This window comes from Actinoplanes ianthinogenes, from assembly GCF_018324205.1.
Classification (GTDB): domain Bacteria; phylum Actinomycetota; class Actinomycetes; order Mycobacteriales; family Micromonosporaceae; genus Actinoplanes; species Actinoplanes ianthinogenes.
In genome coordinates this window covers 7,976,374-8,207,059 of the sequence record NZ_AP023356.1, presented here as the reverse complement: position 1 = coordinate 8,207,059, position 230,686 = coordinate 7,976,374, and the positions used below count along the sequence as shown (strand labels likewise).

Sequence of the window (230,686 nt, the reverse complement as noted above, 5' to 3'; positions counted from 1 at the left end):
GTCTGGGGTCCGGCCCGGGTCTTCGTCGGCACCGTGCTGCTGTTCCTGCTCGGCTCGGTGCTCTGCGGGACGGCACAGACGATGGGGCAGCTGATCGCGTTCCGGGCGGTGCAGGGCCTGGGCGCGGGCGGCCTGATGAGCGTCTCCATGGTGGTGATGGCGCACCTGCGCGAGCCCGGCGACCGGTCCGGGCCGAGCGGCGTGGCCGGCCTGGTCGGCGGCTTCGGCATGGCGATCGGCCCGCTGATCGGCGGCTGGTTCGCCGACCACGGCGACTGGCGCTGGATCTTCTACGTCAACGTGCCGCTGGGCGCCCTGATCGTGACCGGCGCCCTGATCGTGCTGCGGCTGCCCCGGCACGGCGCGAGCACCCACGTCGACCTGCTCGGCGCCGGGCTGGTCGGCGGGTTCGCCGCGGCCCTGCTGCTGGTCTGCGACTGGGGCGGCGACCGCTACCCGTGGTCGTCCGCCGTGATCCTCGGCCTGGCCGCCGTCGCGGTCGCCTGCCTGGTCGCATTCCTGTGGTGGCAGCGGCGCAGCCCGGACCCCGTCCTGCCGCCCGGCCTGTTCCGCATCCCGGCCGTCCGGGACAGCTTCGTGATCCAGGCGCTGGTCGGCGTGGCACTGGTCGGCGTGATGGTCTACCTGATGGTGTATCTCCAGGTCGGGCGCGGGATCAGCGCCGGCGCGGCGGGCACCTACCCGGCGTTCCTGGCAGCCGGGATCGCGCTGTCCGGCATCGCGTTCGCCCGGTTCACCACGTCGCTGCGCACCACCCTCGTGATCGGCACCAGCTGCGCCGCGCTGGCCCTGGGCGCGCTCGCCCTGACCCGGGCCGACACGTCACTGTGGCTCATCCGGGCCGAGCTGACGCTGCTCGGCATCGGGTTCGGCCAGCTGCTCGGCAAGCTGATCGTCGCGGTGCAGCGGAACGCGCCGCGGCACCAGCTCGGGGCGGCCACCACCGGGATCCGGTTCTTCCAGTCGCTGGGCGGGGCGATCGGGGCGGCCGCGTTCGGCTCGCTGCTGGCCACGGTCGTCGCGGCCCGCAGCGGTGGGCTGACGGTCGCCGGTGCGGCGGCGGCGCCGGAGGCGCTGACGGCCGGGGTGGACACCGTCTTCGGGGTGGCCGCGGTCCTGATGGCCCTGGCCGCCCTGCTCGCGACCCGGCTGCGCTCCGCCGAGCCGGCGCCCGCACCCGCCACCGAGCCCCAGACGGTGGCCACGGAGAGCGGTCAGTCGCGATAGACCGGGGCCGGCGGCGCCGGGGCCGCACCGAGCGGGCCTCGCAGCCAGCGGTTGTAGATCGCCGTCCAGGAGCCGTCGGAGCGCATCTTGTCGAGCACGGCGTTGCTGAAGCGGACCAGGTCGGGCGAGTTCTTCGCGATGCCGATCCCGGACGGCTCGTTGGTGGAGAACCTGCCCACCACCTCGGTGCTCGGGTCCTGTGCGGCCAGCCCGGCCAGCAGCACGTCGATGGTGGAGACCGCGTCCACCTGGCCCTGCTGGAGCATGACCAGACAGTCCAGGGTGCTGTCGGTGGCCACCGGGATCGGCTTGGACGGCTGCTCCGCGATGGTGACGATGCTGGTGCTGCCTCGGGTGGCGCAGACCTTGCGGCCGCCCAGGTCGGTGAACTCCCTGATCCCGGAGCCCTTGCGGACCAGCAGCCGCTGGTGCGACGTCAGGTACTCGGTGGAGAACGACACCTGCTGCCAGCGCTCGCAGGTCATCGACATGGTCCGGACCACCATGTCGGCCTTGCCGCTCTGGAGCACCGGGATCCGGTCGGCCGTGGTGATCGCCAGGAACTGGATCTTCTTGGCGTCGCCGAAGAGCGCCTGGGCCATCGCCCGCGCGATCTCGATCTCGAAGCCGACCAGGTCGCCGGTGTTCGGGTCGCGGTACCCGAACAGATACGCGTTCTGGTCGATGCCGACGATCAGCCGGCCCCGCGCGACGATCTTGGCCATCGTCGAGCCGGCCGGCATCCGCCCGGGAGCCGGCAGCGCGCCGGCCGGGCGCAGGCTGGCCCGGGGGTCGCAGTCCGGGGCCGGCCGGGCGCTCGGGATCTCGGCCGGGTCCTGCACGTTCTCCGGCAGCGGCAGGGCCGCCCGGACGCCCTCGGCGGAGTGCGGCGCGGTGGCCTCCGAGCCGCACGCGGCGAGCGGCGTGAGCAGGGCCAGCAGGGCGACGGTGGCGACGACTCGCTTCATCGGTACTCCTTGAGCCGGGGCCGGAAACCGAGGATCACCGCGGCGACCAGGCCACCGGTGAGCAGCAACAGGGCGATCTCCAGACCGGTCAGGGCCGAGCCGCCCTGCCCGGCCTGCCGGTCCACCCGGTCGTTCGCGGTGGCCAGGGCGGTGCTCACCGCGCTGTCGAGCTGGCCGAAGACGGCCGGCAGGTCGCCCTTGCCGGTCGCCGTCGCCTGCGCCACCGCGCCCAGGTAATCACCCCGGTCGTCCAGCTCGCGCAGGTTGCGGTGCATGTCGGACCAGCGGTCGGCGTGCTCGCGCGCCTGCTGGATGAGCTGCCGGTCGGCGGCCGGGGCGTGCGCGGCGGCGGCGCCGAGCACCCGGTCCAGATCGGCCATCACCGCGACGTAGTCCTTCTCGAACGCGGCGCCGCTGCCCCGGGCGATCAGCGTGAGCGCCTCGTCGGCGCGGGCCTGCAGGGCCAGCCGGCGGCCGTCGGCGAGCGCCGAGACCAGCGCCGAGCCCTCGCCCCGGCCGGCGTCCACCCGGCTCGCGGCGGCACTCAGCGCGGTGGCCGACCAGGCCAGCACGATCAGCGCGACCAGGCTGGCGGCGACCAGGCCGAGGTTGAACACCCGGTTGGTCCGGCGGGCGAGCGTCGACTGGGCGAGGATCAGCCCGGCCAGGGTGAGCAGGCCGAGCGAGAGCACCGGCCAGGGGAAGCCGACGGCGTCGCGCTGCGCGTCGTCCACCCGGTCCTGCGCCGACGCGAACAGCCCCTGGGCCTGCGGCAGCAGCGTCTGCCGCATCAGCCCGGACGCCTCCCGCAGATAGGCCCCGCCCAGCGGGGTGCCGAGCCGGTTGTACGACCTGGCCGTCTCGACCAGTCCGGTGTAGACCGGCAGCTGGGCGGTGAGCACCGCGAGCCGGGCCGCGTCCGCGTCGTCGGCGTCGCGGGTGGCGACGGTCAGCGCCGCGCTCGCCCGGGCCAGGTCGTCCAGATACCGCTGGCGCAGGTCGTTGCGCTCGGCGCCGTTGCTCAGGAACGCGGTGGCCGCGGTGGCGTCGGCGTCGGACAGCGACCGGTACAGCTCCTGGGCGCCGACGCTCAGCGGCCCGCTCACCGTGGTGATGTCCTCGGTCAGCGTGGCGCGGTGGTGCACGGTGGCGAGCGCGCTGCCACCCAGACCGACGCCGAGCACGATCAGCGTGATCGCCATCAGGCGGTACAGATCCGGCGTGGCGAGACGGCGCAGGACTGTCGGCAACGCCCACCCCCCGAGTTCACAGACGACTGCCGATGACAGTACGGGGCGCCGGCAACGCGATCCGTGACTAGCCGCGGCTCATCAGGTGCCGCAGGTCGCGGGTGTGTCCGGTGGACGGGCGGACCGCCAGGATGCAGGTGTCGTCGTCCGGATTGGCCCGGCGCAGCCGGCCGACCAGCTCGGCGAGCGGCTGCTGCGGGGCGGCGCGGACCGCGGCGTCGACCGCGCCGATCACCGCGTCCAGGCCGGCGTCCAGGCACTGCCCGCGATATTCCACCAGGCCGTCGGTGTACAGCAGCAGCACGTCGCCGGGGTGGAAGTCGGTGACCGCGGTGGCGTACCGGGCGTCCTCCATCACCCCGAGCATCGGCCCGGCGGGACGCGCCAGCGGCGCGGTGCGCCCGGCCCGGCACAGCAGCGGCGGCGGATGCCCGGCCTGTGCCCAGGTCAGCTGCTGCCGGCCCGGGTCGAAGCGCGCGATCACCGTGGTCGCGGCCAGCTCCGGCGACTCCCGCTCCAGCTCGCAGGTGAGCCGGTTGAGGTGCCCGAGCAGGGTGGCCGGGTCGCTGTCCACCACGGTCAGCGCGCGCAGGGCGTGCCGCAGCTGGGCCATGTTGCTGGCCGCCTGGGTGCCGTGCCCGGTGACGTCGCCGACCGCGAGCAGCACGGTCCCGTCGCGCAGGGCGGCCGCGTGGTACCAGTCGCCGCCGACCATCGAGTCCTGCCCGGCCGGCAGGTAGCGGACCGCGGCCTTGAGCCCGGGCAGCTCGATCGGCTCGTCCGGGATCGGCAGGATGATCTCCTGGAGTCGCAGCGCCAGGTCGTGCTCGGCGTCGGCGGCCCGGCGCTGCTCGTCCAGCTCGTGTTCCACCTTCGCCAGCTGCTGGGCGCTGACCTGCTGCTCGGTGACGTCCTGGATGACGCCGAACAGGCGGATCGGGCGCCCGTCGTCGTCCCGGACGGTCTCCGCGATGGTCCGCAACCGCCGGACCCGGCCGGCGATCCGGACCCGGGTCAGCAGCTCGATGCGATCCGATCCGCGCGCCGCGTCGAGCGCCGCCTCGCGCAGCGAGTGCTCGCCACCCACCGCCAGCCGCCGGCCCTCGGCGGGGGTGAGCGGGCCGAGCCCCGGATCGCGCTGGTAGATCCGGTACACCTGGGGTGACCAGTAGACCTCCCCGGTGACCAGGTTCCACTCGCCCCAGCCGAGATTGGCGAGGCTCTCCACGTCGGCGAGCCGGTCGGTGGCCGCGTCGATCAGCCCGGGGCCCTCGCCGGTGTCCAGCAGCCCGATCATCCGGGCCGCCACCGCGGCCGGATCCCGGCGCTGTTCAGCCGCGATCCGCATCAGGTGCCGATAGGCGTCGGCGACCCGGCACCGGGCTCGCCCGGCGAGCAGACCGGCCGCCTGATCGACCGCAGCGCCGGGGGCGTGCCATCGATCGCTCAACGCCTGCGCGGACGCCTGACCACCCACCGACCGACCTCCCCGTCGTCTCTGGCCTCTTTGTTACGCCAGCGCGCGGGCGATCACATCCCCCGATCATCCGGGCTGTCGCGCTGCCTGCGCGCATCGACGCACAGGTCACCCGGTCGGGCGTAAGGCTTTCGGGGGCTGGTCAGGCTTGATCGGAGGTCACAGCTCGAAAAGATCCCGCACGGCCTCGGCCAACCGGGCCATGCTGGCGCCGGTCACCATGCCGATCCGCTCGGCGCCGACCGAGGCGGGCAGCCGGCGCATCCGGTTCACCACCACGACGCCGGTGATCGGGTCCTGCTCGGTGAGGGCGACGGCGTACGGCGGCAGCTCGGTCACGCCCCGCTGGCGGACGATCGGAGCGCAGTACGGCGAGGCGTTGTCCCGCTCGTTGTAACTGTCCGCGGAGAGCACGAGCACGCGGTAACGCAGATCCGAGCGGTCGCCGATGGTCCAGATCTCGCCCCGGCGCACGTCAGCACCGACCGGATGACGGCACGGTCCGGTTGGGCATGGCAGGAAGCGTACCGCCGCGCCGATCTACGCCGCGTCCGCCCCTTTGCGTGTCGCACCACATCGCCCGGCAGGCAGTATGGGCAGATGGGTGAGCTGAGCTGTTCACCACGTGGACGTGGTCGAACTCCCGACCGCCCGATCCCGTAGAAATTAACGCGGGGCCCGTCACGGGCCGGTTACGAGAGGACGTAGGGATGTCGCAGAAGGCGCAGATCGGAGTCACCGGCCTTGCGGTGATGGGCCGCAATCTGGCCCGCAACTTTGCACGGCACGGGCACACCGTGGCGTTGCACAACCGCTCCTACGGCCGGACCAAGGAGCTGGTCGAGGAGTTCGGCCACGAGGGCACCTTCCTGCCCTCGGAGACCGCCGAGCAGTTCGTGGCGAGCCTGGAGCGCCCCCGCCGCGTGGTGATCATGGTGAAGGCCGGGCCGGCCACCGACGCCGTGATCGACGAGTTCGCCCCGCTGCTCGAAGAGGGCGACATGCTGATCGACGCGGGTAACGCGCACTACGCGGACACCCGCCGCCGCGAGGCCGCGCTCAAGGCCAAGGGGCTGCACTTCGTCGGCGCCGGGGTGTCCGGCGGCGAGGAGGGCGCGCTGCACGGCCCGAGCATCATGCCCGGTGGGCCGAAGGAGTCGTACGACGCGCTCGGCCCGCTGCTGGAGGACATCGCCGCCAAGGTCGACGGCGAGCCGTGCTGCGTGCACGTCGGCCCGGACGGCGCCGGCCACTTCGTCAAGATGGTGCACAACGGCATCGAGTACGCCGACATGCAGCTCATCGCCGAGGCGTACGACCTGCTGCGCCAGGTCGGCGGGCTCTCCCCGCAGGAGATCGCCGGCGTCTTCGGCGAGTGGAACTCCGGCCGCCTCGGGTCGTACCTGATCGAGATCACCGCCGAGGTGCTCAAGCAGGTCGACGCGTCCACCGGCAAGCCGTTCGTGGACATCGTGGCCGACCAGGCCGAGCAGAAGGGCACCGGCCGCTGGACCGTGCAGGCCGCCCTGGACCTGGGCGTGCCGGTCAGCGGCATCGCCGAGTCGGTGTTCGCCCGCGCCCTGTCCGGTGGCGCGGACGTGCGCAAGGCGGCGGCCGACGCCGGTCTGCCGGGCCCGTCGGCGGGGTCCGCGCACGCCGGTGGCGACCTGCGCGCCGACGTCGAGCAGGCGCTGTTCGCCTCCAAGATCGTCGCGTACGCGCAAGGCTTCCAGCAGATCCAGGCGGCCAGCAAGGAGTACGGCTGGGCGATCGACCCGGGCGCGATGGCCAAGATCTGGCGGGCCGGCTGCATCATCCGGGCGAAGTTCCTGGACTTCATCAAGCAGGCGTACGACAAGAACCCGGAGCTGGCCACGCTGCTGGTCGACGACTACTTCCTGGACGCGGTCAGCGGCGCCCAGGACGCCTGGCGGCGCGTCGTGGTCACGGCCGCCCAGCAGGGCATCCCGGCGCCGGGCTTCGCCTCCGCCCTGGCCTATTACGACGGCCTGCGCGCCGCCCGCCTGCCGGCCGCCCTGATCCAGGGCCAGCGCGACTTCTTCGGCGCACACACGTACCGCCGCGTCGACAAGGAGGGCTCGTTCCACACCCTCTGGGCCGCCGAGGGCCGCCCCGAGGTCGACGCCTGATTCAAACCCTTTTACGGTACGCCCAACGCCCCGGCCACCCAGCCGGGGCGTTGCCGTCCCGCCCCGCGGTCCCGTCGCTCCCTCCCGGCCCCGCCCCTCGTCCACCCGCACTTCCCAACCGGGCCGTTCCCGCTCCCGCCCCACGGCCGCCGCCTCTCCCGGCCCCGGCCCTCGCCCGCCCGCACTTCCCAACCGGGCCGCTCCCGCCCCACGGCCGCCGCCTCTCCCGGCCCCGGCCCTCCTCCGCCCGCACTTCCCAACCGGGCCGCCCCCGCCCGACGGCCGCCGCCTCTCCCGGCCCCGGCCCTCCTCCGCCCGCACTTCCCAGCCGGAGCGCTCCCGCCCCCGCCCCACGGCCGCCGCCCCTTCTCCCGGCGCCGGCCCACTTCCGCGCCGCTTTCCCACCGGCGCACCCGAGCTCCCACCCGGCACAGCCTCCCTCTTCTGCCCGGCACCGATCCGGATGGCGCCCATCTCCGTAGTCATGGTCAAGACCACGGGCGCAGGAGGAGCGATGAGCGACGATCCGGCCGGCATTCCCCCGACCGAAACCGATCACCCGGTGACGTTTGCCCCCGGCACCCACCCGGTCCCGGCCCCCCGCCCCGCCACCCTGGCCGAAACCGACCCTCCCCCGGCGCCCGCCCCCGCGCCCCGCCCGGCCCCGACGATCGAACTCGCACCGGACCCCGGCGCACCCAGCCCGGAACCGACCGGCTGGTCGGCCACGCCTGATCCCGGCAAACCCAGCGTCGCCCCGACCGGAGAGTGGGCCGCGCCTGATCCCGGCAAACCCGGTCCAGCCCCGACCGGTGAATGGGCCACACCAGACCCCAGCAAGCCCAGCTCCGCCCCGACCGGAGAGTGGGCCACGCCTGATCGCGGTGAAAACAGCCCGGATCCGACCGGTGAATGGGCCACACCAGACCCCGGCAAACCCAGCTCCGCCCCGACCGGAGAGTGGGCCACGTCTGATCGCGGCGAAAACAGCCCGGATCCGACCGGCGGGTCGGCCACGCCTGATCGTGGCGAGCCCAGCCCGGATACGACCGGTGGGTCGGCCGCGTCTCATCCCGGGGAGCCTGGCCTCGACGCGACCGGCGCGTGGCCCGCGCCCGATCCGGCCGAGTTCGCCGAGGAGGACACCGACCCGACCGGATTCGCTCCGGTCTCCGGGGTGCCCTACCCGCCGGCCACCGATCCGTTCGACGATCCCGGGTTCACCTCGGCCTACCCGCTGCCCGGCTGGAGCGCGCCACCGGACCTCGAACCGCTTCCCGGCGCCGCCCGCCGCCGCAAACCGCTGCTGCTGGGTGCCGCCGCGCTCGGACTGGCCGGGCTGGTCGCCGCGTTCCTGCTGGTCCCCCGGCAGAGCACCGACGCCTCCCAGGGCGCCGCGGCGGCCACCGCCCCCGCCCAGAAGGCCGCGAACCCGCCCGCCGACAACGCGCCCGCCCCCGGCAAGTCGCTGACCGCCCCGGCCGGCGGCCGCGCCGAAGCGTCCTTCGACCTCGTCGACAGCGCCACCGTCGTCGAGCTGAGCGCCGGTGACCTCGGCGACGACCTGTACCGGATCAGCACCCCGCCGGACAGCGGCCTCACCCCGGCGATCGACCAGGACGGCGACGCGGTCCGGTTGCACCTGCGTTCGGACGGCAGCGGCGGTTCGGCCGTCGTCACGATCGTGCTCAGCGCGGCGGTCCGCTGGACCCTGCGCCTGGACGGCGGCACCGCGCACAGCCGCCTGAACCTGACCGATGCCGATCTCGCCGCCCTGGACCTCAACGGCGGGGCGAGCCGCATCGACCTGTCCCTGCCCGAGCCCCGCGGCGTCCTCCCGATCCGGATGACCGGCGGCGTCGACCAGTTCCGGGTCACCCTCTCGGACGCCACCCCGGTCCGCGTCCGCGTCGAGTCCGGCGCCGGCCAGGTCACCCTCGGCGGCACCACCCACCAGGGCATCGCCCCTGGTCGCAACTTCACCGCCAACGGCTGGGGCTCCACCGAGGCAGGCGTCGACCTGCAAGCCGTGGCCGGCCTCTCCGCCCTCACCGTGACGGGCTGATTGGCTCCGCTTCGCTCCGCGCACAAAACTGGGCTGGCTGGCTCCGCTTCGCTCCGCGCACAAAACGCCTTGTAACCGGTGAGATGGGCGCGTCTTTTCCGCCACCGCAAACCCCGCGGCGTCGGAAAAGCCGAGCCCATCTCACCGGCGGCGTTTCGTGAGAAACCTAGGGGGCCTGAGCGCGCTTCAGGGTTCGGTGAGCACCGCGGACAGCGAACACATCCCCTGCACCAGGGGTGTCAAGCGGCTTGGCCCGATCCCGCGTCTGCCCAGGGCGCTGAGGGCCAGCCGAGGAATGTCCGGCTGGCCCTGACGGCCCTATACAAGAACGGGATAGGGCGCTGAGGACCAGCCGAGCAGTGTCCGGCTGGCATCCAGCGCCCTATCCGGGCATGGGATAGGGCGCTGGAGGCCAGCCGGGGTTTCGATCTCCGGAACCAGCCGCGGACAGGGAAGAGGGCGGCGATCGCTTTTGCCCACGGCGCTGAGGACTAGCCGAGCAGTGACCGGCTGGCCCTGACGGCCCTATACAAGAACGGGATAGGGCGCTGAGGACCAGCCGAGGAATGCCCGGCTGGCCCTGACGGCCCCAACCAGGAACGGGATAGGGCGCTGAGGACCAGCCGAGCAGTGACCGGCTGGCCGTGACGGCCCTATCCGGGCATGGGATAGGGCGCTGGGGGCCAGCCGGGGGTTGATCTCCGGAACCGGCCGCGGACAGTGAAGAGGGCGGCGATTGGTTTGGACGCGCCAGCGGCCAGATCGCCGCCCTCGGCCCGCGCGGGAGCATGCGATCCGCACCGAAGCGGACCCGCGTCAATGAAGATCTTCAGGCGGGTGAGACCACCTGGACGGGCGCGGCGGACATCAGCGCGCCGCAGTCCGCGGGCGACAGCGGCTTGGCCATGAAATACCCCTGGCCGTAGCGGTAACCCATCTCCCGCAGCCGCTCCATCTGCTCCGCGTTCTCGATCCCCTCCGCAACCGCCTTGAGCTGCAAGTATTCCGCAAGCTGCGCGACCGCCGCGGCGACCGCGAGCCGTCCGCGGTCGGCACCCGAGGCGATCCCGTCGACGAACGACTTGTCCAGTTTGAGCACGTCGACGGGGAACTCGCGGAGCAGGCTGAGCGACGACTGCCCGGTGCCGAAGTCGTCCAGGGCCAGCCGGACGCCCATCTCGTGCAGCGCCCGGAGGGTGTCGCGGACCTGCCAGCCGTCGACCACCGACGACTCGGTCACCTCGAGGATCAGGTGCTGGGAGGTCAGGCCGTTCTCGCTGAGGACCGCGGCGACCTCGTCGACGAAGCCGGTCTCGCGCAGCTGCCGGACCGCGACGTTCACGTTGATCGACTCGATGGCGCCGTCGCCGAACTCGGCACGCCAGCGGGACAGCTGCGAGCAGGCCTCGCGGAGCACCCAGGCGCCGAGCGGGACGATCAGGCCGGAGCGCTCGGCGACCGGGATGAAGTCGCCGGGCGAGACGAAGCCGCGAGTCGGGTGCTGCCAGCGGACCAGCGCCTCGGCGCCCGCGAGCCGGCCGGTGACCAGGTCGAACACCGGCTGGTAGACCAGGCGCAGCTCGTCGCGGACGATCGCGTTGTGCAGCTCGCTGGCCAGCCGGGCGTGGTGCACCATGTCCTGCCGCATCCGCGGTTCGAAACGTACCCAGGACGCCTTGCCGGACTCCTTGGCGGCATACATCGCGATGTCCGCGTTGCGCTGCACCTCGTCGGCGCTCTCGCCGGTGCCGGCCACCGCGATGCCGGCGCTGGCGTGCAGCAGCAGGTGCTGGTCGCCGACCCGGAACGGATCGCCGAGCGCGGCCAGCAGCCGGGCGGCGGCCGTCTCCGCCTCGGCCGGCTCGTCGGTCGGCAGCAGCACGGCGAACTCGTCGCCGCCGAGCCGGGCCGGCAGCTCCCCGGGCAGGCAGTGCTGCCGCAGCCGCTGCGCGACGTGGTAGAGCAGCTGGTCGCCGGCGGCCGGGCCGAGCGTGTCGTTGATCATCTTGAAGTCGTCGACGTCGATGAGCAGCGCGGTGGCCGGCTCGCGCGCGTCGATCCGCTCGGCGAGGGCGACGCCGAACTTGGTGCGGTTGGGCAGGCCGGTCAGGCTGTCGCTGAGCGCGAGCCGTTCCAGCTCGTCCTGCTGCTGCCGGATGCCGCGCAGCGCGACGGCGTTCTCGCGCAGGCTGAGCAGCTGGCGGGCGACCACGAAGCCGGCGATCAGCACGGCGCCGATGATCACGGTGCGCTGCCGGGCGCTCATCTCCTGGGAGCTGACGCTGATCACCAGGACGGCGGCGGCGGTGACCGCGACGAACGGGAGCAGGTTGAAGACGGAACGGCCGGCCCCGCCGACGGCCGGGCGCTCGGTCGCTTCGCATGAGCGCTGCTGGACGAGCGCGGCGCACGCCGCGGCCACGCCGACCAGCGGGAGCGCCAGCACGGAGAGCGCCAGGCGGCCCCAGGCCGGGCCGGCGATCAGCAGGATGGTGCCGGCGATGTCGGACAGCGGGGCGACGGTGAGCAGGCGCAGCGAGACCGGGTGGACGGTGGCCTTCGGCGCCGCGGCCGCCTTGCCGATCACCACGAGCAGCAGCACGCCACCGACGCCGAGCACCGCGGCGGCCACCCGGGCGACCAGCGAGGTCCCGGCCGGAGCCAGGTCCAGCACGACGTACCAGAAGATGAGGGTGCTGGCGACGGCGACGGTGGCGCCGTCCAGCAGCGCCCGGCACCAGCCGAGCGGGGTGCGCTCGCCGATCGGCAGGCGCAGGAAGGCGACCATCAGCAGCAGGATGCCGAGCAGCAGCGGGACGCCGACATACGGCGACATCCCGGTGTTGTTGTTCGCCCGGAACAGCGCGATCACCGAGCCGGCCAGCAGGAACGTGCAGGCCAGCTGGATCTGCCGCCAGAACGAGCGGACCGGGGGCGGCAGCCGCACCTGCGAGCCGATCCGCCGGCAGGCGAGCACCGCCGGGACCATCGCGATCGGGGCGCCGGCGTAGCCCAGGTACAGGCTGCCGGGCGCGCCGAGCAGCAACCAGATCAGCACCGCCACGGTGGCGACGAGCGCGACCACGGCGGGCGCGAGCCCACCGGGTCGTAGCCGGTCGCCGGCAGTCTCGCGTCCGCTCATGATGGCTTACCAGTCGGCCGCCCCGGGCCGAACCTGAGCCGAATGTCAGCCCCGCAAAGCGGCGGACACCACCGCGCGCGCCTCCTCCTGGATCCGGGCCAGGTGGTCCGGGCCGTGGAACGACTCGGCGTAGATCTTGTAGACGTCCTCGGTGCCGGACGGGCGGGCCGCGAACCAGCCGTTGCCGGTCACCACCTTGAGCCCGCCGATCGCCGCCCCGTTGCCGGGCGCGCTGGTCAGCACCGCCGTGATCGGCTCGCCGGCCAGCTCCGTCGCGGTCACCTGCTCCGGCGACAGCTTGCCGAGGACGGCCTTCTCCTCGCGGGTGGCCGGCGCGTCGATCCGGGCGTAGGCCGGCTCGCCGAAGCGCGCCGCCAGCGCACGGTAGTGCTCGCTGGGCGTCTTCCCGGTCACCGCGATGATCTCCGAGGCGAGCAGGTCGAGCAGGATGCCGTCCTTGTCGGTGCTCCACGCCCCGCCGTCGCGGCGCAGGAACGAGGCGCCGGCGCTCTCCTCGCCGCCGAACCCGATCGACGCGTCCAGCAGGCCGGGCACGAACCACTTGAAGCCGACCGGCACCTCGATCAGCTTGCGGCCCAGGTCGGCGGCGACCCGGTCGATCATCGAGGAGGAGACCAGGGTCTTGCCGATGCCGGCGTCGGCCCGCCAGCCGTCGCGCACGCGGTAGAGATAGTCGATGGCGACGGCGAGGTAGTGGTTCGGGTTCATCAGCCCGCCGTCCGGGGTGACGATGCCGTGCCGGTCGGCGTCGGCGTCGTTGCCGGTGGCGATCTGGAAGCGGTCCTTCTGCTCGATCAGGGACGCCATCGCGTACGGCGAGGAGCAGTCCATCCGGATCTTGCCGTCCCAGTCCAGGGTCATGAAGCCGAACCGCGGGTCGACCGTCGGGTTGACCACGGTCAGGTCCAGGCCGTGCCGGTCGGCGATCTCACCCCAGTACGCGACGCTGGCGCCACCGAGCGGGTCGGCGCCGATCCGGACCCCGGCGGCACGGATCGCCTCGATGTCGACCACCGAGGGCAGGTCGTCGACGTAGGTGCCGAGGAAGTCGTAGCCGGAGACGGAGGCCGACTCGCGGGCCCGCGCGGCGCTGACCCGGCGGACGTCCTTGAGGCCGCCGGCGATCAGCTCGTTCGCCCGGTCCTGGATCCACCGGGTGGCGTCGGTGTCGGCGGGGCCGCCGTTCGGCGGGTTGTACTTGAAGCCGCCGTCGGCCGGTGGGTTGTGCGAGGGGGTGACCACCACGCCATCCGCTTTGGCACGATTTTTCGTATTAAAGGTGAGAATAGCGTGAGAGACGGCCGGGGTCGGGGTGTACCCGTCCCGGCTGTCGATCAGCACCATGACGCCGTTGGCGGCGAACACCTCCAGCGCGGTCACCTGCGCCGGCTCGCTCAGCGCGTGCGTGTCGCGGCCCAGGAAGAGAGGGCCCTCGGTGCCCTGCTCCCGCCGGTACTCGACGATCGCCTGGCTGGTCGCCGCGATGTGATCCTCGTTGAACGCGGTGTTCAGGCTCGACCCGCGGTGCCCGGAGGTGCCGAACGCGACCCGCTGGGCCACCTCGGCCGGATCCGGGTGCTCGGTGTAGTACCGGGAGATCACCTTCGGCACGTCGATCAGATCGGACGGCTCGGCGGGCTTGCCGGCACGGGCGTGGACGGACATAGCGTGGCCTCCTCGGGGTTTCCCGGATCGTATCCAGCGGCGGACTCCTTGAACCTTTCCGCACCCCCATCCGAACTATCCTGCGTGACCGGGAAACTTCCGCGCCTGTTCGTGCTGCTCGTGCTAGCCCTCGGGGCACTGCTGGCGATCCCGGAGCCGGCCCTCGCGCACGCCGCCACGGTCGGTTCGTCCCCGGCGCCGGGCAGCGTGGTGGGCAGCTCCCCCACCGAGGTCACCGTCACGTTCAGCGAGACGATCACCCCGGTCAGCGGGCACATCCAGGTGGTGGCGCCGGACGGCGAGCGCATCTCCGGCCTGGCCACCGCCCGCGGCGCGGTGCTGCACATCCCGGTGCGCACCGCCGAGCACCCGCTCGGCACCTACCTGATCAGCTTCCGGGTGATCTCCGCGGACAGCCATCCGGTGGGCGGCGCGATCACCTTCTCGGTCGGGGCGCCCTCGGCGCGGCCGCAGGCCGCCGCCACCATCGGGACCGATCCCACGGTCAAGGCCGCTGTCCCCACGTTCAAATTCCTGGGGTACGCCGGTCTGACGCTGATCACGGGTCCCCTCATGTTCCTGCTCTTCCTCTGGCCCCGGCGCCGTTCCCGGGCCGGCGCGATCCGGCTGGTGTGGACCGGCATGGCGCTGACCGCGCTGGCGACCCTGGGCGCGCTGGGCACCCAGGCGCAGCAGGGCAGCGGCGCCGCCCTCTGGCAGGTCTCGGCCGGTGAGCTGGGTGAGGTGGCCACCAGCACGTTCGGGCTGATCCTGCTGGCCCGGCTCGCGATCCTGGCGCTCCTCGCGGTCTCCCTGCGCGCCCTGTTCGCCGGGCAGCTGCGGCCGGGCGAGAAACGGCGGCTCCGGGCGTACCCGAATCGGATCTTGATCTTGATTTTGGGGATCGCCGGGCTGGCGACCTGGCCGCTGACCGGGCACGCGATCGCCGCGCCGATGCCGGCCGTCACGGTGACGGTCGGCGTGGTGCACCTGGCCGCCATGGGCATCTGGATCGGTGGCCTGGTCACGCTGATCGGCGTCCTGCTGCGCGGCACCGACCGCCGGGTGCTCGGCGTGCTGCTGCCGGTCTGGTCCCGCTGGGCCGCCCTGTCGGTGATCTGGCTGGCCCTGGCCGGCAGCGTGCAGGCGGTGGTCCAGGTGGGCACCCCGGCCGCGCTGGTCCAGACCGGGTACGGCCGCCTGCTGCTCGTCAAGCTCGGCGTCCTGGTCCTGGTGCTGGCCGCCGCCGCGGTCGCCCGCCGCCTGGTGCGCCGGTCGGCGTCCGGCAGCGGGCTGCGCCGCACGGTCGGCATCGAGGTGGCCGCCACCGCGGTGATCCTGGCGCTGAGCGCGGTCCTGGTCCAGGTCGACCCGGGCCGGACCGCGGGCGCCCAGGCCGGAGCGGTCACCGGCACCGGGGTGTCGCAGACGCTGACCTGCCCGCTGTACACGCTCCAGTTCAACATCTATCCGGTGGAGCTGGGCGAGTACAACACGGTGCACGCGTTCCTGTACACGCCGGAGGGCAAGCCGCTGCCGCCGGCCGAGTGGCAGGTCAGCACCCAGTTGACGGGTCAGGGGCTGGAGGCGGTGAAGGAGCCGCTGCTGGGCCTGGACCCGCCGCACCACGCTCTGGGCTCGATCTCGTTCCCGCTGCCGGGCACCTACGAGATCGCCTTCACCATCCGGGTCGACGACCTCAACCGGGCCACCGTGAAGACCACGGTCACCGTCCCCCCGAAGCCGTAACCCGGCTGGCCCTGGCGGCCCTATCCCCAGCCAGGAAGAGGCCGTGGGGACCAGCCCGACACCCCCCGGCTGGCACTGACGGCCCTATACCGAGCCGGGAAAGGGCCCTGGAGACCAGCCCGACAACCCCCGGCTGGCACTGACGGCCCTATTCCGAGCCGGGAAAGGGCCCTGCAGACCAGCCCGACAACCCCCGGCTGGCCCTGACGGCCCTATACCGAGCTGGGAAAGGGCCCTGGGGACCAGCCCGACAACCCCGGCTGGCACTGACGGCCCTATACCGAGCTGGGAAAGGGCCGTGGGGACCAGCTTGGGTTAGGGGCGGACGGCGGTGACCGCTGCTGAGGTGTACTGCATGACGAAGCTGCCGCCGAGGCGGTCGATCACCGCGCCGGTCGCCTCCAGGATCTCGGCGAGCCGGTCCGGGGGCACCCGGGTCAGGGCGCCGGAGGTCGGCATCTGGTCCAGATATTCGTCCCGGGTGTACTCCCTCTCCCAGTCGACGTGCCAGATCTCCGGCTCGCCGAAGCGCCCCGTCGCCCGGATCCCCTCCGCCGCCTGGTCCAGGATCGGCCGGTAGCCGTCCAGGGCCGACCCGGGCGGCGTCCGCGCGAAGGCGAACGGCGAGTCCGGCACCAGCCGCCGATACGCCTCACCGAACCCGGCCGCCACCTCGTCCGGCAGCTTGAACGTGTGCCAGAACGGCGCCAGCCGCCCGCCCGGGCGCAGCACCGCCGCGGCCTTGGCCGCCCCGGCCTCCGGGTCGATCCAGTGCCACGCCGTCCCGGCCACCACCAGGTCGAACGTGCGGCCGGCCGGCTCCCATGCCTCGAACGTCGCGACCTCGACTCCGATCCCGGTGGACCGGGCGAACGCCGCCATCCGCGGATCCGGCTCGACCCCGAGCACCGTGCAGCCGAGCTCGCGCAGCTGCCGGGCCTCGATGCCGGTGCCGCAACCGGCGTCGAGCACCGCGCGGCCGGGTGACGCGTCGAGGATCCGCCGGAGCAGCTCGGCGGGATAGGGCGGGCGGGTGCGGTCGTAGCGCCCGGCATCGACGCCGAACGACTCCGCGGCTTGGCGAAGATGATGAGTGGGCATGCGCCCACTCTAGTGGGCAAGCGCCCACTAAGGAAGGCGGTAGGTTGGCCTGGTGCCAACCGGGGTTGCCCTTCGTGACGTGCGCCGCCAGCTCTTCGAGGCCGCCGACCGGATCCTGCTGCGGGACGGGCCGAGCGGGCTGACCAGCCGGGCGGTGACCACCGAGGCCGGCTGCGCCAAAGGTGTGCTGCACCGGCACTTCGACGACTTCGACGCGTTCCTCGCCGACTACGTGCTGGACCGGGTCGAGCAGCTCGCCCCGGAGGCGGTCGCGTTGCGCGAGGCGGCCGGCACCGGCACCGTGGCCGGCAACCTGGCGACAGCGCTCACCGCGGTCTTCGAGTCGGTGGCGGTGGCGATCGTCGCGCTGATCACGTTCCGCGACGGGCTGCGGGCCCGGCTGCGGCGGACCTGGCCGGCCGGGGTGCCGGTGCTCACCGAGGCGGCCCAGATGATCGCCGGTTACCTGGCCGCCGAGCGGGAGTTGGGCCGGGTGCCGGCCGGCGCCGAGGTGGAGGTGCTCGCCGCGATGCTGATCGGCACCGGCCACCTGCTTTTCGCCGACCGCACCGGCGAGCGGCCCGGCCCGGAGCAGGTGCACCGGATGGTGGCGTCAGTGCTCAGTCAGGCCTCGTCGTCATACTGAAAGACCTCGTCCAGGGGCTGCCGGAACAGCCGGGCGATCTGGAAGGCCAGCTCCAGCGACGGCGAGTACTTCCCCTGCTCGATGGCGATCACGGTCTGCCGGGTGACGCCCAGCTCCCGGGCCAGATCAGCCTGCGTCATGCCGCCGGCCGCGGCGCGCAGGGCCCGGATCCGGTTGGTCACCTTGGTGGGTTTCGGCGCCATCAGAAGCCGCGCCGGTAGTAGTAGATCTTCGCCGCCGCCTCGACCAGCGTGGCGAGCAGGCCGCACACGAAGACCAGGTTGCCGATCCAGAACCCGTCGGCGTCGGCCGCGGCCAGCACCAGCGCGCCCATCATGCCGGTGCCCAGGATCGGCACCGCGAGGCGGCCGCCGCGCCGGCCGATCTCCCGGTCCCGCACGTCGATCGCGACCTCCGCGCCCTCCTTGCGGCGCCGGATCGCGACCACCACCTCGACCACGATCGCCACCACGATGGTCCCGACGATGCCGGCGACCATCGACCAGACCATCGGGCCGAACCAGGCGACGTCCTCGATCGGGTTACTCCGCGCCTCGGGCGCCAGATAGGCGAAATAGACCGCCGAGGCCACCACCACGTTGACCAGACCCACCCACACCTGGCGTTCCCCGGTGGTGGTGCGCATCGGTTCACTGTCGACGTCGTCCACGATCCCTCCCCAAGTCAAAAATGTTTGACATCCCGAAGGTAGCACTCGTGTCAAACTTCTTTGACATCGAACACGGCGCAGGTGAGTGCGGAGCGCTTTCTGGGCACAGCACCGGGCATGGATGTCTCGCTTGTCCACCGGGCCGGCGCCGTCGTCGTGGAGGTCCGTGGCAATCTCGATCTGGACAGTGCTCCCGAGCTGGCCGAACGGCTGGACGAGGTGCTCGCCCTCCCGCGTCCGCGGATCGTGATCGACCTGGCCGGCGTCGAGTTCTGCGACTCGATCGGGCTCAGCACGTTCGTGGTCGGCTACAACCGCGCCCGGGCCGCCGGCGGCTGGCTGCGGCTCGCCTGTCCCGGCGAGTTCCTGGAACGCCTGCTCGACACGCTCGGGCTGGCCGGTCGCCTCGGCGTGTACGCGACGGTCGACGACGCCCTGAACGGCCACGCCGACGACATGAGACCGCGCCCGATGCCCTAGTGTCGCGGCGTGCTGATCCTGTTGCCGCCCTCCGAGGGGAAGACTCCGGCCACCACCGGGGACCCGGTCGACCACGCCGGCCTCTGGCTGCCCGAGCTGGGCACCGCCCGCAGCCGGGTGCAGAGCAGGCTGGTGGCGCTCTGCAAGCGGACCAGCGCGCGGTCGGTGGCCGACTCGCTGAGCGTGCTCGGGCTCAGCGAGGGGCAGCGGGGCGAGCTGGCGCGGAACGCGGAGCTGCCGACGGCGCCCGCGGCACCGGCCGCCGAGGTGTACACCGGGGTGCTCTACGAGGCGCTCGACGCCGGCACGCTGGACGAGCCGGCGCGCAAGTGGCTGTTCGAGACCGCGGTGGTGTTCTCCGGGCTGTGGGGCGTGGTGCGCCTCGGTGACCGGATCCCGGCGTATCGCTGCTCGGTCGGCGTCACGCTGCCGGCTCCGGTGGGCGGGCTCACGGCGTACTGGAAGAAGAATTTGCGGACGGCCCTCGATCGCGCGGCGGCCGGCGGACCCGTGCTCGACCTGCGGTCCGGCGCCTACGCCGCGATGTGGGCGCCGCCGGCCGAGGTCGCGGGGCGCGTCGCGGCACTGCGGGTGCTGCACGAGCGGGTGGTCGGCGGGGTGGCGAAACGGTCCGTGGTGAGCCACTTCAACAAGGCGACCAAGGGGCGGCTGGTGCGCGCGCTCGCGGCCGAGAGCGCGTCGCCGGAGTCGGTGGACGAGCTGATCATCGCGATGCGGGACCTGGGCTTCACGGTCGAGGAGACGCCGGAGCCGGCGGGGCGACCCCGCCGGCTCGACATCGTCGTCGCGGAACTGTAGCGACGATTACTGCGCGTCCAGGATGTCCACGATGAAGCGGAGATCCTGATCCTTGTAGGCGAGGGCGGCCGGGATGTCCATCTGGATCCGGCTGCCCACCTTCTGCCCCGGGATGCCCTGGTCCCAGCCGGCGATCAGCTGGCCGGCCCCGATCACCGAGGTGAACGGCTGGTGGCGGCTCCACGAGGAGTCCATCACGGCGCCGCCCTTGTAGGGGATCAGCTTGTAGTTGAAGGTCACCGTCTGACCGGATTTGACCACCGGGCCGGTGCCCGGCACGAGCGGGGTGATCACCAGTTTGGTCAGCGGGCCGCCGGTGCCCGGCTTGATCTCCGGTTCCTTGGACAGGTCGGGCGACAGGGAGGCGGCGGCACCACTGCCCGCGGCCGGCGCCGAGCTTGTGGCGGGCTCCGGCGCGGCGGCCGTCGCCGCGGGCGCGGACGCCGTCTCCTGCTTGTCGTCGTCGCCGTTGCGCACCACGAAGAAGATGACGGCCAGCACCACGAACACGAGCGCGCCGGCCACCCCACCCGCGATGGCCTGGGTACGGCGCTTGTTCGCCGCCACGGTCCGGTCAGTCATCCGCAAGCTCCTCTGGTGATCAGAACGGAAACTCCGGACACCGTACTCGCAGCCGGTACCAATGCCGCGAAGAACCTCCGCCGAATCGCCGATGCGGATGATCAACCGTACGGGCCGTACCCGATCCCGCCCTTCACCCGCCGGGGGGAAGATGAGATCGTTTCAGCGCCTCCCCGAACGAAAGTCTGGAGAACCGTTGCGCCGTCGACGCCCCCCGGTGCCGAATGTGCTGCTGGAACCCGGCGAACCTCGCTGGCGGGATCACCTCGGCCCGGCCGTGGTGATCCTGGTCGGCGTGCTCGTCGTGGTCGCCGTCGGCCTGGTCGTGCGCGCCAGCCGTTCGGACGGCCCGGCGCGCCCCGCACCGGCGGTCGCCGAGGTGACCGACCCCCCGCTGGAGCAGCTGCCGATCCCGCTGCCCAGCCCGTCGATCTCGACCAGCCCGGACCCGGTCAACTCGATCGTGGTGGAGGAGGGCGAGGTGCCGGACACCGTCGACCTCGCCGACGAAGGCACGATCGACTGGGTGCACTGGGGTGAGGCGGGCACCTACTCGCTGGAACGCAGCGCCAAGGGCGGGTTCGCGATCCTGGAGGGCACTCCGGACGCGCCCCGCGAGCGGCACACGCTCAGCCCGCAGCGGTTCCGGTGGAGCGGCGGGACGCCGGAGCCCCGCAACAGCGGGACGACCAGCGGGGTGCGTACCTGCGGGGAGGGCAACGGGTTCACGCTCTCCGCGCCGGCCACCACGAACCCGATGCGGCTGCGGCTCTACCTGGGCGTGTCCGGCGCCCGGGGTCGGCTGAAACTCAAGCTGTCCAGCGGCGGCGAGACGGTCACCTCGGAGATGGTCCAGCGCGGACGTTCCCTGCAGACCGCCAAGTACACCATCGGTTACCAGGCCACCAAGCCCGGCAAGCTCTCCATCGAGTGGATCACGGACGAGTCGTTCGACGCGGACTGCGGCGGGGTCGCCCTCCAGGCAGCGACTCTTTTTTAAGCATTTTTGGTGACTAACCGGCCGGTGCCGGGAAAGGGGAACAGGGTGTTCGCGGGCTGGGGATCGCGGGTCGCCCGCCTCCGCTGGCCGGTGCTGGTCGCCACGCTCGTGGCGGTTCTTGGCGCCGGGCTCTGGGGCATGGGCGTTTTCGGGCAGCTCACCGAGGGTGGCTACGCCGATCCCACGAGCGAGTCGGGCCGGGCCGCCGACGTGGTCGCCCAGGCGATCGGCGGGCAGGGCGGCGACGTCATCGCCATCTACACCCCGGTGCGGGGCACCCCGATCACCGACGCCGCGCTCACCAAGCGGATCAAGGAGCGGCTGTCGTCGCTGCCCGCGGACGCGGTGACCGCGAGTGCGTCGTACTGGGACAAGAAGAATCCGGCGTACGCCGCCGAGGACAAGTCCAGCGCGGTCGCGGTGATCACCCTGGCCGGGGACGACCCGGCGGCGAAGACCGACGCGTACGCCGCGATCGAGGACCGTTTCGCCGTCGACGGCGCCACCGTGCAGCTGGCCGGCAGCATCCCGCTCACCCACGCCTCCAACCAGCGCTCCACCGACGACCTCGGGTTCGCCGAGCTGATCTCGATGCCGGTGGTGCTGATCCTGCTGCTGTTCATCTTCGGCTCGCTGGTCGCGGCGTCGCTGCCGGTGCTGGTCGGTGGCGCGGCGGTGCTCGGCTCGCTGGGCGTGCTGCACGCGATCGCGCTCGGCACCGAGGTGAACTCGTTCGCGGTGAACGTGGCCAGCCTGCTCGGGCTCGGCATGGCGATCGACTACGGGCTGTTCATGGTCGGGCGGTTCCGGGAGGAGCAGGCCGCCGGGCACGATCCGGCGGAGGCGGTGCGGCGGACGGTGGCCACGGCCGGGCGTACCGTCGTCTTCTCCGCGACGCTGCTGATGACCGCGCTCGCCACCCTCCTGCTCTTCCCGCAGGGCTTCCTCAAGTCGCTCGCCTACGGCGGGCTCGCCGCCGTCTTCCTCGCCATGCTGCTCTCGCTCACGCTGCTCCCGGCGATCCTGGCGATCCTCGGCCCGCGCGTCGACAAGCTGCCCATCCGGCTGCCGTTCCGGGCCGCCCAGCCGGGCCGCGGCTGGCGCGGGCTGGCCGCGTTCGTGCTGCGCCGCCCGATCCTGGTGGCGATCCCGATCCTCGCCGGGCTGATCGTGCTCGCCCTGCCGGTCAAGGACGTCCGGTTCGGCGAGAACGACGAGCGCGTACTGCCCGCCGGTGACCCGGCCCGGGTCGCGGTGGAGACGCTCAAGACGTCGTACCCGCAGTTCAGCAGCGACGGCGTCCAGGTGGTGGTGCGCGGCCCCGCCTCCTCGGCGCGCGATCTCGCCACCGAGATCACCAAGATTCCCGGGGTGGCCTCGGTCGACCCGGCCGGCTCGGCGACCGGCGTCACGGTCTTCAACGCGGCGCTGACCAGCACCGACTCGTTCAGCGCCGAGGCCAGGCAGGTGGTCGACGCGATCCGCGCGCTGCCCGCCCCGGCCGGCGGCGAGATCCTGGTCGGCGGCGTCACCGCCCGCAACGTCGACAGCCTGGACGCGATCGCCGACCAGCTGCCGCTGATGATCGGCCTGCTGGCCGGGGCGACCCTGCTGCTGATGTTCCTCGCCTTCGGCTCGGTCCTGCTGCCGATCAAGGCGGTGATCATGAGCGCGCTGAGCCTGAGCGCCACCTTCGGCGTGCTCGTCTGGCTGTTCCAGCAGGGCCACGGCGCGGGATGGTTGTCGGTGACCCCGGCGCCCCTGGAAGCCGGGATCGTCGTGCTGATGGCCGCCGTCGTCTTCGGCCTCTCCACCGACTACGAGGTGTTCCTGCTGTCCCGGATGGTCGAGGCCCGCGCCCGCGGCGCCGCCACCAAGGAGGCGGTCAGCACCGGCCTGACCAGCACCGGCCGCGTGATCAGCGCCGCCGCGCTGCTGCTCATCGTGGTCACCGGCGCCTTCGCCCTGTCCGCGATCAGCACGATGCGCTTCATCGGCGTCGGCATGATCGTCGCGCTGGTGCTGGATGCGACCGTGGTCCGGATGCTGCTGGTCCCGGCGACGCTGGCGCTGCTCGGGGACGCGGCATGGTGGGCGCCCGGGCCGCTGCGGCGCCTCCAGGAAAAGGCGGGGCTCGCCGAGCACACGGATCCGCTGCCCACATCCGGTCCGCTTCCGCCGCTTTCCGGTACGCCCTCAGCCGCCGAAGCCCAGACCGAGATCCTGGACTATGCGGCCGTGGCGGCGCACAGGTCGGCGGCGCTGGCGGGTTCGAACGCCGACACCACCGTGCTGCCGATCATCAAGCCGGTGGAGGAGTCGCTGGTCGCCGCCCCTGACGAAACCTCCATCATCGTCTGGAACGAGGACTCCCTCACCGATTCGTCCGCCGACTCGTCGTCCGAATCCGCGGACGACCCTTCCACCGCCGAATCGTCCCCATCCGAATCCACCGCCGACGCCGCCCCTGAGTCGTCCTCCCTCTCCCCCACCGACGACTCGTCCCCATCCGACACCGCCGCCGACTCTCCCACGACCGAATCCGACCCCGAATCGCCGTCCCTATCCCCCACCGACCACTCGTCCCCATCCGACACCGCCGCCGACTCTCCCACGACCGGAACCGACCCCGAGTCGCCGTCCCTATCCCCCACCGACGACCCGTCCCCATCCGACACCGCCGCCGACTCTCCCACGACCGGAACCGACCCCGAGTCGCCGTCCCTATCCCCCACCGACGACCCGTCCCCATCCGAAACCGCCGGTGACTCTCCCGCGGCCGGATCCTCCGCCGAGTCACCCCGATCCGAATACGCCGCCGGCTCCCTCGCGACCGAATCCTCCGCCGAGTCATCGGCGCTCGAGTCCGCCGCTGACTCGTCCCGGCTTGAGTCCGCCGCCGGCTCGTCCTCGCCCGGATCCTTCGCTGCGTCGTCGTCCGTGGGTGGCTCGTCCCCGTCGGATTCCTCCGACGAATTCCCGGCGGCCGAATCCTCCGCGGACTTCTCTGCTGCCAACCTCACCTCAGCCGAGTCTGCGGTCGGATCCGCCTCGGGTGACTCCTCCGAGCCACCCTCTGCCGGAGCTTCCGTCGAGTCCTCATCGGCCGGCGTTTCCGGTTCCGTCAAGTCCTCGGACGGCGACGCAGCCGCTGAGATCGATGCCGACGACCGACGTTTTGAACCCTCAGCGATCGTTTCCGGTCCATCCCCGGCCGCCGCCAAGCGGGCGACAACAGACCCCGACAACACCGCGGACCAGACCCAGATCCTCCCGATCATCTCCGGCGACCTCCGCTCCGAGCGATCCGAAGTCACTCAGGCGTCAGTACCGACCAGCGCCTCTCCGGCCATCACCGACCCGGCCGATTCGTTGCCCGAGGCGACCCAGCCCAACAAATCCGACTTGACGGAAATAACCGTCTCGCCGGCCGGGGACGCCGAGTCCCTCAACGACCGAGCCAACCTCGAATCGGTCACGGAAACTGGGCGGCCCAGCGAGGCAGCGCCGGTCAGGTCGGTCGAGCCCGTCGCGGACACCGCGAAGGCCGAGGCGGCCGAACCCGTCACGCACACCGCCAACGCCCAGGCGATCGGGCCCGTCGCGGACACCGCCAACGTCAAGGCGACCGAGCCCACCACGGACACCGCCAACGCCGAGGCCGCCAAGCCCACCGCGGAGACCCCCGAGGTCGGGGCGATCGAGCCCGTCGCGGAGAACCCGGAGACCGAGGCGACCAAGGCCGTCGCCGATGCCGACGACGCCGATCCTCCGATCGCGGCTCTGATTCGTTCGCAGATCGCGACACCTACTGAGCAAGAACCCGAGCCGGACCGGGGACTCCCTGCCGAGGAAGCGCCGACCTCCGACGCGAAGCCGTCCGAGCCCCTCGACAGCGACGCGCTCTGGGCCCAGGTCGAGGCAACCTTGGCCGCCGGCGCGGAAGTCGTCGATTCCGCGAAGCCTCGCATCGCCCCCGAAGCCAGCCCTGCGGCCGAACGCGCGCACGACACAATCCCCGTGGCTGAGATCGCCAAGCCAACAGTCACGGTCGTTGCCGGAGCGGGCCCGAACGCCGATATCGACACTAAGCCCTCGCCCGACGACGCCGAGCCCACCGTCGTTGCCGAGGCGGACCGGAACGCCGATATCAGCACCGGGGCCGTGCCCGCGGTCCACGACGAGCGGTCCGCAGCTTCGGAAGACAAAGTTGAGCTCACGGGTGCCGCACCGGTCAGTGCCATTCCGGCGGCCGTGGCCGACGCGTTCACCTGGATGTCCGACCCCCGCATCGCTGGGATCGTCGGCACCACCGACGCACCCAGCGACACCGCGGTCTCCGACTTCCCCTGGCTGACCGGACCGACCACGATCCTCCCCACCACAGGGTCGGCCGCCGCGGAGGTGGCCACGGAATCCGAACCGACCACCGAACCCGAGCCGACGACCGCCGTGGACCCGGTGCCAACCGTCTCGGCAGAGGCGACCACCCCGGCGGATTCGGCCTTCTCCGCCTGGACGCCGAAATCCGGAACCGCTGAGCGGCCGACCCCTCGTCGCCCGCAGACTCTGGACGACTGGCTCGGCGCCAAGCCCCCGGCCCCTGCGGGCCGGGATCGCGCCCCCGAACCGGACCTGACCGCCGACCGCCAGAACCGCCCGGCGACCTTGGGCGACTTCCCCACTCCGCCCCGACGCCGCATCGAGCCGGTGCTCACCGAGGAGGCCGCCAACTCCGCCGAAGCCACGGAGCCAGCCACCGCCGAACCAGCCACCGCGGAACCAGTTACTGCGGGACCGACCGCCCCTGGACCGGCCACCACGGAACCGAACACCGCGGAACCAGTTACCGCGGGACCGAGCACCCCTGGACCGACCACCACGGAACCAGCCACCGCCGAACCAGCTACCGCGGGACCGACCACCACGGAACCAGCCACCACGGGACCGACCACCACGGAACCCACCACCACGGGGCCGAGCACCCCTGCGTCGGCTGCGCCGACACCCGAGGATGCCGTCAGCAAGCCAGTCGACGAACTCGCAGTCTCCGCCGCGGAAAAGGCACCGCCTGCGCCGGACGCCGCTCCCGCGCCGATGGCCGACATCGCCACTGCCGCTGACCCGGCCGCCGAGAAACCAGCCGCTGAAGAGCGCGCCCCTGCCGTCATGGATGAGGCGGCCACCGCATCCGCCACCGACCAGGAGCCAGCCGCCACCGCGGCCACCTCGCCCGCCAACGCGGAACAGCCGCCCACCGCATACACCACCAACCAGGGACCAGCCGCCACACCGGCCACCCCGCCCGCCAACGCGGAACAGCCGCCCACCGCATACACCACCGACCAGGGACCAGCCGCTGGCGGGGAAGAGGCGGCCACCGCACCCAGCACTGACCAGGAACCAGCCGCTATCCCGGCCGGCTCCTCCGTCCGCGCGGAGGGCACCGAACGTCACGCTGACCCGGAATCGGCAACCACACCGGCAGACGAAGCGACCATCGCGACAGAAATCTCCATCGGCGACCAGCCACCGGCCGGCGCTGCGGAAGAGTCGGCCGCCGAACCAGCCGCGGCTGCGGAAGACGCGGACGAGAAGGCCGAACCGGCCACGCCTGCGGAACAGCCGTCTGGTGCGTCCCACCACGGACACCGGCCGCTGACGCTCAACGGCGTGGCCCCGGACAGCTCCGCCCCGGTGAGCCCCGCGGCAGGACGTCGACCACACACGCTCGACGACGTGGCCCCGATCAGCTCGGTCCCGGTGAGTTCCGTGCCAGAACGACGACCACAGACACTCGACGACGTGGCCCCTACCAGCCCGGCCCCGGAGAGCCCCGCGCCAGCACGACGACCACAGACACTCGACGACGTGGCCCCTACCAGCCCGGCCCCGGAGAGCCCCGCGCCAGCACGACGACCACAGACACTCGACGACGTGGCCCCTACCAGCCCGGCCCCGGAGAGTTCCGCGGCAGGACGACGACCACAGACACTCGACGACGTGGCCCCGATCAGCTCGGTCCCGGTGAGTTCCGCGCCGGGCCGGCGACCGCAGACGCTCGACGAATGGCTGCACGGCAACCCCGCCCAGCCCCGCCCCCAGAGTCTCGACGACTGGGTGACCGGCGAGAACCACCAGATCACCCCGCACAACAACCGGCCGGCCGGTTCGGCGGGACCGCGACCGCAGAGCCTCGGCGACCTCCCGATCGGCGACAACCGCCCGGTCAGCTCCGCCGGACCGCGACCGCAGAGCCTCAGCGACTGGCTGAACGCGGGCGAACCCCCGGCGACCACCCGTCGCCCCGCCACCCTGGCCGACCACTTCCCCGACCCGAACCGCGCACGCCCCGCCAACAACGGCCCGGCCACCGGCGCTCCGGGCGGTGACCGCCCCACCAACGGCGGCCCCACGACCCCCGACCTCCGGGAGGCCGACCCGGATCCGACCGCGTCGTGACGGAAAGATCAACAACGCTGGCCGAGGACGAAGACGGGTGACCGGGACCCCTTGCGAGACGCGCGCGGCGGCCGATAGGAGGCGCGGGTAATACAGTGCCTCCGTCAGCGCAGTGCAGAGGGGGAAGTTTCGGATGACCGGCAGTGACCCGACCGTGGGCGTCGACCCGGACCGCCTGGCGGTCTGTCTCGCCGTGTTGGCCGAGGTGGAGGCTCTGCCGCCGGAGCACCCGGACGCGGTGTCCGTGCGGCGGGCGACCGCGGGCCTGTTCAAGACCGTGAAGATTCAGCGGCGCAAGGAGCGGCGCGAGGCCGTGCTGGCCAACGACCGGGCGGTGACCGCGGCGACCGCGACCGGGGCGCCCGGGCGGATCGACGACGAGACCGCCGGCATCCCGCTGAAGAGCGCGACCGCCGGCGCCACCGCGGGTGTGCTGAAGCAGGCCCGCGGCTGTTACGTGTGCAAGCAGCGCTACACCGTGGTCGACGCGTTCTACCACCAGCTCTGCCCGGGCTGCGCCAAGCTCAACCACGACCGCCGGGACGCGCGGACCGACCTGCGCGGGCGGCGGGCGCTGCTGACCGGCGGCCGGGCCAAGATCGGCATGTACATCGCGCTGCGGCTGCTGCGGGACGGGGCGGATCTGACGATCACCACGCGGTTCCCGCACGACGCGGTGCGCCGGTTCACCGCGATGCCGGACAGCGCCGACTGGATCGACCGGCTGCACGTGGTCGGCATCGACCTGCGGGATCCGGCGCAGGTGGTCGGGCTGGCCGAGTCGGTGGCGGCTCGTGGCCCGCTGGACATCCTGGTCAACAACGCGGCGCAGACCGTGCGACGGACCGCCGGGGCGTACTCGGCGATCGCGGCCGCCGAGGCCGAGCCGCTGCCGAGCGGCAAGCTGCCCGAGTTGGAGTACTTCGGTGGTGCCGGCTCCTCCCCGGCCGCCGTGCTCACCGCCGGGGCCGGCTCGCTGACCCCGCAGCAGATCACCGAGCTGGCGCTGACCGCCCGCTCGGTGGCGATCGACGCGGGTGGGCTGGTGCCGGACACCACGGCGACCAACAGCTGGAGCGACCGGGTGCACGAGGTCGACCCGCTGGAGCTCCTCGAGGTCCAGCTGTGCAACGTGACGGCGCCGTTCATCCTGGTCAGCCGGTTGCGCCCGGCGATGACCGCGTCACCGTTCCCCCGGCGTTACGTGGTGAACGTCTCCGCCATGGAGGGCATCTTCAACCGCGGCTACAAGGGCGCCGGCCACCCGCACACCAACATGGCCAAGGCCGCGCTGAACATGCTGACCCGCACCAGCGCGGTCGACATGTTCGCCGACGGCATCCTGATGACCAGTGTGGACACCGGCTGGATCACCGACGAGCGGCCGCACCCGACCAAGATGCGGCTGCACGAGGAGGGCTTCCACGCCCCGCTCGACCTGGTCGACGGCGCGGCCCGGGTGTACGACCCGATCGTCCGCGGCGAGCAGGGCGAGGACGTCTACGGCTGCTTCCTGAAGGACTACGTGCCGGTGGCCTGGTGAGCGACCGGGGGCCGCACCCATCGGTGCGGCCCCCGGGCCAACTACGGTTTCGGCCATCCGACCTTGTCGCCGGGACCCTTCGGAGGCATCCCCTTCGGCGGCTGGCCCTTCAGATCATCCGGCCCGTCGGGCTTCCCCTTGTGCCAGTCGTGATCGTCATGACCACCCTTCGGCGGGAATCCCATCGGACCGCCGTGCGGCCATCCGTGGTGCGGACCGTGGTCCCCCCGGATGTGGAACGGCCGCCCCGCGTAATCCGGCCGGTACGGCCAGTCCCCCGGCCACGAGCCGCGCCAGTCGTCCCATTCCCAGTCGTCCTCGTCGACCACCAGCCGGAACACCCAGCCGCGCCAGCCGTAACGGACCGGGTCGCAGTCGTAGTCGTACCACGCGCCGTACCGCTTGCCGGTCCAGCCGGCCCGCTCGCACGACCACTCGGTGCGGTAGTAGCCGACCACGTGCTCGTCGCCCCAGTCGGATGCCCGGGTGGCGCTGCCGCCGCCGGAGGACGTCGGGGTCGCGGACGGGGCGGCCTGCGCCGGGCCCATGCCGATCATCGCGCCGGCGGCGAAACCCATGCCGGCGAGCGCGAGGACACGCTGTGCCTTGTTCATGTCACACCTTTTTCGGACATAACGCCATTACGTGCCTAGCGCATCACGGCCGCTGAAGGCGTTTCGCCGTTTCCGGGGATCTAATCCGTTCGGCCGACCCCCGGCGTGTCCGAAAGGCTCCGAAAGGCAACACGAAGCACCTCGTTTATGGGACGCCCGTGATGCGTGAGCCGCGGCGGATCGAGCTGGTCCAGCAACGCGTCGGAACGCCCGCCGGAGACGGCCTGATCAGGCGATTCGCCAAGATCTAGAAAGGTGCCCCAGAAGCTGTCCGGGTCGTCCAGGTCGATCGGCGGCACGTCCGGCCCGCCGGAGCTTTCCGCCTCGGTGGTCGTTTTGGCAGCACCGGCGAACCCGCCCTGGGGGGAACCGGCGTCGTCGACAGCGGTGGCCTCCCGCAGGCGGCGCAACCGCATCAACAGCTCGTCCCGGTGCCGGCCCCGCCAGGCGAAGACCTCGAACGGATCCGTCTCGAACGCGCGGGCCAGCGCGTAACAGGTCGCGGCCAGGTGCACGCACGGCATCGGCCACCGCTCGCAGGTGCAGTCCATCGCCACCTCGTCCAGCGACAGCGGCAGCAGCGTCAGCCCGGACTCGGCGAAGACCCCCTCGATCCCCGGTGGCATCCGCCCGTCGAGCAGGCCGGCCAGATAGCCCGCCTCCTTGACCAGCTTGGACTCGATGCGCGCCCAGTCGGCCGCGCCGAACGCCCGGACCGCGATCCGGGCCCGGAACGCGGTCGGATCGTCCGGCCCGCGCACCTGCGCGACGGCCAGGCTCGACGAGATGGTCAGGCTGCGGACGTGCCCGGCCCGCTCGTCCCGGCGCCCGCGGGAGAACGTCGACCCCATCCGCAGCGACTCGAACATGCCGAGGAAGGCGGGTGCGAAATCAGTCAACGATCGCCTCCGGTGCCAGCGCGAACAGGTCGCGCAACTCGCTCGTGGACAGTGCCGTCAGCCAGCCCTCGCCGGAGCCGACCACCCGCTCGGCGAGCACGCCCTTGTCGGTCAGCAGCTGGTCGATCCGCTCCTCCAGGGTGCCCAGGCAGACCAGGGTGTGCACGTGCACGTCGCGGCGCTGCCCGATCCGGAACACCCGGTCGCTGGCCTGCGTCTCGGTCGCCGGGTTCCACCACCGGTCCAGGTGCACCACGTGGTTGGCGGCGGTCAGGTTCAGCCCGGTGCCGCCGGCCTTGAGCGACAGCACGAACACGCCCGGCCGCTCGGCCCGCTGGAACTCGGCGACCATCGCGTCCCGGGCGCCGCGCGGGGTGCCGCCGTGCAGGAACGGCGTGGGCACCCCGAAACGGGCGGCCAGGTGCGGCGCCAGCATCCCGCCGAACCGGGCGAACTGGGTGAACACCAGCACGCTCTCCCCCGACCCCAGCGCCCGGTCGACGATCTCCTCCAGCCGGTCCACCTTGCCCGATCGGCCGGGCAGCGGGGACGCGTCCTTGAGCAGCAGCGCCGGGTGCACGCACACCTGTTTCAGCTTGGTCATCGCGGCCAGGACCAGGCCCTTGTGCCGGGCCTGGTTGCGCTCGGCGAGCCGTTCGAGCAGGTCGTCGAGGACCGCGCGATAGAGGCTGACCTGCTCGGTGGTCATCCCGCACAGGTGCCGGACGTGCCGCTTGGCCGGCAGCTCGCCGGCGATGCCCGGGTCGGCCTTGGTGCGCCGCAGCAGGAACGGCCGGGTGGCCTGCCGCAGCCGGGCCGCGGCCTCCTCGTCGGCGTAGCGCTCGATCGGCACGGCGAACCGGGCCCGGAAGGTGTGCGCCGAGGCGAGCACCCCCGGGTTCACGAAGTCCAGGATCGACCAGAGCTCGGCCAGCCTGTTCTCCACCGGGGTGCCGGTCAGCGCGATCCGGTTGCGAGCGGGGAACCGCCGCACCGCCCTGGCCGCCGCGCCCGCGCTGTTCTTGATGTGCTGCGCCTCGTCGAGCACCACCCGGTCCCAGGCGATCCCGGCCAGCTCGCCGGCGTCGAGCACCGCCGTGGCGTAGGTGGTCAGCACCAGATCGACGTCGTCGACCGACAGGGACCGGTCGGCGCCGTGCAGCACCCGCACCCGCAGGCTCGGCGCGAACCGCTCCGCCTCGCGCTGCCAGTTGCCCAGCACCGACAGCGGGCAGACCAGCAGCGCCGGACCGTCCCGCCGGTGCAGCAGCAGGGTGAGCAGCTGAATCGTCTTGCCCAGCCCCATGTCGTCGGCGAGCACCGCGCCGAGCCCGAGTGAGTCCATGAAGGCCAGCCAGGAGAAACCCCGCTTTTGGTACGCCCGGAGCACCGCCCGCAGCTCGTCCGGCGGCTCGATCAGCTCCAGCCGCTCGTCCAGCTCCCCGCTGAGCAGGTCGGCCAGCCATCCCTCGCCCCGCGCGTCGGTCACCGGCAGTGGCAGGTCCTCGGGCGGCAGCAGCCGGGTCACCCGCAGCGCGTCCCCGGCCGTCATCGTCCCGCCGCCGCGGCGCAGGAACGCCAGCCCGGCCGCCAGCCGCTCCGGGTCCAGGAACACCCACCGCCCGCGCAGCTTGACCAGCGGCACCTTCGCTTTCGCCAAGTCGGCCAGGTCGTCCTCGGTGAGCGTGCGGCCGCCGAGCGCCAGCCCCCACCGATAGTCGACCAGGTCGCGCAGCCCGGTGGTGCGGTCCCGCATGATCCGGGCGATCGGCTCCGGGCTGCGCACCTGGAGCGACAGGCCGAGCCCCGAGCTGCGCCGCCACCAGGCCGGCAGCAGCACGCCGTAGCCCGCCTCCTGGAGCAGCGCGGCGTGGCTGAGGAACCCGTGCGCCCCCTCGACGTCCAGGATCATCTCGGCCGGGTGTGCCGCGCGCAGGCCGTCGGCGAGCGCCGGATAGAGCCGGGCGGCCCGGCCCAGCCCGGCGAGCAGCCGCTCCTGCGGGTGCAGCGTCCACCGGCGCAGCGGGGCGAAGCTGTCCCGCCACACCTCGGCGGCCGGGACCAGCACGCTCGGCTCGTCGACCGCCTGGAGCAGGAACTCCAGCCGCCAGGCGTCCTCGGGCAGCGGCACCTCGGCGGGCAGCACCGGCTCGTGCTCGCGCGGGTCGCTGAGCCGGAAGCAGACCCGCACCTCGGCGCCCCGCGCGGCCTGGGCGAACCACGCGTCCAGCGCCCGGATCAGCTCGTCCAGCTCGTCGGGTGGCGCCCGGAACTCGGGCTCGCCGGTCAGCGCGGCTAGCCAGCCGTCACCGGCGAGCGTCACCCCGGTCTCCGCCAGACGGGTCCGGACCAGGCCGTCGACCAGCCGCTCCAGCGCGGCGGCGAGCAGCTCGGCCGGGGCCGCCACGCCGGCGCCGGTGTCGCCGGCGCGGGCCGGCCGGGTCTCGGCGCCCGGGGCGGACTCGGCGCGGCAGGCCGGTGGCATGCGGTCGAGCAGGGTGGCGTGCCGGGCCGCGTCCGCCCCGATCAGAACCGGTCGCCACCACGCCGCGGGACGTGGGCCGTCGAGCCGCACGGCGGGCAGCACCCGGCCCCGGCGGACCAGGCTCGCGGCGAACGCGCACAGCTCGATCAGCCAGCGCACGCTCGGCGCGACCCGGCCCTCGAACTCGGCGGCCAGGTCGGCGTCGAGGAACGGCACGCCGACGGCCGGCACCCGCCAGACCCGGGCGCGCCGCACGCCGCGCCGGGGCGGGACGCCGACCTGCGGCGACGGCAGCGGCCCGGCGCCGGTGGAGGGCAGGAGCAGCCACGCCGGGTCGCGCGGCTCACCGGCCGGCAGGTCGCCGGCCGGGACGGCGAACGGGTGCCACGGCACGCCCCGGCCACCGGCCGGGCCGGTCGGGCCGCCCTCCGCCCACAGGTTGAGCGAGCCGTCCCGGGAGACGAATCCGTGCAGGACCCGGACGGCGGGCTCGACAGCAGGCAGCAGGTTCGGCACGCGGACGACTCTAGGCCGACCCTCCGACATTTCCCGGCGGCGACCGGCCGATGTGACCGTCGCGCGACGGTTCTGAAAACGATTCACGCGTGGACTGCCCCGATGCCGGGCAGGCGGGCATAATCGTGATCCGCCGCAGCGGAGCGGTCCAGGGGGAGGTGGCCGGATGCGTACCCCGACCCTGGCCGACCTCGCCGTACCGGCGCCGCTCACCGCCCCGGACACGCCGATGGGCGAGGTCGAGGCGGTGCTGCGCGCCGATCCCGGGCTGCTCGGCGTGGTGACCGCCGTCGACGGCGAGTTCTACCTGGTCGACCGGGGTTTCCTGGACTTCGTGCTGGCCGGCCGGCTCGGCTACGGCCGGGCGTTGCTGCACCGCAAGCCGCTGCGCGGCCTGCTGCGCCGCCCGGCGCTGACGCTGCCGGCCGCCACCGGGTGGAGCGAGGCGGCCCGGGCCGCGATGGCGCGGCCGGACGCGTTCACGACGATCCCGGTGATCGTCGCGTTCGACGACGGCCGCGTCGGGATGGCTCCGGTCGGCCCGCTGGTCGAGCACCTGAGCCGGCAGTATCAGACGATGGCGCTCACCGACGAGCTGACCGGCCTGGGCAACCGGCGCAGCCTGCTGGAGCAGCGGGCGACCGGCCGGGCGGCGGCCTTCGTGGTCGACGTCAACCGGTTCAAGGAGATCAACGACACGCTCGGCCACGCCCGCGGCGACGAGCTGCTGCGGCACGTCGCCGCGGCCCTGACCGGCGCCTGCGCGCCGGCTCGCGCGTTCCGGCTCAGCGGCAACAAGTTCGCGGTGCTCACCCCGGACCTGGCGGCCTGGCCCGGGATCGACCCGGCCGACGCCGGGCACAAGCTGCTGCACGCCATCGAGGGGCCGTTCCCGGTGGCCGGCGTCCCGATCACCGTCGAGGCCTCGATGGGCATCGCGGTCTCCTGCGGCACGGATCCGGCGGACCTGCTGACCCGGGCCGAGACCGCGATGTACGCGGCCAAACGCGACCGCACCCAGGTCGAGCTGTGGCACGCCGCGCTGGCGGCCGGGAACACCGACCTCGGCCTGGACACCGACCTGCGGGCCGCGATCGGCAACCGCGAGCTGGTCCTGCACTACCAGCCACTGGTGCACGCGCAGACCCGGGAGACCGCCTCGGTCGAGGCCCTGGTCCGCTGGTCGCACCCGCGGCGGGGGCTGCTCCCGCCCGGCGTGTTCCTGCCTCAGGCCGAGCGCTCGGACGTGATCCACCTGCTCACCGCGGCGGTGCTGGACGACGCCGTACGCCAGGCGGCAACCTGGCACCGGGCGGGCCGGACCGTGCCGGTCGCCGTGAATCTCGCGGCCCCGGTCCTCGCGTCGGACCGGGTGGTGACGACGATCGGCGCCCTGCTCGCCGAGACCGGCCTGCCGCCGCGCGCGCTGATCGTCGAGGTGACCGAGAGCGCGGTGATGACCCGGCCGGCCGAGAGCGCTGATCGCTTGCGGTCACTGAGCGCGATGGGTGTGCGGGTGGCGATCGACGACTTCGGCATCGGGTACACGTCGCTGGGGCTGCTCACCCAGCTGCCGGTGGACGAGCTGAAGCTGGACCGCTCCTTCGTCGCCCGGATCCATCAGCCGCCGGACCGGGTGATCGTCGAGTCGGTCGCGCGGATGGCGAACGGCCTCGGGCTCACCCTGGTCGCCGAGGGCGTCGAGGACGCGCACACCGCCGACACCCTCACCGAGCTCGGCTTCGACCTGCTCCAGGGCTTCCACTTCGGCCGCCCCGAGCCGGCGTCGGCCTGAGGTGAATTCCTGGGAATTTACTTCGGCGGAATGCTGTTGCGACCGGCATGACGACGATGCGAGCGATCGTGCTGACCGGTCCCGGTCCCGCCGGCAACCTTCGGGTCCAGGTGCGGCCGGTGCCCGAGCCACCGCCCGGCTGGGTGCGGATCCGGGTGCACGCCTTCGGCCTCAACCGCTCCGAGCTGCACCTAAGGCTGGGGTTCGCGGAGAACGCCCGGTTCCCGATCGTCCCGGGCATCGAGGCGACCGGGGTGGTCGACCTCGACCCGGACGGGGTTCTGCCACCCGGTCGGCAGGTGGCCGCGATGATGGGCGGGATGGGCCGGGCCTTCGACGGCGGGTACGCGGAGTACGTGGTGGTGCCCCGCGCCCAGGTCATCCCGTTCCGGTCGGCGCTGCCCCGGGAGGTGCTCGGTGCGGTGCCGGAGACGTTGCAGACCGCGTACGGTTCGCTGACCACCGGCCTGGACCTGCGCGCCGGGCAGACGCTGCTGATCCGCGGCGGCACGTCGGCGCTCGGCTACGCGGCCGCCGCCCTGGCGAAAGATCGCGGCGCGACCGTGCTGGCCACCACCCGGCAGCCGGCGCGCCTCGCCGAGCTGGCGGAACACGGCGTCGACCACCCGATCCTGGACGACGGGGCGGTCGCAGCCCGGGTGCGCGAGATCGTGCCGGACGGGGTGCACGCCGCGCTCGAGCTGGTCGGCACCCCCACACTGCCGGACACCCTCGCGGCGACCCGGGTGCACGGCACGGTCTGCTTCGCCGGCATGCTGGCCGACGAGTGGATCGTGAAGGACTTCTATCCGATCGCCTACCTGCCGACCGGCGTGCGGCTGACCTCCTACAGCGGCGACGCGACGGACCTGCCGGCCGAGGTGCTCCAGCGCACCCTGGACCGGCTCGCCGACGGCTCGCTGTCGCTGGGCCCGATCACGCCCTACCCCCTCGACCGCATCGCCGCCGCCCACCACGACATCGAAACCGGCGCCGTCAGCGGCAAGGTCATCGGCGTCATCCCCGACGCCGGCTGACCGGCACCGGCGCCACCCGGGCCCCGGCCGGTCGCCGGCGTCATTCCAGCGTCCAGCTGATCACCGGCGGCCGGACCCGCGCGCAGCGCGGATCCCCCGCCGGGTCGGTCAGCGACAGCCGCCCGACCAGCACGCCCTTCTCGTCGAAGGCGTCCCGCAGCAGCTCTGTCGGCACGTCCCCGAACATCAGCTTGGCCCGCCGGAACATCACGAAGTCCGCCCCGTGCACCGCGCCCCAGCTCAGATAGAGGAACCGCGCCCCCGGCGGCCCGTGCACCCACGGCCCGCCCACGTCGAGCAGCCCGTCGACCTCCCGCCCGGCGACCTCGAGCTCCCAGACCGCGTCATTCTCGGTCACCGAGACGCGGCCGACCACCTCGGAGCGCCGCTGCATCCCGACGTGCACGTTGTTCAGCCGCAGCTCCGGCGACTGTGGAAGCTCCCGCCCCTCGATCCGGATCCGCACCCCGACAACCCTAGGCCGCTTCTCGCCCCCGGCCCGCTTCCCCCACCGGTCAAACCCTTTCCGGTACGCCCGCAGCGTCCCGCCCCGAGCACCCGGCGAGACGCGCGACACCGGCCGGGCGGGGACAGCCCCGGGTGTGGGAGCGGCGGCTGGGCGGGGCACATGTTCGGTGAGGTGGGGATTCAGCCCGGCGCGGCGTCGCGGCCCGGAGGGCGGGCGGACGTCGCGCTCAGCCACGGGACTGTGCCCAGGTCGTACAAGAAGGGGGTTTGGCTTGGAGGTTTTTACGATTTGTCGCTTTTATGATTGACGGGTGGCAGAGGTCTACCGGAGTGCGCACGCCGCGGCGACCAGGACAGCCGAGGTCTATCGCAGTGCGCACGCGGCGGTGAGCGCGGCGGCTCACGAGAACGAGCGTGGCGAGTTGCTGCGCCGGGCCGGGCGGCCGGCGGAGGCGGCGGAGTGTTTCGCGCGGGCGCTGGCCGTGATCGGCGGGGTGGACGGCGCGGATCCCGCGACGCATTCGGCGATCCTCAACAATCTGGCGCTCAGCGCGCACGAGCGGGGTGAGCTCGCGGCGGCCCGGCGCTATCTGGTGCGGTCGCTGGAGGTCGGGCCGCTGGTCGGGGATCCGGTGGGGCGGGCGATCACCTACGACAATCTCGCGGTGGTCGAGGTCGAGCTGGCGCAGCTGGCCGGCGCGCTGCCGCCGGCGAATCCGGGCCGCGAGCCGCAACCCGGCAGCGGGCCGAGGGAAAGCGACGGGCCGAGAGAAAGCGGCGGGTCGCGGAGAAGCCACGGACCGCGGGAAAGTGACGGGCCGCGACCGAACGACGGGCCGCGCGCGCGGCTGGACGACGAGGCGCAAGCGCGGCCGGTCGAGGGGCCGCGAGCGGAGCCGGAGGACGAGGCGGCGGACCGGGTGGGCTGGGTGCGCCTGGCGGAGGCGGAGCGGTATTTCGGGGCGGCGGAGCGGCTGTTCCGCAGTGTGCTCCCGGAGGCACTTGACGACTATCTGCGGTCGGTGCTGAATCGGGCGGACGCCGCCGCGCTGCGCGGGGATCACGCGCGGGTGGATCGGCTGACGCGGCACGCGGCGGAGCTGGCGGTGCATCATTCGGTCGGGGCGGACAACGCGGTCGAGGCGGTCACCATGCGGGGCGGTTTCCTGCATCGGCACCGCGGCCACCCGCGGGCGGCGGTCGAGCTGCTGACCGCGCGGCTGCCGGCGCTGCTGCCGGAGTGTGCGCCGGACCATGGCGCCGCGGCGCTGGCGACGCTGTCGCGGGCCGCGGCGGCGACCGGGGATCCGGCGCTCGTCGAGGACGTCGCGGCGCGGATGGCCGAGCTCGGTTCCACGGCGGGATCGGCGGCGCGGCGTTAATGTGCGTGCATGGGAGCGGGCCGATGGCGCAGGGTCCGCCTTCCGCTGCCCCGGCTGCGCTCCTCGATCACCGCCAGCGTCTGGTCACCTGACCAGCGCACCGATCGGATGCTGGTGGCCCACGACGGCCCGGAGTACCGGGAGCGTGGCGGCCTGGCCGCGCACGCCGCCGCGGCCGGGCGCTATCACCTGGTGCTGCTGCCGCCCGGGGACCGCCTGGACTGGTATTCGGCGTGTCCGGCGTGGGCCGACTCGCTCGCCCTCGACGTGCTGCCCCGGCTGCGGGCGCGGCTCGGCACGGGCCGCGCGGTCGGTGCCGGGGTGAGTCTCGGCGCGCTCGCCATGCTGCACGCGCAGCGCTCGCACCCGGCCGGCTTCGCCGGCCTGTTCCTGCAGTCCGGCAGCTTCTTCCAGCCGCGGCACGACCGGCAGGAGTCCGGGTTCCGGCACTGGTCGCGGATCATCCGGTACGTCCGGAGAGTGCTCACCGCCTCCTCCGGCCCCGCCGTCCCGGCCACCCTGACCTGCGGCGCCGCCGAGGAGAACCTGGCGAACAACCGGGACATGACGGATGCCCTGGCGAAACAGGGGTATTCGGTGGATCTCGCCGTCGGCCCGGGCGGGCACGACTGGGACAACTGGCGCAACACCCTGGACCCGCACCTGACCACCCTGCTGAGCCGGGTCTGGCCGGACTGAATCGGAGGCGACCGTGGCCGACGTCGAGCACACCATCGGACTGTTGCTGGGCACCGAGGACGACTGGCCACGCGCCTACGAGGCGTTGCTGCGCCGGCTCGGCACCGTCACCGCGGGCGACGGGCGCACCCACCGGACCCGGTCGGTGCGGGTCACCATCGAGCCCTTCAACCTGCGCGACCAGCCGCGGCACGAGCTGGTCATCGACCGGCTGGCGTACTGGTACTACCACCCGCGGGAGTGGCTCAAGAAGATCGCGCTGATGGACGACGTGTACCTGCTGAACAGCCCGTTCACGTTCCAGTCGATGGAGAAGCACGCGGCGTACTGCGCGATGATGCGGCTCGGGCTGAAGGTGCCGGAGACGGTGCTGGTGCCGTTCAAGAACCCGCTGGACAACTCGCGGTGGGCGTACACGGCGGCGCGCTACAACAAGTCGTTCGACCTGGAGGCGACGGCCGCGTCGATCGGCTATCCGCTGTACATGAAGCCGTACGACGGCGGCGCCTGGGTCGGCGTCTCGAAGATCCGCAACGCGGACGAGCTGCACGCGGCGTACGACGCCTCCGGTGAGCGGCTGATGCACCTGCAGGCGTCGGTCGAGGACTACGACGTGTTCGCCCGGTCGCTGACCATCGGGCCGGAGACCATGGTGATGCGGTTCCAGCCGGACCAGCCGATGCACACCCGGTACCAGGTCGACCACCACTTCCTGTCGGACTCCGCCGGCGACGAGGTGGTGACGGTCTCCCGGCTGGTCAACGCGTTCTTCCGGTGGGAGTTCAACTCGTGCGAGACGCTGGTGCGCGGCGACGAGGTGTACCCGATCGACTATGCCAACGCCTGCCCGGACGTGGCGCTCACCTCGCTGCACTACTACTTCCCGTGGGCGATGGCGGCGCTGGTGCGCTGGACGGTGTTCTGCGTGGTGACCGAGCGGCGGATGCGGCTGGACACCGACACCCGGGACTACTTCGCGGTGGCCGATGACCCCGATCTCACGTATAGAGACAAATTGTCCGGTTATCGAGAACTCGCCGACCGGTATTTCGAAATCGACCGGTACCGCGAGTTCTGCGACAAGCATCTGAGCAACGTCGACGACATCGTCTACGACTGGGTGACCTCGGAGGAGTTCCGCTCGCTGCTGCGCGAAACGGTGCGCGCAACTTACCCGGTTCATGAGCACGAGAAGTTCCTCGGGCACTTCGGTGGCCTGATCGACGCCTGGATCCGCGACCAAGGACGTTGACGTGGTAACACACGGGTAACCAATATGTCTCCATGCATCTATGGGAGCGCTCCCTCGCCGCTGCCGCGGCGACCCTGTTACTCGCCGGCGCCGCCTCCGCGCCTGCTCAGGCCGAGGAGGTCGAACAGGTCGTCAACGGCGGATTCGACAACGGCACCGACCCCTTCTGGTCCACCTCCGGCATGCCCATCGCGCTGAGCGACGGGCGGGCCTGCGTGGACGTGCCCGGCGGCACCGCCAACCGGTGGGACGCCGCGGTCGGGCAGAACGACATCGATCTCGTCGCCGGTGAGACGTACCGGTTCAGTTTCGACGCCTCCGGGGACGCCGGGCACGTGGTGCGGGCGATCACCGGGCTGGCGGTCAGCCCCTACGACACGTACTTCGAGCAGTCGCCCGTGCTCGGCGCCGTGCAGCACTACGAGTACACGTTCACCGCCTCGGCCGACACCGCGCAGGGGCAGGTGGCCTTCCAGCTCGGTGGCAGCGCCGACCCGTGGCACTTCTGCGTGGACAACGTCTCGCTGGTCGGCGGGGTGCCGCCGGAGGTCTACGTGCCGGACACCGGGCCGCGGGTCCGGGTGAACCAGGTGAGCTACCTGCCCTCCGGCCCGAAGGTCGCCACGCTGGTGACCGACCAGACCACCCCGCTGCTCTGGGAGCTCCGGAACAGCGCCGGTCGGGTCGTCGACACCGGCCGCACCGAGCCGCGCGGCGTGGACGTGTCGTCCGGGCAGAACGTGCACACCGTCGACTTCTCCGGGAACAGCCGCAAGGGCACCGGTTACACGCTGACCGTGGACGGCGAGACGTCCCGGCCGTTCGACATCGGCGGGGACGCGTACCAGCGGCTCCGCGCCGACTCGCTGAAGTTCTATTACACCCAGCGCTCCGGCATCGCGATCGCCGACGCGCTGCGCCCGGGGTACGGCCGCCCGGCCGGGCACGTCGACGTCGCCCCGAACCAGGGTGACGGCAACGTCCCGTGCCAGCCCGGCGTCTGCGACTACCGGCTCGACGTGCGCGGCGGCTGGTACGACGCCGGCGACCACGGCAAGTACGTCGTCAACGGCGGCATCTCGGTCTGGGGCCTGCTCAGCGAGTACGAGCAGTCCAAGCAGGTCCGCAAGGTCAGCCTGAACATCCCGGAGAGCGGCGACGCGACCCCGGACATCCTCGACGAGGCCCGCTGGGAGCTGGAGTTCCTGCTCAAGATGCAGGCGCCGAACGGCATGGTGCACCACAAGATCCACGACGCGGCGTGGACCGGCCTGCCGCTGCTGCCGTCGGCCGACCCGCAGCCGCGTGAGCTGCACCCGGTCTCCACGGCGGCGACGCTGAACCTGGCCGCCACCGCGGCGCAGGCGGCCCGGATCTACAAGCGCTACGACCCGGCGTTCGCGGCCCGGGCGCTGGCCGCGGCGAAGAAGGCGTACACCGCCGCGAAGACCAACCCGATCGTGCTCGCCCCGGAGTCCGACGGCACCGGCGGTGGCGCCTACAACGACGCCAAGGTGTCCGACGACTTCTACTGGGCGGCCGCCGAGCTGTTCCTCACCACCGGCGAGAAGCAGTACGCCACCGACGTGACCACCTCGCCCGAGCACACCGCCGACTCGTTCGGACCGGTCGCGTTCGACTGGGCGGCCACCGCGGCCCCGGCGAAGCTGGACCTGGCGCTGATCCCGAACAAGCTGCCCGGCCTCGGCAAGGTGAAGGCGCAGGTGGTGGCCGGCGCGGACAAGTACCTGGCGATCCAGCAGGCGCAGGCGTACGGCATCGCGTACGCCCCGCCGAACAACGTGTGGGACTGGGGCTCGTCCAGCGTCATCGCCAACAACCTGGTGGTGCTCACCGCCGCGCACCAGCTGACCGGCCAGTACAAGTACGAGTACGGCCTGCTCACGGGCCTCGACTGGCTGTTCGGCCGGAACGCGCTGAACCGCTCCTACGTCACCGGGTACGGCGAGGTCAGCGCGCAGAACGAGCACAGCCGCTGGTACGCCCACCAGCTCGACCCGGCCCTGCCGCACCCGCCGGTCGGCAGCCTCGCCGGCGGACCGAACTCGTCGATCCAGGACCCGCTGGCGCAGGAGAAGCTGAAGGGCTGCGTCGGCCAGTTCTGCTACATCGACGACATCCAGTCCTGGTCCACCAACGAGCTGACCGTCAACTGGAACGCGGCGCTGGCTCGCCTGACCGGGTACGTCGCCGAACTCCACTAGATCACCTACCGTGGCGGCGGCGCATCGTGGCGTAACGTGCCCAGCATGCAAGCGTTGCGATTCGCCGCCGCTCTGTACGCACGCCAGCTCGCCATCAACTACTGGGGCCGGGTGCGGCGGGATCCCCTGTCCCGTCTGCACCTGGCCGAGGGCCGGGCGGATCCGTACCGGGTCTATGACGAGGTGCGGGCGTACGGGCCACTGATGCCGACCCGGCTGGGGAACTACGCGTCCGCGACGCACGCCGTCTGCAACGGCGTGTTGCGCGACCGGCGGTTCGGGCCACGCGCGGTGGCGATGAACGGGCCGGGCGCGCCGGGCGACGAGATCGACATGTCGTTCCTGGACAAGGACCCGCCCGAGCACACCCGGCTGCGCCGTCTCGCCCAGCCGGTGTTCAGCCCGAAACAGATCGCCGGCTATCGCCCGCGCGTCGAGCGGGTGGTCGGCGAGCTGCTCGACCGGGCCGCCGGCAAGGAAACGTTCGATCTGGTCAGCGACTTCGCGGCGCCGCTGCCGATCGCGGTGATCACCGATCTGATGGGTGTGCCGGACGCGGACGCCGAGGCGTTCGCGGCGCACGGCGCGGTGGTCGGGAGCGCCCTCGACGGGGTGCGCTCGCTGCGCCACGCGGCCCGGCTGATGGCCGCCAGCAACGCCATCGACGAGGTGTTCATCCGGCTCTTCGTGCTGCGCCGCCGGGAGCCGGCGGACGACGCGGTGAGCCGCATCCTGGCCGCCGAGGGTGATCAGATCCAGTCGCACGAGCTGCTGCCGATGTGCCGGCTGCTGCTCGTGGCCGGCTTCGAGACGACCGTCAACCTGATCGGCAACGCGATGAATGCGATGCTCGACCATCCCGCGCAGTGGGCCGCGCTGTGCGCCGATCCGGCCGGGCTGGCGGACGCGGCGGTGGAGGAGACGTTGCGCTGGGATCCGCCGGTGCAGCGCACCGCGCGGTGCGCCCGGGAGGACGTGGAGATCGCCGGGGTCCCGGTCCGCCGGGGCCAGTTCGTCGTCTCGCTCCTGGGCGGCGCCAACCGGGATCCGGCGGCCTATGCCCGCGCCGACCAGTTCGATCTGCACCGCGTTCCGGAGGTGGATCATCTGGCCTTCTCCAGCGGCATCCACTACTGCGTCGGCGCTCCCCTGGCCCGGCTGGAGGCCGGGATCGCCCTGCGGATGCTGGCCGAGCGTTTCCCGGACCTCCGGCGCGCCGGCCCGCTGCGCCGCCGGGACGCCAGCATCATCCGCGGTCCGCTGTCCCTCCCGCTGCGCGCCCGGGCCATGGCCGCCCACTAAGAACCCCTTTTCGGTACGCCCAGAGCAGTCCCGCCCCCGCCTGCACGGCTGCGAGCGGGCCGGGACCGCGCGGGCCGCCGGCGAACCCCACGCGCGCCGCGCCCGTGAGCGGGCCGGGACCGCGCGGGCCACCGGCGAACCCGCACGACACGCGCCGCGGTCGTGAGCGGGCCGGGGCCTCGCGAGCCGACTGCCACAGGGCTGCCAGTCGTACAAAATGAAAATCCGCAAGAAGGACAGCGACCTCGCGGCAGCGCGGATGGTCCTCAGGAACAGCCGAAGACGGCTAGATGCAGCCCAGCAGGTCGGCCAGGCCGGTCACCCGGAGCTGGCGGTGCACGAACTCGCTGGGGTTGCGCAGCTGGAAGCGGGCGCCGATGTCGCGGGCGGCGCGCTGGCCGGCCACCAGGGCGCCGATGCCCACCGAGTCCATGAAGGTGACGTAGGTCAGGTCGACGATCATCGCGGTGGGTCGGTCGCGCTGGACGGTGTCCAGCAGCACGTCGCGCAGGGACTCGACGGTGGCCGCGTCGAGGCTGCCTCGCACATCGACGACGGTGGCGCCGTCGGCCTGCCGCCGTGTCGTCATCACGGCCTCGCCCATCGCGTCCCCGCTCCACGGAAAATAACGAGTCGGGCGATTTGCCCGATCTACCCACCGTACCCGCCCTGACGTACCCCTCGCAGGCTGCCGCGCGGTTTATCCGGGACGGCGCACAACCCGTACGCCAAAGGTTTTTTCATCCACCCGGTCTGCCGGGAGGCAAGCGGGGGAACCGAACTTCCCACATCGCGCTGATCGTCTCCCCGGCCCGCTTGCGGGCGGGGTGAACGCGGGATGACGGTGAGCCTGACGCAGCGGAAGGGGGCGCAGCATGGCCAGATCCGGACTGTTCGCGATCCGGGATGTCGGATCGCTGATCCACGAGACGACCGAGCAGGGCACCGAGCTCAAGAAGGCGGTCGGAGTCACCCAGCTGACCGCGATGGGGGTCGGCGCGATCATCGGGACCGGAATCTTCGTGGTGATCGGCAAGGGTTCCGGGATCGCCGGGCCAGCCGTCATCCTGTCGTTCGTGCTGGCGGCCGTGGCCTGCGCGTTCTCGGCACTGTCCTACGCCGAGCTGGCCTCGTCGATCCCCGTCTCCGGCAGCGCGTACACCTACACGTACGCCACCCTGGGTGAGATCGTCGCCTGGATCATCGGCTGGGACCTGATCCTGGAGTACGGCGTCTCGGTGGCCGGCATCGCGATCGGCTGGGGCGGCAACCTGAACGCGTTCCTGGACGCGGCGTTCGGCTACAGCCTGCCGGACGCCATCGCCAAGTCCCCGGAGGACGGCGGCATCTTCAACCTGCCCGCTGTCTTCGTGGTCCTGGCCATCACGTTCCTGCTGGTCCGCGGTGTGACCGAGAGCGCCCGGGTCAACCTGGTGATGGTCGTCATCAAGCTGGTCGTGCTGGTCTTCTTCATCGTGGTGGCGTTCGCGAATTTCGGGACCGGCAACTTCCACCCGTTCGCCCCGGCCGGCGTGGACGGGATAACCGCGGCCGCGGCGATCATCTTCTTCGCCTACATCGGGTTCGACGCGGTCTCCACCGGCAGCGAGGAGGCCCGCAACCCGTCCCGCGACCTGCCCTGGGCGATCCTCGGCTCGCTCGCCATCTGCACGGTGTTCTACGTGCTCACCACCGTCGGCGCGCTCGGCATCGCCAGCCCCGACCAGATGAAGGACAGCGACGCGCCCCTCGCGGCCGCCCTCGACCAGGGCGCCGGGATGAGCTGGGCGGCCGGGATCCTGGCGCTGGGCGCGGTCATCGCGATCACCAGCGTGGTCATCGTGATCTTCTACGGACAGACCCGAATCTTCTTCGCCATGTGCCGCGACGGCCTGCTCCCCCGCAAGATGGCCACCGTCCACCCGCGCTACGGCACTCCGGCCCGGCTGACCTTCCTGCTCGGCGTCCTGATCGCGATCCTGGCCGCGCTGGTCCCGCTCGGCAAGATCGTGGAACTGGTCAACATCGGCACGCTGTTCGCGTTCGTTCTGGTCAACATCGGGGTGATCATCCTGCGCCGGACCCGGCCGGAGATGCCGCGGCCCTACCGGGTGCCGTGGTCGCCGGTGCTGCCGCTGATCGGCGTGGCGTTCGCCGTCTACCTGATGTCCGACCTGCCGCTGGACACCTGGATCCGGTTCGTGGTGTGGCTGGCGGCCGGGCTGATCATCTACGCGCTCTACGGCTACCGGCACTCCCGGCTGCGGCAGGAGGCCGAGTCATGACCGCGCCCGTCATCGTCGGCGCCGACCACAGCCCGGGCACCGCCGACGCGCTGGCCCTCGGGCGCTGGCTCGCCGAGGCGTACCAAGCGCCGCTCGTCGTGGCGGTCGTGCATCCGGCCCCGTCGGCGATCGGCTCCGGCCGGGTCGACGCCGAGTGGATCGCCGACCGGCACCAGGCAGCCGAACGGGTGCTGGCCGAGGCCCGCTCCACCCTGGACGACCCGCCGGGCGTGGACTACCGGATCGTCGCGTCCAGCTCGCCCGCGCACGGCCTGCACGACCTGGCCGAGCAGTCCGGCGCGGCGCTGCTGGTGGTCGGCTCCGGGGCCGCCGCGCCGGCCGCCCGGATCTTCGCGGGCAGCACCGCCGAGCGGCTGCTGGCCGGCAGCGTCTGCCCGGTCGCGGTCACCCCGTCCGGCTGCCCGGCGGCACCCGGCAGTGTCGGCCGGATCGGCGTCGCCTACGTGGACACCCCGGACGGCCGGGCCGCGCTCGACGCGGCGGCCGGGCTGGCCCGGCGGACCGGCAGCCCGCTGCTGCTGGTCACCGTGGTGGCCGGGGGTGACGCGGCGCTGCCGTTCCTGATCGGCGACGACGCCGAGCGGGCGTTTCTGGACACCGCCCGGGAGACCTATGAGGAGGCGCTCCGCAAGGCCGCCGCCAGTGTCCCGGACGTGACGGTGGAGTGGGAGCTGCGCTCCGGCGACGTGGTGGAGGAGCTGGCCGCGCTGACCGGGCTGGACGTGCTGTTCTGCGGGTCCCGCGGCTACGGCCCGGCCCGGCGGGTGCTACTCGGCGGCGTGTCGGGGCGCATGCTGCGCCGGGCCGGTCTGCCACTGGTCGTGGTGCCGCGTGCCTGAGTTGCGCTGGTAGGTGGGCTCGTCCATGGCCTGCTGGTCCCAGGCGGGCGTGACCGGATCGAGGTCGGCCATCGGCACGTAGACCCGGGCGTCCACCGCCTCGGCCAGCAGCAGCGCGGCGACCAGCGCGGTCGGCCGGGCCGCCGGGTCCCGGCGCAGGCAGCGGAAGCACAGGTCGAGCACCTCCGGGGGCAGCCCGTCCAGGCGCGGCAGCGGCTCCGGGTCCCAGTACCGCTGGGCGTGGATCAGCTCGGTGTGCGACTTGGTGGTCCACGGCACCCGGCCGGCCAGGCAGTGGTAGAGCAGCGAGCCGAGACCGAACATGTCGGACGCCGGGGTGGCCGGGAGCCCCTCGAAGCGCTCCGGCGCGACGTAGGCCGGGGTGCCCATCACCGGGCCGTCCGGATCCGGCTCGGGCGCGCCGACCGACGCCGCGATCCCGAAGTCGAGGACCTTGGCGCCGCTCGGGGTGAGCATCACGTTGGCCGGCTTGATGTCGCGGTGCACCACCTGCTCGGCGTGCGCGGCGGCCAGGGCGGCGGCCACCTCGGCGCAGATCCGCACCCCGATCCGCCAGTCCAGCGGGCCGAGCGCCAGGTGCTGGCCCAGCGTCTGCCCCTCGACCAGCTCCATCACGATGTACGGCACGTCGCGCCGCCCGGGCGCCGGCGAGGTGCCGAAGTCGTGCACCCCGGCCACGTTCGGGTGCGCCAGCCGGGCCGCCGAGCGGGCCTCGGCGCGGATCAGCTCGACGCCCGCCTCGCCGAGAGTCCCCTCCACGGCCGGCGCCATGATCTTCACGGCGACCGGGCGGTCGAGGACCTGGTCGTGCCCGCGCCACACCTCGGACATCCCGCCCAGGCCGATGCGGTGCACCAGTTCATACCGCCCGCCCAGTGTCCGCACGGCACTCCCCTCCAAGATTGCGATGGTCCCGCCGATACCCGAGCGCCTCGAACCCAAACATGAAGACCGTCGACCTATTCACTCCACAGTGTCAAAAGAATTGTCGGTAATCGATTCATAGAAATCGAAAAAGGCGGGACCGGACCTTGTGGGTCCAGTCCCGCCTCATCAACGCGACGTCACTGTGCGCAACCGTCGGCGCCGTCCACAACGCTATGCCGGAGCGCTCGGGGCCTCGCCAGGCACCCCCACGGAGAGTGACGACCCTCTCAGACCTTTTCGGTACGCAAGTCGTGCGCCCCATCCGCCCGCGTCGCCTCGTAGTACAGCCGTCGCGCCCCGTCCGGAGCGTCGACCAGGCTCAGGTAGCGCAGGCCGTACGGGGAATGCGGGCTGCCCACCGGCTCCCGGTCCTCGGCCGTGAGCTCGCCGAACGTGCCGTCCGGCAGTCGCGTGCCGCGGGCCACGCCGGTCCGCTCCTCCCAGTTCTCCCCCGCCGTCGCCCGCCCGTCGTAGGCCACCGTGATCTCGTCGCCCACCACCTGCACCGACGACACCCGCACCCCGCGCGCGTCCCAGCGCCCCGGCCGGCCGGCCAGCGCGGTCCGCCGCCAGGTCCAGTGCACGCCGTCCGGGCTGGTGGCGTACTCCGTGGTCATCCGGTCGGCGTCGTCCCAGGACTCCAGCGGGTGCACCGACGCCCACAGGTGCCAGCCGTGCTCGTCGTGGTGCAGCACCGGGTCCTTGACCCCGGCGCTCTCGTCGCCGGCCAGGACGGTCCGGGGCGCCGCGGTGGCCAGCCCCTCCGGGGTGTCCGCCTCGAGCAGGTCGACCCGCCAGTGCTTGGTGCCCGGGGTGGCCGCGCTGACATACAGCCGCCAGCGCCCGTCCGGGGTGTGCACCAGCGCCGGGCGTTCCAGGGACTCGGCGGCGAAGCGGTCCTTGTTCACCTCGGCCACCACGTCGAAGTTCAGCCCGTCGGCGGAGCGGGCGATCACGTTGGCGATCCCCCGGCCGGCGCCGATCGGCAGCCGCAGCCGGTACGCCAAATACACGTAACCGTCCACAGTGATGGTGCTGGGGGCGCCGGACCAGGCCCCCGGCTCGGTGCCCGGAGGCTCCACCACCACCGTGGAGTCTTCCCAGCTGGGCAGGGGCAGGGCCGTGGTTCCGACGGACAACGTCGCCTCCCGGGTCGCGTTCTCGGCTTGACCGGTCAATTTTGCCATTGCCTATTGAATTGGTGGGGTATCTGCGATCCGGGCGTGTCGGTCGACGCTCAGCCAGTCGTCGTACCGCTCGCCGGTCACGTCCTGGAGCAGCGCGATGTCCGCGGCGAAGTGCGGCAGCAGCTCGGCCCGCTCGGCCGGGGTGGTCACCGGCCGGGTGCCCTTCTTGCGGTGCAGCAGGGTGAGCAGCGGCCCCCGGGCGGCCAGCCGCAGCGGCACCGGGAAGTGGTGGCCGAAGGTGCCACCGGACCGGAGCAGGCCGCGCAGCACCCGGTTGAGCCCGTTGTCCTCGACGACGTGCCGGTTCACGTTCTCCTTGGGGATGGCGCCGAGCAGCCCGGTGCGGACCCCGAGGAAGGCGCAGACCCGGTCCAGGGTGGCGGCCGGCGCGTCCTTGAGCTCGCGATACCGCAGCAGCAGCACCTGGTCGCGGGAGAACCGCTGGTAGAGCTGCTCCACCTGGCGGCCGTACATGCCCAGGTCGAGGTAGTGCCAGAACTGCGCCCAGCCGGCCGCCCGGCGTTCCGGCTCGGCCCGGCAGGCGGCCAGGAAGTCGGTCTCCGGCTCCAGGCCGGCGTTCCACAGGTGGGTCCAGTTGGAGTGCGCCCGGTCGACCGGGTCACGCAGCAGCAGGATGATCCGCACGTCCGGGACGAGGGCCTTGATCCGGTCGTGGGCCGCCACGTCGTGCAGGTAGAACGGGGTGGCCTCACCCTTCTTGCGCCCCGGTGGGGCCGGGTCGAACAGCGCCTCGTAATCGGCGCGGCGCCAGACGTGCTCCTGGTAGGTCTGCACGTCACCGGGTCCGCCGTGGCTGGGCGGCGGTCCGTCGGAGAGGAAGAACTTGGGTTCCTTCACCGACGGCAGGAACAGCTCGGGATGCGCGGTCAGGGCCGCGTGCAGGGCCGTCGTGCCCGCCTTGGGGACTCCGGCGATCAGGAAGTCGGGAAGTGACATGTTGCCCCCTGCGTGAAAGTGAGCTAAGCCTACAGAACTGATAGGCATTCGCTACCCGGCCGCTCAGGATGCGGGCAGGAACCGCCGCCACCAGCGCGGACGCCGGAATCGGGGGCACCGCCGCGGGCCGCAGAACGTGCACTCGCTGCCGGCGCGGTAGTGCTGGTGCGCCGCGAAGGGGTGCCCGCACACACAGGCGGCGTCCTCGGTCGTCATTCCCACAGTCCCCAGGGTGCCAGCACACGGTCCGTGACGCGCGCCGGACCCGGATACCCACAGTGACGAAACCGCATCAGTATGAACATCTCCGGCAAATCCGTCTTTCTCATGATCGGAAGCGGTCACGCGTGAATCGCCGGGAAGATCCACGCAGCGCCGGTATGTCGGTTACTGACCGTAGCGGTGTGACCAAGATCGCCGTTCGGTCAGACGACATCCACGCTCAGACGATCGGCTGTGACGAGGGACCAACTCGACGGCTGTTGACGCTACGTAATGCGTTGCTAAATTCGTGGCCTGAAGCGAGCGGCCATGCGAACTCCATTTGAGGAATAGCGTCACCGGCCGTATTGCCGCCCCCGGAAGGGACCGACATGGAGCTTTCGCACGTGCACACGAACACCGACAGCAACCGTCCGCAATCACCGACCGTGAGCGTGGTGATCCCCGCGCTGAATGAGGAGCGGAATCTGCCGCACGTGTTCGCGAAGCTCCCGGCGATGATCACCGAGGTGATCCTGGTCGATGGCGGGTCGAAGGACCGGACCGTCGCGGTGGCCCGCGAGCTGCGCCCCGACGTGGTCGTGGTGCAGCAGACCCGCACCGGCAAGGGCAACGCCCTGGCCTGCGGTTTCGCGGCGTGCACGGGCGACATCATCGTGATGATCGATGCCGACGGCTCCACCGACCCGGGCGAGATCCCGCTGTTCGTGGGCAAGCTGACCGGCGGCGATCAGTTCGTGAAGGGCACCCGGTTCAACTTCGGCGGCCACAGCCACGACATCACCCGGCTGCGCAAGCTCGGCAACGACGGGCTCAACCTGGTGGTCAACGTCCTGTTCAAGACGAAGTTCACCGACCTCTGCTACGGCTACAACGCGTTCTGGCGCGACGTGGTCCCGGCCCTCGACCTGCCGGACGTCGACCTGCCCCGGCCGGCCGACGGCAGCAAGCTGTGGGGCGACGGCTTCGAGATCGAGACCATGATCAACATCCGTGCGGTGGCGGAGAAGCTGAAGGTCGGCGAGGTCGGCAGCACCGAGCACGAGCGGATCCACGGGCAGAGCAACCTGAACACCTTCCGGGACGGCTTCCGCGTGCTGCGGACCATCTTCAGCGAGTTCGGCCGCGCCCGGGGCCGCCGCAAGGCCGGCGTCGAGCTGTTCGCCACCACGCTGGCCAAGCGGGCCGCCGCGCGCCGCGCCGCGACCGCCGACGGCCCGCACACCGTGGACCCGCGCGGGCACGTCAACCGCGCCCGCCGCGAAGACCTCGGCACCCGCCCCACCCAGGACCTGAACCACCTGCGCGCCCCGGGCATCGACGACCTCGGCACCCGTCCCACCCGCGACCTGCGGTCGCGACAGAACTAGGACGCCCGCCCCGCCGTCAGGAGCACCCCCTCGTGACCCACCCCACCACGATCGTCATCCCCACGTACACCGAGAAGCGCTGGTCGTACCTGCAGCGCACGCTCGAGTCGGCCCGGGCCCAGACGCACCGGCCGGACGAGATCGTCGTGGTCGTCGACCACAACCCGGTGATGTTCGCCCGGGCCAAGGCCGAGCTGTCCGGCGTGACCGTGCTGGAGAACGCCTATCCCCAGGGCGTCTCGGGCAACCGGAACACCGGCGCCGAGCACGCGGGGACCCCGCTGATCGCGTTCCTGGACGACGACATCATCGCCGACCGGCACTGGCTGGCCCGGCAGATCGAGCCGTTCGCGGACCCGTCGGTGATCGGCACCGGCGGCGCGATCGTCCCGGCCTGGGCCGGCCCCGAGCCGCGCTGGATGCCGGCCGAGTTCCTGTGGGCCGTGGGCGGGTCGTACGCCGGCATGCCCACCGAGACCGCCCCGATCCGCAACGTCTGGTCGGCCAACATGATCGTGCGCCGCGAGACGTTCGCCGCGGCCGGTGGCTTCCGGGTCGGCTTCGGCAAGCTCGGCGACCGCAACCGGCCCGAGGACACCGACCTCTGCCTGCGGATGAGCCAGATCGGCGGCGGCCGCTGGATGTACGTGCCGAGCGCCGTCATCCAGCACGAGGTCCCCGCCGAGCGGGCCTCCTTCCGGTTCTTCGTGCGCCGCTGCTACGCCGAGGGCCGGGGCAAGGTGCAGATGGCCGGCCTGCACGAGAACGACGCGCTCGGCGCCGAGCGCAGCTACCTGTGGTCGCTGCCCAAGGCGTTCCTGCGGCACCTCACCGGCGCCGTCCGCGGCCAGGGCGTGAACCAGCTGCTGCGGGCCGGCGGCGTGGTCGCCGGAGTGGCCGCCGCCGCGCTCGGCGGCGTCGTGGAAACCATCAGCTCGCGCCGGCCCGTCCGGCGCCCCGCAGTGAAGGCCGCCCAGTGACCACCGCCCCCGTTTTCGAGACGGACACCCCGCTCCCCGCCGTCGTGCTGGACCTGGAGCTGTCCCAGCCGCTGCCGCGGGTCGCCCCGGCGACCGCCGACGGCCGCCGGGTGCAGCAGGCCTGGGCCCTGGTCCGGCTCTTCACCGAGCCGCTCGGCACCATCCTGGTCGACGTACCGGAGTACGGCCTGAGCCCGGTCGACCTGGCCGCCGCCATCGACGACGAGCTGGGCGACGTGGTGCGCCCCCGGATCGGCGGCGCCGCCATCCCGGCCAACGGCTTCACCCCGGCCACCGAGCCGGCGTTCCTGGCGAGCCGGCGCGCGGTGCTCGCCGCCGCCCCGGACATCACCGTGGTGATCTGCACCCGGGAGCGGCCCGGCGCGCTGGCCCGCTGCCTGGACAGCCTGCTCGCCCAGCAGTACCCGAACTTCAAGATCCTGGTGGTGGACAACGCCCCGGTCACCGACACCACCGCCGAGGTGGTCCGGTCGGCGGCCCGGCGCGGCCCGGTCGGGTACCTCAAGGAGCCCAAGGCCGGTCTCTCGTTCGCCCGCAACGCGGCCGTCGCCGCCTGCCCCGGCGAGATCATGGCCTGGATCGACGACGACGAGCTGGCCGACCCGCACTGGCTGGCCGAGGTGGCCCGGGCCCTGGTCGAGCACCCGGAGGCGGACGTGGTCTCCGGCGTGATCGTCCCCGCCGAGCTGGAGACCCGCGCGCAGATCTGGTTCGAGCAGTTCGGCGGGCACAGCAAGGGCCGCGGGTTCACCCCGGACGTGTTCGGGCCGCGGCACCCGCAGAGCCCGCTGTACCCGCTGCCGCCGTTCGGCACCGGGGCGAACATGACCTTCCGGCCCGGCGTGATCGAGCGGATCGGTGGCTGGGACACCGCGCTCGGCGCCGGCACCCCGGCCATGGGCTCCGAGGACACCCTGGCGTTCACCCAGGTGCTGCTGGCCGGCGGGACGATCGTCTACCAGCCGACCGCGGTCACCCACCACTACCACCGGCGCGACTTCGCGGGCCTGGAGAAGCAGATGGTGGGGTACGGCACCGGCTTGACCGCCGCGTACACCAGCCTGCTGCTGGGCCGGCCGGGGCTGATCTGGCGGCTGCTGAGGCTGGCGCCGACGGCGTACCGGGATCTGACCGGCTCGGACAGCCTGCGCGTCTCCACCTTGCAGGACGATTTTCCTCGCGAACTGCTCGGCGCCAACCGAAAGGGAATGATCGCCGGTCCCCGCGCCTACCTGCGGGGGCGGCGTGCCGCCCGGGCCAAGCTCCGCCAGCACCACTGAGCTGACCCGACAGATTTACCTGGAGGCCCTACCGCATGGCGCAGCAGCGCTCGCCCGAGACCACGAACGGATCGTCACCGGACCCGGAGGCGACCGCGATCATCCCGGTGCCGTCCACGAAGCCGGTCGGTGAGGAGACGATGCGCCTGGATCTCGGCGAGAAGACCGTCAAGATCCAGCTGCCGACGACGACGGATGCCGCCGCGACCCAGGTCATCCCCCGGGTGGAGAACAGCGCCACCCAGCTCATCCGGCGCCCGATCCGGGCCGGCAAGGCGAAGCCGCCGACCGCACCGGCCGACGCCACGCCCGGCCTGGACACCCGCCTGGAGTTCGCCGCCATCGCGATCCTCGGCGGCCTGCTCGGCGTCGCCGGCCAGCTCGTCCCGCACCACGGGGCGCGGCTGGTGCTGCTCCTCGCCATGATTCTGGTCGCCCCGGGCGCCGCCGTGCTCGGCTTCGTCCCGTTGCAGAACCGGCTCACCGCCTGGTCGATGGCGACCGCCCTGAGCCTGTCGATCAGCGTCGCGCCGGCCGTGCTCACCCTCTGGCTGCATGTCTGGAACCCGGCGGCGTCGCTCGGCGTGCTGGCCGGCGCCGCCCTGGTCGCCGGCGCGGTCCAGGTCGTCCGGCAGTGGCGCTCCGGCGCCCGCTTCGCCCGCCCGGCCCTCAGCGACCCCGGCGAGCCCGGCGGCGCCCGGCTGACCACGATCCTGCCGCTGGTCACGCTGCCCGCCGGCCTGGCGCTCTGGATCGTCACGCTGGTCCGGTTCAGCCCCGCCGACTTCGGCGCCTACGGCCTCTCCACCACCCTGGGCGTCCCCTTCTTCGTGGCGCTCGCGCTGCTCGGCATCGGGTTCGGGGCCGAGCTGTTCGGCCGGGCCCGCCCGCTGGTGCTGATCGCCGGCATCCTCGCCGTCCCGGCGATCATGCAGGCCACCGTCCCGATCCTGAGCGGCACCATCGAGTACGCCTGGACCTACAAGCACCTCGGTGTCGTCGAGCTGATCCGGGACAACGGCCACCTGATCGACTCCACCGACATCTACCAGCAGTGGCCCGGCTTCTTCGCGGTCGTCGCCATGCTGTCCAAGGTCTCCGGCCTCGACCCGATCTCGTTCGCCGCCTGGTCCTCGCTGGCCTGCATGCTGCTCAACGGCCTGATGACCGCGGCCCTGCTGCGCCAGTTCACCACCAACCGCCGGGTGATCGCGCTCGGCACGCTGATGGCGCAGATGTGCATGTGGGTGGACATCGGCTACTTCTCCCCCCAGGGCTACGTCTACCCGCTGATGCTCGCCTTCTGGGTGATCGTCATCCGCTGGCTGACCGGCCCGCCGACCGGCGAGATCACGCGCTTCCCCCGGGGCGAGAGGCTGCGCGCCTGGCTCACCCGGGACCTCCCGGAGCACCCCGACGTCAGCCGCCGCGGCAAGCTCTGGGCGGGCGCCGCGGCCACCGTCATCTACGCCGCGATCGTGGTGTCGCACCAGCTCACCCCGGTCATGATGATGGTCCCGCTGGTGGTCCTGGCGGTGCTCGGCATCCTGCGCCCGCGCCTGCTCGCGGTGGTCTTCGGCGCCGTCCTGGTCGCCTTCCTGGCCCCCCGGATCGGCTCGGTCAGCAGCCAGTACTCGATCTTCGACTTCAACCTGTTCGCCAACGCCTCCGGCAACGCGGCGAGCTGGAGCACCCCGCAGCAGGAGTTCTCCGCCCTGGTCGCCCGCGCCCTGGCGATCGGCCTCTGGGCCACCGGCCTGTTCACCGTCTGGCGCGCCCGCAAGCGCCTCGGCACGGTCCTGGTCGCGGCCCTGCTCGCCTACCTGCCGATCACCACCCTGGCCGGCGGCAGCTACGGCGGCGAGGCGATCTACCGCGTCTACGCGTTCTCGCTGCCGTTCACCGCGCTGCTGGTCGCCACCGTCTGGGCCGGCGGCAAGCCGCACCGCACCTGGTCCTGGAAGATCGGCACCGGCGTCCTGGCCGGCCTCCTGATGTTCGCCGGCCTCCAGGGACTCCAGGGCCAGAGCGAGGTCCACTTCGTCACCCGCACCGACATCGTCGCCGCCGACTACCTCTACGCCCACGCCCGCCCGGGCTCGGGCGTCATCCTGATCGCCCCGAACTTCCCGACGAAGCTGCGGGGCAACTACGGCTCCTTCAACAAGGGCCACGTCTCGGTCGACATCTCGCTGATCGGCGACCCGTACTTCACCGGCAACCTCAACAGCTCCCGGATCGCCGACCTCACCGAGTACGTCAAGGCGATGAACTACCCCACCAACTACCTGGTGGTCAGCGACTCGATGGAACGCCAGACGTCCTACTTCGGCACCCTCCCGGCGGGCTCCTTCGCCTCCCTCACCCAGGGCCTGAAAGCCTCCGCCGACTGGAAGGTCTTCTACGCGGCCCCCGGCGTCACCATCTATCAGACGACCGGATAGCGGTGGCTCGGCCCCGGCACCCCCGAGGTGCTGGGGCCGTCGCCTTCCCCGCTGCCGCGATGCCCGCCCACACCCTTACGGATCCTTTTCCGGTACGACTTGTAGCCCCGTGGCAGCCGGCTCGCGAGGCTGCGGCCCACCTCCGGCCGCGAAGCGTGTCGTGCGGGTCCGCTGCGGACCGGCCGAGGCCCTCTTGGCGCTGGGCCTGTTGCGGCACGCGGCGACCGCCGTGCTGCGGTTTCCGCACGCCCCGGCCATCGTCGGCTTCGCCGACATCGACGTCACGGCGACCACGGCCATGCCGCTGACCTCGATCCGCCAGCCACGGCAGGAGCCGGGCCGCACGGCGGCCCATCTGGTCCTGGACGAGGGCACCAACCCAGATCACGTGCACGAGCAGGCCACGTTCGTGCCAGCGCTGCTCGCTCGAGCCTCAACCCCACGGCTGGCGCTCCCGGCCCTATCCGGCCTCCAGATAGGGCCGTGAGCACCAGCCCGAGTTCCCGGGCTAGCCCGCACGGCCCTATCCCACGCCCGGACAGGGCCCTGGACACCAGCCCGAGTTTTTCGGGCTGGCCCGCACGGCCCTATCCCACGCCCAGACACTGGGCACCAGCTCGAGTTTCTGGGGCTGGCCTGCACGGCCCTTTCCCATGCCCGGATAGGGCCATGAACACCAGCCCAGTCTCCCGGGCTGGCCCGCACGGCCCTATCGCGTGCCCGGACAGGGCCCTGGACACCAGCCCGAGCCTCTCGGGCTGGCCCGCACGGCCCTATCGCGTGCCCGGACAGGGCCCTGGACACCAGCCCGAGTCTCCCGGGCTGGCCCGCACGGCCCTATCCCACGCCCAGACACTGGGCACCAGCTCGAGTTTCTGGGGCTGGCCTGCACGGCCCTTTCCCATGCCCGGATAGGGCCATGAACACCAGCCCAGTCTCCCGGGCTGGCCCGCACGGCCCTATCGCGTGCCCGGACAGGGCCATGAACACCAGCCCGAGTCTCTCGAGCTGGCCTGCACCGCCCTATCCCGTGCCCGGACAGGGCCATGAACACCAGCCCGAGCCTCTCGAGCTGGCCTGCACCGCCCTATCCCGTGCCCGGACAGGGCCATGAACACCAGCCCGAGCCTCTCGAGCTGGCCCGCACGGCCCTATCGCGTACCCGGACAGGGCCTTGAGTGCCAGCCGGGGGCGGGGGCGCGTGGCGGTCCGGGCCCGGAGCGGTCTCGCGGGCGGGTGGGCTCGGGACGGATGCTCGGGGCGTACCGAAAGTGGGTTGGATCGAGGGGTTGCCCGGCTGGCACGCGAGCCGGTCCGCGCGGGGCCGCGAGTCGTGCCGTAGGAAGGTCCGCGAGATCGCCGAGCGGGCATCGGGGCAGCGAGGGGAAGCGAGGGGAAGAAAGTCCTAGGAGGTTGCGTCGAAGTGGGTCTGCGACTGCCAGGCAGGGAAGTCGAGGGTGTTGGCCGCGTCCGAGGAATCGTCCGGGCCGACGACCGCGAAGGCCGTGCCCGCCAGCCGGTAGCGGTTGGCGTCGATGGTGATCCGCGGGAGCTGGGTCGCCGATGCGACCTGGAGGCGCTGGACCACCACCCCCGGCGCCTGCTCGACCGCGTTGCCGGTGATCGACATGCCGTCGATCCGGCCGGCGAAGCCGCCGTCCGTGGAGATCAGGAAGGTGAACTGGCTGAGGTTCTCGAAGGTGTTGCCGGTGATCCGCATGTCCGCGGCGCAGCGCAGCACCAGCCCGGTGGCACGGTCTCCGGCGCGGCCCCGGTTCGCGACCCTGTTGCCGGAGAACACGTTGCCGTCGCAGCCGCCGCCGGAGCCGGTGCCGGTCTCCAGCGCGCCGTCGTTGTCGACGAACGTGTTGGCGCTGATCGTCACGTGCCCGGCGTCGTAGATCTCGATGCCGCCGCCGTCGACCTGGTAGTCCGTCGACGGCCCCAGGTTGTGCTCGACCGTGTTGTTCGTGAAGACCGGCCCGGGTACGTCGGTCACGAACGTCGCCGCCAGCCCGTAACCGCCGAAGTCGTCCAGCGGCCCCGGCGTGTTGTGGATGATCCGGTCCTGGTCGTGCACCCGGTTGCCGTCCACCAGCACGCCCGAGCCGCCGCCGGAGACCACGATGCCGGCGCCGTTGTGGTCCACCTCGTTGCCGCGCACGGTGAGCCCGCGGGCGTCGGTGGCCAGGATGCCGTAGCAGCCGACCGGCAGCCCGGCGGCAGTCGTCCCGGCGCTGTGGTGCACGTGCACGTTCTGCACGGTGACCCCGGTGGTCCCGTGGATCCGCACGCCGCTGCCGTGGTCGCCGGTCTCCGCCGCGTCCGGGGCGGGGTTCGGCACGCAGCCGCGCACCTCGAGGTTCCGCAGCGTCACGTCGTCGTCGGTGACCAGGACGACGTCCCGGGTGCCGGACTGGCCGACGACGGTCGCCTTCTCCCCGGGCGCGCTGGTGATCGTCAGGCCGGGCCGGTCCACCGTGAACGGGCGGTAGTCGCCGGCCCTCAGGTAGATCGTCGCGCCCTCGGGGACCGCGCTGACCGCCTTGGTGACCGACCGCCACGGGTGCCGGGAACTGCCGTCCCCGGTGTCGTCGCCGTAGGCCGAGACCCAGTAGCCGGCCGGGCTGCTCGCCGGACCGGACGGCCGCGACAGCGCCCAGGCGGCCAGCGCCACCACCGGGACCAGCACCATGACCGCGAGGACGATCCGCCTCACGCGCCGAACACCGGATCGGCGGCCATCGCCCGGTACGCCGCCAGGCTGGCCGGGTCCGAGTCGATCCGCCACTTCTCCGTCGAGCCCGGGTGCGTGTCGGTGTCGAACCAGACCACCGCGCCGACCGCGGGCCGCGACCGCACCCAGCCCGCGAGCCCCCGGATCCAGTCCGGCTTGCTGCTGCCGCCGCGGTCCGCCACCGCCACCTCCGTGAGCATGATGGGCTTCCGGGCGGCATAGGTCTGGTAGACCGGGTCGAACATCTGCTCCGGGGTCTCGCCCTGGGAGTATCCGGACACGCCCACCCAGTCGACGACGTCGTCGCCGGGGTAGTACCCGTCCCGATTGTTCCAGGGTTCCTCCGGGTGGGTGTTCCAGTTCGGGCTCCACACCCAGGAGACGTTGTCCGCGCCGGCCTTGCCGAACAGCTCGTGCAGCCGCTTCCAGGCGGCGACGTACTGGTCCGGGGACCGGCCGTTGGCGGCGCCGGCCCAGCGGTAGAAGTCCCGGTTCATGTCCCAGGCCCAGCGCAGCAGCACCGGCCGCCGGCCCGCGGCGAGCCGGCGGGCCGCCGCCGTGATCAGCTTGTCGGCCGTGCCGCTGGTGATGTCGGTGAGCTTCGGGCCGCGCCAGGAGAGCATCAGCGTGCTCTTCGGCGGCAGGTAGGACAGCCGGGTGGGCAGCTCGTCGGTCCACGAGTAGTAGCGGTGCACGATCCGCAGGTCGCGGCCGAGCTGGCGGCGGCGCAGCGCCAGGCCGTCGGCGGCGGGCACCCCCTTGAGCGCGACGTAGGCGCCGAGCATCACCTTGCCGCCGGTCCGTGAGGAGGGCGGCGGAGAGAAGGAGGGCACCGGCGGCCACGACGGCTTGTCGGCGGCGGTGCAACCGGCGAGCGGCAGCGCGGACGCCCCGGCGAGCAGCAGCAGGTTCCGCCGGGACAGACGGGAGATCGGCACGCTCACCTCAGGTCAGGTTCCGGCCCGCCGCGCGGGCGACCCGGCGGACCAGGCGCCAGCCGGGCTGGGCACACCGCTTCAGGGCCGGGACCAGGGCCGGCCCCTGGCCCTCGACCAGCGCGACCAGATCGGCGCCGGTGTGGTCCGGGGTGGGCTGGAAGCGCGGCACCGCGAACCGCCGCTCGCGCGGGGTGTGCACCCGGTAGCCGACCTCGGTGGCGTTGTCGTGCCCGGCCGCCTCGACCACCTCACGGACCCGGCCGCTGTTGTAGCCGTGCGGATAGGCGAACGAGCGGACCTCGATCTGAAGCCGCTGCTCCAGCTCCTCACGGCTGCGGTACACCTCGTCGCGCAGCCGGGCCGGGGACAGCACGTCGAGCGGGTGGTGGATCAGGCTGTGGTTGCCGATCTCGACGCCGCTCGCGGCCACCTCGGCCAGCTCGTCCCAGGTGAGCATCGGGCCGAAGTCGGGTGACCACTGCCCGAGCCAGCCGGCGTGGCCGCCGAGGTGGCCGACCGAGGCGTACAGGGTGGCGCCGGCGCCGGCCGAGCGCAGCGCGGGGACGCCGGCGGTGAGGAAGTCGCGGTAGCCGTCGTCGAAGGTGACCGCGAGCAGCTTGTCGGTGCTGCCGGCGCGCAGCTCGTCCAGCGCCTGGGTGAGGCCGACGAGGCGGTAGCCGGCGGCGGTGAGCGCGTCGAGCTGCTCGGCGAGCCGGTCCGGCGGGACGGCGAGATCACGCAGCGGGCCGTCCACGGCGGAGACCGAGTGATACATCAGCGCCGGCAACGTGCTCCAGCCCACAAGTCCCCCTTCGAACAGGCATTCGGCAACTCACCGTACCCAAATCCCCGATCGTGCGACCTCCCCCGTTCGCCCTAGCCAATTTCCGCTACACGGAGTAACCTTCGCTTGCTTCCGGCACGCCTGCCAGCGCAAACACTGTCACGAATCAGTTACACAGTGTGATGACTGAACTTTTGCGCCGCGGCTGACGTACCGGAGGACGACACCGAATTCGCTTCACCCCGGGAGCGTGCACCATGTTCCGGCTCATCCAGCTGCACACCGAGGCCGGTGTGCCACGCATCGGCGTCGACGCGGACGGCTATGTCAGTGCCCGTGCCGCTCTGGCCCGTTACCGCACCGCCCCGGCGACCTTCTTCGCGGTCGGCCGGTTCGACCACGAGGGCACCCTCACCGAGGTGATCCTCGACCCGTCCTGCGGCCTGGACGGCGCCTGCCAGCGGCCCGCCTCGGTCATCCACGCCAAGACGTTCCAGCGGCTCTGCGAGGGGTGCGCGGCCGGGCTGGACGTGCTCACCGTGCCGCAGCTGGCCCGGCGCCTCGGCATCGCCTGCCGGCTCGCCCCGCCGATCAGCCGGCACCGGCAGAGCACCCTCGGCGGCCTGCGCTCCCCGGCCGGCAACCGGATCGCCCGCGAATTCGCCGACCACATCCACGACCCGCACTGGCGCGCCGAGCTCTGCGGCGAGCTCGGCCAGACCCCGACCGCGCTCAACGGCCTGCTGATCGGCGCGGGGGCGCTCAGCCACCGCCAGGTCCTCGATCTCTACCCGGCGCTCTGCGCGCTCGGCGAGGAGCTCCCCGACGGCGTCCGCACCGACCTGGCCCGCGCCACCTCACGCCCGCTCTCCCCGGCCGGTGTCGCCGGGCTGCGCCTCGGCCTCGGCTGAACCGGTCCGCGGACCGGCTCAGGTCCGCTCTCCCCGGCCTCGGCTGAGCGGTCCGCGGGCCCGCGCGCGGTCCGCCCTTCCCCGATGCGCCGATTTCCGGTACGCGCGAAGCGGTCCCGGCCCGGGATCGCTTCGCGCCGGACGAGCGCGGCGGGACCGCTCCCGGCGTACCGGAAATCGACGATCGCCATCGGCGAGCGGACCGTGACTAGCGCCGGGCCTCCGGGGTTTCGACGGCGACCACGCGGTGCGCGCCGGTGCGGCTGACCTGGATCAGCACCGTGGCGTGCAGGCGCTTGCGGGTCGTGGTGCGGGCGTAGAGACGCTGGTCGGCGCCCCAGGACAGCCCGATGATCCCGGGCAGTCCGGTGGCGTAGACCTGGGACGGCTGCCCGGGGGCGACCCGCAGGACGCGGCCGGACCGGTCGCCGAAGTAGGACGCGCCGTCCGGGCCGCGCGCCACCGAGGAGCCGCCGACCGCCTCCGCACCGGCCGGCGACCCCTGCGACAGCGCGGCCGTGGCCGGCGCCGGCAGGAGCAGGATCGCGGCGATCACCGCCGCACTAGGCGTAATCATCTATGTCCTTTCGGTAATCGAGGGAACTCCGCCAGAGTCCCCGCCGCTGCCGCCCATCTCGCGTCCCAGTCGTCTATCCGACCGCCGGTACGGTCTCCGGTATGACGCGCACGTTCCCCGATCTGGTGAACCGGGCCCGGTCCCTCGTCGCCAGCGGCCGGCGTGCGGTGCTCGGCATCGCCGGGCCGCCCGGCGCCGGCAAGACCACCCTGGCCGAGTCACTGCTGGCCGCGCTCGCCCCGGCGCCGCCGCCCGGGCTGACCGCCGGGAGCTGGGTGGCGCACGTGCCGATGGATGGCTTCCACCTGGCCGACGTCGAGCTGGACCGGCTCGGGCTGCGCGACCGCAAGGGGGCGCCGGACACCTTCGACGGCTGGGGTTACGCCGCGCTGCTGCGCCGGCTGCTCGCCGACGAGGACGACATGGTGTACGCGCCGGGGTTCGAGCGGGTCCTGGAGCAGCCGATCGCGGGGGCCATCGGCGTGCCCCGGGCGGCCCGCCTGATCGTCACCGAGGGGAACTACCTGCTGCTCGGCGAGGGCCGGTGGGCCGGGCTGCGGGAGGTGTTCGGCGAGGTCTGGTACACCGACCTGGACGACGGCGAGCGACTGCGGCGGCTGATCGCGCGGCACGTCCTGTTCGGCAAGACGCCGGAGGCCGCGGCGGCCTGGGCGACCGGCACCGACGAGCGCAACGCCACCCTGATCGCCGCCACCCGGGACCGGGCCGACCTGGTCGTCCCGTCCGCGGTGCTGTGTTCGCCGGCCGCTGATCCCGCGGACGGGTTTTTGTCGTGAGGCGGTGGCATGCTTGCTCGCATGTCAGTGGATGAGGCGGTCGAGGCGAAGCCTCGGCGGCGACGGGCCGGCGCCCGGTTCGGTGTGATTCTCACGGCGGTCATCGCCCTCCTCTTCGGTGTGCCGTGGGCCACCCTGGTCTGGTCCGGCAACGCCTGGCCGGCCCCGGTGTTCCTCGCCGGCACGGTCCTTTTCCTGCTGGTCGCGGCCGGTTTCCCGGTGCTCATGTTCCGCGGGCACGGCCGGCGCGACGACGCCGCCGCCCGGGTCGCCGACACCGCTCTGGGCGTGATCTGGGTGCTCTTCGTCTGGTCGATCCTCGGCCAGCTCCTCGGCCTGGTCCTGGCGCTCGCCGGGGTCGCCGACCCGGTCCGCTCCCGGGTGGTCACCGTCGCGGTCCTGGTCGTCTCCCTGATCCTGCTGGTCCATGGCTACGTGGAGGCGATGCGCGTCTCCCGGGTCCGCCGGGTGGAGGTCACCATCCCCCGGCTCGGCCGCGGGCTGGACGGCCTGCGGGTCGTGCTGATCACCGACACGCACTACGGCCCGATCGACCGCGCCCGCTGGTCCCGCGGCGTGACCGAGGTGATCAACTCGCTGGACGCGGACATCGTCGCGCACACCGGTGACATCGCCGACGGCGAGGTCGAGCAGCGCCGCGAGATGGCCGCGCCGCTCGGCGACGTGCGGGCCGGCCTGGCCCGGGTCTACGTGACCGGCAACCACGAGTACATGAGCGGCGCACAGGGCTGGGTCGAGCACATGTCCGCGCTCGGCTGGGAGGCCCTGCACAACCGGCATCTCGTCGTCTCCCGCGGCGGCGACTCGCTGGTCGTGGCCGGCGTCGACGACCGCACCGCGGCCGGCTCCGGCGTCCCGGGCCACCACATGGACCACGAGGCCGCGCTGGCCGGCGCCGACCCCGAGCTGCCGGTGCTGCTGCTGGCCCACCAGCCGCAGCAGATCTCCGGCGCGGTGGCGCACGGCATCGACCTCCAGCTGTCCGGGCACACCCACGGCGGTCAGATGTGGCCGTTCCACTACCTGGTCCGCATCGACCAGCCGGCCCTCCAGGGCCTGACCCGGCACTCGGAGCGCACCCAGCTCTACACCAGCCGGGGCACCGGTTTCTGGGGTCCGCCGTTCCGGATCTTCGCGCCCAGCGAGATCACCCTGCTCACCCTGCGGTCGGCTGGATGATCGGCTGAGCCGCGCTGACGGATCGACGCGGATCACCGCCGTTCGCGGCGATCCGGGTCGATCGGTTCGGCGATAACGTCCGGACCATGTACCGACGCGTCCTGGCGGCGGCCATCGCCCTGCTGGCCGTCACGGCTGCCACCGGCTGCGGCAACGACACGCCCGACGCGTCGTCGTCCGCCCCGGCCGGGGCCTACTCGACGATCACGTTCATCGTGCCGCTGACCGTGGTCCCGGCGCCGGGGCTGAAGTCGCCGCCGCTCGAGTCGGCCCGCACGCTCACCTGGACCTCGGCCGCGACGGCCGACGACAAGGTGTCCTTCCTGGCCCCGGTCGCCGTCTACCCGTCGGGCAGCACCACCGCCTCGATCCCGCCGGACCAGCTGGCGCAGTATCTGGAGACGCTCAAGGCAGCCGGGGTCACCGTGGCGGACAAGACCTCGATCACGGTCGGCGGCCGGCCGGCGACGCTGATGACCGTCACCACCACCGGCTCGCTGAGCGACGCGTTCGGCTGCCCGCAGGGCGCCGATCCGGCCGCGGGCTGCTTCGGGCCGCTGCCGGCCTCGCTGCTGCGGCTCGCCGTGGTGACCACGACCAGCGGCACGATGCTGGCCTGGGCGCGGGTGCCCAGCGCCGGCCCGGATCCGGCGTTCTTCACCGCGTTCGAGGAGATGCTGGGCACGGTCCAGTTCCGCTAGAGATCATGATCACTGCACGCCTCTGCTGGGTGACATGCCCGGATTAAACCGGTTGAGCGCTTCGAACGGGCCGCAGCAGGATGGGGTACCGCCTTTCACCCATCGTCCAGAGGACTTTCTATGCGTCTGCTCACCGACCTGTGGGTTACCTCCCGAAGGCGCACAGCTCTGGCCGCGTTCCTGATCGTTCTCGGCGCGGCCGGATCGGCACTGGCGCTCGCGCTCGCCGGCCCGGTGCTGGTCGACCGATCCGGTCCGCTGTTCGTGGCCCTGGCCGTGGCGCTCGGCGCGGTGGTGGTCAGTGACGTCGTCGTCGGCCTGGTCGCCGCCCGGCTGACCGCCGACTGGGCGGCCCGGGTCCGGCGTGGACTGAACCGGGTGGCGTTCGGCCAGGACATCCCGACCCTGGAGAACACGCCGGTCGGCGAGCTGCTCGACCGGATCGACTCGGACGTCTACCAGGTCGGTTCCGAGCTGCGCGGCAGCGGCGTCCGGATCGCCCAGTCGATCGCGGTGGCCACGCTCTCCATCGTCACCGCGTTCTTCGTCTGGTGGCCGGCCGGTCTCGCCATGATCGCCGTCAGCGTGCTGATCTGGCTCACCATGAACAAGCCGATCCAGCGGATCGGGCCGGTGCGCATCGCCGAGGAGGAGGCCTGGTCCGACCTGGCCGCCGTGATGGAGGAGGCGATCCACGGGCAGGACGACGTGCGGACCAGCCTGGCCGCGCCGTACGTGCACCGGCTCTTCGCCGACCGGGCTCGCGAAGTGCTGGCCCGGGGGCGGCGGGTCTGGCGATCGTCGTCCCGGGTGACCATGTGGGCCGGGGCGATCACGCGTACGCTGATCGCCTCGCTCGTCATGATCGGCGCCTGGGCCCTGGTCACCGGACACATCGACGGCGCCCGGCTGACCGGCGTGTGGCTGCTCGCGCTCGGCTTCGGCGGCACCCTGGAGCACGTCACCCGGATGGTGCCCGAGCTGCAGAACGCGCTCGGCGCCTGGGGCCGGGTGCAGATGCTCAGTGCCGTCGCGCAGGAGCCGACCGAGGGCGCCGCGCCGGCCGACGGTGACCTCGAGGTCAGAAACCTCACCTTCCAATACGGTGAGGCCGACAGCACCCGGCCACCGGCCCTGCGCGGGGTGACTCTCACCTTCGCCCGGGGCCGTTCCTATGCGCTGATCGGCCGGACCGGCTCCGGCAAGTCCACGCTGGCCAAGGTGCTGACCCGGGCCGTCGACGTGCCGCGCGGCACGGTGTTCCTCGGCGGCGCCGACCTCAACGACCTGGCCGTCGAGGGCCTGCGCCGGTGGACCGCGATCGTCCCGCAGCGCACCGAGATCCTGGCCGGCACGCTGGCCGAGAACATCGCTCTCTTCGACGAGGAGCTGCTGCCCCGGGCCGGTGCGGCGCTCGACGAGCTGGGCCTGACCGCCTGGGCCGACGCTCTGCCGGACGGCATCGACACCAAGCTCGGCGAGGGCGGCTACAAGCTCTCCGCCGGGCAGGAGCAGCTGGTGGCGTTCGCCCGGATCCTGGTCCGCGACCCGCAGGTGGTGATCCTGGACGAGGCGACCGCCCGGATGGACCCGGTCACCGAGTCCTGGGTGCAGCGGGCCACCGACCGGCTGCTCGACGGCCGGATCGGCGTGATCGTGGCGCACCGGCTCTCCTCGGTGCAGCGCTGCGACGAGGTCGTGGTGCTCGCCGACGGTCAGGTCCTGGAGGCCGGTCCGCTGCGCGAGTCCCGCCGCTTCGCCGAGCTGATGGCGAGCAGCAACCTGGCCGTCCCGGCCCAGGCCTCGTCACCCAACGGCGGCGGGCTGCTGGTCGACAGCGAGGAGCAGGGCGACTGGGACGCCGCGGTGCGGCTGGAGCTCGGCGCGGACGCGCTGGCCAACCCGCTGCCCACGGTGGACGCGCCGCCGCTGCCCACCCCGCCGCCGACCCGGACCATGCGGGAGATCGCCCGGCTGGCCACCAACGACGCCCGGTACGGTCTCGGCGCCGTCGGCCTGTTCGTGCTGCTGGTCCTGTTCGGACTCGACGGGGTGGTGCTGCCGCTGCTCTGGGCCGACGTGGTGGACGGCGTCGGCAGCCCGATGCCGCCGGCCCTGGGCATCGCGGTGGCCCTGCTCGCCCTGATCCCGACGCTTTACTACACCGGCGCCTGGTTCCCCGAGTGGTGGGTGCGGCAGATGCTGCGGATCAGCCTGCGCCTGGTGCACGGGCAGATCGGGCCGCGGCGGGTCAGCAAGCACACCCCGGCCGAGGTGGTCGCCCAGGGCGGCGACACCGAGCGGGTGGTGATGCTGGCCGACAACCTGATCGACAGCGGTGTCGCGCTGATCGTCGCGGTGGCCATGACGGTGACCTCGCGGTCGCTGGTGCCGGCCCTGTTCTTCCTCGGCACCATGCTGGTGTCCGGGCTGGCCGCGACCCTGTTCGGGCCGCGGCTGGAGCGGGCCGCCCGGCGGACCGTGGCGGCCCGCGCGGCGTTCGCGACCTCGCTGGTGTCGTCGCTGTCGGCGGCGCGCACGGTGAAGCTGGCCGGCGCGACCGAGCCGGTGCTGGGTCACCTGGCCCGGCTGGACGCGACGCGCAGCGAGCTCCAGTGGCGGGAGATCGCGATCCAGGTGTGGGCGCGGTCCACGCCGTCGATCGCCAGCGGCCTGCTGCCGATCGCGGTCTGGGCGCTGTACCTGTCCGACCGGCTCAGCTCGGCGGCGACGCTGATCGCGGTGGCGACGCTGGGCTCGGCGCGGTGGTTCGCGTGGACGACCGCGTCGCTGGTGTCGCACTACCCGTCGGCCAAGGTGTGGACGCGGCGGACGGTCGCGATGACCGGTTCCGCGCAGTACTCGGCGGAGGTCACCGGGGTGGACATCTCGGCCGGCACCGCGCCGGCGCCGCCGGCCGCGCCGCGCAACCCGTTGCGCACGCTGGAGCTGCGCGGCTTCAGCGCGGTGCACGAGAACGGCGCCCAGGGCGTCCGGGACGTCGACCTGACCGTGAACCGCGGTCAGCTGGTGCTGGTGGTCGGCCCGGTCGGGTCGGGCAAGTCGTCGCTGCTGCGCGCCCTCGCCGGGATCGTGCACCACACCGGCGACCTGCGCTGGAACGGTGAGCCGGTCCGCGACCCGGAACTGTTCCTGCGCCCGAACCAGGTGGGTTACGTGGCCCAGCTGCCCCGGGTGCTGTCCGGGACGGTGGCCGACAACATCCAGCTCGGGCACGAGGTGGACGCGGCCGACGCGGTCTCGGTGGCGCAGCTGGAGCACGACCTGTCCGCGGCCGGCGGCGGCCTGGGGCTGCTGATCGGGCACAAGGGCACCCGGCTCTCCGGCGGCCAGCTCCAGCGGCTGGCGCTGGCCCGGGCGCTCGCACCGCGTACCGAGCTGCTGATCGCCGACGACGTGTCCTCGGCGCTGGACGTGACCACGGAGCTGGAGCTCTGGCGGGCGCTGCGCTCGCACGGGGTGACCGTGGTCGGTTCGACGTCGAAGCGGGCGGCGCTGGCCCAGGCCGACCACGTGGTCGTCCTGATCGGCGGCAAGGCCGAGGACCAGGGCACCTGGTCGGAGCTGGAGGACCGCTGGGGTCACCTGGCCGGCTGAGCCCGCAACTGAGACCAGGCTGAGAAAACTGCGTGCCCCGCAACTTTGCGGGGCACGCAGTTTTTGCTACGGTGGTTCCCATGGGACTCCGGGAAACCAAGAAACAGGCGACCCGGGCCGCGCTCAGCTGGGCCGCGATCCGGCTCATCGTCGAGCGGGGTTATGACGGGGTGCTGGTGGAGGACATCGCGGCGGCCGCCGGGGTGTCACCCCGCACCTTCAACAACTACTTCTCCAGCAAGGCCGAGGCGGTCGCGGCCCGGCACCGGGACCGTTGCTTCGCCGTGGCGGACGCGCTGCGCGAGCGGCCGGCCGGCGAGCCGCTCTGGGACGCCATCACCCAGGCGGTGCTGACGGCCTTCACCCCGGGTCCGGAGGTCACGGCGCCGCCCGATCTCGATCTCTGGGTGACCGGGGTGCGGGAGATGGTCACCGTGCCCGCCATCCAGGCCGAGATCCTGCGCGGCGGCGACGACGCGGTGCGGGCGATCGGGCTGGCGATCGCCGAGCGCACCGGGCTCGACGTGGACCGGGACCTTTATCCGAAACTGGTGGCCGCGGCGGTGCTGGCGGCCAACACCGTGGCCGTCAGGCAGTTCCAGGTGGTCGGCGGGGACTGGACCACCGTGCCGGCGCTGCTGACGGAGGCGCTGCGCCTGCTCCGGGCGGGCCTTCCCCAACCCTGACGACAACGCGCACGGCTCGGATCGTCTCGATCCGGGTGAGCACTACGGCTGGGCGTCTCAGCGCGGTGGAGACAACCCGGCAAGGCGGCTGGGCGGGTCGACGCAGGTCGGGCTGGCTCGGTGCTGCTGGACCACGGTGCCGGCGCTGCTGACGGAGGCGTCGCGCCGGCTCCGGGCGGGCCTCTCCCAACCCTGACCAACACCCCCACCCTCCACTGGGGGGCGACCCCACAGCCATTGTCGCGGAGAACAGCAGGACGCATGAGTCGCCCTGTGGACAACCCCCGACTGTGGACAAACGAGTGGCCCGGCACAGCCCGGCGCCACAGAAACCCGTAAAGCCCGAAACGGCGCCGCTCGTGGTCGACGCGCGCCCATCTTCGTACGCAAAGAAGGGTTTTATCATGTCTTTTGATGTTCTGATCGCCGGAGCGGGCCCCAATGGACTCATGCTCGCCTGCGAGCTCGCCCTCAACGGCATCCAGCCGCTCGTCCTCGAACGCCGCACCGGCCCGTCCACCGAGCAGCGCGCCAACGGCCTGGTCGGTCAGATCGTGCCGATGCTGCACCGGCGCGGCCTCTACGAACGCCTCACCGGACGGCCCGGCGGACCGGAACCCACGCCCGGCCACGTCTTCGGCGCGTTTCCCCTGCACCTCGCCGGGATCGGCGACAACCCGATGCGGATCCTGCTCGCGCCGCAGCAGAAGATCGAGGCGATGCTCGGCGAGCGCGCCGCCGAACTCGGCGTGGAGGTCCGGGGTGGACACGAGCTGACCGGTCTGGATCAGAAGGAGGACCGGGTGGTCGTGGCCGTGACCGGCCCGGACGGGCCCTACCAGGTCGAGGCCCGCTACGTCGTCGGGGCGGACGGCGGACGCAGCCTGACCCGCAAGCTGACCGGTTTCGCCTTCCCCGGTGTCACCGATGACGACTCGGTGTCGCGCACCGCCGTCGTCGACGTGCCCGCCGAACTGCGCGATCCGCAGACCGGTGGCCTGTTGATTCCCGGCTACGGGCCGGTGCCGCCGTTCCAGCACCACCGCACCGAGCGCGGCATGGTCGCCTTCGCCCCGTTCCCGGACGGGCGGAACCTGATCAGCGTCGCGACCACCGCGCGACCGGCCGGTGACGCGCCGGTGACGCTGGCCGAGGTGCTCGAGACGCTGCACTACGTGCTCGGTGTCGAGGTGCCGCTGCTGCCGCCGACCGGTCCGGAACCGCACACGCTGCGCCGGCTCGCGAGCGGCAACACCCGGATCGCCGACCGCTATCGCAAGGACCGCGTGATCCTGCTCGGCGACGCGGCGCACGTGCACTCCGCGATCGGCGGTCCGGGTCTCAACCTGGGCCTCCAGGACGCGATCAACCTGGGCTGGAAACTCGCGGCCGAGGTGCGGGGCTGGGCCCCGGACGGGCTGCTCGACACCTACGAGTCGGAGCGGCGGCCGGTGGCCGAGCGGGTAGTCATGCACACCCAGGCACAGAGCGTGCTGGCCGGGCCGGGGCCGGCGGTGACCGCGCTGCGCGCGCTCTTCGCCGAGTTGCTGGAGGAGGAGGTCGTGGTCCGCCGTCTGGCCGCGCTCCTCGCGGGGACAGATTTCCGGTACGCCGGGATGGGCGGATTCGCGCCGGATCTGGGTTCCCTGACGCACTCCGGCCGCCCCCTGCTCGTGGACACCACCGGAACGCTGACCGACGTGGTCGCGCCGTGGCGGGACCGGGTGGACCTGGTGACCGCGCCGCTGCCGGAGGGGACCGCGATGCTGGTCCGGCCGGACAACTACGTGGCCTGGTCGTCGTCCAGCCCGTCACCCGGGACGGCGGAGCTGGTCGTCGCGCTGCGCCGCTGGTTCGGCGGGCCTCAGCTGTCGATCTGAGCCTGGAGCTGCTTGACCACGCTGGTCACGGTGTCGGCCGGGATCGCGAAGCCGAGCCCGACGCTGCCGGTGCTGTCCCCGGCGGTGGCGATGGCGACGTTGATCCCGACCACCCGGCCGGACGTGTCGACCAGCGCGCCGCCCGAGTTGCCCTGGTTGATCGCGGCGTCGGTCTGGATCAGGCCGGTGAGCTGCTCCTCGCCGGTGTCCAGGCTGCGGTCCTTGGCGGACAGGATGCCGGAGGTCACGGTGCCCTCCAGGCCGAGCGGCGCGCCGAAGGCCAGCACCGTGTCGCCGACCGCCACGGTGTCGTCGGCGGCGAAGGTGACCGGGGTCAGCCCGGACAGTCCGGTCGCCTGGACCAGCGCCAGGTCGTGGGTGCTGTCCGCGGCGACCACCCTGGCCGGCACCGTCCTGCCGGTGGACAGCCGCACGCTGACGGTGCCGGTCGAGGAGATCACGTGGTTGTTGGTGAGGATCAGCCCGTCGGCGCTGAGCACCACGCCCGAGCCGAGGGACGACTCGCGGGCGCCGTCGACCAGCACGGTCACGATGCTGGGCTGCACCTCGGCGACGATCGGGGCCAGGTCGTCGTCCTCGGTCACCGAGGTCGCGGCCACCGTGCTGCCGGACGTGGTGCCGATGGCCGGCGCCGGGGCCCGGTTCAGGTACGTCTCGGTGAGGAACGCGCCGGCGGTGCCGCCGCCACCGACCAGGACCAGGACCGCGGCGCCGCCGGCGATCCGGCCCCTCCAGCGCGGGTCGCGCGGCGGGTTGACCATCATCGGCGGGATGTGGGTGACGTAGGGGTGTTCGCTCATGTCCACCAAGGTCGCTCCCGGAGATGTCCCCGCGCGGTGAGCGGTCTGTGACTTCGCTGTGTGCTCGCGGCGTGCCGGACCGCCGCACGGCGAGTGATGGTATACGGTCTTTTGGGTGATTTACGGTCGTATTGTCGTTTCAGTGGGCTTGGTTGTGGTGGCGGTGGGCGCGGCGGGATGTTCGAGCCCGCGGCCCGTCTGGCTGGAGGGGCGCACCCTGCCCGCGGCCTCCGCTTCTCCGGACCGTTTCGTGGCGGCGGTGCGCCGGGAGATGCCGGAGCTGGCCCTGGACCGGCGGGACGAGGAGATCGCCGATCTCGGCGACGCGGCCTGCGCGTCGATCGCCACCGGACGGCAGGACACCCTGGCCGAGTACGGGATCTCCGCAGCTCAGGCGCAGCAGCTGCGCCAGGTCGCCCGGACCGACCTCTGCCCTCGACAGTCCTGACTCCAACCCGGCCTTGCGGACCGCTGGGCGGTCGGCCGAAAGTCGTAGCGGCGCACCGGCGATCGAGACCCTCGGCAGATGTCCGGCACAGCGGAGACGCCGATCCTGGAGTCACGAGCGAATCCGGGAGGTAACGATGACCGCACGAGGAATGCTGAACGTGGTCGGAACCGCGGTCGGCGGCCTGATCGGCTGGTCCGAGACCCCGCCGACCGCCGACCCGGAGAGCCTGCGCGCCCTGTTCGCCGACTTCGGCGTCCAGGTCGGGCCGGACCCCGCCGACCTGGCGGAGGCGGTCCGCGCCTTCCAGACCCGGGTCGGCATCGACGCCGACGGCGAGGCCGGTCCGCAGACGGTGCACCTGCTCGCCCGCTACGCCGCCGAGGCGCGCACCCTGACCGCTTTCCGCGACGCCGCCTGACGGACCGATCTCCGGCCGGCAAGAAAAATCAAGATCAAATTTCTCCTGTACGACTCGGTGCACCGTGCCGGTCGGCACGCGAGGCCCGGCCCCCGCACGACCGCTGCGCGTGTCGTGCGGGTTCGGCTGACCCGCACGGTCCGATCCGGCCGGTAACGTCGGAGAGGATGAACGTCGAACGGCACCCCACCGAGTTGATCACGTACTACGACGACAGCACCGGGGAGCGGGCCGGGCTGACCGCGGCCGAGGTGGGGCGGTGGAGCGCGGCGACCGCGGCGCTGCTCGCCGACGAGTGCGGGCTGAGGGCCGGGAGCCGGGCCGGGGTGCTGCTGCCGCCGCACTGGCAGACCGCGGTGGTGCTGCTCGGGGCGTGGGCGGCCGGGCTCGAGGTATCGTTCCGCGGCTGGGGCGCAGCCGGGTTGGACGGTGGCGGGCCGGAGCTGGACGTGACGTTCGTCGAGCGGCGGCGGGTGGACAGCTGGCTGGAGACGGTGCCGGTGGCGAGGCATCGGTTCGTGCTCGGCCTGGCGGGCGGCGGGGCGGCTGCTCCGGGCGTACCGGAAGGGTGGCGCGAATTTCTGCCCGCCGTGCGCGCGCATCGGGGCGCGGCCCCGCCGGAGCATCGCGCCGGGATCCTCGATCCGGCGACGCCGGACGGCACCACGGTCGGTGAGTACGGCGCGGTCGCCGCGGAGGTCGCGCGGTCGCGCGGCATCGGCGAGGGCGATCGGGTGCTGGTCGACGCGGCCGCCTCGGAGGAGCCGCTGATCTGGCTGCTGGCGCCGCTGGCCGCCGGCGCGTCGATCGTGCTCTGCGCCGGCCCGGACCGGTCCCGGCTCGACGAGCGGATCGCGGCCGAACGCGTGACATGCGTATGGTGATCTTCTTCCACTGTGGAACGGCGGGGCGGTAGCGTTCTGTCATGGAGGTTTTCGATCAACTCGCTGAGAAATATCAAGGCGAGCACAGCCATAATCCGTTCCAGGCGGCGCTGATCGAGCAGGTCAGTTCGCTGCTGCCGGCCGGCGCCTCGGTGCTCGACCTGGGCTGCGGCACCGGCGTTCCCACCGCCAAGGTTCTGACCGAGTCCGGCCACCGGGTGGTCGGGGTCGACATCGCCGAGGGGATGCTGCGGCTGGCCCGCGAGCAGGTGCCCGCGGCCGAGTTCGTGCACGCCAACTTCGCCGACCTGCCCGCTGACTTCGGGACGTTCGAGGCGGTGACCGCGTTCTTCTCGCTGCTCATGCTCAGCAAGGCCGACATCGAGCGGACCCTGGACAAGGTCGCGGGCTGGCTCAGGCCCGGCGGCCACTTCGCGATCGGCATGGTCAACTTCGACGCCGACAGCATCCCGATCGAGTTCATGGGCGTCCCGGTGACCGTTTCCGGTTATCTCGAGCCGGATCTCAAGGCGGTGCTGGAGGCGCACGGCTTCACCGTCGCCAGCATCGAGACGGTCTTCTTCACCCCGACCGACGGGCCGCAGGAGAGCCAGATCTTCGCGCTCGCCCAGCTCCCCGCATGATCCACGGCCCCGCTCCGGTGATCTAGGGTCGGGGCCGTGCCGACATACCACGCAGCCGACGGAACACCTCTGCACTACGACGACAGCGCGCCGGGCGACCGGCCCCCGGTGATCGTGCTGGCCGGGGGCGCGGCCCGGCACCCGGACTACCTGGGTGATCTCGCCGGGCTGCGCGAGCGGCACCGGCTGGTGGTCCCGCACCTGCGCGGTGTGGGGCACTCCCCCGGCGGGCTGGAGCCGGAGCGGGCCGGCTCCTACTGGCAGCAGGCCGGCGACCTGGAGGAGCTGCGCGAACAGCTGGGCCGGGACCGGCTGGTGATCGCCGGGCACTCGGCCGGGACCCGGCTGGCGACGGCCTACGCGGCGCGGTTCCCGGAGCGGGTCGCCGGGCTGGTGCTGATCACGCCGCCCGCCGGCCACCTGGTCGGCACGCCGCCGGACGCCGAGGAGCTGATCGCCCGGCGCCGGGGTGAGCCGGTCTTCGACGCCGCCGAGGCGGCCGTGAAGTCCGGGCCGGACCTGTCCGGATCGGCCGCCTTCACCGCCTGGCACCGGGCGTGCGCGCCGCTGAGCTACGCCGCCTGGGGTCCCGCCGAGCAGGCGCACGCGCGGGTCGGCGAGTGGGCGCTGCCCGCCGTGCAGGCCTACTTCAGCGTCGCACCGCCGGCCGACTTCGCCGCCCGCCTGACCCGGGTGACCGCGCCGGTGCTGGTGGTCGCCGGCGCGGAGGACTGCCTGACCGGGCTGGCCCCGGTGGTCGCGCTGGCCGGCCTCTTCCCGGCCGGTCGCGCCGAGGTGCTGCCGGCCTGCGGCCACTACCCGTGGGTGGAGCGGCCGCACGACTTCCGACGGGTGCTCGACGAGTATCTGTCACTCGTCGAAGTCGACCACCACCTTGGGTGACGCCGCCGTGCTCTGACAGGTCAGCACGAAGCCGGCGGCCAGCTCGGCGGGTTCCAGCGCGAAGTTGCGCCGCATCGTCACGTCGCCCTCGATCACCCGGGCGCGGCAGGTGCCACACACCCCGCCCTTGCAGGCGAACGGCAGGTCGGGCCGGGACCGCTGCACCCCGTCGAGCAGGGTGACGCCCTCCTCGACGGTGACCGTGGTGGCCCGCCCGTCCAGGTGCACGGTGATCTCGCTGCTCGGGCCACGGAACTCCGGCTCGGGACGGACCGGCTCGGGCGGCGCCTCGTCCACCCAGAACAGCTCGCGGTGCACCCGCTCCGGGGCGACTCCGGCCTCGCCGAGCACCTCGGTCGCGTCGGCCACCATGCCGTACGGCCCGCACAGCCACCAGTGGTCGACCGACGCCACGTCGATCAGCCGCGGCAGCAGCGCCCGCAGCCGGGCCGCGTCGAGGCGCCCGGAGAACAGGTCGGCCTCGCGCGGCTCCCGGGACAGCACGTGCACCAGCTCCAGCCGGGACGGGTGACGGTCCTTCAGGTCGGCGAGCTCCTCGGCGAACATCACCGTCTCGGCCCGGCGGTTGCCGTAGAGCAGGACGACCTCGGTGTCGGGCCGGCGCAGCAGGGAGGCCACGATGGACAGCACCGGGGTGATCCCCGACCCGGCCGCGATCAGCACGTGCCGCCCACCGGCCGCCAGGTCCGGGGTGAACGTGCCGGACGGCGGCGCGACCTCGACCAGGTCGCCGGGGCTCAGGTCACGCACGATCCAACTGGACACCGCGCCGCCGGGCACCTCGCGGACGCCGATCCGGGGCGCGGCGCCGTCCGGCGCGCAGATGGAGTAGGTCCGGCGCTCGTCGTCACGACGGACCGTCAGCGACTGCCCGGGCCGGAACGCGAACCGCTCGGTCAGCTCCGGCGGCACGGCCAGCGTGACCGCGACCGCGTCGGAGCACAGCCGGTCGACCGCGGCGACCCGTAGCGCGTGGAACTCGCCGATGGCCACCTCAGATCTCCTTCATGTGCTCGAACGGCTCCCGGCAGGCCGGGCAGCGACGCAACTCCCGGCAGGCGGTCGCGCCGAACGCGGCGACCGCCTCGGTCTCCGCGGACCCGCAGCGCGGGCACCGGACCGCGGACGGCCGGGGTGTCAGGGTGAGCGGGATCGGCCCGGCGGCCCGGCGCGGCGCCGCGCCGGGCGGCGCGATGCCGGCCTCGGCCAGCTTGCGGCGGCCGGATTCGCTGATCCAGTCGGTGGTCCAGGCGGGGGCGAGCACGGTACGCACCTCCACCTGAGCGAACCCGGCCCGCCGCAACGCCGTGGCGATGTCCGCGCGGATGCTCTCCATCGCCGGGCAGCCCGAGTAGGTCGGGGTGATCGTCACGACCACCCCGTCGCCGTCCTGCCGGACCTCCCGCACGATCCCCAGCTCGGCGAGGGTGACCATGGGGAGTTCCGGGTCGGTGACCGTGCCGACCACGGCCTGCGCGGTCACCAGGAACCGCCGGGGACGGCACGGGCCAGCTCCTGCATCTCGGCGAGGATCTCGGTCAGCGCCGCGGTGTGCCCGTCCCGCGCGCCCGGCGGCCCGGCCGGGATCACCGGAACGTCGATGGTCGCCGCGGTGAGCACCTGCGCGAACACCGTGTCGAACTCGGCGCGCACCCCGTCGCCCTGGAAGAACACCGCGTCGTCCTGGAACAGCTCCCCGATGAACGGGACGACCGCGGTGATCGCCGCGACCATCCGCTCGTGCGAGACGGCGGTGCCGTCGCCGAGCCGGACCACCCACTGCGCCGCGTAGTCCCGGTGGTAGGTCATCTCCTTGACGCCCTTCGCCGCGATCGCGGCCAGCACCGGGTCGGCGGCGGACGTCAGCCGGTCGAAGAGCGCCAGGCGCCACGTCGAGAAGACCAGCAGCCGGGCCACCAGGTGCGCGAAGTCGGCGTCGGCCAGCTCGGCGAGCCGGACGTTGCGGAACTCGTGCGGCTCCCGCCGGTACGCCAGATCGTCCTCGTCCCGCCCCGCCCCCTCGGCCTCCCCGGCCCGGGTGAGCAGCAGCCGCGCCTGCCCGAGCAGGTCGAGCCCGATGTTGGCCAGCGCCAGCTCGTCCTCCAGCTCGGGCGCCCGGGTCACCCACTGCTGCAACCGGTGCGACATGATCAGCGCGTCGTCGCCGAGCGCCAGGCAGAACGCGGCCAGGTCGGCGCGATCGATCCCGTCCGGGATCTCGGCCGGCACCCCGTGCAGTGGATCGGTGAAGCCGGTTCCGTACGCCCAGCGGGCGTCATCCTCGTGGTCGGTCAGCGCACCGTACGCCGTCGTCTCCGGCGCGGACGATGCAGGCCGGGCAGTGTCGTCGAAGGCCATCAGATGTGCGGAACCGAGTCGGGAATGGCGTAGTACGTCGGGTGCCGGTACACCTTGTCGGCACTCGGCTCGAACAGCGCCGCCTTGTCGTCGGGATCGCTGGCCACCACGTCGTCGGAGCGCACCACCCAGATGCTGACCCCCTCGTTGCGCCGGGTGTACAGATCCCGCGCGTGGTGCACCGCCATCGCGTGGTCGGCCGCCCGCAGCGAGCCCACGTGCACGTGGTTGAGCCCGCGCTTGGCCCGCACGAACACCTCGAACAGCGGCCACTCGTGCCGCACCTCGTCACTCATGATCCGCTCCTGTGCTTGGCGGCGTGCGCGGCAGCCGCCTCGCGCACCCACGCCCCGTCGCTGTCCGCCTGCTTGCGCCGCGCGATCCGCTGCCGGTTCAGCGGCCCGTCCCCGGAGATCACCTGCTTCAACTCGGCCCAGTCAGGCTGGCCGAAGTCGTAGTGCTCGCGATCGGCGTTCCAGCGCAGCGCCGGGTCGGGCAGCGTCACGCCGAGCGCGTCGGCCTGCGGCACGGTCATGTCGACGAAGCGTTGCCGCAGCTCGTCGTTGCTGTGCCGCTTGATCTTCCAGGCCATCGAGCGGGCCGAGTTCGGCGAGTCGCCGTCGGGCGGGCCGAACATCATCAGCGACGGCCACCACCAGCGGTTCACCGCGTCCTGCACCATGTCACGCTGGGTTTCGGTGCCGCCCATCATGGTCATCAGCAGTTCGTAGCCCTGCCGCTGGTGGAAGGACTCCTCCTTGCAGATGCGGATCATGGCGCGCGCGTACGGGCCGTAGGAGCTGCGGCAGAGCGGGACCTGGTTGCAGATCGCGGCGCCGTCGACCAGCCAGCCGATCACGCCGACGTCGGCGAAGCTCAGCGTCGGGTAGTTGAAGATCGACGAGTACTTCTGCCGGCCCTCGATCAGCCGCCGGGTCAGGTCACCACGGTCGGCGCCCAGGGTCTCGGCGGCGGAGTAGAGGTAGAGGCCGTGGCCGGCCTCGTCCTGCACCTTGGCCAGCAGGATCGCCTTGCGCCGCAGGGTGGGGGCGCGGGTGATCCACTCGCCCTCCGGCTGCATGCCGATGATCTCGGAGTGGGCGTGCTGGGCGATCTGCCGGATCAGCGTCTGGCGGTAGCCGTCCGGCATCCAGTCGCGCGGCTCCACCCGCTGATCCCGCGCGATCGTGTCGGCGAAGATCTGCTCACCCGGATCCGCCGGGCCGGGCGAACCCGAGCCCGGCGAAACCGAGCCAGCCGAAATCGACCCGGTCATGACGAAGCCGGCACGTGGTGCCGCGACTGAAGCGTGAAGAACCGCCCACTCACGAAGTAGTCATCGGTGAGCGAAGCCGTCGCCGCCGGATTCGCCCCGGTCCCGTGCAGGTCACTGAACGCCGCCGTCTGATTCACGAACACCCCACCGGTCAGGTTCTCCGACAGATGCACCCCGGCGTCCAGCGCCGCCTCCCGCGCCTGCTCCAGCACCGACGGCGACGTCGAGTGCACCAGCGCCGTCAACGCCCCGTGCGCCCGCACCGTCTCCGTGAAGATCCGCAGACTGTGCTCGGTCGAGTCCGTGGTGATCAGGAACGACACCGGCCCGAACCACTCCCGCGTGTAGGCCTTGTCGTCCGCCGCGTCCAGCCGCAACACCACCGGCGTCCGGATGGTCGCCCCCGGGAATTGCTCGTCGGCCACCGGAGCCGGCGCATGCACCACCCCGGGCGACCCGGCCGCCTCGGTCAGCCGGTCCAGCACCCCGTCGTTGACGATCGCGCCGAGCGTGCCGGCCGCCCGTTTCGGGTCTCCGAGCAGCTTGTCCAGCGCGGCGGCCAGGTCCGCCCCGAACTCCTCCGGGGTGCGGCGCCCGTCGCCGGTCTCGATGCCGTCCCGCGGGATCAGGAGGTTCTGCGGCGTCGTGCACATCTGTCCGCTGTAGAGCGACAGCGAGAACGCCAGGTTGCGCAGCAGCCCGCGGTAGTCGTCGGTGGAGTCGAGGACGACCGTGTTCAGCCCCGCCTTCTCGGTGTAGACGACCGCCTGCCGCGCGTTCGCCTCCAGCCAGTCGCCGAACGAGCTCGACCCGGTGAAGTCGACGATCCGCACGTCGGGGTGGGTCGCCAGGGTGGCCGCGATCCCGTCGCCGGGCTCCTCGGCCGCGAGCGTGACGACGTCCGGGTGGAGGCCGGCCTCGGCCAGCACCTCGCGGCAGATCTGCACCGTGATGGCGAGCGGCAGGACCGCGCCGGGGTGCGGCTTGACGATCACCGGGTTGCCGGTGACCAGGCTGGCGAACAGGCCGGGATAGCTGTTCCAGGTCGGGAAGGTGGTGCAGCCGATCACGAGGGCGACGCCGCGGCCGACCACGGTGCCGGTCTTGGTCATCGCGAGGGGGTCGCCGCCGCGCTGCGGCTTGGACCAGGAGGCCCGCGCCGGCATCCGGGTGGTGGCGGCGAGGGCGTACGCGATCGCCTCCAGCGCGCGGTCCTGCGCGTGCGCGCCGCCGGCCTGGAAGGCCATCACGAACGCCTGGCCGGAGGTGTGCTGCACGGCGTGCGCCATCTCGAAGATCCGCGCGTTGATCCGCTTCAGGATCTCTGCGGCGATCCCGGCACGGCCCTCGGGGCCGACCGCGCGCCAGGCCGGGATGGTGGCGCGGGCGGCGGCGACCAGGGCGAGCGGGTCGGCCTTGGGGTAGCTGACGCCGAGCTCGATGCCGTAGGGCGACTGCTCGGTCGCGACCGTGCCGGTGGCGCCGGGCACGTCGATCGGGAACTGCTTGCCGAGCAGCGCGGTGAAGGCTCGCTCGCCGGCGGGCGCGGCGTCCTCGCCGTACACGGATTTGCTCGGCGACTCGGGGAACGCGGACCAGTAGTCGCGGGCGGCGGCCGCTGCGATCGCGCGATCGAGGAGCTCACGGTGGGTGGCGTACAGGTCTGCGGGTGAGGTCACCCCTCCGTTTTACCAACCCATCGGTCGGTTATTCAAGCCCTAAGGTGTCTGACCATGGACACCGCCCGACCCGCCACGCGCCGTCGCGGCCGCCCCGGTCACGACCTGGACGCGGTGCTGGCCGCCGCGGTCCGCCTGTTCAACGCCCGCGGCTACGACGCGACCAGCATGTTCGACGTGGCGGAGGCGCTCGGCATCACCAAGTCCACGCTCTATCACCACGTCAGCGGCAAGGAGCAGCTGCTGGCGATGGCCGTGGACCGGGCCGTGGACGGCCTCTTCGAGGCCGCGACCCAAGTTCAAGATCAACAGACCACGGCTACCGTACGCCTCCAAGAGCTGGTCAGGCGCAGCGTCCTGGTCCTCGCCGAGCGCCTCGAGTTCGTCACCCTGCTGCTGCGCGTGCACGGCAACAGCGAGGTGGAGCAGCACGCCCTGGCCCGTCGCCGGGAGTTCGACGCCCTCGTCACCGAGCTGGTCAAACAGGCGCAGGCGGAGGGCGGGATCCGCGCCGACGTCGATCCGGCGACCGCCGCGCGCCTGCTGTTCGGCATGGTCAACTCGCTGGTCGGGTGGTATCGCCCGGAGCGCGGGCACCCGGAGACGATCGCCGCGACCGTGGTCCGGCTGGCCTTCGACGGACTTCGGACAATCGATACAACAGATGATCAAGGCGTCCAAGAGGAACAATGAGTTAACCTTGGTCCAGGCGGGTAGGAATATCCCCAGCGGCTCGGCCGCGCGCGGGACGGATCCGCCCGGAGACCGGGTGTCATCGCCGCCAACGGCGTCGGCGATGACACTCCCGCGCCTGCTTCGTCTCAGTCGTACAGTTTCGGCCGGTCCACCAGGGTGACCGTGACCGGTTCGCCGGTCCGCAGCGCCCGCACCGCCGCCTCGGAGACAACCGCCGCGGCATAGCCGTCCCACGCCCCGGGCCCGTCCGGCGGCCCGCTGCCGGCCGCCGACGCCGCCCAGTCCCGCAGCTCGACGTCGTAGGCCGCGCCGAACCTGTCCCGCCAGTCCGCCGGCACCGGCCCGCCCACCTGTCCCGCCCGCCGCACCGCGACCAGCCCGGGATCGCCCAGCGACACCGTCCCGTCCTCGCCGAGGATCTCGCCGCGGATGTCGTAGCCGTACCGGACGTTCACCGAGAGCTCCACGTCGACCAGCACCTCGTTGGCCAGCTCCAGCACGAGCAGCAGCGGGTCCGGCAGCTCACCGGCGTTCCGGCTGGCCCGGGGCCGGAGCACCCGCACCCGGACGATCTCGCTGCCGAACATCCAGCGCACCAGGTCGATCTCGTGCACCGCGGTGTCGGTGATGATGTTGTCCGGCTGGTAGAAATCGGGCACGCCGGCGTTGCGGTGCGCGCAGTGCATCATCAGCGGCGCCCCGATCACCCCGCTGTCCAGCACCTGTTTCAGCGCCCGGTACGCGGCGTCGTACCGTCGCATGTAGCCGACCTGGACCAGCCGGCTGCCGTGCCCGGCCTCGGCCGCCATGATCCGCAAGCAGGCCTGCTGGCTGGTGGCCAGCGGCTTCTCGCAGAACACCGGCTTGCCGGCCGCGATCGCGGCGAGCACGTACTCCTCGTGCGTGCCGCCCCACGAGCAGACCACCACGGCGTCCACGCCCGGCGAGGCGATCAGCTCCCGCCCGTCGGGGTGCGCGACCGCCCCGATCCCGGCGGCCACCCGGGCCGCCAGCTCACCATCCACATCGGCCACCGCGACGACGGAGACGCCGGCCTGCACGGTCCGCATCCGCCGGATGTGGTCCCGCCCGATCATGCCGGTCCCGATCACCCCGACCCGCAGGCTCATGCCGCCACCCCCGCTGCGTTCCGGCACCGGCCTGGGCACACGACTGAGCCGGCCGATGCGCTCGCCACCTCGGTCATGAGGGCCGGTCCAGCTCGCGGGCGAGTTCGGCGAGCTCGTCCCCGCCGGCCATCTGGGTGGTCAGCTCCGCGAGGGTGACCTCGCCGCGCCGCGCGTCGAGCACGGCCGCGCCCAGTTTCAGGATCACGAAGTGGTCCCCGACCAGGTAGGCGTGCTGCGGATTGTGGGTGATGAAGACGACCCCGAGGCCGGCGTCGCGTGCCGCGGCGATGTATTTCAGCACCACCCCGGACTGCTTGACCCCGAGCGCGGCGGTCGGCTCGTCCAGGATCAGCACCCGGGCGCCGAAGTAGACCGCCCGCGCGATCGCCACGCACTGCCGCTGCCCGCCGGACAGGGTCCCGATCGGCTGGTTGATGTCGGACACGGCGATGCCCATCTTGCGCAGCTCCTCATCCGCGATCCGGCGCATGTCCCGGATCCGCATCCCGGCCAGCGGGTAGCGCCCGGACACCAGCTCGGAGCCGAGGAAGAAGTTGCGCCAGACCTCCATCAGCGGCACCACCGCCAGGTCCTGATACACCGTGGCGATGCCGAGGTCGAGCGCCTCGCGCGGCGAGCCGAAGGACCGGGCCACCCCGTCCACCGTCAGCGTTCCGGCGCTGTGCGGGTGCAGCCCTGAAATGATCTTGATGAGGGTCGACTTGCCGGCCCCGTTGTCGCCGAGCACGCAGGTCACCTCGCCGGCCGCGACCCGCAGGTCGACGTCGCGCAGCGCGCTGATCGGGCCGTAGGACTTGCCCACGCCGGCCAGCTCGACCAGCGGCTCGCCGCGGCGCAGGCCACGGTCCGCGTGGTCGGCCAGGGTGTCAGTCACGTCGGCTCTCCTTCCCGGACGCCGCGAGCGCGGGGGCCGGTGGATCGGCCACGGACGCGAACGCGGCCGGCGACGACGACAGGCGTTTGACGTACGTGTTGACCAGCACCGCCAGCAGGAGCATGACGCCGAGGAACGCCTTGAACCAGTTCGGGTCCCATCCCGCGTAGACGATGCCGAGGCTGGTCGTACCGAAGATGAAGGCTCCGATCGCGACGCCGAAGGCGTTGCCGAACCCGCCGGTCAGCAGCGTCCCGCCGACCACCGCCGCGATGATGTAGAGGAACTCGTTGCCCACCCCGTTACCGGCTTGCAGGGTGTTGAACCGGTACAGCAGGTGCATGCCGACGAACCAGCCGAGGAACGACACCGTCATGAACAGCCCGATCTTGGTGCGCACCACCGGCACACCCACGGCCCGGGCACTGCTCGCCGAGCCGCCGACCGCGTAGATCCAGTTCCCGATCCGGGCCCGCTGCAACGTCCAGGCCGCCACCACGACGAAGAGCGCCCACCACAGTACGGTGATCCACACGGTCGCGTCGCCCAGCGGGAAACTCCAGGCGAAGACCTTCCGCAACGAGGCGAACCCGTCGATCGCGCTGATGTCGCGGCTCGACACCGACCCGGTGACCAGCTTCGTCACCCCGAGGTTGGCGCCCTGCAGGACGAAGAACGTGCCGAGCGTGATCAGGAAGCTGGGTATCCCGGTCCGCATCACCAGCCACCCGTTGAGGAACCCGACGGCCAGGCAGAACGCCAGCGACAGCAGCGCGCCGGCCCACAGGTTGACCCCGAGGTACCAGCAGAACATCGAGTTGACCAGCCCGGCGCTGATGGTGATCACGCCGGCTGACAGGTCGAACTCGCCGCCGATCATCAGCAGCCCGACGCCGACCGCGACGATGCCGATCGTCGACGACTGGTAGAGCACCGTGCAGAACGCCGCCAGGGACCGGAACGACGGTGCCACCAGCAGGAAGAACACGAAAATCACCAGGGCCGCCACCAGCGCGCCCGTCTCGGGGCGCGCCAGCAGCCGGAGGAACCGCCTCACCGGGTGTTCTTCTCGGTGAACGGCAGGATCTTCTCGATGTTGGCGGAGTCCACGAAGGACGGGCCGGTCAGCACCGGCTTGCCGCCACCGATGTCGTTGCCGTTCTTGAGATACAGGTAAAGCGAGGTGACCGACATGTAGCCCTGCACGTACGGCTGCTGGTCGATGGCGAACTCGACCGAGCCGTCCTTGATCTTCTTGGCGATGTCCGTGTTCAGGTCGAAGGTGGCCAGTTTGGCCTGCGACGACGCCTGCTGCTTGGCGTTGATCGCGTCCAGGGCGACCTGGGCGTTCAGCGCCACGATGTAGTCGATCGACTTGTCCTGCGCCAGTTTGGCCTGCAACGTGGTGGTCACCGCACTGTCGTCGGCACCGTTGACCTGGATGTTCTCCGTGCCGGGCACGGCGCTCTTGACGCCGGCGCAGCGAGCTTCCAGGGACACCGAGCCGGTTTGGTGGATGACGCAGAGCGGGTGCTTGACGCCCTGGCCGGCGATCCGCTTGCCGAGGCTGGTGCCCGCGAGGGACTCGTCGGAGCCGAAGTACATCAGCGCGCCGAGCTGCTGGTACTGGTCGATGCCGGCGTTCAGCCCGACCACCGGGATGCCGGCCGTGGTGGCCGACTTGACCGCGCCGGCCAGCGCGTCCGGGGTGACCAGGGTGGTGGCGATGCCGTTGACCTTGGCGTCGACCGCGCTCTGGATAAGCTGGGCCTGCTTGGTGGCGTCCGGGTCGTTGGAGTACTTCAGGCTGACGCCGGTGTCCTTGGCCGCCTGCTCGGCCCCGGCGCGCACCTTGTCCCAGAACGCGTCGCCCGGCGTCTCATGGGTCACGAAGGCGACCGTGTAACCGGAGCTGCCGGCCGCGTTGCCGCCGCCGCTGTCACTGTCGGTCTTGGTGTCGTCCTTGCCGCCGCTGCTGCACGCGGCGAGGGCGAGGACTGTTACCGCGGCCGCGGCGAGAAAGGGCCTCATGAGTCGAAATCTCCTGTCTCCTCGAGATACCTGCGGGTACGGATCGCGATCGGCAGCGGAACATCGAAGTCGCACGGGTACATGTCCTGCTCGACCACGCAGAAGAGGTCGGCGCCCAGGGCGGCGAGGGCGGCGAGCACGGCGGGCATGTCGGGTGCGCCGGCCGGCGGCGGGACGCTCACCCCCAGCCGGACGGCCTGGGCGAAGGCGAGATCCTCGGCTTCCGCGCGCAGAGCCAGTGCCGGGTCCATCTGCTTTAAATGGACATATCCAATTCGAGACGGATATTTCGTGATGAGTTGGAGAATGTCGGCTCGGCGGTACGCCAGGTGTCCGACGTCCAGACACAACGACACGAACCGCGGATCGGTCCCGTCCAGGAATCGCTCCACCTGCGCCTGGTACTCCACCTGGTAGTCGGCGTGTGGGTGGAACCGCAGGCTGAGCCCGTACTCCTCGGCGAGCATCCGGCCCAGGGTGCCGGTGTTCACCAGGAGGTCGCGCCACTGGGTGTCACTCAGCGTGGACGCCTCCCGATAGCCCCCGGTCGCGTCGTCCCGGTAACCGGGCACCGGCACGAACACCACGTTGCGGCCACCGGCGGCGCGGGTCAGCTCGGCGACGCGCCGGGTCTCCGCCAGCACGGCGGGAAAGTCGCGGTGCGGTCCGCCGACCCCGCCGACCGTGCCTGCCGCACAGCGCAGCCCGCGTGCGGCCAGCTCGTCGGCCAGCCGCGCCGGATCGGTGGGCAGATAGCCGTACGGGCCGAGCTCCAACCAGCGGTAACCTGCCGACGCCAGCTCGTCGAGGAACCGGGACCACGGGGTCTGTGCCGGGTCGTCGGCGTACCAGACGCCCCACGAGTCGGGGCAGCTGCCGAGCCGCAGCATCCCGCTCACCGCGCCGTCGGGAAGTGCAGCGACGCCTCGGTGAGCGCATCCTCACCCGGCCAGCGCTGGGTGACCACCTTGGCCCGGGTGTAGAACGCCACCCCCTCCGGCCCGTAGATGTGGCTCTGCCCGAACAGCGAGTCCTTCCACCCGCCGAACGAGTGGTACGCCATCGGCACCGGGATCGGCACGTTGATCCCGATCATCCCGACGTGCACGCCACGCTGGAACCGGCGGGCGGCGGCGCCACTGCCGGTGAACAGCGCCGTGCCGTTCCCGTACGGATTGCTGTTGATCATTTCGATGGCGTCGTCCACCGTCGGCGCGCGCAGCACCGACAGCACCGGCCCGAAGACCTCCTCGCGGTAGACGTCCATCCCGGCGCCGACCCGGTCCAGCACGGTCGGCCCGACGAAGAACCCGTTCTCGTACCCGGGAACCTTGAGCCCGCGCCCGTCCACCGCGAGCGTCGCGCCCTGCCGCTCCCCCGCCGCGATCAGGTTCTCGATGCGCTCCTTGGCGGCCGGGGTGATCACCGGGCCCATCTCGCTGGCCGGGTCCCGCCCCGGGCCCACCACCACCTCACCGGCCTTGCGGCTGACCCGGTCCACCAGCTCGTCGGCGGCGCCGCCGACGGCGACCGCCGCGGAGATCGCCATGCAGCGCTGCCCGGCCGAGCCGAACGCGGACGCGGACAGATGGTCGGCGGCGAAGTCGAGGTCGGCGTCGGGCAGCACCACCGCGTGGTTCTTGGCGCCGCCGAGCGCCTGCACCCGCTTGCCCGTCGCGCTCGCCTGCTGGTGGATGTAGCGGGCGATCGGCGTGGACCCGACGAACGACACCGCGGCGATCCCCGGGTGGGCCAGGATCGCGTCGACCGCGACCCTGTCGCCGTGCACCACGTTGAAGACGCCGTCCGGCAGCCCGGCCTCGCGCCACAGCTCGGCCACGAAACCGGACACCGACGGATCGCGTTCGCTGGGCTTGAGCACGAACGTGTTGCCGCAGGCGATCGCGATCGGGTGCATCCACATCGGCACCATGGCCGGGAAGTTGAACGGGGTGATGCCGGCGCAGACGCCGAGCGGCTCCCGGAAGTCGAAGACGTCGACGCCGGCCGACGCCTGATGCGAGTAGGAGCCGGCCACCAGCGACGGGATGCCGCAGGCGTACTCGATCACCTCCAGGCCGCGCTGGATCTCGCCGGCCGCGTCGGAGAGCACCTTGCCGTGCTCGTCCGAGACGATCTCAGCGAGCCGCCCGGCCCGCGCGTTGACCAGCTCGCGGAACGCGAACAGCACCTTGGTGCGGCGGCTCAGCGACTCCTCGCGCCAGCCCTCGAAGGCGGCCGCGGCCGCGGTGACGGCGGCGTCCACATCGTCCGGTTCACCGAGCAGCACCTCGTGCTGTTGCTGTCCGGTCGCCGGTTGATACACCGGCGCCCGCCGGGTGGACACGCCGGCCGTGAACCGGCCGCCGATCCAGTGCTCGATCACTGTCATGTCTCATCAGCCTCCGGGTCGCAGGTGATGCCGCTGGTCGCGCTTGCCCTCCAGGTATCCGGCCCGGGCGTGCCGGGTGCTGTGCAGGGTGGCCACCTCGGCCACCGGGACGTCCCACCAGGACTCCGAGCTGGGTCCGGCGGCGAGCGGGTCGGTCTCGATGTGCACCACGGTCAGCCGGTCCGCCTCCCGCGCCTGCTTCAGGCCCTCGGCCAGGTCGGCCGCGGTCCGGCAGCGGATCACCGCGGCGCCCAGGCTCTCCGCGTTCATCGCCAGGTCGATCGGGAGCAGCGCGCCGTCGTAGTCGCCGGTCTGCGCGCTCTTGAACCGGTAGCTGGTGCCGAACCGCTGCGAGCCGACCTGCTCGGAGAGCGCGCCGATCGAGGCGAACCCGTGGTTCTGCACCAGCACCACGATCAGCTTCACGCCCTCGGCGATCGCGGTGACGATCTCCTGCGCCATCATCAGGTAGGACCCGTCGCCGACCAGCACGTACACCTCCCGGCTGGGGTCGGCCAGCTTGATCCCGACGGCGCCGGCGATCTCGAAGCCCATGCAGGAGTAGCCGTACTCGACGTGGTACTGCTTCGGATCGCGGGCCCGCCACAGGCGTTGCAGGTCGCCGGGCAGGCTGCCGGCCGCCTGCACCACGACGTCGCGTGCTCCGCACGCGTCGTTCACCACCCCGATCACTTCGGCCTGGGTGGGCAGGTGGTTGCGCTTGCTTCCCCGGTACGCCCGGTCCACCGTCGCGTTCCAGGCCGCCACGTCGTCGTGGAAGTCACCGGTGAAGCGCCGGCCGTGCAACGCCGGCCGCAGCGCCGCCAGCCCGGCCCGGGCGTCCGCGACCAGCGGCAGCGCGGCGAGCTTGCCGGCGTCGAAACCGGCCACGTTGAGGTTGACGAACCGGACCTGAGGATGCCGGAACGCGGTCCGCGAGGCGGTGGTGAAGTCGGAGTACCGGGTGCCGATACCGAGCACCACGTCGGCGTGCCCGGCCAGCCGGTTCGCCACCGGGCTGCCGGTCGCGCCGATCCCGCCGACCGCGTTCGGGTGATCCCAGCTGAGCGCGCCCTTGCCGGCCTGGGTGTCGGCGACCGGGATGCCGGTCTCCCGGGCGAACCGGTCGAGCTGCGTGGTCGCCTCGGAGTAGATGACGCCGCCACCGGCGACGATCAGCGGGCGGCGGGCGCCCCGGATCACCGCGGCGGCGCGCTCCACGGCGAGCGGGTCCGGGGCCGGCCGGGTGACGTGCCAGATCCGCTCGGCGAACAGCTCGTCCGGAAACTCGTACGCCTCGGTCTGCAGGTCCTGCGGGAGGCAGACCGTGACCGCCCCGGTCTCCACCGGGTCCGTCAGGACCCGCATCGCGCCGAGCAGCGCCGCCGGCAGCTGCTCGGGCCGCCACACCCGGTCGAAGAACCGGGAGAGCGGGCGGAACGCGTCGTTGACCGAGACGTCGCCGAACCGCGGATCCTCCAGCTCCTGCAACACCGGGGTGGCCACCCGGCCGGCGAAGACGTCCGACGGGAGCAGCAGCACCGGCAGCCGGTTGACGGTGGCCAGGGCGGCGCCGGTGAGCATGTTGGTGGAGCCGGGACCGATCGAGGCGGTGCAGGCCATCGTGGACAGCCGGTTGCGCATCCGGGCGTAGCCCACCGCGGTGTGCACCATCGCCTGCTCGTTGCGGGCGAGGATGTAGGGCATCTCCGACCGCGCCGATCCCGCCTGGCCGGTCCGCTGCGCCTGGAGCAGCGCCTGCCCGATCCCGGCCACGTTGCCGTGCCCGAAGATGCCCAGGAACCCGGCGACGGCCCGTTGCCGGATGCCGTCGCGCTCGGTGAACTGGTTCGCCAGGAATCGCACCACCGCCTGCGCGACGGTGAGCCGGTGCTTCACATCCGCCTCCGCTCCCGGGCCGTGGTCAGCGGCAACCGAGAATCGATCTTCTGAGTCGTCCAGGTGCCGCGGACCCAGTCGTGCGCCGGGTCGTCGCGGATCAGCCAGCGGCGCTCGCCGGGACCGGCCATCACGTTCAGGTAGTAGAGGTCGTACCCGGGCGAGGCCATCGACGGCCCGTGCCAGCCGTACGGGATCAGCACCACGTCGCCGGTGCGCACCTCGGCGCACACGTCGATCGGCCGGTCCGGGTTGCCGTAGACCCGCTGGTACGCGCAGCCGGGCCGGCCGGACGGCGACGGCGCCACCTCGAAGTAGTAGATCTCCTCGAGCCGGCTCTCCTCGTGGCTCTCCTCGTCGTGCTTGTGCGGCGGATACGACGACCAGTTCCCGCCCGGGGTGAGCACCTCGACCGCGATCAGCGCCTCCGCCTCGAACGACTCCGGGGTGCAGAAGTTGTTGACCTGGCGGCTGGTCTGCCCGGCCCCGCGCAGCTCGACCGGCACCTCCTCGGCCGGGCCGTACCGGAACGGCAGCTGCCGCTCGGCCCGGGCGGCGGGCAGCGCGAACCGTCCGCCGTTCGGCGCCCGCAGGGTGATCACGGTGTCCCGCGGCAGGTAGGCGAAGTCGGTGACCCGGGAGAAGACCGAGCGGCGGCCGGTCAGCGTGAGGCGCTCGTCGTCGCAGGCCACGTCGCAGCCGCCGGAGAGCGGCAGGACCAGCATCTCGTCGTTGCCGGTGACGAACTTGACCCGGCCGCCGACCGGCAGGTTCACCACCCGCAGGCCGCTGTGCAGCCAGCCGGCGGTCTCCGGGCCGACCACGACCTCGAACGGGCGCTCGGCGGTGCTGCCCCGCCGGACCAGCGGGTTGACCCGGGTCTCAGCCATGCCCGGCTCCCAGCAGGTCACGGACCTCGTGTTCGGCGGGCATCGCGTCGGCGCAGGCCAGCCGCCCGGCGACCAGCGCCCCGGCGGCGTTGGCGAAGTCGAGGACCGCCGGCAACGGCCAGCCGTGGAGGAGGCCGTGGCAGAGCGCGCCCCCGAAGGCGTCCCCGGCGCCGAGCCCGTTGACCACCTCGACCCGGACCGGCGCGGATCGGGCCCGCTCGGTGCGGCTGACAGCGATCACCCCGGCCGGCCCCTGCTTGATGACCGCGAGCTCCACACCGGACTCCAGCAACGCGGCCGCCGCGGCCTCCGGGTCGCGGGTGCCGGTCGCGATCTCCACCTCGTCCAGGTTGCCGACCGCGACGGTGGTGTGGGCCAGTGCCTCGGCGTAGATTTCCCGGGCCGGCGAGTCCCAGAACATCGGTCGCCAGTCGAGGTCGAAGACCGTGATGCCTGACTTATCTCGATTTTTCAGGGCAGTGAGGGTGGCTTCGCGGCTGGGTTCGGCGCTCAGGCCGGTGCCCGTCACCCAGAAGACTCCGGCAGCCCGGATCGCCGCCATGTCCAGCTCATCCGGAAATATCGCTATATCCGGGGCCTTGGGGTACCGGTAGAAGTAGAGCGGGAATCGATCCGGCGGAAAGATCTCACAGAAGGTCACCGGCGTCGGCAGCCCGTCGACCACCCCGACGAACCGGTCGTCCACCCCGAATCCGCGCAGCGCGAGCCGCAGATACTCGCCGAACGGATCAGCGCCCACCCGGGTGATCACGGCCGCCCGCCGCCCGTACCGAGCCGCCGCCACCGCCACGTTGGACGGACTCCCGCCGAGGAACTTGGCGAAGGTCCGCACCTCGGCCAACCCCACGCCGGCCTGCTCCGGATACAGGTCGACGCCGATCCGCCCCATGGTCAGGACCTCGTATGCGGGCATGTCCGTCCCTCCGGCCATCCACCCGGGAGGGTCAGGTCCCGTGCGGTCACGGACGCGATGAACCAAGCCGTCAGCCGTCGGTGATCGTCCAGCGACGCTGAGTGGACCTGGTTCCGATGTAATTACGGCTGTGCGCCCACGTCAATAGCCGCACCGAAACGGACGGGGGCACGAGCGCTCGAGCTCGTGCCCCCGTCCCGCGCCCCCCGGGGTCAGGAAACCGGCCGCCACATCCGGTAGAACGGCGTGCCGTCGGGCAGGTAGATCTCGAACGGGTCCATCGCGGTGTAGCCGTACCGGCGGTAGAGCCGCACGTTGTTGTCGTTGGTGGCCTCCAGGTACGCCGGCAGGCCCTGCGCCTCCAGGAGGTCGTGCACGTTCTTCATCAGCGCGCCGCCCAGCCCGCGCCCCTGCTCGCCCGGCCGGACCGCGAGGAACTGGAGGTGCCAGTGCTGCTCGGCGGGGTGGTTCTTCTCGAACAGCTCGCCCAGCGCCTCGAACCGCTCGAGGTGCTCCCCGGACAGCTCGGTGAGCCGCTCCAGGTACTCCGGGAACTCGGGCAGCGGGGTGACCCGGTCGAACCAGACCGCGGCGGCCGCCAGCCCGCCGTCCGGGTGGTCGACGACCTCGACCCTGCCGTGGCTGAAGGCGTACTCGGTCTCCAGCGTGAAGAACTCGGCCATCACCCGTTCGCGGTCCTCGGGCACCGGCACCAGGTAGGCGTCCGCGTCCAGGTGGTTGAACGAGTGCGAGATCAGCGCGCCGACCGCGGCGAGCTCGTCGGCGCGGGCCGGACGGATCACCGGGCTCACGGCGTCGTTCGCAAGCTCGCTCATCGGCCGGCACCCGGGCCGGCGCCCTCGTTCAGCGCGGCGGCGAAGCCACCGCCACTGGTCGCGCTGCTGGCGCCGAGGCCGATGCCGGAGTAGACCTGCGGCCGGGTGGCGCGCAGGAAGAATGCCCACAGGATGCCGCCGAGCAGCAGCACCCCGAACGACGCCGGCACCACGACGGCCGGCTTGCTGCCCGGCTCGACGCCGAGCAGCGTGGCGATGTTGTCCAGGGCCAGGTAGGAGACCACGACCAGGAGCACCGCGCTGATCACCGGGGCGACGATCCGGTGCAGCACGTCCTCGCCCTCCGGGTGCCGGGCGAAGTAGCCGATGACCGCGAACGCGGTGAGCGTGATCAGCAGCAGGACGCCGAGGCCGCCGCCGGTGCCGCCCCAGAAGAAGAGCTGGACCAGCGGGTCCCAGCCCATCACCGCGTAGAGCGCGACGACGATCAGGCCGACCGCGGACTGGGCGAGGGAGCCGTTCTTCGGGGCGCCGGTGCCCGGCACGGTGCGGCCGAACAGGCGCGGCAGCACGCCCTCACGGCCCAGCGAGAACATGTACCGCGAAATGATGTTGTGGAACGAGATCATCGCGGCGATCAGCGAGGTCAGGAACAGGATGTGGCCGAGGTGCAGCGCGATGTCGCCGAGCGGGCCGGCGGCCAGGTTGAAGAAGAGCTCGGGGCCCTCCTCGGCGGCCTTGCCGACCACCTGGTCGGGACCGGCCGCGGAGATCATCGCCCAGGAGGCGAACGCGTAGAGCACGGCGATCAGGGCGATCGCGATGTAGGTGGCCCGGGGCACGGTACGCCGCGGGTCGCGGGACTCCTCGCTGAACACCACCGACTGCTCGAAGCCGACGAAGCCGGTGATCGCCATGACCAGCAGCGCGCCGGAGCCGGCGCCGGTCAGGGTGGAGACGTCGACCGGGGCGGCCGAGGGGTGGAAGCCGGAGGAGAGGATCTCGGCGACGCTGAAGATCACGGTCAGCGCGATCTCGGCGACCAGCAGGGTGGCCAGCACCTTCCCGTTGACCGCGACGTCGCGCACCCCGAGGACGCCGACCAGTGCCCAGGCGACCAGGGCGAACGACCACCACGGCGCGTCCACGCCGAACCAGTCGACGAACAGCGGCTGGGCGATGGCGCCGAAGCCGCCGTACGAGGCGACCTGGAACATGTTGTAGGCCAGCAGCGCGACCCAGGAGGCGCCGACGCCGGTCGGCCGGCCGAGGCCGCGGGCCACGTAGGCGTAGAACGCGCCGGCGTTGGAGATGTGCCGGGCCATCGCGACGTAACCGACCGAGAAGATCGCCAGGACCAGCGCGACCGCGACGAAGGCGATCGAGATGCCGGTCAGGCCGGTGACCGCGAGACCGGTCGGGACCACACCGGCGACGACGGTGAGCGGGGCGGCCGCGGACATCACGAAGAAGACCACGGCGGCGACGCCGAGGCGGTCCCGGGCCAGGGCATTGGAGAGTTGACTCTCCGCGGGCTGGGTTGCGGTCGAGGACACGAACATCTCCAGGGTTTATGAGGGGGGTTGGTGAGAGGGCTTCAGGCGCGGCGGGCCATCACGGCGTCGCCGACAGCGGCCTCGGCGTGTGCGACGAGCTGCTGCAGCATCGCCGGGAACAGCCGGCGGAACTGGTCGAACAGGTGGGCCCGGTCCCGGGCGTTGAGCGTGGCGAGCACGTGCTGGTCCAGGCCGGTGGCCAGGATCAGCCCGGCGAGCAGCAGGTCGGCCACGTCGAGCTGCTCGTCGCGGGAGACCTTGGTGCGCAGGCGGGTGGCCGGCCAGCCGGCGGTCATCGAGTCGGCCGGCACCATCGAGATCTTGGTGCCGAGCAGGCCGCGTTTCTCCTGCCGTTTGATCAGGCCGCCTCGGGCGAGCCGGCGTTCGACCAGGTCGGTGGCGATGCCGGTGGACAGGTAGGCGATCCAGTTGCGCACACCGTGCTGACCCGCCTCGCGGCGGATCTGCTCCAGCAGGGCGGTGGTGGCGGCGTCGCCGGTCGGGCGCTCGTCGATGACGAGCAGCTCGGTCTCGACCAGGTCGATGCGACGCCACAGCATCAGCTCGCCGAGCAGCGCCGCGCCGAGACCCAGGCCGAGGGTGGCCGGGGACAGCAGCGACTTGCCGCGAATCGTGTCATGTGCGGTCAGGTACAGATCGTCCGCGGGCGGTAGCTGCGGCGGTGACGCCACGGCTGAGTCTCCTCTCGACGCTATGGGAATGCCCGCGCAGTTCACCGAAAGTAGTCAAGGTGAGTTTCACGAACACTTGCGTAGCGCTCCCCGCAGCGCGACCGAAAGGTAGCCTGCCAAACCCGATCGGATCTCGCAACGTCCAAACAGGACTAGGCACCATTCCATTATGGGCGAAGTTGATCACACGCTCTGCCTGGGATTTCGAGCATCGATCAATAATCCGCCGCGAGGCTGGAAATCGCCTGGCCCTTAACGTTCCGGAAACGTCCATCGATATGTTTCAGCAGCGGTGACCGGTCGACACAGCGTGACAAATCAAGATCAAAAATTACCGTACGTAAGTTTCCGCCGGGATAGTTGAAGAATCAAGCATCTCCGCGTACGGTGGTCTCAGGTAGTTGAAGTTTCAACGGAGGTCCCCGTGCGGATGCCCACCCTGTTCCTGAGCCACGGCGCGCCGCCCTTGGTCGACGACCCGACCTGGGTCGCGCAGCTGCGGGACCTGGCCGCCATCCTGCCCCGGCCCAAGGCGATCCTGATGGCCTCGGCACACTGGGAGTCGGCCCCGCTGATGCTCGGCGCCACCGAGACGGTCCCGCTGGTCTACGACTTCGGCGGCTTCCCCCAGCACTATTACGAGGTGCAGTATCGGGCGCCCGGCGCCCCGGTGCTGGCCGACCAGGTCGCCGCCCTGATGCCGGACGGCGAGCCGGTCGCCCGCACCCGCCGCGGCCTCGACCACGGCGCCTACGTGCCGCTCACGGTGATGTACCCGGAGGCCGACATCCCGGTGCTCCAGATGTCGCTGCCCACCCTCGAGCCGGACAGGCTGCTCGACCTCGGCGCCCGGCTGGCCCCGCTGCGTGACGAGGGCGTGCTGATCGTCGGCTCCGGCTTCACCACGCACGGCCTGCCGTTCCTGCGCGACTGGCGCCCGGACGCGGCCGCGCCCGGCTGGTCCCGCGAGTTCGACGCGTGGGCCGCCGAGACCCTGGCCCGCGGCGCCGTCGACGAGCTGGCCGACTTCCGGGCGCTGGCCCCCGGGATGCCCTACGCCCACCCGACCATCGAGCACTTCGCCCCGATGTTCCTCACCCTGGGCGCCTCCGGCACTCCCGACAAGGCCCCCGACCAGCCCATCGACGGCTTCTGGATGGGCCTGGCCAAGCGCTCCTTCGTCACCGCCTGAGCCCCCTCACCACCCACCCAAGCCCTCCTCCGTCACCGCCCGAGCACTCCTCACCACCCGCCCAAGCCCTCCTCCGTCACCGCCCGAGCACTCCTCACCACCCGCCCAACGCCCACCGCCCGAGCACTCCTCACGCGGGGCCGGTCGCCGCGACTCCCCTCGCGACCGATCGACGGCCCCGCACCGGGCCGAGCGCGCCGGACCGATCACTTCTCCCCCCTGGTCCGGCGCGCTCCGGCTCACCACGGCCGCCGGGCGACGGTCCCAGGGATCTTCCAGGGAATTCGGTGCATTCTTTGCAGGATTTCCGGGGATGCTTTGAGGATGCTTGAGGTCACCGCGCTCGGCTGGACCCTGACCATCGGCGTCATCGTCGCCCTGCTCGCCCTCGACCTGACGTTGGGGGTGTTGCGTCCGCACGTCGTCGGTTTCCGCGAGGCCGCCGGCTGGTCGATCTTCTACATCGCCGTCGCGATCGCGTTCGGCCTGGTCTTCGCGCAGATCGCCGGCTGGACATATGGCACGGAGTACTTCGCCGGCTACATCGTCGAGAAGAGCCTGTCCGTCGACAACCTGTTCGTCTTCGTCATCATCATGAGCACCTTCGCCGTCCCGGAGCGTTACCAGCAGGAGGTGCTCACCTTCGGGATCATCATCGCGCTGGTCCTGCGGGTCATCTTCATCGCGCTCGGCGCCACGCTGCTGAACATGTTCTCGTTCATGTTCCTGACCTTCGGGCTGATCCTGATCTACACGGCCGTGCAGCTCTTCCGGCACCGCGACGAGGATCCAAGCATCGAGGACAACGCCCTGGTCAGAGCCGGTCGCCGCCTGCTGCCGGTCACCGACGACTACGTCGAGGGCAAGATGATCACCCGGGTCGACGGCCGGCGGATGGTCACCCCGCTGTTCCTCGTGCTGCTGGCGATCGGCAGCACGGACATCCTGTTCGCCCTCGACTCGATCCCCGCCGTCTTCGGCGTCACCGAAGAGGCATACATCGTCTTCGTCGCCAACGCTTTCGCCCTGCTCGGCCTGCGAGCCCTGTTCTTCCTGGTCAAGGGCCTGTTAGACCGCTTGGTCTACCTGTCCACCGGCCTCGCCGTGATCCTCGCCTTCATCGGCGTCAAACTGGTCCTGCACTGGGCCCACAAGGCCATCAGCGACGCGGTCCCCGAGGTCAGCACCCCTGTCTCCCTCATCGTGATCATCGGAATCCTGGTCATCACCACCGTCGCCAGCCTGATCAAATCCCGCCGCGACCCGTCCCTCAAGGCCCACGCCGGCAGCCTTCACCACCACCCCGACCACCAACCCCAGGACTAACCCCATTCATCGGTACGCGCGGCCAGCCACCCGGCCGCGCCACCCGGACCGAGCACAGAAGGCCAGGCCGGCGCTGGCTGGTTCCGTGGCTTCGGCGGAGCTGGCGGCCTCCTCGGTGAGCACGGGCTCGATGGGGCCTCGGGCGGAGCGGGGAAGTCACCCAAGGTCGCCGGTCGGCGGTTGGCGGTCGCCGGTCGCCGGTCGGCGGCGGTTGGCGGTCGCCGGTCGGCGGTCGGCGGCGGTTGGCGGTCGCCGGTCGGCGGCGGTCGGCGGTTGGCGGTTGGCGGTCGGCGGCGGTCGGCTGCGGTCGGCGGTTGGCGGTTGGCGGTCGGCGGCGGCCGGCGGCGGTCGGCGGTTGGCGGTTGGCGGTCGCCGGCCGGCGGCGGTCGGCGGTTGGCGGTCGGCGGTCGCCGGTCGGCGGCGGTCGGCGGTTGACGGTCGGCGGTCGCCGGTCGGCGGCGGTTGGCGGTTGGCGGTCGGCGGTCAGGTCCGGTTCGGGGGCGCGATCCCAGCCCGCAGCGGCCGGGGCTTGGCGCCGACTCAGCCCCGACCGAATCCAACCCCGAGTCGCCGTCACCGGGACCGAGCTGACCGGGGCCACGTCGTCGAGTGTCTGTGGTCGACGCCCTGGCGCGGGACCCACCAGGTCGGAGCCGAGCACAGAACGCCAGGCCACGCCACTCCGACCGAGCACGAAAAGTGTGCCCCGCCACGCCACTGGGACCGAGCAACGAAAGCAGACACGGCCGGGCCGCTCGACCGGGTGTCGACAACGGGGCGCCCGCTTGAACAGCCGCTGCACGCCTCCGGCGAACTCTCCGCCCGTGCCTTTCGACGCGTCCTGCCACAGCCCCTCGCCGGACGGGGCGCCAAGACGGTGGACCGGCGCCATCAATGTGCGGCTTGGCGGTGACCCGACCGTGGCTGCGGAAGTACCGATGGACCGGGATGCCCAGTCCTCCTCCCGCAACGCTCGGCGCACCCGGAGAGCCGCCACCATCCGTCTTCATTTCGGCCACGAAGGAAATGAAACCGTGAACGCTCCACGCCGCTCCAAAGGGCTCCTCGGAATCCCCAGCATAAATAGAGATTCAGGATTCCATTTCTTGAACCCGAATCACCCGACAGGGAGACCCGCGAACGCGACAGTCCCGGACAACACCGAGTGTCACCTTTCCCACGGTCCTACGGTGACCACCCTCATTCATTAGATTCCCACCGCGACCTGCGCATACCTCAAATGCACGGCGAACCGCCCCAGGCCACCCCGGCCGCCAGCGAGCAGCAGGCGCCGACGTGGGCGGCGAGAGCAAAGGCGTGCGGCCCCGCGCAGGAGGGCTAGGGAACTCACGCCACAACGCGCGGCTCCGCCGACAGGTGGCGCACGGCGCGAGCGATGCCTCGACACGCGCTGCGGCCGTAAGGACCGCCGGAGGCAACATGGCAGTTGGTGGCACGGCCCGAGCCAGCGCCGCGGCCGTAACCACCGCCGGAGGCAACACGGCAGTTGGTGGCACGGCCCGAGCCAGCGCCGCGGCCGTAACCACCGCCGGACGCAACATGGCAACTGGCGGCACGGCCCGAGCCAGCGCCGCGGCTGGCGGCACGACGGGAAGCGACGCGCCGATCGGAAGCAACGCGGAGAACGAAGACGACCCAGCGACCGAAAGCGGCGCGGCGGTCGAGGACCGGGCGGTCGCCGGAGACCGCCCGGACGCCGTAAGCGACCCAGCACCCGAAGACCGCGTGGTAGCCGAAGAGAACGCGGCACCCGAAGACGGCCCGGAGGCCGAAAGCGGCCCGGACACCGAAAGCGGCGCGGAAGCCGAAGACGGCCCCGCAGCCGAAGACGGCTCGGCAGCCGAAGACGGCTCGGCAGCCGAAGACAGCGCGGGTCGAGGTGCCTCGCGACGGGCTGAAGGCAGGGATGCCCTGGTGGTGTCCGGCCGGCGAGATGCGGGTGCCCTCAGCCGTGCTGCGCCGGATGGTGTGGGCCTCGACTGGTCGGCTCGGCGTGCGGGCTGGATCGGATGCATGGCGGCAGCCAGGGCTTCAGGATCGGCATAGCCCAGACGTCGCAACTTCTCGGCGTGGCGGCGACGCAAACCCCACTGCCGCCGCCGCTGCTGCTCGCGGCGGAATTCATCTTTCGCGGGTGAATAATTGCGTGCCGCAGTCCGGTCGCGCATCTGCGCGACCTCTTTCCTGCTGAACAACGAAAACTGCCGCATGCACCAATTCTCCCGCCTCAAAGCCCCCACCGGTCAGGGCCTGAGTGTGCCAACCCGAAGAATGTCACACAGCAATACTCCGCAATAATCCAGACAAGAGACGGCGCACGGAAAACCACGATTCCGGCGGCCACGCTGCGATCCGGGCAGGTGTCGCGGCGGACCAGACCCCCACCCCACGGAACCGCCCCCGGCGCACGGGGTGCCGGGGGCGGTCGGGGGTCAGCGCACCGCGGTCCAGGGACGGTCCGGGCCTGCGGGCGGCGGCCCACCGGGTCGGCGAGCGACCCGATGTTCAGTGTGGGCTCAGGCGTGGAAACCGCCAACGCCCGACTGCACCGTGGCCCGGTAACGGCGCTCGGCGTCCTGCCGGGCCAGGATGGACTCGATCTCGCGGGTCTGCTCGGCGGTGTGCCGGCCCAGCATCAGGTCGAGCTCGGTGCGCTCGGCGGCTGTGCGGAACGCGGCGAGCTCCTCGCTCAGCCGGCGGTGGGCACGGCGCTCGGCGAGCCGGTTGGCAAGGGAGGTTCGGATCTCACGGATGAACGGCATCGGGCACTCCTAACGGATAGTGACGGAGAAAGCCTCGTCGCTTCCGCCTACAACAATGCCGAGCCGCTGCTTCATCCCCAAATCAACCAGGTAAAACCTGGAAGACGAAAGTGATCGCCGCCACCGTATCGCGGTAACCCAGGTCACTCTGCGTCGCGGAGCTCCAGGTCAGGCCGACGTGGTGACGTCGGACACCGGCACCCCGTCGGGTGGCGACGGCGGGGCCTGGAGCCGGGAGGAGAGCTGGGTGCGGGAGCGGACGCCGAGTTTGCGGTAGACCCGGGTCAGGGTGGCCTCGACGGTCTTGACGCTCAGGTACAGCCGGGTGGCGATCTCGCGGTTGCTGGCGCCGTCCCGGACCAGGCCGGCGATCCGCAGCTCGGTCGAGGTCAGCCCCTGCTCCGGGGCGATGCTGCCCTCGGTGCGCGCCAGGGCCCGCTCCGTCTCCTCGGCCCACGGCCGGGCGTCCGCGGCCAGGAAGATCGACAGCGCGGCGCCGATCAGCAGGCGGGCGGCCGCGTACCGGCGGCGGCGGCGTTCCGCTCCCCCGGCCACCAGCAGCGCGTGACCCTGCTCCACCGGCTGGCGCAGCTGCTCGAAGAGGGCCGCCGCCGCGGTGGACAGCTCGACCGCGGAGTCCGCCTGGCCGCTCTCCGAGTGCACGATCGCGGTCGCCCGGTCCAGGTATCCGGCCAGCGCCGGGGTGCTGCCCAGCTGCTCGGCCGCCTTGCGCGCGCCGGCCAGCGTCTCGGCCGCCTCGACGTGCTCGCCGAGCGCCGCCAGCCCGGCCGCGAGATCGGCGTGCCAGCGGACGATCATCGGGTCCGAACTGCCCGCCTCGGCCTCCAGGTCGCGCAGCCGGCGCAGCGCGGCCACCCCGGACCGGGTGTCGCCGGAGCGCAGGTGCGCCTGGCCCAGGGCGTGCAGGTTGCGGCGCAGGTAGAGGTTGTCGCCCTCCTGCTCGGAGGCGCGGATGCCGCGCTGGGCGAAACCGGCGGCCGCGGTCAGGCTGCCACCGGCCAGCTCGGCCACCGCGGCGGTGTACCAGGTCGGGCCGGGACTCAGCCCGGCCTCCTGCGCCGCCTGGACGGCGCGGTGGGCGTACCGTAAAGCCTCTCTGCATCGGCCGGCCCGCGCCGCGACCTCGGACAGGCTGCGCAGGACCTCGACCCGGGCCTCGCCGATCCGGTCGTGTTCGGCGACCGCGAGCAGGCGCAGCAGCTCGGCGCGCGCCTCGTCGAGGCGGTCGTCGATGAGCGCGAACCGGGCGGCCATGTAGTGCGGGCCGTAATGCAGCCAGTCCGGCGCCGGCGAGGCGGGCAGCATCAGGGCACGGGCCAGCGACTCCTGCCACTCCGGCTCGCCGCGCATCCGCTGGATCTGGGCGAGGCTGCTGAGCGCCATCGCCTCGCTGGTGGCGTCGCCGGCCCGGTGGGCGATCGCGGCGGTGCTGCGTGCCTCGGCCGCGGCCCGGTCCGGATCGCCGGTGATCATGGCCTGCCAGGTGAGCCGCAGCCGGACCGGGGCGAGCAGCGCCGGATCGTCGCCGGCCTCGGCGAGCGCGGCCGCGAACGTCTCTCCCATCTCGCCCAGCGCCTGCCCGGCGAGATCGATCAGCACGACCCGGGCGCGGACGCGGTGCCCGGCCGGCGCGTCGGCGGCGATGACCGCCTCGGCGGCCCGGCCGGCCAGGGCGGGCGCGCCGCCGGTGAGCGCGGTGCGGGCCGCGGCGACCAGCCAGTCGAGGCGTTCGCGGGCCAGGTGGTGCGGGCAGCGGTCGGCCGCGAGCAGATAGAACTCGGCGGCGGTCCGGTCGGCACCGCGCGCGGCGCACTGGTCGGCGACCGCCGCCAGCCGCCGGGCGGTGGACGCGTCCGGGCGGGCACCGCGCAGGGCGCGATGCCGCAGTGCCTCCAGGGGATCGTGCGCGGCCGCGGCGAGTGCGGCATGAGTTCGGGTACGCCCAGCCGGCGGCGTCTCCTCGATCAGCACCTGGGCGATCAGTGGCGGCGTGAAGCGGATCGCCTCGCCGGTCACCTCGACGACGCCCGCCGCGGCGGCCAGCCGCAGCTCCCGGTCGGCGTCGTCGCGCCCGGCCCGCAGCAGCAGGGTGACCGTCGGGTCGGTGGCCAGCGCGGCCATCAGCAGCGTCTGGTTCACCTCGGCGGAGAGGCCGTCGAGGCGTTCCCGGGCCAGGTCCCGGGCGACCTCGGGCAGTGGCGCCGGCCGCCAGGCGGGACCGTCGCCGCCGGTGCTGCCCAGGGCGAGGGCGAGGAACGGGTTGCCGGCGCTGGCCCGGTGCAGCCGGCTGGCGGTACGGCACGGCAGGCCCCGGGCCTCCAGCATGGCGCTCAGGTCGTCCGGGGCGAGCGGCGGCACGGCCAGCTCGGTGACCGGGGGCGGGCAGAGCCGAGCGGCCCGGTGGCGCCCGTCGCGGTCCGGACGGCGCTCGGCGGTGATCGCCCGGACCCGGGCGCCGGGCCGGCGGCGCATGGCGAAGGTGAGCAGCGCCGCGGACTCCGGGTCGAGCCACTGCACGTCGTCCAGGACCAGCAGCACCGGGTGGGTGCGCGAGCAGTGCGCGAGCAGGGCGGGCAGCAGCAGCCGGCGGGCCTGGGCCGGCACGCCGGTGCGGGGTGGTCGCCCCTGGAGCAGGGCGGCGAGCGCGTTGCGGGCGGCGGGCGCCAGGGCGGCGACCGCGTCCGGCGGGAGCTGGCGGATCAGGTCGGCGGCGGCCGAATATGCCAAGGTGCGCTCGCCACGCGCCGGCCGCAGGCGCAGGACCGCCTCGCCGCGGCTCGCCGCCTGCTCGGCGACGGCATCGAGCAGAGCGGTCTTTCCGATGCCGGGCGGCCCGTGCAGGGCCACCCCGCCGCCGGCGGCGAGCCTCGCGTCGATCTCCGTGAGCAACGCCTCCCGGCCGTGCAAGGTGGGCAGGTCGCGCTGCACGCGCTCACCCCCTAGAACTGAGCTGCGCCCAGCCTAGGGAGCGAGAGGCATGCTCTTCAATAAGGACTTCGTCACTTGCCTTGCGAGGTCACCGAGGTGGCGGTGACCGAGCCGTCGGTGCCCGTCTCCCCCTCGACCGTGACCGAGTCGCCGGCCTTGACGTCGCTGAGCTTGCCCTTCTTGGCGGTGGCCACGGTGGTCCTGCCGTCGGTCTTGACGGTGACCACCGTCCCGTCCGCGGTCTCCACGTAGATGGTCTTGCCGTTGACCAGCTTGACCTTGCCGGTGGTGCCGGCGGATGCAGCAGTGGCAGCGGTGGTGCCGGTGCCGCCCTGGGCGCCCTGACCGAAACCGGGGAAGCCGCTGGCGCTCAGGCCACCCGGGAAGTTCCCGGAGCCGCGGGTGCCGCCGCCGGGGAAACCCGAGGTGGCGGCCGTCGACGTGCCCCACTGCTTCTGCGAGTGGACGCCGCCGAGGAAGCCGCCCATCAGCAGCAGCCCGACGCCGAGCCCGATGGTGCCCTTGTTCCACCACTTCTTGGGCGCGGCGGCGGCGAGCTCCTTGGCGAGACCCTCGTGCTCGGGGTCGTCCGGGGCCGGCACGGTCGGCAGGATGGCGGTGTCTTCGTTGATCCGGTTCACAGCGGAGTCCTCACTCGTAACGCAGCGCGTCGATGGGCCGCAGGCGGGCGGCGCGGGCGGCGGGCAGGCCGCCGAAGAACAGCCCGATCGCGACGGACACACCGACGGCGAGCCCGATCGAGCTGGGCACGATCACGGGTTTCACCCCGACGATCGTGAAGTGGCTGCCGATCAGCGCGGCCGCCACACCGAGGGCGCCGCCGAGCACGCTCAGCAGGGTCGCCTCGATCAGGAACTGGGTCAGGATCACCCGGCGGGGCGCGCCGAGCGCCTTGCGGATGCCGATCTCCCGGGTCCGTTCGGTGACCGTGACCAGCATGATGTTGGTGATCCCGATGCCGCCGACCAGCAGACTGATCGCGGCCACCGCGCCGAGCAGGGTGGTGAACGTGTCCGCGGTCTCGGTCTGCGTCTCCAGCAGCGACGACGCGTTCTGGATCCGGTACGGCGTGCTGCTGGTGCCGGTCGACCCGGCCGTCGCCTTCACGTTCAGCTGCTGGTTGAGGATCGTGGAGACCTCGCTCTGCACGGCGTCGACCTTGTCCGGGTCCTTGGCCTCCACGATGATCGAGGTCAGGGAGCCGTATCCGGCGAGCACCTGCTGCACCGCGGTGAGCGGCGCGACCGCGGTGTCGTTGGAGTCCTGGAACCCGGTGGAGCTCTTCTCCTTGAGCACGCCGACCACGGTGAACAGCGCGCCGCTCACGGTGACCTGCTTGTCGATCGGGTCGACGCCGGGGAACAGCTCCTCGGCGACGGTCTGCCCGATCACCACCACCCGGCGGCCCTGGGTGACGTCGTCCGCGGTGAACGACGCGCCCTTCTCGACCGGGGTGCTGGACGCGCCGAACCAGTCCGGCGTGGTGCCGACGAAGGTGCCGACCGAGTGGTCGGTGCCCTCGTAGGTCATCGTCGCCGAGGACGCGCTGACCACCGGGGAGACCGACTTGATGTCCGGGGCCAGTTCCGGGTCCACCAGGGCGTCGGCCATCTTCTTGGTCAGCGCGGTGCTGCTGGAGCCGCCCCGGCCGGTGCTCATCACGGTGATGGTGTTGGTGCCGAGCGCCTCGATCCGGTCGCTGATCGCCTTGGCCGAGCCGTTGCCGACCGCGACCAGCAGGATCACCGCGGCGACACCGATCAGGATGCCGAGCATGGTGAGCGCCGAGCGCAGCTTGTTCGCCGAGAGCCCGCGCAGCGAGAACCGGATCACCTCGAGAAAGCTCATGCGCTGTGCCGCCCGGCGAGAGAATGCGGATGACCGACCGGCGGCCGGTCGATCGGGGACTGCCGGACGTCGGTCACGATGGACCCGTCGACCAGGCGGATCAGCCGCTTGGCGCGGGCGCCCACCTCGTCCTCGTGGGTGATGATCACGATGGTCCGGCCGGCCGCGCTCAGGTCGTCGAAGACCTGGAGCACGTCGTCGGTCGACTTGCTGTCCAGGTTGCCGGTGGGTTCGTCGGCGAGCAGCAGGGCCGGCTCGGTGACCAGCGCCCGGGCCACCGCGACGCGCTGCTGCTGGCCGCCGGAGAGCTGGTTGGGCTCGTGGCCGGCGCGGTCCGCGAGACCGACGATGTCCAGGGCCGCCATCGCGCGGCGGCGCCGCTCCTTGGGACGGACTCCGGCGTACGCCAGGGGCAGCTCCACGTTGGCCACCGCCGTGGTCCGCGGGATCAGGTTGAACGCCTGGAAGATGAAGCCGATCAGCCGGTTCCGGGCCAGCGCGAGCTGACCGTCGGAGAGGCTGCCGACGTCCACCCCGTCGAGCAGGTACCTGCCGTGGGTGGGGACGTCGAGGGCGCCGAGGATGTTCATCAGGGTCGACTTGCCGGAGCCGGACGAGCCCATGATCGCCACGTAGTCGCCGCGGTGCACGGTCATCGACACACCGCGCAGGGCGTGGACCGTGGCTTCACCCGTACCGTAAATCTTCTTGAGGTCTCGAACCTCGAGAACAGCGCGGCTCATCGCGCCACCTCCGCTGCGCTCCGGCGTCGCGATGAGCTGACAACTGTGCCCATTGATTCGCTCGCAAGCTCGCTCATCGGCCGCCGCCGGGTGCGCCGCCGCCGCCGAAGTTGCCCCCGCCGCCGAAGTTGCCGCCACCGCCCGGGAAGCCGCCACCGCCCGGGAAACCCTGGTTGCCGCTGCCGGTGCTGGTCGAGGTGGTCTTGACGGTGACCTGCTCGCCGGCGGTGAGACCGGAGGTGATCTCGGTGGCCGCGTCGCCCTCCAGGCCGATCTCCACCGACCGGGTCTCCTGGACCCCGTTGGCCACCACGGTGACCGTGTGCCGCTTGCCGACCGTCGTGATCGCGGCCGAGTTGACCATGACCACGTTCTCCTTGGAGCCGGTGGTGACCACGACCGAGACGGTCTGCCCGACCTTCGCGCCGGTCGGCACCTTGTCCAGGCTCAGCGTGACGCCGTAGGTGACCACGCTGTTCGAGGTGGTGCCGGACGGGTCGATCGCGGTGACCTTGGCGCTCTGGCTGGTGCCGCTCAGCGCGTTCCAGGTGACCGTGGCGACCTGGTTCTCCTTGAGCTGGGTGGCGTCCGCCTCGGCGAAGCTGGCCGAGACCGACATCCTGGTCAGGTCGGCGATCTCGATGAAGCCGCTGGACGACGAGGAGGAGCTCGAACTCGCATTCTGCGAGCCGCCGCCCGGTGAGCCGCCCGAGGACGAACTCGACGAGCCGGTCCCGGAGGCGGAGCTGCCGATCGTGCCGCTGACCGAGGTGACCGTGCCGGCCATCGGGGCCTTGAGCACCGTGCCGTCGACTCCGGCCTCGGCGTCGTCGACCGCGAGCTGGGCCTCTTCCACCTGGTTCTCGGCGTCGGAGGTGTCCGAGCCGGCGTCCTCGGCGCGGTCCAGCGCGTCGTTCGCGGCGTCCAGGTCGGCCTCGGCGGCCGCGAGGGTCCGCTTGGCGGCGGCCGGGTCGACCTTCGCCAGCACCTGACCCTTCTTGACCTTGTCACCGACCTTGACGGTGATCGCGGTGACCGTTCCGCTGGTCTCGAAGCTGGCGCTCGCGGTGGTCGAGCTCTCCACGGTGCCGTCCGCGGTCACGGTCTTGGTGACCGTGCCCTGCTGGACGGTGACCGTTCGCTCGGCGGCCACGGCGGCCGTTCCCCCGTCGTTCGAGCTGGAAAATGTCTCGTAGACCGTGATGGCACCGGCGACGAGAACCACGCCGATCACGGCGTTGACCACCAAGGACGGGTGGCGGCTCAGACTTACCCTCATGCCGCACACTCTCGGGGAGCGGCCTTGGAGGAGATTAGGGGAAACCTCGGAGCCAGCTCAGAATCTCACGGGGCGTCACCGACGGACGGGAGCAGCACCCGGAACGTGGCCCCGCCGCCCGGTGTCTCGCGCAGCTCGATGGTGCCGCCGTGCCCCTGCACGATGGCCGCCACGATGGCGAGGCCGAGCCCCGATCCCCCGCCCTTGGCCCGGTTGCGGCTGGCGTCGGCGCGGTACAGCCGCTCGAAGATCCGGGACGCGTGCTCGGGCGGCACGCCGGGGCCGTCGTCCTCGACCTCCAGCACCGCCGAACCCCCGGTGTGCCCGATCCGGACCGTGATCCGGGTCCCGTCCGGGGTGTGGTGGAGCGCGTTGGCGACCAGGTTGGTGGCGACCTGGCGCAGCCCGTGGTCGTCGCCGAGCACGGTGGCCGGCTCGAACGTGTCCTCGTCGTCGCTGAGCCCGGCGAGCAGCACCTTGCGGCCGGGCACCCGGGCGTGCGCGTCCCGGATGGTGTCCGCGGCGATCTCCAGCAGGTCCACCCGGCGCAGGTCCAGGGTGCGCTGCCGGTCCAGGCGGGCGAGCATCAGCAGGTCCTCGACCAGGACGCCCATCCGCCCGGCCTCGGCCTCGATCCGGCTCATCGTCTCGTCCAGCATCGGGCCGGGCGGGGCGCCGCCGCGCCGGTACAGCTCGGCGAACCCGCGGATCGAGGTGAGCGGGGTCCGCAGCTCGTGCGAGGCGTCCGCGACGAACTGGCGTAGTCGCTGGTCGGCGCCGGTACGGGCGGTCACCTCGGCCTCGATCCGGGTGAGCATCAGGTTGAGCGCGAGGCCGAGCCGGCCGGGCTCGGTGTGCGGGTCGGCGCCGGGCACCCGGAGCGAGAGGTCGCCGCCGGAGATCGCGGCGGCCGCGTGCTCCATCTCGGTGAGCGGGCGCAGGCCGAGGCGGACCACGTACGCGGCGCCCAGCCCGAGCAGCGCGAGGATCAGCAGCAGCACCCCGGCGTCGATGATCATGAGCTGGCCGGTGGTCTGCTGCACCTCGTCCAGCGACAGGCCGAACAGGACGTATCGCCCGGTGCTGCCGATCGGGAGGGCGAACAGCCGCCAGTCCGTGCCGTTCGCGCTGGTCGCGGTGTAGGGCAACCGGCTCGCCGCCCGTGCGGTCACCTCGGCGAGCGAGGGCACGGCCGGCTTCGTCGCGTCGAACGAGGTGCTGTTCGCGGTGTCCAGCGTGCCGTCCGCGGCGTACAGGTACGACACCTGGTCGGGGCCCAGGCGGAACCCGCGGCGCTGGACGAACCCGTCGGCCGGCGGGGTGGCGAACTCCATCGGGCGGGCCATGCCGGTGAGCTGCTTGTCGATCCGGTCGATCAGGTAGCTGCGGATCAGCACGACGCCGGCGAGGTTGGCGGCGATCAGGGCGATCGCGGCGAGAACGCCGACGACCAGGACGAGGCGGGAGCGCAGCGTCCAGTGGCGCCAACGGGTCATTCCTCTGCGCCGCGAGGCAGTCTGAGGGCGTACCCGACGCCGCGGACGGTGTGGATCAGCGCCGGCTCGCTCTTGTCGATCTTGCGACGCAGGTAGTAGACGTACGACTCGACGATGCGGCCGTCGCCACCGAAGTCGTACTTCCACACCCGGTCCAGGATCTGCGCCTTGCTGACCACTCGACCGGCGTTGACCATCAGGTACCGGAGCAGGTTGAACTCGGTCGGCGACAGCTCGATCAGACGGCCCGCCCGGCGTACCTCGTGGGCGTTCTCGTCCAACTCCAGGTCGGCGTACCGGAGCACCCCGGTGTCCGGTGTCGGCTCCTCCGGCTGACTGCGCCGCAGGATGGCGCGGATCCGTAGCACGACCTCCTCGAGGCTGAACGGCTTGGTCACGTAGTCGTCGGCACCGGCCGAGAGCCCGAGGATCCGGTCCTCGACCGCGTCACGCGCGGTGAGGAACAGCACCGGGGTCCGGAACCCGGTGGCGCGCAGCCGCCGGGCCACCTCGAACCCGTCCACGTCCGGCAGCATCACGTCGAGCACGATCAGGTCCGGCTCGAACTGGCCCACCGCCAGCAGGGCGGCGTTGCCGGTCTCGGCCACCCGCACGTCGAAGGCGACGAGCCGGAGAGTGGCGCTGAGCAGCGCGGAGATGTTCGGCTCGTCGTCCACGACGAGGACGCGGGCAGGTCGCGCCGACGTGTCACCGACGGTCATGGGGTAACGGGTCTCGGAAAGCACCGCACAGATGTATCAACGCATTCTTTGAGCCAGCTATGAGCCCGCTGTCACCAGGATCGGGACACCGCATCACCCTCGGTGAGCCCGGAGGTGATCTCCGTGTACCGGTCGCCCCGCAGACCGATCCGCACGGTGACCACGGCGCCGTCCTTCTGCACGGTCCCGGTGGTCCCGGAGACGTCGTGCACCGCGGTGCTGGGCACCCGGAGCACGTCCTCCTTGCTGCCGGTGGTCACCTTGACCTGGGCGCTCTGCCCGACCAGCAGGTCCTCCGGCGCGTCGACGAAGGACAGCACCACGCCGAACGTGGTGAGCGTGCCGTCGCTGGTGCCGACCGGGTCGACCACCACGAGGGTGGCGTCGAACGTCTCGCCCGGCTTGTCGGCCAGGGTGATCACCGCCTTCTGCTCGACCGCCAGGTGATCCGCGTCGGCCTCCGGGAAGTCGGCGCTGATCTGCATGTCGTAGACGTCGGCCAGGGTGATGAAGGTCGAGCCGGAGCTGACCTGGCTGCCGACCTTGCCGCTGACGGAGAGGACGCGGCCGGCGATCGGGGCGGTGATGGTGGCGCCGGCCAGGGCGTCCTCCTTCTCCTCGAGGGTGACCTCGGCGGAGTTGACCCGTTGCTGGGCACTCAGGATGGCGTCGCCGCTGCCCTGCTGCCCTTGCTGCGACGTCCCACCGGCTGCGGCACAGGTTGCCTTGGTCTTGGTGGGAGCGGCGGTGGCGGCCGGTGCGGCCGTCTTGGTCGCCGTCGCGCTCGGCGAAGTGGAGGCCGAGGCCGAGGTCGAGGTCGAGACCGACGGAGTCGCCGACGCGGATGTCCGGTAGGCCGCCGCGGCATTGCACGACGAGGAGCTGGCCGAGGTGGCCGCCGCCTTGGCGTCGGCGAGCGCGTCCTCCGCCGAGTCCAGCGCGTCCTGCGCGTCGTCGACCGCCTCCCGCGCGTCGTCGTCATCCACCTTCGCGAGCACCTGGCCCGCGGTGACCGTCGTACCCGCCCGGACCTTGACGCTCTCCACGGTCCCGTCCACCGCGAACGTCAGACTCCGTGTCTGCGCCGCTTGCAGCGTCCCGGTGGTGGCCACCTCGGTGGTCACCGCGCCCCTGTCCACGGCGACGGTCTCGGCCGCCTTCGTCTCCTGCGCGCCGTCCGCCGTCAGCGCACGCATCACGCCATAAGCGAGCAACGCGAGCACGACGACCGCTACGCCGATCCCGATCAAACGCCGGCGACCGGCCAGTGCGATACCCATGGCCGAGAAGTCTGGCGAGCCGTCCTCGCCACGGGCTCGGTCCTGCCTCGGAGTTCGCTAGGAGCCGCCGGGGTCCGCTCAAAGGCAATTCCTAGCCGCGTCCGACCTTCCGCATAGGAAGTCCGGGTTCGCTGTGCCTTCGTATCCCCGCCCCGGAAGATCAGGAGACGCTTGTGCCGGTAGTCAAGTCGAAGATGGGCCGCCGGGTCGCGGCGTGCGCGGCGGTGGCGTTCGTCTCGGTCGCCTTCACGGCGGCGTGCGGCGACAAGGACGACAGCAGCAGCTCGGCGACCGGGTCGGCCGGTCAGGACGGCGGCGGCAACTCGGCGTTCGCGGCGTACACCGAGTGTCTGGCGAAGAACGGCGTGACCATCACGATGCCGAGTGGCGGTCCCGGGGGCGGCGGGATGCGCCCCTCCGGCGGCGCCCGGCCCTCGGGTCAGCCGCGACCGTCCGGCAGCTTCGGCGGGCGCGACGGCGGTGGCTTCCCCGGCGGTGGCGGCGGCTTCCCGAAGCCGGACGGCGTGGACGAGGCGACCTGGACCAAGGCGCAGGAGGCGTGCGCCTCGGTGCGGCCCAGCTTCGGCGGGCGCGGCAACGGCAACGGCGGCGGGAACGGCGCCAACGCGGCGTACCTGAACTGCCTGAAGGACAACGGCGTCACCGACCCCGGCACGATCGACCAGTCGGACGCCACCACGAAGAAGGCCGTCGAGACCTGCAAGGTCCTCCAGCCCTCGGCCGCCTCCTAGAGAAGACTCCGTGCCGGCCTCGCTCGTCCCCCCGTCGTGACGAGGCCGGCACGGTCATGTCCGCCTCAGGAGAGCGGGCAGCTGCTCCGGTAATCCGAGATCGACACGCTGCGCGGTCCCGGGCAGATGAACTGGTCGTACCGGGTGTCGTTGTCCACGAAGCGCTTCAGCCAGGACACCGCCTGCACCGCGGTCGGCGTGTTCACCGTCTGCGGGAAGAAGTGGCTGGCCCCGTTCAGTTCCAGGTACGACTTCTCGGCCGACGAGGGGATGCTGGTGTAGAACGGGATCGAGTGGCTGGCCACCGGCGCGACAGTGTCCGCCTCGCCACCCACGATCAGCGTCGGGACGCGCAGCTCGCTCCACGACTTGTCCAGGTTCCACGGCGCCAGCGGCACCGCGGCCTGCAACGACGGCCGGTCACTGGCCGCCTCCAGGCTGCCGCCGCCACCCATCGAGTGCCCGGCGACCGCGAGCCGGCTCGCGTCGATCCGGCTGCGGACCGAGCTGCGCGTGGTCAGGTAGTCCAGCGCGGCGAGCAGCTGGTCACCCCGCGAGTCCGGCTGGTCCGCGGTGGTCAGCGTCTCGATGCCGATCACCACGAAACCGTGCGAGGCCAGGCGCGGCCCGAGCCAGGAGATGCTGGACCAGTAGGCGGTGAACCCGGGCGAGATGGCGATCGCGCCGAAGGTCCCGTCCGCGGTGGTCGTCGGGTAATAGATGGTGCCGCCGCCGAATCCGGCGACACTCAGCCGGGAGACCGAGGTCGTCGAGACCGCGTAGGGTCCGCGACTCGCCTGCAGGGCCGCGAGCGTCGGGTCCGGGCCGCGCTCGTAGGGGTTGGCGGCGGCGTGCGCGGCGGTGGCGCCGAGCGGCGCGGTGAGTGCGACCGCGGCGGCCACGGTCACCAGCACGCGTTTCCATGTCCGGGGCACGTCGAATACTCCTTCACCTGGGGGAACGGGTCGACGAGCGCCAGTCTGCGCAGCCCCGGCGACGCGGCGCATCGGCGAAACCACCGGCCTCGCGTTCATCAGCCGGCAACATCCCGGAAATTTCACCCCTTGCACGACATCGATGTTCTTCTTTCGGGACGGGCGGGGTTCGGGCAAGACTCTCGACATGTTTCATGCACCACTAGTGCAAGAAGTTGAGCGCCTCCTGCACGCGGCCGCCGAGGGCCGGGGCGGCGCCCTCCTGCTCTGCGGCGCGCCCGGCTCCGGCCGCAGCACACTGCTCCGCTCGGCCCTCCCGCACGCCGCCGGCTGGACGGTCCGCGCCGTTCCCGGACACGCCGCCGAGCGCGCCCTCCCGTTCGCCGCCCTCCGCCGCCTCACCGGCCGCTCCGCCTGGCCTGCGGCCCGCGGCGACGATCCGGTGGTCACCGCAGGCGATTCCCTCCTGCACTTCTTGCGTACGTCCGCAGCCCGCCGCCCCCAGCTCTGCCTCCTGGACGACGCCCACCTGCTCGACACCCCGTCCCGGTCGGTCATCGCCTACGCGTCCCGCCGCCTCGCCGGCGACCGGATCGCCGTGCTGCTCACCGGCCCACCCGGCCTGACCGCCCTGGACCTGCCGGCCCACCACGTCCCGCCCCTGCCGCCATCCGCCTGCCAGGCCCTGCTCACCGCGGAGTCCCCCGACCTGACCGACGACGTGGCGATGGCCCTGGCCGAGGTCTCCGGCGGCAACCCCGCCGCCCTGCTCGACCTGGTCGCCGCCCTGACGCCGGAACAGCGCCGCGGCTACGCCCCACTCCCCACCGAACTCCCGCCGTCCAGCCGGTTACGCCGCCGCCTCCACACCGGGCTGGCCGCGCTCCCCGCAACCACCCGCCACCTGCTCCTCCTGGCCGCCGCCACCCCGTCGTCCCCGCTCCCCGACCTCCTCACCGCCGCTACCTCGGTCCTCCGACCGCCGGCTCCCACACCCGACCCGCTCACCTCCACCGAACCGACGGATCCGCGCGCGCTGCTCACTGCGCCACCACCCCCGGACCTGGGTGCCCTGCTGGAGGCGGCGGACTCGCTCGACACGACCAACCCGCTAGACCCGCTGAATACGACCGGCCCGCTAGACACGACGGACCCGCTAGACACGGCGGACTCCCTGGACACGACCGACCCGCTGGACACGGCGGACTCGCTTAACACGGCAGGCCCGCTCGTCACCGCCGCCTGGCTGGCCGGCTTCGCGCCCGCCGAGCGCACGGGCCTCATCACGATCGACGAGACCGCCGTCCGATTCGCGTCGCCACTGGTGCGCGGGGTGGCGTACCGGGAAATGCCGGCGACCGCCCGGCAGACCGCGCACCTGGCCCTGGCCCGGGTCGCGGCCGCTCGCGGCCGTGCGCTGGACGCCCTCCGGCACCGCGCGGCGGCCTCGACCACCGCGGATCCCGCGCTCGCCGCCGCGCTCACCGAGGCTGCCGCGCCGGCCGCGCCGTCCGCGGCGACAGACGCTTTCCGGTACGCCGCGGAGCTCTCCCCCGATCCCGCCGTCCGCAACGCCGCCCTGCTCGCCGCGGCCCGCTGCGCCTGGCTGGCCGGCCACCCCCACCAGGCCCGCCTGCTCCTCCACCGGCTGGAGAGCCCACGGCCGCGCCATGAGCAGCGGCTGACCCGGGTCCGGGCCCGGGGGCTCACCGCGGAGATGCGGCCGGACGACCCGGCGTCACGGGAGATCCTGCTGGACGTCGCGGCGGAACTCGGTGAGGCGGACCCGATCGGCGCGCTGGACGCCCTGTCGCTGGCCGGCGAGGCGGCGGCCCTGGCCGGGGAACAGGAGCGATTTGCGGTGCTGGCGCGCCGGATCGCGACGGCGCGCCGTGGTGACGAACCGGCGGCGGTGACGATGGCCCATCACCACGTGGCGGGGCTCGCCGAGATCGCGTGCGGTGACGAGGCGGCGGCGTTCGCCCGGTTCCGGCAGGAGCTGGAACTGGCCGCGGCGGTGGCCGAGCCGATCCCGCTGATCCGGGCGGCGACCGCCGCGATCCTGGTCGGTGACGCGCGGCAGGCCACCGCGTCGGCCGGGCGGGCCGCGGTCCTGGCCGGTGCGGACGGCGCGCACAGCCTGGTGCCCCGCGCGCTCGAACTGGCCGCCCTCGCCGGGATGGCGTCCGGCGACTACGACGCGGCGACGACCGCGGCGCTCGACGGCGTGGCCGTGGCGCGCGGCACCGGGCAGAGCGCCCTGGCCGGTACCCACCTCGGCCTGCTCGCGGTCCTCTCCGCACTGGTCGGGGACCGGGACAACGGGCAGGCCCGGATCGACGCGGCGACCGGAACCGATCGGGCACGCCCGCTCTGTGAGTGGGCCTTCGCCCTGCTCGACCTGGTGGACGGGCAGCGCCGGGCAGCCGCCGAACGACTCAGAATGGTGGTGGCCGGCCCGCCCGGACACGGTTCGGTGCTGCTGCGCGTCGCGGTGGTGCCACACCTGCTCGAAGCCGCCGGTCCGGAACCGGCGGTGAACCCGGTGGCGGCCGCCTTCGACGAGTGGGCCGGCCGGACCGGGCAGGCCGGATGGCTGGCATTGCGCGACCGGTGCCGTGCGCTGCGGACCCGGGACGCCGAGGCCGCCGAGGCACACTTCCACTCGGCGCTGCGGCGGATCGGGGAGGCCGGGTTCCCCCGGGCGCACACCGAGTTGCTTTACGGCCGGTTGCTGCGCCGCCGTCGCCGGCACGTCGCGGCACGCGAGCACCTGCGCCGGGCGGCGGAGACGTTCCGGTTGCTCGGGGCGGAGCCGTGGGCGGCGCAGAGCGTCCGCGAGCTGCGTGCCGCCGGGGAACGGTCCGGACAGGACCTGCGGGCCGCCGCCGAGCGGTCCGGCCCGAAGGCGTGGGACGGCGCGGCCCTGACCGCCCAACAGGAACGGATCGCCACCCTGGTCGCCGAAGGCGCCACCAACCGCGAGGTGGCCCAGGAGCTGCACCTCAGCCCCCGCACCGTCGACCACCACCTCCGCAACGTCTTCGCCCGCCTCGGCGTCCGCTCCCGCACCGAGATGGCCCACCTCCTGGCCGCCCGCTGACCGCCCGATCCGCGCGCCTCAGGGGGTCTGCGAAAGGTCCCGGCCGGCCCAGCGCTCGGCGAGCTGACGGCGACGGCAGGCGACCAGATGCCCGGCCAGGATCGCCGGGTGGCCGCCGCGGACGCAGACGTCGGCGCCCGCGGTCAGCACGCCGGCGACCAGCTCCGCCGGGGCCCCCTCGTCGATCAGGGCGACGACCCGGGTGCTGCGGGGCAGGGCCGCGCGGGCCAGCCGGGCATCCTCGGTCCCGGCGCCGCTGAGCAGCACCAGCTCGCCGGGACGGACGTCGTCGAGGGAGGCCGGCTGCCGAATCTGCCAGCCCGACGGCAGGTGCTGCGACAGCCCACCGACCCGGCTCCGCTGGCCGAGAACGGCGACGACCGGATCGGCGGCGGGCGCCGGGGCCCGGGACGTGACGGTTTCGCGGTGCAGTTCGGCGATCATGGTGCTGCCCCCTTGACTGGGTTCCCCTCGTGATGACCTTCACGATTCACCCCCGGCCTGAAACGACCATGTGCCGGACCTGTGGGTTGGTTGTCAGAAGGGGCTCTCCGGGTCGATTTGGCGACGGAGGCGGCGCCACCGGTGTGAAAACGGCGTTAGGGTCTGGTCAATTCACCGGTCGGAGTTCTCCCGTGGGACGAGCGACGCGCATCCGAGACCGGGGTGGGTTCCGATGACCGGCCCGCCCGGCCCGGACGATCCACGTCCGGCCACGACGTCACAGCACAACATCGCAGCCGGCGGCACCGTCTTCGCGGTACAGGGCGGCGATCAGTACGTCTACCCGGTCCTGGCGCCCAGCACCCGGGACCGGATGGCCGAGGCGGCCGACGATCTCGCCCGAGCGGTCCGCGCCCAGTGGCGGGCGGAGGAGGCCCGGCGCCGCGTGCCCGACCCGTTCCCGCTCCCGGTGCGCTGGACCGACGCGGATGACGATCTGGTCGACCACTGGGCGAACATCCGGCGCGCCACAGCACCGGACCCCGGCGGCCCGATCAGCCTCGCCGGGCACACCGACCGCATCGCCGAGGTCTTCGCCCGCCTGCCGTCCCGACGCCTGGTGATCCTCGGCGACGCCGGCGCCGGCAAGACGGTGCTGGCCATCCGGCTGCTGCTCGACCTTCTCGACCAGCGTCCGGACACCGGGCCGGTACCGGTCCTCGTCGGCCTGGACGGCTGGGACCCGGAGCGATGCTCCGTCCGCGACCGGGTCGTCCAGCAGCTGACGCTCACCTATCCGGCGCTCGGCGCACCGGCCTTCCACCGGCCGAGCCTGGCCGCGGCCCTGGTCGACGCCGATCGCATCTGGCCGATCCTGGACGGTTTCGACGAGGTCGCCGCCGGCTTGCACGGCGCTGCTCTGGCCGCGCTCAACCGGTATCCGGCGCCGTTGGTTCTCACCAGCCGTTTCCGGGAGTACGCCGACGCCGTCCAGGCCGGCGACGTACTCACCGCGGCCGGCGTCGTGGTGCTGCGGGAGCTCACTGTCCCGGATCTCGCGGCCTACCTCCCGCGCACCACCCGCAAGCAGGCAGCCGGCGTCACCAGGTGGGACCCGGTGCTGAGGGTGCTGGAGCAACCGGCGGCCACGGCGCTGCGGGCGGCTCTCTCCACCCCGCTGATGGTGAGCCTGGCTCGCGATGTCTACAGCGATTCCCCGGACGCGGACCCCGCCGAACTGCTCGACCGCACGCGTTTCCCATCCCGTGCCGCGGTCGAGAATCATCTCCTCGACGCCTTCGTCCGGGTGACGTTCGGCTCGCCCGCGACCAGCGGCCGGGCCGGTCGCTGGCTCACCCACCTGGCCGATCACATGTCCCGCCTGGACACCCACGACCTGGCCTGGTGGCAGCTCCGGGACAGCGTGCCGCGGACGGCCCGGGTGGTCGCCGCGCTTCTCGTCGCCGCGCCCGCCGGGCTGCTCGTCTTCGGCTCGATCGACCGCACCAGGGATTCAGCGAACCCGGCCATCGTCTACGGGCTCACGATCGGCGTGGCGGTCGGACTGCTCCTGGGGCTACCGGCCCGGGGACCGCAGCCGGCGCGGACCCGGTGGCGGATTCCGCGCCCGACCCGGTCGCGTCTGCGGTGGTCGGTGTTCGGCGCCGGCGTCGGCCTGCTCGTCGGCCTGAACGGTGGCATCTCGGGCGGCATACTCGCCGGTCTCCTTCTCGGAGCGGCTGCCTGGGCGGTATTCGGGATCTCGACGGGCACGGAGCAGTGTCCCGCCAGGCACCGGTCGGTTGGCCGGCACCTGTTCCTGGTTCTGGTCGGACTGGCCGTCGGCTTCGGATACTGGGCGGCCTCAGCCCTGGCGGAGGCCCTGCGCCAGACCGCTTTCGGCAAGGGCCCACACCTTTCGGATCTGGTGGGACAGGCCGGCGGTGGCGGCGTCTGGTTGGCCCTGTCGGTAGCCATCCTCTTCGGCCTCGCCTCGGTCGCGGCACCGGGAGCCGCCATGCCACCCGCGCGCTGGGTCGTGCTGGGACTGACGGGTGGCCTGCTGTTCGCCGCCGGTGCCGGCGTCCTGGGCTATGTCGACCGGATGGCGGCCTTCGGCGGCGTGGCGCCAACGGATCCGGAGCGCCTGACGGTGGTGCGCTTCGCGATGGCCGCCGGCATCCGCGCCTCGCTCGGCGCGTTCCGGTTCGTGCTGTGGGGGGCGCTGCTTGCCGGAGGCGCCACGCTGGCGCTCACCGCCACCCCCGAAGCACGCCGGCGGTTCCATGACCTGGCCGCAGTGGTGACTCGCAAGCTCTTGCTGGCGGTTCCGGTGGGGATCGGTCTCGGAACGGGATTCGTCATGCTGTGGGATCTGCCGCGCGGCGTCCTGTGGGGCATGCTGAGCGCGGTAGCGATCGCGGTGGTCATCCCGTTTCCTCCGGGGTGGCGACGAGCAACCGGCCGGCGCCCCGGCCGTCTCCTGACCGCCCTGATCTCGGCTCTGCTGCTGGCCCTCATCGCCGAGCAGCTCATCCCCTCCGTCTTCGGCGCCACCGCCGGGCTTGCCGGCGGTCTGGTGACCGGCGTGACGGCCGGTGTCGTGATCGCTGACGGCGGCTTGCGACGGCCCGGACGGCGGTCGGTGTTCGGCGGATCGTTCGGGGTCGTCCTGGGAGCAACCGTCGTGGCACGACTGGATCTCGAGTACGCCTTCTCCGCCGGATGGTCGACGGCACGTTCCTTCACCGTGGCCGCCGGTGTGCTCGTGGGACTCACGTTCGCCCTGGCCACGGGTGGAACGGATCCGGAGTCGTCGCTTCGCTGGCAGCTGATCCAGGGCCAGATGCGGCATCTCCGGGTCAGCACCGCGGGCGGCTTCCTGATCGGCATGGCTGCCGTCGCGGCCTCGTTGCTGTCCACGCTGGAGAGTTGGCGTGCATACCGGCAGCAACATCCCGGGACCGGCGTCTCGGCGCCGCAGCTGGACACCACCCTGATGGCCAACCTCGGCATCTTGCTCGTCTTCGGCCTGGTGTACGGCCTGTTGTCGCTGCTGGTGTCCGCCTTCGCCGTCCCGGCGGACCTCGACCAGGCCGTCAGCCCCCACGACGTCCTGCGCTCCGACCGCCGGAACACCCTGGTCATGCTGATCGTCCCAGCCGGCCTGGCTCTGTCGCTCGGCGTCGTCATGGCCGTCACCGAAGGCGACCTCACCGCGATCCCGGCCGCCCTGGAGCTGGGACTGCTGATCGGGCTGGTCGGCGGCCTGTCTCGAGCCTGGTTCGGCTGGCTGGTCGTCGCCCGGTTCTACCTGCCGCTGACCGGGCGTCTGCCGTGGTCCCTGCCACGCTTCCTCGCCCAGGCGCACAGCCGCGGCGTCCTCCGCCAAGCCGGCGCGGTCTACCAGTTCCGGCATTCCCGCCTCCAGCAACGCCTCATCACCCGACCGGAGAACGACCTGGAAACGGAGGAACCATGCTGACCGAGACGTTGAGCACGCTGGCCGCGACCACCGGTTCGGCGATCGTCGGCGCGATGGCGACCGACGCCTGGACCCTGGCACGCGCCCGGGTCACCCGGCTGTTCGCTCGAACCGACGCCGACCGTGCCCCGGTCGTCGAGGGGCAACTCGACGATGACGAGAGCCTGATCTCGCACGCCGCCGCGATCGAGCAGGACCGGGCCAGGGCGGAACTGGCGCCTGCGTGGCGCCGCCGTTTCGCCCGTCTCCTGGAGGAGCACCCGGACGCTCAGGACGAGGTGCGGGCGGTGCTCGCCGAGGTGGCGGCGGCTCTCCCGGACCGGCAACGGGCCTGGATCCAGACCAATGTCACGCACGGCGGCACGACGTTCGCGGTCCAGGGCGGCACGCAGCAGATCAGCTATCACGACCGGGCCGGCGACGAGGGTCCGTCCCGCTGACCGGTCAGGCGGACTCGCGGGCCACGACGCGGATCAGGTCGGCGGTGCGCAGGACCGGGGTGGGGCGGCCGCTGACCGCGGCCACGATCGTCGTGGCCAGGTGGGCGGCGAGGGTGCGCTGGTCGGTGGTCACGGTGGTCAGCGGAGGTACGGCCAGCCGCGCCGCCGGGATGTCGTCGACGCCGATCACCGCGAGCCCGGTCACGGACAGCGCCCGGGCTCCGGCGAGCACCGCGAGGGCGACCTCGTCGTTGTACGCGCACACCCCGGTCACCCCGGCCGCCCGCCACCGCTCCACCGCCACCGCAGCCTGCGCGACGTCGAGCGGCACCGTCTCCACACGCGGCCCCGCAGCGGACGCGCCGGACGAGGACCGCCCGGACACGGCCGCGAGAGCCGTCCGCACCCCCGCCAGCCGAGGCTCCGCGAAGATCTGCAACCGCGGATCGTCCGGATACGCATACCCCAGCCGTGCGTGCCCGGTCGCCAGCAGATGCTCCGCCTGCCTCGTCCCCACCAGCTGCTGCGGCACCTCCAGCTCCCGCCCGTGCCGCCCGGCCCGCCCGAGCAGGGCCACCACCAGCGCCACCCCGGCCGCCCGCATCGCCTCCGTCTCGTCGTCGGAGAAGTCGGTGAAGGACAGCACCGCGGCCGGCGTGATCGCCTTCCAGATCTCGGCGATCGGCCGGTCGGCCCGGCTGCCCGGGTGCGCCACGAAGGTGAGTCCCTCCCGGGCCAGCGCGGTCGACAGGTTGCCGAGCAGGTTGCCCACCTCGTTGCCGATCGGCCAGTCCGGCAGCAGGCAGAGCACCACATCGGAGCGTCCGGTGCGGAGGGTGCGGGCGGCGGCCGACGGTGCGTAGCCGAGTCCGGCCGCGGCCTGGAGCACGCGGTCGCGGGTGGCCGTGGAGATGCTCTGGCCGGGCGTGGCGTTCAGGACGTAGCTGACCGTCGCCCGGGACACGCCCGCGCGGCGGGCGACATCGGCGCTGGTGATCCGGCGGGGCTCAGGCATGGGGTGACTTTACTACTTACACGTGTCAGCATGAGGGGATGACTGAGGGGACGACACTCGACCTGGCCACCAAGGTCGCTCTGCTCACCGGCGCCACCACGTTCACGCTGGCGCCCGAGGACCGGATCGGGCTGCACGAGATCCGGCTCTCCGACGGCCCGACCGGGGTCCGTGGCCTCAAGTTCAGCGGCGGCCGGGTGGTCGCCCTCTTTCCGAACGCGACACTGCTCGCCTCCGCCTGGGACACCGACGCGGCGTACGAGGTGGGCCGCATCCTCGCCGAGGAGGCGCTGGCGCAACAGATCCACGTGGTCCTCGGCCCGACGATCAACCTGCACCGCAGCCCCCTCGGCGGCCGGCTGTTCGAGGCGTACTCGGAGGATCCGCTGCTCACCGGCAAGCTGGCCGCGGCCTACGTGCGCGGCATGCAGGACCAGGGTGTCGCGGCCTGCCTCAAGCACCTGGTGGCCAACGAGTCGGAGACCGAGCGGAACACCGTGGACAGCGTGGTCGACGAGGCCACCCTGCGCGAGGTCTACCTGCTGCCGTTCGAGATCGCCGTCGAGGAGGCCGACGCCTGGACCATGATGGCGGCCTACAACGACGTGAACGGGGTCGCCGCCACCGAGCAGCGGCACGTGAACAACGAGATCGTCAAGGGCGAGTGGGGTTACCGCGGCCTGATCATGTCGGACTGGTTCGCCACCAAGACCACCGCGGCGTCCGCGAACGGCGGGCTCGACCTGGTCATGCCCGGCCCCGGCGGCCCGTGGGGGCAGGCGCTGGTCGAGGCGGTGGAGCGCGGCGAGGTCGACGAGTCGGTGATCGACGACCATCTCCAGCGACTGCTGCTGCTCGCCGAGCGGGTCGGCGCGCTGGGCACGGCACGCGATCATCCCGCCGGCCTCCCGGCGCCGGACAGTGTCGTACGCAAAGAGCAGTTGACCCGTCTGGCGGCCGGTGGGATGACCGTCCTCCGCAACGAGGGCGAGGTCCTGCCGCTGGCCCGCGGCACGCGGGTCGCGCTGATCGGCCGGCACGCCGTGCAGACGATCGACATGGGTGGCGGCTCCGCCCAGGTCAACCCGCCATATCAGACGAGCGTCGCGGAGGGCCTCACCGCGCTGCTGGAGAACGTCACGGTGACCGACGGCGTCGAGGTACGCACCCGCCCGGTCCCGGCGCGCGGCGGCTTCCTCACCGACCCGGTCTCCGGCAAGCCCGGCATCCGCGTCCAGCTGCTCGACGCGGACGGGACCGAGCTGGAGAGCCGGCACTGCGCGCAGTCCTCGACCATGATCGGGATGGACGACGACTTCGACGGCGTGGTGCACACCGCGGTGCTGACCGCCCGGGTCACCGTCCCGGGCCCCGTCGAGCTGGGCGTCCTGGGTGCGGGCGCCTGGAAGGTCGCCGTCCAGGACGACAGCCTGGACTACCGGCTCGACCTGACCGGCAACGGTTTCGCCGAGCCCGTGCTCACCCCGCCGCTGCGCGTCGACCGGTTCACCGTCACCGAGGGTGACCTGTTCACCGCCCGGGTCGAGCTGCTCACCGAGGGCACCTTCGCGAACACCGGACTTTTCGGCCTGATCGGGCACGTGGCGCCGCGCCCCACCGTCGACGTCCTCGACGACGCGGTCCGGGCCGCGGCCGTCGCCGACGTGGCCGTGGTGGTCGTCGGCCTGACCGAGGAGCAGGAGACCGAGTCGGTCGACAAGTCCACGCTGGCGCTGCCCGGCGCGCAGGACGCGCTGGTCGAGGCGGTGGCCGGCGCCGCCCGCCGGACGGTCGTGGTGGTCAACGCCGCCACGCCGGTGCTGATGCCCTGGCTGTCCCGGGTCGACGCGGTGCTCTGGGCCGGGCTGCCCGGCCAGGAGGGCGGGCACGCGGTCGCGGCGGCGCTGCTCGGCGACATCGAGCCGGCCGGACGGCTGGTCACCACGTTCCCGGCCGCCGACGAGAAGTCCCCGGCCTGGTCGGTCACGCCGGTCGACGGCAAGCTGGCGTACGCCGAAGGCCCGTTCATCGGATACCGCGGCCACTACGCCGGCCGGGCCCCGGAGCCGGCCTTCTGGTTCGGGCACGGCCTGGGATACGGCTCGTGGGAGTACTCCGACGCGCACCTGGCCGATCGGTCGGTGACCGTGACCGTGACGAACACCGGCACCCGGACCAGCCGCGAGGTCGTCCAGGCCTACCTGCGTCCCGACGACCCGGAGCAGCCGGTCCGGCTGGCCGGCTGGAGCGCGGTCACGGTCGAGCCGGGCGAGTCGGCCCGGGTGACGGTGCACACCGACGCGCGAATGTGGCGTGTGTGGAACACCACGACCCAAGACTGGGAGCGTGCCTCCGGTGGACAATTGCTGATCGCTCGCGGCCTGGGCGACATCAGAGCCACCCTGTGACCGGGCGGCCCGGCCCGTCATCGCAACCGTCCTGCGATGACGGGCCGGCCGCCCGATGAAGCATCCGCCCGCCGCATGGGAGACCGCTGAAAGATCGCGGGGGGACCGGCGGGATCAGCAGGGCGCGTTCCAGCTGGCGAGCACCGGATCCACCTCGTGCTCGAAACCCAGCACCGACACCGTCGCGGTATCCAGCTTGAGCAGCCCGCCCGCACCGGCCGGCAACCCGATCCAGCGGGCCCCGGCCACCCGCAGACTGTGCCCGTGCCCGACCAGCGCCACCTCCCCGCCCACGGATCTGGCCAGCGCCAGCACCCGGTCGAGCCGCGCGCCGACCTCCGCCGGCGACTCCCCGCCCGGGCACCCGTGCGCCCACAGCGACCAGTCCGGCCGCCCGGCGCGGATCTCCTTGGTGGTGATCCCCTCATACTCCCCGTAGTTCCACTCGGCCAAGTCCTCGGTCACCTCGGTGACGCTCAGCCCGGCGAGCTCGGCCGTCCGCAACGCCCTTGTCCGCGGGCTCGCGATCACCGCGGCGAAGCGGCGCCCGGCCAGCCGCTGCCCGGCCCGCCGCGCCTGCGCCTCGCCCTCCGCGGTCAGCTCCAGGTCGGTGAACGAGGTGTGCCGCCCGTTGGCACTCCACTCGGTCTGCCCGTGCCGGACCAGCACGATCTCCGTCATCCCCCACCCCTTCGTCGCCGCACCCAGCTTTCCACCGGCCCCGGTCCCCCGCCCGCGCGCAGCCCTGTGCCCCTCGACACTCCGGCTCGCGCACGGCCGCTTCACCTCGCGGCCACGGCTTTTCGCGTACGCCCACAGCACCGTCCCACGGCACCGTGCGGTGGGCGTACCGAAAGCGTCGGACAGCGATCGAAAGCGGGCAGCGAACCGCTACTCCGCCGCGGGCCCGATCTCTCCGGGCAGGCGCATCGGATGCCGCGTCTCGTCCCGGGCGGCCAGCGCGGCCATCGCGTTCCGGTAGTGCCCCGGGTCGAGCTCCCCGCGCAGCAGCTGGATGACCAGCAACCCCTCGGTGCTCGCCGCCCGCGGCACCGGCGGCGGTGCGTCCGCGACCGCGGACGGCAGCAGCACCGCCGAGAGCGGCCCGGGCCCGGTCGCCGGGCCCGCCACACCACCGCGCCGGTACGGCCAGAACGCCAGCGTCAGCGCTGCCAGCAGCGCGGCGCCGACCACGCAGAGCAGCAGCATGGCGATCATCCTCCGGAGAGAGTTCCGGACAGAGTTATAGCCGACCTCCGATACCCGGCGTTCGCGGGGTTTACACGCCGCGGTCGTCGCGGGGCACCGACATCGGGTGCCGGCGCTCGTCCCGGGCGGCGATCCGCTCACACGCCCGCACATACTGCTGCGACGAGATCTCGCCGCGCAGCAACTGGGCGGTGAGCATGCCCTCCAGGCTGTCGGCGAGCGGCGGTGGGGGCGCCACCAGCCGGTCGAGGTGCCGCGGCTCGTGCCGCCGCCGGGGCCACGGCCAGAAGGCCAGGCCGAGCGCGACCACCAGCCCGGTCAACGCGACGATCACGATCATCACCATCGGCACCCCCGTACCTGGTTCCCCGTTCCCGCCATCCTTCCCGAGTCGGCTGTGGACCGCTCCCGGCAATCTTCCGACAGCCGCCGGTGACCTGCGCATTCATCCCGCTCAACGGTTCGCGGCTCTATGCCTGTATCCACAGATGGCGGCAATCCGGACGCACCGCGGCCGTACGGTGCGATGCTGCCAGGGGACGACAACACCGATCGGAGGCAGGCACATGATCGCGCACGAAGGGGACCAGATCGTGGTCAACGGCCGGCACGTCGGGGACGGCAACAAGGTGGGGACCATCGTCCGGCTGCATCACCAGGACGGCACCCCGCCCTACGAGGTCCGGTGGTCCGACGGCCACACCGGGCTGGTCTACCCGGGCCCGGAAGCCCACGTCGTCCCGGCGCCTCCCGGCTGCTGATTCTCAGGCCGGCGCGGGGCCGGTGCTCTCGCGCTGCCGGATGCTGATCGCCGGGCCGGGGTGTTCCCGCCCGGCCTCGCCCCGGACCAGGCCCAGGACGGCCCGGCCCAGCGTCAGCCCGTGCTCGTGCACGTCCGTGCTGAGCGCCGACAGCGGCGGCACCGCCAGCTCGCACAGCGGCGAGTCGTCGCACGCCAGCAGGCTGATCCGGCCGGGCACGGCCACTCCGGAACGGATCAGCTCCTGCTCCGCGGCCACCGCCATCACGTCGTTGTCGAAGACGATCGCGGTCGGCGCCGGCGACCCGGCCAGCAGCTCGCGCAGGCCACGCACCCCTGCCTCGGCGCTGTAGTCCCCCTCGACGATCTCCACGGTGACGCCGTGCGCCGCGCCCGCGGATCGGATCGCCAGGGTCCGTTCCACCGTGTGCAGCAACTCGGCCGGCCCGCTGACCCGCCCGACCACCCGATGCCCCAGCCCGCTGAGCGTCTCGATGGCGGTGGTCATCGCCCCGGCGTCGTCGGTGACCACCTTGGTGTACGGGCCGGGGTGCTTGCCGGCCAGCACCACCGGCAGGCCGAGCCCGGCCACGTGCGCCGGGCGGACGTCGTCGTGCACCAGGTTGACCACCACCACGGCCGCCACGGTCTGGTCCTGCGCCCAGCGCGCGTAGGTGGCCAGCTCGGCCGCAAGGTCCGGCACCACCAGCAGCAACACGGTGGCCCCGGCCGGGGCGAGCGCCTCCTCCATGCCCGCGATCAGCTCCATGAAGAACGGCTCCACCCCGATCCGGTCGGCGCTGCCGGTCAGCACCAGCCCGATCAGCCCGCCGGCCACCGCGGTCAGGCCTCGGCCGGTGCGGCGAGCGCGTTCGCCGAGCGCAGCACCACCGGACCCACGAAGCCACTCGGATCCGCCCAGGTCGTCCGGACCAGGAACGTGTGGGTCTCGCCCGGCAGCAGGTCGACGAGCATGTCGTCGACCACGGCGTCCGGGTCGATCTTGTCGGCCAGCACGGCGATGTCACGGGCGAACGAGGCGGCGGTCACGGTGATGGAGTATCCGCCCTCGACCGGGCTGATGTCCGCCGACAGCGCCGCCGGATCGTAGGCGAGATCGAAATCCTCGGCGAACAGGTGGGTGGCCCGGAGCCCGTCGGCCTCCGCGACCAGCACCTCCCGGGCCGGGTCGCCGGGCGTGATCACGGCTTCGTCCAACGGGATGATCCTTACTGACCGGGCCGGAATATCCAGCGGGTGTGAAGCTGCGGCCAGGACCGTGCCGTCGAACCCCACCCGCCGCAACCCGGCCGCGCCCCGCCAGGCCGCCGGGCTGTCGTTGACCACGACCAGGTTGCCGTCGCGGAAGGCGAGCAGCCGGGGCGCGTAGGAGCGGCGCAGCGCGTACCAGGCCGGCTTGCGCCGCCCGGCGCCGTCGACGACCGCCCACGAGGTGACCGGCCAGCAGTCGTTGAGCTGCCAGAGGATGCTGCCCATGGTGCGCGGCGCGTGGCCGCGCAGGTGCGCGATCGCGTACGCCGTGGCCCGCGCCTGATTGAGCTGGGTGGCCCAGTGCCACGCCTCGAACTCCTCGGGCACCCGCATGTGGTGGGCCATCCCGCGGTTCAGCTTGCCGTTGCCGTCCTCCGCCTTCTGGTGCAGCAGGAACGCCGGCGACTCCTGGTCGAAGTCCTCCGGCGCGATCGACTCGCGCAGCGTCGACCAGGTCGGCGGCGCCTGCCAGCCGAACTCGGCGCAGAACCGGGGCCGGAAGTTGTCGTGGTGGGTGTAGTCCTCCCGGTTCCACGCCTCCCACTCGTGCCGGGTGCCGTACCGGTCGTCGTTCGGGTGGATCACCTCGGGGTCGTGACCGGGGCTGGACGGGCTGCCGGGGTGGTAGGGCCGGGTCGGGTCCAGCTCGGCGAGCAGCGCCGGGAAGTCCTCGTAGTAGTAACCGGCGCCCCAGGTCAGCCCGTCGAGCGCGGGCTTCCAGTCCCAGTCCTCGTGGCCCCAGATGTTCTCGTTGCCGCCGTTCCACAGGGCCAGCGACGGGTGCGGGGTGAGCCGGGCGACGTTCTCCCGGGCCTCGGCGAGGATCTCCGAGCGGAGCGGCTCCTCCTCGGCGTACGCCGCACAGGCCAGCGGGAAGTCCTGCCAGACCAGGATGCCGCGCTCGTCGCAGAGGTCGTAGAAGTCCTCGTTCTCGTAGATGCCGCCGCCCCAGACACGCAGCAGGTTCGTGTTGGCCTCGACCGCCCGGTCGATCGCGGCGGCGTAGACCTCCCTGGTCAGGCGGGTGAGCAGGTGGTCCTCGGGGATCCAGTTGAGGCCGCGGACGAAGATCGGGGTGCCGTTGACCTGGAGCGTGAAAGCGCTCCCGATCTCGTCGGCGGTCTCGTCCAGCGTGACGGTCCGGAACCCGACCCGCGCACGGTGCGCGTCCAGCTCGCCCGATTCATCACGCAAAGTCGTGACAACGTCGCTCAGCGGCTGGTCGCCGTAGCCGATCGGCCACCAGGCCTGTGCACCTTCGACCAATATCTCGATCATTCCCGAAATGTCGCCCGCCGGGATCACGATGCGAGCGGTCTGGGCGCCGACGGTGACCTCCACGGTGAGATCGGTTGCGGCGGACAAACCGGACCGCTCAACCTCGACGTGCAGCGTGAGCCGCCCCGTCCCATCGGCGTCGAGCGTCGCGAGCGGCCGCACCGAAGCCAGCCGCGCCACCCGCCACCGCTCCACCCGCACCGGCTTCCAGATGCCCGCCGTCTGCAGGTCAGGACCCCAATCCCAACCAAAGGAACAAGCCATTTTGCGTACGGCGTTGAAGGGGTGCCGATAGGGCCGGGGCCGTTCCCCGATCACCTTCTGCAACTCCTCCGCGTACTCCAGCGCCGAGTCGAACCGCACCGCCAGCGGGATCCCGCCGTCGCGCACCCGGTCCCGCACGTCGAACCGGTAGCTCCGGTGCATGTTCGCGGTCCGGCCCAGCTCGGCGCCGTCCAGCGTGATCGTCGCGACCGTGTCCAGCCCCTCGAAGACCAGGTCGACCCGCTCGTCCGCGGCGGCCGGCGCGGCCGTGAACGTCGTCTCGTACAGCCAGGCCGCCCGGTGGAACCAGACCAGCGCCGCCTCGTTCTCCCCCAGGAACGGGTCCGGGATCAGCTCGGCGTCGAGCAGGTCGGTGTGCACGGTGCCGGGCACGGTGGCCGGGACGATCTCGGCGGCGAGCTCCGCGGGGACCGGTCCACCGGCGGCGCGCACGGTCCAGCCCGCGTGCAGGTCGGTTCTGATCATTTCGAGTGGCTCCTGTCGTAGTGCCGCCGCAGGCGGGGCGGCTAACATTCTTAAGCAACTGAACGAAGCCCGTCAACGCTGGTAGGGAGACACCGATGGGGCCGGACCTGGTACACCTGACGGCCGCCGGGGTGAGCCTCGTGCTCGACTGCCGCGGCCCCGGTCTGCCGTCGGTGGTGCACTGGGGCGCCGCCCTCGACGACGAGCAGATCACATCGGACCTGCTGCCGGCGCTGGCTCCGCAGCCGATCGGCTTCTCGGTGGACGGGACGGTGCGGGTGTCCCTGATCCCCGAGCAGTCGTCCGGCTGGCTGGGCACGCCCGGGCTGGCCGGACATCGGGACGGGCGCGGATGGGCGACGGCGTTCGCGGTCACCGGGATCGAACGGGACGCTCGGGGCGTACGCATAACGGCGACCGATCGCGAAGCGGGCCTGGACCTGACCATCGATCTGGAACTGCACCCCGCCGGGGTGCTGCGCGGGCGGGCCGCGCTGACCAGCAGCGGACCCGGCGTCTACTGGCTGGAGCATCTCACGCTCTTTCTCCCGGTGCCCGAGCGCGCCGCCGAGCTGCTCGACTTCACCGGGCACCACCTGCGCGAACGCCAGCCGCAGCGGACCGCCTTCACGCACGGCCTGCGGGTCCGGGAGAACCGGACCGGGCGGACCGGCTACGACTCGGCCTACCTGCTGTGCGCCGGCACGCCCGCCTTCACCAACCGCGGCGGTGAGGTCTGGGCGCTGCACACCGCGTTCTCCGGGGGCGCCCGCTCGATCGCCGAGCGCACCTATCACGGGTGGTCCGCGCTCGGTGGCGGCGAACTGCTGCTGCCCGGCGAGGTGAGCCTCGCCGACGGCGAGACATATCAAACCCCTTGGCTGTACGCGGTGTACAGCGCGCACGGCCTGGACGGCGTCGCGGACCGCTTCCACCGGTATCTGCGCGCCCGCCAGCACCACCCGGTCAGGCCCCGCCCGGTCGTGGTGAACACCTGGGAGGCGGTCTACTTCGATCACGACCTGGCCCGGCTGACCGAGCTGGCCAAGGCCGCCGCGGCGGTCGGCGCGGAACGGTTCGTGCTGGACGACGGCTGGTTCGGCTCCCGCCGCGACGACACCTCGGGGCTGGGCGACTGGTTCGTCTCGCCGGACGTCTGGCCGGACGGGCTCGGCCCGCTGATCGACGTGGTCCGCGGGCTCGGCCTGGAGTTCGGCCTCTGGGTCGAGCCCGAGATGATCAACCCGGACTCGGAGCTGGCCCGCGCGCACCCGGACTGGATCATGTCGACCGGCGCGCGGCTGCCCCGGCCGGCCCGGCATCAGCAGGTGCTCGACCTGGCCAACCCGGCGGCCTTCGCGCACCTCCTGGGGCGGCTCGACGCGCTGCTGACCGAGCATGACATCGCGTACCTGAAGTGGGACCACAACCGGGACCTGGTCGAGGCGGGGCACCCGAGCAGCGGGCGGCCCGGCGTGCACGACCAGACGCTGGCGGTCTACCGCCTGCTCGACGAGCTGCGGGCGCGGCACCCCGGCGTGGAGATCGAGTCCTGCTCGTCCGGCGGCGGGCGGGTCGACCTGGAGATCCTGGAGCGCACCGACCGGGTGTGGGCGTCGGACTGCATCGACGCGCACGAGCGGGTGACGATCCAGCGGTGGACCAGCCTGCTGATCCCCCTGGAACTGATCGGATCGCACATCGGGGCCCCACTGAGTCACACCACGCACCGCTCGTCACCCCTCTCGATGCGGGCCGGCACCGCGATCTGGGGTCACCTGGGGATCGAATGGGACCTCACGCGCGCGTCCGGCTCCGAGATTTCTGATCTGTCGGAGTGGGTGGCTCTGTACAAGGAGGTGCGGGGGCTGCTGCACACCGGGACGCTGGTGCACGCCGACCTCGCGGATCCGGCCTTTCAGGTGACCGGGGTGGTCGCGCAGGACAAGTCGGATGCCCTCTACGCGCTGATCGCCACGTCGACCAGCGCGTCCTACCCGCCCGGCACGGCCGGTCTGCCCGGCCTGGACCCGGCGCGGACCTATCACGTGCGGCCGCAACCGCCGGGTGACGTAGCTGACGGTAACGCCGCCGCCTGGGGCGCTGCGTTACCCTGGTGCACGCCCCAGGGGGTTCGCCTGAACGGCCGCACGCTCGGCGCCGCCGGGCTCCGTCTCCCGGTGCTCTATCCGGACCGCGTCCTGCTCGTACGCGTCACGGCTGATCCGGCCCGGGGAGGGTGACCGAGTGAGCTTCTCGTGCGCGCCACGGTCGAAGGCGGCGCTTTTCGTGCACGCCACGTCTGAACGCGGCCCGGAGAGGGTGACCGAGTGAGCTTCTCGTGCGCGCCACGGTCGAAGGCGGCGCTTTTCGTGCACGCCACGTCTGAACGCGGCCCGGAGAGGGTGACCGAGTGAGAGAGACCGTCGGCGCGACCGCGTCGGGCGGACGTCCCGGCCGGGGCCGCCGTCCCGGCGCCCGGGAGAGCATCCTCGACGCCATCCGGGCCTCCGAGCCACTGAGCCGCGTCGAGCTGGCGAAAATGACCGGGCTCACCGAGGCCGCCGTCTCCATGACGGTCCGCCGCCTGCTGGAGGAGGGCCTGGTCGTGGAGACCGGGCGCACCCCGACCGGCGGCAAGCCGCGCACCCTGCTACGCCTCGACCCGGCCGCGCGGCTGGCGGTCGGCGTGCACCTGGACGAGGACACCACGACGTACGTGCTGACCGGCCAGACCGGCGGCGTCATCTCCCGGCTGGCCCGCCCGGCCCCGCTCGGCGCCGACCCCGAGTCGGTGCTCAGCGCCCTCTCCGCCGACATCGACGTGCTGCTCGCCGGCTCCGGCGTCGACCCGGCCCGCTGCCTCGGCGTCGGCATCGTCTGGCCCGGCCCGCACAGCGGCGGCCTGCCCTCCGACGACGTCCTGCCGCACCTGCGCGGCCTGCCCGGCGACGAGCTGGGCCGGCGACTCGCCACGGCGACCGGTTGGCCGGTCCTGGTGGAGAACGACGCGACCGCGGCGGCCGTCGGTGAGTACTGGGTGGCCCGGGTCGGACCGGACCGGGCCTTCGCGGCGCTCTACATGGGCGGCGGGATCGGCGCCGGGATCGTCATCGAGGGCCGGGCGATGCGCGGCAGCCACGCCAGCGCCGGCGAGTTCGGGCACCTGTGCCTCGAGGTGTTCGGGCCGGAGTGCTGGTGCGGCAGCCGGGGCTGCCTGGAGGTGCTGGCCGGGCCGCGGACCGTGGTGACCGCGGCGCGTTCGGACCGGGTCGCCGCGGCCGAGGCCGGTCTCGACCTGAGCCAGCCGATCCGCAGCGTGACCGCCGAGTTCGGGGCGGTCGCGCGGGCCGCCCGGGCCGGTGCGCCGCACTGCCGGTCGCTGCTGGAGTCGTCGGCGCGCTATGTGGCGGCGGCCGCGGAGTCGCTGGTCAACCTGCTCGACATCGACCTGGTGGTGCTGACCGGGCCGGGGTTCGCGGCGGCGTCGGCGATCTACGGTCCGGCGATCATGCGGAGGCTGGCCACCGCGGACGCCCGCACCTGGCACCGCAACGTGACGGTGACGGTCTCGCTGGCCGCGGCGACCGCGTCGGCGACCGGGGCGGCAGCCCTGGTGCTGCAGTCCCACCTGCGCGCCTGACAGCCGGTGCCGGATAGCGGCCGGCTGCCCGCTTCTGTGCGCCTGCCTTGTCGTCGCCGCCTGCCGCCGCCTTGCCGCCGCCGCCTCGCCGCCGCCGCCTTGTCGCCGCCGCCTCTCCGCCGCCGCCTTGTCGCCGCCGCCTCTCCGCCGCCGCCTTGCTGCCGCCGCCTCTCCGCCGCCGCCTTGCTGCCGCCGCCTCTCCGCCGCCGCCTTGTCGCCGCCGCCTTGCCGCCGCCGCCTGCCGCCGCGTGGCGGCTTTCGCCTGGCCTCCACCGTTTGGTTGCCACCGCCTGGCCTCCACCGTTTGGCCGCCGCGATTCGGGCGCCGCTTCTTTGGGGGCCTCAGGCGGCCGCTTCCTCGTCGGCGACCAGCACCCGCGCGCCGTCGCACTGCACGGCCAGCATCAGGCAGCTGCGGATCACCTCACCGTCGACCACCGCCTCGCACCCGCCGCACGTGCCGTCCGCGCAGCCGGGCGCGCCGAGCCGGCCGTGGTCCCGGAGGACGGCGGCCAGGCTGCGATGCGGTTCGACGTCGAGTTCCCGGTGGGCTCCGTTCACCGCGAGCGTCACGCGCACCCGGTCACCGTCCGCTCCCGGGCTTGCGAGAGCGCCCTGCGGGTCAGCGTCCTGATGGCCCGCCGCCGGAGAGCGCCGGCCGCCCGCGCCGCCGGGCCCAGCACCGGGTCCGTGTCGGCAGCCCCCGCCGCCTCCGCGCCGATCATGGCGTCCGTGTCGGCGGCCGTCGCCGCAGCCGCCGCGATCGTTGCGTCCGAGAAGTCCGATCCGACCAGCACCTTCTCCGCGGCGCGCCCCCGCACCGGGCACGGCCCGGCGTTGACCAGCCCGATCGCCGCCGCAGTCACCCGCCCGCCGGCCATCGTCACCGCGGCGAACGCGGCCGCCTCCGGGAAGATCGTGGTCCGCCGGTCCTCGGCATACCCGATCCCGGTACCCACCGGCAGCACCGGCAGCCGGACCTCGACGAGCAGCTCCTCCGGCCGGCGTGCGGTCCCGAACGGCCCGGTGAAGAACTCCGCGGCCGGCACGGTACGGCACCCGGCCGGGCCGGTCAGCACCATCTCCGCGCCGAGCGCCACGGCCACCGCGGGCCACTCGGCGGCCGGATGGGCGTACGCGAGACTTCCCAGCATCGTGCCGCGAGCCCGGATCGGCGGATGCCCGATGTGCCGCACCACCGCACGGAGCAGCTCACCCAGCGGACCGCCGACCGCCTCCGACTCGAACGTCCGGTGCCGGACCAGCGGTCCCACCCGCAGGAAGCCGTCCGCCTCGACGAGGGTGTCCAGCCCGGCCACCCGGTTGATGTCGACCACCCGGCGACGCGGCGCACCCGGCGCGCTCAGCTCGGGGACCAGGCTCTGTCCCCCGGCCAGCACCGACGTGCCGCCGTCGGCGAGCGCGGCCAGGACCTCGTCCAGGTCAGTCGCGGCGACGTACTCGAATGTCTGTGTCATGCCCGCATGGCCCTCCCCCGATCAGGCAACCCGCAGCGGTCACAGTCTCCGACGGCGGAGGGCCCGGGCGGGAGGGCGTCACTCCATCGAGCGACACCCTCCGGTGTCACCGGCCCCGGCCGGTCTTCTCCTGAAGCTCGTCGATCCGCTCGGACGCCTCCGCCTTGGTCAGGTCGTCCGGAACGTCCTCGTGCGCCTCGGTGGCCAGCGTGTGCAGGTACGACTCCTGCGCCCCGGTCGCCGGCTCGTCCCCGGTGGTCCAGTCCCGCGGATCCTTCACCCGGTTGTCAGCCATACCGTTCACCCCTCGATCCGAAAAGTTCGAACGGTTGTACTACTACCCACCGCGCCCCGGCTCACACCGGCCACCACGCCTCGCCCTCCGGCACGTCCCGCACGAACACGATCGCGTCCTGCGCGGTCAGGTGACCAGGGTCCAGCGGCGCGTAGCCGAACCAGGGCGACACCCGGGGCGCCGGCGAGCCCTCGATCCCGCGCGGGTCGACCAGGCCCCCGTCCTCGAGCTGGGCGTAGAGCCGGCCCTCGACGGTGTCCGGCGGTGGCACGTCCACCCCGCGATGCCGGATCGTTCCCACGGCGGTGGCCACGAACGCGTACTCCTCGCCCAGCCGGGCGCCGGCGATCGCCCCGGCGGGCCACCACGGCACCTCCCGGCCGCCGAGGTGCATGCCGCCGCGGTGCCGCTGGAGGTGCGCGTTGTTGGCGAAGGCCAGCACCGGCCCGCGCTCGGCGAGCGCCAGGAGATTGACGGCCATCATCGAGGCCCGCACGGTCAGCACCCACGGCAGCCGGCCGGGCGAGGAGTCGGCGAACCAGGAGTGGTACCGCATCAGCCCGGTGGCGGTCCGCCCGTAGAGGCGCGCGATCTCCGTGTCCGCCCCGGGCGTGGCGTCGAGCAGGGCCACCAGATCGTCGGCGACCAGCCGCAACCGCACCGCCTCGGGCGTGCGCCCGACCGACCGCGCCGGGTCCATCATGGCGGCCGGATCGGTCCACCGGTCGTCGTCGCCGAGCAGCTCGTCCAGCGTCGCCGCGGTGCACGGCAGCAGATCGGCGTCGACCCGCTCGGCCAGGTGGGCGTGCAACCAGGTGAGCACCGGCCGCGGACCGGCCGCGAAGGCCGTCTCCAGCGGGCCGTCGAACCCGGCGAACCGCACCCACTCCGGCTCGGGCCGCCGCTCGTTGTGCTCGCGCATCCAGCGCACCAGCTCCCGGTTGGCCGGCGACCGGCCGAACCCGTGGCTGAACCCGCGCTCCATCACCTCGTCCAGCGTGCCGGCGCCGGTCCGGACGTGCTCGTCCACGACCAGCCCGCTCAGGCAGTCGCTCTCCAGCGCGATCGTCCGGTAGCCGGCCTGCTCGACGAGCTGCCGGAACAGCTCGTTCCGCACCTCCAGCAGGGTGTCCTCGCCGTGCGTGGGCTCACCCAGGGCGAGCAGCCGTGGTCGTCCCGGCAACATCTCCAGAAGCTTGGCAGCGTCCATCATGACCTCAACCGTATCGTTGAACCTCCGAGGAAAACTTTGACGCGATCGTGGCACTTGATACCTCAGAAACCCTCAAACTCAGATCGGTACGCCGGGCGATCGCGGCTCCGGCTCACGGGTCACCCGACTCAGTGAGCGCGGCGTCCCCCGCCTCCACCAAGTTGATCTTCGCTGGACCCTGGACACATGACGATTTCGCAGCTGGTCCGGGGTGTCGCGACGACCGCCACGATCGCGGGCCTACTCTCCGCCGGCGCCACCCCGGCGGCGGCCGCTCCCCGCCAAGCCCAGCGGCACGCCACCCCGGCGGCGGCGCCTCTCCCCGAGGCCAACCACCACGAACCCCCCACCAGCACCGCAACCGGCCACCACGAACCGCCTACCGGAGCCGCGACCAGCCACCACCAACCCCCCACCAGCACCACAACCGGCCACCACCACGAACCGCCCACCGGCACCGCGCTCGGCCACCGGCCCCGCCCGCAGCACCTCACCGACGCCCAGCGGAAGACGCTGCTGGCCGCCACCCACCACTTCCGCGACGTCCGCCAGGCGATCAAAGCCGGTTACCTCCCCACCGAGGACTGCGTCCCCGGGATGGGCCTGCACTACGCCAACCCCAAACTGACCACCGCCACCCGGATCAACCCGGCCAAGCCGCCGATCCTGCTCTACCTCCCCACCAAACACGGCGCCCCGCAGCTCACCGGCTTGGAGTACTTCCACGCGGACGCCGACGGCGACGTACACACCGACAACGACCGCCCAGACCTGTTCGGCCACCCGTTCGACGGCCCGATGGAGGGCCACCACGTCCCACCCGGCGCACCGCCGATGCCGGTCCACTACGACATGCACGTCTGGCTCTACCTGCAAAACCCCGACGGCGAGCTGACCACCCTGAACCCAAAAATCACCTGCTGACGGACCCTGCCCACCCCCAGACCCGCTCCCCCCTTTCCGGTACGCCCCCAGCACCCACCCGCCGTCCACCCCCGACCCCGCACCGCCGTCCGCCAACAGCCCCTCACACCCCGCCCCAGCCGCCCCCGCCAGACCAACCAGCCCCGCCAAGCCCGCCCCACAGCACCCAGCCCAGCCCAAACCACCGAGCTGGCACTGACCGCCCTATCCCGAACCCAGATAGGGCCACGAAAGCCAGCCCGACCACCCCAGCTGGACCCCACGGCCCCATCCCGAACCCAGATAGGGCCACGGAAACCAGCCCGCGCGCCTCAAGACCCGGCTGGACTTCACGGCCCTATCCCGAACCCGGACAGGGCCACGGAAACCAGCCCGACCACCCCCGGCTGGACCCCACGGCCCTAACCCGAACCCGGACAGGGCCACGGAAACCAGCCCGACCACCCCCGGCTGGACCCCACGGCCCTAACCCGAACCCGGACAGGGCCACGGAAACCAGCCCGACCACCCCCGGCTGGACCCCACGGCCCTAACCCGAACCCGGACAGGGCCACGGAAACCAGCCCGACCACCCCCGGCTGGACCCCACGGCCCTAACCCGAACCCGGACAGGGCCACGGAAGCCAGCCCGACCACCCCCGGCTGGACCCCACGGCCCTAACCCGAACCCGGACAGGGCCACGAAAGCCAGCCCGACCACCCCCGGCTGGGCCGTATCACAAGCGCGGACAGGGCCACTGGGGCCAGCCCGCGCGCTTCAAGACCCGGCTGAGCCTGGCAGTCCTATCTGGAGCCCATCAGAGCCACGGGCGTCAGCCCCAGTGCCCCCGGCTGGACCTCATGGCTGTGCCCGAGCTCGGGCAGGCGACGGAGCCAGCCGGGGTTTGGGGCGCGCTGCGGTCGTGAGTGGGCCAGGGCGTCGCGTGCGCCGAGCGGACCCGCACGACACGCGTCGTGGCCCGGAGCGGGCCGCAGCGTCGCGGGCCGGTCGGCACGGGACTCCGAGTCGTACCGAAAAGGAATCCGGAAACGGGCGGGTGGCATCGCGGCAGCGGGGATGGTCCGGGCGACGGGGCAAAGCGGGCGACATCGCGGCAACGAGGACGGCCCGGACCGCCGGAAACCGGCAGGCAGAGCCGCGGCCAGGCGACCGGCGGCGGACGACATCGCGGCAGCGAAGACGGCCCGGACCGCCGGAAACGGGCGAGCAGTCGCGCGGCGAAGGCGGCCTGCGGGCGGGCGTCTAGTCGGCGGAGTGGACGACCGGGATCGCTGTCAGGTGGCGGGTGCGGGCCGTCGGCATCGGGAAGCCCGCCGACGGCCCCTCGCGCGGGATCATGAACTCGGCCGGGCCGTGCCGGGGCTGCGGATTCCGGGCGGTCGGGCGGCTGTCCAGCGCGGCGAAGGCGCCACCTGCCGCCGCCGCGACGGCCACGGCGGCCAGCAGCGCCCACAGGCCCGGCTCACGCCGCGACCTGACCCGCCGGCCAGGCGCCGAAGGCTGAGCCGGACGCGCAACGGACGCCGTCGCCAGAGGCGAAACGGGCGGCAGGACCGAAGGCGAACCGGGCGGCACAGCTGAAGGCGGCCCGGGCGCCACGGCCGAGGATAAAACGGGCGGCATCGTCGACGATAAAACGGACGCCACGGCCGAGGGCGAAACGGGCCGCATGGCTGAAGACGAACCGGACAGCACAGTCGAGATCGAAAGGCCTGGCACAGCTGAGGGCGAACTGGGCGGCAAAGATGCGAACGAACCAGACGCTACGGCCGACGGCAAAACGGGCCGCATGCCTGAAGAAGAACCGGACCGCACAGGCGACATGGCCTCGGGCGGCACAGCCGCAGATGAACCGGCCGGCACAGCCAAAGACGAACTGGGCGGCACAGCCGCAGATGAACCGGCCGGCACAGCCAAAGACGAACTGGGCGGCACAGCCGAAGATGAACCGGGCGGCACAGCCGAGGAGGAACTGGGCGGCGGGACCGGAGGTGCGACGGACGCCACGGGGGGAGGCAGGGCCGGCGGGAGGAGCTCAGGTGGAGCGGACGGGGTGGGAGGCGGGACACCGGGGGCCGGCACGCGGGGACCGGCCGTCGGCTGGCTCGGCTCGGGCGGCGGTGTCATGGGGTCGATTATCGGCCTCATCGGGCCCGACCTGAGGCCGCCATCCCCATCAGATGGTCGAGGATGGTTTCACCCGCGACGCGCAGGCCGTCGTGCTCGTAGTCGGCCGTGACCCAGATGTGCAGGTTGCCGATCGTCGGAGCGGCGCGCAACGACAGCTCGGCCGGCACATACATGTCGTCGGCGTAGACCGCGGCGAAGATCGGCACCTGGTTCGCCGCGAGCCGGGCCGTGTCGTAGAGCGACGGCCAGTCGTCGGTGGCGGCCAGGATGTCGGCGGCTCCGGCGAACGGGCGCAGGGCGGCGATCTCCTGGAACATCCAGGGGTACATCATCTCGCCGGTGAACAGCAGCGGGTCGGCGTCCGCGGCGAACTCCGGATAGTTCTTGATCGCCCGGTCGGCGGCCCAGGAGGTGGCCGGCGCGCCCCGGCCGTAGGTGTACTCCTGGAGCGCGAAGAGCGGCACGTCGACGAAGCCGGTCACCCGCAGCACCTCGTGCCGGAACGTGTCGGACAGTTCGTCGCCGTGCCACGCCTCGTCGAGCATCCAGTGCAGCTGGGCGTAACCGGTGCTGCCGCCGAACATGGTGCCGAGCAGCCGCAGCCGGTTGACGGTGAGCCGGTCGCCGTCGGGCAGCCGCACGTCGTGCTCGGTCAGGTGGTCGGCGATCCGGCGGACCAGCGCCGCGTCGTCGGGGAAGGCCTGGTAGAACTCCGCGTTGCGGGCCGCGACCAGCGGGTACGTGATCGCGTAGACGTCGTCGGCGAGCAGGTCCAGGCCGGGCAGCCCGCCGGTGACGTAGCAGGTGCGCAGCGCCTGCGGGGCGACGCACAGGTAGTGCAGCGTGATGAAGCCGCCGTAGCTCTGGCCGAGTGTGTCCCACGGCGCCCCGCCGGTCAGTTTCGCCCGCAGGATCTCGGCGTCGGCGACGATGCTGTCGGCGCGGAAATGTTTCAGGTACGCCGCGAGCTCCGCGTCGGGCATGCCGCGCACAGTCCGCGCGGTCACCGGGGTGCTGCGGCCGGTGCCGCGCTGGTCGAGGAGCAGCACCCGATGCGTGCGCACCGCGTGCCCGATCCAGCCCTCGGCCCGCAGCGGCCGTGGCCCCTTGCCGCCCGGCCCACCCTGGAGGAACAGCAGCCAGGGCAGGTCGTCGGTGGCCCGGTCGTCGGCGACCACCTCCCGGGCGAACACCTCGATGGTCGGTCCGTCCGGCCGCCGGTGATCGAGCGGCACGGTCACGGTGTGGTCGATGAAACGCAGTCCCGGATGTGCGATCACCCGCCCACCGTATCCATCGATCACCAGTGCCGGCGACGGTAATGTCCGTGGTGCCGGTAGTGCCCGTGATAGGCGGGTCCGGCGTGGTACTGCGGATATGCGTGGTGCGGGTAACCGCCGTGGCGGCCGAGTTTGTGGTTCACCTCACGGAGCATGCCGTGCACCATCGGGTTGCTGGTGTGGTGTGCCCGGCGCTCCAGTTTCGACGCCACCATGGACAGCACCATCCGCTTGAAGAAGCCCACCGCAAGTCTCCTACCTGCCGGAACGTTGCTGACCACGGTAGCGTCGCGCCACAAATAGAAGCAGCTCAACCACTCGAACGGAGCTGGCCGATGCGGCGTTCCGGATTCGGGGCGGCCTCGGCGAGCGTCTTCGTGTACTCGTGCTGCGGGTTGAGGATGACGTCGTCGGCCGGCCCGCGCTCGACGATGGCGCCCTTGTACATCACCAGGATCTCGTCGGAGAAGTGCCGGGCGGTGGCCAGGTCGTGGGTGATGTAGAGGACGCCCAGGTCCTCCTCGCGTTGCAGGGTGGCGAGCAGGTTGAGCACGCCGAGCCGGATCGAGACGTCCAGCATCGACACCGGCTCGTCGGCGATCAGCACGCCCGGTTCCGGCGCGAGCGCCCGGGCGATCGCGACGCGCTGCCGCTGCCCGCCGGAGAGCTCGTGCGGCCGCCTTCTCGCCACGGTGTCCGCCGGCGTCAGGCGGACCCGCTCCAGCAGTGCGAGGACCCTTTTCCGTACGTCCGCCTCGCTCATCCCCGGGTGATGCAGCCGGATCGGCCGGGCCAGATGATGCCCGATCGTGTGATAGGGATTCAGGCTGGCAAACGGATCTTGAAAGACCATCTGCACGGTACGCCGATACGCCGCCAACCCGGATCCGCGCCGCGCCACCGGCACCCCGTCGAGCAGGATCTCGCCCCGCGTCGGCCGTTCCAGCTGGAGCAGCAGCTTGGCCACCGTCGACTTGCCGCTGCCGCTCTGCCCGACCAGCGCGACCGTCTTCCCGTGGTCGAGGGTGAAGCTGACGTCGTCCACCGCGCGCAGGGTGCTGCTGTGCCAGCCGTCCCGCAGCCGGTAGTCCTTGCCCAGCCCGCGCACCTCCAGCCTGGTCACGACGCCTCCTCCACGCGGACCGCGTCCAGCGCCAGCAGGTGGTCGTCCATCGCGCCGCGGACGAACGAGCCGCGGTCGCCGGTCAGGCTGGGGAAGGACGCCAGCAGTTGCTTGGTGTACTCGTGCCGCGGGTTGGTGTACAGCTCGGCGGCGTCGCCCAGCTCGACGATCTCGCCACCCCGCATCACCGCGATCCGGTCGCTGATCTCCAGCAGCAGCGGCAGGTCGTGGGTGATGAAGATGACCGCGAAGCCGAGCTCGTCGCGCAGCCGGGTGATCTCCCGGAGGATCTCCCGCTGCACCACCACGTCGAGCGCCGTGGTCGGCTCGTCCATGATCATGACCTGCGGCTCCAGGGCCATCGCCATCGCGATGATCACCCGCTGGCGCATGCCGCCGGAGAGCTCGTGCGGGTAGGAGGTGAGCCGCTTGCGGTCCACGCCGACGCGTTCGAGCAGCTCACCGCAGCGCTCCCGGCGCTCCCTGCGGCCCATCTCCGGCCGGTGCGTGGTGAAGACGTCCTCGAACTGGTCCTGGATGCTGATCACCGGGTTGAGCGAGTTCATCGCACCCTGGAAGATCATCGAGATCTTCTCCCAGCGGTTGGCCCGCAGGTCCTCGGCGTGCAGCTCGTTCCAGTCGATCTCGTAACCCTCGCGGGAATGAAAGACCGCCCGGCCGGAAGTGATCATCGCCGGCGGCTTCAGGAGACGGATTATTCCGTACGCCAGCGTGCTCTTGCCGCAGCCGCTCTCCCCGGCCAGGCCCAGCACCTCGCCCCGCTTCAACTCCAGCGAGACGTTCCTGACCGCGTGCACCACCGGGTCCACCAGGTAGTCCACGCTGAAGTTCTCGATGCTCAGGACCGTCACAGCGTGGCCTCCTTCGCCTTGTGCAGCTGCTCGCGCGACATCCGCCAGTTCTTGCGGGCGGACCGGGTCTGGTTGCGCAGCTTCGGATTGATGATCTCGTCGATCGAGAAGTTGATCAGTGAGAGCGCGGCGCCGAACAGGGCCAGCATCAGGCCCGGCGGCACGAACCACCACCAGGCGCCGAGGCGCAGGGCCAGGCCGTTCTGCGCGTAGTAGAGCATGGTGCCCCAGGTGAACGAGCCGCTCGCGCCGAGACCGAGATAGGACAGGCCGGCCTCGCCGAGGATCGCGAAGATGACCGCGAACACCACCTGGGAGGCGAGCAGCGGGATCAGGTTGGGCAGGATCTCCACGGTCAGGATCCGCCAGCGCTTCTCCCCGGCGACCTGGGAGGCGAGCACGTAGTCGCGGTTGCGCAGGCTGAGTGTGTAACCGCGGAGCACCCGGGCGGAGCCTGCCCAACTGGTGATCGCCAGAACGATGGAGACCAGCCAGATGCTCTTGTCCGGGACGTAACTGGAGATCACGATCACCAGCGGCAGGCCGGGTATCACCAGCGCGACGTTGGTGAACAGGGAGAACGCCTCGTCGATCCAGCCGCCGGCGTAGGTGCCGACGACGCCGAAGAACGCGGAGAGCAGCAGGGTGAGCACGCCGACGACGAGGCCGACGGTGAGCGAGCCGCGGGTGCCGTGGGCGAGCTGGGCCAGGACGTCCTGGCCGGTCTGCGTGGTGCCGAGCCAGTGTTCCGCGCTCGGCGGGGTGAGCCCGATGTCGTTCACCAGCGACGGGTCCTGGCAGAACAGCGGGCCCAGCACGCCGAAGAGCACTATGGCGCCGCCGATGATCAGTCCGGCCAGCAGTTTGTGGTTGTTGAGGCGGATCTTGCGTACGCCAAGCGCTTTTGCATTGATGCTTGTCTCGGCCAACTCGGTGGTCATGGTCATGGCTGGCCTCCCTCAGGCCCGGGCGCGGGTGCGCGGGTCGATGACCGAGTACAGGAGGTCCACCAGCAGGTTCGCGCCGAGCACGGACAGCGTGATGACCAGGAAGATGCCCTGCATGAGGGCGTAATCGTTGCCGCCGACCGCTTGCAGCAGCGCGGAGCCGATGCCGGGGTAGGAGAAGACCGTCTCGGTGACGATCGAGCCGGCCACCACGAAGCCGAGCGAGATGGCGAAGCCGGAGACCGACGGCAGGATCGCGTTGCGAGCCGCGTACCGTCGCATGATCCGGCCCGGGCGCAGGCCCTTCGCCTCCGCGGTGACCATGTAGTCCTCGGCGAGCGTGGAGACCATCATGTTGCGCATGCCGAGCATCCAGCCGCCGACGCTGGACAGCACGATGGTGAGCGCCGGCAGCGCGCCGTAATAGAGGACCGAGCCGAGGAAGTCGAGGTTCCAGCCCGGCTCGACGGTGTAGACGTCGTAACCGCCGTTGAGCGGGAAGAGCGGCCAGACGCTGCCGAACAGGAACAGCAGGATCAACGCCAGCCAGAAGTACGGCACGGACTGGAACATCGTGGTGACCGGGATGAGGTTGTCGAGCCAGGAGCCTCGTTTCCAGCCGGCGACGGTGCCGAGACCGACGCCGGCCAGAAACGAGATCACCGTGGCCAGACCGATGAGGCCGATCGTCCATGGCAGGGTCTGCTCGATGATCGAGGTGACCGGAGCGGGGAAGAACGTCACCGAGACGCCCAGATCCCCGTGTGCCAGGTTCCGCAGATACTCCAGGTACTGGCTCCACAGCGGCTCGCCGCTGCTGGTACCCAGCAGGGCCTCGGTGGAGGCGCGCATCTCCGGGGTGACCGGCCCGCGCTGACCCAGCTTCGAGAGCAGGATGTCAACCGGGTCGCCGGGCATCAGGCGCGGGACGAAGAAGTTCACCGTCAGCGCCGCCCAGAGGGCGACCAGGTAGAACCCCAACTTGCGAAGCAGGTAGCGCACGGTCGGACAGTCCTTACTTCGCGGGCTGCAGGTTGCTCAGCACAACGCCGTTGTCCCAGCTCTTCCAGGACGCGGGCAGGGCGTACTTGTTCTCGTTGGAGGGCCAGCCGACCGCGTTGGCCGTGCTGAACTCGGTCAGCATCGAGTTGACGTAGATCGGGATGTACGGCAGGTCCCGGACGATCTCCTGCTGGACGATGGCGTACTGGGCCTTCTGCGCGGCCTCGTCGTTGGTCGCGGTCGCGGCGGCCACCGCGGCGTCCACCTTGGGGTTCTTGTACCGCGCGTAGTTGCCGCTGTTCTGCGCCGCCTCGCCGACCTTGGCCGTGGTGACGGTGGTGTACTTCAGGTAGGTGAAGTACGGGTTGGTCGACGCGCCCAGCCCGATCGAGTCGAGCGACAGCTGGAACTTGCCCTGCACCTGGTTGTTGTTCCACTCGTTCCAGGACAGCTGGGTCGGCTTGATCTCGATGCCGGCCTCCTTGAGCTCCTGCTTCATGGCGTCGTTCAGCGAGATGTAGTCGCTCCAGCCGGTCACCGTCTGGATGGTCATCGACAGCTTCTCGCCGCCCTTGGCCCGGATGCCGTCACTGCCCTTGACCCATCCGGCCGCGTCCAGGATCTGGTTGGCCTTGGCGACGTCCGGGGCGCCCGGGGTGGTGGCGCTCGCCGGGTCGGCGATCCACTTCTTGTCCCGCTCAGGCAGCAGCAGGGTCGGTGACGCGGTCTCCGCGAAGCCGCCGCCGGCCAGCTTGTTCAGCTGGTCCCGGTTGAGCGCGTAGTAGATCGCCTGGCGCACGGCGGGGTCGGTCTGCGGACCCTTGCAGCCCAGCTCGGCGCCGGCGCAGGTGAAGACCGACGTGGTCATCGCCGGCGTGTTCACGTAGGTCAGGTTCTTCTGGTTCTTGAGCAGCTGCTCCAGGCCGGGCAGGAAGGCGCTCATCCAGTCGACCTGGCCGGCGGTCAGCGCGGCGGTCGCGGCGTCGGCGGTGGCCAGCGCGACGTAGCGGACGTTCTGGATCTGCGGCTTGCCCTGCTGCCAGTAGTTCGGGTTCTTCTCCATCACATAGCTCTGCGCGGAGAAGGTCTTCAGCTTGTACGGCCCGGTGCCGACCGGGCTCGGGTTGATCGACTTCGCCGGGTCGTCGATCTTGCTCCAGACGTGCTCGGCGACGATCGGGGTGTTGGCGATGACCGCCGCCTCCGCGGTGAACGACGGCACCTCGAAGGTCAGCACCGCGGTCTTGTCGTCCTTGGCCACCGAGGAGACGAGCTTCAGGCCGCTCGCGTTGATCGCCGGCGTGCGCTTGATCAGGTCGAACGTGAACGCCACGTCCTTGGCGGTGAACGGCTGCCCGTCCGACCACTTCACCCCGTCGCGGGTGGTGATGGTCAGCACCTTGCCGTCCTTGTCCCAGGAGAAGGCGGTGCCCAGCATCGGCGTGGGCTCGGACTCCTTGGCGAAGTTGAACCAGTAGAGGGTCTCGTAGATCAGCCCCTGCGTGGGCTGGAGCAGGGTCGGGCTGAACGGGTTCCAGTTCTCGACGATGGTGCCCGTCGCCCCGTTGAAGATGGTTATCGAGCTGTTCCCGGCGTTGCCTCTGGTGGTGCCGCCGTCGCTTTTGCCACCGGAGCAACCGGCGACGGCCAGGGTCAACGCGGCAGCCGCAGCCACCGCGACCTTCAGCTTGAACATATGTAGATACCTCGATCTTCAACGCCGCCGTCGCCGGCGGCGGGTTACCGGCCCGGGGTCACCCGCGCATGCCCAGCCCAGCGCGGGACTCACCTTTGACGGGGACATTATTAAGTGGCTTAAGTTTGCAATGTCAAGAGGAGATGTCAGGTCGTCGCTCGGTGCGTCATTTGACGGCACCACTGACTGCGGACGCCGGAACTATCCGGCCGGGCCACCCCGGTCTTGACCACTTTGTTAAGCTCATTTAGATTTCGTACGCCGGGAGCGCTTCCATCGGCGCGCCGGTCCTCGCCCGAGTTGCCCGGAGACGCGGCCCTCGCACAAGTCCGGGAGGGACGACCGGTCTCCGCTTGAACTGATCGTCCTCGATGTTCGTACCACCGGGCATCGAACCTCGGGGGACCGGAAGAGGAACAACCTGATGAGCGACCGCCCACGCATCGATCTGGACATCCTGCGCACGATCACCGACTGCCTCCGGCGGGCCAACGAGACGGCCCGCCGGGTCGCCGGGCCGCCCCTGCCCCGGCCCTCCTTCACCGGCGGCGAACCGGCCACGCCGCTGGCCCGCCGCATCCGGCGGCCACGATGACCCTCTACTTCGACCTGCCGCGCACCACCCCGATCACCGCGGATCCGTCACCGTGGCGGGATCGCCGGCCCTCGCCGCGCCTGGTGCAGGCGACCGTCGGCAGCGGTTTCCTGGCCGCGCTGCTGCTCGCGGCCGGGGTGTGGTCGGCCGTGGTCGGCGACGCCGGGGCGGCGCTGGCCTGCGGTGCCGCCGTGCTCATCCTCGGGCACCTGTGCGGCCTGCTGCTCAACCTCTGGGTCCGCCCGCACAACACCGGCGACCGGGTGTGGATCAGCCGGATCGACGACGGGACGCCGGGGCTGACGTTCGGGTACTCCCGGCGGCTCTACTACTGGTACGCGAGCTTCCTGACCCTGCTCACCGTTACTCAGGCGACCCTGGCGCTCCGCAGCCCGGCGCTGGCCGTGGGAGCGCTCCTCACCGCCGCGCCACTCTATGTCCTGCTGCGCCACGCCCCCGGGCGGCTGGCGCTCACGCCGGACGGGGTCTACCACCACGGCGTCTGGACCCAGCAGTTCGTCCCGTGGCAGGCCGTCCGCGAGATCCTGCCGGGCGAGCAGGCCCGCGTCCCGGTGATCGCGCTCCCAGCGACCCCGTCACCGGACGCCCGGGTCCGCCGCTCGCTGTTCCGCGCCCCGGATGACGTGGCGATCCAGGTCCCGTGGCTGGCCGCCGAACCGAGCCTCGTCCTCCAGACGCTCCGCTGGTACCACGCCAACCCGGCCCACCGCTTCGAACTCTCTTTCCAGATCGCCGCCGACCGAGTCCACCAGCGCACCTGGCACCACCACTAACCCCCCCCCCAACCCAGGCTGGCGCCCACCGCCCTATCCCAGCCCCGGATAGGTCCACCAGCCCCAGCCGAGCCCGTCGGGCTGGCGGTCATGGCCCTATCTCGGGCCCGGATAGGGCCACCAGGACCAGCCCGAAACAGCCGCGCCGCGCGTCACGGTCCCGAACCCGACCACCAACCCCAGCCGGGAACTGTCGAGCTGGCGCTCACCGCCCTATCCCGGGCCCGGATAGGGCCACCAGGACCAGCCCGAAACAGCCGCGCCGCGCGTCACGGTCCCGAACCCGACCACCAACCCCAGCCGGGAACTGTCGAGCTGGCGCTCACCGCCCTATCCCGGGCCCGGATAGGGCCACCAGGACCAGCCCGAAACAGCCGCGCCGCGCGTCACGGTCCCGAACCCGACCACCAACCCCAGCCGGGAACTGTCGAGCTGGCGCTCACCGCCCCATCCCGGGCCCGGATAGGGCCACCAGGACCAGCCCGAAACAGCCGCGCCGCGCGTCACGGTCCCGAACCCGACCACCAACCCCAGCCGGGAACTGTCGAGCTGGCGCTCACCGCCCCATCCCGGGCCCGGATAGGGCCACCAGGACCAGCCCGAAACAGCTGCGCCGCGCGTTATGGTCCCGAACCCGACCACCAACCCCAAGCCGGGAACTGTCGAGCTGGCGCTCAGCGCCCTATCCCAGACCCGGATAGGGCCACTAGCCCCAGCCGGGTCTGTCGGGCTGGCGGTCATGGCCCTATCTCGGGCCCGGATAGGGCCACCAGGGCCAGCCCGAAACTGCCGCGCTGCGCGTACCCGACCGTCAGGGCCAGCCTGGAACTGTCGGGCTGGCGTTCATGGCCCTAACTCGGGACGGGATAGGGCCGTGAGGGCCAGCCGGGAGTACTGCCACGCTCGGCTGGTGGACGACGAGAGGTGCGGGCTGCCGGTGACAGGGCGGCGGGCCGCGGATTCGGAACGGGTGAGGAAAAGGGGTGTCAGGGCTGGGCGGGGGCTGGGCGGCGGCCTACCGAAAACAGGTCCAGGAACAGGGCTGCCAGGGCGACCAGGCCGAGGAGGGCGAGGCCGAGCGCGTACGACTGGAAGTGCCCGTAGATCGCGCCCATCACCAGCGGCGGGACGAAACCGCCGAGACCGCCGGCCGCGCCGACCACCCCGGTCACCGAGCCGACCTGGCTGGCCGGGGCGAGTTGGGCGACCAGGGCGAACGTCGCACCACTACCGGCGCCGAGCGCGGCTGCCATGGCCAGGAAGGCGACCGTGCCGGCCGGAACGAGACCCGGGGTGAACGCCTGGGCGACCGCGCCGAGGACCACGATGCCCAGCGCCACGGCGAGCACCCGGCTGGCGGCGAACCGGTCGGCCAGCCAGCCGCCGACCGGCCGCATCACGACGGCGAGCAGCACGAACCCGGCCATCCGGTTCGCCGCGTCGGCCGGGGTGAGGGTGTAGGCGGTCTTCAGGTACGCCGGGAGGTAGACCGAGAAGGCGACGTAACCGCCGAAGGCGACCGCGTACAGCGCCGAGGCCTGCCAGGTGACCCGCAGCCGCAGCGCCGCACCGAGCCGCTGAGCCAGCGGGGCCGACGGGACGACCCGGCCCGGTGCGTCACGCAGCAGCAGCCAGGCGACCGCGGCGTAGGCGACCAGCACGATCGCGGTCAGGATGAACGGGGTGGCGGTGGTGCCCGCGGTGACGAGCCGGACCGTGGTGAGCGCGCTGATCGCGGTGCCGCCCATGCCGGCGCCGAAGATGCCGACCGCGAGACCGCGGCGCTCCGGCGGGAACCAGGCGTTCACGAACGGGACGCCGACCGCGAACGCGGTCCCGCCGATGCCCAGGAAGAACCCGCCGACCAGCAGCGCCGCGAGCGAGTTGTGGCCGGCGAGGCCGAGAAAGAGCACCGGCACCACGGTGGCGAGCGAGACCAGCGGGAACATGATCCGGCCGCCGAACCGGTCGGTGAGCGCCCCGACCGGGATCCGGCCCAGCGAACCGACTACGACCGGCACCGCCACCAGCAGCGCCTGCTGGAACGAGCTCAGTCCGAGCGCCGCCTGGAACTTCGCGGCGAGCGGGCTGATCAACGCCCACGCCCAGAAGTTCACGGCGAACCCGATCGTCGCCAGCGCCAGCATCAGTCCCCGCCGCGCGGTCCGCGGTGCCGTCTCGCCGGCGACGCCTGCCGCCCGGTCCACGGTTGTGCTCATGGTCCACCTCAACTGTCCGTGCTTCGCCCGGCCACCGGCTCGGGCCCTGCAGGATCAGCCTTCCGGCACCTGACCGGCGCAAACAGGGACCTTGGACCCGTGTTGCCGGGACCGTCCCGACACCGCCGGGGCGGCGAAAACCGGCCGAACGGCCCGGCGCCACGCGGCGAAAACCGACCGAACCGCCCGGCACCCCACGCCGAAAACCAGCCGCACCACCCAGCGCCCCACACCGAAAACCAGCCGCACCACCCAGCGCCCCACACCGAAAACCAGCCGCACCACCCAGCGCCCCACACCGAAAACCAGCCGCACCACCCAGCGCCCCACACCGAAAACCGGCCGCACCACCCAGCACTCCACGCCGAAAACCGGCCGCACCGCGCCGCACGCCGGAAACCGGCCGAGCGGCACGGCGCCGCGCGGCGATCACTTCGCCCCGGCCCGCGGGGGCTCGTGCAGCCGGGTCACGAGCGGTGCGGGTCAGGCGTGCCGGAGAAGGGCGACCAGGAAGTCGGACTCGGGGGTGAGGGGCCGAAGGTCCCACGTGCTCAGCAGAAGGCCCGGGACCAGCCCGGCCACGGCGGCGTCGGCGAGGAACTCGTCGAAGGGATAACCCCGCCCGGCGCCGAAGCCGATCGCCGCCCGGCCGCTGGGCGCCAGGTGCCGGGCGAAGCGCCGCAGGATCTCCACCCGGCTGTCCGGCGCCGCGAAGGTCATCACGTTGCCGGCGCAGACGATCGCGTCGAACGGCGGCCCGGGCAGCGACAGCTCGGCGAGGTCACCGACCAGCCAATCGGGGCCGGGATGGTCGGCGACGGCGGCCGCGATCAGCTCCGGGTCCAGGTCGACGCCGGTCACCTGGTGCCCGAGGGTCGCCAGGTGGCCGCCGACCCGGCCGGGACCGCAGCCCGCGTCCAGGATCCGCGCCCCGCGGGGCACCATGGTGTCCACCAGGCGCGCCTCCCCGACCAGGTCGCGCCCCTCGGCGGCCATGGCCCGGAACCGGTTGATGTACCACTGCGAATGCCCCGGGTCCTCGGCGAGCTTCCGCAGCCACCCGTTGTGTACCGTCACTGCGCCTCTGCGACTTCCTCTATCCAGCCCATCGCGGCGATCGCGGTGGGAAAACCACACGTGGTGATCGCGCCCAGCGCCACCGCGCGCACCTCGTCCAGCGTGGCGCCGTGCCGCAGCGCCTTACGCACGTTCGACCGGACGGCGCCCTCGGACTGCGCGCCGATCGCCATCGCCAGGCGGAGCAGCCGATCGGTGCGCGGATCGAACGGGCTCCGCTCGCGCACCGCCTGCGCGAGCGCGCCCTGTGCCTCGGCCACCTCCGGGAAGCGACCGAGAAACTGCTGGTAGACCTCGGGCAGATACGCGTCGTCCATGCCCTCACGGTACGGCGCGGCGAGCGGCCGCGAAGCTGACCTCCGCGGTCTCCGCCGTCTCGGCGGTGCGGCCCGGCGCGCTCGTGTAATCCCAGTACAGATTCGTGTGCGCGACCACCAGCTCGGGACTCGGCGCGCCCCACGCGCTCAGGTCCCCGGTGGTGTGCGCGTCGCGGACCAGCGTCACGTCATAGCCCCGGGTGAAGGCGCCGTGGATCGTCGAGCGGATGCAGGCGTCGGACGACGCGCCGGTCACCACGAGGCGGCCGACCCGTCGCTCGGCGAGACGCTCCTCGAGGTTGGTGGCCTCGAAGGCGTCCCCGTATTTCTTGTGCACCACCGGCTCACCGTCGGCCCGGGGCAACTCCGTCACGAACTCCCACTGAGGGCTGTGCAAGGGCAGATGCTCCTCGTCGGAGTGCTGCACCCACAGCACCGGCACCTGCTCGAAGCGGGCCCGCTCCACCAGGGCGGCGATGTTGCCGATCACGGCGTCGCGGTTGAACGCCTCCTGCATCACACCCGTCTGCACGTCGATGACCAGCAGCGCGGTGCCCGGCCGGTCGGACAGAGTGGTCATGGCAAACCCTCCCGTGGAAGAAGTCGACCTCACCCTAGGACCACCCCCCGACATTTCCGGTGGCTACCGGCCGCTCCGGTCGTACCGTAAAGCGGTGTCCCGGACCACAGCGGGCGCCGGCGGTCCGGCGGGCACCGGCCCGCGACGGGCCCGATAGACGACATACGGTCGCCAGAGGTAGGCGAGCGGCGCCGACCAGACGTGCACGAGCCGGGTGAACGGCCACAGCGCCAGGAACAGGAAGCCGCCGATCGCGTGCAGCTGGTAGACCAGCGGCGCGCCGGTCATCAGCTCGGTGTGCGGCTGGAACCAGAAGATGCCGCGGGACCAGACCGCGATCGTCTCCCGGTAGTCGTAGCCGGGGCCGAGCAGGTTCTCGCCCACGGTCGCGGTCATCCCGAGCACGACCATGGCGGCCAGGAAGGCGTAGAGGACCTTGTCCATCCCGGTGGTGACCCGGCGGATCCGGCCGCTGACCAACCGCCGCGCGATCAGCAGGACGAGTCCGGCCACCATGACGATCCCGGTGACCGTGCCGCCCCAGACCGCGACCTGGTGGTAAAGATGCTCGGGGATGCCCAGCGTCTCGGTGAGCGACGCCGGGACGAGCAGGCCCATCGCGTGCCCGCCGATCACCCCGAACGCACCGAGGTGGAACAGCGGCGACCCGAGCCGCAGCAGCCGGCTCTCCAGCAGCTGACTGGTGTGCGTGGTCCAGCCGAACTGATCGTGACGCCACCGCCAGACGTGCCCGGCGATGAAGACGGCCAGGCAGGCATACGGCACCACGATCCAGATCACGGTGTTCATCGCGCCACCTCCGCGGCGTTGCGAGTGGCATAGGGGGCGAGGTCCGGCCCGCGGCCCACCGCGTCGAGACCGACGGCCTCGACCGGCGGACCGTCGAAGGCGAGGGCCGCCAGGTCGGCACGGTCCGCTTCGGAGAGTTGCGGCAGGACGGCACACACGGCTTCCAGGACTTTCGCGTACGGCGTAAGCGTCTCCCCCAGCGCCGCGCGCAGCAGCTCCAGCCCGTGCCGATGCTGCCGCAGCGGCGCCTCCCCGTCCCCCGGCCCCACGGTCGCGGCGAACTCGAGCACCACCGGCAGCAGGTCCGGCAGCTCCCCGCCGGCGAGTCGCAGCCCGTGCGCGCGGTAGCGCTGCTTGAGCATGAGCAGCGCCATCCCCCGCTTCCGGGTGTCGCCGTGCAGGTAGTAGGTGAGATAGAGCCCGGACTTGCGCCGCAGGTCGAAGGTCTGCACGTAGTGCCGCTGCGCCTCGATCGGCGTCTCGGACAGGTACCAGTCGAGGAACTCGGTGAGCAACGCCCGCGCCTGTGCGTCCTCGATTGCACCGGTGAGGTCCCGCAGCTCCGGACCGGCCGCCAGCAGCTCGTCGTCGGGATAGGTGAGCAGCAGCGACGCCAGCTGGAAGATCCGGGCGCGGTCCGGGGCGCTCATGACCGTCCCCGCAGCGGGTTGATGCTCAGGCCGCGGCGGCCGTCGCCGCGGGAGAAGATCCCGGGCCGCTCCCCGGTCAGGTGGAACGCCTCGACGGTCTGCTCGCCGCCCGTGCCCGGCCCGCCGGAGCAGTCCAGCGAGCAGTCGTTGTGCCGGGTGGCCTGCGCCTCCAGCGCGGCCGCGTCCCTGGTGTGCGCGACCGGGATGACGTACCGCTCGTCGTACTTGGCGATGGCCAGCAGCCGGTACATCGCCTCGACCTGCTCCCCGGTCATCCCGATCCCGTCGAGCAGCTCCCCGGCCACCGTCCCGTCCAGGGTCCGGGCCCGCATGTAGGACCGCATCGCGGCCAGTTTCATCAGCACCCCGCCGACCACCTCGGCGTCCCCGGCGCTGAACAGCTCGGCCAGGTACTCCACCGGGATCCGCAGGTCACCGATGGTGTGGAAGATGTCGTCCGCGTCGGTGTCGTCGCGCCCGGCCGCCCCGGCCGCGTCCAGCACCGGCGACAGCGGCGGCACGTACCAGACCATCGGCAGCGTGCGGTACTCCGGGTGCAGCGGCAGCGCGATCCGGTATTCGCCGATCAGCTTCCAGACCGGCGAGTTCGCGGCCGCCTCGATCCAGTCCTCCGGCATCCCGGCGTCCCGGGCCGCCCGCTGCACCTCGGGGTCGGTGGGGTCGAGGAAGACGGCCCGCTGCGCGTCGAGCAGGTCCGCGTCGTTCTCGACGCCGGCCGCGGCGAGCACGGCGTCCTCGTCGTACCAGAGCAGGCCGAGGTAGCGCAGCCGGCCGACGCAGGTCTCCGAGCAGATCGTCGGCTGGCCGGCCTCGATGCGCGGGAAGCAGAACGTGCACTTCTCCGCCTTGCCGGTGGCGTGGTTGACATAGACCTTCTTGTACGGGCAGGCCGACACGCACATCCGCCAGCCGCGGCACCGGTCCTGGTCGACCAGGACGATGCCGTCCTCCTCGCGCTTGTACATCGCGCCGGACGGGCAGGCCGAGACGCAGGCCGGGTTGAGGCAGTGCTCGCAGATCCGGGGCAGGTGGAACATGAAGGTCTTCTCGAACTCGAACTTCACCTTGTCGGCGAGGTGGCGCAGGTTCGGGTCCTCCCGTGCGGTGTCCCCGCCGAGCGAGTCCTCCCAGTTGGCGCCCCAGGTGATCGCCATCGGCTCGCCGGTCAACCGTGAGTGCGGCCGTTTCACCGGAGTGTCTTCCCGGGATGGCGCGTCGACCAGGATGTCCTTGTCGAAGGTCGCCGGCTCGTAGTAGTCGTCGATCGCCGGCAGGTCGGGATTGGCGAACAGCTTTCCCAGCCGGGCGAGCCGGCCGCCGCCGCGCAGGGTGAGCCGGCCGGAGCGGTCCAGTTTCCAGCCGCCCTTCCAGCGCTCCTGGTCCTCGTAGTGCTTCGGGTACCCGATGCCGGGCTTGGTCTCGACGTTGTTGAACCAGACGTACTCGGTGCCCTCCCGGTTGGTCCAGGTCTGCTTGCAGGTGACCGAGCAGGTGTGGCAGCCGATGCACTTGTCGAGGTTCATCACCATCGCCAGCTGCGCGCGGATCCGCATCAGTACTCAACCTCCTGCGTACGGCGGCGGATCACGGTGATCTCGTCGCGCTGGCTGCCGATCGGGCCGTAGTAGTTGAAGGCGTAGGTGAGCTGGGCGTGCCCACCGGCCAGATGGGTCGGTTTGATCAGCAGCCGGGTCATCGAGTTGTGGTAGCCGCCGCGCTTGCCGGACTTCTCCGCCTTGGGGACGTTCACCGTGCGCTCCGGCGAGTGGTACTGGAAGACGGTGCCCTCGGGCATCCGGTGCGAGACCACGGCGCGGGCGACCACGACGCCGTTGCGGTTGTGCGCCTCGATCCAGTCGTTGTCCCTGACCCCGATCTTCTGCGCGTCCGGGACGCTCATCCAGATCACCGGGCCGCCCCGGGAGAGCGCGAGCATCAGCTCGTTGTCGTGGTACATCGAGTGGATCGACCACTTGGCGTGCGGCGTCAGGAACCGCACGGTCACCCCGCCGTCGACCGCGTCGCCCGGCCTGCCGAAGTGCCGGGCCATGTTCAGCGGCGGCCGGAACCCGGGCAGCTGCTCACCCAGCTCGGCGACCCAGTCGTGCTCGACGAAGAAGTGCTGCCGGCCGGTGAGGGTGTGCCACGGCTTGAGCCGCTCCACGTTGATCGTGAACGGGGAGTAGCGGCGGCCGCCCTTCTCCGAGCCGGACCACTCCGGGCTGGTGAAGACCGGCTGCGGTGCCTGCTGCGTGTCCGCGTAGGTGATCCGGTCGTTCTCGTGGCCCTCGATGTAGTCGGTGAACTTCTGACCGGTGCGCTTCTCCAGCTCGGCGAAGCCGGCGTGCGCGAGCCGGCCGTTGGTGGTGCCGGAGAGGGTCAGGATCGCGTCGCACATCCGGTCGGCGGTGGCCAGCGACGGGCGGCCGTCGATCGTGCCGTTCTGATGCTTCAGATACTCGATCTCCGGGTTCACGTCGACGGTGATCGCCTTGGTGGTGGTGCCGAGCCTGTCCAGTAGCGGCCCGACCGTGCGCATCTTCTTGCCGAGCTGTGTGTAGTCCCGCTCGATGGTGATCAGTTTCGGCATCGTCCGGCCGGGCACCGGGTCGCACTCGCCGAACTTCCAGTCCCGGACCCGTCCGCTCGGCATCGCCAGCTCGTCCGGGGTGTCGTGCTGCAGCGGCACGGCGAGCACGTCGGTACGCACACCCAGGTGCGTCCCGGCCAGCTCGCTCACCTTGTCGGCCAGGGCCAGGAACGTGTCGTAGTCGGTGTGCGCCTCGCCGGCCGGCGCCACGGCCGGGCTGAACGAGTGCACGAACGGGTGCATGTCGGTGGTGGAGATGTCGTGCTTCTCGTACCAGGTGGCGGCGGGCAGGACCAGGTCGGCGTGCAGGCCGGTGTTGGTCATCCGGAAGTCGATCGCGGTGAGCAGGTCGAGCTTGCCGACCGGCGCCTCGTCGCGCCAGACGACGTCGCGGGGACGATCGCCGGGGCCGCACTCGGTGGCGGAGGCCGAGCCCTCGACGCCGAGCAGGTGGCGCATGAAGTACTCGTTGCCCTTGCCGGAGGAGCCGAGCAGGTTGGCCCGCCACAGGGTCAGGCAGCGCGGGAAGTTGACCGGGTCGTCGGGGTCCTCGGCGACCGGCCGCAGATTGCCGGATCTCAGCTGACCGACCACGAACTCTTCGATCGGCCGCCCCGCAGCCACAGCCTCGTCCGCGAGGTCGAGCGGGTTGCGGTTGAAGAACGGGTGCCCCGGGCTCCACCCCATCCGCTGCGCGGCGGCGACCGTGTCCGCGAACGCCATCCCCTTGAACCGGCCGGTGCCCAGCGGCGAGGACAGCTCGTCGGCCGGCACCCGCTCGTAGCGCCACTGGTCGGTGTGCAGGTACCAGAACGGGGTGGAGGCCTGGTGCCGCGTCGGGCGCTGCCAGTCGAAGGCGAACGACATGTGCTGCTGGCCGGTGACCGGGCGGGCCTTCTCCTGCCCGACGTAGTGCGCCCAGCCGCCGCCGTTCACCCCCTGGCAGCCGGTGAGGGTGACCAGCGAGATGAAAGCGCGGTAGGTCATGTCGGAGTGGAACCACTGGTTCGCCCCGGCGCCCAGGACGATCATCGACCGGCCGTGGCTGCGCTCGGCGTTGCGGGCGAACTCGCGGGCGATCCGGGTGGCCAGTGCGGCCGGGACGCCGGTGATCCGCTCCTGCCAGGCCGGGGTGTTCAGGTCGTCCTCGCCGCCGACGTTGTATTGGGCCAGGACCAGGTCGTACACCGTGGTGACCAGGTGCTCGCCGACACGGCGGACCGGCACGCGGCGGGTGACGGTGGCGCCGCCCTCGGTGTCGCCGATGTCGAAGCGGGCGAGCTCGATCTCCGCCGTCTCGTCGCCGGCGATGCCCAGGGCGGGGACGACATCGCCCAGATCGAGGTTCCAGCGGCCCGGTTCGGCGTACCGGAAACCGAGCGAACCGTTGGGGACGACGACCTCGCCGGTCCCGGCATCGATGAGCACGGTCTTGTGAGATCCGTCAGGATCGCCGAGGTCAGCGGCGGTGAGGAAGCGGTCCGCCTTGCCGTCGGCGATCGTCACCAGGAACGGCAGGTCGGTGAACGTGCGGACGTAGTCCTGGAAGTAGGGCACCTGGCGCTCGACGAAGAACTCCTTGAGGACCACGTGGCCCATCGCCATCGCGAGGGCGCCGTCGGTGCCGGGGTGCGGCGCCAGCCAGTCGTCGGCGAACTTCACGTTGTCCGCGTAGTCCGGGCTGACCGCGACGACCTTGGTCCCCTTGTAGCGGGCCTCGGCGAGGAAGTGCGCGTCCGGGGTGCGGGTGACCGGGATGTTGGAGCCCCACATCATCAGGTACGTCGCGTTCCACCAGTCGCCGGCCTCGGGCACGTCGGTCTGGTCGCCCCAGATCTGCGGGGAGGCGATCGGGAGGTCCGCATACCAGTCGTAGAAGCTGAGCAGCGTGCCGCCGAGCAGCGCGTGGTACCGCGTGCCGGCCGCGAAGGAGGCCATCGACATGGCCGGGATCGGCGAGAAGCCGACCACCCGGTCCGGTCCGTAGGTCTTCGTGGTGTACACGTGCGCCGCGGCCACGATCTCGATCGCCTCGTCCCAGGACGCGCGGACGAAACCGCCGCGGCCGCGCTGCGACTTGTAGGCGCGGGCCTTGAGCGGGGTCTCCACGATCTCGGCCCAGGCCAGCACCGGGTCGCCGAGCCGGGCGCGGGCCTCGCGGAACATCTCGGCGAGGGTGCCGCGCAGGTACGGGTGGCGGACGCGGGAGGGCGAGTACTCGTACCAGGAGAAGGAGGCGCCGCGGGGGCAGCCGCGGGGCTCGTAGTCGGGGGCGTCCGGGCCGGCGGCCGGGTAGTCGGTCGCCTGGTGCTCCCAGGTGATCAGGCCGTCGCGGACGAACACGTTCCACGAGCAGGAGCCGGTGCAGTTCACCCCGTGGGTGGAGCGGACGACCTTGTCGTACTTCCAGCGGTCGCGGTAGAACGCCTCCCCGTCGTTGTCACTGACCTGGTGCAGGGTGCGGCCGTGGTCGGCAACCGTCTCCCGGGTGAGGAAGCGGCGCGCGGCCAGCAAGGGCGCAGCGGGTTCGGGTGACACGTCGGCACTCCCAGGTCGGTGAACGGTGGCTCGCCTCCCAGAGTTGTCGATCACGCGTCCCGGGCTGAAGGGCCGCGGTCCCGCGCGGGTCGGGACCAAAGTCCCCTTCTGGTGTTCACTGGGGTCATGCGAGAGTCGCGAGCGGGACTGGCCGATGTCGCCCGGCAAGCCGGCGTCTCCCCGGCCACCGCGTCCCGGGTGCTGACCGGCTCCGGTCCGGCCTCGGCCACCAGCCGCGCGGCCGTGCTGGCCGCCGCCGAGCGGCTCGGCTACCGGCCGCACCCGGTGGCACGGCAACTGGCCAGCGGCTCCGGGACCCGGGTCGTCTTCGCGGTCCGCGACGAGCGCGCGGACATCCTGCGGGACCCGTTCGTCACGCGAGCCACGACCGCCATCGCGACCGCCCTCTGTCCGGACGGTCTGGGCGTCTCGGTACGCCACCTGGGCCTGGAGTGCGCCGCCGACCTGGACGAGCTGGCCACCGACCGGGGCCTGGCCGCGCTGGTCCTGGCCGGGCACGACCGCGCGCTGCTCGACGCCCTGCCGCCGCGCCTGCGCGGCCGGACGGCCGTGATCGGGGCGGGCGGGACCGACGTCGACAGCGCCGCGGGCGTCGGGGCGCTGCTCTCCCATCTGTATGTCATCGGCCGCCGCCGGATAGCGTTGATCTCCGGCCCGGCGTGGCTGGCGGCGTCGGCGGCGCCGGTCGCGGCCTACCGGGAGCTGACCCGGTCGGCGGGACTGCCGGCCCGGGTGGTGCGGGGCGACTTCACCAGCGACCGCGGGCGCGCCGCGGCACGGGCGATCCTGCGCCGCTGGCCGGACACCGACGCGATCGCCACGGTCAGCGACGCCACCGCGCTCGGCGCCCTCCAGGCGCTCGCCGCGCTCGGCATCCAGGTGCCCGACGACGTCGCCGTGACCGGTTTCGACGATGTCCCGCTCGCGGGCGCCGTGCATCCGGCGCTCTCCACCGCCACCCACCCGGTCGAGGAGATCGCCGCCGCGGCCGCCCGGAGAGCACTCGGGGAGGTGGTGCCCACGACGCTGTTCCCCAGCTCCCCGGTCTTGCGGGCCACGGCCTGACCGAGGCTTGCGGTGAAAGCGCTTCCACGGCTTAGCGTGCGGGCATGCCGGAGATTCGCCCCTACCGCCCGGCCGACCTGGCCGCGGTCTACGACATCTGTGTCCGCACCGCCGACGCCGGCGAGGACGCTCGCGGGCACTATTTCACCGACGACCTGATGGGCGACCTGTTCGCCGGTCCCTACGTGCACCTGGAGCCGGAGCTCGCGTTCGTGCTGGACGACGGCGGGGACGCGGTGGGTTACGTGGTCGGGACCGCGGACACCCCCCGGTTCGTGAAGCGCTACCGGGACGAGTGGATCCCGCTGATCGGCGACAAGTACGCCGAGCCGCCACCCCCGCCGCGCACGGCCGAGCAGGACATGGTGGCGCTGCACTTCTGGCCGGAGCGGATGATCGTCCCGGAGCTGGCGGACTGGCCGGCGCACCTGCACATCGACCTGCTCCCGCCCTACCAGGGGCGCGGGTTCGGGCGGCAGCTGATCGCGGCGTTCGGGCGGGCGGCGGCCGCGGCCGGGGCGCCTCGGGTGCACCTCGGGATGCTGACGGCGAACGTTCGCGCCCGCGGGTTCTACGACCGGCTCGGCTTCACCGTGCTGCCGGTGCCGGATCCGGGTCCGCTGACCTACCTGGGCAAAGACCTGCCCTGACGGTGGTGCAGCGGGCACGCACGTGCCCGCTCCACACCGATGTGACGGGTTACTCCGGGATCTCCGTGACCGGCGGGACCTCGCGCAGGTGGCGGTTGTGGCGCGGCTCCTGCTTGGTCTTCGAGTCGTTGAGGCGGCGGCGCAGGTCGTCGCGGACGTCCATGACCGCCGCGTGCAGGTCCTCCTCCGAGGACGTGGTCACGATCTTCTCGCGGCCGCCGATCCAGCACTCCAGCGTCACCTTCTGGCCGCGGGCATCGCGGTCCTTCACCGTGATCTCCAGCTCGGTGGCGTCGGCGTGGAACGCGGCGAGCCGGGCGTCGAGCGGACCGAACTGCTCGGCGAGCCAGTTGCGGTCGCCCTGCGAGAAACCGGCGCCGACCCGCAGGCACTCCTGCACGGTGGCCGGGTTCGCGACTGCGCTCATCAGAACCTCCTGCATCCGGTGAAAAACGGGACACCCTCCCTCTACCCCGTCCTTCGATCTTGAATCCGGCCCGGGACGCCGATCACCGATCCGGGATCAGCAGTGCATCCGGTCGAGCAGCCGCAGACCGGTTTCGATCACGTCGTCGGCGGACCAGTCCAGGGCCGGCGCCAGCACGCTGATCTCGGCCATCGCATGCCCGGGCAGCTCGGTGTGCTGCCAGCCCCCGGCGAACCACACCCTCTCCTGCTCGGCGAACGTCAGCACCGCCTCGTTGAGCCGGCCCGCGGGATGCGGCAGCCACAACCGGAACTGGTTGGTGTGCGGTGGCTGCGGCACCACGATCGCCCCCGGCAGCTTGGCCAGCGCCGCCGCCACGGTCCGGGCGTGGCGCACGTAGTCCGGGATCCTCGGCAGCTCCCGGTCGAGGCCGTCGAGCGCGGACAGCACCGCCGGCCACTGCTGGAACAGCTGCCCGCCGTGCCGATGCCGCCAGGCCCGCGCATACGCCGCGAAGGCCTCGGTCCCGGCGACGGCCGCGCCGCTCAGGCCGCCGAGCGTCTTGTAGAACGAGACGTACGTCGAGTCCGCCAGCCCCGCGATCTCCGCGAGGTCCCGTCCCAGGTACGGCGCCGACTCCCACAACCGCGCCCCGTCGAGGTGCACCCGGGCGCCCACCGCCCGCGCCGCCTCGGCCGCCGAGACCAGGTCAGCCCAGGCCGGCAGCACGAACCCGGCGTCCCGCAGCGGCAGCTCGAACACCACGGTCCCGACCGGCTCGTCGAGCGCCGTGATCTCGGCCGCCGTCGGATTGCGCGGCGCCGTGGTGGGGTGGACGGACCGCAGTCCGGTCAGGTCGGCATAGGCCCGGCGCTCGTGCACCTCCTGGTGCCCGAGCGGGTGCAGCGCCACCGCCCGCCGGCCGGTGACCTCCGCGCCGTACCGGAGGGCCACCTGCTGTGCCATCGTCCCGGTCGGGAAATGGACCGCGGCCGGGGTCCCGAGCAGTCCCGCGACCCGCTCCTCGAGCTCGGTGACCAGTCCGTCGCCGTAGTAGTCCGGCATCAGCTCCGGCCCGGCCACCGCGGTCAGCTCGGCCAGCCGCTCCCGCACCGTCACCGGCCGCACCCCGGACAGCAGCCGCTCACACCCCCGCATCGCGGCGATCCGCCGCGCTCGCACATCGTCAGCCACCGCACGATGATCGCAGAAAAATGCCCGGAGACTTCCGGGCCACTTTCTTGTACGATCGTACTTGTACGAACGTACAAGATGAGGTGCATAGCAGTGCCGTACGTCCTTCTCGCTCTCGCCATCGGGAGTGAACTCTTCGCCACCAGCATGATGAAAGCCACCGACGGCTTCAGCCGGCTCTGGCCCTCGCTGGCCGTCATCGCCGGTTACGCCATCTCGTTCATCGCCCTGTCGCACGCGATCAAGGGCGGCATCCAGGTCGGCATCGCCTACGCCATCTGGTCGGCGGTCGGCACCGCCGCGATCGTGGTGATCGGGGCGGTGTTCCTCGACGAGCCGGTCACCCTGATTAAGGTGGGCGGCATCGTCCTGATCATTGCCGGAGTCGTGATGCTGAACCTGACCGGCGCGGAGGCGCATTGACCGAGCGCCGCACCCAGCGCGCCCGCGATCCCGAGGCGCGCCGCGCCGCACTCGCCGTGGCGACCATGGAGGTCATCGCGGAGTCCGGGGTCGGCCGGACCACGCACCGGGCGGTCGCCGCCCGGGCCGGGCTGCCGCTCGGCGCGACCACCTACTACTTCCCGACCCTCGACGATCTGATCGCGGCCGGTCTGCGGCACGCCTGCGACGCGATGCGCGCCGACCTGGACGAGTGGGCGGCCCGGCTGGCCGCCGCGCCCGACCTGCCGGCCGAGCTGACCACGCTGACCGGCGAATATCTGGCCGACCGGCGACAGGTCCGGATCGAGTACGAGTTGTGTGTGGCCGCGGCGCGCGACGCCGCGTTGCGGCCACTCGCCGAGACCTGGATGGACGGCCTGCCGGAGATCCTGGAGCCGTCGATCGGCGCGGCGGCCGCCCGGGACGTCTGCGCGCTGCTGGACGGGATCATCATGCGCGCCCTGGTCACCGAGAGCGAGCTCGACGAGCCCGGCCTGACCGCCGCGATCCGCCGCCTGATCCGGGCCGACTGACCCGCGACGATGCATCCTTTCGGTACGCGCGGAGCGCCCCGCTGTGGCGTACCGAAAATCGGGTCTTGCTCGTCAGACCTTGCCGAGCAGCGAGCGGACTCCCTCGACGTAGATCTGCTGGTTCACGCTGCCGACCAGGATGCGCTGCAAGATGTAGCCCTGGATCAGCCCGAAGATGGCGGCGCCGACGCCGAACGCGTCGGCGTCGGCCGGCAGCTGCCCGGAGTCCTTGGCGCGCTCCGCGATCCGCACCATCCGCTCCCGGATCCGGCCGTAGACGTCCCGCACCACCTCGGCGACCTCGTCGTCATGGGTGGCCTCGCCCCACACCTGCACCGCGATCCGCACCGTCTGGTCGGCGGCGAGCGTCGCCTCCACCTGGCTGATCACCTGGTCCAGGAAGACCGGCAGCGGCGGCATCGGATCGAGCGTCAGCAGGTGGTCGAGGATCCCGGTGACCTCGCTGATCTTGGTGCCGGCGATCGCCATGATCAGCTCGTTCTTGCTCTTGAAGTAGCGATAGAACGCGCCTACCGAGAGATCGGCCTCCTTGATCACGTCCTGCATCGACGTCTGGTGGAAGCCGTTGCGGGTGAAGCAGCGCACCGCCGCATCGAGGATCTGCTGGCGGCGGGCGGCGAGGTGGGCTTCCGAGACGCGGGGCACCCACCCAGCCTACCGCCAAAACGAACGGTCGTTCCGGGTCAGCGCACCAGGCGCATCCGGCCGGCCTGGTACACCGCCATGCCGGCCGCGTCCAGTTCGAGCGTGGCCGCCGGGAAGTCCCCGCTGATCCGCAGCCGCTGCGGGCTGACCAGGTGGTACGTCACCGTGCCGGGCACCACGGTCAGCGACGGGACCTGCACCCGGACGGCCGGGACGCTGACCGGGCCGGACTTCACGGTCAGGCCGAGGCGGCGGACGGCCCAGGAGACGAAGATCGGGGACTCGGCGAGGCGCAGCACCGCCGCCGGGTCGAGCGCGTCGAGCTGATCGGTGCCGGCGAACGGCAGGTCACCGGCGTCGCCGGAGTGGTCCGCCCGGCAGCTCCAGCCGGAGACGGAACGGCCCAGCCGCAGCTCCCGGCTCCAGCCGTCGCCGTGCGTGGTGACGTGCAGCGACTCGACCTCGGAGGCGGCGGACAGCTCGGCCTGCCAGGTCAGCGTGTAGGGACGCTTGCCCGCGACGATCGCCGACCCGCTCGGCCGTGCGCCCCGCGGGAAGACCAGTTCGGTGCCGACGATGTCGGTCCGCTGCCAGGTCAACGGGGTCGACGGCAGGTCGGCGCGAGGCCGTTCCGCCAAGGCCGGTCCCCGTGCGCCGGTCGTGGTCATAGCGCCTCCTTTGCCGCTGTCCGATCCCCCATGTTCGCATTGTGCAAACGGTGGCATCGGCGAATCCACCCCTGTCAGGTGGTCCTGGTACAACCTTCGGTTAACGGACGGCCTCGATACGGGCTCGTGACCCGAGACGGCCGCCGGTGTGTCGCACACCATACGGCCGGTCCCGGGCGGCCGGATCGGCGGGCCCACCCTCCAAGATCAAATCTGGTCAGGTGAGGCGGAAGACGGACACCACGGCGCCGCAGCAGAGCAGGGTGAGCAGCGCGAACGAGGCCAGCACGGCGAGCACCGAGCGGGCCGGCGGCGGCTCGGCGCGGGCTGGCGGGGGCTCAGCACTGACCGGCAGCGGCTCGGCGCCGGCCTGCGGCGGCTCGGCGCCGGCCTGCGGCGGCTCGGCGCCGGCCTGCGGCGGCTCGGCGTGGGCCGGCAGCTCGGCGACGACCGGGTCGAGGACCAGGGTCGGCTCCGGATCGGCCCGCGCCCGGGGAATCGCGACCAGGTGCCGGTGGACCGCCGCCCGGCGCACGGGACGGTGGCGGGGAATGGCGACGAGATGCCGCCGAACCGGCTCCACCTGGTCAGCTTGACCACCGCACCGTGTCCTCGTCGATGTGCTCCGTGTGCCAACCGCGTGAACAAAAGGCCCGGCATCGCTGCCGGGCCTCGATCGCCAACCACCTCACAGGCTTTTCATCATGTCCTCGAAGCTCTCGGTCAGCGCGAACGGATCCACCACCGTCGCCGGCTCGCGCCGCTCCAGCTCGCGGGCCAGCTCCCCGGCCGCCCGCTCGATCCGGCCGCGCAGCGGGCCCTCCACCGAGTTCGCGCCCCAGTCGTCGCTGGCCGCGAAGACCGCGGTCGGCAGCACCGTCGCGCGCAGGTAGGCGAAGAGCGGCCGCAGCGCGTGCTCCAGCACCAGCGAGTGACGGGCGGTGCCGGCCGTCGCCGCGAGCAGCACCGGCTTGTCGGCCAGCGCGTCCTTGTCCAGCACGTCGAAGAACGACTTGAACAGGCCGCTGTAGCTGGCGCTGAACACCGGGGTCACCACGATCAGGGCGTCGGCGGCGGCCACCGCGTCCTGCGCCCGCTTCAGCGCGGTCGCCGGGAACCCGGTCAGCATGTGGTCGGTGATCTCGTGGGCCAGGTCGCGGAGCTCGAGAACCTGGACGTCGACGGTGACGCCGAGCTCGGCGGCGGCCCGCCCGGCCGCCGCGGACAGCTGGTCCGCGAGCAGGCGGGTGGACGACGGCTGGCTCAGGCCCGCGCTGAGCACGACGAGCTTGCGCTGCTTCATGCCTGCACCTCTTCCTTGACCTCGGCCTCGATCGCGGCGTCGCGAGCGGCCAGCAGGGACGCGTGGGTCGGAGCGTCCGGCACGTGGGCCGGCTTGCGGGCCGCGAACTCCTTGCGCAGCACCGGCACCACCTCGGCGCCGAGCAGGTCGAGCTGCTCCAGCACCGTCTTCAGCGGCAGGCCGGCGTGGTCCAGCAGGAACAGCTGGCGCTGGTAGTCGCCGACGTACTCGCGGAAGCCCAGCGTGCGGTCGATGACCTGCTGCGGGCTGCCGACGGTCAGCGGCGTCTCGCGGGTGAAGTCCTCCAGCGACGGGCCGTGGCCGTAGACCGGGGCGTTGTCGAAGTAGGGCCGGAACTCCTTCACCGCGTCCTGGCTGTTCTTGCGCATGAACACCTGACCGCCGAGGCCGACGTAGGCCTGGTCGGCGGAGCCGTGTCCGTAGTGCTCGAACCGCTCCCGGTAGAGCCCGACCATCCGCTGGGTGTGCGAGGCCGGCCAGAAGATGTGGTTGGCGAAGAAGCCGTCACCGTAGAACGCGGCCTGCTCGGCGATCTGCGGGCTGCGGATCGAGCCGTGCCAGACGAACGGCGGGATGTCGTCGAGCGGGCGCGGCGTCGAGGTGAAGGACTGGAGCGGCGTGCGGAACTTGCCCTCCCAGTCGACCACGTGCTCGCGCCACAGCTTGTGCAGCAGCGCGTAGTTCTCGATCGCCAGCGGGATGCCGGCCCGGATGTCCTTGCCGAACCACGGGTAGACCGGACCGGTGTTGCCGCGGCCGAGCATCAGGTCGACGCGGCCGTCCGCGAGGTGCTGGAGCATCGCGAAGTCCTCGGCGATCTTCACCGGGTCGTTCGTGGTGATCAGCGTGGTCGCGGTGCTGAGCTGCAACGTCGTGGTCTGCGCGGCGATGTAGGCCAGGGTGGTGGTCGGCGACGACGAGAAGAACGGCTCGTTGTGGTGCTCGCCGAGCGCGAACACGTCGAGGCCGACCTCCTCCGCGTGCTTCGCGATCGTGACGATGTCCTTGATGCGCTCGGCCTCGGTCGGGGTCTTCCCGGTGGTCGGGTCGGTGGTGATGTCGCTGACGCTGAAGATGCCGAATTGCATGACCCGCTCCTGAAACCTCCGGCCGGGGCTTGTCGTCCCGGACTGCCCCGCACAACGCTGTTGACTCCGCAACTATTTCAGATTCAAACAACTTGGGCTGCGGCGGGGGTCACACCTCGGAACCCTCAGGTCAGGAAGAACCAGAGAGCCTCGGAACCCTCAGGTCAGGAAGAACCAGAGGGCGGAGGTCAGCCAGATGCCGGCCAGGGCGGTGAAGACCAGGCCGCCGGCCAGTGGGAGGACCCAGGGGCGGCCGCTGTCCGGCTGGCTGATGATCAGCATCTTGGCCACGAAGGCGCCGTAGAACAGGCAGCCGAGCAGGGAGTGGGCCAGCACCCGGGGGCTGTCGAAACCGAAACCCAGGGCGTAGAGGCAGTGGACCGCGACGGGCAGGGAGAGGACGACGGCGAGGCGGCCGCTCCAGCGGTGCAGGGCCGGGGTCCAGGACGTGGCCGGGAGACGGCCGTACAGGGCGAGGGCGGAGACCAGCTGGACCACGGCGAGGACGACGACGGCGCTGGTCAGCCCGGCCTTGATGACGATCGGGCGGCCGAGGGCGTCGAACATCGACAGGGCCGACGGGTGATGCAGGCGGCCGTAGACGCCGAGACCCACGGCGACGCCGACGCCGGCCACCGCGGGCAGCCAGACCAGCGGCCGCCGGGCGGTCACCGGCGCCGTCACGTCAGAACCCCGTGCCACTGTCGGCGTCGACCGCGTCGACCGGGACCCGGGTGCCGTCGACGGTGGTGGTGCGGTTGGTGACGTCGAGCTCGGGGGCCGGGCCGATCGCCTTGCCGTTGGTGAGGACGCCGACCTGGCGGCCGTCGGGCAGGACGATCCAGGAGCCCTCGACCTTGGCACCGCGCACCCGGGCGGAGGCGCGGTAGAGCCCGGACGGCTTCGTGACCGTCCGCAGCGTGAAGCCGTGGGTCTTGCCGAGGATGGTGAGGTCGCCCGCGGCGCTGCGCGCGTCGAACGTCCCGACGATCTTGGCGCCGTTCTTGCCGGTGAGCCGCAGTCGCCCGTTCTGCGCGGTGCCCCGGAGCCAGGCCTCGACCCTGTCGCCGTCGCAGACGTAGGCGATCGCCTTGCCGTCCCGGATGGACAGCGCCAGGGTGCCGGCGTCGTCCTGGACGTAACCGGCCAGGGTCACCCGGATCCCGGCCGGGGCGGTGGTGGCGGCGCTGGTCGCGACCGGGTCGGTGGGCGGCAGGGTGGCGTTCTGGCCGGCGGCGGCCGGCTCGGTGGTGACCGCCGGGGCGCTGGTCACGCCGATCACGGTGGCCGCGCGGTCGGCACGCTCGCCGGCGGCGCGGTAGACGTTGACGCCGATCAGCGCGGCGGCGATCAGCAGGACCACGCCGAGGGTGACCAGGGGGCCGCGCCGCCAGCCGCCCGAACCGGCGCCCTCCGACGGGGCCGTCGGCGGCCGGGGCGGGGGCGTGACGCCGGGGCGCAGGCGGGTCTCGCGCACCTCGGCCGGCGGGGGCCCGCTGCCGAACTGGCCGGCCCACAGCCCCACATGGTCGGCTCCGCCGGGCGGAGCACCACCGGGCGGAGCACCGCCGGCAGCCGGCCCGGCGCTGGCCCAGCTCCCGGCGGCCGGCCATCGCCAGGCGCCGCCGGGAGCGGGCTCGGGCTCGCCGCCCGCCGGCGGGCCGGACCCCGCCCCACGCAGAGTGGTCTGCCGCGAGACAGGTGTCTGTCCGGGCGACGAAGCCGCGGCAGCGGCGGCGCCGGAGGTGGCGGCACCGGACGCGGCGGCACCGGACGCGGCGGCACCGGGGAACGCTGCCGTGGCCGGGCCGCCGGTGGGCACCGGGATACCGCCGCCGAGGGCGCCGGAATCGACCAGGGTCCGCAGGTAGGAGGCCAGGCGGCGGGCGGTGGGACGCTCCCGCGCATCCGGGTGCAGGCACGACCGGGCCGGGCCGGCGAGCTCCTCCGGCAGCGCCTCCGGGGCGCCCTGGATGTCCCCGGTGACCAGCTCGACCAGCAGCACGCCGAGCGAGAACACGTCGGCGGCCGCGGTCGGGGCCGCGCCGCGCCAGATCTCCGGCGCGGTGTAGCCGGGTGTCCCGCCGGCCACCCCGCGATCGGCGTCGAGCAGCAGGACGGCGACACCGAAGTCGGTCACCCGGGCCACGGGCGGGTCGGTATCGCGTACCAGAAGCAGGTTTTCGGGTTTGAGGTCGAGATGGACGACGCCCTGGGCGTGGGCGGCCGCGACCGCGGAGGCCACCTGCGCCATGATCGCGGCGGTCTCCGCCGCACCCAGCCGGCCACCCCGGTCGATCAGGTGGCGGCGCAGGTCGGGACCGTCCACGAAGTCCATCAGCAGGGCCACGGTGCCGCCCTCGACGACCAGGTCGCGCAGGCCGACGATGCAGGGATGGTCGAGGTCGCGCAGGGCGGCCTCCTCGCGCAGGAAGAGCTCGCGGACCCGGCGGTCGCCGGCCAGCTCGGGGCGCAGCAGCTTGGCCGCGAGTGGTGGCCCACCGGAGCGCCGGGTGGCCCGCCGGACCACCGCGAGAGCGCCGCGCCCGATCTCCTCGTGCAGCAGATATTCCCGGCCGAGCGCTTCCTGATCGGCCATCCCAGCACCCTTTCACACAATGATCAAAAGCACGGGAAGACCGATGGTGATCCGCCCGGTAATTGATCTGATTCGCTCTCCGATTTCCGTTGATCGATTTTGACTCAGCCTTCCCGGACTGCCATTGTCGTCACAGGAGAGCTGTCACCGCAAACACCCTTCAATGGGTGTGGATGATACCGGGGATCAACCATCAAGAGATGACCATGGTCGATCTCCGGCGGATTTCCGAGGCCGTTCCCGAGGGAGCTGACCATGGGCGTCGACCACCACCCGTCCGCCGCCGCCGTGCTCTCCGCCGCCGCCGACGTCCAGCACGCCCTCAACGGCCTGGCCGCCTGGCTGCGCCGCCAGCCCGGGATGACCACCGTCAAGCCGAGCTTCTACCTGGTCCGCAAGGATCTCGGCCTGAGCGTCGAGTGGTACGTCAGCGGCCATCACCCGGCCAGCGGCTTCGACCTGGAATACCGCCTGGAGCTCGGATACCGCACCGGCGAGTGGCTGATCACGGCGTGCGCGTGCGGTGCCGGGCGGGATCCGAACGGCAGCGAGCGGCTGCTCGCGCTCCCGGACCGGTATGCCGTCACGGACCGGGAGTTCGTCGAGGAGCTGGACGCCGCCTGCCGGACGCTGATCGACCACCGCGCCAAGGTCTTCGACCTGTTCCGCACCGGATATGTGGCGCGGAGAGCCGACGGGGACTGACCCGTCTCAGGAACTCAGCGCGGTGAGCAGCTCGACGGCGGGCCCGTCCACGGACCGGGCCGTGGCGCTCAGCGCCACCACCCCCACCCCGGCCGCCGGATCGAACCCGACGAACGACGTGAACCCGCCGGTCCCCCCGTTGTGGAAATACTGCCGCCGCTCATCGGTGAGCCGCCGCGACATCCACCCCAGGTGCGCGCTCAGGAACGGATTGGCCCGCTCCTCCACCGACAGCGCCAACTGAACACTCTCGGACAATGGCGACTCCCCCAGATGCCCCCGCACGAACCGCACCAGATCATCCGCGGTGGACCGCAATCCGCCCGCCCCCACCAGCGCGTTCAGATGCCACGGCGCGGCGGCCCGGCCATTGCGCCGATGCCCCTGCACGGTCGAGCCGGCCGCGTCCGTACCGGAAAGCCGCAGCAGTGACCCGAGCTCTGCCGCAACCAATGCGGAATAGTCGAGCCCGGCGTGGCGCGTCAGCGCCAGCCCCAGCAATCCCACCCCGAAATTGGAGTAGCGGACCTTCCCGGCCGACCGCATCCGGGTCCGGGCCAGCGCTCGCAGCAGGAAATCCGCCGAACATTCCGCATACGGATCCGGTTTGCCCGGCCGCAGCAGCGCGCCGAGCAGCATCCCGGTCGGCAGCCGGGGCAACCCGGAGGTGTGCGTCGCCAGCTGCCGCAACGTGATCCCGCACCCGTCCGGCACCGGCAGGAAGTCCCCGAGCGGATCATCGAGGCGCACCGCACCGGCCTGCACCCGCCGCGCCAGGACGAGCGAGGTGAACACCTTGGTCACCGAGCCGATCTCGAACCGCGTCGTCCCGTCCATCCCGGCCGACCCGCGCACCGCGACCTCGTCCCCCGAGATGGCGGCCACCACCACGCCCGGTCGCTTCGGCTCCAGCTTCGCCACGGTCCGTGCGGCCAACTCAGCAAGATCACTCATACGCCCATCATGCTCAGCGGGCACAAACCGGTTGCCGGGCCGCGCCGGGAGCGGATAGATCTGGAGGCATGGCGAAACTTGACGATCCGGGATTGTTCGGGCGGCAGTGGGCGGCGCACTACGACAGTCCCGCGTTACCCGACCCGGAGCAGGCCGTGGCGTTCCTCGCCGGGCTCGCCGGCGACGGCCCGGTGCTGGAGCTGGCCATCGGCTCCGGGCGGGTGGCGCTGCCGCTCGCGGCGCGCGGCGTGCCGGTCGACGGGATCGAGGCGTCCCCCGAGATGGTCGAGCTGATGCGCGGCAAGCCGGGCGGGGACAAGATCGCCGTGGTCGTCGGCGACATGGCCGACGTCGCGGTCCGCGGGCCCTATCCGCTGGTCTACCTGGTCTTCAACACCCTGTTCAACCTGACCTCCGCGGGCCGGCAGGAGGACCTGTTCGTCAACGTGGCCCGGGTCCTGGCGCCCGGCGGCCGCTTCGTGGTCGAGGCGTTCGTGCCCGATCCGGCGGCGTTCGACCGGGACGAGCAGCAGGTGCAGGTGCAGTCGGTCACCGAGGAGGCGGTGACGGTGCGGCTGCATCAGTACGACCGGGCCGCGCAGACCTTCGTCCGGCAGACGCTCACGTTCACCGACGGCGGGGTGCGGCTGCGACCGTTCGGCATGCGGTACCAGTGGCCGGAGCAGATCGACGCGATGGCGACCGCCGCCGGCCTGGTGCTGGAGGACCGGTTCGCCACCTGGGACCGGGCGCCGTTCGGTCCGGGGAGCACCGACCACATCAGCGTGTATCGGAAGCGGCCTGAATGATGTCCCACTCCCCGTTGTGGATCAGGTAGCCGCGCCCGGGCCCGAGTCGCACCGGGGCCCGGCGCGGCAGCGTCACCCCGAGCAGATCCCCGTCGAGGTCGATGTTCGGCCGCGGACGGCCCCCGCCCCACCACCCAGCGCCCCGGCGGCAGCGGAAACGCCCGCCCCGCTTGCAACCCGGCGACCTGCACCATCTCGTAGGGTGGCGGAATGGGCGGACCGGAACGCGGTGGCGGCCCCACCTCCAGCACCGCGCCCTCGTGCAGGCCGGAGTCCTCGATCGCCGTCGAGGTCTCCACCGGGTGCCCGTCGACGCCGGCGATGCCGGGGTCGCGGACGCCGAGCGTACGGAAAAGATCCGCCAGCGTGGCCTCGCGGCTGCGTGGCCGCACCTCGATCTCGCGTCCCCCGGGCGCGCAGACGATGTGCATGCGGCCAGGCCAACCAGTTTAATTGATCGTTTGGATGTTGATCTCTGGCCTGTGGACAACTCGTGAAGGAGACGGCATGGCACGGCTGATCTGCACGGGGATCATCTCGCTCGACGGCTACATCAACGACGAGCAGGGCAACTTCGACTGGAGCGCGCCGGACGAGGAGGTCCACTCGTTCGTCAACGATCTGGAGCGGCCGATCGGCACCTATCTGTACGGCCGCCGGCTCTACGAGGTGATGCGCTTCTGGGCGGACCCGCACACCGGCCCGGACCCGTCGCCCGCGGTCCTCGACTACGCCCGGATCTGGCAGGCCGCCGAGAAGGTCGTCTACTCCACGTCCCTGGAGTCCGCCGACACGCCCCGGACCCGGATCGAGCGGGCCTTCGACCCGAAAGCGGTGCAGTCCCTGAAGGACACCGCCGACCGGGACCTGAGCATCGGCGGCCCGCACCTGGCCGCGCACGCCTTCCGGGCCGGCCTGGTCGACGAGGTGCAGCTGTTCGTCTCGCCGGTCGCGGTCGGCGGCGGCACCCGCTTCCTGCCCGGCGGCGTACGCCTCGACCTCAAGCTGGCCGAGCAGCTCCGCTTCGCCAACGGCGTGGTCTACCTGCGTTATCAGGCCGCCTGACAAAGGGATCGCCGGCCCGGGGACGGCCCGGGCCGGCGATCAGGGAGTCAGTACGTCAGCGGCCCTGGATGGCCTTCACGTTGTCACCGAAGGTCCAGCTCTTCGAGCCGTCCCAGTTGATCGACCAGGTCATCAGGCCCTTGATCGACGGGACCGAGTTGTACGCCTGGGTGACCAGCGACGGCGCCATGTAGCCGCCACCGGCGCCGGACTGCGCGGGCAGGCCCGGCACCTGCTTGTCGTACGGAATCTTGACCGTCACGCCCTGGATCGTGAGCCCGTTGTTCAGGCACTGGGTCTGCACGGTGAAGCCCTGCACGGTCCCCGCCGAGTACGAGTCACCGGAGCAGCCGTACATCGAGCCGTTGTAGTACTGCATGTTCAGCCACCACAACCGGCCGTTGTCCAGGTACTTCTTGATGATCGGCAGGTACGAGCCCCAGATCGACCCGTAGGTCACGCTGCCACCGGTCACGTACGCCGTCTCCGGCGCCATGGTGAGACCGAAGTTCGACGGCATCTGGGCGAGCACCCCGTCGATGATCCGGATCAGGTTCGACTGCGAGGCGGAGAGCGTGTTGATGTTGCCGCTGCCGGAGAGCCCGGTCTCGATGTCGATGTCGATGCCGTCGAAGTTGTACGCCTTCAGGATCGGCACGATGGTGGCGACGAACTTGTCGGCGACCGCGCTGGAGCTCAGGTCGATGCCGGCCGCCGCGCCGCCGATCGACATCAGGATCGTGGCGCCCTGCGCCTTGGCCGCGCAGATCTCCGCGGCGGTCGGCACCTTGACGCCGGCGTCCATCCCGTTCTCCCAGAGGACCGTGCCGTCCGAGCGGATCACCGGGAACGCGGCCATCAGCACGTTGTAACCGTGCTGGGTGATCCGGCTGTCGTTGATCGGGATCCAGCCGAGGCCGGGGTGCACGCCGTTGGATGCGCCGTCCCAGTTCTCCCAGTAGCCCTGCAGCACCTTGCCGGCCGGGCGGCCCTTGGTCGCGCAGGTCCCGCCGGTCGCGGTGGGGGTCGGGGTGGGCGAGGTGGTCGGCGAGACGGTGGGGGACGCCGTCGGCGAGGCGGTCGGCGACGCCGTGGTGGCGGTCGGCGTCGGCGTGGTGCCGCCGGTGCACGCGCCCAGGTCCTTCCACAGGGTCGGGGTGGCCGCCGGGTTCCAGCCGGTCCCGGCATAGGCCGTGTGCGTGACCAGTGCCTGGTAGAGCTTGGACTGGTAGGTCACCTGCTGCCCGGCGGTGTAGGTGACGCCTTCCGCCCAGACCGTGGCGGAGCAGGCGACCGCGGCCTCACCCGTCGCGGCGAACGCCACGGCCGACCCCAGTGCCACCCCCACCCCGGCGACCAGTGCCAGCACCTGGCGGCGAACACGCATGGGAACTCCTCGACAGTGAAGAACGTGAAGGTGACCTGTGACACCAGATGATGTCCCTCACGTTCACAAATATCAAGGGTTCTTAACAGTCCCTTATGCAAGTTTCTTAACAGTTATCGGGAGGCCGACGAAAGTTCCGAACGGCTGCAACGCCTCCTCCGCGCTCGCCCAGTCCGCGGCGGTGAACTCGACAAGCGGCGAGACCAGCACGGACACCGCTTTCTTGCCCAGCGTCCGCTTCCAGACGGCCATCACCCGGCCGTCGCGGACCAGCGTCGACTGGAACACCCCGTTGCCGCCCGGGACGATGCTCGTGAGCATCTCCGGGGTGGCCATCATCGACCGGTCCTTGTAACCCAGCATGTACTCGTCGAAGCCGGGCAGTGCCCACCAGCCGCGCACCGGGCCGGCGTCGAGGACCGCCGGATCGGCCCACATCTCCACGCCGTCGACGTCCACCTTTTCCAGGCCGGCGGCCGCGATGCCGGCCCGGACGTCCTTCATCGGCAGGCTCGTCCAGCCGGCGAAGTCCTTGGCGGTGGTCGGGCCGTGCCCGCGGAAGTAGCGATGCGCCAGGATGCCGAGCGCCTCCTCGTGCGACGGCGAGTTCCGCGTGTCCGCCCACTCGTCCAGCAGCACGAACGTCTGCTCGGCGCCCTCGTTGGGAGCGATGGCTGTCACGCCGCGCTGACTCGCGTACCACAGAAGGTGGTAGCCCAGCTGACCGCTCACCGCGACGCCGCCCTCGTTGATCGCGGCCACGCAGGCCGATCGCGTGAGGCGGCCGCCGCCCGTCAGGGCGGCCCCGAGGATGTCGGCGGCCTTGTCCGCGTCGCTTTCCGAGAGCCCGAGCATCTCGCGGCGTTTCGCCGCGCCGGCCAGCATCCGCACGCCGGTCAGCTCGAGCATCCAGTGCGCGTCGGCGGACGGGATCAGGTGCACGGTGCCGCGCATCGGCCAGGTCCGGATCACGTCGCGACGCTCGGTCTCGGCGACGATCTCCTCCCGGGTGCGGCCGGGCAGCCGCGCGCCGAGCGACCACAGCACGCTGTTGAGATCCTGCGCCTGCATGGCGCCGAACCACTCGGTGATCCCGAGAACCGAGTCCCGGACGACGTCACCCAGGAGAAGGCTGTGCATGCGAAGGCTCAGTGCCGTGTCGGTGTCCACGGCACTGAGCCTAGAAGCAGGGTCCGACAGAAATCAGCGGCCGCGGGCGGCCCGGTACCTCTTGATCAGCGTGTTCGTCGACGAGTCGGCGTCGTCGGCCGGCGCGTCCGCCGCGGTCAGTTTCGGCGCGAGCTGGTTGGCCATCACCTTGCCCAGCTCGACACCCCACTGGTCGAACGAGTTGATCTCCCAGATCACGCCCTGGGTGAACGTGATGTGCTCGTAGAGCGCGACGAGCTGCCCGAACACGGCCGGGGTCAGCTTGTCCGCGAGGATCGTCGTGGTCGGGTGGTTGCCCTGCATCACCCGGTGCGGCGCGACGGCCGGCTTGGTGCCCTCGGCCTGCACCTCCTCCAGCGTCCGGCCGAAGGCGAGCGCCCCGGTCTGCGCCAGGAAGTTCGACATGAACAGGTCGTGCATCTCGCCGATGTCGTGGTTCGGCCGGCTGAAGCCGATGAAGTCGGCCGGGATCAGCTTCGTCCCCTGGTGGATCAGCTGGTAGAACGCGTGCTGCCCGTTGGTGCCGGGCTCGCCCCAGAAGACCTCGCCGGTCTGGTAGGTGACCGGCTCGCCGGAGAGCCGCACCGACTTGCCGTTGCTCTCCATGGTCAGCTGCTGGAGGTAGGCGGCGAAGCGGTGCAGGTACTGCGCGTACGGCAGGACCGCGTGCGACTGGGCGCCGAGGAATGTGTCGTACCAGACGTTGAGCAGGCCGAGCAGGGCCGGCACGTTGCGCTCGATCGGGGTGTTCTTGAAGTGCTCGTCGACGGCGTGGTAGCCGGCGAGCATCTCGGCGAACTGCTCCTTGCCGATCGAGATCATGACGGACAGGCCGACCGCGGAGGGCAGCGAGTAGCGGCCGCCCACCCAGTCCCAGAAGCCGAACATGTTGTCGGTGTCGATGCCGAATGCGGCGACTTTCTCGGCATTGGTGCTGACCGCGACGAAGTGCTTGGCGACGGCGGCGTCGTCGCTGAGCGAGGCGAGAAGCCATTTCCGCGCCTCGGTCGCGTTGGTCAGCGTCTCCTGCGTGGTGAACGTCTTCGACACCACGATGAACAGCGTGGAGGCGGGGTCGAGGTCGCGCGTCTTCTCGTACAGATCGGTGGGGTCGATGTTGGAGACGAACCGGCACTCGATGTCCCGCTGCGCGTAATCCTTCAGCGCCTCGTAGGCCATCACCGGCCCCAGGTCGGAGCCACCGATGCCGATGTTGACCACGGTCTTGATCCGCTGACCGGTGTGCCCGACCCACTCGCCCGAGCGCACCTTGTCGGCGAACGCGCCCATCCGGTCCAGGACGGCGTGCACGTCGGCCACCACGTCCTGGCCGTCGACGACGAGCGACGCCGACCGCGGCAGGCGCAGCGCGGTGTGCAGCACGGCGCGGTCCTCGGTGATGTTGATGTGCTCACCGGCGAACATCGCGGCGATCCGCTCGCTCAGCTTCGCCCGGCCGGCCAGCGCGAACAGCGCCGACAGGACCTCGTCGGTGACCAGATTCTTGCTGTAGTCGACATACAGGCCGGCGACCTCGGCCGCGTAGCGCTCGCCGCGCTGCGGGTCGCTGCCGAACAGGTCACGCAGGTGGACCGCCGAGAACTTCTCCGCGTGGCCCTGAAGCGCCTGCCACTCGGCGCTGTCGGAAACGTGTTCGCTCATCTCTCCCACTCCGAACCGGGACACTCGCACACTTCGCCCATCGTGGCACGTACCGCTGCCGGACGCCTGGGGTCTCACCGACGACCCACAGATTGATCACGGAGCCGTCACCGCACCCACCGCGAGATTAGTCGCATGACGACGACCACCCGCCAGCGCGTCCCCTTGGTCCCACTGCTACCGGCGACTGCGGTTCTGTACCTTTGGGACCTGCCGGCGCTTGTACGATCCGCGGGTGATCATGCGATGGGGCGCCGCCGTCGACCGGCATGACGACCCTGTTCGGCGTGGCCCACCTGACCCTGCTCGGCCTCCTGCTGCTGAGCCCGGCCGAAACCGCCCAGTACCGGATCGTCGTACCGCTCGCCGCCCTGGGCTTCCTGGCCTACCTCCGGGCCCTCTGGCACGGCCTCGCCGTCACCCTGACCCAGGACGGCGTCCACGCCGACAAGTACTCCGGCGCGCTCACCTTCCCCTGGACCGCCCTCGACCCGGACCGCCCGCCCGAGGTCAGCTCGCACGAGGTGCGGGTGCGCTACCGGCGCCCCGAGGCGGCCCGGGTCACCCACCGGCTGGTCCGCCGCGGCACGGTGGTCACCGAGGGCATCCGCCCGGAGCGTGCCGCCGCCGCACTCCGGCACTACCTGGCCCACCCGGAGGAACGCGCCCGGATCGGCACCGCGGACGGCCTCGCCCGCCTGCTCACCGCGATCGAACGACCGGTCCCGGCCGCATCGGACTCCACCACCTGGACCGGCCGCCGCCTCGCGGCCACCGTGGTGATCACCCTGATCGTGCTCGCCGTGATGATCGGCGTCGAGGTCTGGGCCGACGAACGGTTCGGCGACGACTCGGCGGGCGCCGTGCTCGTCCACCTGCTGACCGGCAGCGTCACGGTCGGCACCGGAGGTGTGCTCGTCGATGCGATCCGCGGCTACCGCAAACGCCGGCGGTAGCTATCATCCGCCGATGATCTTGAGATTGTCCGCGGCGGCTCATCGGCGGCGTGTAGTGATTGTACTCGTCGCCGCCGCGGTCACGGCCCTGGTGGTGGGCGCGGTCGAGCTGGGTGCCCCGCCCGAGCCGGCCGCCGCCGTCCTCCTGGTGATCGGGGTCGGCGCGCTGGTCCCGGCCGTCGCGATCCTGGGTGCGACGATGCGTCCCGGCCAGCAGCTCCCGGCGTTCGTGCTCGACGAGCGGGAGCGGACGCTGCACACCCCGCGCACCGGCACGTTCCCGCTGCTGAACGTCGCCATGCTGGCCATGCTGGGCGTCGTCCCGGTCGTACCGGACACGGAGACCGACATCCTCCCGGTGATGTGGACGGTCGGCGCGGTCGCCGGCGCGTTCCTGATCCTCTGCGCCCGCGTCACCCTGCGCGGGATGGGCCTCACCCTCACCGCGGACGGGCTGCGGGCGGACAAGTTCTTCGGCACGGTCACGGCGGATTGGGACGCCGTCGATCCGCGGCAGATCTGGACCGGCCCGTTCGAGGTCCGCCTTCGCTACCGCACGCCGGACCTGGTCCGGACGACCGGCTGGGTGGTCAACCCGAACCGGCTGCGGGTGGACGGCGTCGCACCGGCCTTCGCCGCGGCGACCATCCAGCACTACGCCGCCACTGAGGACGAGCGGTTCCTCATCGGCATCCCGGCCGGCACGTTGCATCCCAGGTCGCACGCCGTCTCGCCGCCGCGTACCGCCGAACCGTGGAATCGGAGCAGCGTGATCCCGGTGCTCGTGCTGGCCGTCCTGATCGGAGGCGGGGCGATCGCCGGGGACCGGTGGGTGGGCACCGCCTGCGGCAACACCTCGGTCGCCGGGTTCGCCGCACACGCCGTGACGATCGTGGTGGTGCTGTTCGCGGTCCGGATGATCCGGGGTTCGGTGCTCCTGCTGCGCCGCCGCGGCTGAAACTGTCGTACCCACGTTCTAGGTTCTCGCGCATGGTTACCGCGGCTTACTCGTACCTCGGTTCGTCGACTTTGGACGACCGCTTGACCTTGCAGACCTCCGGCGGCCCGGCAGCGCACCCGCGCTTCTTCACCGGCTTCCTCACCTCGCCCGGCGCCGCGGCGACCGGCCTGCTGGCCGTGGCCGAGGTGGCCCGCACCCGCTATTTCCGGCCGCTCCCGCCGGCCAGCCTCGACCCGGTGGTCACCGCCGGCTCCGACCGCCTGCGGTTCGAGTCGTTCTCCGGCTGCTGCGGGGTCTATGCCCGGCTCGACGTGCTCCCCGGCGGCCTGGACGGCGAGATCCTCGCCCACGGCACCACCAACGTCGACGTCAACCTGCCATTGCAGCGCGCGCTCCTCCGGGTCGGCCGCGCCGACCCGATGCACGTCGCGGTCGGCCCCGACGACCTCACCGTGACCACGTTCGACGGCCCCCTGGTGGAGAGAAAGGTGCCGCTGCCGGCCCGCTGGCTGCGCGGCTTCGCCGAGGCGCAGGTGCTCACCGCCCGCTTCGACCCGCGCGCCGAGATCGGCGTCGCCGAGGCCCGTGCCCTGTTCAACCGCCTGCCCGCCACCGACAAGTCGGTGCTCTGGGCTGTCCCGGCCGGCCGCTCGCTGCGCTTCACCTCGAGGCCCACCCCGGGCGCGGTCTGCCTGCCGGGTGCGGGCCGCCTGTCCGCTTTCAAACCCTTCTTACGGTACGCGGTGAGCCTGCGCGTCTACGGCCCGCCGGTCGCCGCGGGCAGTGGCCCGGTCGCCAGCACGTGGGAGCTGACCACCCCCACGCTGCGACTGTCGCTGACCCTCTCCCCGGAGCCGTACCGCGGCTTCTCCGGCGAGGGCGCGGTCCTGGAGTCGCTCGCCTCCGACGAGGTCTCCGACGACGCCGACCTGGTCAGCGCCCTGCTCTCCTGGGACCCGGCGATCGACGTGGACGCCCTGGCCACCGCCTCCGGGCTGGACGCCGCCCGGATCCGCGACGCGCTCACCCAGCTCGGCACCGCCGGCCGGGTGGGTTACGACGTGGCCGAGGCCGGCTATTTCCACCGCACCCTGCCCTACACGGCGGACGCGGTCGAGCGGATGAACCCGCGGCTGGCCGGTGCTCGCGCCCTGATCAGCGCCGGCGCGGTCACTCTCGGCCCGGAGGTGTCGACGGTGGTCAGCGGCGACGAGACGTATCACGTGCGCCCCGAGTCCCAGTCCTGCACGTGCCCGTGGTGGGCGAAACACCGCGGTGGCCGCGGCCCATGTAAACACGTCCTCGCGGTCCGGATGGCCCACGCCGGCGAGACCGCCGAGACGATCGCGAAGGCCGAGGCCGCGGCATGACCCTCACCTGGGAGGCTCTCCAGCGGCGGGCGAAAAAGGCGGATACCGCCGGCGTCATCGCCCTGCTGGTCCGCGCCTCGGAGGAGGAGCGCGTCGCCCTGGCCAAGGACGTCGAGGCCGGGGTGAGAGCCGAGGCCACGCAGTGGTGGCGGCACGACCTCAATCCCATGCCGGGTTACGCGCTGGCCGTGATCGGCTGCATGCCGACCGCCGCCCGGGCCGCGGCCCTGCTGCTGCGCACCAGCATGCAGACCTGGACCGGGATCGGACCGGAGCGGTTCCTCGAGCTCGCCCGGTTCCGGCGGCTGCCCTGGCTGGGCGAGCTGGGCACCCGGCTGGCCACCCGGCTACCGACCCGGGACGCCGACGAGGACCTCTGGCCGATGATCGCCGCACTGCTCCGGGAGGGCCGGGCCGAGCCGCCCGTCCGGGAGAACGTGGCCCGCGCTTGGCTCGCCAACCTGCTCACCCGGCCCCACCACTGGGATCGCCGGTTGCCCCCGCTCAGCATGCGGCTGCGCGACGACCCGCACCGCGACACGCTGCTGCCCGCGCTGTTCGAGTTCGACGGTCTCGCCGCCGACCTCGCCGCCGGATCGTGGGACGACACAGCCAAGGAGTGGACAGCCACCCCGCGTCTCCCGGCCGTGCTGGCGCACCTGATCGGTGAGGGCACGCTGGAGCGCAAGACCTATCTCGACCTCACCGTGGACCGGTTGCTCCGCGGCGGCAAACCGCATGACCTGCGCCCCTTCGTCCTCCTGCACGACCTGCTGGAGCCCACTCTCGACGAGCTGTCCAGCCACGCCCTCGACTACGCCCGCCTGCTCCCGGACGCCCCGGGCACGGTGGCGGCGCTGGCGCAGAAAGCCCTGCGCACGGTCGACGACGCCGGCCGCCTGGAGCTGGAGACCCTGCTCGACACCAGCGGCCCCACCCTGGTCCGCAAGGAGAAGACGCTGGTCAAGTCCCAGCTCACCTGGCTGGACAAGGTGTCCCGCCGGCACCCGGACCGGGCAGGTGAGGTGTTGGAGACGGTCGCCGCCGCGTTCGGGCACCCGGCCCTCGACGTGCAGGACCGCGCGCTCACCCTGATCGGCAAGCAGACCGGCAAGCTCGACGCGGACACCGTGGCCCGCCTCGCCGACGCGTCCGCCGTGCTGGCCGGCGACCTGCCGCGCCGGGCCGCCGAGCTGTTCGGCACGATGGCCGAGGCGCCGGCCGAGGTCCCGGAGCTGCCCCCGGCCGCACCACCGGCCGAGCTGCCCGCGCCGATCGCCACCCCCGGCGAGCTGGCCGAGGAGCTGGTCGCGCTCTGTCACGAGGAGACCGCGATCGCCTGGGAGCGGGTGCTGGCCGGCCTGGTCTCGCTCTATGCGACCGACGGACCGGCGGCGCTGGCCACCGCGTTGCGGCCGGTGCTCGAGCGGTATTCGAGCGACTTCGAAGAGCACAGCTGGAACCACTCCGCCGCGCTCACCCACCTGGGCGTGGCGATCCGGTCCGCGCTCGGCACCGCCAAGCACGGCTCGCAGTGGCAGCGGCTGGTCGCCGCGGTCCGCCGGGCCTGGCAGGACGGGCGGCGCGGCGGGGAGGACTCGCCGCTGGTCGCCACTCCGGACGGGGTGCTGGGGCTGCGGGTCGCCGAGGTCGCCAGCCAGCTGACCAGCACCATGGTGCCGATGGTGGTGGCCACGCCGACCCACGTGACCGGCAGCCTGGACCCGGCCGTGCTGCTGGAGCGGCTGCGGCGGGCCGAGGCGGAGGGCTGGCAGCCGTGGCCGGTCGACTTCGAGCAGGCGCTGCTGCGGCTGCCGCGGGAGCCGGATCCGGCGGTCGTGGAGCAGGCCGCCACGCTCACCTCACCGGCCGGGCGGCAGTTCGCCGCGTGGCTGGCCGGCGGCGGCCTGCCCGACCCGATCAGCCGGCGCTGGGAGCAGCGGCCGCTCAACGACTACTACTACAGCGGCGCCGGGGTCGCCCGGCGCGTGGTGACCATCCTGGGTCCGGCCCGCGACGGCGGTCTGCGGCTGGAACGCCAACTGCTCACCACCACCCCCGGCCCCGAGCCACGGGGGTGGCCGGACGATTTCGTGCTCTGCGGCGACGTGCTGGCCATGACGCTGCCGCACCATCGGGAGGCGATCGCGTCCTGGGTGCTGCCGGAGCTGGCCGCGCTGGCCGATCAGGATCAGCGGCGCGGGGCCGAGGTGCTGCCGCTGCTGGCGGCGTGCTCCGGCCCGGTCGGTCCCGCGCTGGCCTACGGGATCGCTTACACGCTGGGCGCCCGGCACCCGGAGAGCCGGGTCGCGGCGGTCGACGCGTTCCTCACGCTGGCCGCCCGCCCGGAGCCGTTCGCCGCGGCGGTCGGCGCCGCGCTGGGCGACGTGTGCGCCGACGGCATGGTGAAGCTGTCCCGTCTGACGCCGGCGCTGGCCGAGGCGCACCTGGCCGGGGCGTCGCTCGCGGTCTGGGAGGTGCTGGCCGCCGCGCTGCCGGCCCTGTTGCCGACCGCCCAGCGCGGCCTGCCCGACCTGCTCGAACTGTCCACACAGGTGGCCGGGGCCGTCCACGCGCGCACCGAGATCGCCGGTCTCGCCGAAGTGGCGGCCCGCACCGGAAGCACCCGCCTGGTCAAGGAGGCGAAGCGCCTGCACAGCGTCCTCCATCCCTGAGCCACCCCACAGACGTCGCCCGGCGTGAGCCGGGCGACCATGCGCCCGGGCGGCAGACCGGGCCGCGCCCACCCCGGGGCTCCGGAGCCGGGCGCGTGCGGCCCGCCCGCCAGCGCCCACTCCGGAATCCCGGGGCTCCAGAGCCGGCCGCGTGCGGCCCGCCCGCCGGCGCCCACTCCGGAATCCCGGGGCTCCAGAGCCGGCCGCGTGCGGTCCGCCCGCCGGCCGGACCGGGACGACGCGCTCCCGATCCGGCCGGCGGGCCGGCACCGCATACGCCCTGCCGACCACGGTCCGCAACCCACAGCCATAGCCAGCGAGGTCCGCAGCCACGCGGCGATTCTCGCCCTACAACCACCCGGCGCTCGCCATCACCCGCGGCTCGCCACCACCCGCAACTACCGGGCCTGCGATCACCGGGGCCGACAGCCGTTCATGACGCCGCGACCACCGAGGTCCGCGGCCAGCCCGCCGGTTCAGGCGGCTGGGACGAGACCGGCTTGCCCCCACCCGGGACGACCAGCCGCTCACCACCCCTCGACCACCCGAAGCCCGCGACCAGCCCGCCGGTTCAGGCAGCTGGGAAGACACCGGCTCGCCACCACCCGGAACCACCAGCCGCTCACCACCCCTCGACCACCCGAAACCCGCGACCAGCCCGCCGGTCCAGGCGGCTGGGAAGACACCGGCTCGCCACCACCAGCCGCTCACGACCCCGCGACCACCCGAAGCCCACGACCAGCCCGCCGGTCCAGGCGGCTGGGAAGACACCGGCTCGCCACCACCAGCCGCTCACGACCCCGCGACCACCCGAAGCCCACGACCAGCCCGCCAGTTCAGGCAGCTGGGAAGACACCGGCTCGCCACCACCCGGAACCAACAGCCGCTCACGACCCCGCGGCCGGCCGGTTCAGGGGCTGTCCCGTCTCCGGGACGGCCGCCACGGCGACGGAACGCGGCGGTGCGGTGGTCAAGCTCGACGACACGGCGCATGGCGCCAGCCGGCCCCGGCCCGCCGGTGACCTGACAGCGACCATCCGCGTGAACTCGGCGGACGAACAGGTGGAGCACCAGGCGGACACGGCCGGACCGCCGATGCCGGGCCTGCCCTGAGTACCGGAAGATCGTCGGGAACTCGACGCCGCCCGCGGACAGGTATGGGTGTGACAGCAACGATGCGCGCCCGGATCCGGGCCGGGGACGCGACCGCCTTCGCGGACCTGTTCGACGAGCACGCCCCGGCGGTGTACCGGCACGCGGCCTGGATGGACGGCGGCCCGGCGAACGCCGAGGACGTGGTGTCGCTGACCTTCCTGGAGGCCTGGCGGATCCGGGAGACGCTGCGGCCGGACGGCGAGAGCCTGCGCCCGTGGCTGCTCGGCATCGCCACCAACGTGCTGCGCAACCGCCGGCGGGCGGCCCGCCGGCACCGGGCGGCGCTGTCCCGGCTGCCGCCCGGCGACGCGGTGCCGGACTTCGCCGACGAGGTGGTCGGCCGGTTGCACGATTCCGCACAGCTCGCCGCGGCGACCGCGGCGCTGCGGGCGCTGCGCCGGGCGGATCGTGAGGTGTTCCTGCTCTGCGTCTGGCAGCAGGTGGACTACGCCGCCGCGGCCGAGGCGCTCGGCATCCCGATCGGCACGGTCCGGTCCCGGCTGTCCCGCGCTCGCACCAGGCTCCGCGCGCTGGCCGAGGCGGAGCTGCACCGGCCCTCGGCACGGCTCGTTCTCACCGGGGAGGAGTACTGATGGACGACCTGATGACGCCGCCCGCCGGGCCGGAGCTGGCCGAGGAGCGGAAACGGGTGCTCAAGGCACGGCTGCTGAACGCGATCGAGGAGCCTGCCGCCCGGCGTCGCCCCTGGCGGATGCTGATCCCGGCCGCCGGGGTGCTCGCCGTCACCCTGGCGGTGGGGATGACGGTGGTCCCCTGGCATCGGGCGCCGGCTCCGCCGTACGTCAAGATCAGTAACGGTGACCACGACGCTGCCGTGAGCTTTCTCGGTCAGGCAGCGGTGGCGGCCGGAGGCCGGCCGGAAGCGGCGGGCGGATATCTGTACGTCCGGAGCCGGACCGCCTACCTGGCGATCGACGGCAAGGATCGGGCGACGATGCCGGAGCCGAGCGACCGGGAGATCTGGATCCCGCTGGTCGTCGGCGGGCACGGGCTGCTGCGCGACGGCGGCAAGTCGCGGGATCTCGGGCCCTATCGGACGATCGACATCGATCCGGGCCTGCCGGAGACCGCGGACGCGATGCTGGCGAAGGTGTACGCCGAGGCGCGCAAGTCGGACAACCAGGTCGACGCCGAGGCGTTCACGCTGATCGGTGACTACCTGGAGGAGAACGCGACGGTGCTGCGGCCGAAGGTGGTGGCGGCGCTGTACGGCGCGGCCGCGAGGATCCCCGGGGTGGAGCTGCTGCCGGACGCCGAGGACGCGGCCGGACGGCACGGGGTGGCGGTGGCCCGGGTCGCCGGCAACGGCATGACCCGCCGTGAATGGATCTTCGACGCGGCGACCCACGAGTACCTGGGCGAGCGGACCTATCTGATCGAGGACACCGAGCAGGGCAGGGCCGGCATGGTGATCGGGATGAGCGCGGTCCTGGCCAAGGCGGTGGTCGGCAAGGCCGGCGACCGGCCCTGAGACAAAGCGAAAGCGCCGCCCGGGCGGGGACCCGGACGGCGCTTTCTCAGGGGGTGGGTGAAGTTCAGCCGATCTTGACGTTGAAGATCGGGTTGGCGGCCAGCTTCTTGAACGCGGCCAGCGAGGACGCGCTGCTGTCGATGCTGATGTCGCGGTCGCCCTCGTCGTCGTGCTTGGTGTCGAAGTGCACGATCGCCTTGATGGCGGGACGCTTCTTCAGCTGCTCGATGACGCTGTTGTAGACGAAGGACTTGTCGGCCTTCTTGCCCACGCGGTGGTAGGCGCCCCACTCGGCGATCATGACGGGCTTGCCGGCGTGCTTGGTGGTGGCCCAGTCGTACCAGCCCTGCGCGCCACCCTTGGCCTTGCGGTCGAGCAGCGACGAGAAGTCACCGAAGTGGTAGTAGCCCTTCTCCACGGAGACGTAGGAGTCCAGGCCGACCCAGTCGACGACGTCGTCGCCGGGGTACAGGTCCTTCCACCACGACTGCGCCATCCACTTCTCGTTGCCCATGTAGGCCACCACGTTGGTCACGTTGGTGACGCCCTGGGCGCGCAGCCGCAGGATGGTGTGCCGGTACATGGCCGCGAAGTCCTTGGCCTCCATGCCCGAGCCGGCCCGCGCCACGACGTCGTTCTCCGGCTCGTGGTTCAGGACCAGGAAGAACTTCTTCCCGTACGCCTTGGCACGCGCCGCGAAGGCGTCGATGCGCTTGTCCTGCTGCCCCTTGGCCACGGCGGCCCAGGTGGTGCCGTACGCGATCTTCCAGTTCTCCAGCAGCACCCGCGGGTTCGCGGCGTCCTGGGTCATGGCGATCTCGGCCTTGGTCGGGAACGGCTCGTTGCCCTTGTGGTACTGGTGGAAGATGCTGGCGGTCCGGCCGCTCGCCTTCTCCCAGGTCTTCAGCGCCGCGTCCCGGGGCGCGCTGGTGAAGCCACCGGCGGCACCGCCCCACAGAACGCCACAGGTCGGGACCAGCTTCGCGCCGGTCACGCATCCCGCGTCGGCAGCCTGCGTAGCGGCCTGTGCCGGCGTGGCCGTCACGGCACCGGTGACACCGGCGGCGAGAGCGGTCAGCGTCAGTACGGTCTTGCGCAGCGTCGAACGCATCAAGATTGAGAAATCCCCCCGTTTGTCCAGCGGCCGAGACCGCCGGGCACTGTCCAGCGGGTGTTGGCCGCCGGGCACCTGTCCGGCGGTGTCCCGCCGGGCATGGGAAAGAGATTCCAGGGCGCAAGGTGCACGGCAAGTGCCCGTGCCGGTGCGGGGAGGTTGCGGGTGTCGTCACCGCCGGTAACAGGCCTGGGCGGCGCGCGAACGCGCCGCCCAGGGCAGCCGGCCTGCTCGTAGCGCCGGAAGTTTACGGATCCGCCGGGGTCCGACTGGTGGGTTCGGATGCCGGGACACCGGCGGATCGACCAGCCCACCGCCGTAAGACTTCTTGGGTTTCACGACGGCTGCCGGATGACGAGCGGTGTGGCCCGCTCGACCGTGAAGATCATAAGGTTTCCCGGCGCCAGGTCCAGTGCCGGGTAGCGCATAGTGACGATGCTTACGGCAGCCGGCCCCCGTGCGCGCGAGAGCGGGGCGCCTGGCCGCACGCACCCCGCACGGCCAGTCACTCTGAGTGATCGATTTCCGGGTCGGCGGGTGCCTCCTCGGGCGGCAGGCCGCTGCCGATCGCGGCGAACACCGCCGGCCGGTCGCGGCGCAGGCGGCGGCCCCACCAGACGCCGAGCAGGTAGACGATCAGGAACGCCAGCGGCGGCGACCACACCTTGAACGGGTTGTCGGAGTCCAGCAGGTCGCCGAAGAACGCCACCGAGAGCAGCAGCATCAGGGTGAGGAAGACGGTGGCGATCCACGGCGCGATCGCGCGACGCCACCGCGTCTCGCCGTGCGCGTCCCGGCGGAAGAAGCGGACCACCGCGTACGAGGCGATCGTCATCAGCGCCAGGACGCCGAGACCGCCGGAGACCGTGCCGAAGAAGAACAGGTCGCTGGTCGGGTTCAGGACCAGCGCGGCGAAGACCACGAGCACCACCAGGGCCAGCGCGGACTGGGCCATCGAGGCGGCGACCGGGACGTCGTCGCGGGTGCGGGCCAGCGACCGGGGCAGCACGCCCTCGCGGGCCACGGTCAGCGCGTACCGGGCGACCGTGTGGTGGAAGGCGAGCATCGCGGCGAACAGGCTGGTCGCGAAGAACACCCGGGCCAGGTCGGTGATCGCGGACGGCAGGAACGGGTCGGGCAGCACGAAGAACAGGTCGTTGAGGTACCGCGCGGCCACGTCGATGATGTGCTCCGGGCCGGCGACGACCGACATCGCCCAGGCCGACCCGCCGTACAGGATCGCGGCGACGGCCAGGGTCATGAAGATCGCCCGGGCCACCGTGCGCCGCGGGTCACGCGCCTCGGCCGCGTAAACCAGCGGGGCCTCGAAGCCGACCATCCCGGCGACCGCGCCGACCAGCAGCGAGACGCCGCCGGCGCTGGCGATCAGGCCCGGGTTGAGGGTGTCGAAGGAGACCGAGCCGCCGGCCGGGTGGGCCACCATCACCAGGTCGAGGGTGAGCACGATGAGCACCTCGGCGCAGACCAGGACGGTCAGGATGCGGGCGTTGAAATCGATCTGCCGCAGGCCGAGCAGGGCGATCACCGCCCAGGCGAGGAGCGCCCAGACGATCCACGACACCTTCAGCCCGAAGATGGCCGCGGCGTTGTGCGCGGCGACACCGAACGCGCCGTACAGACCGATCTGCATGGCGTTGTAGGCGAGCAGCGCGATGAACGCGGTGCCGACACCGGCGGGTCTGGTGAGGCCCTTGGCCGCATACGCGTAGAAGGCGCCCCTGTTCGGCACGTGCCGGGCCATCGCGACCAGCCCGACCGTGAAGATCGCCAGCACCGCGGCCACCAGCACATAGGCGACCGGGATGCCCTTCTCCTTGACTTCCCCATAGCCCAGGGGCAGGGCCCCGGCGACGACGGTGAGTGGCGTCATCGCGGAGACCGCGATGACGAACACGGACCAGGTGCCGAGTTGGTGAGTTTTCTGCTCGGTGAGCCCCGTATCCGACACGGCGCCTCCTGTCCACAGCGGATCAGTGCCAGACGCCGAACATATCGAAGTTACCCGATCTTGGGGCGGCTTGTTTAGGACAGGCCCGTGCCGAGTAGATTCGTGGTCATGCCCATCGGCCCGCAACCGCCCGGCCGCCGCGGCACTGTCGAGGAGCCGTACAGTCCGCTGAACCTGCGGCTCGTCCTGGCCGCGGCCGGCCTGGTGATCTGCACGGTGCTGTCGATCTTCCTGTTCCGCGCCGGCTGGACCGTGCCGGGCTGGCTGCTCGCCGCCTGGGCGGTGGCCGCGGTCGCCGACATGGTGGTGATCCAGCTGCGCCGCCGGGCCCGCCGCCGCGCCGAGGGCGGCAAGGACCACAGCCTGTTCGAGTGAGGCCGCGGGCGGCGCGCGGCGTGCCGGTCAGGCCAGGCCGGCGTCGTGGACCAGCAGGGCGATCTGCACCCGGTTGTTCAGGTCGAGTTTGGTGAGCAGCCGGGACACGTGCGCTTTGACCGTGGCCACCGACATGAACAGGTCGGCCGAGATCTCCGCGTTCGACTTGCCCTGCGCCACGGCCAGCGCCACGTCGAGCTCCCGGGTGGTGAGCTGATCGAGGCGGCGCCCGGCCGTGCCCCGGTCCGGCGGCGGCGCCGTGGTGACGTGGGTGATCAGCTGCCGGGTGACGCTCGGCGACAGGGTGGCCTCCCCGCGCGCGACGCGCAGCACCGCGTCCCGGATCTGGCCGGGCGGGGTGTCCTTGAGCAGGAAGCCGCCGGCCCCGGCACGCAGCGCGCGCAGCACGAACTCGTCGGCGTCGAACGTGGTCAGCACCAGCACCTCGGGCGCGCCGGGACGCCGGCGCAGCGTCTCGGTGGCGGTCAGCCCGTCCACCCCGGGCATCCGGATGTCCATCAGCACCACGTCCGGCCGGTGCTCGGCGACCGCGGCCGGCACCTCCCGGCCGTCGCTCGCCTCGCCGACCACGTGCACGTCACCGGTGCCTTTGAGGATCATCGACAGGCCGGCCCGGACCAGCGGGTCGTCGTCGACGATCAGCACCCGCACCGGCGTCACCCCGCGGCCCAGGGCAGGTGGGCGGTGAGGCGGAAGTCGGCGCCGTCCGTGCTGTGGGTGAGGTGACCGCCGGCGAGCGAGGCCCGCTCGGCGAGGCCGATCAGGCCCATGCCCGTACCGGGAATGGGCGGTCTGGTGGAGACGCCCACCGGAAGCGGGTTGGCGATCGCGATGTGCAGGCCGGCGCCGCAGGCGCCGTCGACCGTCACCCGGACCACCGCACCCGGCGCGTGCTTGCGGGCATTGGTGAGACCCTCCTGAATTATTCGGTACGCCGTGCGCCCGGTCCCGGCGGGCACCTCGCCGAGGTCGACCTGGACGTCGAGGGCGACCCTGTCACCGGCCAGCCGCGCCTCGTCGACCAGCGCGGGCAGCCCGCTCAGCGTGGGCTGCGGCCGCTCCGGGGCGGGCTCCTCACCGGTCTGATCGGTGCGCAGCACGCCGATCACCGCGCGCAGGTCCTGCAACGCCTGGTGGGCGGTGGCCCGGACCACCGAGGCGGCCCCGGCGATCTCCGCGGGCGGCGCGTCGGGCCGGAACTCCAGAGCCCCGGCGTGCAGGCTGAGCAGGGAGATCCGGTGCGCCAGCACGTCGTGCATCTCCCGGGCGATCCGGGTGCGCTCCAGCGTGCGGGCCTGCTCGACGCGCAACTGCTGCTCGGCCTCGGCGCGGGCGGCCCGGTCCCGCCAGGAGGCGACCAGCTCGCGGCGCGCCCGGACGACCATCCCCCAGAGCGCGATGATCAGCACGATCGCCACACCCCACCACACGGTCTCCCAGTAGCCGCTGGTGCGGTCCGGCCGGGCCGCCGCGAAGATCAGGTTGGTCGCGGCGCCGGCCGCGGCGTAGGCCGCCAGCACCGGGAAGCGGCAGTGCACCGCCACCGTGAGCAGCATGATCGTCAAGGTGACCGCACCGGCCACGCTGAACGCGGAGAGCACCAGGGCCAGGATGGCCAGCGGCCAGAGGAAGCGGCGGCGCCACCACAGGCCGATCCCGGCGACGGCGCTGAGCACCCCGTCGACCCAGACCACCCAGCCGGCGGTGGGTTGCCACTCGCGCACTATGCCGGTGCTCCACCCGAGCAGGTCGGCGGTGGCCAGCACGGTGAAGCCGAAACCGAGCACGAAGCAGAGGCTGTCGACCACCCAGTCGCGGGTGGACCGGCGGGCCGGCGCGTCCGGCTCGGCGGACAGCGCGGCCGGCAGCAGCCAACTCATCTCCACCGTCGTTCCCACGCGTCGACTTTATGGGGACGGCGACACCGGCCGATACCGCCAAAAGTTGTAATCGCCGGGTAGACCAAGGTTCGCGGACATCGACCGAAGACCGAAGCGCCGGCCGCCTCACGACCCGCAGGCTGAGGCCATGATTGCCGTTGAGAACCTCAGCAAACGGTACGGCGACCAGGTCGCCGTCGATGACGTGTCGTTCACCTGCGAGCCCGGCACGGTCACCGGTTTCCTCGGGCCGAACGGCGCCGGGAAGTCCACCACGCTGCGGATGATCTGCGGCCTGACCCCACCGACCGCGGGCACGGCCACCGTGTGCGGCCGGCCCTACCGCCAGCTGGGCAACCCGGGGAGGCACGTCGGTGTGCTGCTCGACGCGTCGGCGCAGCACGCCGGGCGGACCGGGCGGGAGACCCTGGCGCTGGCCGCCCTGACCATGGGGCTGGACACCGGGCGGGTGCCGGAGCGGCTGACCCGGGTCGGGCTGGACGCCACGGCCGGCAAGCGCCGGCTGCGGGCCTACTCGCTGGGCATGCGCCAGCGACTCGGGCTGGCGTACGCGATGCTCGGCGACCCGGCCGTGCTGATCCTCGACGAGCCGGCCAACGGCCTGGACCCGGAGGGCATCTTCTGGATGCGCGGGCTGCTGCGCGAGTTCGCCGACCGGGGCGGCACGGTGCTGCTCTCCTCGCACCTGCTGCGCGAGGTGGAGGCGGTCGCCGACCGCCTGGTGGTGATCGGCAAGGGCCGCATCCTCACCCAGGGCGACAAGGACGCGCTGCTCAGCGCGGCCGGCACGGTGGTCCGCCCGGCCGACCCGGCGGCGTTCGACACGGTGCTGCGGACGCTGGGCCTGACCGGCACCCGCTCGGCGGACGGCACCGTGCTGGTCCCGGCCGAGCCGGAGGCGATCGCCCGCGCCGCGGCCGGCGCCGGGGTGGTGCTGCTGGAGCTGCGCCCGGCCGGCAGCGGCGGCCTGGAAGAGATGTTCCTTCGCCTGACCAAACTCGAGGAAGTGGCCCGATGACGACCGTCGCGACGATCCCCCCGGCCCGGCTCACCCTGGTCGAACTGCGCAAGCTCGCGGACACCCGGGCCGGTTTCTGGCTGCTGCTGGTGATCGGCCTGGCCACCGCCGCCACCTCGGCGGTGATCCTGGGCTGGGCGCCGGACGAGGAGATGACCTACGCCGGGTTCTTCGCCTTCGGCCTGGCGCCGTCCGCGGTGCTGCTGCCAGTGCTCGGCGTGCTCTCGGTGACCAGCGAGTGGTCGCAGCGCACCGCGCTCGCCACCTTCACCCTGGTCCCGGCGCGCGGCCGGGTGATGGTCGCGAAGATCGCGGCCGGGGTGCTGATCGCGGTGGCGGCGACCGTGGCCACCGCGGCACTCAGCGCGGTCGCCACCGTGATCGCCCGGGCGATCGGCGGCGACGGGTCCTGGCACGTCGACGCGTCGCTGCTCTGGCAGGGCCTGCTGCTCCAGGTGATCTTCGTGCTGATGGGGATCGGGTTCGGCGCGCTGCTGCTGAACACCCCGCTCGCGATCGTGCTGTACTTCGCGCTGCCGCTGGTCTGGACGGTGCTCGGCAACATGATCAAGGCGTTGAAGACGCCGGCCGAGTGGCTGGACATCAACCTGACCTCGACCCCGCTGTCCGAACCGGACATGACCTCCGGCGAGTGGGCCCGGCTCGGCGTCTCGGTCGCGGTCTGGGTGCTGGTGCCGCTGGCCGCCGGGCTGGTCCGGGTGCTGCGGCGCGAGGTCACCTGAGGCGATTCCGAGTCGTCGCGGCGAGCGGGGTGCCATCCTGGGAGGCGGCCGGCACCCCGCCGCCGTTCATGATCGACTGCGCGTGTTGGGGTCATTCGCACCTTTATGCAGGTAACGTCCGCTTCGTGAATCGCACTGGTATCGCCGGCGTCGCGGCGATCGTGGCCCTGACCCCGCTACTCACCAGCCCGGCCGAGGCACGGGAGCGGCCCGCCGCCGCCGAGCGGCACGCCGGGGTGCTTCCGGCGCAGGACGGGCGGGAGCTCACGCGTACGCGACTGAGGTTTGCCGGCAAAGCGCTCCCGGCGGCGCGTTATCGGCCGCAACCCACCGCCCGCCGCGCGTCCGCGGGCACCCCGGCGGTCGGCACGGTCCGCAGCTGGGTGGGCCTGGACGACACCGACGGTGATCTCTACCGCAAGGACTACACGCTGCGGGCGGTCGGGCGGCACATCGAGGTGTGGGTGGCCAAGGACATCGCGTTCCCGGCCGCCGACTGCCGGAAGAACGCGACCGAGGTGACCGACGCGCAGGTGGCCGACCTGGTCGACCAGTTCGACACGACGATCTACCCCAAGGAGACGGCGGCGTTCAGCACGCCGCCGAACCGGTCGGGGACCAACCCCGGCATGGACGGCGACTTCACCGGCGACGGGGACAAGACCGTGACGCTGGTCGACAACGTCCGGGACGACAACTACTTCCACTTCCCGGAACGGCCGACCTACATCGCCGGCTTCTTCTCGGCGCAGCTCAACGAACTGTTCGACCGCAACGTGATGACCATCGACGCCTACGACTGGCAGCACCGGCTGGGCGCCGAGCCGAAGAACGAGCCGACCGACGACCTGTGCACCAGCCGGCCGGCCCGGCCCCGGATGTACGAGGGCACCTTCGCCCACGAGTGGCAGCACCTGCTGGAGTACTACGCCGACCCGGGCGAGGCGGACTGGCTCAACGAGGGCCTCTCCGATTACGCACAGACCGTGGTGGGATATGTCGACGCCCGGATCGGGGTGCACCACGCCGGGTACGACAGCCACCTCGCGTGTTACCAGGGCTTCGGCAACGTCAAGACCACCTACAACGCGAACCCGCGGGAGTGCGGCGGCCCGCAGAACTCGCTGAACCTGTGGGACGAGGGCGACCCGAACGAGGTGCTCGCCGACTACGGCATCACCTATGAGCTGATGGTCTACCTGCGTGACCGGTTCGGCGCCAAGATGCTCTCCCAGCTGCACCGGGACAAGGAGCACCAGTCGCTCGACGCGGTGCAGTCGGTGCTGCCGAAGGGGATCAGGCTGACCGACGTGCTGCACGACTTCCAGGTGATGACGCTGGTGGACAAGGAGGTCGGTGAACCCGGCGGGACGATCACCGGGGTGGCCCGGGACCGGGTCACCGCGAGCGGGCTGCGGTCGACGGTCAACCTGGCGAACCCGGCGTCGTACAACAAGCCGGGGGCGGCGCCGAACGGAGCCGACTTCATCCGGCTGCCGCAGGGCAAGCTGTCGTCGGTGACCTTCCGCGGGGCGGCCACGCTGCCGTCCACCCCGCTCGCCTGGAAGATCGACGCGGGGCTGCTGTTCTCCGGGAACACGCCGGACACCGACGAGACGGCTTCGCGGCAGGTCGAGGTGCCGGCCGACGACCCGGTGCTGCGGTTCACCAGCTCCTACGGCTTGGAGAAGGACTTCGACTACGGGTACGTGACCATCTCGGCGGACGGGGGCAAGAGCTACCAGGCGGTGGCCGGGGACCGGACGGTGAAGGGGCCGCTCGGCGCGGCGATCACCGGGCAGGCGGCGGACGTCAAGCTCAGTTACAGCCTCAAGGCGTACGCGGGGAAGAAGGTGTTGCTCGGCTTCCGCTATGTCAGCGACGCCGCGGTGAACCTGGGCGGCTGGCACCTCGGCGAGGTGTCGATCGGGAAGAACAAGATCGCCGCCGGGTCGCTCGACGGGTGGAAGTCGCCGACCCAGTGGTACCCGGTGCCGGTGCGCGGATGGCACGTGGTGCTGGTCGGGCTCGGCAGCGGGCGGGCAGCCGTGGTGCCCGTCGACCGCGTGGACGAGCTGCGCGGTTACCCCAAGGTGGTGGCGATCGTGGGGCAGGACGACCCGACCGGGACGGTCACCCAGTACGCCCCGTACACGCTGACTGTCGACGGCGTGGTGCAGCCCGGGGGCTGACAACCCTCCCTTTCTGGAACTGCCCGTCACCGTCGGTGGCGGGCAGTTCTGCTTTCCGACGTTGACACTGTCACGATGACAGTGTCAGACTCGGGGCATGTGGACGATGGAGGAACTGGTCGACCGGGTGCGCGCCGCGCTCGCCGCGGAGTATTCCGGGGCACCCAACGGCCGCGTCCGCGATCTGCCGGACCGCCGCTCGATCCGGTGGTATTCGACGATCGGCCTGGTCGACCGCCCACTGGGCACCCGGGGGCGCAACGCGCTCTACGGCCCCCGCCACCTGCTTCAACTCGTGGCGATCAAGCGGTTGCAGGCCGCCGGCCGCACCCTCGCCGAGATCCAGGCCGAGCTGGCCGGGGCGCCGGAGGAGGTGCTGACCGAGGTCGCCCGGGTGCCGGCCGACCTGCTCAGCGGCGATCCCTCGCCCGCGCCCGAGGCGACCACCCGGCCACCCTTCTGGAAGGCCGCGCCCGCGGCGCCGGCCGTGGATTGGGCATTCCCCACCGACACGGACATCTCTTTCGGTACGCCGGATGTCCCCCCACCGCCTGCCGACCCCGGCGTCTCCCCCGCCCCGGGCACGGATGCCGTGCTCACCGGCGTGCCGCTGGGTCTCGGCGTGATCCTGCTGGTGCCCGGCGCCCTGCACGGCCACCTCGATCGCGCCGAGCTCGTCACCGCCGCACGGCCCCTGCTCGACCTGCTCGCATCCCGTGGGCTCACCGATAGGAGAGATCAGTGATCATCTACGTCAATCCGATGGGTCCGGGCGAGCTGGCACGCGTCCGGGAGCTGCCGGAGTCCGGCCTCGGCGCGATGCGCACCGAGCGGGGCAATCTGCCGCTGGACCGGCTGGACGTGTCGGCCGCGATCAGCGGCCTGATCGCCCGCACCGAGGTCACCGCCGAGTTCGTCAACACGCACGACACCGCGCTCGAGGCGACCTACGTCTTCCCGCTGCCCGACCGTGCCGCGGTCACCGGCATGACGATGACCGCCGACGACCGCACGGTCACCGCCGACCTGCGCGAGCGCGCCGCCGCCCGGGAGCAGTACGACACCGCCGTCGCGGCCGGTCAGCGCGCGTCGATCGCCGAGGAGGACCGGCCCGACGTGTTCACCATGCGGGCCGGCAACATCCTGCCCGGCGAGCGGATCGTGGTGTGGTTGCGGCTGGTCGGCCCGCTGCCGTTCGAGGACGGCGCGGCCACGTTCCGGTTCCCGCTGGTGGTGGCCCCGCGCTACATCCCGGGCGCGCCCCTGCCGGGGCCCTATGCCGGCGACGGCCAGACCCCGGACACCGACGCGGTGCCGGACGCCTCCCGGATCTCCCCGCCGGTGCTGCTGCCCGGTTTTCCGAACCCGTTGCGGCTCTCCCTCAGCGTGACCGTCGACCCGGCCGGGCTGGAGCTCGGCGAAGTCCGGTCCAGCCTGCACGCCGTCACCGAGCAGGACGGGACCCTGCGGATCGCCCCGGGCGAGCGTGCCGACCGTGACTTCGTGCTGCGCCTGGCCTATGCGCCGGGCGGCCAGACCGCGGTGGCGGTGCCCGACGACGAGGGCCACGAGGGCACCTGGCAGCTCGTCGTGCTGCCCCCGGAGGAGGCCGCCGCGCCGCGCCCCAAGGACGTGGTGCTGCTGCTCGACCGCTCCGGCAGCATGGGCGGATGGAAGATGGTGGCCGCCCGCCGCGCCGCGGCCCGGGTGATCGACACGCTCACCACGGCCGACCGGTTCGCCGTGCTGACCTTCGACCACCAGGTGGAGCGACCGGCCGGGCTGGAGTCCGGCCTGAGCGAGGCCACCGACCGCAACCGTTACCGCGCCGTCGAGCACCTGGCCCGGGCCGACGCCCGCGGCGGCACCGAGCTGCTCGGCCCGCTCGCCACCGGGCTCGGCCTGCTCACCGACAGCACCGGGCGCGATCGGGTGCTGGTGCTGGTCACCGACGGCCAGGTGGGTAACGAGGACCAGATCGTCCACAAGGTCACCCCGCTGATCGGCAGCACCCGGCTGCACACCATCGGCATCGACCGGGCGGTCAACGCCGGGTTCCTCGGGCGGCTGGCCGCGCTCGGCGCCGGCCGGGCCGAGCTGGTGGAGAGCGAGGACCGGCTCGACGACGCGATGGAGCACATCCACCGCCGGATCGGGGCCCCGCTGGTCACCGGCCTGTCCCTGGCGGCCGAGGGGTTCTCCCCGATCGAGGGGACGCGTACGCCGCAGCGGATCCCGGGGCTCTACCCGGGGGTTCCCCTGGTGCTCTCCGGGCGTTATGTGGGCGCCGCGGCCGGCAGCTTCACGGTCACCGGCCGGTCCCGGGACGACCAGGACTTCCGCACCACGGTCGCGGTGCAGGAGCGGAAGGAGCCGGCGGTCACCAAGCAGTGGGCGCGGGCGCGGCTGCGGGACATGGAGGACGCGTACACGGCGGGCAACGACGCGCTGGAGCCACGGATCATGGAGACGTCGCTGCGCTTCGGCGTGCTGTGCCGCTTCACGGCGTTCGTCGCCGTCGACGAGCGGGTGGTGAACGAGGGAGGTCAGGTTCGCAAGGTCACCCAGCCCGTCGAGATGCCGTCCGGGTGGGAGCCGCCCGCGGCGCCGATCGCGGCCGCCGGGATGATCCTGTCCGCGGCGCAGTCGCCGTTCCCGGGCGGTCCGGTGGGCGCGGCGCCGCGGATCATGCCGCCGTCGCCGCCGCCCGGCGCGCCGCGGTTCGCCCCGGCCGGGGCGGAGGAGACCAGCCACCGGAAATCGGTTCACCCGACCAGTCTCGACACCACGCCCGACTTCCTCGCCGCCGGAGGGCCGATGCCCGCCGCCCCGGCCGCCGCGCCCCGCGGCTTCGGCCGCTCCCGCCGCCCCGGCGGGACACTCGGCGGCGAGACCTCGATCGCCGAGGTCCGCGAGCTGGTCGCGGTCGAGGCCGGACGGTTGCGCGACGCGGCCGACCGGCCCGGCTACGAGCGGCGTGACCTGCTGGAGGATCTGGCCAGCCGGTTGACGGTGCTGCTCACGCCGCTGTCCGGCGAGGAGTTCGCACCGCTGCACGAGCTGGTCGCCCTGCTGACCGGGGAGGCTTCGCTCGACGAGAAGTGGTCCGCCGCGGTGCGGGTGCTGACCGACTTCGGGGCAGCCCCGGCCAAGCCCGCCGCCAAGCCGTTCTGGAAACGCTGACCCTCGGAGAAACTGTCGGGGATCGGACGCATCATCGTCTCCGGCCGGGCACGGCGGGCATCTGCCGGGTCCGGCCGGAGAGCCGTCCTAAGCTCGGCCGTTGGCTCCACGGCGCCGCATCGAAGTCGGTCTCTGGCGGCGACCCGGAACCCCATCGGCGGGTCGGACAGTGGCCGATCGGCCGAACGGATCCCACGCCGACCCGCCGGTGCCGGTAAGTTGATTCATCGATTGCTGACGGGGGAGGTGACGCGTCCGTGGACGACGCCGAGGATTTCGGTACCGACCGGGACCCGTTGCTGGTGCGTCCGTTCGTTGTCCAGGACGGCCGCACCGAGGAGCCCGCCTCCTCCGGGGCGACCTGGCCGGCGGGCACGGCCTCCGACTCGCCCACCCAGATCCTCCCGGTCTTCTCCGGCGCGACGGCGACAAGGCCACGCGGCACGCGGCGGCGACGACGGCCGCTGCTGGTGGCCGGGGTCGGCGCCGGAGTGGTCACGGTGCTGGCGGTGGCCGGGTACACCGCGCTGCGGCCCGTGTTCGAGCCCACGCTCTCGGCCGGCCTGCCCGAGCACTCGTTGCCCGCGGTGACCGGCCCGGCCGCCACGTCGGCGCCGGCGTCTCCGGGCACCACCGAGGCGACGACCGGCGACGACGGCGCCGGGACCGGCGGTGACAGCGACGCGGACGGGGACGGCGCGCCGACCGGCGGCGCGACCGCCACCACCGGACCGGCCGGCACGGTCACCACCCCGGCCACGCAGGCGCCCGGCACGGCGCCGGCCAGCGCGGCGGCACCCTCCGGGACCAGGACGAACGCGCCCGCGGTGGTCGCACCCTCCCCGGTGACCGTCGGCGAGGGTTCCCTGGTCAGCGGCAACGGCCTCTGCCTCGATCTGCCGAATGCGATTCCGGCCGACGACAACAGCGTCCAGGTCTTCGACTGCAACCGCTCGATCGCCCAGGTGTGGACGCTCGCCGGCGACGGGACGCTCCGAGTGATGGGCAAGTGCGCGCTGCTGGTCGGCGACGACACCGTGCAGCTCACCGACTGCGACCGCCGGACCCCGTCGCTGTGGCGGACCACCGGCAACCACGAGCTGGTCAACCTGGCGAGCAACGAGTGCCTGACCGATCCGTCCGGTGGCGCCCGCCCGCGCACCCGGGTCGTCGTCGTCACGTGTACCGGCCAGTCCAATCAGCAGTGGTCCCTGCGCTGACCGGCGGGCCCGCTCGTCACCGGTGCATCGACGCGCCCTTGAGCACCTTGTCGACGGCGTTCCGCGGCCCGTGCACGGCGATGCCGACCAGGTCCAGCTCGGCGGTGGGCACGGCCCGCACGGCTGCTCGGTTCGCGGCGTCGTGGCCGGTCGCGAAGAGGTCCGACGTGAAGATCGACATCTGGACGCCCCGGGCGAGCCCCCGCGCATGCGCTTCCCGCAGCAGCTCCTTGCCGCCCTCGAAGACCAGCACCGGCTGGCGGAACATCGGCAGGTACTCGACGTCGCCGCCGTCGACATAGGTCTCGCCGAGCGTCTCCGGCACCGCCGTGGCCAACCCGGAGACCAGGAAGGCGGTGACGTTCAGGCGCTGCCAGACGAGCAGGTCGTCACGGAGCAATACGGCGATCTTGGTGGTGAATCCGGTCATGGCACTCATCGTCGCCAGGGCCGGCACCTGCGGTCTTGTACGATTTTGAGGTGCTGCCGGGCCCGTCGATCCGCGCGTGGCGACCCCCGCTCGACGGCGTCGCCGAGGTGTTGCACGCCCGGTTCGGCGAGCACGCCTACCCGATGCACGCCCACGACACCTGGACCCTGCTGCTGGTCGACGACGGCGCCGTCCGCTACGACCTGGACCGGCACGAGCGCGGCGCGTTCGGCGAGTTGGTCACCCTGCTGCCGCCGCGCGTCCCGCACAACGGCACGTCCGCTAACCCGAACGGTTTCCGCAAACGCGTCATCTACCTGGAGCCGGCCCAGCTCCCCGACCGCCTGGTCGGCGCCTCGGTGGACACGCCGGCGCTGATCGATCCCGGCCTCCACCGCATGATCTCCACGGTCCACCGCCTGCTCCGCGCCCCCGGCGACGAGCCCGCCGCCGAGACCTGATGGCCCTCACCGTGGAACGCCTCCGCGCCCACCTCAGCGCTCATCCACTGCCCCCACCCCACCGGGGTGCCGCCCACCGCCTCCGCGACCTGCTCGAATCCCACATCGTCCCGGGCCTCCCCCTGCGCACCGCCGCCGCCGAACTCCACTTCGCCCCGGCCCACCTGGTCCGCTCCTTCCGCCACGAGTTCGGCATGACCCCTCACCAGTACGTCATCTCCCGCCGAGTCGACCTGGCCCGCCGCCTGATCCTTACCGGCCTCCCGCTGTCCACGGCCGCCACCCGAAGCGGCTTCTACGACCAGCCCCACCTGACCCGCCACTTCAAACGCATCCTGGGCGTCACTCCCGCCCAATTCACCCGCTGACCAGCCACTTCCCGCTCGCCTCGGCTCACTTTCCCGCCGCTCGCGGCCGTTTCTCCAGCCGCTGTCAGCCAGCATCCGGCCCTCTCCTGGCCGTTCACGGCTTACGTTCGGCCGCTTGCCAGCCCGCCTTCGTCCGGCTTCTGCCCCGTTTCAGCCTGCTGTCAGGGCCCCCTCGCCTTTCGGCCTGTTCCCGCTCCTGCTGTCAGCCCGCTCCTGTTCGCGACCGGCCGCTTGTCAGCTCGTTCCCGCCCCGCTCCCGGCCCAGAATCAACCTGCTGTCAGCCGATCTCCGAGCTCCAGCCCGCTGTCAGCCCATACCGGTTCGCTTCCGGCCGCTCGTCCGCCCGCTCCCGGCCCGCCGCCAGCCCATACCGGTTCGCTTCCGGCCCCTGGTCCGCCCACTCCCGGCCCATACCGGTTCGCTTCCGGCCCCTGGTCGGCCCGCTGTCAGCCCATACCAGTTCGCTTCCGGCCGCTGGTCGGCCCGCTCCCAGCCCATACCGGTTGCTTCCGGCCGCTCGTCGGCCCGCCCCCAGCCCACTGCCAGCCCATACCGGTTGCTTCCGGCCGCTCGTCAGCCCGCCCCCAGCCCACTGCCAGCCCAAACCGATTCGCTTCCAGCCGCTCGTCGGCCCGCCCCCAGCCCGCTCCCGCCAATGCCGGTTCGCTTCCGGCCGCTCGTCGGCCCGCCCCCAGCCCGCTCCCGCCAATGCCGGTTCGCTTCCGGCCGCTCGTCGGCCCGCCCCCAGCCCGCTCCCGCCAATGCCGGTTCGCTTCCGGCCGCTGGTCGGCCCGGTCGCGGTCCGCTTCGGACAGCCCCTTTCCTGTACGACGCCGGGCCGCCCAACCGCAGTCGCCCGTTTCCAGCCGACCGGAGGCAGCCCCGCTCAAGGCCGCCCGACCAGCGACGCACGGGTCGCCCGGTTCCATCGCAAGATCCGCCGGGGCCCGGCATGCACCGCTTCTACGAGCTAACACTCAGAGGTGCGAGGCACAGGCGAGCGACCAGCCGGGCCGGGGGCGCGCTGCGGTCTGGGGCGCAGCGGACGTTGCGCTGAGCCGGGACACACCCGTGCGTCGCTGGTCGGTCTTGGGTGGGACTGCCTCGCGGTTAGGCACGGGACGGGACGATGCGGTTGGGGAGGGTCCAGATCGTACTGAAAAAGGGTTTTAGAAGGGGTAAGCGGTGCCGTCCACGACCGTGAGCGGGACCGGGGACTCGGCGAACTCGTCCGGGCCGGCGGTCAGCGGGTCGAGGGTGAAGACCGCGAGGTCGGCCCGGAAGCCGGGGGCGAGCCGGCCGGTATCGGTCAGGCCCGCGGCGGCCGCGGCCTGGGTCGTGAAGCCCTCCAGGGCCATCCGGGCGGTCAGCGCCTGGTCCGGAAGGATCGGCTCGACCGACGGATCGCCCGCCGGGCGGCGCAGCTGGGCCGCCGCCATGATCCCACGCGGGTCGAAATGGGCGATCGGCCAGTCCGAGCCCAGAGCCAGCCGTGCGCCGTGGTCGCGCAGGTCGCGGGCACGGAAGCCGCGGTCGGCACGCTTGTCGCCGAGGCGCTGGGACCAGTTGTCGGTGTGGTCGGCGCGGGTGTAGTGCGTGCAGTGGGTCGGCTGCATGCTGGCCGTGACGTCGAGTTCGGCGAAGCGGCCGAGCAACTCGGCGGGCATCGTCTCCAGGTGTTCGATCCGGTGCGGGACGCGCGGGCGGGGCAGGCGGCTGAGCGTGTCGAGCACGAAGCGGATGCCGGCGTCGCCGATGGCGTGGGTGACGATCGGGATGCCGCGCCCGGCCAGGACCTCGACGGCGGCGGAGTACTCCCACGGGTCGGGCCAGAAGCAAGCGGTCGACTCACCGTGGGTGTCCGGCTCCTCCAGCCAGGCGGTGCCGCCGTCGATGGTGCCGTCGATCATGAATTTGGCGCCCTCGACCCGCCAGCGGCGGCCGGCCAGGCGCTGCTGCTCGATGACCCTCTCCAGGCCGTCGCCGGGCATCACGAACGGGGCGCACCGCCAGCGCAGCGGCAGCTCGCCGTCGGCCTCCAGCGCGGTGAACAGGTCGAGCGAGTCCAGTCCGAAGTCCATCGCGTTCGCCGAGGTCAGGCCGCTCGCGGCCATCCGGTGCATCAGGTCGCGCAGCCGGGCGCGCCGGCCCTCGGGCGGGTCCTCGGGGAGCATCGCGTGCACGACCATGGCCGCTTCCAGTTCGAGCAGGTGCCCGGTCGGTGTCCCGTCGGCGTCGCAGACGACGCTGGCCCCGGAGGCGAACTCGCGCGGCCCGGTGATCCCGGCGATCTCCAGCGCTTTCGGGCTGACCAGGGCCGAGTGCGCGTCGAAGAGCACCAGGAAGACCGGCACGTCCGGCCCGAGCGCCTCGACCAGCGGCGCGTGGGTGACCGGGGCGCCCTCGAACGCGTTCGGGTCCAGCCCGTATCCCTCGATCCACCCGCCTTGCGCCGATGCCGTCCGCAGCGCCTGTCTCAGCTGGTCACGGGTGCGCACCGAGGACAGGTCGACGCCCCGGGTCATGCTCAGGCCCATCACCGGGTGCGCGTGCCCGTCGACCAGGCCCGGTGTGATCGTGGCCGGACCGAGGTCGAGCACCTCGGTGCCCGGGCCGCGCCAGTCGCGGGCGTCCGCCCGGGTGCCCAGCTGGGCGATCCGCCCGTCGGCGACGGCGATCGCGGTCATCGGCGGACCGGGAAGCATGGTGTGGATCCGGTCCGCCATCAGGATCAGGTCTGCGGCGGTCATGCGGAGCGCTCCTCACGGGCAGTGTCCAGACGGTCACTACACCCATGAGTACCAGGTCCGGCGCTCCACGGTTCAGCCGGCGGCTGTCGGAATTCATCCCCGCGGGACCATCCAGTCCAGCACCGGCATGGCTTGCAGGGTGACCAGCACACACATGAACAGCAGCAGGATCGTGCTCCACAGCACGACTTTGCGGAAGATGTCACCCTCCCGGCCGGCCATGCCGACCGCGGCCGCGGCGATCGCCAGGTTCTGCGGGCTGACCATCTTGCCGAGTACGCCACCGGACGAGTTGGCCGCCGCGAGCAGCAGCGGGTCCAGCCCGGCCTTCGCCGCGGTCTGCACCTGCAACGCGCCGAACAACGCGTTCGACGAGGTGTCCGAGCCGGTCACGGCCACCCCGATCCAGCCGAGGATGGAGGAGAGGAACACGAAGACGCTACCCGCGGTGGCCAGGAACGCGCCGAGGGTGTTCGTCTGGCCGGACTGGTTGAGCACGTAGGCCAGGGCCAGCACGGCCATCACCGTGACGATGGCGTGGCGGAGTTCCACATAGGTGCGTCCGTAGGCGCGCAGGGCGGCGCCGGGGCGGACACGGAGCACGACGGCGGTCAGGATGCCGGCGAAGATCATCAGGGTGCCGGCCGCGGCCAGCCAGCCGAAGGTGAAGTTCGTGGACGCCAGGGGTTTGCCGTTGGCGCCGAGGATGTCCAGGCCGGGCCACTTGAAGACGACGGTCCAGGGCTCCTGGGCGAGGGCGTGCTTGATCGGGCCGAGGTTCGCGATCGAGAAGATCACGATGATGATGAGGTAGGGGGCGTAGGCGCGCATGACCTCGGCACGGGTATCCCGCTGGACCGCGGTGCGGGTGGAGGTGCCGCCGCCCCCGGCCGGCGCCGGCTCGGCCACTCCCTCGGTGAGGCTCGGGCTGTCCACCGGCCGCCAGAAACGCAGCAGCAGGACCACGGCGGCGGCCGCCGCGAGCGACGCGATGATGTCGGTGAGCGGCACCGAGACGTAGTTCGACGCGACGAACTGCCCGGCCGCGAAAACCACCCCCGCGACGATCGCGGCGGGCCAGGTCTGCTTGACGCCGCGGCGTCCGTCCACCACGGCGACCAGCACCAACGGTACGATCACCGCCAGTATCGGGGTCTGCCGCCCGACCATCGCGCCGAGCGTGTCGGTGTTCAGCCGCGGGTCACTCGACGCCCCCGAGGTGACCGTCCCGAGCGTCACGATCGGCGTCGCGAGCGCCCCGAACGCGACCGGCGCGGTGTTCGCGATCAGCGCCACCGAGGCCGCCCGGATCGGCGGGAACCCGAGCGCCATCAGCATCACCACGGTGACCGCCACCGGCGTACCGAACCCGGCGAGCGCCTCCAGCAACGCCCCGAAACAGAACGCCACGATGATCGCCTGGATCCGCATGTCCGGGCTGACCCGCTCCATCGACCGCCGCAGCACGTCGAAGTGCCCGCTGACCACGGTCAGGTTGTAGACCCAGATCGCATTGATCACGATCCACAGGATCGGGAAGAACCCGAACGCCGCACCCTCCGAAGCGGACAGCAGCGCCTGCCCGACCGGCATCGAGTACACGGTGATCGCGACGATCAGCGCCACCCCGAGCGAGATCAGCCCGGCCAGCCAGGCCCGCACCCGGAACACCCCGAGCAGCAGGAACAGGGTCACCAGCGAGAGCACGGCGAAGATCGCCGAAAGCGCCACGGAGTCCGCGACGGGATCGGTGACGATCTGGAACTGTTCCGCGAGCAGGACATCCGGCATGGCAGCCATCCAGAGACGTCGATCACTTTCCCCGCAATGTAGTCCCCCGGCTCCCGAAACGAAACCGCTCAGCCGTCAGGTCCGCTTCGGCTTGCGGTCACCCCTCTTCCGGTACGCCCCGAGCATCCCGCCCCCAGTCCCCAGCGAGGGTTCCCGCGTCTTGCCCGGGGCGCTGAGGGCCAGCCGGGGAGTGTCCGGCTGGTCCTGGCGGCCCTAACCGAGGCCGGGATAGGGCGCTGAGGACCAGCCGGGGAGTGTCCGGCTGGTCCTGGCGGCCCTAACCGGGGCCGGGATAGGGCGCTGAGGGCCAGCCCGGGGTTTGAGCTCCGGGACCAGCCACGGACAGTGCAGCTAGTGATCTTGGTGCATGGCCAGCCAGATGCGGTCGGCGGTGAACGGGATCTCGGTCATCCGGACGCCGGTGGCATCGCGGAGGGCGTTGGCCAGGGCCGGCGACACCGGGTTGAACGGGCTCTCGCTCATCGACTTCGCCCCCAGCGGCCCGATCGCATCCGACGTAGCAGCGAAGTGGACCTCCGTGACCGGCGTGTCAGCGAAGGTCGGCAAGTGATACTGCCGGAACGTCGTGGTCGTCACCGCCCCCGACGAGTCGATGTCCACGTGCTCCGCCAGCGTCGCCCCCAGCGCCTGCGCCACCCCGCCCTCGATCTGCCCCCGCAACTGGAGGGGATTCATCACCGTCCCCGCGTCCGCGCTGTGCACGCTGCGGAGGATCCGCAGCTCACCGGTGTCCGGATCGACCGCCACCCGGAACCACTGAGCGTTGAACGCCACCGACCGCGGCGTCCCGTCGAAATACCCCTGCCCGACCTCGCCGCCGCGAGCACGCAGATCCCGCGCCGCCCGCAGCACCGCCTGCCCCGCCACCACCACCCCGGTGGACGCGAAGGCCCCGGTGTCGTGCCGCACCACATCGGTGTCCGACTGCCGGATCACGATCCGGTCCGGCGTGGTCCCCAGCTCGTCCGCCGCGATCTGCGCATGCACGGTGGTGCTCCCGTTGCCGAACTCCGCCGTCCCCACCGAGAGCTCATACCGCCCCTCCCCCAGTGCCCGGATCGTCGCGTCCGCGAAATGCCCACCCGGCGGCCCGGCCGCGATCATCGCGATCGCCATTCCCTCGCCGACCAGCCACCCGTCCGGCGCCTCATCCACCGTCGAGGAGCAGGCACGCATCCGCTCCAGGCACTGGTCCAGCCCGTAGGAGGCAATCCCCAGGTCATCCACGTGATCACCAGGCGCGGTCAGATCATCCCCGTCCCGCACGACGTTCAGCTCGCGAAACTCAACCGGATCCATACCGATTTTTCGTGAGATCTCGTCCAAGACGGACTCGACGGCGAAGGTCACCTGACCCAACCCGTAGCCCCGGAACGCCCCGGCCGGCACCGTGTTCGTGTAAACCGTCCGTGCATCGGTCCGCATAGTGGCGCATTTGTAGACGGCCACCGACTCATGACACCCATGGAACATCACCGAAGGACCATGATTTCCGTACGCCCCGGTGTCCACCACCACGTCCAGGGCAAGAGCCGTGATGGTCCCGTCCCGCCGGGCCCCGGCCTTGACGGTCACCACGAACGGATGCCGCGTGGTCGCCCCGTAAAACTGCTCGGATCGCGTGTACTCCCACTTCACCGGCCGCCCGGTCCGCAGCACCGCAAGCGCCACGAGGTCCTCGACCAGCATCTCCTGCTTGCCGCCGAACCCTCCCCCGACCCGTCCGGTCAGCACCCGCACCTTCTCCATCGGCAGGTCGTAGAGCGAGGCCACCGCCCGGCGGGTCAGGAACGGCGTCTGCGTGCTGGACCGGATGACCAGCCGTCCGTCCTCGTCGAGCCACCCCACCGCCCCGTGCGTCTCCAGCGACGCATGCTGCACCCGAGCCGTCCGGAACGTCGCCTGATAGACCTCGTCCGCCGCAGCGAACCCGGCCTCGACGTCCCCGAGCGAGGCGTGCAGCTCCGCCACCACGTTGCGGTCCAGCTTGTCGCCGTGCACCAACGGCGCGTCCGGAGCCAGCGCCGCCACCGGGTCGACCACCGCGGGAAGCAGCTCGTACTCCACGCGCAGCCGCCGGCAGGCCTCCTCGGCAGCCGCCTCGCTGACCGCCACCACCGCCGCCACCCGCTGCCCGACGAACCGCACCACCTCGTCCAGCACCCGGGTGTCCGCCGGATCCTCGGCCACGTTCTCGTGCTGCGCCGTCGAGAACAGCCGGTCCGGCGCGTCCTTGTGCGTCAGGATCAGCTCGACCCCCGGCACCAGCGCGGCCGCCGACGTGTCCACCGCGAGGATCCGCGCGTGCGCGTGCGGCGAGCGCAGCACCTTGAGATGCAGCAGCCCGGGCACGTCCACGTCGAAGGTGTACCGCGCCGTCCCGGTCACCACCTGCGGGCCGGCCGGGGCGCCGAGCGCCGAGCCGACCGCGGGACCTCCGGCTCGCACGTGGCACCGGCCGGCGAGCGCATCGGCGACCGCGCGGTATCCGGTGCACCGGCACAGGTTGCCCTTCAACGCGCGGGGCAGGTCGGCACGCTGCTCCTCGGTGAGCGCCGCCGTGGTCATGATCAGGCCCGCCGTACAGAAACCGCATTGAAATCCCTGCGCGTCCAGGAACGCCTGCTGCACCGGGTGCAGGTCGTCCGGAGAGCCCAGTCCTTCGACCGTGGTCACCGACCGGCCCTGCGCCCGGAACGCCGGGTAGACACAGGAATGCACCGGCTCGCCGTCCACGTGCACCGTGCACGCTCCGCAGTCGCCGGCGTCGCACCCCTTCTTCACCCCGAAGCAGCCTTCCTCGCGCAGATAGGTCCGCAGGCACTGACCGGGCCGGGGCGCGCGCTCGTGGGCCGTACCGTTGATCTCCACGCTCATGCGCTCAGCTCCGCTCTGATCTGCTCCGCGTAATGCCCGGTCAGGTGTCTGCGCCAGACCGGCCGCCCGTGCACGTCGTCGGTGTAGGCCGCGAGCGGAACGGTCGCCAGCGCCGCCTCCACCTCCGCCGCCTGCGGCAGCGAGGCGAAGCGGAAGACCCACGGCCGGCGGGTCGCGGCGGTCACCGTCAGTGTCAGACCTCCGGCGGGCTCCGCCCGGCCGATCAGCAGCACGGCGGATCGGCCGTGCGGATGCAGGGACCCTTTCCGGTACGCCGTCCGCCCGCCCAGTGCCGACGCCGGCAGGAAGATCGACCGCAGCAGTTCCCCGTCCCGGAGAACGGTCTGCCCGTCCCCGGTCACGAACTCCGCCACCGGCACCTGCCGAGCCCCGCCGTCCGCATCGAGCAGCGTGCACACCCCGTCGAGCGCCGCACCCAGCGAGATCATCGGCCCGGCCGGCAGCGCCGCGCACAGGTTCCCGCCCACCGTCGCGACGTTCCAGATCTTGAACGAGGCCAGGAACGAGTGGCAGCACTGCTGGACGATCTCGTGCTCGGCAAGCCCCCGGTACAGCTCCGCGACGGTGCAGGTCGCCGCGATCTCCACGCCGTCCGCCCGGGTGGTGAGCGCGGGCCAGCCGGCCGACGGCAGATCGAGCAGCCGGGCGATCCCCGGGCGCGGCTCGCCGAACAGCGCCGTCCCGCCGCCCAGCCAGGCGTCGCCGGGCCGCCACATCCCGGGCGCGGCCGGGCTGATCACTTCGGTCACGGTGTGCAGGTCCACGTTCGCACGTTACGCGCCGCGTGTTTCCGATCATGGCGCTCCGCGAATCGGCTTCCGATTCGTTGAATGCACCGGCCTACGACGAGGTATGAGCTGCTCAAGACCGTTTCGGGTGCCGCGGAAACGCTCTGGGGCGAATGCGCGGGAGCCGCCGAGGTGTCAATGCGGAATAACCGCCGGATACCGCTTCATCGACATTCCGATAACGATCGATGCTCGCGATCCGCCGGGGAGCCCGGCGCCGGAGCGCGGGATCCGGACGCCGGTCTCCGGGTCCGATCGTCTTCGATGACGCCGCCCTCCGCCATCCCCCGGACGCGCCGGAACCGTTGCGTAGCGGCCCCCGGCAACCCGAAAGCTGTTCACGTGGCCCTCAGATCCACGCTGCGGGCCCAGAACCGGAAATCGGTGGCCCTGGGTCCCACCCGATTCCAGCGGGCGCAACGGCGATCTGAGCGGGTTATCGGGAGCCGGACCGCGAATGATCAGGAAGCGGGCACCGGGACCGAGGCGGGCGCCGGCGCCGGGACGGCCGGCAGGGTGATCGTGAAAGTGCTGCCCCGGCCCACCACCGACTGCACCGCGATGCTGCCGCCGTGGTCCCGGACGATGTCCCGGACGATCGCCAGGCCCAGCCCGGGACCCTGCACCGCCTGGTCCATCGCGTTGCCGGCCCGGTGGAACGGGGTGAACAGCCCGGACACGTCCTCCGCCGGGATGCCGATGCCGGTGTCCGTGACGGCGATCGTGACGGTGCGCTCGTCCGCGCCGCACTGCCAGGTCACGCTGCCGCCGGCCGGGGTGAACTTGATCGCGTTCTCCATCAGCTTGCGCAGCGCCCGCCGCAGCTGGGTCTGGTCGCCGCGCACCCAGGCCGGCTCCGCGTCGAAGCCGACCGTGAGGTTCTTGGCCTGCGCGGCCGTGTCCAGCTCGGCGTGCACCACGGTGGCCAGGGTGGCCACGTCGACCGGCTCGGTGGCCGCGCTCACCCCATCGTCCGGCCGGTCCAGCAGCAGCAGGTCGCCGATGGTGTCCTGGAGCCGGTGGGCGTTGCGCAGGATGGCGTTGAGCGAGCGGCGCTGCATCGGGTTCAGCTCCTCCTCCTCGTCGCTGAGCATCTCGGCGTACCCCAGGATGCTGGTCAGCGGGGTGCGCAGCTCGTGCGTCACGGTCTGGATGAAGACGTCCTTGCGCTGGTCGAGCATCCGCAGCTCGCCGATCAGCAGGTCCTGGTGCGCCCGGATGCTGAGCTGGCGCAGCGCCCGCTCGATCTCCCGGCCCACGCTGGCCAGCAGCCGGCGCTCCGGCTCGGTGAACGTCGGCAGGAACTCGCGGACGACCAGCAGGTGGCCACCGGGGCACTCGGCGTCCCCACCCATCGCCACGGCCAGGCCGCCGGCGCACGGCACCGGGTCACCCGGTGACAGCGCGCGCAGCTCGGCGGCGTCCGCGACGGGCAGTTCGGACGCCGTCTCCGGCCAGCGGACCGCGACCTGACCGGCGCCCGGCACGAACAGGTCACCGTGCACCGCGTCGGCGCCGAGCGCGCCGCCGATCCGGGCGACCACCCGGGTGCCGATCACCGCCGGGTCGTCGCCCTCCTGCTGGAGTTCCGCGACGACCGCCTGGCAGAGCCAGGCGCGGGCGGTCCGGGCCTGCTCGGCGACGAGCAGTTCCTCGGTCTGCGCGGACAGGTCGTTGAGCGCCTCGGTCACGGTGCGCAGCTCGGCCGCCCCGGCCGGCTCGGCGCGGGCCGAGCGGTCACCGGCCGCCTGCCGGCGGATCGTGTCACCGAGGCGGGCCAGCGGGACCAGGAGCTGGCGGCGGCTGACCCGGACCAGCAGGTAACCGGCGGCCAGGACGGCCAGCACCAGGATGCCGGAGCCGATCGCGAGGATCCGTTCGGTACGCCGGCCGGCGGCGTTCTCCGCGCGCAGCTCGGCGGCGATCGCGTCGTCCGCGGCCGCGTTGACCGCGCGGAGCCGGTCGAAGAGCTGTTTGCCCAGGGCGTTCTCGCCGTCGATGCCGTTCGCGGCCCGGTCGGCGTATTGCCCGAGCCAGTCGGCGAGCGCCTGGCGTTCGACGTCGAGCAGCTCCCGGGCCTGCCGGTCGCGGGTCTGGCCGGCGGCGCGGGTCAGCGCGGCGAGCGCGGCGCCCCGGCCGTTCTGGTAGGGCTCCAGGAAGAGGGGCTCGTCGGTGAGCTGGAACCCGCGCACCCCGGTCTCGGCGTCGGTCATCCGCTGGAGGGCGAGCCGGTTCGCCTCGCGGGCGGCGTCGATCCGCGCGAAGCGCCGGTCGTGGTCGTCGCGCAGCCGCGAACCGACTCCGAACTGCACCACGAGGAACGCCGTGAACAGCACCAACAGGGCGGCGAAGCCCAGGTTGAGCCGGCGTCGCAGCCTCACCGGCCGCGCTCCTCTGTGGCGATCATGTTCCTCACATCGGCAGGGCCCCGGGCGGACATGAGGCAGCCGGGCCATTCAGGGGAGATCAACATCGGCCGAACCGGTGGGCCGGATCGCCGTAGCGGCCCGAGAAACCGGTTGCTGAGAGTTCACTGGATTTCGTTACCGATCCGTGACCGCTCGGTAGGCATTACCTGCGGTTACCGCTACGCCGGTCAATACCGGCTGGTTGTCCGGTTTGTTGCCGGAATTTGGGACGCCGCGGACACCGACATCACGCTATGTAAGCAAGATCAAGTGATGTGGGTTACTGACTAGTAGCTCTGGCCCTTGTAGTCCCCGTGCAGGGGCGGCAACATTTCCCGAACGTTACGACGACGGCATCGACTTGCCTCACTGTCGACGGTTGGCACCAGTGTCGCCCGTCGATGCGAGCCATTGGCGGTGTGGTTTGAACAGCCGTCTTCTTCATCGATAGGAGGATCCGTGGAGGATTCGCAGAGCGTCACCGCCGCCGGGCGCACCAACTGGCGCCGGTTCGCGGTGGCCGTGGGCGTTCCCACCGCCGTGGCCGCCGGTCTCGTCGTTGCTCTTGCTCAGGGCGCCCTCGCCGCGAACCTGACGGTCTCGGGCACCCAGTTCAAGCTGACGGCGGACCACCTCGAGGGCACCGGCTTCACCCAGTACAGCGGCGCGCTGAACAAGGCTGACGGCTCCGTCATCCCGGCCGCCATGTCGGGTATCAACCACGCCGACATCTACAACCTGTGCCAGTCGGTGAACGCCGGCCCGGTCACCCTGAAGATCACGGCGGCCACCAACGCCAAGTTCGACGGCAGCTCGGGTGCCGCGGCGAACGCGGTGCAGGCCGACGACCTGCTCATCGGCATGTCCTCGCTGGGCGGCGACGCCACGTTCAAGGACATCGAGATCGGCCGGGACGCCTCCCTGGTCGACGCCGACGGTGCCAAGACGCACGGCGCGGTGGGCGGCTTCGCCCAGCAGGCCAGCGGCGTGAGCATCGACAAGCTCCAGCAGCAGGCGTACCTCACCACCGCGTCGAGCTTCAAGCTCAAGGGCATGTCCCTGAAGCTGCTCCTCGGCTCGGGCAACGAGTGCTTCTGATCTAGCTTTACCGGGGCTCGTGGAGCAGTGTTCCGCGAGCCCCACCCCTTTGTGATCTTGTAACGGAAACGCTGGAGGACGAGTGGCGACGGACGACTTCTGGACCAAGTTCCGCCGGTGGCGGCGGAGCAGGCCGTTCTGGGGTGGCCTGTTCCTGTTGGTGTCAGGCCTGTTGCTGTTCCTGAGCTCGAACCTCTCGCTGCTGACCGAGATGCGGTTGGAGATCCACGTCGGGCCGCAGGGCTTCCTGTCCTACGTGCTGCCCCTGCTGATGCTGATGTGCGGCGTCCTGGTCTGGTTCACCCCGGCCCAGCGCATGTTCTACGGCATCATCGGCCTGCTGACCGCGGTCTACTCGTTCCTCGGCCTGAACTTCGGTGGCTGGATCATCGGCATGCTGGTCGGCATCCTCGGCGGCGCGCTCGCGGTCGCCTGGCAGCCGCGCCCCACCCAGCCCGAGGTGCCGAAGCAGGGACCGACCGACTTCGGCGGCCCGGACAACCACGGGCAGGGCCCCTCCGGCGACGACCAGCACCACGACGGGCTGGGCGAGAACACCGAGGCGATCCAGATCGCCGGTCACGACGACCGCCCGCACGACACCACCGCGCTGCGCCCTCCGGCGCAGAGCGACCCGAGCATCCTGCCCGGTTTCGAACAGCCACGCGGTGACCTTCCCGGCCCGCGCCGCGGCCTCAACCGCAAGGCGCTCGCCCTGATCGTGGTGCCCGCGTTCGTGGGCGCCACGGTGCTGATCGGCAGCCGCATCCCGGCCAGCGCCGACGACTGCCCCGCCGGCCTGCCGTCGATCAGCACCTCGGTCACCCCCTCCGCCGCCACCTCCACGTCGGCCAAGGCCTCCGTGAAGAAGGCCGCCGAGTCGGCGAGCGCGAAGCCGAACGGCAAGAAGACCACCACCGCCGCCGCTGACTCCGGCAAGACGAGCACCTCGGCGTCCGCCACCCCCTCGGCGTCCGCCACGACCGAGAACAGCAACCCGATCCTCGACGGCATCTCGGACGTGGTCGACGGCGTCGGCAACCTGCTCGGCATCGGCGGCGACGAGGAGTCGTCCTCTCCGAGCGCGTCGCCGACGCCGTCGGCGAGCGAGACGACGACCCCGGCCGCCGAGCCGACCGGCACCGCGACCACCACCCCGGCCGCCGGCGGCGACAGCACCACCGCCACCAGCGCCCCGGCGAAGACCACCAGCCCGGCCGCGAGCGCCAGCGCCGACAGCGACGTGATCCCCTGCCTCGGCGCGCGCCAGGAGGGCCTGGTCGCCGACGGGGGCATCCCGAAGTCGGCGATCAAGCCGGGCATCATGAAGGTCAGCTCGCTGACGCTGTACAACTCGACCTACGAGGGTGTCGCCGACGTCCCCACCGCGAACGGCACCATCAAGGCGCTCCAGCTGAACATGACCAAGGCGGTCAACGAGCCGTTCAGCCTGGAGATCGACGAGCCGGGCAGCGCGGTCACCACGATCAAGAGCAAGAAGCTGACGGTCGAGGGGAACGTGAAGTTCTACACCCCGAAGATGACCGGCAACCTGTTCGGGATCATCCCGATCACGTTCACGCCGGAGCAGCCGCCGCCGCTGACGCTGCCGCTGCTGTGGTTCACGAACGTGACGATCGAGCTGGCGTTCGTCAGCTGCGACACGCTGACCGCCTCCCCGATCACCATCACGGAGAGCTGATCCCGCTAGCTCACGGAACGGCCCGGCTGATCAGCCGGGCCGTTCCGCGTTTCCGAGGCGCCGTCTTCCGGCTTCGCGTCCGCCGCGCCGCCCACGGCCCGCGGCGCCGCTCGCGGTCAGTCGCGCCGGGAGCGCCAGGACTCGACGACGGCGTCAGGGTCGAGGGGGCGCAGGATCACCGGCGGGCCGTCCAGATAACCGCGGCGGGACTTGTCGATCTTTGCGTTCAGGCCGGCCACGAGCTCGCGCACGTCGCGTTCGGTGTGCAGGCGGCCGACGACGGTCTCCAGGTCCTCGACGGCGCGGCGCAGCGCCAGGGTCGGCGGGATCACCCCGGCCGTCGCGCCCTCCCGGCGCAGCCAGTCCTTGACCCACCAGTCCTCGTCGTACTCCTCGCCGTGGCCGTCGAGGGGCTTGCCGGCGCCGGGCAGGTTCTCGAAGTCGCCGCGCTCGGTCGCCTCGCGCATCTGCCGGTCGATCGAGGACTCGTACCAGTGGGCGCCCATGCCACCGAGCTTAGGCAGCACGTTCCGCACGCAGCCAGACCACTTCTTCTCGCGACCAGGCCTTTGCGCACGCAGCCAGGCGCGGGTCTGGTCTCCACGACCACGAGCGCGTTCCGAGGCCGGTGACCCCGCGCGGTTTTCCGCAACCACCCGCGGACGTCGCCCTTTCGGGCTGAGCGTTCTGGACGCGCCAGCGGCCAGCTCAGACCGGAAGGGTCCCTGGCGGGAGCGACGATCAGTGATCAGCGCGGCCCGAGTCCGCAATCTCTTGATCTTGATCTTCAGGCCACCCGGCTGTCCGATTCATACCAGCGGACCACCCCTTTCCCCGCGGCCTTCGCCGCGTACATCGCGGTGTCGGCCTGGCGGAGCAGCGAGCTGATGCTGCCCGCCTGCCCGGCCGGAAGGGCCGTGACCCCGATGCTGCCGCCCACGCTGACCTCGGTGCCGTGCACCAGCATCGGCTGGGCCAGCCGGTCCAGCAACCGCCTCGCCACCGCGTCCGCCGCGTCGCCGGTCTCGGTGATCAGGACCGCGAACTCGTCCCCGCCGAACCGGCTGACCAGGTCGGACTCGCGCAGTTCGGCGACCAGCCGCTGGGCGACCACGATCAGCACCTCGTCGCCGGCCGCGTGGCCGAGTGTGTCGTTGACCGGCTTGAAGCCGTCCAGATCGAGCATCATGGCGCAGACGCCGGTCGGCAGACCGGCCAGCATCGCCGCGGCACGGTCGTGGAAGGCGACCCGGTTGGGCAGGCCGGTCAGGCCGTCGTGGTGCGCCTGGTGCGCGAGGGCGAGCTTCTGCTCCTCCAGCACCACGGCCATCCGACCGACAGTGATCAGGGTGAGGAACTGCCTCAGCAGCACCAGGGTGAAGCTCGCGAGCAGCAGCCAGACCAGCACCGGGCTGAGCCGGCCGTCGCGGGCCTCACGGAAGCCGGCGATCCCGACCGCGGCCACCACCGGGAGGTACGGCAGCAACACCCACGGGCCGAAGACCAGGCGTTCCACCACCTCCGCGCCGGGCCGGGAGATTTGCAGACGGCTGGAGACCGCGGTGGCCCACGCGCCGAGGACGTAGCCGGCGCCGGCCCCGTAGGCGAACCAGGGGTCGCCGGCGACGCCGTTGCGCAGCCCGACGATCACGGTGACCGCTTGGATCAGCGTGGCGCAGGCGAGCACCTGCTGGGCGGTCAGTCCCCGGTCCGGTGCGGACTCGGAAAGCGTCACCAGCGCCACCGACGAGCCCAGGACCAGGACGGCGACGATGGTGATCGCGTAGTTCTCCGGCAGGTTGACCGCCTGCGTCGTCAGGTCGGCGAGCACGAACTCCCAGGCCAGCGCGAAGACGGCGCCGGCGACGGCGGCGACGTCGATCGCCCGGCGGACCGCGGCGATGCCGTACAGGCGGTGGCCGGCCAGCACGACGGCGACCGGGACGAAGACCGCGGCGATCAGGGAGAGTACGGCCGCGGCCTCGTTCAGGACCGGGAGGGCGAGGACGGCGACGAGCATGAGCAGGTTGGAGAGGCTCCACGCGGTGCAGGCGACGGCCCCGAACGCGTAACCGACCCGGATCGGCCGGGTGTCGCTCGGCTGCCACGCCCGGCCCCAGTAGTGCCACGCCGCGTAACCGCTCGCGGATGCGACGATCACGTCAGAGAGGGCATATCCGGCGGATCCCGGCAGGAAGGGATAGAGCACCTGGACCGCCACGGCGACGCCACCGCCCGCTGGCAACGCCGTCCGCAGTCGCATGCCCACCTCGTGTTGTACGGCGGAGCCGGGCCCCGGTCGAGAGGTGTCCCTGACGGATGCCCGAGCATCACATAGATTCACGACGACATACCGTCACTGCTGAGGGAGACACCCGTGTGCCGGAACATCCACCAGTTGCACAACTTCGAGCCGCCCGCGACGCCCGACGAGGTGCACGCCGCAGCGTTGCAGTATGTCCGGAAGGTAGCCGGTGCGACCCGCCCGTCGCAGGCCAACCAGGCGGTTTTCGACCAGGCGGTGGCGGCGATCGCCGCGGCCACGCAGGAACTGCTGAACGGTCTGGTCACCACCGCCCCGCCGAAGGACCGCGAGGTGGAGGCGGCGAAGGCCCGGGCCCGGGCCGAGAAGCGCTACGCGTCCTGACGGACATGAAGGCCCCCGGTGCTGTGCAGTGGTGTCTCGACAACCCCACCGCACAGCCGGAGGCCTTCATCCGTCCCCGGACCTCACATCGGTCTAGACGCCCAGGGGTGCGAGCGTGAACTGCTGGTTGGGCTGGCCGTTGCAGTCGTAGATCTGGACCTGCTGCCCGTTGCCGGTGCCCCACACGTCCAGGCAGCGGCCGGACTGAACGCCGGTGACGGTGCCGTTGGCGTTGGCGGTCCACTGCTGGTTGGTCTGGCCGTTACACGCGTAGATCTGCACCGCCGACCCGTTGCCCGACCCGGCGGCGTCCAGGCACATGCTGCCGTACACCTGGAGCTGCTTGCTCGCCGTGTATGTCCACTGCTGGTTGGACTGGCCGTGGCAGTCGTAGAGCTGCACCCGCGTCCCGTTGGTGCGTGACGAGTTCGGCACGTCGACGCACCGGCCGGACTGGGTCCCCACGATCTTGTTCGCGCCCCCCGACGGCGGTGCCGAGGACGGCGGGCTCGACGGCGGTGTGGTCGACGGCAGGTCGAGTCCGAGGAAGGAGATCGCGTACGCGATCTGGCCGCTCATCGGAAGCTGGTGCCCGACGCCGGAGATGCTGATCCCCTCGACGGTCGCCTGGGTACCGGTCACGCCGTAGCGGGTCCGGGTCCAGGTGGACTGCGGGTGGTCGGTGAACGCCGGCGTCTGCGACAGCCCGTGCAGGTTGGTCCACTGCTTGATCTCCTCGCCGAAGTTGGGGTAGGAGAGCGTGGTGTCGGTGGTGCCGTGCCACAACTGCATGCGCGGGTAGGCGCCGGTGTAACCCGGGTACATGGCCCGGGCGGTGTCGCCCCACTGCTGGGCCGTCCGGATGACGTTGCCACCGGAGCACTGGCTGTTCCACATCGAGCCGTCGCTGGTGGCGAAACAGCCGGCCGGCACACCGGAGAAGGCCGACCCGGCGCTGAACACGTCCGGGTACTCGGCGGCCAGTACGTTGGTCATCATGGCGCCGGAGGAGAATCCGGACACCACGATGCGGGAGGAATCGATGCTCGGGTAGTGCGAGCGGGCGTAGTCGACCATCGACTTGATGCCGGTGGAGTCGCTGCCGCCGTTGCGCCGGAGCCCGGCGGCGGTCGACACGTCGAAACAGCCGCCGCTCCGAGTGGCCTCGGGCAGCACCATGATGTAGCCGTAGCGGTCGGCGGCGGTGACGTAGTCGTGGCCGTTGCCGTTGAAGACGGCACTCGCCGAACCGCTGCAATAGTGCACCAGTACCAGCAGCGCCGGCCGGGGCGCGAGGTTCGCCGGCACGTAGATGTACATGTTGAGGTTGGTCGGGTTGGTGCCGAAGTTGGTCACCCGGGTCAGGCTCGCCGCGATCGCCGGGGAACCGGACATCAGGATCGCTGCGAGGCCGACGGCCAGCGCCGTGCCGGCCGCGAGCAGGGTGTGCAGGAGACGCTTCATCAAACCTTCTTTCGACGACGGGATGCCGGCTCGTCAGTTGAGGCTGAACTTCTGGTTGGCCTGGCCGTTGCAGTCGTAGATCTGGATCTGCTGGCCGTTGCCGGTGCCCCACACGTCGAGGCAGCGGCCGGACTGGACGCCGGTGATGGTCCCGTTGGCGTTGACGTTCCACTGCTGGTTGGCTTGGCCGTTGCAGCTGTAGATCTGGACCGCCGACCCGTTGCCGGAGCCGGCCGCGTCCAGGCACACGGTGCCGTACACCGTCAGCTGCTTGCTCGAGGTGTAGGTCCACTGCTGGTTGGCCTGGCCGTTGCAGTCGTAGAGCTGCACCCGGGTGCCGTTGTTGTGGGTGGCGCCGGGCACGTCGACGCACCGGCCGGACTGTGTCCCGAGGATCCGGCTCGACGAAGGCGTCGAACCGCCGCCCGGGACGGTCGAACACTTGACGCTCGACCGGACGATGCCGGTGGTGTCCTTGACGCTCGGGCAGAGGAACGGGGTGTAGCGGGTGTCGTTGTCGACGAAGATCTTCAGCCACTCGATCTGGCTGCGCAGCTCGATGTCGTTCGGCCGGGTGAAGTACAGGTGGTCGGCGTTGGCCAGCTGGAGGTACGCGCCGGGCGTCGCCGCGGGAAGGGTCGGGTAGAGGCCGTCGAGGTAGGACGGCGTGACCGTGGTGTCGTTGATCCCGCCGATGATCATCGTCGGCACGGTGTCCGAGGCCAGGTTGCCCGACGGCTTGAACGGCGCGAGGCCGATGGCGGCCTTCAGCGACGGGCGCTGGGTGGCCGCGTACAGGGAGCCGCCGCCGCCCATCGAGTGGCCGATGACCGACAGCCGGTTGCGGTCGACCCGGTCGCGTACCGCGCTGGAGTTGGTCAGGTAGTCCAGGGCGGCGAGCAGCTGGGTGCCGCGGGCGGTGTCGTAGTCGGTGCGGCTGTTGGTCTCCACGCCGATGACGACGAACCCGAAGGACGCCAGCCGCGGCCCCATCCAGGCTTCCTCGTCGGCGAACAGGGCGGTGTATCCGGGCACGATGGCGACCGCGCCGTACGTGTGGCTGGTGTCAGTCGGGTAGTAGATGAAGCCGCCGTTGAAGCCGTTGCCGGGCGGGACCGTGATCTGGGCGGTGGCGAAGGGCCCGTACTGGGCGGCGACGCTGGCCACGGTGGGATCCGGTCCCCGCTGGTAGGGATTGTCACCACCGGGGGTGCCGGGGCTGGGGGACGCCGGTGAGCTCGCGATCATGCCGACCGCGACGGCGGCCGCCGTGATCGCGGCTCCGACCACGGTCCGCATTCCCCACGAGCGTCTACGACCCGCCACCATGGCCTCTCCCTTCTCGAAGCCGCGCCCGGGTCGCGGTCGCGGGGCACACCGGCAGGCGGAGACCGCCCGGATGCCGAGGGGGATCCGATGCGACGACGACTCGAGCAAGGCATGGATCCAGCTCGATGTTCAGGGATGCTAGGCACCGGGGTGATCCGCGAACAATAGGTTTCGGAAGTGTTTCGTAAGTTTCTCTCGACAAACTGGACATTTTGCATTTGAAATGCAAATTTCTTGTCCTGGCCGTCGGCCATCACCAGCAGTACGCAGGGAAAAGTCCCCGCTAGTACCGCAGGCGGTCGCATCGCAGGTTCTGAAATATTCCGGAAAACTTCCGGAAGAATATTGTTATGACGTTCGCGGATGGCCGGTCGCAGAGGAAGGAGCCCGGAGCTGTCGCTCAGCTCACGCCCGCCGATCGGCGCGGACCGAAGACTCCCGCTACTGAAGGCGCCGACTCGCCCTGTACACCTGCTCCGGCTCAAGTGCGAGGACGATAACCCTCGTTGCGAGGAAGCGCCTGAGGCTCTCGCTGGCCAGGAATCGACACCGCCGCCCGCCGACCGGACAAACGCCGGTCGAGCAGCCACAGCAGCGCCCCGAACAAAACAGCGATGACCACAACGAAAGCCATATTCCGCACCGCCGCTGGATAGCCGATATCCGTGACGCTGGTGAAGGGGTACGGATACCAATCAGTGGCCGCCCCATGGGCAAAGGTGTAGCCGATCCAGATCAGCGGCCACAGAACCGCCCACACCAGCGTCCGCCAGTCCATCCGCGACCGCGGTCCGAACAGCAGCCAGCCGGCCAGCGCCCACCATGGCGCGACATAGTGGAAACCGAGATTCGACCACCATCCAGCACCGGTGGGATGCGCCGTCCCGGCGAGCACTGTCGCGTACACCAGGCCGGTGATGACGATGCCGAGCACCGCATCGAGGCGGATCACACGCCAGACCCGGCCGTCACGGTCCGGATTCAAGGTCAATGTCACGGCCACGATCGCCAACAGGATGTTGCTCTGGATCGTGAAGTAGCTGAACAGGCGAACGAACCTGGTAGCCGCCGGCTGCACCACACCCTCGGCGTCCGGCGCACCCTGCGCGGTGAGCACCAACTGGGTGAGCAGCGAACCGAGCACGACGACGGCGAGAAGCCCGTGCCAGAGCCGGGAGTAGCGGCGGAGATCGTTCACTCAGGTAGTAAAGCTTGATCTTGCGGATGCCGCTACAACTTGTGGACCGCCAAGCCCCGGATCCGCCTCCGGTGACATCCTCGCGCGGTCACCGCCCCGGTCTTCCCGCGGGCAGAGCGGACCTCGCCAGCTCTGCCCGCGCGAAAAGATCGGCCGCGGTGGGACTCAGCTCGCGGCAGGCTTGCCCGGCGCGGTCGCTTCCGGCTTGCGACCGGCTTTCGCGTACGCCAACCCGGCCAGCACCAGCGCGATCAGTCCCGCGATGAGGCCGGCGAGCGCGAGCCCGTTGCCGCTCCCCGAGTCCTCGTCAGCAGCCTCGGCCGCCGGCGCCACCGCACCCGCCGAGGGTGCGGCGCTGCTGGTCGCGGCCGGCACGATCGTCAGCACCGGCGCCGGCATCTCCGGCTCGGTGCCGTCGGTGGTCGGCTCGTCGATCCAGCGCACCACGTTGCCGTCCGAATAGGTCTGGAGGGCCTTGAACACCAGCTGCCCCGACTGCGGCAGCGCGCCCATCGACACGTCGAACTCCTGGAACTGCCCCGGCTTGATCTCCGAACCCTTCGCCGCGGTCCAGGTGATCTTCGAGACCGCCTCGGTGATCTCGGTGTCGTGCGCCTTGATCGGGGTGGCCAGCTTGCTCTTCACGGCGACCGCGGTCCAGCCCGGAACCGGCTTCACCGAGACCGAGGCGACCGGCTGGTCGGCGGGAAGGGTCACTTCGAGCTTGACGGTGGAGGCGGTGTCCGACTCGTTCGGCACACGGAACGACACCTTCGCGTATCCGCCGGCGGTGGCCGTGTTCGGATTGACCGTCACGTGTGCCGAGGCCGGACCGGCCAGAGCCAGGGTCAGCAACCCGGCCGCGGCGGCCACCACTGCGGAACGCTTGAGCAGCGACATCGTTGGGGGAACCTTCCGTCGTATCGTCGCCCGCTGCCGGGCACGCTCCCTTGGTCGGCCCGATGATCCGAGAAGTTCCCGCCGTTCCCCGCCTTTTCCGCCCCTCTCACCCATTCGTGATCACGTCCCGTCCTTTCGGCACGCCCGTCTCGGCTCCCGGCGCGCCCGGTCGGGTTGTCGCGTCGCTCGGCCTGGTCGGCGCTTCGCCTGTCACCGTCGCACCCTTGGCCCCGGTGTGCCGGGGCAGCCGCACCTCGACCCGCAGCCCGGGTTCCGCGTCCCCCAACGTGACCGAGCCACCGTGCCGCCGCACCAACTCCCGGACGATCGCCAGCCCCAGCCCGGACCCGCCCGCGTCCCGTGCTCGCGCATCGTCCAGCCGGGTGAACCGATCGAACACCCGCTCCCGATCCGCCGCCGGAATGCCCGGCCCGTCGTCGGTGACCACGATCAGCAGGTCGTCCCGGTCCGCGGCGGTGCGCACCGTCACGGTCGAGCGCCGGTGCCGGCAGGCGTTGTCCAGCAGATTGGCCACCACCCGGGCGAGCGCGTCCGGCTCAGCGACCAGCGGCAGCGGCCCGGCCGCGTCCTCGTGCACCACCTCCGGATAGCGAGCCGCCACCTCCCCGGCCAGCTGCCCCAGGTCGATCTCCTCGGGCCGCCCGGCGACCGCCCGCCCCGCCCCGTCGTCCGAGCGGGCCAGCAGCAGCAGGTCGTCCACCAGCCGGGAGAGCCGCTGCACGTCGGCGAGCAGATCGTCGGTGAGCGCCGGCCAGTCGGTGTCGTCCGGCAGTCGCTGCGCGACCTCCAATTCGGTACGCATGTTGGTGAGCGGGCTGCGCAACTCGTGTGCCGCGTCCGCCACGAACGCCCGCTGCCGTGCCCGCGCGGTGTCCAGCCGATGGAGCATGTCGTTCAGCGTGATCGCGAGCCGCCCGACCTCGTCGCGGGAGTTCGGCACCGGCAGTCGCCCGGCCCGGGTCCCCCCGGTGATCTCCTCGGCCCCGGCCCGCAACGCGTCGACCGGCCGCAGCGCCGCGCCCAGCGCCCGCCACAGCCCGGCCGCGAGCAGCGCCACCAGCAGCGGGAACGCGATCAGCAACGTGACGCGCAGCAGGTGCACGCTCTGGGTCTGCTGGCTGGTCGACCGGGCCACCAGGATCCGCAACGGATGGGTGGCCTTCCCCGCGGTCACCTTGACCACCCGGGCCGGTCCCTCGAAGCCGATCCGCTCCCCGGGGATCACCCTGCCCTCCTTGTCGGGCAGGTCCCGCAGCTCGTCCTCGTACAGGATCGGCACCAGCCGGTCCGCGGTCGCGGACACCGCCCGCACCCGGCCCTGCTCGTCGATGACCTGCACCTGCACCCCCGGCGTGACCGGGATCGGGTCGGTGAGCTGGTCCTGGTTGACCAGCCGGGCCACGCCCTCGGCCGTCTCCAGCGCCTCGGTGTGCAGCGCCCGGCCCTGCGCGAAGGTGAGCACCGCGACGAGCAGCACCCCACCCGCCGCCAGCCCGAGCGCCAGCGCCGCCGCCGAGGTCAGCAACAGCCGAGCCCGCAGACTGAGTTCCCGAAGCCGCCTGCGCATCTAACGCCTCGCCTTCGGCGTCTCCCCGATCACACCCGTCCACCTCTCCCACTCACCAACGCACCGCCGGCACCTCACGCGGCCGCGTCAGGCTCGCGCAGCCCACACCCCACGTCGCCCAGCCGCGTAAGACTCGCGCAGCCCGCACCCCCGCGTCGCGCGGCCCTGTCAGGTTCGCGCAGCCCGCACCCCACGTCGCGCGGCCCCGTCAGGCCCGCGTAGCCCACACCCCCACGTCGCGCGGCCCCGTCAGGCCCGCGGGCCCCACACCCGCGTCCGTCGCGCGGCCGCGGCAGGCTCAGGCCCCCGGCACGTCCCGCGGGCACGTCAGGCCCGCGCGTCCCGCGCCGCCGCGTCCGCTGCGACCAGCCGGTAACCGGCGCCCCGTACCGTCTCCAGCCGCTCCCGGCCGATCTTTCGGCGCAGGTAGCCGATGTACACCTCCACCGCGTTGGGTGCGGTGTCCAGCGCCGCGTCCCAGACGTGATCGAGCAACTCGGTCTTGGAGACCACTTCACCGGGACGACGAATCAGGTACTCCAGCAGGGCGAACTCGCGCGTCGTCAGGGTTACCTCGGTGCCCCTGACCAGCACACGTTTCTCCGCCGGGTCAAGTTCGACGTCACCGCACGCGAGGACCACGGGGCGCGCCTGAGTCCCGCGGCGTAACAGGGCGCGCAGCCGGGCCAGCAGCACGACGTACGAAAAAGGTTTGGTCAAATAGTCGTCGGCGCCGCAGTCGAGACCGTCGGCCTGGTCATACTCCCCGTCCTTGGCGGAGAGCATCAGCACCGGCAGCCAGTGCCGCTCGGCCCGCAACTGCCGCACCACCCGGTATCCGGAGAGCCGGGGCAGCATGACGTCGAGAATCATCGCGTCATAACCGCCGTGCCGGGCCATCTCCAGGCCGTCCTGGCCGTCGTGGGCCACGTCCACCGCGAATCCCTCGGCCTGCAAACCGCGACGCAGCGCGGCGGCCAGCCGTTCCTCATCCTCCACCACCAGCAACCGCACGGACCTACCTTGGCACGCCTCCTTCCGCCAGGTACATCGACTCTCAGTCACCTCACAGCCCGGCCCCTAGAGCCCAGCCCTTACGGGTCCCTCTCAGCCTGGTCACAGCGGTACCGAAGCACGATGGCTGCATACCAACGGGAGGTGGACATCGTGTCCGTGTGGAAATCGAGGCCGGCGCTCCGCTGGCTGGTACCGGGGGCCACCGCGGTCGTCGTCATCGGGGGCGGCGCGGCGGCCGGCACGATCGTGGCCAGTGCTGACCCGTCGCTGCCGGACCGCAGCGCGGCCCAGTTGCTGGTGGATCTGCAAGGCGCCAATCCGGCCGGGCTCTCCGGCACCGTGGTGCAGAGCGCCGACCTCGGCCTGCCCGGCGTCGCCGGGCTGGCCGGCAGCATCGGCAAGTCCGCCGGCGGCAACGGCCTGACCAGCCTGATCGCCGGGAGCAACACCGCCCGCGTCTGGTACGCGGGACAGGACAAGGTGCGGGTCGCCCTCCAGGGCACGCAGGGCGAGACCGACGTGATCCGCAACGGGTCGGACGTGTGGCAGTGGAGCAGCTCGGACAACACCGGCACGCACCTGACGCTGCCGGCCGACGCCGGCAAGCCGACCAGAGACTCGCTGCCCAGCTCGGTGCCGTCGACGCCGCAGGAGGCGGCCGACGCGGCGCTCGCCGCGATCGACCCGACCACCAAGGTGGAGACGACGGGTGCCGCCCAGGTGGCCGGACGGGACGCATATGAGCTGGTGCTCAGCCCGAAGGACACCGAATCACTGGTCGGACAGGTGCGGCTGGCGATCGACGCCGAGCAGCACATCCCGCTGCGGGTCGAGGTGTACGCCAAGAACGCGGTGAAGCCCGCGATCCGGGTCGCTTTCGACACGATCAGTTTCACCGTGCCGGACGCGGAGCAGTTCACCTTCAACCCGCCGCCCGGAGCGAAGATCGACGAGCATGGCGGGAAGGATCTCGGCTCGGGCACCTCGACGAAGCCCGTCCCGCACCGTCCCGTGCCGGGCGGACCGAAGCAGCCCGGGTCGAAGCAGCCCGCGTCGAAGCAGGCCGAGCCGAAGGTGATCGGCAAGGGCTGGACCACCATCGTCTCCGCCTCGCTGCCCAAGGACGCTCTCTCCGAGCTGAACAAGGCCGGCAAGGGCACGGGCGAGGAGGCGCAGCAGGCCCAGGCGGTGCTGGGCATGCTGCCCGAGGTGAGCGGCTCGTGGGGCAAGGGACGGCTGCTGAGCGGATCGCTCTTCAGCGTGCTGATCACCGATGACGGCAAGGTGCTTGCCGGCCTGGTGACTCCGGAGGCGTTGTACAAGGTGGCCTAACCCCTCTGCAAAATAGTTCTAGAACTCTGCCGCCCAGCATGGCATGCTTGGGCGGCAGAGTTCTATAACTTTGGAGGGCCGATGTCAGTGATGAGCGTGCCAACCTCGACCGGCCGGTTCGGGGAGTTCGGCGGGCGCTATGTTCCGGAGTCCCTGGTCCCGGCGTGCGCCGCCCTGGAGGCGGCATTCCGCGACGCCTGGTCCGACACGGCCTTTCGCGAGCGTCTCGCCCACCTGCGCACGACCTATGCCGGCCGTCCCACCGCCCTCACCGCGGCGGAGCGCCTCTCCGCCGAGCTCGGCGTGACCCTCCTGCTCAAGCGGGAGGACCTGGCGCACACCGGCTCGCACAAAATCAACAACGTGCTCGGCCAGGCGCTGCTGGCCCAGCGGATGGGCAAGACCCGGCTGATCGCCGAGACCGGCGCCGGTCAGCACGGTGTCGCCACCGCCACCGCGGCCGCCCTGTTCGGTATGCGGGCGACCGTCTACATGGGTGAGCGTGACATCGCCCGTCAGCGGCTCAACGTGTTCCGGATGGAGCTGCTCGGCGCCGAGGTGATCCCGGTGACCAGCGGCAGCCGCACGTTGAAAGACGCCACCAACGAGGCGATGCGGGCCTGGGTGGCCGCGGTGGACGAGGCGCACTTCTGCCTGGGCTCGGTGGGCGGCCCCCACCCCTATCCCTGGTTGGTCCGCGAGTTGCAGCGGGTGATCGGCGAGGAGGCCCGGGCACAGACACCGGTGATCCCCGACGTGGTGGTGGCGTGCGTCGGCGGCGGCTCCAACGCAGCCGGCACGTTCGCCGGATTCGTCGACACACCGGCCCGGCTGATCGGCGTGGAGGCGGCCGGCGGCGCGGCGATGACCAACGGGACACCCGGCGTGGTGCACGGCTATCGCTCACTGGTCCTTCAGGATGCCGCCGGGCAGGTGCTCGAGGCCGAGTCGATCGCGGCCGGTCTCGACTATCCGGGTGTCGGCCCGGAGCATGCGCACCTGGGCACCACCGGCCGCGCCGAGTATCGGACCGTTACCGACGACGAGGTGCTCGACGCGGTGCGCCGGCTCGCCCGCAGCGAGGGGATCATCTGCGCGCTGGAGTCGGCGCACGCGGTGGCCTGGGTGCTGCGCGCGGCCGGCACCCCGGACCTGCCGACCGGCTCGACGGTGCTGCTGACGCTCTCCGGGCGCGGCGACAAGGACATGGCGACCCTGGCGGGAGAGGTTCGATGAAACGGCTCAATCCCTATCTGACCGGCGGCATCACCCCGGACTGGATCGATTACCTGCTGGCCTTCCAGGCGGCCGGCGCCGACGCGGTGGAGATCGGGCTGCCGTTCTCCGATCCCATGCTCGACGGAGCCACCATCCAGCAGGCTTCCGACCAGGCCTTGCGGCTCGGCGCCAGTGTCGCGTCCATCCTCACCGACCTGGCCGCGGCCCGCAGCCGCATCTGTATCCCGTTGATCGCGATGACCTATGCCAATCTGGTCTTCCGAGGCGACCCGTTCACCACCGGCCCGGCCACGGCCACCGGCCCGGAAGCCGACCCGGAAGCCGGCAGCGGCCCGGAAGCAGGCCGCAGCCTGGGGGCAGGCAGCGGCCCGGAAGCGTTCTGCCGACGGCTCGCCGAGGCCGGGATCACCGGCTTGATCGTCCCCGACGTCCCGGTCGACGAGGCCGATCGCCTCGAGGCCGCCGCCACCGCCGCCGGCATCGACCTCGTCCTGCTGGCCGCACCGGTGACCCCGCCCGATCGACTGGCCGAGATCGGCAGGCGAAGCCGAGGCTTCATCTATGCGGTGAGCGTCATGGACACCACCGGCGAGCGCGACGCCCTGGCCACCACCGCGGCCCCCTTGGCCGCCCGGCTCAAGGCGGTCACCGACCTGCCGGTGCTGCTCGGATTCGGCATCTCCACCCCGGCCCAGGCCGCCACGGCCGCCCGGGCCGGGGACGGGGTGGTGATCGGAGCCGCCCTGATGCGTAGGGTTCTGGACGGCGCCACACCCGATGACCTGCGAGCCGAGGTCGCCGCGTTCCGCGCCGCTCTCGACCAGGTCGACCAGGAGGTGCCCGCTGCCACCGCGCACGCCGAAATATCAGGTCATCGCCGATGACCTGACCAGCAAGATCAAGGACGGCGAGTGGCCGCCCGGGGCAGCCCTGCCCCCGCAGAAAGAGCTGAGCACGCGTTACGGGGTGACGCTGGCGACGTTGCGGCAGGCCCTCAAGCAGTTGCAGGACGAGGGCCTGCTGTCGCAGGAGCCCGGCCGGGGCACATTCGTGTTCCCCCGGGCGAGATATGAGCTCAACCTGTTGCACGGGTTCGCCGACGACCTGCGGTCTCAGGGCCACACCGTGACCACCGAGATCCTCGACCAGGCGGTCGGCACCCCGCCGGACTGGGCGGCCGCGACGCTCGGCGACGGGCCCGCGCTGCGTCTGGAGCGGGTGCGGCTGGTCGCCGGGCGGCCTGCCGTGCACCAGATGTCCTGGGTGCGGGGCACCGAGCTGGCCGATGCCGATCTGAGTGACTTGTCGCTCTACGGCGCGCTGATCGAACACGGCCACCTGGTCCACCGGGCCTCCGAGGTGGTGCGCCCCGGCCTGCTCGCCGAGCCGGTGGCCGGTTTGCTGCGACGGCCGCCGGGTGAGCCGGTGCTGGTCTCCGAGCGGGTGACCTTCGCACTGGACGGGTCGGTGCTGGTCGTCGACCGCGCCACCATGCTCGGCTCCGCCATGGAGATCCGCACCGAGCGCGCCGCCTCCGGCCTCTCCGTCCACTGGAGCCGCCCCACCAGCTGACCTTCGCACGCCACCCGCATCCGCCCGCTGGATGCGGGGCCGAGGCAACACGGCACCGGTCACAGGACCAGGCGTTGGAGCACCGCCACGGCGTGGAGCACTGCCACGGCGTGGAGCACTGCCACGGCGTGGAGCACTGCCACGACGCTGGAGCGCCGCCACGACGCTGGAGCGCCGCCACGGCGATGAGACGCGGCCACGGCGATGAGACGCGGCCACGGCCCTGGAGCACCGCCACGTCGATGAGACGCGGCCACAAACGCCACGGCCGCCGGACGCGCCGCTACGACGCTCGAGCGGCACCACGGCCCGGCATCACTTCCGGAACCATGGGTTCAACACCACCCCCACCGCCACCTCCATCGCCCGCTGAACCGCCGCCGGATCAGCAGGCCGATCCCCGTCCTCCAGCAAGACCTGCAGCGCCGCGGTCACCGCACCGACGAACGCCCCGGTCAGCGCCGCCGCCGTCACCTCGTCGATCTGGTCCGGAAACGCCTCCGCCAGCCGCCGGGCGATCTCGCGCTGCGTATCCATCTGGATCTGCAACCCCCGCCCTCGAACCGCGGGAACCGTCCGGATGAGCCGCAACCGCAGCGCCGCGATCCGCCCGGTCAGATCATCGGTGTCCTCCCCCACCCGGCGCAGCGCCTCCAGCAGCACCTCAGCGGGCCCGTCGTCAGGCCCCCGAGCAGCGATCGCGTCCATCGCGGCCCGCACCCGCCCGTCGGTCTCCGGGAAGAGCAGGTCCTCCTTGCTCGCGAAGTAACTGAAGAACGTCCTGGTCCCGATCTCCGCAGCCGCCGCGATCTCCGCGATGGTCGTCTCGTCATACCCCCGAGACTCGAACAGATCAGCCGCGGCGGTGACCAGGGCCTGCCGCGTACGGATGCGCTTGCGATCACGAAGAGACACGCTTCGCACTTTACCGCACCAACTGCAAATCGGCACTCATTGCAATTCTGCACTGAGTGCTGTTTTCTGAAAGGGACCACCACCACGGGAGGGCATCATGAAGCGCACCGCACTCATCTCCGGCGCCGGGATCGCGGGCACCACCGTCGCCTACTGGCTGAGCCGCAACGGCTGGCAGACCACCATCGTCGAGCGCGCCGGCGACCTCCGCTCCAGCGGCAACCCGGTCGACGTGCGCGGCCCCGCCCTGCCGGTGACCGAGCAGATGGGCATCCTCCCCGACCTGCGAGCCACCGCCACCCAGGCGAAAGGCATGCGGATCCTGGACGGCGCCGGTCACCCGATCGCCCGCCTCCCGATGAGCCCCGGCAACGGCGACGTCGAGATCCTGCGCGGCGACCTGGCCCGGGTGCTCTGGTCCACCACCGAGCACGACACCGAGCTGATCGTCGATGACACCATCACCGAGTTGAGGCAGGACGCGGACGGCGTCGACGTCACCTTCGAGCGCTCCGCCGCACGCCGGTTCGACCTGGTCATCGGCGCCGACGGCCTGCACTCCGCGGTGCGCCGGATCGCGTTCGGCCCGGAGCGCGAGTTCACCGACCACGTCGGGCTCTACGTCGCGACCGTCCAGTTCGGCGGCCCGCCGGCGAACCCTGACGAGGTGGAGCTGCTCAACGTCCCGGGACGCCTGGTCGGCCTGCACCCGGGCCGGGGCGAGGCGGGTGCCGCGTTCATCTTCCGGCACCCCGAGCTCACCGGCCTCGGCCGCCGGGACATCGCCGCACAGAAACAGCTGGTCACCGAGGTGTATCAGGGCATCGGCTGGCGCGTGCCCGAACTCCTCGACCGCATGCGGGACGCCGACGACATCTACTTCGACGCCGTCACCCGCGTTCAGCTGGACTCCTGGTCACGCGGCCGGATCACCCTGCTCGGCGACGCCGCGTCCTGCGTCTCGCTCTTCGGCGACGGTTCCACCATGGCCATCGCCGGCGCCCACCGCCTGGCCATCGCGCTCGCCGACTCCCCCACCGACCCGCAGGCCGCCCTGCGCCGCTACGAGGCCGGCCACCGCAAGCTGACCAACCCGAAACAGCGCCGCGTCCAGCTGGCGGCCACGTTGCTCGTCCCCGCGCACCGCCTCACCCTCGCCGCCCGCAACACCGTGGCCCGAGTCCTCAGCCGCGCCTGACGCAAACCCTCTTTCGGTACGACCTGAGCCATCCGGCCCGCGTGTCGTCTTTGTAATGAAAACCGTTTCCAACAAGATGAGGGCACTGAAGCACCGATCGAGGAGGAGACAGGTATGTCGCTCAACGTGTCACCGGATCTGCTGGCCGTGGCGGAGCGCGGGGAGGTGACCGACGCGGAGTTCGTCGACTGCGTCCGGGAGTCGCTGCCGTACGCATGGGAAGTCGTCAGCACGGTGATGACCGACCTGCGTGCCAACGGGGCGGACTTCGCGGATCACGAGGTGCCGCCGCCGTGCGAGGCGGAGCGCGGCCAGCTGCTGCGAGCCCTGGCCAGTGACGCCATCCGCGGTGGGCTGGAACGCCACTTCGGCGCCAAGCTCGCCTTCCAGAACTGCCACCGAGTCGCCGCGTTCGACTTCTCCGCCGTGGGCAGCGAGCGCTTCCAGCGCTTCGTCTCCCCCCGCGGCCAACTCCTGAACCAGTCCCCCGAACTGCGCAACTGCTGACCAGCGGCGTCGGCCGGGCGGCACGCCGCCCGGCCGGCCCATCGGGGAAAGCGAAGATCGCGAGTCGGCAACGATATGCGAGACTGCGGCGCGTTGCGGAGCGACCGATGACCAAAATGCCCCAGAATGCCCGGCGTGACCGTTGAGGAATTGGCGGGACACTCGCACGTCCGGTTGCTGGCCGGGCTCGGGGCGGGTGGCCACCTTGTCTACGAAACGGTGCTGACCCGGACCATCGAGCCGGATCTGCACCTGGTGCTCGGCACGCCCGCGTTCGTCGAGGGGATCGCGGCGGGCGATCGGATCCGGGTACACGCGGGCGGCAGCTTCGAAGTCGTGCAGCGCGGCGGCAACATCTGCCTGCTGGTCGTACCCGCCGAGCCACCGGGCGCCGACGACCTGGCCCCGCTCCGGGACACCTTCGACGACCTGGGCGGCATCGTGGAACTGCCACCGGACCGCCGCTTCATCGTCATCACCGTCCCTGCCGCCGCCGGTTTCGACACCGTCGAGGCCGCCATCAACGAGTGGACCGTCCCACGCGGCCACCACTGGGAATACAGCAACGTCTACGACCCGGACGGCAACCCGTTGAACTGGTGGGACTAGCCACCACAGGTCACGGCCCGTTGCCGGGAAGGGATCCGGTGGGCACGGTCGCGGCCGCCTGTCACGGCTCGCGGCCGACAAGGTCAGATGCCGGCAGGCGGCCGGGCACGGTCCGCACACCGCTTCGGCCCGCGGTCCGATTCTTTCGGTACGCCCACAGCACCCGGCCCGGCCGAGCGGGGCGAGGAACGGACCGCCGGCTCACCGGTCGGCGGCGCGTTCCACAAAGCCGGCACGCCCCCGCACAGCACGACCCGGCACAGCACAGCGCGGGACGGCCCGACACTGACACGGCCCGAACCGGCTCGGCCCGATAAGGCTCGGGCGGCCGCGGTGCGGCGGCGGCGCGGGCCATGCGGCCCGACACGGCTCGACCCGACCCCCGACCCGGCTCGGCCCGACACGGCTCGGCCCGACACGGCTCGGGCGGACGCGGTGCGACGGCGGCGCGGGCCATGCGGCCCGACACGGCTCGACCCGACCCCCGACCCGGCTCGACCCGACACGGCTCGGGCGGACGCGGTGCGACGGCGGCGCGGACGATGCGGTGCGGGTGCGGGTGCGGGACGGGTCCGGCTCGGCCCGACACGGCTTGCGCGGACGCGGTGCGGCGGAGGCGCGGGCGACGCGGAGCGGTGCGGTGCGGGACGAGTCCGGCTCGGCCCGACACGGCTTGGAAGGACGCGGTGCCGGCGGTGCCGGCGGTGCCGGCGGCGCGGTGGAGGCTACGGGCGGAAGGCGGGCTCTGGCAGAGCGCGCTGGCGGGGCAGCAGCACCGGCTCAGGAGCGGAGAGGGGCCTCTGGGAGCGGACCGCGGCGTAGGCGGCGATCAGCAGGCCGCCGGCCGCGAGAGCGTCGAGCCAGTAATGGTTGCCGGTGGCGACCACCACCAGCAGGGTGATCACCGGGTGCAGGACCCACAGCCCGCGCCAG

At 71.9% G+C, this 230,686-nt stretch carries 196 protein-coding genes (2 of these 196 running past the window's edge); 84 read left to right on the top strand and 112 right to left on the bottom strand.

Going from position 1 to position 230,686, the window contains the following annotated elements:
• On the top strand, positions 1–1,248 hold the 3' portion of the coding sequence (locus Aiant_RS36885; RefSeq protein ID WP_212846616.1) for an MFS transporter. Its footprint begins 210 nt before the window's first position; only the last 1,248 of its 1,458 coding nucleotides appear in the window; the start codon falls outside the window, past its left edge; the stop codon is at positions 1,246–1,248.
• Here Aiant_RS36885 and Aiant_RS36880 read toward each other — a convergent pair.
• From Aiant_RS36880 to Aiant_RS36865, 4 genes are all read right to left on the bottom strand, one after another.
• Positions 1,236–2,216, bottom strand: a complete 981-nt coding sequence (locus tag Aiant_RS36880) for a glutamate ABC transporter substrate-binding protein (protein WP_189331626.1) — start codon at positions 2,214–2,216, stop codon at positions 1,236–1,238. The genes Aiant_RS36885 and Aiant_RS36880 overlap by 13 nt on opposite strands.
• Positions 2,213–3,466 carry a hypothetical protein gene (locus Aiant_RS36875; RefSeq protein ID WP_189331627.1) on the bottom strand — a complete coding sequence of 418 codons (1,254 nt, stop codon included), beginning with the start codon at positions 3,464–3,466 and terminating at the stop codon, positions 2,213–2,215. The genes Aiant_RS36880 and Aiant_RS36875 overlap by 4 nt, the downstream gene beginning before the upstream one ends.
• A 67-nt stretch (positions 3,467–3,533) precedes the next feature.
• Positions 3,534–4,943: a PP2C family protein-serine/threonine phosphatase gene (locus Aiant_RS36870; protein ID WP_229830265.1), complete on the bottom strand. Its 1,410-nt coding sequence runs from the start codon at positions 4,941–4,943 to the stop codon at positions 3,534–3,536.
• A 159-nt stretch (positions 4,944–5,102) separates the two neighbouring features.
• Positions 5,103–5,417 carry a type II toxin-antitoxin system PemK/MazF family toxin gene (locus tag Aiant_RS36865; RefSeq protein WP_185041564.1) on the bottom strand — a complete coding sequence of 105 codons (315 nt, stop codon included), beginning with the start codon at positions 5,415–5,417 and terminating at the stop codon, positions 5,103–5,105.
• 236 nt (positions 5,418–5,653) lie between these two features.
• On the opposite strand from Aiant_RS36865, the gene gndA reads away from it, so the two are divergent.
• Entirely contained in the window at positions 5,654–7,093 is a 1,440-nt protein-coding gene (gene gndA / locus Aiant_RS36860) for an NADP-dependent phosphogluconate dehydrogenase (protein WP_189331628.1), read from the top strand.
• Between the two features lie 1,177 nt (positions 7,094–8,270).
• Positions 8,271–9,158 carry a hypothetical protein gene (locus tag Aiant_RS36855; protein WP_189331629.1) on the top strand — a complete coding sequence of 296 codons (888 nt, stop codon included), beginning with the start codon at positions 8,271–8,273 and terminating at the stop codon, positions 9,156–9,158.
• Between the two features lie 829 nt (positions 9,159–9,987).
• On the opposite strand, the gene Aiant_RS36850 is transcribed toward Aiant_RS36855, so the two are convergent.
• Both Aiant_RS36850 and pgm read right to left on the bottom strand, forming a co-directional pair.
• A complete protein-coding gene (locus Aiant_RS36850; RefSeq protein WP_189331630.1) occupies positions 9,988–12,300 on the bottom strand; it encodes a putative bifunctional diguanylate cyclase/phosphodiesterase in 2,313 nt (770 codons plus the stop codon).
• A 45-nt stretch (positions 12,301–12,345) separates the two neighbouring features.
• Positions 12,346–13,986: a phosphoglucomutase (alpha-D-glucose-1,6-bisphosphate-dependent) gene (pgm, locus tag Aiant_RS36845; RefSeq protein WP_189331631.1), complete on the bottom strand. Its 1,641-nt coding sequence runs from the start codon at positions 13,984–13,986 to the stop codon at positions 12,346–12,348.
• An 84-nt stretch (positions 13,987–14,070) separates the two neighbouring features.
• Between pgm and Aiant_RS36840 the strand changes: the two genes are divergently transcribed.
• Complete coding sequence (locus Aiant_RS36840; protein WP_229830267.1) at positions 14,071–15,735, top strand: copper resistance CopC/CopD family protein; 1,665 nt, start codon at positions 14,071–14,073, stop codon at positions 15,733–15,735.
• A gap of 315 nt (positions 15,736–16,050) precedes the next feature.
• Here Aiant_RS36840 and Aiant_RS36835 read toward each other — a convergent pair whose 3' ends face one another.
• Positions 16,051–16,836, bottom strand: a complete 786-nt coding sequence (locus tag Aiant_RS36835; protein WP_189331632.1) for a class I SAM-dependent methyltransferase — start codon at positions 16,834–16,836, stop codon at positions 16,051–16,053.
• Positions 16,837–16,888: 52 nt separating this feature from the next.
• Between Aiant_RS36835 and Aiant_RS36830 the strand changes: the two genes are divergently transcribed.
• The gene (locus Aiant_RS36830) at positions 16,889–17,482 is read left to right on the top strand and encodes a TetR/AcrR family transcriptional regulator (protein WP_189331633.1); all 594 of its coding nucleotides are present in this window, start codon (positions 16,889–16,891) and stop codon (positions 17,480–17,482) included.
• Here Aiant_RS36830 and Aiant_RS36825 read toward each other — a convergent pair.
• Together Aiant_RS36825 and Aiant_RS36820 are read right to left on the bottom strand one after the other, a co-directional pair.
• Positions 17,461–17,685 carry a helix-turn-helix transcriptional regulator gene (locus Aiant_RS36825; protein WP_189331634.1) on the bottom strand — a complete coding sequence of 75 codons (225 nt, stop codon included), beginning with the start codon at positions 17,683–17,685 and terminating at the stop codon, positions 17,461–17,463. The genes Aiant_RS36830 and Aiant_RS36825 overlap by 22 nt on opposite strands.
• Positions 17,685–18,152 carry a hypothetical protein gene (locus Aiant_RS36820; protein ID WP_189331635.1) on the bottom strand — a complete coding sequence of 156 codons (468 nt, stop codon included), beginning with the start codon at positions 18,150–18,152 and terminating at the stop codon, positions 17,685–17,687. The genes Aiant_RS36825 and Aiant_RS36820 overlap by 1 nt, the downstream gene beginning before the upstream one ends.
• 117 nt (positions 18,153–18,269) lie before the next feature.
• Here Aiant_RS36820 and Aiant_RS36815 point away from each other — a divergent pair, with 117 nt between their 5' ends.
• Both Aiant_RS36815 and yaaA read left to right on the top strand, forming a co-directional pair.
• On the top strand, positions 18,270–18,632 hold the full coding sequence (locus tag Aiant_RS36815; protein ID WP_189331636.1) for an STAS domain-containing protein: 363 nt from the start codon (positions 18,270–18,272) through the stop codon (positions 18,630–18,632).
• Positions 18,633–18,641: 9 nt separating this feature from the next.
• Positions 18,642–19,451: a peroxide stress protein YaaA gene (gene yaaA, locus Aiant_RS36810; protein WP_189331637.1), complete on the top strand. Its 810-nt coding sequence runs from the start codon at positions 18,642–18,644 to the stop codon at positions 19,449–19,451.
• Positions 19,452–19,457: 6 nt separating this feature from the next.
• Here the strand turns inward: yaaA and Aiant_RS36805 are convergent, their stop codons facing one another.
• The gene (locus Aiant_RS36805) at positions 19,458–20,033 is read right to left on the bottom strand and encodes an FKBP-type peptidyl-prolyl cis-trans isomerase (protein ID WP_189331638.1); all 576 of its coding nucleotides are present in this window, start codon (positions 20,031–20,033) and stop codon (positions 19,458–19,460) included.
• A gap of 226 nt (positions 20,034–20,259) precedes the next feature.
• Between Aiant_RS36805 and Aiant_RS36800 the strand changes: the two genes are divergently transcribed.
• From Aiant_RS36800 to Aiant_RS36790, 3 genes are all read left to right on the top strand, one after another.
• Positions 20,260–21,033, top strand: a complete 774-nt coding sequence (locus Aiant_RS36800; protein ID WP_189331639.1) for a hypothetical protein — start codon at positions 20,260–20,262, stop codon at positions 21,031–21,033.
• Positions 21,034–21,042: 9 nt separating this feature from the next.
• Positions 21,043–27,495 (top strand): MMPL family transporter, encoded by a 6,453-nt coding sequence (locus tag Aiant_RS46715; protein WP_280528222.1) that lies wholly within the window; start codon positions 21,043–21,045, stop codon positions 27,493–27,495.
• 133 nt (positions 27,496–27,628) lie between these two features.
• Complete coding sequence (locus Aiant_RS36790; protein ID WP_189331640.1) at positions 27,629–29,038, top strand: SDR family oxidoreductase; 1,410 nt, start codon at positions 27,629–27,631, stop codon at positions 29,036–29,038.
• A 41-nt stretch (positions 29,039–29,079) separates the two neighbouring features.
• Here the strand turns inward: Aiant_RS36790 and Aiant_RS36785 are convergent, their stop codons facing one another.
• The 3 genes from Aiant_RS36785 to Aiant_RS36775 all read right to left on the bottom strand — a co-directional run bounded on the left by Aiant_RS36785 (position 29,080) and on the right by Aiant_RS36775 (position 33,552).
• The gene (locus Aiant_RS36785; protein WP_189331641.1) at positions 29,080–29,652 is read right to left on the bottom strand and encodes a hypothetical protein; all 573 of its coding nucleotides are present in this window, start codon (positions 29,650–29,652) and stop codon (positions 29,080–29,082) included.
• Between the two features lie 80 nt (positions 29,653–29,732).
• Complete coding sequence (locus tag Aiant_RS36780) at positions 29,733–30,551, bottom strand: SWIM zinc finger family protein (protein ID WP_189331642.1); 819 nt, start codon at positions 30,549–30,551, stop codon at positions 29,733–29,735.
• Positions 30,544–33,552: a DEAD/DEAH box helicase gene (locus Aiant_RS36775; RefSeq protein WP_229830269.1), complete on the bottom strand. Its 3,009-nt coding sequence runs from the start codon at positions 33,550–33,552 to the stop codon at positions 30,544–30,546. Before Aiant_RS36775 ends, Aiant_RS36780 begins: the two co-directional genes overlap by 8 nt.
• Before the next feature lie 166 nt (positions 33,553–33,718).
• Here Aiant_RS36775 and Aiant_RS36770 point away from each other — a divergent pair, with 166 nt between their 5' ends.
• Together Aiant_RS36770 and Aiant_RS36765 are read left to right on the top strand one after the other, a co-directional pair.
• A complete protein-coding gene (locus Aiant_RS36770; protein WP_189331644.1) occupies positions 33,719–35,347 on the top strand; it encodes a putative bifunctional diguanylate cyclase/phosphodiesterase in 1,629 nt (542 codons plus the stop codon).
• 47 nt (positions 35,348–35,394) lie between these two features.
• Positions 35,395–36,384 carry a zinc-binding dehydrogenase gene (locus Aiant_RS36765; RefSeq protein WP_229830270.1) on the top strand — a complete coding sequence of 330 codons (990 nt, stop codon included), beginning with the start codon at positions 35,395–35,397 and terminating at the stop codon, positions 36,382–36,384.
• Positions 36,385–36,424: 40 nt separating this feature from the next.
• On the opposite strand, the gene Aiant_RS36760 is transcribed toward Aiant_RS36765, so the two are convergent.
• Positions 36,425–36,850, bottom strand: a complete 426-nt coding sequence (locus Aiant_RS36760; protein ID WP_189331645.1) for a DUF5990 family protein — start codon at positions 36,848–36,850, stop codon at positions 36,425–36,427.
• A gap of 313 nt (positions 36,851–37,163) precedes the next feature.
• Here Aiant_RS36760 and Aiant_RS36755 point away from each other — a divergent pair, with 313 nt between their 5' ends.
• From Aiant_RS36755 to Aiant_RS36735, 5 genes are read left to right on the top strand one after another with little or no spacing between them, the layout of a single operon-like run.
• Positions 37,164–38,234: a tetratricopeptide repeat protein gene (locus Aiant_RS36755; RefSeq protein WP_189331646.1), complete on the top strand. Its 1,071-nt coding sequence runs from the start codon at positions 37,164–37,166 to the stop codon at positions 38,232–38,234.
• 9 nt (positions 38,235–38,243) lie between these two features.
• Positions 38,244–38,933 carry an alpha/beta hydrolase gene (locus Aiant_RS36750; protein WP_189331647.1) on the top strand — a complete coding sequence of 230 codons (690 nt, stop codon included), beginning with the start codon at positions 38,244–38,246 and terminating at the stop codon, positions 38,931–38,933.
• 13 nt (positions 38,934–38,946) lie between these two features.
• Positions 38,947–40,185, top strand: a complete 1,239-nt coding sequence (locus Aiant_RS36745; protein ID WP_189331648.1) for an ATP-grasp domain-containing protein — start codon at positions 38,947–38,949, stop codon at positions 40,183–40,185.
• 32 nt (positions 40,186–40,217) lie between these two features.
• Entirely contained in the window at positions 40,218–42,410 is a 2,193-nt protein-coding gene (locus Aiant_RS36740; RefSeq protein WP_189331649.1) for a glycoside hydrolase family 9 protein, read from the top strand.
• 45 nt (positions 42,411–42,455) lie between these two features.
• On the top strand, positions 42,456–43,712 hold the full coding sequence (locus Aiant_RS36735; RefSeq protein WP_189331650.1) for a cytochrome P450: 1,257 nt from the start codon (positions 42,456–42,458) through the stop codon (positions 43,710–43,712).
• A gap of 286 nt (positions 43,713–43,998) precedes the next feature.
• Here the strand turns inward: Aiant_RS36735 and Aiant_RS36730 are convergent, their stop codons facing one another.
• A complete protein-coding gene (locus Aiant_RS36730) occupies positions 43,999–44,301 on the bottom strand; it encodes an STAS domain-containing protein (protein ID WP_229830271.1) in 303 nt (100 codons plus the stop codon).
• A gap of 286 nt (positions 44,302–44,587) precedes the next feature.
• On the opposite strand from Aiant_RS36730, the gene Aiant_RS36725 reads away from it, so the two are divergent.
• Together Aiant_RS36725 and Aiant_RS36720 are read left to right on the top strand one after the other, a co-directional pair.
• Positions 44,588–45,997 carry an amino acid permease gene (locus Aiant_RS36725; protein WP_189331652.1) on the top strand — a complete coding sequence of 470 codons (1,410 nt, stop codon included), beginning with the start codon at positions 44,588–44,590 and terminating at the stop codon, positions 45,995–45,997.
• Positions 45,994–46,857, top strand: a complete 864-nt coding sequence (locus Aiant_RS36720; protein WP_189331653.1) for a universal stress protein — start codon at positions 45,994–45,996, stop codon at positions 46,855–46,857. The genes Aiant_RS36725 and Aiant_RS36720 overlap by 4 nt, the downstream gene beginning before the upstream one ends.
• Here Aiant_RS36720 and Aiant_RS36715 read toward each other — a convergent pair.
• From Aiant_RS36715 to Aiant_RS36705, 3 genes are all read right to left on the bottom strand, one after another.
• Positions 46,786–47,778, bottom strand: coding sequence for a serine/threonine-protein kinase (locus tag Aiant_RS36715; RefSeq protein WP_425322643.1), 993 nt, complete (start codon positions 47,776–47,778; stop codon positions 46,786–46,788). The genes Aiant_RS36720 and Aiant_RS36715 overlap by 72 nt on opposite strands.
• Positions 47,779–48,032: 254 nt before the next feature.
• Entirely contained in the window at positions 48,033–48,944 is a 912-nt protein-coding gene (locus Aiant_RS36710; protein WP_189331654.1) for a glycoside hydrolase family protein, read from the bottom strand.
• A 51-nt stretch (positions 48,945–48,995) separates the two neighbouring features.
• Positions 48,996–49,949: a sulfotransferase family protein gene (locus Aiant_RS36705; RefSeq protein WP_189331655.1), complete on the bottom strand. Its 954-nt coding sequence runs from the start codon at positions 49,947–49,949 to the stop codon at positions 48,996–48,998.
• 593 nt (positions 49,950–50,542) lie between these two features.
• Between Aiant_RS36705 and Aiant_RS36700 the strand changes: the two genes are divergently transcribed.
• The 5 genes from Aiant_RS36700 (at position 50,543) to Aiant_RS46125 (ending at position 56,753) form a co-directional block, all read left to right on the top strand.
• A complete protein-coding gene (locus Aiant_RS36700; RefSeq protein ID WP_189331656.1) occupies positions 50,543–51,541 on the top strand; it encodes a glycosyltransferase family 2 protein in 999 nt (332 codons plus the stop codon).
• Positions 51,542–51,573: 32 nt separating this feature from the next.
• Positions 51,574–52,521 carry a glycosyltransferase family 2 protein gene (locus tag Aiant_RS36695; protein ID WP_189331657.1) on the top strand — a complete coding sequence of 316 codons (948 nt, stop codon included), beginning with the start codon at positions 51,574–51,576 and terminating at the stop codon, positions 52,519–52,521.
• Positions 52,518–53,822 (top strand): glycosyltransferase family 2 protein, encoded by a 1,305-nt coding sequence (locus Aiant_RS36690; protein ID WP_189331658.1) that lies wholly within the window; start codon positions 52,518–52,520, stop codon positions 53,820–53,822. Before Aiant_RS36695 ends, Aiant_RS36690 begins: the two co-directional genes overlap by 4 nt.
• Before the next feature lie 35 nt (positions 53,823–53,857).
• Positions 53,858–56,266: a hypothetical protein gene (locus tag Aiant_RS36685; RefSeq protein ID WP_189331659.1), complete on the top strand. Its 2,409-nt coding sequence runs from the start codon at positions 53,858–53,860 to the stop codon at positions 56,264–56,266.
• A gap of 160 nt (positions 56,267–56,426) precedes the next feature.
• Positions 56,427–56,753, top strand: coding sequence for a substrate-binding domain-containing protein (locus tag Aiant_RS46125; protein ID WP_229830272.1), 327 nt, complete (start codon positions 56,427–56,429; stop codon positions 56,751–56,753).
• Between the two features lie 918 nt (positions 56,754–57,671).
• Here the strand turns inward: Aiant_RS46125 and Aiant_RS36675 are convergent.
• Genes Aiant_RS36675 through Aiant_RS36665 form a run of 3 tightly spaced genes read right to left on the bottom strand, consistent with a single transcriptional unit; the run spans position 57,672 to position 60,743 of the window.
• Entirely contained in the window at positions 57,672–58,985 is a 1,314-nt protein-coding gene (locus Aiant_RS36675; protein WP_189331660.1) for a right-handed parallel beta-helix repeat-containing protein, read from the bottom strand.
• On the bottom strand, positions 58,982–59,941 hold the full coding sequence (locus Aiant_RS36670; RefSeq protein WP_189331661.1) for a glycoside hydrolase family 26 protein: 960 nt from the start codon (positions 59,939–59,941) through the stop codon (positions 58,982–58,984). Before Aiant_RS36670 ends, Aiant_RS36675 begins: the two co-directional genes overlap by 4 nt.
• Positions 59,942–59,948: 7 nt before the next feature.
• Complete coding sequence (locus Aiant_RS36665; protein WP_189331662.1) at positions 59,949–60,743, bottom strand: polysaccharide deacetylase family protein; 795 nt, start codon at positions 60,741–60,743, stop codon at positions 59,949–59,951.
• A gap of 239 nt (positions 60,744–60,982) precedes the next feature.
• Between Aiant_RS36665 and Aiant_RS36660 the strand changes: the two genes are divergently transcribed.
• Entirely contained in the window at positions 60,983–61,636 is a 654-nt protein-coding gene (locus Aiant_RS36660) for a hypothetical protein (RefSeq protein WP_189331663.1), read from the top strand.
• 208 nt (positions 61,637–61,844) lie between these two features.
• Here the strand turns inward: Aiant_RS36660 and Aiant_RS36655 are convergent, their stop codons facing one another.
• Complete coding sequence (locus Aiant_RS36655) at positions 61,845–62,213, bottom strand: hypothetical protein (RefSeq protein ID WP_189331664.1); 369 nt, start codon at positions 62,211–62,213, stop codon at positions 61,845–61,847.
• Positions 62,214–62,314: 101 nt separating this feature from the next.
• Between Aiant_RS36655 and Aiant_RS36650 the strand changes: the two genes are divergently transcribed.
• The 6 genes from Aiant_RS36650 to Aiant_RS36625 all read left to right on the top strand — a co-directional run bounded on the left by Aiant_RS36650 (position 62,315) and on the right by Aiant_RS36625 (position 71,095).
• Positions 62,315–63,010 carry a nucleoside/nucleotide kinase family protein gene (locus tag Aiant_RS36650; RefSeq protein ID WP_189331665.1) on the top strand — a complete coding sequence of 232 codons (696 nt, stop codon included), beginning with the start codon at positions 62,315–62,317 and terminating at the stop codon, positions 63,008–63,010.
• 21 nt (positions 63,011–63,031) lie between these two features.
• The gene (locus tag Aiant_RS36645) at positions 63,032–64,210 is read left to right on the top strand and encodes a metallophosphoesterase (protein ID WP_189331666.1); all 1,179 of its coding nucleotides are present in this window, start codon (positions 63,032–63,034) and stop codon (positions 64,208–64,210) included.
• Positions 64,211–64,296: 86 nt separating this feature from the next.
• The gene (locus Aiant_RS36640) at positions 64,297–64,911 is read left to right on the top strand and encodes a hypothetical protein (RefSeq protein WP_189331667.1); all 615 of its coding nucleotides are present in this window, start codon (positions 64,297–64,299) and stop codon (positions 64,909–64,911) included.
• A gap of 120 nt (positions 64,912–65,031) precedes the next feature.
• Positions 65,032–68,529, top strand: a complete 3,498-nt coding sequence (locus tag Aiant_RS36635; RefSeq protein WP_189331668.1) for an ATP-binding cassette domain-containing protein — start codon at positions 65,032–65,034, stop codon at positions 68,527–68,529.
• Positions 68,530–68,609: 80 nt separating this feature from the next.
• On the top strand, positions 68,610–69,215 hold the full coding sequence (locus Aiant_RS36630) for a TetR/AcrR family transcriptional regulator (protein WP_189331669.1): 606 nt from the start codon (positions 68,610–68,612) through the stop codon (positions 69,213–69,215).
• A 404-nt stretch (positions 69,216–69,619) separates the two neighbouring features.
• Positions 69,620–71,095 carry an FAD-dependent monooxygenase gene (locus tag Aiant_RS36625; protein ID WP_189331670.1) on the top strand — a complete coding sequence of 492 codons (1,476 nt, stop codon included), beginning with the start codon at positions 69,620–69,622 and terminating at the stop codon, positions 71,093–71,095.
• Here the strand turns inward: Aiant_RS36625 and Aiant_RS36620 are convergent.
• Positions 71,080–71,916, bottom strand: a complete 837-nt coding sequence (locus Aiant_RS36620) for a S1C family serine protease (RefSeq protein ID WP_189331671.1) — start codon at positions 71,914–71,916, stop codon at positions 71,080–71,082. The two genes, Aiant_RS36625 and Aiant_RS36620, sit on opposite strands and share 16 nt — an antisense overlap.
• Positions 71,917–72,058: 142 nt before the next feature.
• Here Aiant_RS36620 and Aiant_RS36615 point away from each other — a divergent pair, with 142 nt between their 5' ends.
• The 5 genes from Aiant_RS36615 (at position 72,059) to Aiant_RS36595 (ending at position 75,216) form a co-directional block, all read left to right on the top strand.
• Positions 72,059–72,364: a hypothetical protein gene (locus Aiant_RS36615; RefSeq protein ID WP_189331672.1), complete on the top strand. Its 306-nt coding sequence runs from the start codon at positions 72,059–72,061 to the stop codon at positions 72,362–72,364.
• A gap of 136 nt (positions 72,365–72,500) precedes the next feature.
• Positions 72,501–72,785: a peptidoglycan-binding protein gene (locus Aiant_RS36610; RefSeq protein WP_189331673.1), complete on the top strand. Its 285-nt coding sequence runs from the start codon at positions 72,501–72,503 to the stop codon at positions 72,783–72,785.
• Between the two features lie 167 nt (positions 72,786–72,952).
• On the top strand, positions 72,953–73,669 hold the full coding sequence (locus tag Aiant_RS36605; protein WP_189331674.1) for a TIGR03089 family protein: 717 nt from the start codon (positions 72,953–72,955) through the stop codon (positions 73,667–73,669).
• Between the two features lie 41 nt (positions 73,670–73,710).
• Positions 73,711–74,313, top strand: a complete 603-nt coding sequence (locus Aiant_RS36600; RefSeq protein WP_189331675.1) for a class I SAM-dependent methyltransferase — start codon at positions 73,711–73,713, stop codon at positions 74,311–74,313.
• Between the two features lie 36 nt (positions 74,314–74,349).
• Positions 74,350–75,216, top strand: a complete 867-nt coding sequence (locus Aiant_RS36595; RefSeq protein ID WP_189331676.1) for an alpha/beta fold hydrolase — start codon at positions 74,350–74,352, stop codon at positions 75,214–75,216.
• On the opposite strand, the gene paaE is transcribed toward Aiant_RS36595, so the two are convergent.
• From paaE to paaN, 6 genes are all read right to left on the bottom strand, one after another.
• Complete coding sequence (paaE, locus tag Aiant_RS36590) at positions 75,184–76,230, bottom strand: 1,2-phenylacetyl-CoA epoxidase subunit PaaE (RefSeq protein WP_189331677.1); 1,047 nt, start codon at positions 76,228–76,230, stop codon at positions 75,184–75,186. The genes Aiant_RS36595 and paaE overlap by 33 nt on opposite strands.
• A 1-nt stretch (position 76,231) precedes the next feature.
• A complete protein-coding gene (gene paaD / locus Aiant_RS36585; RefSeq protein WP_189331865.1) occupies positions 76,232–76,723 on the bottom strand; it encodes a 1,2-phenylacetyl-CoA epoxidase subunit PaaD in 492 nt (163 codons plus the stop codon).
• On the bottom strand, positions 76,717–77,595 hold the full coding sequence (paaC, locus tag Aiant_RS36580) for a 1,2-phenylacetyl-CoA epoxidase subunit PaaC (protein WP_189331678.1): 879 nt from the start codon (positions 77,593–77,595) through the stop codon (positions 76,717–76,719). The genes paaD and paaC overlap by 7 nt, the downstream gene beginning before the upstream one ends.
• Entirely contained in the window at positions 77,595–77,891 is a 297-nt protein-coding gene (gene paaB / locus Aiant_RS36575) for a 1,2-phenylacetyl-CoA epoxidase subunit PaaB (RefSeq protein WP_189331679.1), read from the bottom strand. The genes paaC and paaB overlap by 1 nt, the downstream gene beginning before the upstream one ends.
• Positions 77,888–78,745 (bottom strand): 1,2-phenylacetyl-CoA epoxidase subunit PaaA, encoded by an 858-nt coding sequence (gene paaA, locus Aiant_RS36570; protein WP_229830317.1) that lies wholly within the window; start codon positions 78,743–78,745, stop codon positions 77,888–77,890. Before paaA ends, paaB begins: the two co-directional genes overlap by 4 nt.
• A 122-nt stretch (positions 78,746–78,867) precedes the next feature.
• Entirely contained in the window at positions 78,868–80,550 is a 1,683-nt protein-coding gene (paaN, locus tag Aiant_RS36565) for a phenylacetic acid degradation protein PaaN (RefSeq protein ID WP_189331681.1), read from the bottom strand.
• 54 nt (positions 80,551–80,604) lie between these two features.
• Between paaN and Aiant_RS36560 the strand changes: the two genes are divergently transcribed.
• Positions 80,605–81,243 (top strand): TetR/AcrR family transcriptional regulator, encoded by a 639-nt coding sequence (locus Aiant_RS36560; protein WP_189331682.1) that lies wholly within the window; start codon positions 80,605–80,607, stop codon positions 81,241–81,243.
• Between the two features lie 128 nt (positions 81,244–81,371).
• Here the strand turns inward: Aiant_RS36560 and Aiant_RS36555 are convergent, their stop codons facing one another.
• From Aiant_RS36555 to Aiant_RS36500, 12 genes are all read right to left on the bottom strand, one after another.
• Positions 81,372–82,376 carry a Gfo/Idh/MocA family protein gene (locus Aiant_RS36555; RefSeq protein WP_189331683.1) on the bottom strand — a complete coding sequence of 335 codons (1,005 nt, stop codon included), beginning with the start codon at positions 82,374–82,376 and terminating at the stop codon, positions 81,372–81,374.
• Positions 82,377–82,449: 73 nt separating this feature from the next.
• On the bottom strand, positions 82,450–83,271 hold the full coding sequence (locus Aiant_RS36550; RefSeq protein ID WP_189331684.1) for an ATP-binding cassette domain-containing protein: 822 nt from the start codon (positions 83,269–83,271) through the stop codon (positions 82,450–82,452).
• Positions 83,264–84,328, bottom strand: coding sequence for an ABC transporter permease (locus Aiant_RS36545; protein WP_189331685.1), 1,065 nt, complete (start codon positions 84,326–84,328; stop codon positions 83,264–83,266). The genes Aiant_RS36550 and Aiant_RS36545 overlap by 8 nt, the downstream gene beginning before the upstream one ends.
• Complete coding sequence (locus tag Aiant_RS36540; protein WP_189331686.1) at positions 84,325–85,302, bottom strand: substrate-binding domain-containing protein; 978 nt, start codon at positions 85,300–85,302, stop codon at positions 84,325–84,327. Before Aiant_RS36540 ends, Aiant_RS36545 begins: the two co-directional genes overlap by 4 nt.
• A complete protein-coding gene (locus Aiant_RS36535; RefSeq protein ID WP_189331866.1) occupies positions 85,299–86,192 on the bottom strand; it encodes a sugar phosphate isomerase/epimerase family protein in 894 nt (297 codons plus the stop codon). Before Aiant_RS36535 ends, Aiant_RS36540 begins: the two co-directional genes overlap by 4 nt.
• A 5-nt stretch (positions 86,193–86,197) precedes the next feature.
• The gene (locus Aiant_RS36530; protein ID WP_189331687.1) at positions 86,198–87,694 is read right to left on the bottom strand and encodes a CoA-acylating methylmalonate-semialdehyde dehydrogenase; all 1,497 of its coding nucleotides are present in this window, start codon (positions 87,692–87,694) and stop codon (positions 86,198–86,200) included.
• Positions 87,695–87,700: 6 nt separating this feature from the next.
• Positions 87,701–89,593: a 3D-(3,5/4)-trihydroxycyclohexane-1,2-dione acylhydrolase (decyclizing) gene (gene iolD / locus Aiant_RS36525; RefSeq protein ID WP_189331688.1), complete on the bottom strand. Its 1,893-nt coding sequence runs from the start codon at positions 89,591–89,593 to the stop codon at positions 87,701–87,703.
• Positions 89,590–90,483 carry a 5-deoxy-glucuronate isomerase gene (iolB, locus tag Aiant_RS36520; RefSeq protein ID WP_189331689.1) on the bottom strand — a complete coding sequence of 298 codons (894 nt, stop codon included), beginning with the start codon at positions 90,481–90,483 and terminating at the stop codon, positions 89,590–89,592. Before iolB ends, iolD begins: the two co-directional genes overlap by 4 nt.
• Complete coding sequence (iolC, locus tag Aiant_RS36515) at positions 90,476–91,417, bottom strand: 5-dehydro-2-deoxygluconokinase (protein WP_189331690.1); 942 nt, start codon at positions 91,415–91,417, stop codon at positions 90,476–90,478. The genes iolB and iolC overlap by 8 nt, the downstream gene beginning before the upstream one ends.
• A 212-nt stretch (positions 91,418–91,629) precedes the next feature.
• Positions 91,630–92,253 carry a GNAT family N-acetyltransferase gene (locus Aiant_RS36510; protein WP_189331691.1) on the bottom strand — a complete coding sequence of 208 codons (624 nt, stop codon included), beginning with the start codon at positions 92,251–92,253 and terminating at the stop codon, positions 91,630–91,632.
• The gene (locus Aiant_RS36505) at positions 92,250–93,770 is read right to left on the bottom strand and encodes an APC family permease (protein ID WP_229830273.1); all 1,521 of its coding nucleotides are present in this window, start codon (positions 93,768–93,770) and stop codon (positions 92,250–92,252) included. Before Aiant_RS36505 ends, Aiant_RS36510 begins: the two co-directional genes overlap by 4 nt.
• 41 nt (positions 93,771–93,811) lie before the next feature.
• Positions 93,812–94,462, bottom strand: a complete 651-nt coding sequence (locus Aiant_RS36500; RefSeq protein WP_189331693.1) for a GOLPH3/VPS74 family protein — start codon at positions 94,460–94,462, stop codon at positions 93,812–93,814.
• A gap of 430 nt (positions 94,463–94,892) precedes the next feature.
• Here Aiant_RS36500 and Aiant_RS36495 point away from each other — a divergent pair, with 430 nt between their 5' ends.
• The 3 genes from Aiant_RS36495 (at position 94,893) to Aiant_RS36485 (ending at position 99,047) form a co-directional block, all read left to right on the top strand.
• Complete coding sequence (locus Aiant_RS36495) at positions 94,893–95,654, top strand: dioxygenase family protein (RefSeq protein ID WP_189331867.1); 762 nt, start codon at positions 94,893–94,895, stop codon at positions 95,652–95,654.
• A 324-nt stretch (positions 95,655–95,978) separates the two neighbouring features.
• Positions 95,979–96,980 carry a TerC family protein gene (locus Aiant_RS36490; protein ID WP_189331694.1) on the top strand — a complete coding sequence of 334 codons (1,002 nt, stop codon included), beginning with the start codon at positions 95,979–95,981 and terminating at the stop codon, positions 96,978–96,980.
• Positions 96,981–98,540: 1,560 nt separating this feature from the next.
• Positions 98,541–99,047: a hypothetical protein gene (locus Aiant_RS36485; RefSeq protein ID WP_189331695.1), complete on the top strand. Its 507-nt coding sequence runs from the start codon at positions 98,541–98,543 to the stop codon at positions 99,045–99,047.
• Positions 99,048–99,517: 470 nt separating this feature from the next.
• Here the strand turns inward: Aiant_RS36485 and Aiant_RS36480 are convergent, their stop codons facing one another.
• The 9 genes from Aiant_RS36480 to Aiant_RS36440 form a co-directional block, all read right to left on the bottom strand.
• Positions 99,518–99,763, bottom strand: a complete 246-nt coding sequence (locus tag Aiant_RS36480; RefSeq protein ID WP_189331696.1) for a hypothetical protein — start codon at positions 99,761–99,763, stop codon at positions 99,518–99,520.
• 168 nt (positions 99,764–99,931) lie between these two features.
• A complete protein-coding gene (locus tag Aiant_RS36475; protein WP_189331697.1) occupies positions 99,932–102,712 on the bottom strand; it encodes a helix-turn-helix transcriptional regulator in 2,781 nt (926 codons plus the stop codon).
• Positions 102,713–102,783: 71 nt separating this feature from the next.
• A complete protein-coding gene (locus tag Aiant_RS36470) occupies positions 102,784–103,353 on the bottom strand; it encodes a hypothetical protein (protein WP_189331698.1) in 570 nt (189 codons plus the stop codon).
• A gap of 10 nt (positions 103,354–103,363) precedes the next feature.
• Positions 103,364–104,581 (bottom strand): ABC transporter permease, encoded by a 1,218-nt coding sequence (locus tag Aiant_RS36465; RefSeq protein WP_189331699.1) that lies wholly within the window; start codon positions 104,579–104,581, stop codon positions 103,364–103,366.
• Positions 104,578–105,324, bottom strand: coding sequence for an ABC transporter ATP-binding protein (locus tag Aiant_RS36460; protein ID WP_189331700.1), 747 nt, complete (start codon positions 105,322–105,324; stop codon positions 104,578–104,580). Before Aiant_RS36460 ends, Aiant_RS36465 begins: the two co-directional genes overlap by 4 nt.
• Positions 105,325–105,397: 73 nt before the next feature.
• Positions 105,398–106,603 (bottom strand): efflux RND transporter periplasmic adaptor subunit, encoded by a 1,206-nt coding sequence (locus Aiant_RS36455; protein WP_189331701.1) that lies wholly within the window; start codon positions 106,601–106,603, stop codon positions 105,398–105,400.
• A gap of 65 nt (positions 106,604–106,668) precedes the next feature.
• Positions 106,669–108,099 carry a sensor histidine kinase gene (locus Aiant_RS36450; protein ID WP_189331702.1) on the bottom strand — a complete coding sequence of 477 codons (1,431 nt, stop codon included), beginning with the start codon at positions 108,097–108,099 and terminating at the stop codon, positions 106,669–106,671.
• A complete protein-coding gene (locus Aiant_RS36445; protein ID WP_189331703.1) occupies positions 108,096–108,821 on the bottom strand; it encodes a response regulator transcription factor in 726 nt (241 codons plus the stop codon). The genes Aiant_RS36450 and Aiant_RS36445 overlap by 4 nt, the downstream gene beginning before the upstream one ends.
• Positions 108,822–108,892: 71 nt before the next feature.
• Positions 108,893–110,101 (bottom strand): efflux RND transporter periplasmic adaptor subunit, encoded by a 1,209-nt coding sequence (locus Aiant_RS36440; protein ID WP_189331704.1) that lies wholly within the window; start codon positions 110,099–110,101, stop codon positions 108,893–108,895.
• 173 nt (positions 110,102–110,274) lie between these two features.
• On the opposite strand from Aiant_RS36440, the gene Aiant_RS36435 reads away from it, so the two are divergent.
• Positions 110,275–110,853, top strand: coding sequence for a hypothetical protein (locus Aiant_RS36435; protein WP_189331705.1), 579 nt, complete (start codon positions 110,275–110,277; stop codon positions 110,851–110,853).
• A gap of 65 nt (positions 110,854–110,918) precedes the next feature.
• Here the strand turns inward: Aiant_RS36435 and Aiant_RS36430 are convergent, their stop codons facing one another.
• Entirely contained in the window at positions 110,919–111,788 is an 870-nt protein-coding gene (locus Aiant_RS36430) for an alpha/beta hydrolase family protein (protein ID WP_229830274.1), read from the bottom strand.
• A 205-nt stretch (positions 111,789–111,993) separates the two neighbouring features.
• Between Aiant_RS36430 and Aiant_RS36425 the strand changes: the two genes are divergently transcribed.
• Complete coding sequence (locus tag Aiant_RS36425) at positions 111,994–114,891, top strand: helix-turn-helix transcriptional regulator (RefSeq protein ID WP_189331706.1); 2,898 nt, start codon at positions 111,994–111,996, stop codon at positions 114,889–114,891.
• Between the two features lie 18 nt (positions 114,892–114,909).
• On the opposite strand, the gene Aiant_RS36420 is transcribed toward Aiant_RS36425, so the two are convergent.
• On the bottom strand, positions 114,910–115,335 hold the full coding sequence (locus Aiant_RS36420; protein ID WP_189331707.1) for a hypothetical protein: 426 nt from the start codon (positions 115,333–115,335) through the stop codon (positions 114,910–114,912).
• Positions 115,336–115,567: 232 nt separating this feature from the next.
• On the opposite strand from Aiant_RS36420, the gene Aiant_RS36415 reads away from it, so the two are divergent.
• Together Aiant_RS36415 and Aiant_RS36410 are read left to right on the top strand one after the other, a co-directional pair.
• Positions 115,568–118,819 carry an NACHT domain-containing protein gene (locus Aiant_RS36415; protein WP_189331708.1) on the top strand — a complete coding sequence of 1,084 codons (3,252 nt, stop codon included), beginning with the start codon at positions 115,568–115,570 and terminating at the stop codon, positions 118,817–118,819.
• A complete protein-coding gene (locus tag Aiant_RS36410; protein WP_189331709.1) occupies positions 118,813–119,259 on the top strand; it encodes a hypothetical protein in 447 nt (148 codons plus the stop codon). The genes Aiant_RS36415 and Aiant_RS36410 overlap by 7 nt, the downstream gene beginning before the upstream one ends.
• A gap of 4 nt (positions 119,260–119,263) precedes the next feature.
• Here Aiant_RS36410 and Aiant_RS36405 read toward each other — a convergent pair whose 3' ends face one another.
• A complete protein-coding gene (locus tag Aiant_RS36405; protein WP_189331710.1) occupies positions 119,264–120,274 on the bottom strand; it encodes a LacI family DNA-binding transcriptional regulator in 1,011 nt (336 codons plus the stop codon).
• Between the two features lie 38 nt (positions 120,275–120,312).
• On the opposite strand from Aiant_RS36405, the gene Aiant_RS36400 reads away from it, so the two are divergent.
• Positions 120,313–122,682, top strand: coding sequence for a beta-glucosidase family protein (locus Aiant_RS36400; RefSeq protein WP_189331711.1), 2,370 nt, complete (start codon positions 120,313–120,315; stop codon positions 122,680–122,682).
• Between the two features lie 114 nt (positions 122,683–122,796).
• On the opposite strand, the gene Aiant_RS36395 is transcribed toward Aiant_RS36400, so the two are convergent.
• The 3 genes from Aiant_RS36395 to Aiant_RS36385 all read right to left on the bottom strand — a co-directional run bounded on the left by Aiant_RS36395 (position 122,797) and on the right by Aiant_RS36385 (position 124,237).
• Positions 122,797–123,363: a histidine phosphatase family protein gene (locus Aiant_RS36395; protein WP_189331712.1), complete on the bottom strand. Its 567-nt coding sequence runs from the start codon at positions 123,361–123,363 to the stop codon at positions 122,797–122,799.
• 210 nt (positions 123,364–123,573) lie between these two features.
• Positions 123,574–123,900, bottom strand: a complete 327-nt coding sequence (locus Aiant_RS36390) for a hypothetical protein (RefSeq protein ID WP_189331713.1) — start codon at positions 123,898–123,900, stop codon at positions 123,574–123,576.
• Positions 123,901–123,961: 61 nt separating this feature from the next.
• Positions 123,962–124,237 carry a hypothetical protein gene (locus Aiant_RS36385; protein ID WP_189331714.1) on the bottom strand — a complete coding sequence of 92 codons (276 nt, stop codon included), beginning with the start codon at positions 124,235–124,237 and terminating at the stop codon, positions 123,962–123,964.
• 220 nt (positions 124,238–124,457) lie between these two features.
• Here Aiant_RS36385 and Aiant_RS36380 point away from each other — a divergent pair, with 220 nt between their 5' ends.
• The gene (locus Aiant_RS36380; protein ID WP_189331715.1) at positions 124,458–124,652 is read left to right on the top strand and encodes a DUF1918 domain-containing protein; all 195 of its coding nucleotides are present in this window, start codon (positions 124,458–124,460) and stop codon (positions 124,650–124,652) included.
• A gap of 3 nt (positions 124,653–124,655) precedes the next feature.
• On the opposite strand, the gene Aiant_RS36375 is transcribed toward Aiant_RS36380, so the two are convergent.
• Both Aiant_RS36375 and Aiant_RS36370 read right to left on the bottom strand, forming a co-directional pair.
• Positions 124,656–125,489 (bottom strand): LacI family DNA-binding transcriptional regulator, encoded by an 834-nt coding sequence (locus tag Aiant_RS36375; RefSeq protein WP_189331716.1) that lies wholly within the window; start codon positions 125,487–125,489, stop codon positions 124,656–124,658.
• 5 nt (positions 125,490–125,494) lie between these two features.
• Positions 125,495–127,951 carry a glycoside hydrolase family 2 protein gene (locus Aiant_RS36370; RefSeq protein ID WP_189331717.1) on the bottom strand — a complete coding sequence of 819 codons (2,457 nt, stop codon included), beginning with the start codon at positions 127,949–127,951 and terminating at the stop codon, positions 125,495–125,497.
• Between the two features lie 95 nt (positions 127,952–128,046).
• Between Aiant_RS36370 and Aiant_RS36365 the strand changes: the two genes are divergently transcribed.
• Together Aiant_RS36365 and Aiant_RS36360 are read left to right on the top strand one after the other, a co-directional pair.
• Positions 128,047–130,194 (top strand): alpha-galactosidase, encoded by a 2,148-nt coding sequence (locus Aiant_RS36365; protein WP_189331718.1) that lies wholly within the window; start codon positions 128,047–128,049, stop codon positions 130,192–130,194.
• Positions 130,195–130,364: 170 nt separating this feature from the next.
• Positions 130,365–131,594, top strand: coding sequence for an ROK family transcriptional regulator (locus Aiant_RS36360; RefSeq protein WP_189331719.1), 1,230 nt, complete (start codon positions 130,365–130,367; stop codon positions 131,592–131,594).
• A gap of 342 nt (positions 131,595–131,936) precedes the next feature.
• Here the strand turns inward: Aiant_RS36360 and Aiant_RS36355 are convergent, their stop codons facing one another.
• The 4 genes from Aiant_RS36355 to Aiant_RS36340 all read right to left on the bottom strand — a co-directional run bounded on the left by Aiant_RS36355 (position 131,937) and on the right by Aiant_RS36340 (position 134,580).
• A complete protein-coding gene (locus Aiant_RS36355) occupies positions 131,937–132,173 on the bottom strand; it encodes a 2Fe-2S iron-sulfur cluster-binding protein (RefSeq protein ID WP_189331720.1) in 237 nt (78 codons plus the stop codon).
• The gene (locus tag Aiant_RS36350; protein ID WP_189331721.1) at positions 132,164–133,072 is read right to left on the bottom strand and encodes an FAD binding domain-containing protein; all 909 of its coding nucleotides are present in this window, start codon (positions 133,070–133,072) and stop codon (positions 132,164–132,166) included. Before Aiant_RS36350 ends, Aiant_RS36355 begins: the two co-directional genes overlap by 10 nt.
• Positions 133,073–133,178: 106 nt before the next feature.
• Positions 133,179–133,367 (bottom strand): DUF3072 domain-containing protein, encoded by a 189-nt coding sequence (locus Aiant_RS36345; protein ID WP_189331722.1) that lies wholly within the window; start codon positions 133,365–133,367, stop codon positions 133,179–133,181.
• A gap of 61 nt (positions 133,368–133,428) precedes the next feature.
• Positions 133,429–134,580, bottom strand: coding sequence for an erythromycin esterase family protein (locus Aiant_RS36340; protein WP_189331723.1), 1,152 nt, complete (start codon positions 134,578–134,580; stop codon positions 133,429–133,431).
• Positions 134,581–134,766: 186 nt separating this feature from the next.
• Between Aiant_RS36340 and Aiant_RS36335 the strand changes: the two genes are divergently transcribed.
• Positions 134,767–135,504 (top strand): hypothetical protein, encoded by a 738-nt coding sequence (locus Aiant_RS36335; protein ID WP_189331724.1) that lies wholly within the window; start codon positions 134,767–134,769, stop codon positions 135,502–135,504.
• A 1,243-nt stretch (positions 135,505–136,747) separates the two neighbouring features.
• Here Aiant_RS36335 and Aiant_RS36330 read toward each other — a convergent pair.
• The 8 genes from Aiant_RS36330 to Aiant_RS36295 form a co-directional block, all read right to left on the bottom strand.
• Complete coding sequence (locus tag Aiant_RS36330; RefSeq protein WP_189331725.1) at positions 136,748–136,939, bottom strand: hypothetical protein; 192 nt, start codon at positions 136,937–136,939, stop codon at positions 136,748–136,750.
• A 710-nt stretch (positions 136,940–137,649) separates the two neighbouring features.
• Complete coding sequence (locus Aiant_RS36325; protein ID WP_189331726.1) at positions 137,650–138,915, bottom strand: alpha/beta fold hydrolase; 1,266 nt, start codon at positions 138,913–138,915, stop codon at positions 137,650–137,652.
• A 20-nt stretch (positions 138,916–138,935) separates the two neighbouring features.
• Entirely contained in the window at positions 138,936–139,160 is a 225-nt protein-coding gene (locus Aiant_RS36320) for a hypothetical protein (RefSeq protein ID WP_189331727.1), read from the bottom strand.
• A 65-nt stretch (positions 139,161–139,225) separates the two neighbouring features.
• Positions 139,226–140,038, bottom strand: a complete 813-nt coding sequence (locus Aiant_RS36315; RefSeq protein WP_189331728.1) for an ABC transporter ATP-binding protein — start codon at positions 140,036–140,038, stop codon at positions 139,226–139,228.
• Complete coding sequence (locus tag Aiant_RS36310) at positions 140,035–140,910, bottom strand: ABC transporter ATP-binding protein (protein WP_189331729.1); 876 nt, start codon at positions 140,908–140,910, stop codon at positions 140,035–140,037. Before Aiant_RS36310 ends, Aiant_RS36315 begins: the two co-directional genes overlap by 4 nt.
• Positions 140,907–141,857 carry an ABC transporter permease gene (locus Aiant_RS36305; protein ID WP_189331730.1) on the bottom strand — a complete coding sequence of 317 codons (951 nt, stop codon included), beginning with the start codon at positions 141,855–141,857 and terminating at the stop codon, positions 140,907–140,909. The genes Aiant_RS36310 and Aiant_RS36305 overlap by 4 nt, the downstream gene beginning before the upstream one ends.
• A 12-nt stretch (positions 141,858–141,869) precedes the next feature.
• Positions 141,870–142,859, bottom strand: a complete 990-nt coding sequence (locus tag Aiant_RS36300; RefSeq protein ID WP_189331731.1) for an ABC transporter permease — start codon at positions 142,857–142,859, stop codon at positions 141,870–141,872.
• 13 nt (positions 142,860–142,872) lie between these two features.
• Complete coding sequence (locus Aiant_RS36295) at positions 142,873–144,555, bottom strand: ABC transporter substrate-binding protein (protein WP_189331732.1); 1,683 nt, start codon at positions 144,553–144,555, stop codon at positions 142,873–142,875.
• Positions 144,556–144,979: 424 nt separating this feature from the next.
• Here Aiant_RS36295 and Aiant_RS36290 point away from each other — a divergent pair, with 424 nt between their 5' ends.
• Positions 144,980–145,150, top strand: coding sequence for a hypothetical protein (locus Aiant_RS36290; protein ID WP_189331733.1), 171 nt, complete (start codon positions 144,980–144,982; stop codon positions 145,148–145,150).
• Positions 145,147–145,944, top strand: a complete 798-nt coding sequence (locus tag Aiant_RS36285) for a hypothetical protein (RefSeq protein WP_189331734.1) — start codon at positions 145,147–145,149, stop codon at positions 145,942–145,944. Before Aiant_RS36290 ends, Aiant_RS36285 begins: the two co-directional genes overlap by 4 nt.
• Before the next feature lie 986 nt (positions 145,945–146,930).
• On the opposite strand, the gene Aiant_RS36280 is transcribed toward Aiant_RS36285, so the two are convergent.
• The 9 genes from Aiant_RS36280 to Aiant_RS36240 all read right to left on the bottom strand — a co-directional run bounded on the left by Aiant_RS36280 (position 146,931) and on the right by Aiant_RS36240 (position 156,722).
• On the bottom strand, positions 146,931–148,163 hold the full coding sequence (locus Aiant_RS36280) for an MFS transporter (protein WP_212846614.1): 1,233 nt from the start codon (positions 148,161–148,163) through the stop codon (positions 146,931–146,933).
• Positions 148,164–148,217: 54 nt separating this feature from the next.
• Positions 148,218–148,514 carry a hypothetical protein gene (locus tag Aiant_RS36275; RefSeq protein ID WP_212846613.1) on the bottom strand — a complete coding sequence of 99 codons (297 nt, stop codon included), beginning with the start codon at positions 148,512–148,514 and terminating at the stop codon, positions 148,218–148,220.
• Positions 148,515–148,646: 132 nt separating this feature from the next.
• Positions 148,647–149,159 (bottom strand): class I SAM-dependent methyltransferase, encoded by a 513-nt coding sequence (locus Aiant_RS36270; RefSeq protein WP_212847288.1) that lies wholly within the window; start codon positions 149,157–149,159, stop codon positions 148,647–148,649.
• A 77-nt stretch (positions 149,160–149,236) separates the two neighbouring features.
• Positions 149,237–149,557, bottom strand: coding sequence for a carboxymuconolactone decarboxylase family protein (locus tag Aiant_RS36265; RefSeq protein ID WP_189331737.1), 321 nt, complete (start codon positions 149,555–149,557; stop codon positions 149,237–149,239).
• Positions 149,558–149,561: 4 nt separating this feature from the next.
• Entirely contained in the window at positions 149,562–150,137 is a 576-nt protein-coding gene (locus Aiant_RS36260) for a cysteine hydrolase family protein (protein ID WP_189331738.1), read from the bottom strand.
• A 63-nt stretch (positions 150,138–150,200) separates the two neighbouring features.
• Positions 150,201–150,947 carry a respiratory nitrate reductase subunit gamma gene (gene narI, locus Aiant_RS36255; protein ID WP_189331739.1) on the bottom strand — a complete coding sequence of 249 codons (747 nt, stop codon included), beginning with the start codon at positions 150,945–150,947 and terminating at the stop codon, positions 150,201–150,203.
• Positions 150,944–151,597, bottom strand: a complete 654-nt coding sequence (narJ, locus tag Aiant_RS36250; RefSeq protein WP_189331740.1) for a nitrate reductase molybdenum cofactor assembly chaperone — start codon at positions 151,595–151,597, stop codon at positions 150,944–150,946. The genes narI and narJ overlap by 4 nt, the downstream gene beginning before the upstream one ends.
• The gene (gene narH / locus Aiant_RS36245; RefSeq protein ID WP_189331741.1) at positions 151,594–153,171 is read right to left on the bottom strand and encodes a nitrate reductase subunit beta; all 1,578 of its coding nucleotides are present in this window, start codon (positions 153,169–153,171) and stop codon (positions 151,594–151,596) included. Before narH ends, narJ begins: the two co-directional genes overlap by 4 nt.
• Positions 153,171–156,722 carry a nitrate reductase subunit alpha gene (locus Aiant_RS36240; RefSeq protein WP_189331870.1) on the bottom strand — a complete coding sequence of 1,184 codons (3,552 nt, stop codon included), beginning with the start codon at positions 156,720–156,722 and terminating at the stop codon, positions 153,171–153,173. Before Aiant_RS36240 ends, narH begins: the two co-directional genes overlap by 1 nt.
• A 150-nt stretch (positions 156,723–156,872) precedes the next feature.
• Here Aiant_RS36240 and Aiant_RS36235 point away from each other — a divergent pair, with 150 nt between their 5' ends.
• Entirely contained in the window at positions 156,873–157,832 is a 960-nt protein-coding gene (locus tag Aiant_RS36235; protein ID WP_189331742.1) for a LacI family DNA-binding transcriptional regulator, read from the top strand.
• 44 nt (positions 157,833–157,876) lie between these two features.
• The gene (locus Aiant_RS36230; protein ID WP_189331743.1) at positions 157,877–158,482 is read left to right on the top strand and encodes a GNAT family N-acetyltransferase; all 606 of its coding nucleotides are present in this window, start codon (positions 157,877–157,879) and stop codon (positions 158,480–158,482) included.
• 49 nt (positions 158,483–158,531) lie between these two features.
• Here the strand turns inward: Aiant_RS36230 and Aiant_RS36225 are convergent, their stop codons facing one another.
• Both Aiant_RS36225 and Aiant_RS36220 read right to left on the bottom strand, forming a co-directional pair.
• Positions 158,532–158,909 (bottom strand): HPF/RaiA family ribosome-associated protein, encoded by a 378-nt coding sequence (locus tag Aiant_RS36225; RefSeq protein ID WP_189331744.1) that lies wholly within the window; start codon positions 158,907–158,909, stop codon positions 158,532–158,534.
• A 96-nt stretch (positions 158,910–159,005) separates the two neighbouring features.
• A complete protein-coding gene (locus Aiant_RS36220) occupies positions 159,006–160,103 on the bottom strand; it encodes a threonine aldolase family protein (protein ID WP_212846612.1) in 1,098 nt (365 codons plus the stop codon).
• Positions 160,104–160,196: 93 nt separating this feature from the next.
• On the opposite strand from Aiant_RS36220, the gene Aiant_RS36215 reads away from it, so the two are divergent.
• Positions 160,197–160,526 carry a DMT family transporter gene (locus Aiant_RS36215; protein ID WP_189331745.1) on the top strand — a complete coding sequence of 110 codons (330 nt, stop codon included), beginning with the start codon at positions 160,197–160,199 and terminating at the stop codon, positions 160,524–160,526.
• Positions 160,523–161,080 (top strand): TetR/AcrR family transcriptional regulator, encoded by a 558-nt coding sequence (locus tag Aiant_RS36210; protein WP_189331746.1) that lies wholly within the window; start codon positions 160,523–160,525, stop codon positions 161,078–161,080. Before Aiant_RS36215 ends, Aiant_RS36210 begins: the two co-directional genes overlap by 4 nt.
• A 72-nt stretch (positions 161,081–161,152) precedes the next feature.
• On the opposite strand, the gene Aiant_RS36205 is transcribed toward Aiant_RS36210, so the two are convergent.
• The 7 genes from Aiant_RS36205 to Aiant_RS36175 all read right to left on the bottom strand — a co-directional run bounded on the left by Aiant_RS36205 (position 161,153) and on the right by Aiant_RS36175 (position 167,425).
• Entirely contained in the window at positions 161,153–161,746 is a 594-nt protein-coding gene (locus tag Aiant_RS36205; RefSeq protein ID WP_189331747.1) for a TetR/AcrR family transcriptional regulator, read from the bottom strand.
• Positions 161,747–161,784: 38 nt separating this feature from the next.
• Positions 161,785–162,414: a putative glycolipid-binding domain-containing protein gene (locus tag Aiant_RS36200; protein ID WP_189331748.1), complete on the bottom strand. Its 630-nt coding sequence runs from the start codon at positions 162,412–162,414 to the stop codon at positions 161,785–161,787.
• A 217-nt stretch (positions 162,415–162,631) separates the two neighbouring features.
• A complete protein-coding gene (locus tag Aiant_RS36195; RefSeq protein WP_189331749.1) occupies positions 162,632–162,997 on the bottom strand; it encodes a hypothetical protein in 366 nt (121 codons plus the stop codon).
• 105 nt (positions 162,998–163,102) lie between these two features.
• Positions 163,103–163,717, bottom strand: coding sequence for an FMN reductase (locus Aiant_RS36190; protein ID WP_189331750.1), 615 nt, complete (start codon positions 163,715–163,717; stop codon positions 163,103–163,105).
• Positions 163,714–164,826 carry an LLM class flavin-dependent oxidoreductase gene (locus Aiant_RS36185; RefSeq protein WP_189331751.1) on the bottom strand — a complete coding sequence of 371 codons (1,113 nt, stop codon included), beginning with the start codon at positions 164,824–164,826 and terminating at the stop codon, positions 163,714–163,716. Before Aiant_RS36185 ends, Aiant_RS36190 begins: the two co-directional genes overlap by 4 nt.
• A gap of 159 nt (positions 164,827–164,985) precedes the next feature.
• On the bottom strand, positions 164,986–165,510 hold the full coding sequence (locus Aiant_RS36180; protein ID WP_189331752.1) for a DUF6529 family protein: 525 nt from the start codon (positions 165,508–165,510) through the stop codon (positions 164,986–164,988).
• Between the two features lies 1 nt (position 165,511).
• The gene (locus Aiant_RS36175) at positions 165,512–167,425 is read right to left on the bottom strand and encodes a serine/threonine-protein kinase (RefSeq protein ID WP_189331753.1); all 1,914 of its coding nucleotides are present in this window, start codon (positions 167,423–167,425) and stop codon (positions 165,512–165,514) included.
• Positions 167,426–167,680: 255 nt separating this feature from the next.
• Here Aiant_RS36175 and Aiant_RS36170 point away from each other — a divergent pair, with 255 nt between their 5' ends.
• Positions 167,681–168,130, top strand: coding sequence for a hypothetical protein (locus tag Aiant_RS36170; RefSeq protein ID WP_189331754.1), 450 nt, complete (start codon positions 167,681–167,683; stop codon positions 168,128–168,130).
• Between the two features lie 6 nt (positions 168,131–168,136).
• Here the strand turns inward: Aiant_RS36170 and Aiant_RS36165 are convergent, their stop codons facing one another.
• Entirely contained in the window at positions 168,137–169,084 is a 948-nt protein-coding gene (locus tag Aiant_RS36165) for a serine hydrolase domain-containing protein (RefSeq protein ID WP_189331755.1), read from the bottom strand.
• A 68-nt stretch (positions 169,085–169,152) separates the two neighbouring features.
• Between Aiant_RS36165 and Aiant_RS36160 the strand changes: the two genes are divergently transcribed.
• Together Aiant_RS36160 and Aiant_RS36155 are read left to right on the top strand one after the other, a co-directional pair.
• Positions 169,153–169,893, top strand: a complete 741-nt coding sequence (locus tag Aiant_RS36160) for a class I SAM-dependent methyltransferase (RefSeq protein WP_189331756.1) — start codon at positions 169,153–169,155, stop codon at positions 169,891–169,893.
• A gap of 507 nt (positions 169,894–170,400) precedes the next feature.
• Positions 170,401–170,958: a dihydrofolate reductase family protein gene (locus Aiant_RS36155; protein ID WP_189331757.1), complete on the top strand. Its 558-nt coding sequence runs from the start codon at positions 170,401–170,403 to the stop codon at positions 170,956–170,958.
• Between the two features lie 55 nt (positions 170,959–171,013).
• Here Aiant_RS36155 and Aiant_RS36150 read toward each other — a convergent pair whose 3' ends face one another.
• From Aiant_RS36150 to pgi, 3 genes are all read right to left on the bottom strand, one after another.
• Entirely contained in the window at positions 171,014–172,345 is a 1,332-nt protein-coding gene (locus tag Aiant_RS36150; protein ID WP_189331758.1) for a carbohydrate-binding protein, read from the bottom strand.
• Between the two features lie 93 nt (positions 172,346–172,438).
• On the bottom strand, positions 172,439–173,485 hold the full coding sequence (locus Aiant_RS36145; RefSeq protein ID WP_189331872.1) for a winged helix DNA-binding domain-containing protein: 1,047 nt from the start codon (positions 173,483–173,485) through the stop codon (positions 172,439–172,441).
• Positions 173,486–173,548: 63 nt separating this feature from the next.
• A complete protein-coding gene (gene pgi / locus Aiant_RS36140) occupies positions 173,549–175,177 on the bottom strand; it encodes a glucose-6-phosphate isomerase (protein ID WP_189331759.1) in 1,629 nt (542 codons plus the stop codon).
• Between the two features lie 269 nt (positions 175,178–175,446).
• Here pgi and Aiant_RS36135 point away from each other — a divergent pair, with 269 nt between their 5' ends.
• From Aiant_RS36135 to Aiant_RS36105, 7 genes are all read left to right on the top strand, one after another.
• A complete protein-coding gene (locus Aiant_RS36135; protein WP_189331760.1) occupies positions 175,447–176,133 on the top strand; it encodes a hypothetical protein in 687 nt (228 codons plus the stop codon).
• 13 nt (positions 176,134–176,146) lie between these two features.
• Positions 176,147–177,091, top strand: a complete 945-nt coding sequence (locus Aiant_RS36130) for a hypothetical protein (protein WP_189331761.1) — start codon at positions 176,147–176,149, stop codon at positions 177,089–177,091.
• Positions 177,092–177,123: 32 nt separating this feature from the next.
• Positions 177,124–178,464: an SWIM zinc finger family protein gene (locus Aiant_RS36125; protein WP_189331762.1), complete on the top strand. Its 1,341-nt coding sequence runs from the start codon at positions 177,124–177,126 to the stop codon at positions 178,462–178,464.
• On the top strand, positions 178,461–181,139 hold the full coding sequence (locus Aiant_RS36120; RefSeq protein WP_189331763.1) for a DUF7824 domain-containing protein: 2,679 nt from the start codon (positions 178,461–178,463) through the stop codon (positions 181,137–181,139). The genes Aiant_RS36125 and Aiant_RS36120 overlap by 4 nt, the downstream gene beginning before the upstream one ends.
• A gap of 966 nt (positions 181,140–182,105) precedes the next feature.
• Positions 182,106–182,252: a hypothetical protein gene (locus Aiant_RS36115; protein ID WP_189331764.1), complete on the top strand. Its 147-nt coding sequence runs from the start codon at positions 182,106–182,108 to the stop codon at positions 182,250–182,252.
• 50 nt (positions 182,253–182,302) lie between these two features.
• Positions 182,303–182,887, top strand: a complete 585-nt coding sequence (locus Aiant_RS36110; protein WP_229830276.1) for an RNA polymerase sigma factor — start codon at positions 182,303–182,305, stop codon at positions 182,885–182,887.
• The gene (locus tag Aiant_RS36105; protein ID WP_189331765.1) at positions 182,887–183,786 is read left to right on the top strand and encodes a CU044_5270 family protein; all 900 of its coding nucleotides are present in this window, start codon (positions 182,887–182,889) and stop codon (positions 183,784–183,786) included. The genes Aiant_RS36110 and Aiant_RS36105 overlap by 1 nt, the downstream gene beginning before the upstream one ends.
• Positions 183,787–183,850: 64 nt before the next feature.
• Here the strand turns inward: Aiant_RS36105 and Aiant_RS36100 are convergent, their stop codons facing one another.
• Positions 183,851–184,897, bottom strand: coding sequence for a glycoside hydrolase family 26 protein (locus Aiant_RS36100; RefSeq protein ID WP_189331766.1), 1,047 nt, complete (start codon positions 184,895–184,897; stop codon positions 183,851–183,853).
• Positions 184,898–185,405: 508 nt separating this feature from the next.
• Positions 185,406–186,869 carry an APC family permease gene (locus Aiant_RS36095; protein WP_229830280.1) on the bottom strand — a complete coding sequence of 488 codons (1,464 nt, stop codon included), beginning with the start codon at positions 186,867–186,869 and terminating at the stop codon, positions 185,406–185,408.
• 108 nt (positions 186,870–186,977) lie between these two features.
• Between Aiant_RS36095 and Aiant_RS36090 the strand changes: the two genes are divergently transcribed.
• The gene (locus Aiant_RS36090; protein ID WP_189331767.1) at positions 186,978–187,244 is read left to right on the top strand and encodes a hypothetical protein; all 267 of its coding nucleotides are present in this window, start codon (positions 186,978–186,980) and stop codon (positions 187,242–187,244) included.
• A 27-nt stretch (positions 187,245–187,271) separates the two neighbouring features.
• Here the strand turns inward: Aiant_RS36090 and Aiant_RS36085 are convergent, their stop codons facing one another.
• The gene (locus tag Aiant_RS36085) at positions 187,272–187,865 is read right to left on the bottom strand and encodes a response regulator (RefSeq protein ID WP_229830320.1); all 594 of its coding nucleotides are present in this window, start codon (positions 187,863–187,865) and stop codon (positions 187,272–187,274) included.
• A 56-nt stretch (positions 187,866–187,921) separates the two neighbouring features.
• Positions 187,922–189,145 carry a sensor histidine kinase gene (locus Aiant_RS36080; protein ID WP_189331874.1) on the bottom strand — a complete coding sequence of 408 codons (1,224 nt, stop codon included), beginning with the start codon at positions 189,143–189,145 and terminating at the stop codon, positions 187,922–187,924.
• A gap of 148 nt (positions 189,146–189,293) precedes the next feature.
• Here Aiant_RS36080 and Aiant_RS36075 point away from each other — a divergent pair, with 148 nt between their 5' ends.
• The 6 genes from Aiant_RS36075 to Aiant_RS36050 all read left to right on the top strand — a co-directional run bounded on the left by Aiant_RS36075 (position 189,294) and on the right by Aiant_RS36050 (position 197,522).
• Entirely contained in the window at positions 189,294–190,184 is an 891-nt protein-coding gene (locus Aiant_RS36075) for an ABC transporter ATP-binding protein (protein WP_189331769.1), read from the top strand.
• A complete protein-coding gene (locus tag Aiant_RS36070) occupies positions 190,181–190,927 on the top strand; it encodes an ABC transporter permease (protein ID WP_189331770.1) in 747 nt (248 codons plus the stop codon). Before Aiant_RS36075 ends, Aiant_RS36070 begins: the two co-directional genes overlap by 4 nt.
• Before the next feature lie 125 nt (positions 190,928–191,052).
• Complete coding sequence (locus Aiant_RS36065; RefSeq protein WP_229830283.1) at positions 191,053–193,119, top strand: M6 family metallopeptidase; 2,067 nt, start codon at positions 191,053–191,055, stop codon at positions 193,117–193,119.
• A gap of 97 nt (positions 193,120–193,216) precedes the next feature.
• Positions 193,217–193,864, top strand: a complete 648-nt coding sequence (locus Aiant_RS36060) for a helix-turn-helix domain-containing protein (protein WP_189331771.1) — start codon at positions 193,217–193,219, stop codon at positions 193,862–193,864.
• On the top strand, positions 193,861–196,302 hold the full coding sequence (locus Aiant_RS36055; protein WP_189331772.1) for a VIT domain-containing protein: 2,442 nt from the start codon (positions 193,861–193,863) through the stop codon (positions 196,300–196,302). The genes Aiant_RS36060 and Aiant_RS36055 overlap by 4 nt, the downstream gene beginning before the upstream one ends.
• A gap of 257 nt (positions 196,303–196,559) precedes the next feature.
• Positions 196,560–197,522, top strand: a complete 963-nt coding sequence (locus Aiant_RS36050) for an RICIN domain-containing protein (protein ID WP_189331773.1) — start codon at positions 196,560–196,562, stop codon at positions 197,520–197,522.
• Between the two features lie 16 nt (positions 197,523–197,538).
• Here Aiant_RS36050 and Aiant_RS36045 read toward each other — a convergent pair whose 3' ends face one another.
• The gene (locus tag Aiant_RS36045; RefSeq protein WP_212846610.1) at positions 197,539–197,952 is read right to left on the bottom strand and encodes a DUF2000 domain-containing protein; all 414 of its coding nucleotides are present in this window, start codon (positions 197,950–197,952) and stop codon (positions 197,539–197,541) included.
• Between the two features lie 50 nt (positions 197,953–198,002).
• On the opposite strand from Aiant_RS36045, the gene Aiant_RS47145 reads away from it, so the two are divergent.
• Together Aiant_RS47145 and Aiant_RS47140 are read left to right on the top strand one after the other, a co-directional pair.
• Positions 198,003–198,413 carry an AraC family ligand binding domain-containing protein gene (locus Aiant_RS47145; RefSeq protein WP_229830286.1) on the top strand — a complete coding sequence of 137 codons (411 nt, stop codon included), beginning with the start codon at positions 198,003–198,005 and terminating at the stop codon, positions 198,411–198,413.
• On the top strand, positions 198,413–198,781 hold the full coding sequence (locus Aiant_RS47140; protein WP_229830288.1) for a helix-turn-helix transcriptional regulator: 369 nt from the start codon (positions 198,413–198,415) through the stop codon (positions 198,779–198,781). Before Aiant_RS47145 ends, Aiant_RS47140 begins: the two co-directional genes overlap by 1 nt.
• 1,170 nt (positions 198,782–199,951) lie before the next feature.
• Here Aiant_RS47140 and Aiant_RS36035 read toward each other — a convergent pair.
• The 5 genes from Aiant_RS36035 to Aiant_RS36015 form a co-directional block, all read right to left on the bottom strand.
• Complete coding sequence (locus Aiant_RS36035) at positions 199,952–201,532, bottom strand: amidohydrolase (RefSeq protein WP_189331775.1); 1,581 nt, start codon at positions 201,530–201,532, stop codon at positions 199,952–199,954.
• Between the two features lie 93 nt (positions 201,533–201,625).
• A complete protein-coding gene (locus Aiant_RS36030; protein ID WP_189331776.1) occupies positions 201,626–203,323 on the bottom strand; it encodes an L-lactate permease in 1,698 nt (565 codons plus the stop codon).
• 351 nt (positions 203,324–203,674) lie between these two features.
• Entirely contained in the window at positions 203,675–206,221 is a 2,547-nt protein-coding gene (locus Aiant_RS36025; RefSeq protein ID WP_189331777.1) for a molybdopterin-dependent oxidoreductase, read from the bottom strand.
• Positions 206,218–207,006 (bottom strand): FAD binding domain-containing protein, encoded by a 789-nt coding sequence (locus Aiant_RS36020; protein WP_189331778.1) that lies wholly within the window; start codon positions 207,004–207,006, stop codon positions 206,218–206,220. The genes Aiant_RS36025 and Aiant_RS36020 overlap by 4 nt, the downstream gene beginning before the upstream one ends.
• Before the next feature lie 485 nt (positions 207,007–207,491).
• Positions 207,492–209,411 (bottom strand): ATP-binding protein, encoded by a 1,920-nt coding sequence (locus Aiant_RS36015; RefSeq protein ID WP_189331779.1) that lies wholly within the window; start codon positions 209,409–209,411, stop codon positions 207,492–207,494.
• Positions 209,412–209,897: 486 nt separating this feature from the next.
• Here Aiant_RS36015 and Aiant_RS36010 point away from each other — a divergent pair, with 486 nt between their 5' ends.
• Both Aiant_RS36010 and Aiant_RS36005 read left to right on the top strand, forming a co-directional pair.
• On the top strand, positions 209,898–210,536 hold the full coding sequence (locus tag Aiant_RS36010) for a DUF6230 family protein (RefSeq protein WP_189331780.1): 639 nt from the start codon (positions 209,898–209,900) through the stop codon (positions 210,534–210,536).
• Positions 210,537–210,618: 82 nt separating this feature from the next.
• Positions 210,619–212,238, top strand: coding sequence for a DUF6114 domain-containing protein (locus Aiant_RS36005; protein WP_189331781.1), 1,620 nt, complete (start codon positions 210,619–210,621; stop codon positions 212,236–212,238).
• A gap of 116 nt (positions 212,239–212,354) precedes the next feature.
• Here the strand turns inward: Aiant_RS36005 and Aiant_RS36000 are convergent, their stop codons facing one another.
• Both Aiant_RS36000 and Aiant_RS35995 read right to left on the bottom strand, forming a co-directional pair.
• Positions 212,355–212,744, bottom strand: coding sequence for a DnaJ family domain-containing protein (locus Aiant_RS36000; RefSeq protein ID WP_189331782.1), 390 nt, complete (start codon positions 212,742–212,744; stop codon positions 212,355–212,357).
• Positions 212,745–213,025: 281 nt separating this feature from the next.
• Positions 213,026–214,501 carry a GGDEF domain-containing protein gene (locus tag Aiant_RS35995; protein WP_189331783.1) on the bottom strand — a complete coding sequence of 492 codons (1,476 nt, stop codon included), beginning with the start codon at positions 214,499–214,501 and terminating at the stop codon, positions 213,026–213,028.
• A gap of 114 nt (positions 214,502–214,615) precedes the next feature.
• On the opposite strand from Aiant_RS35995, the gene Aiant_RS35990 reads away from it, so the two are divergent.
• Positions 214,616–214,885: a DUF2277 domain-containing protein gene (locus Aiant_RS35990; RefSeq protein WP_189331784.1), complete on the top strand. Its 270-nt coding sequence runs from the start codon at positions 214,616–214,618 to the stop codon at positions 214,883–214,885.
• 93 nt (positions 214,886–214,978) lie between these two features.
• On the opposite strand, the gene Aiant_RS35985 is transcribed toward Aiant_RS35990, so the two are convergent.
• The 6 genes from Aiant_RS35985 to Aiant_RS35960 all read right to left on the bottom strand — a co-directional run bounded on the left by Aiant_RS35985 (position 214,979) and on the right by Aiant_RS35960 (position 222,378).
• Positions 214,979–216,349: an extracellular catalytic domain type 1 short-chain-length polyhydroxyalkanoate depolymerase gene (locus tag Aiant_RS35985; RefSeq protein ID WP_189331785.1), complete on the bottom strand. Its 1,371-nt coding sequence runs from the start codon at positions 216,347–216,349 to the stop codon at positions 214,979–214,981.
• A 33-nt stretch (positions 216,350–216,382) separates the two neighbouring features.
• Entirely contained in the window at positions 216,383–217,648 is a 1,266-nt protein-coding gene (locus Aiant_RS35980; RefSeq protein WP_212846608.1) for a poly(ethylene terephthalate) hydrolase family protein, read from the bottom strand.
• Between the two features lie 511 nt (positions 217,649–218,159).
• Positions 218,160–218,876 (bottom strand): Pr6Pr family membrane protein, encoded by a 717-nt coding sequence (locus Aiant_RS35975; RefSeq protein ID WP_189331787.1) that lies wholly within the window; start codon positions 218,874–218,876, stop codon positions 218,160–218,162.
• A gap of 165 nt (positions 218,877–219,041) precedes the next feature.
• Complete coding sequence (locus Aiant_RS35970; RefSeq protein ID WP_189331788.1) at positions 219,042–219,776, bottom strand: YcnI family protein; 735 nt, start codon at positions 219,774–219,776, stop codon at positions 219,042–219,044.
• A gap of 106 nt (positions 219,777–219,882) precedes the next feature.
• A complete protein-coding gene (locus Aiant_RS35965; RefSeq protein WP_425322729.1) occupies positions 219,883–221,322 on the bottom strand; it encodes a sensor histidine kinase in 1,440 nt (479 codons plus the stop codon).
• A gap of 369 nt (positions 221,323–221,691) precedes the next feature.
• Positions 221,692–222,378: a response regulator transcription factor gene (locus Aiant_RS35960; protein ID WP_189331790.1), complete on the bottom strand. Its 687-nt coding sequence runs from the start codon at positions 222,376–222,378 to the stop codon at positions 221,692–221,694.
• A 153-nt stretch (positions 222,379–222,531) separates the two neighbouring features.
• Here Aiant_RS35960 and Aiant_RS35955 point away from each other — a divergent pair, with 153 nt between their 5' ends.
• The 4 genes from Aiant_RS35955 to Aiant_RS35940 all read left to right on the top strand — a co-directional run bounded on the left by Aiant_RS35955 (position 222,532) and on the right by Aiant_RS35940 (position 226,524).
• The gene (locus Aiant_RS35955; RefSeq protein ID WP_189331876.1) at positions 222,532–223,713 is read left to right on the top strand and encodes a LolA family protein; all 1,182 of its coding nucleotides are present in this window, start codon (positions 222,532–222,534) and stop codon (positions 223,711–223,713) included.
• 90 nt (positions 223,714–223,803) lie between these two features.
• On the top strand, positions 223,804–224,949 hold the full coding sequence (gene trpB / locus Aiant_RS35950) for a tryptophan synthase subunit beta (RefSeq protein WP_425322640.1): 1,146 nt from the start codon (positions 223,804–223,806) through the stop codon (positions 224,947–224,949).
• A complete protein-coding gene (trpA, locus tag Aiant_RS35945; RefSeq protein ID WP_189331792.1) occupies positions 224,946–225,836 on the top strand; it encodes a tryptophan synthase subunit alpha in 891 nt (296 codons plus the stop codon). The genes trpB and trpA overlap by 4 nt, the downstream gene beginning before the upstream one ends.
• Positions 225,730–226,524 carry a GntR family transcriptional regulator gene (locus Aiant_RS35940; protein ID WP_189331793.1) on the top strand — a complete coding sequence of 265 codons (795 nt, stop codon included), beginning with the start codon at positions 225,730–225,732 and terminating at the stop codon, positions 226,522–226,524. Before trpA ends, Aiant_RS35940 begins: the two co-directional genes overlap by 107 nt.
• Before the next feature lie 315 nt (positions 226,525–226,839).
• Here the strand turns inward: Aiant_RS35940 and Aiant_RS35935 are convergent, their stop codons facing one another.
• Positions 226,840–227,439: a TetR/AcrR family transcriptional regulator gene (locus Aiant_RS35935; protein WP_189331794.1), complete on the bottom strand. Its 600-nt coding sequence runs from the start codon at positions 227,437–227,439 to the stop codon at positions 226,840–226,842.
• A gap of 97 nt (positions 227,440–227,536) precedes the next feature.
• Between Aiant_RS35935 and Aiant_RS35930 the strand changes: the two genes are divergently transcribed.
• The 3 genes from Aiant_RS35930 to Aiant_RS35920 all read left to right on the top strand — a co-directional run bounded on the left by Aiant_RS35930 (position 227,537) and on the right by Aiant_RS35920 (position 229,753).
• Positions 227,537–228,637: an FAD-dependent monooxygenase gene (locus Aiant_RS35930; protein ID WP_229830290.1), complete on the top strand. Its 1,101-nt coding sequence runs from the start codon at positions 227,537–227,539 to the stop codon at positions 228,635–228,637.
• 114 nt (positions 228,638–228,751) lie between these two features.
• Positions 228,752–229,144: an SCO5389 family protein gene (locus tag Aiant_RS35925; RefSeq protein ID WP_189331795.1), complete on the top strand. Its 393-nt coding sequence runs from the start codon at positions 228,752–228,754 to the stop codon at positions 229,142–229,144.
• A 135-nt stretch (positions 229,145–229,279) separates the two neighbouring features.
• Positions 229,280–229,753 (top strand): DUF4265 domain-containing protein, encoded by a 474-nt coding sequence (locus tag Aiant_RS35920; RefSeq protein WP_189331796.1) that lies wholly within the window; start codon positions 229,280–229,282, stop codon positions 229,751–229,753.
• A 725-nt stretch (positions 229,754–230,478) separates the two neighbouring features.
• Here Aiant_RS35920 and Aiant_RS35915 read toward each other — a convergent pair.
• Positions 230,479–230,686: the 3' portion of a phosphatase PAP2 family protein gene (locus Aiant_RS35915; RefSeq protein ID WP_229830292.1), read on the bottom strand. 569 nt of this gene lie beyond the right edge of the window; only the last 208 of its 777 coding nucleotides appear in the window; its start codon lies off the right edge, out of view; the stop codon is at positions 230,479–230,481.

Coding starts and splice junctions, on each gene's coding strand:
- Aiant_RS36060 (WP_189331771.1), top strand. CDS start 193,217: ATGTGGACGATGGAGGAACTGGTCGACCGGGTGCGCGCCGCGCTCGCC.
- Aiant_RS36410 (WP_189331709.1), top strand. CDS start 118,813: ATGCTGACCGAGACGTTGAGCACGCTGGCCGCGACCACCGGTTCGGCG.
- Aiant_RS36770 (WP_189331644.1), top strand. CDS start 33,719: ATGCGTACCCCGACCCTGGCCGACCTCGCCGTACCGGCGCCGCTCACC.
- Aiant_RS36185 (WP_189331751.1), bottom strand. CDS start 164,826: ATGCAATTCGGCATCTTCAGCGTCAGCGACATCACCACCGACCCGACC.
- Aiant_RS36135 (WP_189331760.1), top strand. CDS start 175,447: ATGACGACCCTGTTCGGCGTGGCCCACCTGACCCTGCTCGGCCTCCTG.
- narJ (WP_189331740.1), bottom strand. CDS start 151,597: ATGAGCGCCCCGGACCGCGCCCGGATCTTCCAGCTGGCGTCGCTGCTG.
- Aiant_RS36510 (WP_189331691.1), bottom strand. CDS start 92,253: ATGAGCGAGCTTGCGAACGACGCCGTGAGCCCGGTGATCCGTCCGGCC.
- Aiant_RS36455 (WP_189331701.1), bottom strand. CDS start 106,603: ATGAGGGTAAGTCTGAGCCGCCACCCGTCCTTGGTGGTCAACGCCGTG.
- Aiant_RS36075 (WP_189331769.1), top strand. CDS start 189,294: ATGATTGCCGTTGAGAACCTCAGCAAACGGTACGGCGACCAGGTCGCC.
- Aiant_RS35970 (WP_189331788.1), bottom strand. CDS start 219,776: ATGTCGCTGCTCAAGCGTTCCGCAGTGGTGGCCGCCGCGGCCGGGTTG.
- Aiant_RS36170 (WP_189331754.1), top strand. CDS start 167,681: ATGGGCGTCGACCACCACCCGTCCGCCGCCGCCGTGCTCTCCGCCGCC.
- Aiant_RS36350 (WP_189331721.1), bottom strand. CDS start 133,072: ATGACACAGACATTCGAGTACGTCGCCGCGACTGACCTGGACGAGGTC.
- Aiant_RS36790 (WP_189331640.1), top strand. CDS start 27,629: ATGACCGGCAGTGACCCGACCGTGGGCGTCGACCCGGACCGCCTGGCG.
- Aiant_RS36080 (WP_189331874.1), bottom strand. CDS start 189,145: ATGAGTTGGCTGCTGCCGGCCGCGCTGTCCGCCGAGCCGGACGCGCCG.
- narH (WP_189331741.1), bottom strand. CDS start 153,171: ATGCGGATCCGCGCGCAGCTGGCGATGGTGATGAACCTCGACAAGTGC.
- Aiant_RS35925 (WP_189331795.1), top strand. CDS start 228,752: ATGTCGCTCAACGTGTCACCGGATCTGCTGGCCGTGGCGGAGCGCGGG.
- paaC (WP_189331678.1), bottom strand. CDS start 77,595: ATGGCCTTCGACGACACTGCCCGGCCTGCATCGTCCGCGCCGGAGACG.
- Aiant_RS36490 (WP_189331694.1), top strand. CDS start 95,979: ATGCTTGAGGTCACCGCGCTCGGCTGGACCCTGACCATCGGCGTCATC.
- Aiant_RS36265 (WP_189331737.1), bottom strand. CDS start 149,557: ATGGACGACGCGTATCTGCCCGAGGTCTACCAGCAGTTTCTCGGTCGC.
- Aiant_RS36465 (WP_189331699.1), bottom strand. CDS start 104,581: ATGAGCTTTCTCGAGGTGATCCGGTTCTCGCTGCGCGGGCTCTCGGCG.
- pgm (WP_189331631.1), bottom strand. CDS start 13,986: ATGTCCGTCCACGCCCGTGCCGGCAAGCCCGCCGAGCCGTCCGATCTG.
- Aiant_RS36480 (WP_189331696.1), bottom strand. CDS start 99,763: ATGCCGTTCATCCGTGAGATCCGAACCTCCCTTGCCAACCGGCTCGCC.
- iolB (WP_189331689.1), bottom strand. CDS start 90,483: ATGGCTGAGACCCGGGTCAACCCGCTGGTCCGGCGGGGCAGCACCGCC.
- Aiant_RS36280 (WP_212846614.1), bottom strand. CDS start 148,163: ATGAGCACAACCGTGGACCGGGCGGCAGGCGTCGCCGGCGAGACGGCA.
- Aiant_RS36150 (WP_189331758.1), bottom strand. CDS start 172,345: ATGCGTGTTCGCCGCCAGGTGCTGGCACTGGTCGCCGGGGTGGGGGTG.
- Aiant_RS36720 (WP_189331653.1), top strand. CDS start 45,994: ATGACCGCGCCCGTCATCGTCGGCGCCGACCACAGCCCGGGCACCGCC.
- Aiant_RS36825 (WP_189331634.1), bottom strand. CDS start 17,685: ATGGCGCCGAAACCCACCAAGGTGACCAACCGGATCCGGGCCCTGCGC.
- Aiant_RS36335 (WP_189331724.1), top strand. CDS start 134,767: ATGACGATTTCGCAGCTGGTCCGGGGTGTCGCGACGACCGCCACGATC.
- gndA (WP_189331628.1), top strand. CDS start 5,654: ATGTCGCAGAAGGCGCAGATCGGAGTCACCGGCCTTGCGGTGATGGGC.
- Aiant_RS36625 (WP_189331670.1), top strand. CDS start 69,620: ATGTCTTTTGATGTTCTGATCGCCGGAGCGGGCCCCAATGGACTCATG.
- Aiant_RS36540 (WP_189331686.1), bottom strand. CDS start 85,302: ATGAGGCCCTTTCTCGCCGCGGCCGCGGTAACAGTCCTCGCCCTCGCC.
- Aiant_RS36290 (WP_189331733.1), top strand. CDS start 144,980: ATGAGCGACCGCCCACGCATCGATCTGGACATCCTGCGCACGATCACC.
- paaA (WP_229830317.1), bottom strand. CDS start 78,745: ATGCCGGACGGCTACCGCCAGACGCTGATCCGGCAGATCGCCCAGCAC.
- Aiant_RS36395 (WP_189331712.1), bottom strand. CDS start 123,363: ATGACGGAGATCGTGCTGGTCCGGCACGGGCAGACCGAGTGGAGTGCC.
- Aiant_RS36620 (WP_189331671.1), bottom strand. CDS start 71,916: ATGAGCGAACACCCCTACGTCACCCACATCCCGCCGATGATGGTCAAC.
- Aiant_RS36655 (WP_189331664.1), bottom strand. CDS start 62,213: ATGATTACGCCTAGTGCGGCGGTGATCGCCGCGATCCTGCTCCTGCCG.
- Aiant_RS36485 (WP_189331695.1), top strand. CDS start 98,541: ATGGCAACTGGCGGCACGGCCCGAGCCAGCGCCGCGGCTGGCGGCACG.
- trpA (WP_189331792.1), top strand. CDS start 224,946: ATGAAACGGCTCAATCCCTATCTGACCGGCGGCATCACCCCGGACTGG.
- Aiant_RS36175 (WP_189331753.1), bottom strand. CDS start 167,425: ATGGCCGATCAGGAAGCGCTCGGCCGGGAATATCTGCTGCACGAGGAG.
- Aiant_RS36725 (WP_189331652.1), top strand. CDS start 44,588: ATGGCCAGATCCGGACTGTTCGCGATCCGGGATGTCGGATCGCTGATC.
- Aiant_RS47140 (WP_229830288.1), top strand. CDS start 198,413: ATGGCCCTCACCGTGGAACGCCTCCGCGCCCACCTCAGCGCTCATCCA.
- iolC (WP_189331690.1), bottom strand. CDS start 91,417: ATGCCCGCATACGAGGTCCTGACCATGGGGCGGATCGGCGTCGACCTG.
- Aiant_RS36555 (WP_189331683.1), bottom strand. CDS start 82,376: ATGAGCCTGCGGGTCGGGGTGATCGGGACCGGCATGATCGGGCGGGAC.
- Aiant_RS36740 (WP_189331649.1), top strand. CDS start 40,218: ATGCATCTATGGGAGCGCTCCCTCGCCGCTGCCGCGGCGACCCTGTTA.
- Aiant_RS36025 (WP_189331777.1), bottom strand. CDS start 206,221: ATGAGCGTGGAGATCAACGGTACGGCCCACGAGCGCGCGCCCCGGCCC.
- Aiant_RS36035 (WP_189331775.1), bottom strand. CDS start 201,532: ATGACCGCCGCAGACCTGATCCTGATGGCGGACCGGATCCACACCATG.
- Aiant_RS36120 (WP_189331763.1), top strand. CDS start 178,461: ATGACCCTCACCTGGGAGGCTCTCCAGCGGCGGGCGAAAAAGGCGGAT.
- Aiant_RS36105 (WP_189331765.1), top strand. CDS start 182,887: ATGGACGACCTGATGACGCCGCCCGCCGGGCCGGAGCTGGCCGAGGAG.
- Aiant_RS36415 (WP_189331708.1), top strand. CDS start 115,568: ATGACCGGCCCGCCCGGCCCGGACGATCCACGTCCGGCCACGACGTCA.
- Aiant_RS36295 (WP_189331732.1), bottom strand. CDS start 144,555: ATGTTCAAGCTGAAGGTCGCGGTGGCTGCGGCTGCCGCGTTGACCCTG.
- Aiant_RS36610 (WP_189331673.1), top strand. CDS start 72,501: ATGACCGCACGAGGAATGCTGAACGTGGTCGGAACCGCGGTCGGCGGC.
- Aiant_RS36190 (WP_189331750.1), bottom strand. CDS start 163,717: ATGAAGCAGCGCAAGCTCGTCGTGCTCAGCGCGGGCCTGAGCCAGCCG.
- Aiant_RS36495 (WP_189331867.1), top strand. CDS start 94,893: ATGCCCACCCTGTTCCTGAGCCACGGCGCGCCGCCCTTGGTCGACGAC.
- trpB (WP_425322640.1), top strand. CDS start 223,804: ATGAGCGTGCCAACCTCGACCGGCCGGTTCGGGGAGTTCGGCGGGCGC.
- Aiant_RS36160 (WP_189331756.1), top strand. CDS start 169,153: ATGGCGAAACTTGACGATCCGGGATTGTTCGGGCGGCAGTGGGCGGCG.
- Aiant_RS36405 (WP_189331710.1), bottom strand. CDS start 120,274: ATGCCTGAGCCCCGCCGGATCACCAGCGCCGATGTCGCCCGCCGCGCG.
- pgi (WP_189331759.1), bottom strand. CDS start 175,177: ATGAGCGAACACGTTTCCGACAGCGCCGAGTGGCAGGCGCTTCAGGGC.
- Aiant_RS36735 (WP_189331650.1), top strand. CDS start 42,456: ATGCAAGCGTTGCGATTCGCCGCCGCTCTGTACGCACGCCAGCTCGCC.
- Aiant_RS36400 (WP_189331711.1), top strand. CDS start 120,313: ATGACTGAGGGGACGACACTCGACCTGGCCACCAAGGTCGCTCTGCTC.
- Aiant_RS36535 (WP_189331866.1), bottom strand. CDS start 86,192: ATGCTGCGGCTCGGCAGCTGCCCCGACTCGTGGGGCGTCTGGTACGCC.
- Aiant_RS36030 (WP_189331776.1), bottom strand. CDS start 203,323: ATGCCGGATGTCCTGCTCGCGGAACAGTTCCAGATCGTCACCGATCCC.
- Aiant_RS36045 (WP_212846610.1), bottom strand. CDS start 197,952: ATGACCGGATTCACCACCAAGATCGCCGTATTGCTCCGTGACGACCTG.
- Aiant_RS36450 (WP_189331702.1), bottom strand. CDS start 108,099: ATGACCCGTTGGCGCCACTGGACGCTGCGCTCCCGCCTCGTCCTGGTC.
- Aiant_RS36640 (WP_189331667.1), top strand. CDS start 64,297: ATGTACCGACGCGTCCTGGCGGCGGCCATCGCCCTGCTGGCCGTCACG.
- Aiant_RS36090 (WP_189331767.1), top strand. CDS start 186,978: ATGCCCATCGGCCCGCAACCGCCCGGCCGCCGCGGCACTGTCGAGGAG.
- Aiant_RS36445 (WP_189331703.1), bottom strand. CDS start 108,821: ATGACCGTCGGTGACACGTCGGCGCGACCTGCCCGCGTCCTCGTCGTG.
- Aiant_RS36200 (WP_189331748.1), bottom strand. CDS start 162,414: ATGACCACGACCGGCGCACGGGGACCGGCCTTGGCGGAACGGCCTCGC.
- Aiant_RS36605 (WP_189331674.1), top strand. CDS start 72,953: ATGAACGTCGAACGGCACCCCACCGAGTTGATCACGTACTACGACGAC.
- Aiant_RS36765 (WP_229830270.1), top strand. CDS start 35,395: ATGACGACGATGCGAGCGATCGTGCTGACCGGTCCCGGTCCCGCCGGC.
- Aiant_RS36730 (WP_229830271.1), bottom strand. CDS start 44,301: ATGACGACACGGCGGCAGGCCGACGGCGCCACCGTCGTCGATGTGCGA.
- Aiant_RS36380 (WP_189331715.1), top strand. CDS start 124,458: ATGATCGCGCACGAAGGGGACCAGATCGTGGTCAACGGCCGGCACGTC.
- Aiant_RS36370 (WP_189331717.1), bottom strand. CDS start 127,951: ATGATCAGAACCGACCTGCACGCGGGCTGGACCGTGCGCGCCGCCGGT.
- Aiant_RS36460 (WP_189331700.1), bottom strand. CDS start 105,324: ATGAGCCGCGCTGTTCTCGAGGTTCGAGACCTCAAGAAGATTTACGGT.
- paaB (WP_189331679.1), bottom strand. CDS start 77,891: ATGAGTGACGAGGTGCGGCACGAGTGGCCGCTGTTCGAGGTGTTCGTG.
- Aiant_RS36270 (WP_212847288.1), bottom strand. CDS start 149,159: ATGGCCGCCGAGGGGCGCGACCTGGTCGGGGAGGCGCGCCTGGTGGAC.
- Aiant_RS36145 (WP_189331872.1), bottom strand. CDS start 173,485: ATGCACAGCCTTCTCCTGGGTGACGTCGTCCGGGACTCGGTTCTCGGG.
- Aiant_RS36365 (WP_189331718.1), top strand. CDS start 128,047: ATGGGGCCGGACCTGGTACACCTGACGGCCGCCGGGGTGAGCCTCGTG.
- Aiant_RS36165 (WP_189331755.1), bottom strand. CDS start 169,084: ATGAGTGATCTTGCTGAGTTGGCCGCACGGACCGTGGCGAAGCTGGAG.
- Aiant_RS36230 (WP_189331743.1), top strand. CDS start 157,877: ATGCCGGAGATTCGCCCCTACCGCCCGGCCGACCTGGCCGCGGTCTAC.
- Aiant_RS36530 (WP_189331687.1), bottom strand. CDS start 87,694: ATGACAGTGATCGAGCACTGGATCGGCGGCCGGTTCACGGCCGGCGTG.
- Aiant_RS36750 (WP_189331647.1), top strand. CDS start 38,244: ATGGGAGCGGGCCGATGGCGCAGGGTCCGCCTTCCGCTGCCCCGGCTG.
- Aiant_RS36305 (WP_189331730.1), bottom strand. CDS start 141,857: ATGACCATGACCACCGAGTTGGCCGAGACAAGCATCAATGCAAAAGCG.
- Aiant_RS36085 (WP_229830320.1), bottom strand. CDS start 187,865: ATGATCCTCAAAGGCACCGGTGACGTGCACGTGGTCGGCGAGGCGAGC.
- Aiant_RS36650 (WP_189331665.1), top strand. CDS start 62,315: ATGACGCGCACGTTCCCCGATCTGGTGAACCGGGCCCGGTCCCTCGTC.
- Aiant_RS35995 (WP_189331783.1), bottom strand. CDS start 214,501: ATGCGACTGCGGACGGCGTTGCCAGCGGGCGGTGGCGTCGCCGTGGCG.
- Aiant_RS36345 (WP_189331722.1), bottom strand. CDS start 133,367: ATGGCTGACAACCGGGTGAAGGATCCGCGGGACTGGACCACCGGGGAC.
- Aiant_RS36340 (WP_189331723.1), bottom strand. CDS start 134,580: ATGATGGACGCTGCCAAGCTTCTGGAGATGTTGCCGGGACGACCACGG.
- narI (WP_189331739.1), bottom strand. CDS start 150,947: ATGAACACCGTGATCTGGATCGTGGTGCCGTATGCCTGCCTGGCCGTC.
- Aiant_RS36630 (WP_189331669.1), top strand. CDS start 68,610: ATGGGACTCCGGGAAACCAAGAAACAGGCGACCCGGGCCGCGCTCAGC.
- Aiant_RS36645 (WP_189331666.1), top strand. CDS start 63,032: ATGTCAGTGGATGAGGCGGTCGAGGCGAAGCCTCGGCGGCGACGGGCC.
- Aiant_RS36805 (WP_189331638.1), bottom strand. CDS start 20,033: ATGACTGACCGGACCGTGGCGGCGAACAAGCGCCGTACCCAGGCCATC.
- Aiant_RS36815 (WP_189331636.1), top strand. CDS start 18,270: ATGGATGTCTCGCTTGTCCACCGGGCCGGCGCCGTCGTCGTGGAGGTC.
- Aiant_RS36700 (WP_189331656.1), top strand. CDS start 50,543: ATGGAGCTTTCGCACGTGCACACGAACACCGACAGCAACCGTCCGCAA.
- Aiant_RS36130 (WP_189331761.1), top strand. CDS start 176,147: ATGATCTTGAGATTGTCCGCGGCGGCTCATCGGCGGCGTGTAGTGATT.
- Aiant_RS36705 (WP_189331655.1), bottom strand. CDS start 49,949: ATGTCACTTCCCGACTTCCTGATCGCCGGAGTCCCCAAGGCGGGCACG.
- Aiant_RS36285 (WP_189331734.1), top strand. CDS start 145,147: ATGACCCTCTACTTCGACCTGCCGCGCACCACCCCGATCACCGCGGAT.
- Aiant_RS35980 (WP_212846608.1), bottom strand. CDS start 217,648: ATGCGGACCGTGGTCGGAGCCGCGATCACGGCGGCCGCCGTCGCGGTC.
- Aiant_RS36560 (WP_189331682.1), top strand. CDS start 80,605: ATGGACACCGCCCGACCCGCCACGCGCCGTCGCGGCCGCCCCGGTCAC.
- Aiant_RS36070 (WP_189331770.1), top strand. CDS start 190,181: ATGACGACCGTCGCGACGATCCCCCCGGCCCGGCTCACCCTGGTCGAA.
- Aiant_RS36100 (WP_189331766.1), bottom strand. CDS start 184,897: ATGCGTTCGACGCTGCGCAAGACCGTACTGACGCTGACCGCTCTCGCC.
- Aiant_RS36420 (WP_189331707.1), bottom strand. CDS start 115,335: ATGATCGCCGAACTGCACCGCGAAACCGTCACGTCCCGGGCCCCGGCG.
- Aiant_RS36850 (WP_189331630.1), bottom strand. CDS start 12,300: ATGAGCGGACGCGAGACTGCCGGCGACCGGCTACGACCCGGTGGGCTC.
- Aiant_RS35985 (WP_189331785.1), bottom strand. CDS start 216,349: ATGAAGCGTCTCCTGCACACCCTGCTCGCGGCCGGCACGGCGCTGGCC.
- Aiant_RS36785 (WP_189331641.1), bottom strand. CDS start 29,652: ATGAACAAGGCACAGCGTGTCCTCGCGCTCGCCGGCATGGGTTTCGCC.
- Aiant_RS36390 (WP_189331713.1), bottom strand. CDS start 123,900: ATGATCGCCATGCTGCTGCTCTGCGTGGTCGGCGCCGCGCTGCTGGCA.
- Aiant_RS36260 (WP_189331738.1), bottom strand. CDS start 150,137: ATGACCACTCTGTCCGACCGGCCGGGCACCGCGCTGCTGGTCATCGAC.
- Aiant_RS36155 (WP_189331757.1), top strand. CDS start 170,401: ATGGCACGGCTGATCTGCACGGGGATCATCTCGCTCGACGGCTACATC.
- Aiant_RS36635 (WP_189331668.1), top strand. CDS start 65,032: ATGCGTCTGCTCACCGACCTGTGGGTTACCTCCCGAAGGCGCACAGCT.
- Aiant_RS36600 (WP_189331675.1), top strand. CDS start 73,711: ATGGAGGTTTTCGATCAACTCGCTGAGAAATATCAAGGCGAGCACAGC.
- Aiant_RS36225 (WP_189331744.1), bottom strand. CDS start 158,909: ATGAGCGCAGTCGCGAACCCGGCCACCGTGCAGGAGTGCCTGCGGGTC.
- Aiant_RS35940 (WP_189331793.1), top strand. CDS start 225,730: ATGACCTGCGAGCCGAGGTCGCCGCGTTCCGCGCCGCTCTCGACCAGG.
- Aiant_RS36000 (WP_189331782.1), bottom strand. CDS start 212,744: ATGGGCGCCCACTGGTACGAGTCCTCGATCGACCGGCAGATGCGCGAG.
- Aiant_RS36660 (WP_189331663.1), top strand. CDS start 60,983: ATGTTCCGGCTCATCCAGCTGCACACCGAGGCCGGTGTGCCACGCATC.
- Aiant_RS36125 (WP_189331762.1), top strand. CDS start 177,124: ATGGTTACCGCGGCTTACTCGTACCTCGGTTCGTCGACTTTGGACGAC.
- Aiant_RS36835 (WP_189331632.1), bottom strand. CDS start 16,836: ATGCCCACTCATCATCTTCGCCAAGCCGCGGAGTCGTTCGGCGTCGAT.
- Aiant_RS35930 (WP_229830290.1), top strand. CDS start 227,537: ATGAAGCGCACCGCACTCATCTCCGGCGCCGGGATCGCGGGCACCACC.
- Aiant_RS36880 (WP_189331626.1), bottom strand. CDS start 2,216: ATGAAGCGAGTCGTCGCCACCGTCGCCCTGCTGGCCCTGCTCACGCCG.
- Aiant_RS36440 (WP_189331704.1), bottom strand. CDS start 110,101: ATGGGTATCGCACTGGCCGGTCGCCGGCGTTTGATCGGGATCGGCGTA.
- Aiant_RS36385 (WP_189331714.1), bottom strand. CDS start 124,237: ATGGTGATGATCGTGATCGTCGCGTTGACCGGGCTGGTGGTCGCGCTC.
- Aiant_RS36685 (WP_189331659.1), top strand. CDS start 53,858: ATGGCGCAGCAGCGCTCGCCCGAGACCACGAACGGATCGTCACCGGAC.
- Aiant_RS36235 (WP_189331742.1), top strand. CDS start 156,873: ATGCGAGAGTCGCGAGCGGGACTGGCCGATGTCGCCCGGCAAGCCGGC.